This is a genomic window from Labrys sp. E2SS-1L, from assembly GCF_057073705.1.
In genome coordinates this window covers 1026713-1253366 of the sequence record NZ_CP172713.1, presented here as the reverse complement: position 1 = coordinate 1253366, position 226654 = coordinate 1026713, and the positions used below count along the sequence as shown (strand labels likewise).

209 protein-coding genes and 2 pseudogenes (2 of these 211 cut by a window edge) are annotated in these 226654 nt (G+C 63.6%); 99 read left to right on the top strand and 112 right to left on the bottom strand.

Annotated features, from left to right (window positions below; translation table 11 throughout):
* Positions 1-232, top strand: partial view of a dihydroxyacetone kinase subunit DhaL gene (dhaL, locus tag ACIGJE_RS31350; protein WP_415080965.1) — the 3' portion only. The gene continues 1535 nt to the left of window position 1, outside the view; only the last 232 of its 1767 coding nucleotides appear in the window; the start codon falls outside the window, past its left edge; the stop codon is at positions 230-232.
* A 208-nt stretch (positions 233-440) separates the two neighbouring features.
* On the opposite strand, the gene ACIGJE_RS31345 is transcribed toward dhaL, so the two are convergent.
* The 6 genes from ACIGJE_RS31345 to ACIGJE_RS31320 all read right to left on the bottom strand — a co-directional run bounded on the left by ACIGJE_RS31345 (position 441) and on the right by ACIGJE_RS31320 (position 5551).
* On the bottom strand, positions 441-1394 hold the full coding sequence (locus ACIGJE_RS31345) for a sugar-binding transcriptional regulator (protein WP_415080967.1): 954 nt from the start codon (positions 1392-1394) through the stop codon (positions 441-443).
* Positions 1395-1664: 270 nt separating this feature from the next.
* Entirely contained in the window at positions 1665-2096 is a 432-nt protein-coding gene (locus ACIGJE_RS31340; RefSeq protein ID WP_311936983.1) for a PPC domain-containing DNA-binding protein, read from the bottom strand.
* 62 nt (positions 2097-2158) lie between these two features.
* Entirely contained in the window at positions 2159-2485 is a 327-nt protein-coding gene (locus ACIGJE_RS31335) for a MoaF-related domain-containing protein (protein ID WP_394311527.1), read from the bottom strand.
* Between the two features lie 27 nt (positions 2486-2512).
* Positions 2513-3712 carry an MFS transporter gene (locus ACIGJE_RS31330; RefSeq protein WP_415081146.1) on the bottom strand — a complete coding sequence of 400 codons (1200 nt, stop codon included), beginning with the start codon at positions 3710-3712 and terminating at the stop codon, positions 2513-2515.
* 12 nt (positions 3713-3724) lie between these two features.
* Complete coding sequence (locus tag ACIGJE_RS31325; protein WP_483680573.1) at positions 3725-4549, bottom strand: aldo/keto reductase; 825 nt, start codon at positions 4547-4549, stop codon at positions 3725-3727.
* A gap of 18 nt (positions 4550-4567) precedes the next feature.
* Positions 4568-5551, bottom strand: a complete 984-nt coding sequence (locus ACIGJE_RS31320) for a TIGR03571 family LLM class oxidoreductase (protein WP_483680571.1) — start codon at positions 5549-5551, stop codon at positions 4568-4570.
* Positions 5552-5639: 88 nt separating this feature from the next.
* On the opposite strand from ACIGJE_RS31320, the gene ACIGJE_RS31315 reads away from it, so the two are divergent.
* A complete protein-coding gene (locus ACIGJE_RS31315; protein WP_483680569.1) occupies positions 5640-6560 on the top strand; it encodes a LysR family transcriptional regulator in 921 nt (306 codons plus the stop codon).
* Positions 6561-6632: 72 nt separating this feature from the next.
* Here ACIGJE_RS31315 and ACIGJE_RS31310 read toward each other — a convergent pair whose 3' ends face one another.
* Positions 6633-7226 (bottom strand): Urease operon accessory protein, encoded by a 594-nt coding sequence (locus ACIGJE_RS31310; protein ID WP_483680567.1) that lies wholly within the window; start codon positions 7224-7226, stop codon positions 6633-6635.
* A gap of 391 nt (positions 7227-7617) precedes the next feature.
* Between ACIGJE_RS31310 and ACIGJE_RS31305 the strand changes: the two genes are divergently transcribed.
* The 5 genes from ACIGJE_RS31305 to ACIGJE_RS31285 all read left to right on the top strand — a co-directional run bounded on the left by ACIGJE_RS31305 (position 7618) and on the right by ACIGJE_RS31285 (position 12341).
* The gene (locus tag ACIGJE_RS31305; RefSeq protein ID WP_483680565.1) at positions 7618-8865 is read left to right on the top strand and encodes an NAD(P)/FAD-dependent oxidoreductase; all 1248 of its coding nucleotides are present in this window, start codon (positions 7618-7620) and stop codon (positions 8863-8865) included.
* 187 nt (positions 8866-9052) lie between these two features.
* Positions 9053-9799 (top strand): 3-methyl-2-oxobutanoate hydroxymethyltransferase, encoded by a 747-nt coding sequence (locus tag ACIGJE_RS31300; protein WP_483680563.1) that lies wholly within the window; start codon positions 9053-9055, stop codon positions 9797-9799.
* A 12-nt stretch (positions 9800-9811) separates the two neighbouring features.
* On the top strand, positions 9812-10855 hold the full coding sequence (locus tag ACIGJE_RS31295) for a sterol desaturase family protein (RefSeq protein ID WP_415080977.1): 1044 nt from the start codon (positions 9812-9814) through the stop codon (positions 10853-10855).
* Positions 10856-10857: 2 nt separating this feature from the next.
* Positions 10858-11169 carry a MocE family 2Fe-2S type ferredoxin gene (locus tag ACIGJE_RS31290; RefSeq protein WP_415080979.1) on the top strand — a complete coding sequence of 104 codons (312 nt, stop codon included), beginning with the start codon at positions 10858-10860 and terminating at the stop codon, positions 11167-11169.
* 236 nt (positions 11170-11405) lie between these two features.
* Positions 11406-12341 (top strand): sugar ABC transporter substrate-binding protein, encoded by a 936-nt coding sequence (locus ACIGJE_RS31285; RefSeq protein WP_483680561.1) that lies wholly within the window; start codon positions 11406-11408, stop codon positions 12339-12341.
* An 84-nt stretch (positions 12342-12425) separates the two neighbouring features.
* Here the strand turns inward: ACIGJE_RS31285 and ACIGJE_RS31280 are convergent, their stop codons facing one another.
* Positions 12426-13436 (bottom strand): LacI family DNA-binding transcriptional regulator, encoded by a 1011-nt coding sequence (locus ACIGJE_RS31280; RefSeq protein ID WP_483680559.1) that lies wholly within the window; start codon positions 13434-13436, stop codon positions 12426-12428.
* A gap of 352 nt (positions 13437-13788) precedes the next feature.
* On the opposite strand from ACIGJE_RS31280, the gene ACIGJE_RS31275 reads away from it, so the two are divergent.
* The 3 genes from ACIGJE_RS31275 to ACIGJE_RS31265 are packed head-to-tail and all read left to right on the top strand — an operon-like array spanning position 13789 to position 16031.
* Entirely contained in the window at positions 13789-14886 is a 1098-nt protein-coding gene (locus ACIGJE_RS31275; protein ID WP_376717679.1) for an ABC transporter permease, read from the top strand.
* 2 nt (positions 14887-14888) lie between these two features.
* Complete coding sequence (locus ACIGJE_RS31270; protein ID WP_311936948.1) at positions 14889-15668, top strand: ATP-binding cassette domain-containing protein; 780 nt, start codon at positions 14889-14891, stop codon at positions 15666-15668.
* A 9-nt stretch (positions 15669-15677) separates the two neighbouring features.
* Positions 15678-16031, top strand: a complete 354-nt coding sequence (locus ACIGJE_RS31265) for a hypothetical protein (protein ID WP_483680557.1) — start codon at positions 15678-15680, stop codon at positions 16029-16031.
* Between the two features lie 128 nt (positions 16032-16159).
* On the opposite strand, the gene ACIGJE_RS31260 is transcribed toward ACIGJE_RS31265, so the two are convergent.
* A complete protein-coding gene (locus ACIGJE_RS31260; RefSeq protein WP_415080987.1) occupies positions 16160-17089 on the bottom strand; it encodes a LysR family transcriptional regulator in 930 nt (309 codons plus the stop codon).
* Positions 17090-17266: 177 nt separating this feature from the next.
* Here ACIGJE_RS31260 and ACIGJE_RS31255 point away from each other — a divergent pair, with 177 nt between their 5' ends.
* The 5 genes and pseudogenes from ACIGJE_RS31255 to ACIGJE_RS31235 all read left to right on the top strand — a co-directional run bounded on the left by ACIGJE_RS31255 (position 17267) and on the right by ACIGJE_RS31235 (position 22649).
* Positions 17267-18256 carry an aldo/keto reductase gene (locus ACIGJE_RS31255; RefSeq protein ID WP_367624742.1) on the top strand — a complete coding sequence of 330 codons (990 nt, stop codon included), beginning with the start codon at positions 17267-17269 and terminating at the stop codon, positions 18254-18256.
* Between the two features lie 150 nt (positions 18257-18406).
* A pseudogene (locus ACIGJE_RS31250) lies at positions 18407-19165 on the top strand (carboxymuconolactone decarboxylase family protein); the annotation flags it as partial.
* Positions 19166-19376: 211 nt separating this feature from the next.
* The gene (gene iolG, locus ACIGJE_RS31245) at positions 19377-20384 is read left to right on the top strand and encodes an inositol 2-dehydrogenase (protein ID WP_415080990.1); all 1008 of its coding nucleotides are present in this window, start codon (positions 19377-19379) and stop codon (positions 20382-20384) included.
* A gap of 2 nt (positions 20385-20386) precedes the next feature.
* Complete coding sequence (locus ACIGJE_RS31240) at positions 20387-21823, top strand: NAD-dependent succinate-semialdehyde dehydrogenase (protein ID WP_415081150.1); 1437 nt, start codon at positions 20387-20389, stop codon at positions 21821-21823.
* Positions 21824-21833: 10 nt separating this feature from the next.
* Positions 21834-22649, top strand: a complete 816-nt coding sequence (locus ACIGJE_RS31235) for an HpcH/HpaI aldolase family protein (protein WP_415080992.1) — start codon at positions 21834-21836, stop codon at positions 22647-22649.
* A 167-nt stretch (positions 22650-22816) separates the two neighbouring features.
* Here the strand turns inward: ACIGJE_RS31235 and ACIGJE_RS31230 are convergent, their stop codons facing one another.
* Positions 22817-23818: a Gfo/Idh/MocA family protein gene (locus ACIGJE_RS31230; RefSeq protein WP_415080994.1), complete on the bottom strand. Its 1002-nt coding sequence runs from the start codon at positions 23816-23818 to the stop codon at positions 22817-22819.
* 30 nt (positions 23819-23848) lie between these two features.
* Entirely contained in the window at positions 23849-25042 is a 1194-nt protein-coding gene (locus tag ACIGJE_RS31225) for a Gfo/Idh/MocA family protein (RefSeq protein ID WP_415080996.1), read from the bottom strand.
* A 369-nt stretch (positions 25043-25411) separates the two neighbouring features.
* Here ACIGJE_RS31225 and ACIGJE_RS31220 point away from each other — a divergent pair, with 369 nt between their 5' ends.
* From ACIGJE_RS31220 to ACIGJE_RS31205, 4 genes are all read left to right on the top strand, one after another.
* Complete coding sequence (locus ACIGJE_RS31220; protein WP_311936928.1) at positions 25412-26152, top strand: ATP-binding cassette domain-containing protein; 741 nt, start codon at positions 25412-25414, stop codon at positions 26150-26152.
* A gap of 7 nt (positions 26153-26159) precedes the next feature.
* The gene (locus tag ACIGJE_RS31215; RefSeq protein WP_311936926.1) at positions 26160-27200 is read left to right on the top strand and encodes an ABC transporter permease; all 1041 of its coding nucleotides are present in this window, start codon (positions 26160-26162) and stop codon (positions 27198-27200) included.
* A gap of 80 nt (positions 27201-27280) precedes the next feature.
* A complete protein-coding gene (locus ACIGJE_RS31210) occupies positions 27281-28297 on the top strand; it encodes a sugar-binding protein (RefSeq protein WP_367624735.1) in 1017 nt (338 codons plus the stop codon).
* Between the two features lie 168 nt (positions 28298-28465).
* The gene (locus tag ACIGJE_RS31205) at positions 28466-29335 is read left to right on the top strand and encodes a MurR/RpiR family transcriptional regulator (RefSeq protein WP_415080999.1); all 870 of its coding nucleotides are present in this window, start codon (positions 28466-28468) and stop codon (positions 29333-29335) included.
* Between the two features lie 72 nt (positions 29336-29407).
* Here ACIGJE_RS31205 and ACIGJE_RS31200 read toward each other — a convergent pair whose 3' ends face one another.
* The 3 genes from ACIGJE_RS31200 to iolD form a co-directional block, all read right to left on the bottom strand.
* Positions 29408-30226: an SDR family oxidoreductase gene (locus ACIGJE_RS31200; protein WP_415081001.1), complete on the bottom strand. Its 819-nt coding sequence runs from the start codon at positions 30224-30226 to the stop codon at positions 29408-29410.
* Between the two features lie 4 nt (positions 30227-30230).
* Positions 30231-31130, bottom strand: coding sequence for a myo-inosose-2 dehydratase (iolE, locus tag ACIGJE_RS31195; protein ID WP_415081003.1), 900 nt, complete (start codon positions 31128-31130; stop codon positions 30231-30233).
* A gap of 100 nt (positions 31131-31230) precedes the next feature.
* Entirely contained in the window at positions 31231-33075 is a 1845-nt protein-coding gene (gene iolD, locus ACIGJE_RS31190) for a 3D-(3,5/4)-trihydroxycyclohexane-1,2-dione acylhydrolase (decyclizing) (RefSeq protein ID WP_415081005.1), read from the bottom strand.
* A gap of 198 nt (positions 33076-33273) precedes the next feature.
* Here iolD and ACIGJE_RS31185 point away from each other — a divergent pair, with 198 nt between their 5' ends.
* The 4 genes from ACIGJE_RS31185 to ACIGJE_RS31170 all read left to right on the top strand — a co-directional run bounded on the left by ACIGJE_RS31185 (position 33274) and on the right by ACIGJE_RS31170 (position 37260).
* Positions 33274-34242 (top strand): hydroxyacid dehydrogenase, encoded by a 969-nt coding sequence (locus ACIGJE_RS31185; RefSeq protein ID WP_483680552.1) that lies wholly within the window; start codon positions 33274-33276, stop codon positions 34240-34242.
* Positions 34229-35356 carry a Gfo/Idh/MocA family protein gene (locus ACIGJE_RS31180; RefSeq protein WP_415081009.1) on the top strand — a complete coding sequence of 376 codons (1128 nt, stop codon included), beginning with the start codon at positions 34229-34231 and terminating at the stop codon, positions 35354-35356. Before ACIGJE_RS31185 ends, ACIGJE_RS31180 begins: the two co-directional genes overlap by 14 nt.
* A gap of 133 nt (positions 35357-35489) precedes the next feature.
* Entirely contained in the window at positions 35490-36032 is a 543-nt protein-coding gene (locus ACIGJE_RS31175; protein WP_394311492.1) for a Chromate resistance protein ChrB, read from the top strand.
* A 28-nt stretch (positions 36033-36060) separates the two neighbouring features.
* Positions 36061-37260 carry an MFS transporter gene (locus tag ACIGJE_RS31170; protein WP_415081012.1) on the top strand — a complete coding sequence of 400 codons (1200 nt, stop codon included), beginning with the start codon at positions 36061-36063 and terminating at the stop codon, positions 37258-37260.
* Positions 37261-37268: 8 nt separating this feature from the next.
* Here ACIGJE_RS31170 and ACIGJE_RS31165 read toward each other — a convergent pair whose 3' ends face one another.
* From ACIGJE_RS31165 to ACIGJE_RS31110, 12 genes are all read right to left on the bottom strand, one after another.
* Complete coding sequence (locus tag ACIGJE_RS31165; protein WP_311936904.1) at positions 37269-37745, bottom strand: DUF2127 domain-containing protein; 477 nt, start codon at positions 37743-37745, stop codon at positions 37269-37271.
* Between the two features lie 296 nt (positions 37746-38041).
* Complete coding sequence (locus ACIGJE_RS31160; RefSeq protein WP_311936902.1) at positions 38042-38476, bottom strand: NUDIX hydrolase; 435 nt, start codon at positions 38474-38476, stop codon at positions 38042-38044.
* Positions 38473-39270 (bottom strand): ABC transporter permease subunit, encoded by a 798-nt coding sequence (locus ACIGJE_RS31155; RefSeq protein WP_311936900.1) that lies wholly within the window; start codon positions 39268-39270, stop codon positions 38473-38475. Before ACIGJE_RS31155 ends, ACIGJE_RS31160 begins: the two co-directional genes overlap by 4 nt.
* Entirely contained in the window at positions 39254-40120 is an 867-nt protein-coding gene (locus ACIGJE_RS31150; RefSeq protein WP_311936897.1) for a 2-aminoethylphosphonate ABC transporter permease subunit, read from the bottom strand. The genes ACIGJE_RS31155 and ACIGJE_RS31150 overlap by 17 nt, the downstream gene beginning before the upstream one ends.
* Complete coding sequence (locus tag ACIGJE_RS31145; protein ID WP_483680549.1) at positions 40113-41237, bottom strand: ABC transporter ATP-binding protein; 1125 nt, start codon at positions 41235-41237, stop codon at positions 40113-40115. Before ACIGJE_RS31145 ends, ACIGJE_RS31150 begins: the two co-directional genes overlap by 8 nt.
* 29 nt (positions 41238-41266) lie before the next feature.
* Complete coding sequence (locus tag ACIGJE_RS31140) at positions 41267-42295, bottom strand: 2-aminoethylphosphonate ABC transporter substrate-binding protein (RefSeq protein WP_483680547.1); 1029 nt, start codon at positions 42293-42295, stop codon at positions 41267-41269.
* A gap of 282 nt (positions 42296-42577) precedes the next feature.
* Entirely contained in the window at positions 42578-43591 is a 1014-nt protein-coding gene (locus tag ACIGJE_RS31135; protein ID WP_483680545.1) for a 2-hydroxyacid dehydrogenase, read from the bottom strand.
* A 7-nt stretch (positions 43592-43598) separates the two neighbouring features.
* On the bottom strand, positions 43599-44945 hold the full coding sequence (gene pbfA / locus ACIGJE_RS31130; protein ID WP_483680543.1) for a (R)-1-hydroxy-2-aminoethylphosphonate ammonia-lyase: 1347 nt from the start codon (positions 44943-44945) through the stop codon (positions 43599-43601).
* 34 nt (positions 44946-44979) lie between these two features.
* Positions 44980-46104 carry a TIGR03364 family FAD-dependent oxidoreductase gene (locus ACIGJE_RS31125; protein ID WP_483680541.1) on the bottom strand — a complete coding sequence of 375 codons (1125 nt, stop codon included), beginning with the start codon at positions 46102-46104 and terminating at the stop codon, positions 44980-44982.
* A gap of 6 nt (positions 46105-46110) precedes the next feature.
* Positions 46111-47565, bottom strand: coding sequence for a phosphonoacetaldehyde dehydrogenase (gene phnY / locus ACIGJE_RS31120; RefSeq protein WP_367624724.1), 1455 nt, complete (start codon positions 47563-47565; stop codon positions 46111-46113).
* Positions 47562-48821, bottom strand: coding sequence for a phosphonoacetate hydrolase (phnA, locus tag ACIGJE_RS31115; RefSeq protein ID WP_311936873.1), 1260 nt, complete (start codon positions 48819-48821; stop codon positions 47562-47564). The genes phnY and phnA overlap by 4 nt, the downstream gene beginning before the upstream one ends.
* A 29-nt stretch (positions 48822-48850) precedes the next feature.
* Positions 48851-50044, bottom strand: a complete 1194-nt coding sequence (locus tag ACIGJE_RS31110; protein WP_483680539.1) for a 2-aminoethylphosphonate--pyruvate transaminase — start codon at positions 50042-50044, stop codon at positions 48851-48853.
* Between the two features lie 137 nt (positions 50045-50181).
* Here ACIGJE_RS31110 and ACIGJE_RS31105 point away from each other — a divergent pair, with 137 nt between their 5' ends.
* The 4 genes from ACIGJE_RS31105 to ACIGJE_RS31090 all read left to right on the top strand — a co-directional run bounded on the left by ACIGJE_RS31105 (position 50182) and on the right by ACIGJE_RS31090 (position 53055).
* Entirely contained in the window at positions 50182-51066 is an 885-nt protein-coding gene (locus ACIGJE_RS31105; protein WP_311936868.1) for a LysR substrate-binding domain-containing protein, read from the top strand.
* Between the two features lie 516 nt (positions 51067-51582).
* Entirely contained in the window at positions 51583-51792 is a 210-nt protein-coding gene (locus tag ACIGJE_RS31100; protein ID WP_483680537.1) for a hypervirulence associated TUDOR domain-containing protein, read from the top strand.
* A 9-nt stretch (positions 51793-51801) separates the two neighbouring features.
* Positions 51802-52362 carry a DUF488 domain-containing protein gene (locus tag ACIGJE_RS31095; RefSeq protein ID WP_483680536.1) on the top strand — a complete coding sequence of 187 codons (561 nt, stop codon included), beginning with the start codon at positions 51802-51804 and terminating at the stop codon, positions 52360-52362.
* A 21-nt stretch (positions 52363-52383) separates the two neighbouring features.
* Entirely contained in the window at positions 52384-53055 is a 672-nt protein-coding gene (locus ACIGJE_RS31090) for a uracil-DNA glycosylase family protein (RefSeq protein ID WP_311936859.1), read from the top strand.
* A gap of 99 nt (positions 53056-53154) precedes the next feature.
* Here ACIGJE_RS31090 and ACIGJE_RS31085 read toward each other — a convergent pair whose 3' ends face one another.
* Genes ACIGJE_RS31085 through ACIGJE_RS31050 form a run of 8 tightly spaced genes read right to left on the bottom strand, consistent with a single transcriptional unit; the run spans position 53155 to position 61155 of the window.
* The gene (locus tag ACIGJE_RS31085; RefSeq protein ID WP_367624719.1) at positions 53155-53955 is read right to left on the bottom strand and encodes a 3-methyl-2-oxobutanoate hydroxymethyltransferase; all 801 of its coding nucleotides are present in this window, start codon (positions 53953-53955) and stop codon (positions 53155-53157) included.
* Between the two features lie 10 nt (positions 53956-53965).
* Entirely contained in the window at positions 53966-55078 is a 1113-nt protein-coding gene (locus tag ACIGJE_RS31080) for a fatty acid desaturase family protein (RefSeq protein WP_483680534.1), read from the bottom strand.
* Between the two features lie 52 nt (positions 55079-55130).
* Positions 55131-56312, bottom strand: coding sequence for an aldose 1-epimerase family protein (locus tag ACIGJE_RS31075; protein ID WP_483680532.1), 1182 nt, complete (start codon positions 56310-56312; stop codon positions 55131-55133).
* 2 nt (positions 56313-56314) lie between these two features.
* On the bottom strand, positions 56315-57097 hold the full coding sequence (locus tag ACIGJE_RS31070; protein WP_483680531.1) for an ATP-binding cassette domain-containing protein: 783 nt from the start codon (positions 57095-57097) through the stop codon (positions 56315-56317).
* The gene (locus ACIGJE_RS31065) at positions 57097-58101 is read right to left on the bottom strand and encodes an ABC transporter permease (RefSeq protein WP_311936846.1); all 1005 of its coding nucleotides are present in this window, start codon (positions 58099-58101) and stop codon (positions 57097-57099) included. Before ACIGJE_RS31065 ends, ACIGJE_RS31070 begins: the two co-directional genes overlap by 1 nt.
* A 54-nt stretch (positions 58102-58155) precedes the next feature.
* The gene (locus tag ACIGJE_RS31060; RefSeq protein ID WP_311936843.1) at positions 58156-59094 is read right to left on the bottom strand and encodes a sugar ABC transporter substrate-binding protein; all 939 of its coding nucleotides are present in this window, start codon (positions 59092-59094) and stop codon (positions 58156-58158) included.
* A gap of 18 nt (positions 59095-59112) precedes the next feature.
* Entirely contained in the window at positions 59113-60027 is a 915-nt protein-coding gene (locus tag ACIGJE_RS31055) for a sugar phosphate isomerase/epimerase family protein (protein ID WP_483680529.1), read from the bottom strand.
* 36 nt (positions 60028-60063) lie between these two features.
* Positions 60064-61155: a Gfo/Idh/MocA family protein gene (locus ACIGJE_RS31050; RefSeq protein WP_483680527.1), complete on the bottom strand. Its 1092-nt coding sequence runs from the start codon at positions 61153-61155 to the stop codon at positions 60064-60066.
* Positions 61156-61436: 281 nt separating this feature from the next.
* Between ACIGJE_RS31050 and ACIGJE_RS31045 the strand changes: the two genes are divergently transcribed.
* Entirely contained in the window at positions 61437-62459 is a 1023-nt protein-coding gene (locus ACIGJE_RS31045) for a LacI family DNA-binding transcriptional regulator (RefSeq protein ID WP_483680525.1), read from the top strand.
* A gap of 30 nt (positions 62460-62489) precedes the next feature.
* Here the strand turns inward: ACIGJE_RS31045 and ACIGJE_RS31040 are convergent, their stop codons facing one another.
* From ACIGJE_RS31040 to ACIGJE_RS31020, 5 genes are all read right to left on the bottom strand, one after another.
* Positions 62490-63371, bottom strand: a complete 882-nt coding sequence (locus tag ACIGJE_RS31040; protein ID WP_483680523.1) for a dihydrodipicolinate synthase family protein — start codon at positions 63369-63371, stop codon at positions 62490-62492.
* A gap of 28 nt (positions 63372-63399) precedes the next feature.
* Positions 63400-65019, bottom strand: coding sequence for an ABC transporter ATP-binding protein (locus tag ACIGJE_RS31035; protein ID WP_415081045.1), 1620 nt, complete (start codon positions 65017-65019; stop codon positions 63400-63402).
* Positions 65012-65935: an ABC transporter permease gene (locus ACIGJE_RS31030; RefSeq protein WP_483680521.1), complete on the bottom strand. Its 924-nt coding sequence runs from the start codon at positions 65933-65935 to the stop codon at positions 65012-65014. Before ACIGJE_RS31030 ends, ACIGJE_RS31035 begins: the two co-directional genes overlap by 8 nt.
* 11 nt (positions 65936-65946) lie before the next feature.
* Positions 65947-66861 carry an ABC transporter permease gene (locus tag ACIGJE_RS31025; protein WP_483681211.1) on the bottom strand — a complete coding sequence of 305 codons (915 nt, stop codon included), beginning with the start codon at positions 66859-66861 and terminating at the stop codon, positions 65947-65949.
* Between the two features lie 86 nt (positions 66862-66947).
* The gene (locus tag ACIGJE_RS31020; protein ID WP_376717678.1) at positions 66948-68438 is read right to left on the bottom strand and encodes an ABC transporter substrate-binding protein; all 1491 of its coding nucleotides are present in this window, start codon (positions 68436-68438) and stop codon (positions 66948-66950) included.
* Positions 68439-68679: 241 nt separating this feature from the next.
* Between ACIGJE_RS31020 and ACIGJE_RS31015 the strand changes: the two genes are divergently transcribed.
* From ACIGJE_RS31015 to ACIGJE_RS31005, 3 genes are read left to right on the top strand one after another with little or no spacing between them, the layout of a single operon-like run.
* A complete protein-coding gene (locus ACIGJE_RS31015) occupies positions 68680-69876 on the top strand; it encodes a sialidase family protein (RefSeq protein WP_483680520.1) in 1197 nt (398 codons plus the stop codon).
* Positions 69873-70829, top strand: coding sequence for a 4-hydroxythreonine-4-phosphate dehydrogenase PdxA (pdxA, locus tag ACIGJE_RS31010; protein WP_311936821.1), 957 nt, complete (start codon positions 69873-69875; stop codon positions 70827-70829). Before ACIGJE_RS31015 ends, pdxA begins: the two co-directional genes overlap by 4 nt.
* Before the next feature lie 3 nt (positions 70830-70832).
* On the top strand, positions 70833-71951 hold the full coding sequence (locus ACIGJE_RS31005; RefSeq protein ID WP_367624705.1) for an iron-containing alcohol dehydrogenase: 1119 nt from the start codon (positions 70833-70835) through the stop codon (positions 71949-71951).
* Between the two features lie 84 nt (positions 71952-72035).
* On the opposite strand, the gene ACIGJE_RS31000 is transcribed toward ACIGJE_RS31005, so the two are convergent.
* The 4 genes from ACIGJE_RS31000 to ACIGJE_RS30985 all read right to left on the bottom strand — a co-directional run bounded on the left by ACIGJE_RS31000 (position 72036) and on the right by ACIGJE_RS30985 (position 75080).
* Complete coding sequence (locus ACIGJE_RS31000; protein ID WP_311936817.1) at positions 72036-72737, bottom strand: FadR/GntR family transcriptional regulator; 702 nt, start codon at positions 72735-72737, stop codon at positions 72036-72038.
* Positions 72738-72740: 3 nt separating this feature from the next.
* Complete coding sequence (locus tag ACIGJE_RS30995) at positions 72741-73766, bottom strand: four-carbon acid sugar kinase family protein (protein WP_367624703.1); 1026 nt, start codon at positions 73764-73766, stop codon at positions 72741-72743.
* An 8-nt stretch (positions 73767-73774) separates the two neighbouring features.
* On the bottom strand, positions 73775-73936 hold the full coding sequence (locus ACIGJE_RS30990) for a hypothetical protein (protein ID WP_367624702.1): 162 nt from the start codon (positions 73934-73936) through the stop codon (positions 73775-73777).
* A gap of 94 nt (positions 73937-74030) precedes the next feature.
* Positions 74031-75080 carry a LacI family DNA-binding transcriptional regulator gene (locus ACIGJE_RS30985; protein WP_483680517.1) on the bottom strand — a complete coding sequence of 350 codons (1050 nt, stop codon included), beginning with the start codon at positions 75078-75080 and terminating at the stop codon, positions 74031-74033.
* 115 nt (positions 75081-75195) lie between these two features.
* On the opposite strand from ACIGJE_RS30985, the gene ACIGJE_RS30980 reads away from it, so the two are divergent.
* Entirely contained in the window at positions 75196-76032 is an 837-nt protein-coding gene (locus ACIGJE_RS30980; protein ID WP_311936807.1) for a phytanoyl-CoA dioxygenase family protein, read from the top strand.
* A 23-nt stretch (positions 76033-76055) separates the two neighbouring features.
* Here the strand turns inward: ACIGJE_RS30980 and ACIGJE_RS30975 are convergent, their stop codons facing one another.
* A complete protein-coding gene (locus ACIGJE_RS30975; RefSeq protein WP_483680515.1) occupies positions 76056-76754 on the bottom strand; it encodes a GntR family transcriptional regulator in 699 nt (232 codons plus the stop codon).
* 440 nt (positions 76755-77194) lie between these two features.
* On the opposite strand from ACIGJE_RS30975, the gene ACIGJE_RS30970 reads away from it, so the two are divergent.
* A complete protein-coding gene (locus tag ACIGJE_RS30970; protein ID WP_483680514.1) occupies positions 77195-78619 on the top strand; it encodes an amidohydrolase in 1425 nt (474 codons plus the stop codon).
* A gap of 67 nt (positions 78620-78686) precedes the next feature.
* Here the strand turns inward: ACIGJE_RS30970 and ACIGJE_RS30965 are convergent, their stop codons facing one another.
* Positions 78687-79766 carry a haloalkane dehalogenase gene (locus ACIGJE_RS30965; RefSeq protein ID WP_483680513.1) on the bottom strand — a complete coding sequence of 360 codons (1080 nt, stop codon included), beginning with the start codon at positions 79764-79766 and terminating at the stop codon, positions 78687-78689.
* A gap of 6 nt (positions 79767-79772) precedes the next feature.
* Between ACIGJE_RS30965 and ACIGJE_RS30960 the strand changes: the two genes are divergently transcribed.
* From ACIGJE_RS30960 to ACIGJE_RS30920, 9 genes are all read left to right on the top strand, one after another.
* Positions 79773-80588 (top strand): LysR family transcriptional regulator, encoded by an 816-nt coding sequence (locus tag ACIGJE_RS30960; protein ID WP_483680512.1) that lies wholly within the window; start codon positions 79773-79775, stop codon positions 80586-80588.
* Positions 80589-80919: 331 nt separating this feature from the next.
* A complete protein-coding gene (locus ACIGJE_RS30955; protein ID WP_483680510.1) occupies positions 80920-81429 on the top strand; it encodes a hypothetical protein in 510 nt (169 codons plus the stop codon).
* A 42-nt stretch (positions 81430-81471) separates the two neighbouring features.
* A complete protein-coding gene (locus ACIGJE_RS30950; protein ID WP_483680509.1) occupies positions 81472-82020 on the top strand; it encodes a hypothetical protein in 549 nt (182 codons plus the stop codon).
* A 507-nt stretch (positions 82021-82527) separates the two neighbouring features.
* Positions 82528-83034, top strand: a complete 507-nt coding sequence (locus tag ACIGJE_RS30945; RefSeq protein WP_367624695.1) for an RNA polymerase sigma factor — start codon at positions 82528-82530, stop codon at positions 83032-83034.
* A 149-nt stretch (positions 83035-83183) separates the two neighbouring features.
* A complete protein-coding gene (locus tag ACIGJE_RS30940; protein WP_483680507.1) occupies positions 83184-84146 on the top strand; it encodes a FecR family protein in 963 nt (320 codons plus the stop codon).
* A gap of 121 nt (positions 84147-84267) precedes the next feature.
* Entirely contained in the window at positions 84268-86661 is a 2394-nt protein-coding gene (locus ACIGJE_RS30935; RefSeq protein WP_483680505.1) for a TonB-dependent siderophore receptor, read from the top strand.
* A gap of 4 nt (positions 86662-86665) precedes the next feature.
* On the top strand, positions 86666-87601 hold the full coding sequence (locus tag ACIGJE_RS30930; RefSeq protein WP_483680503.1) for an ABC transporter substrate-binding protein: 936 nt from the start codon (positions 86666-86668) through the stop codon (positions 87599-87601).
* Positions 87594-89582 carry a Fe(3+)-hydroxamate ABC transporter permease FhuB gene (gene fhuB / locus ACIGJE_RS30925; RefSeq protein WP_415081073.1) on the top strand — a complete coding sequence of 663 codons (1989 nt, stop codon included), beginning with the start codon at positions 87594-87596 and terminating at the stop codon, positions 89580-89582. The genes ACIGJE_RS30930 and fhuB overlap by 8 nt, the downstream gene beginning before the upstream one ends.
* Positions 89579-90436: an alpha/beta hydrolase gene (locus ACIGJE_RS30920; protein ID WP_415081075.1), complete on the top strand. Its 858-nt coding sequence runs from the start codon at positions 89579-89581 to the stop codon at positions 90434-90436. Before fhuB ends, ACIGJE_RS30920 begins: the two co-directional genes overlap by 4 nt.
* Before the next feature lie 61 nt (positions 90437-90497).
* Here the strand turns inward: ACIGJE_RS30920 and ccoS are convergent.
* The 8 genes and pseudogenes from ccoS to ccoN all read right to left on the bottom strand — a co-directional run.
* A pseudogene (ccoS, locus tag ACIGJE_RS30915) lies at positions 90498-90653 on the bottom strand (cbb3-type cytochrome oxidase assembly protein CcoS); the annotation flags it as partial.
* Positions 90650-92899 (bottom strand): heavy metal translocating P-type ATPase, encoded by a 2250-nt coding sequence (locus ACIGJE_RS30910; protein ID WP_415081077.1) that lies wholly within the window; start codon positions 92897-92899, stop codon positions 90650-90652. The pseudogene ccoS and the gene ACIGJE_RS30910, both read right to left, overlap by 4 nt.
* Positions 92896-93684 carry a DUF2189 domain-containing protein gene (locus ACIGJE_RS30905; protein ID WP_415081079.1) on the bottom strand — a complete coding sequence of 263 codons (789 nt, stop codon included), beginning with the start codon at positions 93682-93684 and terminating at the stop codon, positions 92896-92898. The genes ACIGJE_RS30910 and ACIGJE_RS30905 overlap by 4 nt, the downstream gene beginning before the upstream one ends.
* A gap of 10 nt (positions 93685-93694) precedes the next feature.
* The gene (locus ACIGJE_RS30900) at positions 93695-93916 is read right to left on the bottom strand and encodes a hypothetical protein (protein WP_367624687.1); all 222 of its coding nucleotides are present in this window, start codon (positions 93914-93916) and stop codon (positions 93695-93697) included.
* Entirely contained in the window at positions 93913-94782 is an 870-nt protein-coding gene (gene ccoP / locus ACIGJE_RS30895) for a cytochrome-c oxidase, cbb3-type subunit III (protein WP_415081082.1), read from the bottom strand. Before ccoP ends, ACIGJE_RS30900 begins: the two co-directional genes overlap by 4 nt.
* Positions 94783-94785: 3 nt before the next feature.
* The gene (locus ACIGJE_RS30890; RefSeq protein ID WP_415081084.1) at positions 94786-94956 is read right to left on the bottom strand and encodes a cbb3-type cytochrome c oxidase subunit 3; all 171 of its coding nucleotides are present in this window, start codon (positions 94954-94956) and stop codon (positions 94786-94788) included.
* A 1-nt stretch (position 94957) separates the two neighbouring features.
* Positions 94958-95713 carry a cytochrome-c oxidase, cbb3-type subunit II gene (gene ccoO, locus ACIGJE_RS30885; protein WP_415081086.1) on the bottom strand — a complete coding sequence of 252 codons (756 nt, stop codon included), beginning with the start codon at positions 95711-95713 and terminating at the stop codon, positions 94958-94960.
* Between the two features lie 4 nt (positions 95714-95717).
* Positions 95718-97391 (bottom strand): cytochrome-c oxidase, cbb3-type subunit I, encoded by a 1674-nt coding sequence (ccoN, locus tag ACIGJE_RS30880; protein ID WP_415081088.1) that lies wholly within the window; start codon positions 97389-97391, stop codon positions 95718-95720.
* A gap of 250 nt (positions 97392-97641) precedes the next feature.
* Between ccoN and ACIGJE_RS30875 the strand changes: the two genes are divergently transcribed.
* A complete protein-coding gene (locus ACIGJE_RS30875) occupies positions 97642-99729 on the top strand; it encodes a caspase family protein (protein ID WP_415081090.1) in 2088 nt (695 codons plus the stop codon).
* Positions 99730-99821: 92 nt separating this feature from the next.
* On the opposite strand, the gene ACIGJE_RS30870 is transcribed toward ACIGJE_RS30875, so the two are convergent.
* The 4 genes from ACIGJE_RS30870 to ACIGJE_RS30855 form a co-directional block, all read right to left on the bottom strand.
* A complete protein-coding gene (locus tag ACIGJE_RS30870) occupies positions 99822-100619 on the bottom strand; it encodes a phosphodiesterase (RefSeq protein ID WP_367624683.1) in 798 nt (265 codons plus the stop codon).
* 50 nt (positions 100620-100669) lie between these two features.
* Complete coding sequence (locus ACIGJE_RS30865) at positions 100670-101494, bottom strand: SDR family NAD(P)-dependent oxidoreductase (protein WP_415081092.1); 825 nt, start codon at positions 101492-101494, stop codon at positions 100670-100672.
* Entirely contained in the window at positions 101491-102429 is a 939-nt protein-coding gene (locus ACIGJE_RS30860; protein WP_415081094.1) for a bifunctional helix-turn-helix transcriptional regulator/GNAT family N-acetyltransferase, read from the bottom strand. The genes ACIGJE_RS30865 and ACIGJE_RS30860 overlap by 4 nt, the downstream gene beginning before the upstream one ends.
* A 105-nt stretch (positions 102430-102534) precedes the next feature.
* Positions 102535-103041 (bottom strand): DUF2165 family protein, encoded by a 507-nt coding sequence (locus tag ACIGJE_RS30855; RefSeq protein ID WP_415081096.1) that lies wholly within the window; start codon positions 103039-103041, stop codon positions 102535-102537.
* A gap of 39 nt (positions 103042-103080) precedes the next feature.
* On the opposite strand from ACIGJE_RS30855, the gene ACIGJE_RS30850 reads away from it, so the two are divergent.
* Positions 103081-103335 carry a Rossmann-fold NAD(P)-binding domain-containing protein gene (locus ACIGJE_RS30850; RefSeq protein ID WP_367624680.1) on the top strand — a complete coding sequence of 85 codons (255 nt, stop codon included), beginning with the start codon at positions 103081-103083 and terminating at the stop codon, positions 103333-103335.
* Between the two features lie 53 nt (positions 103336-103388).
* Here the strand turns inward: ACIGJE_RS30850 and cuyB are convergent, their stop codons facing one another.
* Genes cuyB through ACIGJE_RS30835 form a run of 3 tightly spaced genes read right to left on the bottom strand, consistent with a single transcriptional unit; the run spans position 103389 to position 106286 of the window.
* Positions 103389-104123, bottom strand: a complete 735-nt coding sequence (cuyB, locus tag ACIGJE_RS30845) for a cysteate racemase (RefSeq protein WP_311936739.1) — start codon at positions 104121-104123, stop codon at positions 103389-103391.
* Positions 104120-105496, bottom strand: a complete 1377-nt coding sequence (locus ACIGJE_RS30840; RefSeq protein WP_367624679.1) for a dicarboxylate/amino acid:cation symporter — start codon at positions 105494-105496, stop codon at positions 104120-104122. The genes cuyB and ACIGJE_RS30840 overlap by 4 nt, the downstream gene beginning before the upstream one ends.
* 4 nt (positions 105497-105500) lie before the next feature.
* Positions 105501-106286, bottom strand: coding sequence for a substrate-binding periplasmic protein (locus ACIGJE_RS30835; RefSeq protein WP_367624678.1), 786 nt, complete (start codon positions 106284-106286; stop codon positions 105501-105503).
* Between the two features lie 909 nt (positions 106287-107195).
* Between ACIGJE_RS30835 and ACIGJE_RS30830 the strand changes: the two genes are divergently transcribed.
* The 4 genes from ACIGJE_RS30830 (at position 107196) to ACIGJE_RS30815 (ending at position 113942) form a co-directional block, all read left to right on the top strand.
* On the top strand, positions 107196-108377 hold the full coding sequence (locus ACIGJE_RS30830; RefSeq protein ID WP_367624677.1) for an efflux RND transporter periplasmic adaptor subunit: 1182 nt from the start codon (positions 107196-107198) through the stop codon (positions 108375-108377).
* Positions 108378-108380: 3 nt separating this feature from the next.
* Entirely contained in the window at positions 108381-111551 is a 3171-nt protein-coding gene (locus ACIGJE_RS30825) for an efflux RND transporter permease subunit (RefSeq protein ID WP_367624676.1), read from the top strand.
* A gap of 226 nt (positions 111552-111777) precedes the next feature.
* Positions 111778-112497, top strand: a complete 720-nt coding sequence (locus ACIGJE_RS30820; protein ID WP_311936725.1) for a response regulator — start codon at positions 111778-111780, stop codon at positions 112495-112497.
* Positions 112494-113942: an ATP-binding protein gene (locus ACIGJE_RS30815; RefSeq protein ID WP_415081101.1), complete on the top strand. Its 1449-nt coding sequence runs from the start codon at positions 112494-112496 to the stop codon at positions 113940-113942. The genes ACIGJE_RS30820 and ACIGJE_RS30815 overlap by 4 nt, the downstream gene beginning before the upstream one ends.
* A 134-nt stretch (positions 113943-114076) precedes the next feature.
* Here ACIGJE_RS30815 and ACIGJE_RS30810 read toward each other — a convergent pair whose 3' ends face one another.
* The 3 genes from ACIGJE_RS30810 to ACIGJE_RS30800 form a co-directional block, all read right to left on the bottom strand.
* Entirely contained in the window at positions 114077-114409 is a 333-nt protein-coding gene (locus tag ACIGJE_RS30810; RefSeq protein WP_415081103.1) for a hypothetical protein, read from the bottom strand.
* Positions 114410-115224: 815 nt separating this feature from the next.
* The gene (locus ACIGJE_RS30805; RefSeq protein WP_415081105.1) at positions 115225-116010 is read right to left on the bottom strand and encodes an FkbM family methyltransferase; all 786 of its coding nucleotides are present in this window, start codon (positions 116008-116010) and stop codon (positions 115225-115227) included.
* Positions 116011-116100: 90 nt separating this feature from the next.
* On the bottom strand, positions 116101-116421 hold the full coding sequence (locus tag ACIGJE_RS30800) for a hypothetical protein (RefSeq protein ID WP_415081158.1): 321 nt from the start codon (positions 116419-116421) through the stop codon (positions 116101-116103).
* Here ACIGJE_RS30800 and ACIGJE_RS30795 point away from each other — a divergent pair.
* The 3 genes from ACIGJE_RS30795 to ACIGJE_RS30785 all read left to right on the top strand — a co-directional run bounded on the left by ACIGJE_RS30795 (position 116302) and on the right by ACIGJE_RS30785 (position 118931).
* Positions 116302-117267, top strand: coding sequence for a UDP-glucuronic acid decarboxylase family protein (locus tag ACIGJE_RS30795; protein ID WP_415081156.1), 966 nt, complete (start codon positions 116302-116304; stop codon positions 117265-117267). The genes ACIGJE_RS30800 and ACIGJE_RS30795 overlap by 120 nt on opposite strands.
* Before the next feature lie 116 nt (positions 117268-117383).
* The gene (locus tag ACIGJE_RS30790; RefSeq protein ID WP_311936711.1) at positions 117384-118031 is read left to right on the top strand and encodes a hypothetical protein; all 648 of its coding nucleotides are present in this window, start codon (positions 117384-117386) and stop codon (positions 118029-118031) included.
* 54 nt (positions 118032-118085) lie between these two features.
* Entirely contained in the window at positions 118086-118931 is an 846-nt protein-coding gene (locus tag ACIGJE_RS30785) for a hypothetical protein (RefSeq protein ID WP_415081107.1), read from the top strand.
* A 7-nt stretch (positions 118932-118938) separates the two neighbouring features.
* On the opposite strand, the gene ACIGJE_RS30780 is transcribed toward ACIGJE_RS30785, so the two are convergent.
* From ACIGJE_RS30780 to ACIGJE_RS30650, 27 genes are all read right to left on the bottom strand, one after another.
* Complete coding sequence (locus ACIGJE_RS30780; RefSeq protein ID WP_311936706.1) at positions 118939-119424, bottom strand: hypothetical protein; 486 nt, start codon at positions 119422-119424, stop codon at positions 118939-118941.
* Positions 119421-120269 (bottom strand): hypothetical protein, encoded by an 849-nt coding sequence (locus ACIGJE_RS30775; protein ID WP_415081109.1) that lies wholly within the window; start codon positions 120267-120269, stop codon positions 119421-119423. Before ACIGJE_RS30775 ends, ACIGJE_RS30780 begins: the two co-directional genes overlap by 4 nt.
* Positions 120253-122076, bottom strand: coding sequence for a carbamoyltransferase family protein (locus tag ACIGJE_RS30770; RefSeq protein WP_415081111.1), 1824 nt, complete (start codon positions 122074-122076; stop codon positions 120253-120255). Before ACIGJE_RS30770 ends, ACIGJE_RS30775 begins: the two co-directional genes overlap by 17 nt.
* Before the next feature lie 16 nt (positions 122077-122092).
* Positions 122093-122866, bottom strand: a complete 774-nt coding sequence (locus ACIGJE_RS30765; protein ID WP_415081113.1) for a glycosyltransferase family 2 protein — start codon at positions 122864-122866, stop codon at positions 122093-122095.
* A complete protein-coding gene (locus ACIGJE_RS30760; RefSeq protein ID WP_415081115.1) occupies positions 122859-124049 on the bottom strand; it encodes a glycosyltransferase in 1191 nt (396 codons plus the stop codon). Before ACIGJE_RS30760 ends, ACIGJE_RS30765 begins: the two co-directional genes overlap by 8 nt.
* The gene (locus ACIGJE_RS30755; RefSeq protein WP_415081117.1) at positions 124046-124993 is read right to left on the bottom strand and encodes an exostosin domain-containing protein; all 948 of its coding nucleotides are present in this window, start codon (positions 124991-124993) and stop codon (positions 124046-124048) included. The genes ACIGJE_RS30760 and ACIGJE_RS30755 overlap by 4 nt, the downstream gene beginning before the upstream one ends.
* An 18-nt stretch (positions 124994-125011) precedes the next feature.
* Positions 125012-126448 carry a hypothetical protein gene (locus ACIGJE_RS30750; protein ID WP_415081119.1) on the bottom strand — a complete coding sequence of 479 codons (1437 nt, stop codon included), beginning with the start codon at positions 126446-126448 and terminating at the stop codon, positions 125012-125014.
* Positions 126448-127638, bottom strand: coding sequence for a glycosyltransferase (locus tag ACIGJE_RS30745; RefSeq protein WP_415081121.1), 1191 nt, complete (start codon positions 127636-127638; stop codon positions 126448-126450). Before ACIGJE_RS30745 ends, ACIGJE_RS30750 begins: the two co-directional genes overlap by 1 nt.
* Positions 127639-127640: 2 nt before the next feature.
* On the bottom strand, positions 127641-128924 hold the full coding sequence (locus ACIGJE_RS30740) for a glycosyltransferase (protein ID WP_415081123.1): 1284 nt from the start codon (positions 128922-128924) through the stop codon (positions 127641-127643).
* Entirely contained in the window at positions 128921-130183 is a 1263-nt protein-coding gene (locus ACIGJE_RS30735) for a glycosyltransferase (RefSeq protein WP_415081125.1), read from the bottom strand. Before ACIGJE_RS30735 ends, ACIGJE_RS30740 begins: the two co-directional genes overlap by 4 nt.
* Positions 130180-131469, bottom strand: coding sequence for a glycosyltransferase family 4 protein (locus ACIGJE_RS30730; RefSeq protein WP_415081127.1), 1290 nt, complete (start codon positions 131467-131469; stop codon positions 130180-130182). The genes ACIGJE_RS30735 and ACIGJE_RS30730 overlap by 4 nt, the downstream gene beginning before the upstream one ends.
* On the bottom strand, positions 131466-132506 hold the full coding sequence (locus tag ACIGJE_RS30725; RefSeq protein WP_311936675.1) for a glycosyltransferase family 4 protein: 1041 nt from the start codon (positions 132504-132506) through the stop codon (positions 131466-131468). Before ACIGJE_RS30725 ends, ACIGJE_RS30730 begins: the two co-directional genes overlap by 4 nt.
* Positions 132503-133879 (bottom strand): glycosyltransferase, encoded by a 1377-nt coding sequence (locus tag ACIGJE_RS30720; RefSeq protein ID WP_311936673.1) that lies wholly within the window; start codon positions 133877-133879, stop codon positions 132503-132505. The genes ACIGJE_RS30725 and ACIGJE_RS30720 overlap by 4 nt, the downstream gene beginning before the upstream one ends.
* Positions 133876-134811, bottom strand: a complete 936-nt coding sequence (locus tag ACIGJE_RS30715) for a glycosyltransferase family 2 protein (protein ID WP_311936670.1) — start codon at positions 134809-134811, stop codon at positions 133876-133878. Before ACIGJE_RS30715 ends, ACIGJE_RS30720 begins: the two co-directional genes overlap by 4 nt.
* Before the next feature lies 1 nt (position 134812).
* Entirely contained in the window at positions 134813-135700 is an 888-nt protein-coding gene (locus ACIGJE_RS30710) for a glycosyltransferase family 2 protein (RefSeq protein WP_415085687.1), read from the bottom strand.
* 5 nt (positions 135701-135705) lie between these two features.
* A complete protein-coding gene (locus tag ACIGJE_RS30705; protein WP_483680493.1) occupies positions 135706-136542 on the bottom strand; it encodes an FkbM family methyltransferase in 837 nt (278 codons plus the stop codon).
* Positions 136539-137765, bottom strand: coding sequence for an ABC transporter ATP-binding protein (locus tag ACIGJE_RS30700; protein WP_415085678.1), 1227 nt, complete (start codon positions 137763-137765; stop codon positions 136539-136541). The genes ACIGJE_RS30705 and ACIGJE_RS30700 overlap by 4 nt, the downstream gene beginning before the upstream one ends.
* 24 nt (positions 137766-137789) lie before the next feature.
* Positions 137790-138662: an ABC transporter permease gene (locus ACIGJE_RS30695; RefSeq protein WP_367624656.1), complete on the bottom strand. Its 873-nt coding sequence runs from the start codon at positions 138660-138662 to the stop codon at positions 137790-137792.
* Entirely contained in the window at positions 138643-139701 is a 1059-nt protein-coding gene (locus ACIGJE_RS30690) for a glycosyltransferase family 4 protein (RefSeq protein ID WP_367624655.1), read from the bottom strand. Before ACIGJE_RS30690 ends, ACIGJE_RS30695 begins: the two co-directional genes overlap by 20 nt.
* Positions 139702-139726: 25 nt before the next feature.
* Complete coding sequence (asnB, locus tag ACIGJE_RS30685) at positions 139727-141541, bottom strand: asparagine synthase (glutamine-hydrolyzing) (protein ID WP_483680491.1); 1815 nt, start codon at positions 141539-141541, stop codon at positions 139727-139729.
* Between the two features lie 40 nt (positions 141542-141581).
* Positions 141582-142226 carry a hypothetical protein gene (locus ACIGJE_RS30680; protein WP_311936652.1) on the bottom strand — a complete coding sequence of 215 codons (645 nt, stop codon included), beginning with the start codon at positions 142224-142226 and terminating at the stop codon, positions 141582-141584.
* On the bottom strand, positions 142223-144433 hold the full coding sequence (locus tag ACIGJE_RS30675; RefSeq protein ID WP_483680489.1) for a GumC family protein: 2211 nt from the start codon (positions 144431-144433) through the stop codon (positions 142223-142225). The genes ACIGJE_RS30680 and ACIGJE_RS30675 overlap by 4 nt, the downstream gene beginning before the upstream one ends.
* A gap of 40 nt (positions 144434-144473) precedes the next feature.
* Positions 144474-145862 (bottom strand): O-antigen ligase family protein, encoded by a 1389-nt coding sequence (locus ACIGJE_RS30670; protein ID WP_483680488.1) that lies wholly within the window; start codon positions 145860-145862, stop codon positions 144474-144476.
* A gap of 169 nt (positions 145863-146031) precedes the next feature.
* Positions 146032-146568: a transcription termination/antitermination protein NusG gene (gene nusG / locus ACIGJE_RS30665; RefSeq protein WP_311936644.1), complete on the bottom strand. Its 537-nt coding sequence runs from the start codon at positions 146566-146568 to the stop codon at positions 146032-146034.
* A 127-nt stretch (positions 146569-146695) separates the two neighbouring features.
* Positions 146696-147373: a hypothetical protein gene (locus ACIGJE_RS30660; RefSeq protein ID WP_311936641.1), complete on the bottom strand. Its 678-nt coding sequence runs from the start codon at positions 147371-147373 to the stop codon at positions 146696-146698.
* A gap of 13 nt (positions 147374-147386) precedes the next feature.
* The gene (locus tag ACIGJE_RS30655; RefSeq protein ID WP_483680486.1) at positions 147387-148745 is read right to left on the bottom strand and encodes an outer membrane beta-barrel protein; all 1359 of its coding nucleotides are present in this window, start codon (positions 148743-148745) and stop codon (positions 147387-147389) included.
* A 29-nt stretch (positions 148746-148774) separates the two neighbouring features.
* Positions 148775-149365 carry a polysaccharide biosynthesis/export family protein gene (locus tag ACIGJE_RS30650; RefSeq protein ID WP_483680484.1) on the bottom strand — a complete coding sequence of 197 codons (591 nt, stop codon included), beginning with the start codon at positions 149363-149365 and terminating at the stop codon, positions 148775-148777.
* Positions 149366-149581: 216 nt separating this feature from the next.
* On the opposite strand from ACIGJE_RS30650, the gene ACIGJE_RS30645 reads away from it, so the two are divergent.
* The 4 genes from ACIGJE_RS30645 (at position 149582) to ACIGJE_RS30630 (ending at position 155845) form a co-directional block, all read left to right on the top strand.
* The gene (locus ACIGJE_RS30645) at positions 149582-150322 is read left to right on the top strand and encodes a metallophosphoesterase family protein (protein WP_415085663.1); all 741 of its coding nucleotides are present in this window, start codon (positions 149582-149584) and stop codon (positions 150320-150322) included.
* A 401-nt stretch (positions 150323-150723) separates the two neighbouring features.
* Positions 150724-152004 carry a sugar transferase gene (locus ACIGJE_RS30640; protein WP_394311375.1) on the top strand — a complete coding sequence of 427 codons (1281 nt, stop codon included), beginning with the start codon at positions 150724-150726 and terminating at the stop codon, positions 152002-152004.
* Between the two features lie 21 nt (positions 152005-152025).
* Positions 152026-153270 carry a glycosyltransferase family 4 protein gene (locus tag ACIGJE_RS30635; protein ID WP_483680482.1) on the top strand — a complete coding sequence of 415 codons (1245 nt, stop codon included), beginning with the start codon at positions 152026-152028 and terminating at the stop codon, positions 153268-153270.
* A 187-nt stretch (positions 153271-153457) separates the two neighbouring features.
* On the top strand, positions 153458-155845 hold the full coding sequence (locus ACIGJE_RS30630) for a glucose/quinate/shikimate family membrane-bound PQQ-dependent dehydrogenase (protein WP_483680480.1): 2388 nt from the start codon (positions 153458-153460) through the stop codon (positions 155843-155845).
* Positions 155846-155875: 30 nt separating this feature from the next.
* Here ACIGJE_RS30630 and ACIGJE_RS30625 read toward each other — a convergent pair whose 3' ends face one another.
* The 7 genes from ACIGJE_RS30625 to ACIGJE_RS30595 form a co-directional block, all read right to left on the bottom strand.
* A complete protein-coding gene (locus tag ACIGJE_RS30625) occupies positions 155876-157063 on the bottom strand; it encodes a serine hydrolase domain-containing protein (protein ID WP_483680478.1) in 1188 nt (395 codons plus the stop codon).
* 14 nt (positions 157064-157077) lie between these two features.
* A complete protein-coding gene (glnQ, locus tag ACIGJE_RS30620; RefSeq protein WP_367624644.1) occupies positions 157078-157806 on the bottom strand; it encodes a glutamine ABC transporter ATP-binding protein GlnQ in 729 nt (242 codons plus the stop codon).
* A complete protein-coding gene (gene glnP, locus ACIGJE_RS30615; protein WP_311936622.1) occupies positions 157803-158459 on the bottom strand; it encodes a glutamine ABC transporter permease GlnP in 657 nt (218 codons plus the stop codon). The genes glnQ and glnP overlap by 4 nt, the downstream gene beginning before the upstream one ends.
* Positions 158460-158573: 114 nt before the next feature.
* The gene (locus tag ACIGJE_RS30610) at positions 158574-159326 is read right to left on the bottom strand and encodes a transporter substrate-binding domain-containing protein (RefSeq protein WP_367624642.1); all 753 of its coding nucleotides are present in this window, start codon (positions 159324-159326) and stop codon (positions 158574-158576) included.
* Positions 159327-159392: 66 nt separating this feature from the next.
* The gene (locus tag ACIGJE_RS30605; protein WP_367624641.1) at positions 159393-160280 is read right to left on the bottom strand and encodes a PhzF family phenazine biosynthesis protein; all 888 of its coding nucleotides are present in this window, start codon (positions 160278-160280) and stop codon (positions 159393-159395) included.
* A 78-nt stretch (positions 160281-160358) separates the two neighbouring features.
* Positions 160359-161234 (bottom strand): helix-turn-helix domain-containing protein, encoded by an 876-nt coding sequence (locus tag ACIGJE_RS30600; protein ID WP_367624640.1) that lies wholly within the window; start codon positions 161232-161234, stop codon positions 160359-160361.
* 255 nt (positions 161235-161489) lie between these two features.
* Positions 161490-162509 carry a 1-aminocyclopropane-1-carboxylate deaminase gene (locus ACIGJE_RS30595; protein WP_483680475.1) on the bottom strand — a complete coding sequence of 340 codons (1020 nt, stop codon included), beginning with the start codon at positions 162507-162509 and terminating at the stop codon, positions 161490-161492.
* Positions 162510-162646: 137 nt separating this feature from the next.
* Between ACIGJE_RS30595 and ACIGJE_RS30590 the strand changes: the two genes are divergently transcribed.
* From ACIGJE_RS30590 to ACIGJE_RS30530, 13 genes are all read left to right on the top strand, one after another.
* Complete coding sequence (locus ACIGJE_RS30590) at positions 162647-163123, top strand: Lrp/AsnC ligand binding domain-containing protein (RefSeq protein ID WP_311936612.1); 477 nt, start codon at positions 162647-162649, stop codon at positions 163121-163123.
* Between the two features lie 210 nt (positions 163124-163333).
* Positions 163334-164737, top strand: coding sequence for a rhamnulokinase (locus tag ACIGJE_RS30585; protein ID WP_483680473.1), 1404 nt, complete (start codon positions 163334-163336; stop codon positions 164735-164737).
* Between the two features lie 36 nt (positions 164738-164773).
* Positions 164774-165529, top strand: a complete 756-nt coding sequence (locus tag ACIGJE_RS30580; protein WP_367624638.1) for a DeoR/GlpR family DNA-binding transcription regulator — start codon at positions 164774-164776, stop codon at positions 165527-165529.
* Between the two features lie 97 nt (positions 165530-165626).
* Positions 165627-166310, top strand: coding sequence for a class II aldolase/adducin family protein (locus ACIGJE_RS30575; protein ID WP_367624637.1), 684 nt, complete (start codon positions 165627-165629; stop codon positions 166308-166310).
* Between the two features lie 66 nt (positions 166311-166376).
* On the top strand, positions 166377-167150 hold the full coding sequence (locus ACIGJE_RS30570) for an SDR family NAD(P)-dependent oxidoreductase (protein WP_367624636.1): 774 nt from the start codon (positions 166377-166379) through the stop codon (positions 167148-167150).
* Positions 167151-167398: 248 nt separating this feature from the next.
* Positions 167399-168496 (top strand): LacI family DNA-binding transcriptional regulator, encoded by a 1098-nt coding sequence (locus ACIGJE_RS30565; protein ID WP_367624635.1) that lies wholly within the window; start codon positions 167399-167401, stop codon positions 168494-168496.
* Between the two features lie 85 nt (positions 168497-168581).
* Positions 168582-169931 (top strand): extracellular solute-binding protein, encoded by a 1350-nt coding sequence (locus ACIGJE_RS30560; protein WP_311936595.1) that lies wholly within the window; start codon positions 168582-168584, stop codon positions 169929-169931.
* Between the two features lie 150 nt (positions 169932-170081).
* Positions 170082-171014, top strand: a complete 933-nt coding sequence (locus tag ACIGJE_RS30555; RefSeq protein ID WP_415085641.1) for a carbohydrate ABC transporter permease — start codon at positions 170082-170084, stop codon at positions 171012-171014.
* Complete coding sequence (locus ACIGJE_RS30550; RefSeq protein WP_415085639.1) at positions 171007-171828, top strand: carbohydrate ABC transporter permease; 822 nt, start codon at positions 171007-171009, stop codon at positions 171826-171828. Before ACIGJE_RS30555 ends, ACIGJE_RS30550 begins: the two co-directional genes overlap by 8 nt.
* 129 nt (positions 171829-171957) lie before the next feature.
* Positions 171958-172728, top strand: a complete 771-nt coding sequence (locus ACIGJE_RS30545) for an SDR family NAD(P)-dependent oxidoreductase (protein ID WP_367624631.1) — start codon at positions 171958-171960, stop codon at positions 172726-172728.
* A 35-nt stretch (positions 172729-172763) separates the two neighbouring features.
* The gene (locus tag ACIGJE_RS30540; protein WP_311936583.1) at positions 172764-173657 is read left to right on the top strand and encodes a sugar phosphate isomerase/epimerase family protein; all 894 of its coding nucleotides are present in this window, start codon (positions 172764-172766) and stop codon (positions 173655-173657) included.
* A 23-nt stretch (positions 173658-173680) separates the two neighbouring features.
* The gene (locus tag ACIGJE_RS30535) at positions 173681-174748 is read left to right on the top strand and encodes an ABC transporter ATP-binding protein (protein ID WP_311936580.1); all 1068 of its coding nucleotides are present in this window, start codon (positions 173681-173683) and stop codon (positions 174746-174748) included.
* A gap of 232 nt (positions 174749-174980) precedes the next feature.
* Positions 174981-176777, top strand: a complete 1797-nt coding sequence (locus tag ACIGJE_RS30530) for a flavin-containing monooxygenase (RefSeq protein ID WP_415085636.1) — start codon at positions 174981-174983, stop codon at positions 176775-176777.
* 82 nt (positions 176778-176859) lie between these two features.
* Here the strand turns inward: ACIGJE_RS30530 and ACIGJE_RS30525 are convergent, their stop codons facing one another.
* The 9 genes from ACIGJE_RS30525 to ACIGJE_RS30485 form a co-directional block, all read right to left on the bottom strand.
* Positions 176860-177651 (bottom strand): glucose 1-dehydrogenase, encoded by a 792-nt coding sequence (locus ACIGJE_RS30525; protein WP_367624629.1) that lies wholly within the window; start codon positions 177649-177651, stop codon positions 176860-176862.
* Between the two features lie 11 nt (positions 177652-177662).
* Complete coding sequence (locus tag ACIGJE_RS30520; protein WP_311936572.1) at positions 177663-178634, bottom strand: sugar-binding transcriptional regulator; 972 nt, start codon at positions 178632-178634, stop codon at positions 177663-177665.
* Between the two features lie 140 nt (positions 178635-178774).
* Positions 178775-179539: an SDR family oxidoreductase gene (locus ACIGJE_RS30515; protein WP_415085633.1), complete on the bottom strand. Its 765-nt coding sequence runs from the start codon at positions 179537-179539 to the stop codon at positions 178775-178777.
* A gap of 14 nt (positions 179540-179553) precedes the next feature.
* On the bottom strand, positions 179554-181053 hold the full coding sequence (locus tag ACIGJE_RS30510; RefSeq protein WP_367624627.1) for a sugar ABC transporter ATP-binding protein: 1500 nt from the start codon (positions 181051-181053) through the stop codon (positions 179554-179556).
* A 147-nt stretch (positions 181054-181200) separates the two neighbouring features.
* Complete coding sequence (locus tag ACIGJE_RS30505) at positions 181201-182139, bottom strand: sugar ABC transporter substrate-binding protein (protein ID WP_415085630.1); 939 nt, start codon at positions 182137-182139, stop codon at positions 181201-181203.
* 78 nt (positions 182140-182217) lie between these two features.
* Positions 182218-183198, bottom strand: a complete 981-nt coding sequence (locus ACIGJE_RS30500; RefSeq protein WP_415085628.1) for an ABC transporter permease — start codon at positions 183196-183198, stop codon at positions 182218-182220.
* Between the two features lie 66 nt (positions 183199-183264).
* On the bottom strand, positions 183265-184746 hold the full coding sequence (locus ACIGJE_RS30495) for an FGGY-family carbohydrate kinase (RefSeq protein WP_415085626.1): 1482 nt from the start codon (positions 184744-184746) through the stop codon (positions 183265-183267).
* Entirely contained in the window at positions 184746-185720 is a 975-nt protein-coding gene (locus ACIGJE_RS30490) for a transketolase family protein (RefSeq protein ID WP_311936554.1), read from the bottom strand. The genes ACIGJE_RS30495 and ACIGJE_RS30490 overlap by 1 nt, the downstream gene beginning before the upstream one ends.
* Entirely contained in the window at positions 185717-186631 is a 915-nt protein-coding gene (locus tag ACIGJE_RS30485; protein WP_367624624.1) for a transketolase, read from the bottom strand. Before ACIGJE_RS30485 ends, ACIGJE_RS30490 begins: the two co-directional genes overlap by 4 nt.
* 393 nt (positions 186632-187024) lie before the next feature.
* Here ACIGJE_RS30485 and ACIGJE_RS30480 point away from each other — a divergent pair, with 393 nt between their 5' ends.
* The 5 genes from ACIGJE_RS30480 (at position 187025) to ACIGJE_RS30460 (ending at position 193190) form a co-directional block, all read left to right on the top strand.
* Positions 187025-188086, top strand: coding sequence for a LacI family DNA-binding transcriptional regulator (locus ACIGJE_RS30480; RefSeq protein ID WP_311936548.1), 1062 nt, complete (start codon positions 187025-187027; stop codon positions 188084-188086).
* 27 nt (positions 188087-188113) lie between these two features.
* Positions 188114-189358, top strand: coding sequence for an ABC transporter substrate-binding protein (locus ACIGJE_RS30475; RefSeq protein ID WP_376717669.1), 1245 nt, complete (start codon positions 188114-188116; stop codon positions 189356-189358).
* Between the two features lie 104 nt (positions 189359-189462).
* Positions 189463-190344: a carbohydrate ABC transporter permease gene (locus tag ACIGJE_RS30470; RefSeq protein WP_367624880.1), complete on the top strand. Its 882-nt coding sequence runs from the start codon at positions 189463-189465 to the stop codon at positions 190342-190344.
* Positions 190341-191201 (top strand): carbohydrate ABC transporter permease, encoded by an 861-nt coding sequence (locus ACIGJE_RS30465; RefSeq protein ID WP_415085623.1) that lies wholly within the window; start codon positions 190341-190343, stop codon positions 191199-191201. Before ACIGJE_RS30470 ends, ACIGJE_RS30465 begins: the two co-directional genes overlap by 4 nt.
* 24 nt (positions 191202-191225) lie before the next feature.
* The gene (locus ACIGJE_RS30460; RefSeq protein WP_415085621.1) at positions 191226-193190 is read left to right on the top strand and encodes a glycoside hydrolase family 127 protein; all 1965 of its coding nucleotides are present in this window, start codon (positions 191226-191228) and stop codon (positions 193188-193190) included.
* Positions 193191-193297: 107 nt separating this feature from the next.
* Here the strand turns inward: ACIGJE_RS30460 and ACIGJE_RS30455 are convergent, their stop codons facing one another.
* Positions 193298-193996: a GntR family transcriptional regulator gene (locus ACIGJE_RS30455; RefSeq protein WP_311936539.1), complete on the bottom strand. Its 699-nt coding sequence runs from the start codon at positions 193994-193996 to the stop codon at positions 193298-193300.
* Positions 193997-194090: 94 nt separating this feature from the next.
* On the opposite strand from ACIGJE_RS30455, the gene ACIGJE_RS30450 reads away from it, so the two are divergent.
* The 10 genes from ACIGJE_RS30450 to ACIGJE_RS30405 all read left to right on the top strand — a co-directional run bounded on the left by ACIGJE_RS30450 (position 194091) and on the right by ACIGJE_RS30405 (position 203292).
* Positions 194091-194693, top strand: a complete 603-nt coding sequence (locus tag ACIGJE_RS30450) for an amino acid synthesis family protein (protein ID WP_311936536.1) — start codon at positions 194091-194093, stop codon at positions 194691-194693.
* A gap of 16 nt (positions 194694-194709) precedes the next feature.
* On the top strand, positions 194710-195555 hold the full coding sequence (locus ACIGJE_RS30445; RefSeq protein ID WP_415085618.1) for an alpha/beta fold hydrolase: 846 nt from the start codon (positions 194710-194712) through the stop codon (positions 195553-195555).
* Positions 195552-196487 carry a flavin reductase gene (locus tag ACIGJE_RS30440; protein WP_311936530.1) on the top strand — a complete coding sequence of 312 codons (936 nt, stop codon included), beginning with the start codon at positions 195552-195554 and terminating at the stop codon, positions 196485-196487. Before ACIGJE_RS30445 ends, ACIGJE_RS30440 begins: the two co-directional genes overlap by 4 nt.
* Positions 196484-197521, top strand: coding sequence for an LLM class flavin-dependent oxidoreductase (locus tag ACIGJE_RS30435; RefSeq protein ID WP_367624619.1), 1038 nt, complete (start codon positions 196484-196486; stop codon positions 197519-197521). Before ACIGJE_RS30440 ends, ACIGJE_RS30435 begins: the two co-directional genes overlap by 4 nt.
* A gap of 4 nt (positions 197522-197525) precedes the next feature.
* Complete coding sequence (locus ACIGJE_RS30430; RefSeq protein ID WP_367624618.1) at positions 197526-198989, top strand: aldehyde dehydrogenase; 1464 nt, start codon at positions 197526-197528, stop codon at positions 198987-198989.
* A 4-nt stretch (positions 198990-198993) separates the two neighbouring features.
* Positions 198994-199344, top strand: a complete 351-nt coding sequence (locus ACIGJE_RS30425; protein WP_415085615.1) for an NIPSNAP family protein — start codon at positions 198994-198996, stop codon at positions 199342-199344.
* Positions 199345-199362: 18 nt separating this feature from the next.
* Positions 199363-200373, top strand: a complete 1011-nt coding sequence (locus ACIGJE_RS30420; RefSeq protein ID WP_415085613.1) for an ABC transporter substrate-binding protein — start codon at positions 199363-199365, stop codon at positions 200371-200373.
* 165 nt (positions 200374-200538) lie between these two features.
* Entirely contained in the window at positions 200539-201411 is an 873-nt protein-coding gene (locus ACIGJE_RS30415; RefSeq protein ID WP_311936515.1) for an ABC transporter permease, read from the top strand.
* Position 201412: 1 nt separating this feature from the next.
* Complete coding sequence (locus tag ACIGJE_RS30410; protein WP_311936513.1) at positions 201413-202213, top strand: ABC transporter permease; 801 nt, start codon at positions 201413-201415, stop codon at positions 202211-202213.
* Entirely contained in the window at positions 202210-203292 is a 1083-nt protein-coding gene (locus tag ACIGJE_RS30405; RefSeq protein WP_415085610.1) for an ABC transporter ATP-binding protein, read from the top strand. The genes ACIGJE_RS30410 and ACIGJE_RS30405 overlap by 4 nt, the downstream gene beginning before the upstream one ends.
* 68 nt (positions 203293-203360) lie before the next feature.
* Here the strand turns inward: ACIGJE_RS30405 and ACIGJE_RS30400 are convergent, their stop codons facing one another.
* Positions 203361-204002 carry a TetR/AcrR family transcriptional regulator gene (locus tag ACIGJE_RS30400; RefSeq protein ID WP_367624614.1) on the bottom strand — a complete coding sequence of 214 codons (642 nt, stop codon included), beginning with the start codon at positions 204000-204002 and terminating at the stop codon, positions 203361-203363.
* 307 nt (positions 204003-204309) lie between these two features.
* Between ACIGJE_RS30400 and ACIGJE_RS30395 the strand changes: the two genes are divergently transcribed.
* From ACIGJE_RS30395 to ACIGJE_RS30360, 8 genes are all read left to right on the top strand, one after another.
* On the top strand, positions 204310-205422 hold the full coding sequence (locus tag ACIGJE_RS30395) for a sugar ABC transporter substrate-binding protein (protein ID WP_367624613.1): 1113 nt from the start codon (positions 204310-204312) through the stop codon (positions 205420-205422).
* Between the two features lie 185 nt (positions 205423-205607).
* Positions 205608-206573, top strand: coding sequence for an ABC transporter permease (locus tag ACIGJE_RS30390; RefSeq protein ID WP_415085607.1), 966 nt, complete (start codon positions 205608-205610; stop codon positions 206571-206573).
* Positions 206574-206580: 7 nt separating this feature from the next.
* Positions 206581-208086 (top strand): sugar ABC transporter ATP-binding protein, encoded by a 1506-nt coding sequence (locus ACIGJE_RS30385; RefSeq protein ID WP_415085605.1) that lies wholly within the window; start codon positions 206581-206583, stop codon positions 208084-208086.
* A gap of 11 nt (positions 208087-208097) precedes the next feature.
* Complete coding sequence (locus ACIGJE_RS30380) at positions 208098-209039, top strand: ABC transporter permease (protein WP_149249472.1); 942 nt, start codon at positions 208098-208100, stop codon at positions 209037-209039.
* A 16-nt stretch (positions 209040-209055) separates the two neighbouring features.
* Complete coding sequence (locus ACIGJE_RS30375) at positions 209056-210090, top strand: zinc-dependent alcohol dehydrogenase (RefSeq protein WP_415085603.1); 1035 nt, start codon at positions 209056-209058, stop codon at positions 210088-210090.
* 86 nt (positions 210091-210176) lie between these two features.
* Complete coding sequence (locus tag ACIGJE_RS30370) at positions 210177-211676, top strand: aldehyde dehydrogenase family protein (protein ID WP_415085601.1); 1500 nt, start codon at positions 210177-210179, stop codon at positions 211674-211676.
* A complete protein-coding gene (locus ACIGJE_RS30365) occupies positions 211676-213274 on the top strand; it encodes a GMC family oxidoreductase (protein WP_415085599.1) in 1599 nt (532 codons plus the stop codon). Before ACIGJE_RS30370 ends, ACIGJE_RS30365 begins: the two co-directional genes overlap by 1 nt.
* A gap of 257 nt (positions 213275-213531) precedes the next feature.
* A complete protein-coding gene (locus tag ACIGJE_RS30360) occupies positions 213532-214467 on the top strand; it encodes an IS110 family RNA-guided transposase (protein WP_483679583.1) in 936 nt (311 codons plus the stop codon).
* A 41-nt stretch (positions 214468-214508) separates the two neighbouring features.
* Here ACIGJE_RS30360 and ACIGJE_RS30355 read toward each other — a convergent pair whose 3' ends face one another.
* Positions 214509-215327 (bottom strand): aldo/keto reductase, encoded by an 819-nt coding sequence (locus ACIGJE_RS30355; protein WP_415085224.1) that lies wholly within the window; start codon positions 215325-215327, stop codon positions 214509-214511.
* 173 nt (positions 215328-215500) lie between these two features.
* On the opposite strand from ACIGJE_RS30355, the gene ACIGJE_RS30350 reads away from it, so the two are divergent.
* Positions 215501-217093 carry an acyl CoA:acetate/3-ketoacid CoA transferase gene (locus ACIGJE_RS30350; RefSeq protein ID WP_415085222.1) on the top strand — a complete coding sequence of 531 codons (1593 nt, stop codon included), beginning with the start codon at positions 215501-215503 and terminating at the stop codon, positions 217091-217093.
* Positions 217093-217863: an enoyl-CoA hydratase/isomerase family protein gene (locus ACIGJE_RS30345; protein ID WP_415085220.1), complete on the top strand. Its 771-nt coding sequence runs from the start codon at positions 217093-217095 to the stop codon at positions 217861-217863. Before ACIGJE_RS30350 ends, ACIGJE_RS30345 begins: the two co-directional genes overlap by 1 nt.
* Positions 217864-217992: 129 nt before the next feature.
* Here the strand turns inward: ACIGJE_RS30345 and betI are convergent, their stop codons facing one another.
* On the bottom strand, positions 217993-218640 hold the full coding sequence (betI, locus tag ACIGJE_RS30340; RefSeq protein WP_149249479.1) for a transcriptional regulator BetI: 648 nt from the start codon (positions 218638-218640) through the stop codon (positions 217993-217995).
* 174 nt (positions 218641-218814) lie between these two features.
* Here betI and ACIGJE_RS30335 point away from each other — a divergent pair, with 174 nt between their 5' ends.
* Positions 218815-219846 (top strand): alcohol dehydrogenase catalytic domain-containing protein, encoded by a 1032-nt coding sequence (locus tag ACIGJE_RS30335; protein WP_415085219.1) that lies wholly within the window; start codon positions 218815-218817, stop codon positions 219844-219846.
* 206 nt (positions 219847-220052) lie between these two features.
* Positions 220053-220961, top strand: a complete 909-nt coding sequence (locus ACIGJE_RS30330) for a choline ABC transporter substrate-binding protein (protein ID WP_415085229.1) — start codon at positions 220053-220055, stop codon at positions 220959-220961.
* Positions 220962-221140: 179 nt separating this feature from the next.
* Here ACIGJE_RS30330 and ACIGJE_RS30325 read toward each other — a convergent pair whose 3' ends face one another.
* On the bottom strand, positions 221141-221614 hold the full coding sequence (locus ACIGJE_RS30325) for a MaoC family dehydratase (RefSeq protein ID WP_483680460.1): 474 nt from the start codon (positions 221612-221614) through the stop codon (positions 221141-221143).
* A complete protein-coding gene (locus tag ACIGJE_RS30320) occupies positions 221611-222627 on the bottom strand; it encodes an aldo/keto reductase (RefSeq protein ID WP_483680458.1) in 1017 nt (338 codons plus the stop codon). Before ACIGJE_RS30320 ends, ACIGJE_RS30325 begins: the two co-directional genes overlap by 4 nt.
* A gap of 158 nt (positions 222628-222785) precedes the next feature.
* Here ACIGJE_RS30320 and ACIGJE_RS30315 point away from each other — a divergent pair, with 158 nt between their 5' ends.
* The 4 genes in view from ACIGJE_RS30315 to ACIGJE_RS30300 are tightly spaced (at most 10 nt apart) and all read left to right on the top strand, a layout consistent with a single transcriptional unit that may run on beyond the window.
* On the top strand, positions 222786-223931 hold the full coding sequence (locus tag ACIGJE_RS30315; protein WP_483680456.1) for an acyl-CoA dehydrogenase family protein: 1146 nt from the start codon (positions 222786-222788) through the stop codon (positions 223929-223931).
* Positions 223928-224710, top strand: a complete 783-nt coding sequence (locus tag ACIGJE_RS30310; RefSeq protein ID WP_483680454.1) for a 3-ketoacyl-ACP reductase — start codon at positions 223928-223930, stop codon at positions 224708-224710. The genes ACIGJE_RS30315 and ACIGJE_RS30310 overlap by 4 nt, the downstream gene beginning before the upstream one ends.
* A gap of 10 nt (positions 224711-224720) precedes the next feature.
* Positions 224721-225866 (top strand): dihydrodipicolinate synthase family protein, encoded by a 1146-nt coding sequence (locus ACIGJE_RS30305; RefSeq protein WP_483680452.1) that lies wholly within the window; start codon positions 224721-224723, stop codon positions 225864-225866.
* A 9-nt stretch (positions 225867-225875) separates the two neighbouring features.
* Positions 225876-226654, top strand: partial view of a sugar phosphate isomerase/epimerase family protein gene (locus tag ACIGJE_RS30300; RefSeq protein ID WP_483680450.1) — the 5' portion only. The gene runs 82 nt beyond the window's last position; 779 of the gene's 861 nt are visible here — the first part of the coding sequence; it begins with the start codon at positions 225876-225878; its stop codon lies off the right edge, out of view.

Here is a 226654-nt window from a genome sequence, read left to right as displayed (position 1 = left end):
CGTCTCCGCGGCTCTGGAGCGCGCGCAGGAAAAAGGCTCGACACTCGATATCCTGATTGCCGCAAGGGATGGTGCCAAGGATGGCATGGAGGCTACGGCGGCAATGGAGGCGCGGCGCGGCCGCGCCGCCAAACTCGGGAAGCGCTCCATGGGGCATATCGATCCGGGTGCGGCTTCGACCTATGTCATGTTGAGGGCGATGTCCGAAGCGCGCGAGCGCGCCGTCGGCTGAGCCCGACAAGGCGGCGTGCACGTCCTGGTCAGCTTGGCCGAGGTGTTGAAAGAAACGGGACATTTGTCGCCGCCGGGCCTGCCCCGGCGGCCACGATGTTTGGCCCGCTCGCAAGGACGATGCTTGGTCGGTCAAGCATCGATGCTGTAGGTTATCGTTGTCGCATCGCTTTTGCCGAAAACCGGCATCCACTTTTCGGCACGATGCTCTAGCGTGGCCCCTGCAGAAGGGCTCTGGCAACCGATTCATTGGTTACGAGGCGGTTGACATATCCTGCCCGCAGGATCGCCCGGATAATCGGGATCTTGTCGGTGCCTCCCGAAACCAGCACCGAGATCGGCTTTATCTTGAGCTTGTCAGGCGGCAGGGCGATGGTCGACTCGTTGAGAAAGTGGTCGACGGGGCGGCCCTGGTAATCCAGGAAGCACCCCATGAATTCGCCGACGGCGCCCAGATTGAGAATGGCGTCGAGATGATCCTTCACGACCCGGATCTGCGTGAGCGAAGTGTCATGCGATAGCGGGCCGCAGGAAACGAGGCCGATGTCGGCAATTTCCGTGCGCGCCAGGACATCAGTCAACTCCTCGTTCAGAAGCACCGCGTTGCGGCTTTCTGGATTGGCGCAATAGATCGGCGCCGTCAAATAGTGGCATTCCACGCCGAGGGAGCGGGCGAAGGCCGTCGCCACCTCGAAGGTATTCGTCGAGGAACCGCTGGTGACACCGCCCGTCAGTCCGACCACCCAGCTGGTCGGTCGCAGCTTCGCCGTCAACGCGCGCACGGCGTAGCTGAGCGTGCGGCCCGAACCGATGCCCACGCCCATGTCCTGACCATTGATCAGGGAACTGGCGAGCATGCCGGCCGCCTCGCCGATGACGCGCTTCTGCTCGAGATAGTCCGTCACGTCCGGCACCACGACCGACTCGACCAGGCCGTATCGTGCCGAAACCCTCTCCGCGAGATCGATGCAGTCACTCAGCGGCAAGCTGACCCGGATCTGCACCTTGCCTGTATCCCGGACCTGGCCGATGATCTTGTTCACCTTCAGCCGGGTGATGTTCATGCGCTCGGCGATTTCCTGCTGGGTCTGGCCTCCCACGAAATAGAGCCAGGCCACGCGGGCGCGCTCGAGTTCCTCGGCAAGATTCGCCCCGGCTGGCATGGTATCTTCTAACTCGCTGCTGGGCACGGGGTGATCCTGTAGAATGGGGCATCCGGTATAGCCGTGCGGCGTAAGCCGTTGCAAACCTTGTCACAGGTGATCCGGTGCCGAAACAGGGTTTTCCTCCCTTTCTGCCGAGAGTTGCGCCCGGCTCGGCGCATCGTTTTCCGTCAGCTCATGCTGCCCTGCGCAACGCGTTCGGCGCGGAACGCCGCGTCCCGGGGAAAGACCGCCGATCGGGCCGCGAGTGCGGGATCCGCGATCTTTGCGTCAGAGCTGCAGCACATTCGCGCCGATCGACGGATCGAGCGCCCGCTCCAGTCGCGTCGGAAAGACCGACACATGGATCTCCAGCGAGCCACGACCGACCTCGAGCGCAAGCAGGTGGCCGCCGAAGGTTTGGAAGGTGCTGTCCGCCGCCACGCCGTGGGCGTGAATCGCGGGCTCGCCATCCTTCCAGGCCAGGGTGCCGGTCATGTTGGCGAGCTCCAGATTCTCGATGGTTTTCGGGCGATAGGCCTTGTTGTCGAAATCGAAGAACCCGAAGGTCGCTTGCCGTAGAAATCCGAAGCCGACAAAGCCGGCAGCCGGCACCGCTTCCTCCTTCATCAGGGCTTCAAGCCGCGCGAAGACGTCGTCGCCCTGCCGCAGGACCATGAAATAGCCGTCCGGCGTTTGAATGTAGCGCCTGTGCTCGAGCATTCCAGGCCTCCTGGACCGTTGCTGCAGGCCTGGTTGCGCCGTCGGCACCAGGCCTGCCACCCTTATGATGCAGCGAGCGGCCGCAGGCTGCCTTCCAGGCGGAAGAACGTGCCATCCGGCGTCGTGAAAAAGGCGAGCGAGCGCCCGGCCTCGAAGTCGTCGATATGGACGACCGTGGAGCCGTCGGCCTCCTGCCAGGAGATGGCATAGGACTGTCCGGCCAGATGCCGCCATTCGAAGCCGACAGTCGCCTTGTTGCCGGTCAGCGGTCCCTTGGTGATCTCATAGCGGAGTGAGGGGCCATCCGATGCATAGGCATTGGTGGCGACGAGGTCGCCGTAGTCGACCTCGAACTGCTGTCCGGCCAGAGGAAATGCGATAGGATTCATGTTCGTTTCACCTTTGCGATCGTTGGCTCAGGCCTGGCAGGCGAGGGCAGTCCGTGTCCGGCCGAGCCACACCAGCGCCAGGCCGGCTGCGGCAAGCGCACCGCCGGCCACGGGAACCGCCGCGTAGCCCCAGCCAAGGCTGATGACCCCGCCGCCGACAGCCGCACCGACCGCATTGCCGAGATTGAAGGCGCCGACATTGATCGAGGAGGCCAGGCCGGGTGCTTCCGCCGCCGCCTGCATCACCCGCATCTGTACCGGCGGGACGATGGCGAAGGTTGCAGCACCCCAGGCGAGCAGCCCGATCGCCGCCCCGACATGGCTCGTCAACACCAAGGGCAACAGCACCATGATAAGCGCGAGGGCGGCGAGGAAGATCTTGGTGGCGCCGTCGAGAGACCAGTCGGCGAGGCGGCCTCCCAGGCCGTTGCCGAGGGTGAAGCCGACGCCGATCAGCACCAGCGCGAGCGTGACGAAGGTGTCCGAGGCGCCGGTGAGGTCCGCCAGCACCGGAGCGACATAGGTGTAGAGCGTGAACATGGCGCCGGCACCCATCACGGTCGTCGCCATTGCCAGCAGGACGGCCGGGCGGATGAGGACGCCGAGCTCGCGCTTGACGTTCGGCACCTTGCCGGGCTCTCCCTTCGGCAGCGCCAGCCACAGCGAGGCGATGGCGAGGAGGCCGAGCACGGCCGTACCGGCGAAGGCCATGCGCCAACCGATCTGCTGGCCGATCCAGGTGGCTGCGGGTACGCCGCCGATATTGGCGATCGTCAAGCCCATGAACATGGTCGCGACCGCGCTGGCCTGCTTCTCCTTGGGCACGACACTGGCGGCAACCACGGCGCCGAGACCGAAGAAGGCGCCGTGGTTGAGGCTGGTGACCAGCCGCGCGAGCAGCAGGGTGGCATATCCCGGCGCGAGCGCCGACAGGATGTTGCCGACGGTGAAAATGCCCATCAGCAGCATCAGGGCGGCGCGCTTGCCGAAACGACTGAAGGCGAGCGTCATGATCGGGGCGCCCAGCATCACGCCGATCGCATAGGCACTGACGAGCATGCCGGCCGTCGGGATCGTGACACCCACGCCGTCGGCGATGACCGGCAGCAGGCCCATGGGCGTGAATTCGGTCGTCCCGATGCCGAAGGCGCCGATGGCCAAGGCGAGCAGGGGCCAGTTGAACCCCTGCCGAAGCTCGTCGCCGGAAGCGACACCGTTCGTGCTCATCATCGATCCTCCTCAGGCGTCCCAGGCCGGGGCGAGACCCGGAGGGTTGACGAGGCGTCCATCCGGACGGGCGAGCGCGCCGATCACCGCCATGTCGTCCTCACTCAGGACGAAGTCGAAGATCGCGACATTCTCGGCTACGCGCTCGGGCCTGGCGGTCTTGGACAGTGCCACGAAGCCCTGCTGGACCAGCCAGCGTAGCGCAACCTGCGCGGCGCTCTTGCCGTATTTCGCGCCGATGCGCTGGAGCAGCGGATCGCGGGGCACAGCGCCGTCGGCCATGCCGTAATAGGCGCTGACGACCAGGCCCATGGACTTGGCGGCCGCGGCGAGGGCGCGTTGATCGAGATAGGGGTGAAGCTCGACCTGGTTGGTGACGATGGGCGCCTGGCTCAGTGCTACCGTCTCCTTCATCTGGGCGATATTCTGGTTGCTCACGCCGATGAAGCGGGTCTTGCCGGCGGCCTGGACGGCGTTCAGCATTTCGACCTGATCGGCGATGGCGACCTTGTCGCCCGGCCAATGCAGCAGCAGGAGGTCGACCTGGTCGACCTTCAGCCTGTCGAGGCTTTCATCGACCGAGGCCGCGAACCTGGCCCGGCTGTAGTTGTCGACCCAGACCTTGGTGGTCAGGAACAGCTCCTCGCGCCGGGCGCCGGCGGCCTGGAGGGCGCGGCCGAGCGCGGCCTCGTTCTGATAGATCTGGGCTGTATCGAAATGGCGGAAGCCGGCTTCGAGGGCAGCGGGAACGACGCGCTCCACTTCGGCATCCGACATGCGGAACACGCCGAAACCGAGGGTGGGGATTACAGCGCCATGGACATTGATGGTCTGCATTTTCGTCTCCTGGGATCGTCAGGCGGCCAGCGCCGCGGGTTTCCTGGTCAGCATCGGCATGACGTCCGATGCGAGTTCATCGAGGACTTCGCCAGGCGGGCGGGCCGACTGCCGTAGATTGATGGCGACGTGATCGACACCTGCCGCCGCCAAGGCGCGGAAATGCGCGACAAGGCCCTTGCGGCCGACACGGGCGCCGAAGCGGATCGGCGTCGCCGGCGCGTCGGCCTGGTCGAGCAGATCGAGGTGGAAAGCGCTGATGAAAGCGCCGTGCCCGGCCGTCGCATCGGCCCAGCCGTGCGCCTGCCGGGCGGTCTTGTCGAGGCTGCCCGGATAGACGAAGCGGCCGTCCATATGGGCGGCGAGCCAGGCGTCGTCCTGCCGGGCCTGGCCGGCCACCACCAGGGGAATCGTCGGCTGCACCGGCCTCGGCAGCAGGTCCAGCGCCGGCGCACGCTCGCCATTCACCGGCAGGCCGCCGGGCTGCCAGGCCGCACGCAGATAGGTAACCGCCTCCCGGAAGGCTTCGCCGCGGGCCTCGAAATCAAGGCCGAGCAGTGGATATTCGACCGGCCGGTCGCCCGAGGCCACGCCGAGGATCAGGCGGCCGCCGGAGAGGGCGTCCACCGAGGCCGCCGCCTTGGCCGTCATCAGGGGATGGCGGATCGGCAGGACGACCGCGGCGGTACCGAGGGCCACCCTGCGGGTCACGCCGGCGAGAAAACCGAGCAGGGTGAAGACATCGTAGACCGAGCCGGCATCGCCCATGTTCACCTGGTCGAAGACAGGCACGTCGCGCATCCAGATCGCCGAGAAACCGAGGTCGTCGGCCTTGCGGACAAGATCGGTCTGCGCGCTGAGATCGGGAACGCCGCGCGGGCGCCCTTGCGCCGCTCGCCGGGCCTCGCCGGCGGGCGACCAGTCATTGTCGAGCGGCAATTCGATGCCGAGGGTCATGCGATCCGGCTTGCGGATCAGTTCCAATGCGGAATTCTTTTTCATGAATGGCTAGATATGTGTTTGGATCCGGCTTGATAATCGCCTCACTTTCCACATTATCTGTGAAGTCAGTTCACAGATTGGGCGTCGCATGGACAATCGCGTCGGCGAAATGCAGGTCTTCCTGCGCGTGGTGGAGAGCGGGAGCTTCTCCGAGGCTGCCCGGTTGCTGTTGATGACGCCCTCAACGGTCAGCAAGCTGATCGGTCGCATCGAGGAGCGCCTGGGCGTGCGCCTGCTCGAGCGCTCCACGCGCCGGCTGTCGCTGACGGCCGAGGGCCAGATCTTCTATGAGAAGAGCCTCGCCTTGCTGGCGGAACTGGACGAGATCGAGCGCGGCCTGTCCCAGGGCGCGGCCAGTGCCGGCGGCACCGTCCGGGTCAACGCCTCGGTCGCTTTCGGCGTGCTGGGCCTGGAGCCCTTGCTGCCGGCGTTCTGGGAGGCTCATCCCAACATCGTCGTCGATGTCTCCCTCTCCGACGAGATCGTCGATCTCTATCTCGACCGTACCGATGTCGCCTTCCGGGTGGGCGCGCTGCAGGATTCCGCCATGATCGCACGCCGCATCGGCGTGGCCAGGCGCAAGATCGTCGCTGCTCCGCGCTATATCGAGCGCCGGGGAGAGCCAAGGATCGTGGAGGACCTCGCCGGCCACAATTGCCTCGGCTTCAATTTCCGGCGGGCCGCGCCGGTCTGGCCGCTGAGGGAAGGGGGACGCATCGTCGATCGCGTCGTCGGCGGGCCTCTGCTTGCCAATAATGGCGAGACCGTCCGGCGGATGGCGGTGGCGGGAGCCGGGTTGGCGCGGCTCGGCGAATACCATGTCCGGGCCGATATCGCAGCGGGCCGCCTGGTCGAGGTGCTGTCGGAGGCGGTCGAGGGGGACGAGGAACAGATCCATGCCCTCTATCTGGGCGGCCCGCATCTGCCCTATCGCGTCAGGGCCTTCCTCGATTTCGTCTGTCCTCGCCTGACGGCCTTCATCATGGGCAGACAGACGGCCGTGGCATGACGAAGAGGCGGCTGGGGATGCGCAAATACCCTTGATCGCCAGGCGCGGGATGAAGCTTCATCTCGGCGGGGGCTAAAGGCGCGTTACCCGACCAAGCCGAATGTAGCGATCCACGAGGGTCTTTTCGGCAGAAAAAGGGTGCCACTCCCACCCCTGATGGGTAAAGCCGACGAGAATGACGGGAAGGTGGGCGAAACGCTGGAGAACATAGTGGAGCGCCAGCATTCCGCTGCTTGGTACCACATAGGGCGGAGCCGCAAGATCAGCGAGGTCACGATCGACTTCGTCGTGGAGCTTGCGATCGAAAACCAGAAAGTCTTTGCCGACGACAGCGCAATAGGTGGCGAACCTCGACGTGTGATCATCGCAAAAATCGGTGAGGTCGGGCCACATATCGATGATGGCCGCCCTCAGGTCCAGAAACTTGGCTGGGTTGCGTACGCACCATAGTTCGCCGGCTTCGCGGATCGCCGAATGAGATCGCCACTTGGTGGAGGTCGCCATCGCGTAGCCAGGCCGACCCGTGTTGCAGATGGCCACGGCATGCGTAGGGCCCGGCAGGTCGGCATAGGACCGGCAGTCGTTGAAGCGGACAACGAAGCTGGCCTGATCGGCAAGGGACACTGCGTCAGGAGAGATGGGACCGTTGCCAACCAGCAGGATCATGCAGCAGCCAATCGAGACTGGAGAGTCCAACGGTCGGGAACACGACAATGCAAATTCACAGCTTCCCGAAATTACGCATTTGAGGGCGCTTTTAGCATGGGCATGGACCTATGGAACAGCGGGTTGCCGTTTGGCACGATGGGCCTTCTGCGGGACGATCGGGGCTGTCGCCAAGTGGATTTCGGCCTTGGCCACGTCGGTCCAGCCTGGCTGCCTGGATGCGAAACCTCCTTTGCTGCTGCAATGCGCTGGCGTGCCGGCAGCCCGGACGACGGAGCGCTGACGACCGGCTGTGATCAAATCTGATCAAGACTCCTCGTTCAATCCGATGAATTTTCTCGCACATTTCGCGACGGAACGGAGACGCCATTGCGTCGCCGGTGAAGACGGAATGGAAACCATGAGCGAGCATATGGTCATAATCGGTGCGGGCGAAGCCGGGAGCAGGGCTGCCTTTGCATTGCGCGAGCTTGGCTTTGCGGGCTCGGTGACACTCATCGGCGAGGAGATGCATCTTCCCTATGAACGGCCGCCCTTGTCCAAGGACGCGCTGACCACTGAGGATGCGCCCGGTCCGAAGACCATCGCCACCGTCGCACGCTTCGAGGCTTCTGCAATCACATGCCTGACCGGTATCAAGGTGCACGGCATCGACCGCGTGGCAAAGCGGGTGCATCTGTCCGATGGCCGGACGCTTGCCTATCACAGGCTCCTGCTCGCTACAGGTGCGAGTGCGCGGCGCATAATCCTTCCCGGGGACGGCGACGACCGCCACTGCGTAACATTGCGCCGTTTCGAGGACGTGGCGCGCCTGCGCAGTCATTTTCGTCCTGGCGCCAGGATCGTCATCATCGGCGGCGGTTTCATCGGGCTGGAGGTTGCAGCCAGTGCAATCCAGCGCGGCGCGGGCGTAACGCTGATCGAGGTCCAGCAACGCATCCTGAGCCGGGGCGTGCCCGAAGAGATCGCCCGTATGGTGGAGGCGCGCCATCTTGCGTCCGGCGTCGAACTGGTGTGCGGGATCTCCATCCTGTCCTTGCAGGACAGGGGAGGGCAGGCCGTGCTGCGCTTGGCGAACGGACGGGAGATCGCCGCCGATCTCGTGGTGGCCGGTGTCGGTGCGGTGCCATCGACGGAGCTTGCCGAGGCAGCCGGGCTGGCGATCGAAAACGGGATAGCCGTCGATGCCCAGCTTCGCACCAGCGACCCGTCGATCTTCGCCGCCGGCGATTGTTGTTCGTTCCCCCTGCCGGTCTACGACAACAGGCGGGTGAGACTGGAATCCTGGCGCAACGCGCAGGATCACGGCGCGCTGGCGGCCCGCAACATGCTCGGCGCCAATGACATGATTTCCGCCGTGCCCTGGTTCTGGTCGGATCAATACGATCTCAGCCTCCAGGTTGCCGGATTGGTCGATCAGGGATGCTCGATTGTGCGGCGAGACCTCGGACCGCATGCCGTTCTGCAGTTTCATCTGGATGGCACGGGCCGCCTGGTCGCGGCGAGCGGCATCGGGCCTGGCAATGCGGTGGCCCGCGATATCCGCCTGGCGGAGATGTTGATCGCCAGGCGTACCAGACCCTCGGCGGCCGCCTTGTCGGCACCGAACGTCAATCTCAAGAGCTTGCTTGCGGCGTGAACACACCGGTCAGCCTGCCGGGCCGAGGCGGTGACTTGCGAGCGGGCAGGTCGCCAGCGCTTGATCAATTCTGATCAAGTAATCCGGCGACGGACTCCGGCACGCCGGCTATCATCGATGCAAGAAAAAGGGAGAAAAGGCGATGGACCGTCGGCCGTCGGTTTATGATCTGCGGAGCCAGAAAGGCTTGCGAAAGTGGCTCCAGCTGCATGTCGATACCCCGGCCGAGGCTGCCGCCGCGCAGGCCGCTGGCATCGTGATCCTCTCCTGCGAGCCCGATCATCAGCTCGAAGCCCTGCGCAAGGCCGCGCCCGGAGCCTTCCTGTCGGCAGGGATGCCGCATGGCTCTGTCTCGTCGCCCCAGGAAGCCATTCGGCTCGGCTTCGAGATCCTTCGCCGCGGCGCCGATTCCATCTATTGTTCGCATTCTCCGTTTTTCATCGAAGCCATGGCGCGCGAAGGCATCCCGGTCACCGGCCATGTCGGCCTCGTGCCAAATCGAGCGACCTGGACGAATTTTCGCGCCATCGGAAAGAAGGCCGAAGAGGCGGTCCAGGTGATGCGCGCCGTCAAGGATATCGAGAATGCAGGAGCGGCTTTCATCGAGGTCGAAGTGGTCCCCGTGCGCCTCGCCGACTTCATCACGCGCTCGACCCCGATGATCACGATGGGCATGGGATGCGGATCGGCCTGCGACACGCAATATCTGTTTTCATCCGATGTGCTGGGGACGAATAGAGGGCATTACCCCCGTCACGCCAAGAAATATGCCGATTTCGCTGTCCTCGAGGCGGAACTGCAGCAAAAGCGCGTGACCGCGTTCCAGGCCTTCGCAGCTGATGTCGAGAATGGCGCCTATCCGCAGGCCGTGCACCAGGTCGACATGGACGACGACGCCTTCGAACGTTTCCTGACCCTTTCCAACAAGCTCTGAAAGGAGGCCGTCATGGACGACCTTTCCTATGGCGCGCGCAACAAGCGCGGCGACTGGGCTCCGAACGAGCCGGCCTCAACGGCGCCCGTCTTCACATTCCCGCCGCAGCCGCTGAAGTTCCTGAAGTGGCTTCCGCACTATTTTCTTCCCTACAACGTCCTGTTCGCGCTCTCGGCCGTTGCCTGGTGGTATTTTGTCCTGCCGGAGCCCGAAGTGATGAAGGCCTTGGCCTGGGGCTGGGTGTTGAAGCTCTTCGCCGCCAACGCCATCGCCGTCTTCCTGTTCTTCGGCGCCTTCGAACTGAAGCTCTATATTCTGCGTTCGCAGGGCAACCGCTTCAAATATAACGGGAAATTTCCGGCCGAGCAGCGTTCGAAAGCCTTCTTCTTCGAGCGCCAGAATGTCGACAACATGCTGCGCACCTTCGGAACCGGGCTGCCGATCTGGACGGGCATCGAGGTGTTCGTGCTCATGGCCTTCGCCAATGGCTGGGTGCCGTGGCTCGCCTTCGCGCAGAACCCGGTCTATCTGTTCGTGCTCGCGCTCCTGGTGCCGATCATTCACGAGACCCATTTCTTCCTGCTGCATCGGGCGATCCATTGGGGACCGCTCTACAAATGGGTGCACTCCGTCCACCACAATTCGGTGAATCCCTCGCCGTGGTCGTCCCTCTCGATGCATCCCGTCGAGCAGTTCTTCTATCTCGGCACCATGTTCTGGCACCTGATCATTCCATCCAACCCGATCATGGCGCTCTACCAGCTGCATTTTGCCGGATTTGGTGCCATTCCCGGCCATGTCGGCTTCGACAAGGTGGAACTGGGCGAGGACACCGCCGTCGATAGCCACGCCTATATCCACTACCTCCACCACAAATATTTCGAGGTGAACTATGGCGACGGGCTGATCCCCTTCGACAAGTGGTTCGGCACGTTCCACGACGGCAGCAAGGAGGGGGAGAAGCAGATGCAGGTCCGCTACGAAAAGAAGAAGGCCCGCCTCAATGCGAAGGCCGAGGCCAAGAAATCCGATGAAACCGACCGGGCGGGAGCATAGAGATGGCCGACTGGATCACCGCCTGCAAGCTGGCCGACATCGAAACCGAGGGTGTCATTCGCTTCGACCATGGCGGCAGGACCTACGCGATCTATCGCTCGCCGAGCGACGAGGTCTTCTGCACCGACGGGCTCTGCACCCATGAGGCCATTCATCTGGCCGATGGCCTGGTCATGGACTACGAGATCGAATGTCCGAAGCATTCGGGCGCCTTCGACTATCGAACCGGCGAGGCGTTACGCATGCCGCCCTGCGTCAATCTCAAGACATACCGGGCCGAGACGGATGGCACCGATGTGAGGGTGTGCCTGTAGGGTCGGCAGCGCCTTGCGTCATTCGATCGAACGATAATGGGCCGGCACCTTGCGTGACCGGCCCTTTTCAATGGCGCCGTCCCTTGCCCGCCGTCGGAACCTCCGGCAGTCATCCGGGCAAGATCAAATTTGATCAAATCATGCGTTGAGCAGCCTTGGAGCCCCTCTAAACTGAACAACAGAGCGCGGCTCCACACGGAACACAAGGCGAGCCGGCTGATCCAAGGGAGGGTTCAATGAAGGCATGGCTCAAGGCCACTCTCGGCGCTTGCGCGCTGTTGATGTCGACCGCATCCGGTTTTGCCGCGGAACGGATCGTGTTCGTCGGCCACTGGTCGGAATCGGATTCGTTCTTCAACGTCATCCGGAACTCGGCCCAGCTGGCCGCGGATCAGCTCGGCGTGAAGATCGAATTTCGCAATCCGACTGGCGGTGATCTCTCCGAAATGGGGCGCCTGATCGATCAGGCGGCGGCATCGAAGCCGACGGCCATCATCGCCACGGTTCCCGACGAGAATATCGTCAACGATCCGCTTTCCAATGCCGTTGCGGCCGGCATTCCCGTGGTGATCGTGAATTCCGGCTCGGCCGAGATCGCCAAGAAGATCGGTGCGCTGCGCTATATCGGCCAGGCCGAACATGACGCGGGCAAGGCTGCCGGCGAGCAGGCCAAGGCCGCGCAGGTCAAGAGCTTCCTATGCGTGAACCATTTCTACCAGCACCCGGTCTCGCACCAGCGCTGCAAGGGCTTCGCAGACGGGCTCGGTGTGCCGCTGGGCGACCAGGAGATCGATTCCGGCACCGATCCCAACGATGTCGTCAATCGTTCGGCGGCTTTCCTCAAGGCGCATCCCGACACCCAGGCCATCCTGACACTCGGGCCGACCAGTGCCGATCCGATGATCAAATGGGTGAAGGACCAGGGCGCCGGCGACAAGTATTTCTTCGCAAGCTTCGATCTCAGCAAGGACATCGTCGCGGCCATGAAGGATGGCACGGTCAAGGTCGCCATCGACCAGCAGCCCTTCCTGCAGGGCTATGATGCGGTCACCGTGCTGACCAACTATGCGCGCTATGGCGTGCTGCAGGCGAACGACGTCGCCTCGGGCCCCGGCCTGATCACCAAGGCCAATATCGACCAGGTCCTGGCGCTGGCCGGCAAGTATCGCTGACAAGCCATCGCTGACAAATCATCGCGCAAAGAGCGGGGGCGCGTGATGCCCCCGTTTGATTTCGACCTCGCTCCACGCCTGGCGCTAAAGGTTCTCGGCAGTGATCGTATAGAAGCGCACGGGTTCGGAGCTGACCTCGACCGAGATGAAGCCGATCTTCCTCAGGACCGTATCGATGGCGCGCCGGGCCTGCGTCTCCGGGGCCTGATCCAGGACGATATCCATCAAGCCCGATCGCAGCCAAAGCCGGGATTCATCCGTCAGCTCATGGCCGACCCACATCAGGGGTTGGCCGGATTTGCGCCGTTCCAGGACGGAGGCCACGCCGGCATTGGCGCCGCCCGCATTGTAGAGGCCGATGATCCCAGGATCGCGCTTCAGCGCCGTATCGAGAACCTCGGCCGATCGCTGGTCCTGGTCGAGCCCGAACAGCGTCTGCGAGAACAGCAGGCCATCTCCCGCATGCTCGGCAAGGTAGTCCGAGAAACCGCGGATGCGCTCCCGGTGCACTTCGTAGACGCCGCTGTGGCAAAGTGCAGCCAGATGCCCGGACGCGCCTCTCAGCATTCTCGCCATCAACATGGCGGCCGTCCGGCCCGCCGCATAATTGTCGATGCCGACGAAGGCATCGTGGGACCCGTCGATCCGGGACACGATCTGGACGATGGCGACGCCCTTTTCGCGCTCCTGGGCGAGCCTGGCCCGAACCTCCGGATGGTCGGGAGCGACGATGATCAGCCCAACCCGGCGAAAGCCGGGCTCCGCAATCCGCTGGGCCACGCTGGCAGGGGCGTTTTCGTCCACGAAGGTGCGGTGGAGCAGGATGCTCGGATCGAGCGATTCCGAGATGCGGATGAAGGCCTCGTTCAGCCGGGTGAAGAAGGGCGTCTCACGACGCACCATCAGGACCTCGACACGCAGGACGCCGCTGTATTTCTGCGGCAAGGCCCGCGTGCTGCCGAGCTGGCGCATGGCCTGCACGACTTTCTCGATGGTGGCGGGCGTGACATTGCCGCGTGAGTTCAGGACGCGCTCGACCGTCGCGGTTCCGACCCCCGCCTCGCGCGCAATGTCCGCCAACGTCGCTTTTTTCATCCGCGCTCCCGGCATGGTCGGTGGCCCTGCTGTTCGATGACCTTGATCAAATATGATCATAATTGTTGTCGCCTGGAAAGGTGCCCCTGCCTACTATGATCCCATGCTCGGACAGGAAGATCCTGTCGAGCAGACTGCCGCGAGCCCCGCATCCATCGTGGGATGCGAGGATCCCGGAAGTTGTTTCGGGCTGACGTTTCGTACAGCTCCAAAGCAAACTCGACTGATTACAGCCAACCGCCGCTACGACCGGCATGAATTACAAGGCTGTACTTTCGAAGGTTCAGACGGCTTGTCCGGCTGATGGATCAGGGAGGAAGGAATGAACGACCCCAAAGGGGCGGCGCCGCTCATGGCCGACGCCCGACTGCGTCGTGTCTCGCCATTTCGCAAAGCCTTGATCAGACCCGAACTCGGGGCGATCTGCGGCACGATCGCCGTGTTCGTGTTCTTTCTGATGCTCGCGCCTGCCTCCGGCATGTTCTCCCTGGAAGGGGTGATGAATTGGGGCACGGTCTCGGCTCAGTTCATGATCATCGCCGTCGGCGCCTGCCTGCTGATGATTGCGGGCGAGTTCGATCTTTCGGTCGGCTCGATGATCGGCTTTTCCGGCATCGTGATCGCCTTGCTGTCGACCTCGTTCGGTTTTCCGATGTGGCTGGCAATTCTCTCGGCTTTCGCGGTGTCGCTGGCGATCGGGGCGCTCAACGGCTTCCTGATCCTGCGCACCGGGTTGCCCTCCTTCATCGTCACCTTGGCGGCACTTTTCATCCTGCGCGGCCTGACGACCTACATCCCGATCCTGACCAATGGCTCGACCATCATCGGCGGGCTCAAGGCCGCATCTGCCGGAGATTGGCTGGCGCCGGTCTTCGGAGGCAAGATCTTGCAGGGCCTGTTCGCCTGGCTGGCCGAGCAGGGGGTGATCGGCACCTTCAAGGCGGGCCCCAAGGCCGGCCAGCCGATCGTCGACGGCATTCCCATGCTGATGGTCTGGGCGCTTGGCCTGGCGATCGTCGCCCATGTCGTTCTCACCCGCACCGTGTTCGGCAGCTGGATCTTTGCCGCCGGCGGCGATGCCAACGCCGCGCGCAATGTCGGTGTGCCCGTCGGGCGCGTGAAAGTCTGCATGTTCATGCTCACGGCCTTCTGCGCCACGGTGCTGGCGACCTGCCAGGTCCTCGAATTCGGGTCCGCGGCTGCCGATCGCGGGCTTCTCAAGGAGTTCGAGGCCATCATCGCGGCGGTGATCGGCGGCACGCTGCTGACGGGGGGCTATGGCACCGTGGCCGGTGCGGCCCTGGGCGCCGTCATCTTCGGCGTCGTCCAGCAGGGGCTCTTCTTTGCTGGCGTCGAAAGCTCTCTGTTCCGGGTTTTCCTGGGGCTCATCCTGTTGGTGGCTGTCGTCCTCAACACCTATATCCGCCGCATCATCACCGGGGAGCGCTGACCATGGCGAAGACGATCCTCGAACTGAAGAACATCGAGAAGCATTTCGGCATGGTGATCGCGCTGGCCGGTGTCAGCATCGCCATCAACGAGGGGGAGGTGCACTGCCTGCTCGGCGACAACGGCGCGGGCAAGTCGACACTGATCAAGACGATGTCCGGCGTGCATCGGCCGACAAGGGGTGAGCTGCTGCTCGATGGCAAGTCCGTCGCATTCGCCGGTGCCCGCGATGCCATCGATGGGGGTATTGCGACCGTCTTCCAGGACCTGGCGATGATCCCCCTGATGTCCGTGACCCGCAATTTCTTCCTGGGCCGGGAACCCAGGAAGAGGTTCGGCCCGTTTCGCTTCTATGATTTCGAGACGGCCAATCGCGTCACCATGGAGGAAATGACGCGGATGGGCATTCGTCTGCGCGAGCCGGGGCAGGCGGTCGGAACGCTCTCGGGAGGCGAACGGCAATCGGTTGCAATCGCCAGGGCGGTCTATTTCGGTGCCCGTGTCCTGATCCTGGACGAGCCCACCTCCGCATTGGGCGTAAGGCAGACCGCGAACGTCCTGGCGACCATCGACAGGGTGCGGTCCAAGGGGGTGGGCGTGGTGTTCATCACCCATAATGTCCGCCATGCCCTGGCAATCGGCGACCGCTTTACGGTGCTCAATCACGGCAAGACCTTGGGTACCGCCCTTCGCGGCGAGGTCAGCCACGACGAATTGCAGAACCTGATGGCCGGGGGGCAGGAACTCGTCGAGCTCGAGAGCTCCCTGCGGGGCCGCGTCTGAGCGGGATCGATGTCGCTGCGCTTCCCTCGATCGCAAGCAAATAGCCAATTCGCGGGGCAGGACATGGAACGATCTGAGCATCCAAGAGACCTTGCCGAACTGTGCCAGCGGTTTGCGGAGATGCGCGTCGGGTTGAAACCCTGGGCGCAAACGGCCATGGACTATGCCCTCGACAATCGCCTTCAGGTCGCCTTGGGGTCGGCGCGCGACATGGCAAAGGCTTGCGGCATCCCGACCTCGGCCGTCAGCCGCTTGGTGAAACTGTTCGGATTCCGCTGCTTTGCGGATTTCCGCGACGTCTTCAAGCAGGAGATCCGCTTCCATCTCCGTCTTCGACGCCGATGTTTTGTCGAACGTTCCTGATCAGTCTCCGTCCGTCGACATCGATGGCCGGCAGGAGAATGCGTAAACAGGTACTTGGGTCGAGTTTGGGTGCCGGTGATGGCGTGCCCGCTTCGTTGCCGCTGCTCAGACCGCTCGACCTCCGCCGTCTAGGCCCGTGTTTCTGCTGCCAGGGGAAAGTCTCTCGGGCCTCGCCAGCGTAGCGCTTCGATAAAAAGGGTAAAAGCAGCCGAGTGTTGCCGCCGGCTCGGATAATAAAGGTGATAGCCGGGAAAGGGAGGACACCAGTCTTCGAGGACCCGGATAAGCTGTCCGGCACAGATGGGGTCTTTCACCATGTCATCCGGCAGGCAGGCAAGCCCAAGCCCATTCGATGCTGCGTTGATGATCAACAGAACGTCGTTACAGGTGAATTGCCCCTCCACCCTGACATTGAGCGGCCTGCCATTCTTTTCGAATTCCCAGGCATAGAGCCCGCCTTTGGTGGGCAAGCGCAGGTTGATGCAGTTGTGGCCGGTCAGGTCATGGGGTGTTTTGGGTTTGGGGTGCACCTCAAAATAACCCGGCGACCCCACGACCGCCATCCGCAAGTCCGGCGAGATCCGCACGGCAATCATGTCCTTCTCGACCTGCTCGCCCAGGCGGATGCCGGCATCGAAACCGTCCCCGACAATGTCCGTCAGCCTTTGGTCGATTGAAATCTCGATGTTGAGGTCGGGGTAATCCGCCATCAGCTTGCGCGCCGCAGGCATCAGGATGGCATCGGAGGCACTTCGACTCGAGGTGATGCGGATCGTGCCGGCCGGCTTCTCACGCAATTCGTCCAAGGCGGCCAAGCTGCCGCGAATATCGTCGAAGGCGGGAGCCAATGCGGCATATAGCTTGGCCCCGGCCTCGGTCATCGAAATATTCCGGGTGGTTCGACTGAGGAGGCGCAGCCCCAGCCGTTCCTCCAAGCGCCGAACGGTATGGCTCAGCGCAGACTGGGACGTGCCCAATTGTGCAGCCGCGCGAGTGAAACTGCCTTCCTCGGCGACGGTCAGGAAAGCGGCAAGATCGCCGTATTCGCTGCGATGCATTCATGAAAATCCGATATAGACCTATGCACAATTTTGCATCTAACGGAGGCAATGCACCAGTCCTATTCTTGGAGAAACGGGAACGTGCTTCCACCTGCTGGCGCCGAGCGGGCTCTTGCCATCGCGGCGGCCGAGCGCGGGCCAATGGCGCGTTCCCTTTCGAAAAGGAGAAAAGACATGCAAAAGCGGATGCTTGGCAAAAGCGGCCTTGAGGTTTCGGCTCTCGGCTATGGCTGCATGGGGTTGGATTTCGGCTACGCCCACAAGCTCGGCAAGCAGGAGGGCATCACCTTGATCCGCCAGGCGGTGGATCGCGGCGTCACCTTCTTCGACACGGCGGAGGTTTACGGACCATTCACAAACGAGGAAATGGTCGGCGAAGCGCTGCGTGCGGTTCGCGACCAGGTCGTGATCGCCACGAAGTTCGGCTTCAACATCGTCGATGGCAAGCAGTCGGGGCTGAACAGCAGGCCCGACCACATCAAGGCGGTCGCCGATGCATCCCTCAAGCGACTTGGCGTCGAACAGATCGACCTCTTCTACCAGCATCGGGTCGATCCGGGCGTGCCGATCGAAGACGTGGCGGGCGCGGTGAAGGAACTGATCGCAGCCGGCAAGGTGAAGCACTTCGGACTGTCGGAACCGGGTGCGCAGACGGCTCGTCGCGCCCATGCGGTTCAGCCTGTGAGCGCCTTGCAGAACGAATATTCCCTCTGGACGCGGGGCGTCGAAACGAACGGCATCCTGGAGATCTGCCAGGAGTTGGGGATTGGCCTCGTGCCCTATAGCCCGCTCGGCAAGGGCTTCCTGACGGGAGCGATGGATAAGGACACCAAGCTCGCTGATGGCGATTTTCGCAGTATTTTGCCGCGCTTCACGCCCGATGCGATGGCAAAGAACCAAGCTTTGGTGGATCTTCTGAAACGGATCGCAGCCGACAAGAACGCCACGCCCGCGCAGGTTGCGCTTTCGTGGCTGCTGGCACAAAGGCCCTGGATCGTGCCGATCCCCGGTACCACCAAGCTCAATCGTCTCGAAGAGAATCTCGGTGCTGTCGATGTCGATCTGACGGCGGCAGACCTTTCCGAAATCCAGGCTGCCGCAGCCGCAATCCGGATCGAAGGCGAGCGCTATCCCGAGCAGCTTCTCAAGACGACGGGTCTTTGAGGGGCACCCTGCACAATCGAGCGGAGAACGGTCGTCGTCATCACGGGCGCTGCGAGCGGCCTTGGGAACAAGACCGCGCTCCACCCGCCAGGGCGGGCGTCGAGGTCGGCGTAGCCGGTACTCCGCATTGGATAACAACGAGGTCCTTCCATGAAGAAGATCGCCGCATCCATCGCAATTTCAACGCTGGCCGCGACCGGTGCCGAGGCCCAGGAACCTCGTCGTGAGCGTGTTGCACCTGCAGCCGTTTACGAGGTCGCCCCAGGCCTTGGTCATTTCACGGACGACGTGTTGTTCGGCGAGGTCTGGAAACGTGGCGAACTGCCCCCGCGTGATCGTAGCCTGATTACGGTCGCGGCCCTGGTTTCGACTGGGAAGGCGGCGCAGATCGGCAGCCATGTCGCTCGCGCGCTGGACAATGGCGTGAAGCCGGAGGAGATCGGCGAACTCATCACCCAGCTCGCCTTCTATTCCGGCTGGCCGAATGCGATATCGGCCGTCGGCGAGGCAAAGAAGGTTTTCGACGCGCGCGGGATCGGCGCTGTCGCCAACAGCCACGCCGCACGGATTGAGCTCGATGCAGCGGCGGAAGCGGCTCGTGTCGGCACGGTGAACAGCGCGGTGGGACCGACGTCTCCAATCTTGGCTGAGTTGACCAACCGCGTCCTGTTCGGCGATCTGTGGCGGCGGCCCGATCTATCGCCGCGCGATCGCAGCCTCGTCACCATTGCCGCGCTCATCGCCATCGGGCAACCCGAACAGCTTCCCTTCCACGCCAATCGCGCCATGGACAATGGCCTGACACAGGCGGAAACCGCCGAGATACCTGCGCATCTCGGTTTCTACGCTGGCTGGCCTCGCGCCATGTCAGCCATTCCCGTGCTGGAAAAGGTGTTTGCTTCCCGCCGGAAAGAGCAGCGCTGAGCGGCAGGGAAGGGCCTGCCGCATTTTGCCGGACAGGCGGGATGCCGGATCTCATCGAGGCCGCAGGCCTGCGATATCTGCCCTGCCTCCCTTGATATCGCCGCCGACACGGGCGTGCCGCAAAAATAATCCGCATTGCTTGTTGACAATCTGTATTTTTTGCAATGATCATTGCAAAAAATCAGGGAGGATTTCCGTGCTCAGGATTGCCGTATTGGGATGCGGGCGTATCGGACGGATGCATGCTGCCAACATCGGGGCTCATCCCCGGACCCGGCTCGCCGGTGTCTTCGACGTTTCGAGAGAAGCTGCCGCCGAGGTCGGAGCCCGAGAGGCGACGCCCGTCTTCGCGACCGATGAGGAGGTCTTCGCCTCCAGGGAAGTCGACGCCGTGCTCATCGCCAGTTCCACCAGCACGCATGCCGACTATATCGAAAAGGCCGTGGCGGCCGGCAAGCCGGTGTTGTGCGAGAAGCCGATCGACCTGAGCCTGGAAAGGGTCGATCGCTGTGCCAGCACGATCGGCAAGACGTCCCTGCCCATCATGCTCGGCTTCGTCAGGCGTTTCGACCCCACGCACAGGGCGACCAAGGCTGCCATCGCGAATGGCGATATCGGTGACGTACACCAGATCGTCATCACCTCCCGCGACCCGGGAATGGCGCCGGCCGCCTATATGGAGGTGTCGGGCGGTATTTTCCGCGACATGACGATCCACGATTTCGACATGGCCCGCTTCCTGCTGGGCGAGGAACCGCAAACGGTGAGCGCGGTCGGAAGCCGGCTGGTCAATCCGGCTCTGATGGCCCGCTGCGAGGACTGGGATACCGTCTCGGTGGTTCTGACCACGCCGTCGGGGAAGCAGTGCGTGATCTTGAATTCCAGGCAGGCTGCCTATGGCTACGACCAACGCGTCGAGGTGTTCGGCAACAGGGGCATGGCCATCTCGGAAAACCGCAGGACGCATGACTGCGTGCGTTTTGCCGCGGAGTTCACATCCCGCGGGGCGCCTTACCTCAATTTCTTCATCGAACGCTATGCGGAGGCCTTCAACGCCGAGATCGGCGCCTTCGTCGACGCGGTCGAAAACGGCACGACGCCGGAGGTCGGCTTTGCCGATGGCCGTGCGGCCCTGGTCCTGGCCGAAGCGGCCGGCCGGTCGATCCGCGAAGGACGGCCGGTAAACGCCGGCGAGGTCGGGTGAGCATGTATCAGGATTTCGGCCTTTTCATCGACGGCCAATGGCGCCAGGCCTCCGACAAGGGCAGCTCTCCAGTCATCAGCCCCGTGCACGAGCGCGCGCTGGGTGAAGTCCCGCTGGCGACCCTCGCCGATACGGAAGAGGCCCTGGACAGCGCCGCCAAGGGTTTTGCGCTGTGGCGATCGAAGACGGCATTCGAGCGCGCAGATGCCCTGCATCGGATCGCCGATGAGATGCGCCGCCGCAAGGACGATGCCGTTCGCATGATCTCGAGCGAAACCGGAAAGCCCCTTGGGCAGGCCGAGCGTGAATGGGGCCTCGCCACCGACCAGTTCCGCTGGTACGCCGAAGAGGCGCGCCGCATCTATGGCCGCATCATCGAGAGTCGGGTCCCTGGTGGACGCTTCGAGGTTCTGCACGAGCCTGTCGGCATCGCTGCCGCCTTCACGGCCTGGAACTTCCCGGCGGCCCTGGTCGCGCGCAAGGCCGCACCGGCACTTGCCGCTGGCTGTTCGATCATCGTCAGGCCTTCCAGCCAGACGCCGGGGACGGCCATGCTCATGGTCGACTGCACCCGGGCGGCGGGTATCCCCGCCGGCGTGGTGAGCCTCGTCGTCGGCCCGACCGCCACGACCTATGGTCCGATCATGGCCTCCTCGGCGGTGCGCAAGGTCTCGCTGACGGGCTCGACGCGCGTCGGGCAGCAGATGATCAGGGATGCCGCCGAAACGGTGAAGAAGGTCTCGATGGAGCTCGGCGGCAACGCACCCCTGATCATCTATGAGGATGCCGACCTCGAACTGGCCCTCAACACCTCGGTGCCGACCAAATACGCCAATGCTGGCCAGGTCTGCGTGACTCCCGATCGCTTCTTCGTCCATGAAAGCCTGCATGATGCCTTTGTGCGGGGCTTCGTGGCCAGGGCGAGTGCCCTCAGGCTCGGCGACGGTCTCGACGGCGAGACGCAGATGGGGCCGCTCATCAATGCAAGGCGTCGTGGCGAGATCGAGGCCATCGTCGCCGAGGCCGAGAAGGCCGGCGCCAGGCTGGTTTGCGGCGGGCGCGCGCCTCCTTCCTTCAACGCCGGCTTTTTCTTCGAGCCGACGGTGCTTACCGAGGTCGAGGACGGCATGCGCGTGTTCGCCGAGGAGAATTTCGGGCCGATCGCCGCCATAGCCTCGTTTGCCACCGATGACGAGGTTATTGCGCGGGCCAATGCCAGCGACATGGGATTGTCCGCCTATGCCTTCACGCGCAGCCCTGCGCGCGCCAGGCGGACCGTCGCCGAGCTGAAGGCGGGCATGGTCGGTATCAACAGCTTCGCCCTGGCCGCCGCCGAGGCCCCTTTTGGCGGCACCCGGTATTCGGGCATGGGCCGCGAGGGGGGCACCGAGGGCATTGCCGATTATCTCGATACCAAGCTGGCCCAGATCGTATTTTGAGGAGGCGCCGTTGATCAGGAACAAGCTGAAGCAGAGCTGGGCCGAAGGGCGGCCCACCATCAACGGATGGCTCTCGATCGGCAACCCGTTCACTGCGGAAATCATGGCGGCGCAAGGCTATGACAGCCTTACGGTGGACGTGCAGCACGGGGCTCTCGACTATTCCATGCTGCTGCCGATGCTGCAGGCCATGCGCGCATCGGGTGTCGTGCCGATGGCGCGCGTGCCCTGGCTCGAACCCGGCATCATCATGAAGGCGCTGGACGCCGGCGCCTATGGCATCATCTGCCCGATGGTGAACACGGCCGAACAGGCGGCCGAGTTCGTCAGCTATATCCGCTATCCACCGCACGGCCAGCGCAGCTTCGGCCCGACGCGGGCCAACTTCTCGGCCGGCGCCAACTATGCGGCCGAAGCCAATGACGAGATCCTCGGTTTCGCCATGGTCGAAACCGCCCAGGCCATGGCCAATCTTGAGGCGATCGCCGCCACGCCCGGACTGGACGGTATCTATGTCGGGCCGGCCGATCTCACCTTCAGCCTGCACCAGGGGCGCCTGGCGCCGGGTTTCGACCGCGAGGAGCCGGAGATGATCGAGGCGCTGCAGGCGATCGTCGCGGCATGCAAGAAATCGGGCAAGATCGCCGCCCTGCATTGCGGCACGCCCGACTATGCCACGCGCGCCATCGCCTGGGGCTTCGACATGACCACGGTGTCGGGCGATTCCAGGCTGCTCGCCGCTGCCGCGCAGGCCAGCGTCTCCCGCTTTCGCGAGCTCAACGGCAAACCGGCCACGGCATCCCCGGCGGTGAAATCGGCCTATTGATCGCGTGCCTGCAAAGGTCTCATGCCAGGGCACATAAAGGCTGACCCCTCATTGCGAGCGAAGCGAAGCAATCCAGGGACTTGAAGGCACAAAGTCTACGGCCCTTGGATTGCTTCGCTTCGCTCGCAATGACAGAGGTGGTGAGCGAGGCTCTATGCAAGTTGGTATCAGCCATAGAGGCCGGGCATGGGCGTAGTGGATATCTCTTCCCGACGCCCGGATCCGAGCGACCGCAGTCCCGCCTCGGCCACGAGGGTGGCGGCATATCCGTCCCAGGCACTCGCACCGGTGGGCTTGCCGTCCCTGATGCCGTCGATCCACCCCTGCGCCTGCAGGCGATAGGCATCCTGGAAGCGCGGGCGCCAGTCCAGCGGATAGCTCGCCCCCTGCGACAAGGCGTGGTTGACGAGCGCATGCACCGGCCGCTGCAGCTCGATCGTGCCCTTCTCGCACACGAGTTCGCCCCTGACGTCGTAGCCATAGACGGCATCGTTGAAGACCTCGATGGTCGCCAGGGTGCCACCCGGCCCGTCCAGCACCAGAAAGACGGGCGCGCCGGGCGTTTGGGTGGAAACTTCGCCGGGCCGGAACACCGAAATGGCGGTCAGGTCGCCGGCAAGCATCCAGCGTATGATGTCGAATTCGTGCACGGCCGAATTGGCAAGGGCCATGCCGCCATCGAACCAGGGTGGCGCGGCGACATTGCGATGGATGCAATGAAACAGCAGAGGCTTGCCGAGCCTGCCCGCCAGGAGTTGCTCCTTCATCGCGACATAGGCGGGATCGAACCGGCGCATATAGCCCACCTGGACCAGACGCACGCCTGCCGCTATCTCGGCATCGATCAGTTCGAGGCATTCCTGCGAGGTCGAGGCCAGAGGCTTTTCGCACAGCACCGGCTTGCGGGCCATGATGCAGGCAAGGGACAGCTCCTTGTGGGTGCTGTCCGGCGAGGCGATCAGCACGGCATCGACCTGAGGATCGCCAATGAGACGGAGAGGGTCGCCGGCAACATCGGTAGCGCCGACCTCGTCGGCAATCTGCCTGGCGCGCTCGGCATTGGCATCGTAGATGCTGCGAATGCTGGCGCCGGCCACCTGCGATGCGATCGTGCGGGCATGATCGGCGCCCATCACGCCAACGCCGACGATCCCCAATTTGACGCTCATTTCTTCCTCCCGATTTTCGATAGCAGGGCGCTAGGTCAGCCAGCACGGCGTCCAGACACCGCCCTTTTCATGGGATTCCACCGCGGCCTGAATGAAGTTCACGCCGCGCGCGCCATCCTGCACTGTAGGAAATTCGAGCATGCCCGCCGGCAGGGAACGCCTGGCGGCTCTCGCTTCGATCGCCACGGCGAATTCGGTGTAGAGATTGGCCCAGGCATTGCTGAGCGCCTCGCCATGCCCGCTCGGCAGCGTGGACATTTTCCCGACGCCAGGCAGCATCACGCCTTTCTTGCCGCGGACGATCACCTCGTCCGGTTGCCCGAGATAACTGACCCGAAGATATTCGGGCTTTTCCTGGTCCCATTCGATGCCGCCGCGCTCGCCATAGACCCGCAAGCGCAGGGCGCAATAATTGCCGGGCGCGACCTGCGTGACCAGGAGCGTGCCGGGGGCGCCGCCGGCAAGGCGGATATTGATGAAGGCTGTGTCCTCCAGGCCGCGCGCGGGGCCGCAGACATGCAGATCTGCTCTCAGCTCGACGATCGGTTCGGCCGTGACATAGCTCGCCAGATGAAAGGCGTGCGTACCGATGTCGCTGATCGCCGACGCCTTGCCGACCCTTGCCGGATCCTGGCGCCAGGGCAGCTCTCCGCCAGCCGGCTTTTCTTCCAGGCAGGACCATTCCTGGAAATACTCGACATGGACCTGGCGGACCCGCCCGATCCGGCCTGCGAGGATCATGTGCCGCGCCTGCCGTACCATGGCGTGAAACGCGAAGGCATAAGTCACGCCGAAGACCAATCCCGTATCCCTCTCGAGGGTCATCAGGGCCTTGGCTTCGTCCAGGCTCGTCGTCAGGGGCTTGTCGCAGATGACGTTGACGCCCGCCTCGAGGAAGGCACGGGCGATCTCGTAGTGGGTGTGGTTGGGCGTACAGATCGAAACTGCATCGATGCCATCAGGGCGGGCGGCTTCGTGCCGCGCCATGATGCGATAATCGTCGTAGATGCGGTCGTCGGCCAGGAACCAGTCCCGGCCCGATGCCCGGGCCGTGGCCGGATCGGCCGAGAGCGCTCCTGCGACGATGTCCCACCGGTTGGAGAGACGAGCGCCGGCGGCGTGCCAAGCGCCGACCTGGCCACCGCGCCCGCCGCCGACGAAGCCAAGCCTCAGTCGACGATCGGCCCTGGGATAGGCCTCCATCCGAGATTGCCTGGCTGTCATGACTTCCTCTCCCTGCACCTACCGGTGCGATTTTTTGCAATGATTATTGATAAAAATAATTTTAGTCAATTATCATTTCAATAGCCCTTGACGGCCGCGCCGGCTTTGCAATAATTGTTGCAATCACAATGAAAATGAAATAGAAATTGCAAAAAAGAAGCAAGCACCAGCGGCAGGACGGGGAAATTCGCAATGCGTGCCAGGCGTCACGAAAGCATCCTTGCTTGCAGCAGGATCGCCGGGCGACGGATCTTTCGATCCCAATGAAGTCGATGCTCTTCCAGCGCGGGCGGCCGCCTTTTTTCCGGTGGCATCTGCCGGCTGATGCGTCATGAATAGAGCAACAAGAAAAGAAAGAGGGAGCGAGGCATGACATTGCTGCAGCTGAAGTCAGTCTCAAAGAGCTTCGGCGCCATCAAGGCATTGACAGACGTCGAATTGACGATTGGCAGGGCCGAGATCGTCGGCTTGATGGGCGACAACGGCGCCGGCAAATCCACCTTGGTCAAACTGATCGCCGGCAACTTCCCTCCCACTTCCGGTGAAATCAAGCTCGACGACGAGGTGGTGCATTTCCACAAGCCGGTGGAGGCCCGGGCCAAGGGGATCGAGGTCGTCTATCAGGACCTTGCCCTGTGCAACAACCTCTCGGCCGCCGCCAACGTATTCCTCGGCCGCGAGATCAAGAAGGGCGTCGGTCCTTTGCGCTGGCTCGATCACGGGGCGATGATCAAGAAGGCCGGTGAGCTCTTCGCCGAGCTCAAATCGGAAACCCGCCCCCGCGACCTGGTCCGACAGATGTCGGGAGGGCAGCGCCAGGCGGTGGCCATTGCACGCACGCGCCTGTCGCAGGCCAAGATCGTGTTGATGGACGAACCCACCGCCGCCATCAGCGTGCGGCAGGTTGCCGAGGTCCTGGGGCTGATCCATCGCCTGCGCGACGCCGGCATTTCGGTGGTGCTGATTTCCCATCGCATGCCCGACGTCTTCGAAGTCTGCGACCGCGTCGTCGTCATGCGGCGCGGCCATAAAGTGGCGGACAAGCCCATAGCCGCAACCTCGCCCGAAGAGGTTACGGGTCTCATCACCGGCGCAATCCAGGCAGCGTGAGGTTGCGATGACGGATGCTTCCAACCATTCCAAGCAGGCCAATGCGCCTGTGTCCGCCAATGTTTCCATCGAGTCGGTCCTGACGACGAAGGAAAAATCATTGTGGCAGTCGCTCGTCTCCAGCCAGGCCTTCTGGGTGACGGTCGCACTGCTCGTCATCTGCATCGTGATGTCGATCCGCGAGCCGCGCTTCGCCACCGAGGACAATTTCTACAACATCACCCGCAACTTCGCCTTTATCGGCATCATGGCGCTCGGTGCCACCGCCGTGATCGTCACCGGCGGTATCGATTTGTCCGTCGGCTCGATCATGGGCCTGGTCGCAGTCGTCTGCGGATTGACGCTGGAGGCGGGTAATCCCTGGTATGCGGCCGTGCTGGCCGGCCTCGTCGCCGGCGGCATAGCCGGTGCCGTGAATGGCGGGCTCATCGCCTATGTCGGCCTGTCCCCCTTCGTGGTGACGCTCGGCATGCTCTCGGCCGCCCGCTCGGTCGCCGTCGTCCTGTCCGGCAACAAGATGCTCTACAATTTCGGTCCCGGCGGCCCGACCTTCAAGGCCATCGGCGCCGGCGCGATTTTCGGTATCGCCAATCCCGTCTGGGTGCTGCTCGTACTCACTTTCGCGCTCTTCGTGGTCATGCGCATGACGACATGGGGCCGGCATCTGATCGCCATAGGCGGCAATGAACAGGCCGCCAACCTTACAGGCGTCCCGGTCAAGCGCATCAAGCTGCAGGCCTATGTCGTTTCCGGCGTCAGCGGTGCCATCGCCGCGATTCTGAGCGTCGGCTGGGCCGGTTCGGCCATCAACTCCCTGGGCACGGGTTATGAACTGCGCGCCATCGCCTCCACGGTGATCGGCGGCGCCAATCTCATGGGCGGGGAGGGCGGTGCCTTCGGTGCGCTGATCGGCTCGGCTTTGCTCGAAGTGATCCGCAATTCCCTGCTCATGGCCGGCGTCGATTCCAACTGGCAGGGCGTTTTCGTCGGCAGCTTCCTGGTTCTTGCGGTCCTGCTCGAGCGGATCCGCGGCAAGAGACGCGAATGACCGGTCGAACCGGCATCGTGTGAACGCCCCAAGGGCGTGTCGCGGACACGTCCCGGAGGGCACAACATCCGGAGGAGACAATGCTCAAATATCTGCTGACCTCGGCGGCCCTTGCCGTTGGTCTTGCCGCGACGGCCGGTGGCGCCCATGCCGCCGACAAGCTGACCTTCGCGCTCGTCCCCAAGAACACCAACAATCCCTTCTTCGACCAGGCGCAGGCCGGCTGCAAGAAGGCGGAGAAGGAACTCAACGGCGCCATCGAATGCCTCTATGTCGGCCCGGGCGAACATGGCGGCGGCGACGAACAGGCGCAGATGGTGCAGGACCTCATCACCAAGGGCGTCGACGGCATCGCCGTCTCGGTGGCCAATGCACCGGCGATCGCCGCTGCGCTGCAGGGCGCGGCCGGGGCCAAGATTCCGGTGCTGACCTGGGACTCCGACTTGCTTCCCGACGCCAAGGGCGAGCGTGTCGCCTATGTCGGTACGCACAATTACGAGATCGGCGTGAATCTCGCCAAGATTGCCATGAAGATCAAGCCGAAGGGCGGCAAGATCTGCATCCAGTCCGGCGGTGCGGCAGCCGCCAACCACAATGAACGCATGCAGGGAATTCGCGATACTCTTGCCGGCAAGCCGAGCGCCCAGTCGCCGGGCGATCGCCTGACCGGCCAGAACGGCTGGACCGAAGTCGACGGGTGCCCGCTCTATACCGATGACGATTTCCCGAAATCGGTGCAGCAGCTCGAAGACACGCTCGGCAAATATCCCGATCTCGATGCGTTCATCCCGACGGGCGGCTTCCCCGAATTCCTGCCCGACGCCTATCGGCAGGTGGCGACCAAATATAAGAGCAAGATCGCCTCCGGCGCCCTTGCCCTGGTGGTTGCCGATACGCTGCCCGTGCAGATCGACCTTCTCAAGGAAGGCCTGGCTTCCGGCAATGTCGGCCAGCGTCCCTTCGAGATGGGCTATAAGGCGATGTATTTCCTCAAGGACATCAAGGACGGCAAGGCCCCGCCCAAGGATCCCAGCTATACCGGCCTGGACGTCTGCACACCCGAAAACGTCGCCACCTGCATCGGCGGTGGCAACTGACGGAGCCAGGTCGCTCCATACAGCCTGCAAGGCCCGTCGATCTTCCGGGCCATCCTGCGGGCAGTCCGGACATGCCGCGTGGCTAACGCTGCGCGGCATACCTGTGATAAAGCGCGATTTGCATGCGGCATTTTCCCAAGCTGCCGGTGATTGGAGAAGGATATATTCATGGGCGCCGACAGTGTCCCGCAAGACTACGAGGACCTAATTCGGGTCATCCACGACAAGTATGACGGGATGAGCAAGGCCTATCAGAATATAGCCGTTTACCTGACCCAAAATCCCAATGATGTCGCGGTGATGTCGCTCAACGCCATCGCGGACACCTGCGGCATCCATGCCTCCAGTTTCGTTCGTTTCGCCCAGATGCTGGGCTATAAGGGCTTCAAGGAGGTGCAGGCGGTCTTCCAGCGACGCCTGTCGACGGCCGCCCCTGGCTTCCAGGCCAGAATCAAAGCCCTGGAGTCGGAGCTGAGCGACCGGGAGAATGTCGGCGGCTGGGGCTTCCTGCACGATCTGGTCCTGCGCGACATCGACGCCTTGCAGGAGCTGCTGAACCTGACGACGGGAGAGACCATCGAAAAGGCCGTCGACCTGATGGAGAAGGCCGACACCATCTATCTGGTCGGCCAGCTTCGCTCGGCGCCGATCGTCGATCTCACCCGCTACATCCTGACCATGCTGGGAAAGCGCACCGTTCTCCTCGATGCGAGCGGCGGCCTTTCCACCCATATCGCCGGCACCATGCGGCCCACGGATCTGCTCTTTGCCGTCTCTTTCCGGTTTTATGCGACCGAAGTCGTCAATATCGTCGAGCAGGCGGCTGCCCGGGACATGCCCATCCTGGCGATAACGGATTCAACCCTTTCGCCCCTCGCCAAGAACGCAACCGTTCTGTTCGCGGTGCCCGAGCATCAATATACGTTTTCACGATCGCTGGCGGCTCCCATGTGTCTGGCGCAGTCCCTGACGGCGGCGCTGGCGGCACGCCTGCAGAAGGCTCCCGACCCCCGCATCCCGATCGTGACGCAACCCTAGGCGAGTGTTTGCACAGAGCAGCGGCCCACGAGGGGCCGCTTCCGGTCGCCCATACACCTCCGCGTGGGGCGATCATGCCAGGGAAAGGGCTTCATTGGGTACCGGCATCATGCCGGCTGATCCGCCCCACACCGTCTGGTCATAGTTGATGACGGCACCCGTCATCAGCCCGGCATCGTCGGAGACGATGAAGTTGACAGCCCTGGCCGCCTCGGCGGGATCGACGAGCCGCCCGAAAGGAAGGGCTGCCGCGGCCTTGGCCTCCCAGTCGGGATCGCCGCTGGAAGCCGCCTGCAGTTCGCGCTCATGATCGGACGACATCCAGCCGACATTGAGCTGGTTCACGCGGATGCGGTTCTTCATCACCGAAAAGGCGGTATTGCGGGTCAGCGTCGCCAGGGCGCCCTTGGAAGCGCAATAGGCGTTGATGAAAGGCTGTCCCGCATGTTCGGAAATCGAACCGATATTGCAGACCGATCCGGCGATGCTGTCGCGGATCATCAGCTTCATCGCCTCCTGCATCAGGAAGTAGGGCCCGCGGACATTGGTGGCAAAGAGCTGGTCGAACAACTCGGGCGAGGTATCGAGGATCGTGCCGCGATCGGTGCAGGCGGCGGCATTCACGAGGACATCCACCCGGCCATAGACGCGGTCGGCCTCGGCAATGGCGTGCCGGCACTGTCCGACATCGGCGACATCGGCCTTGACGAAGTGAACGGGAACGCCGGTCCGCGCCCTGATTTCATCGGCCACCGCCTGGCCCTTGGCGGCATTGCGGCCGAGCGTGACCAGGCCGGCGGCCCCGGCGGCGGCGAGCTCATGCGCGATCGCAGCCCCCAGCCCCTGCGTCGAGCCGGTCACGACGCAGATCTTTCCATCCATGCGGTTCATGGCATCAATTCTCCACCGAATAGCCGGCTGCGGCCATCACCCGCAGCAATTCCTTGTGCCCGATCCTGGCCATCTGCAGCGGCGGGCTCTTGACGGGGTCCTGCTCCGCCTCGACGACGAACCATCCTTCATAGCCGTGGGCGGCCAGCCGCTTCACGATCGCCTCGAAATCGAGGGATCCGTCTCCGGGAACGGTAAAGGCCCCCTTCACCACGGCATCGAGAAAGCTCTCTTTGGTGCGATCGAGGCCTTCGACCACCGCGGCGCGGATATCCTTGGTGTGGACATGGGAAATGCGGGCATGGTGCTTGTCGATCACCCGCAGCACGTCGCCGCCGGCGAAAGCCATGTGACCGGCATCGTAGAGCAGGGGCAAGGCGTCTCCCGAGTGCTTCATCAGGAGATCGAGTTCGGCTTCGGTCTCGATCGGCGCCGCCATGTGATGATGGTAGCTGATCGGCATGCCCTGTCCGGCGCACCATTCGGCGAAGATCGTCATCTTGCGCCCATAGGCCTTGATCTCTTCCTCGCTCAACCGCCGTTTGGTCGACAGGGGCGCCGAGCGATTGCCCTGGATGGTACCGGCGGTTTCGCCATAGACGATGCACGGTGCTCCAACCGCCTTGAAGAGGGCCATCTGTCCGGCGATGCGTTCCTTTTCCACCTCGAGATCGCCGTCAAGCAGCAGGCCCGAGAACCAGCCGCCGCAAACGCTCATGCCGTGTTTGTCCAGGACGGGCTTGAGCGCCGCGGGATCCATCGGAAAACGACGGCCCGTCTCCATTCCTGTAAAGCCCGCCTCGCGGGCCTGACGCAGGCACTCGTCGAGCGACACGTCGTCACTGAGTTCGGGCAGGTCATCATTCCACCAGGCAATCGGTGCGATGCCAAGTCGGGCTTTCATGAGGTTCTCCAAATCTGCATCGATGGAAATCGAGGTCGATCACATCCAAAGGACAGCCCTGGGAAGCAGGATAGTCCCGGCTGCTCGCAATATGCGTCCGTCATACCCCGACACGCTGGCGCTTGCGCCCGTCAAGCTGAGAGGCATGCGCCTCGCGTACCTCGCTCCTCTCGCTCGTGGCGGGAACCCCGACATCCCACCAGGCATCGCCCGGCGTCCAGGTGAAGGCGTCCGAAACGATGGAGATGACCGTGGTCCGGTCGTTGTTCTGCGCCCATTCGATGGCGGGGCCGAGATCGGCAAGGCTGTCCACCTGCCGGGTCAGGGCGCCCATCGCCTCGGCGTGCTTGGCGAAGTCGACCGCAAAGGGCTCCTTCACCCGGCAATCCTTGATCAGATTGTTGAAGGAAGCTCCGCCCTTGGCATTCTGCAGCCGGTTGATCACGGCATAGCCGCCATTGTCGCAGACGATCACAATGATCTTGTGGCCGCTCAGAACGGTCGAATAGATGTCCGAGTTCATCATCATGTAGGTGCCGTCGCCGACCATGACGATCGGCGTGCGCGTCGGATCGGCCATTGCCGCGCCCCAGCCCGCGGCGATCTCATAGCCCATGCAGGAAAAGCCGAACTCGCAGTCGAAGGTGTTGGGCTCCTTGACCCGCCAGTTCTTCATGACTTCGCCGGGCAGGCCGCCGGCAGCGGTGATGAGCAGGTCCCGGTTGCCGGCCTTGGCATTCACCACCCCGACGACCTGTGCGTAGGTGGGGACCGGCTCGTTGGTAGGCTTTTGGAAGCCATCGAGCATGGCATTCCATTTGGCGAATTCCGCCACGCCCTTCTGCGTCCAGGCCGCCGGCGCCGTCCAATCGCCAAGTGCATCCGCCAATTCCCCGACGGTTTCCAGGGCATCGCCGACCACCGCCAGCGCCCGATGCTTGGTGGCATCCCAGCGCGCCGCGTTGATCGAGATGAATTTCGCCGTCTGCGAGAAGGCGGTCCAGGAGCCGGTGGTGAAATCCATCAGGCGCGTGCCGATGGCGAGGATCACATCGGCCTCGCTGGCCAGGGCATTGGCGGAAGTCGAACCGACGATGCCGATCGGCCCGACATGGGCGGGATGGTCATGGGTGAGCGCGCCCTTGCCGGCAATGGTCTCGGCGAGCGGAATGCCCCGCTTCGCGGCAAACTCGGCCAGGGCCTTTTCGGCGCCGGAATAGCGCACGCCGCCGCCTGAAATGATGAGCGGCCGCTTTGCCTGTTGCAGGATCTTCACGGCTTCCTGGAGGCGATCGCGATCCGGGCGCGGCCTTGGGATCTTGTGCACGGCAGGCTCGAAGAACGCTTCCGGATAGTCCCAGGCCATTTCCTGGACGTCCTGCGGCAGCGCGACAAAGGCGGGCCCGCAATCGGCCGGATCCAGCAGCACGCCGACGGCCTGCGGCAGCGAGGAGATGATCTGCTCGGGATGGACGATGCGGTCCCAATAGCGCGTCACGGCCTTGAAGGCGTCGTTGACGTTGATGGTGGGGTCACCGAAATGCTCCACCTGCTGCATGACGGGATCGGGGCGGCGATTGACGAAAGTGTCGCCGGAGAGCAGCAGCACCGGCAGGCGGTTGGAATGGGCGACGCCGGCCGCGGTGACCATGTTGAGCGCACCGGGGCCGATCGAGCTCGCCGCCACCATGATCTGGCGTCGGCGTTTGGCCTTGGCGAAGCCGATTGCCGCCAGGGCCATCGATTGCTCGTTCTGGCCGCGCCAGGTCGGCAAAGTGTCCTTGACCGCCTCCAGGGCCTCCGACAGGCAGGTGACGTTGCCATGCCCGAAGATCGCGAAAACACCTGGAAAGAGCGGAACTTTCGCGCCCTCTACGACTGTAAACTGATTGCACAGATAACGGACCAGGGCCTGGGCCATGGTGAGGCGGAGTGTTGCCGGCATCGTGTTCCTCCCACGCAACCGCGATTTTTCCATTGCTTACGAAATGATTATTGACAATGCAACATATTTGCAATCACCATTGCGAAATGCCTTGCAGGAGGCAGGCTCCCGCTCATGAGCGAGCATGATGGCGCTCCCCCCATCGCGGGCATGAAACGTTCGACAGAACCAGCCACCAGCGCTGGGCCGGAGGAAACGATGCCGCACGTACTCGTCGCCGGCAAATTGCATCCGAGCGGAATCGCATTGCTGCGTGATGCTCCCGAGGTGACGTTCGACTATGTCGAAGAGGTCTCGGAGGAAAGCTACGCCCCTTTCATCGCCGCTGCGGACGGCCTGGTCATTCGCACGCAACCTCTCTCGGCCCCCATCATCGCGCAGGCCGACAGGCTCAAGATCGTTTCGCGGCACGGCGTCGGCTATGACGCCGTCGACCTGCCCGCACTGAACGGCAGGGGCATCGCGCTTGCGATCGTGGGCGATGTCAATTCGGTCTCGGTGGCCGAGCACGCGATGCTGCTGCTGCTCGCCTGCGCCAAGAAGCTGCTGCGGGCCGATGCCAGCGTGCGCGAAGGCAACTGGACCTGGCGCAACAGGCTCGAAGCGACCGAACTATCCGGAAAACGCCTTCTCATCATGGGATTTGGCCGGACGGGGCGCCAGCTTGCCCGATATGCCGGAGTCTTCGGCATGGAGATCAGGGCATATGACCCGTACCTGCAGGCCGCCGGCTGGCCGGAGGGGCCGGTTGCTCCCGTCGATGACCTTGCCGTCGGATTGGGCTGGGCCGACGCCATATCGGTGCATGTGCCCAAGGCCGCCTGCCCGACGATCGGTGCCGGGGAACTCGCGGCAATGAAACCCTCCGCAATTGTCGTCAATACTGCGCGCGGAGGCGTGGTTGACGAGGCGGCCCTGCTGGAGGCACTGCGCCAGGGAAGGATTTCGGCCGCCGGTCTTGATGTTTTCGATGACGAACCTCCTCTTGCCGATCACCCCTTGTTCGGGCTCGATGAGGTCATCCTGACGCCGCACATCGCCGGCCTGACGGCTGAGTGCGCCGAGCGGATGGCCATTTCTTCGGTGCAGAACGTGCTCGATTTCTTTTCCGGCACCATCGACCCGGCCCTTGTCGTCAACAAAGAACAGCTCAATGCCAACTCCTAAGCAGCAACTCAGAATCGGCCTCATCGGCACGGGTTTCATGGGCAAGACCCATGTTTTCGGCTTTGCAGCCGCACAGCGGGTCTTCGACCTCGACTATGACATCGTGCTGCACACGGTCGCCGACCGCAGCGAGGAACTGGCCGCCGCTGCGGCGCAGACGCTCGGCTTCAGCACGTCGTCGGGCGACTGGAAAACCCTGATCGCCGATCCCGATATCGACGTGATCGACATCACCGCTCCCAATGCGCTGCACAAGCGGATGGCGCTCGCCGCGTTGGCGGCCGGCAAGCACGTCTATTGCGAAAAACCCCTTGCCACCACCGCGGCCGATGCCGCCGAGATGGCGCAGGCCGCACAAGCTGCCGGTGTCCGTACCCAGGTCGGCTTCAACTATCTGTGCAATCCCTTGTTCTCGCTCGCCCGCGAGATGATCCGTGGCGGTGAGTTGGGCGAGATCCGCAGCTATCGGGGCATTCACGCCGAGGACTACATGGCCGACGCCGAAAGCCCTTTCACCTTCCGGCACGATCCGGCCGGCGGCGGAGCCCTGGCGGATCTGGGCAGTCATGCGTTGGCGACGGCGGAGTTCCTGCTCGGACCGATCGAACGTGTGCAGGGCGACAGCGTTACCGTGATCGCCAGCCGGCCCGATGGCAAGGGAGGCCGACGGAATGTCGAGGTCGACGATCTCGGCCGCGCCTTCCTGCGGTTCGCCAGCGGCGCGTCCGGCAGTCTGGAGGCGAGCTGGATCGCCACGGGCCGCAAGATGCAGCATGACTTCGAAGTCTATGGCACCAAAGGAGCCCTGATTTTCAGCCAGGAGCGCTTCAACGAGCTCCATTTCTTCGATACGTCCGACCGGCAGGGGCGCCGTGGCTTCCGCCGCATCGAGGCCGGCCCAGACCACGCCCCCTATGGAGCGTTCTGCGTTGCTCCTGGCCACCAGCTCGGCTTCAACGACCTCAAGGCGATCGAGATCGCGGGCTTCGTCGACGCCATTGCCGGCAAACGGCCCGAGCCCTTCGGTTTCAAGGCCGGCCATCGCATCCAGTCGCTGGTCGAGGCGATACAAAGATCCGGCGTCGAAGGGCGCTGGATCGATACGTCCCAATGATTGCGGGCGGAATGGCCTAGGCCGGGCTTGGTTGCCTTCCTCCCGTGAGCCATCCAGCAGCTGTTCCGGCGGAGAAGCGATACCATCGTGATTGCAGTTGAAATGTTACGACTGTTTCATCAAAATGAGCTCCATGGTTTCGCTTTCCTGGTTGTTGCTAACGTACAAGGTGCCACCCGAGCCGGCTGCCCGGCGTATCGCGCTCTGGCGGCGGCTCAAGGGGATGGGGGCGGTCTATCTGCAGAACGGCGTGTGTCTCCTGCCCAAGACCAATGACCACATCCGCCGCCTGAAGATGATCGAGAACGATATCGCCGACCTGTCGGGGGATTGCGTGATCCTGGAGACGGTTGCGCTCGATCAAGGGCAGGAAGAGAAAGTCGTAAGCCGCTTCAAGGACGATCGGGACGAGCAATATCGCGAATTCCTGGGGCGATGCGCCGATTTCGAAAAGGAAATCGCCAAGGAAATTGCGATCAACAAGTTCACCTATGCCGAACTGGAGGAAGAGGACACCGACCTCAAGAAGCTCCAGGGGTGGCTCGAGAAGATCAGGAAACTCGATTTCTACGGTGCGTCGCTCGCCGGGGAGGCGGCCGAGCGCCTGCATGCCTGCGAGGCGCTGCTCGACAGCTACGCCCAGCGCGTCTTCGAGGCACAGGACGAGAACCGCTGAGATGGCCGATCGGAGGACAGCCCAAACCATGACGCCTTCTCCGCCGCGCAGCGGTATTCCAGCCGGCATCTGGGCGCTCGGCTTCGTGTCGCTGCTGATGGATGTCTCGTCCGAGATGATCCACGCGCTCCTGCCGGTCTACATGGTCACGGTGCTCGGCGCGTCCACGCTTGCCGTCGGCCTCATCGAGGGCATCGCGGAAGCGACGGCCTCGATCACCAAGGTGTTCTCGGGCGCTCTCAGCGACTGGCTGGGAAAGCGAAAATTCCTGGCTGCTCTCGGCTATGGTCTGGCCGCTCTCACCAAGCCGGTCTTTCCCCTGGCGAATTCGATCGACTGGCTGGTCGCGGCGCGGTTCGTCGATCGTATCGGCAAGGGTATCCGGGGTGCACCCCGCGATGCCCTGGTCGCCGATCTTGCGCCGCCGCATCTGCGCGGCGCGAGCTTCGGTCTGCGCCAATCACTGGATACCATCGGCGCCTTTGCAGGCCCGCTCCTGGCGATCGGCCTGATGTGGATGACGGCCAATCACTTCCAGCTCGTGTTCTGGATTGCCGTCGTGCCGGCGTTCCTGTCCGTCGGCCTCCTCTTGGTCGTGGTCAAAGAGCCCGAGCGACCGCAGGACCTGCGCCGTGTCCGCATGCCACTGCGGCGCGACGAGGTGCGCCGCCTCGGAACGGCTTATTGGTGGGTGGTTGCCGTCGCGGCGATCTTCACGCTTGCCCGCTTTTCCGAAGCGTTTCTCGTCCTGCGCGCCCAGTCGGCCGGTCTGCCCCTGGCGCTTGTGCCGATTGTGCTGGTGATCATGGCCTTTGCCTATTCGCTCTCGGCCTATCCGGCCGGCATCCTTTCCGATCGGATGGACCGGGTGGCGATCCTCGCCATCGGCCTCGTGCTGCTGGTTGTTGCCGACCTAGTGCTCGCCTTCGCTTCCGGCGTCATGGGCGTGTGCCTGGGTGTGGCGCTCTGGGGGCTGCATATGGGGTTCACTCAGGGGCTGCTGGCCACCTTGATTGCCGAAGCCGCGCCCGCCGAACTGCGCGGCACCGCCTTCGGCCTGTTCAATCTGGTTACCGGCCTCGCGCTGCTCGTCGCCAGCGTGATAGCAGGAGCCCTATGGGACCTGGCCGGACCGCAAGCCACTTTTCTCGCAGGAGCTGTTTTCTCGCTTGTGACCCTCATCGTCTTGCTGCCGGTTCGCGCGCAGCTCTCCGGGACGCGTGAATGATCGGAGCTTTATTGGGTGGGCATATGGCGACGCATGAGACGGTATTCGTGCCAGATCAGCCCCATCACCACGACGTCCAGGATGGTGAGGACGATCAGCCCGGCACCATGCGTGTAGGAGAAACGATAGAGCTGGTAGACGATGAAAAGCCCGAGCACGATCAGCGATGCCGGATACGACCAAAGCTTGCCCTTCAACAAGCCGATGACCAGCGCCAGTTTCACCACGCCATGGCCCAGTAGATAGAATGCGTAGAAATGCTTCGTCTCGATGGAAAAATTCTGGGCGAAGGCGGATAGGTGGCCCGCGATGAAGTCATGCGGGTTTTCGATCAGCTCCTCTTGCGTGACCCAGTTGACGAAAGCCCGAATTGTATTGGTGCTGATCAGAGCAAGGGCGATGCCGCCGACGCATTCTATCAGTGCATGTGCCCCTTTCAGGAGAATGCCGATCTGGAAGATCTTGTGAACCTGATGTTCATTCATGAGATGGTCTAGCCAGCATCAGCAGGGAGAATACGAACAGACACATGCGAGCTGCAATTCGAGCCTTGTCGTTGGCGGTCGTGTGGATCACCAGCTCTGTCGTGCACGAGGCGGCAGCATCGCCTTGTTGTAGTCCTCGATCATGGCGGCGGATAGAGGATTGGCATCTGCGCGCGTGGCGGGTCCAGGAGACCGGCGCTCTTGAGGTTAGCGCTCTCGCTGCTCATCTTGCGGATCGATTGGTGGTGGCCTGGAGCAACGTTCGCAGTCTTGGCGAGGCGGGGGACCGCGCATAGTTAGGCTCGATGGGTCAGGTCGCGCAGCAAGCGGGCAAGACCTGGTTCGGCGACGAGAAGCGCCGCTTCCTCCAGCGGCACCCATTGAACCTCGCGTTGGCCCTGCTCCTTCCATTTCTTCAAGGTCGCCTTGACCTCGACGCGATAGACGGTGGTTTCGACCAGGGCAAAATGGGTATCGAGGCGTTTCCAGTAGGGATAGGTGCCGATCGGCTTTTTGTCGGCCTTGCCGACAAGGCCGGCTTCCTGCTTTGCTTCGATCCTTGCCGCCTGGGGATCCTTGCGCCCTTTGATCGGCCAGCCCTTCGGCAAGGTCCACCGCCTTGTCGTGCGGGTCGTCACAAGGCAGGTCTCCAGGCGTCCGGCCTTGATCCGGACGGGCAGGGCCGCCACCTGGCGCAATGAGGGCGAGGGCCTTGCAAGGTCCTGCGTCACCTCGACATCACCCTGCTCGAGATACGCGTCAAGGTGATCAGCACGATCAGGGTCGCGGCACCCAAGATCGTCGTCAGCGTGGCAGCATCAAAGATCGCGCCGCGGTCCGATAGCGAGAAGATGCGAACCGGCAGGGTGACCCAGCCCGGCGGATAGACCATGACGGTTGCCCCGAGCTCTCCCATCGACAGGGCGAAGGAGAGGCTGAAGGCGGCGATCAGATAGGGCGTGAGCAAGGGCAGCGTCACGCGCCGCAGTCGGTAGAAGGGGCGGGCGCCCAGGCTCTCGGCAACCTGTTCGCAGTCGATCGGAAGGCGGGCAAGGCCGGCAGTGACCGTGCCGTAGGTGAAGGCCGCAATCAGCATGAAATGTGCGATCAGGACGATCAGCCGCGTGCCGTTGAGCAGGAAGGGCGGCTGGCTGAAGGCGACCAGCAGGCCGAGGCCGATGGAGACGGAGGGAACCGCGCTCGGCACGAAGAAGAAGAGGTCGAGCACGCGCTTGGGCAAGGGCTTGAAACGGCGAAGCGCCAGGGCCGCCCAGGTGCCGCAGACGAGCGCCGCCAGGCTGGCGATGATGCCTGTGAGGATGCTGGCCTTGAGCGAAGCGAAGGATGCCGTGCGAAAGGCGTCGGCATAATGCTGGGTGGTCAGGTGCGAGGGCAGGATGTCGTTCCACTGCCCGCTGAAGCTGGCGAGGACGATCACTCCGATCGGTAGGCCGTAGACGAGGAGGAAGAGCGGCACCACGGCCGCCCAAACGGCCCCACGCTCGGCTTTAGACCACACCAGCATTGCTGCCTCCGAAGTGAGCGACGATGATGCGATAGAGCGTATAGAGGCCGAGCGAGAGCGCGATGTTCACCACGGCAATGACGCAGGCGGTCGCATAGTCGAACTCCTGGATCGCCTTGCTGTAGATCAGCAGCGGCAGGGTGATGACGTCCTTGGCGCCGATGAACAGCACGATGCCGAATTCATTGACGGTGAGCAGCAGGCACAGGCTCCCGCCGGCGACCAGGGCCGGCAGGGCGGCCGGGAAGATGACCTTCCGCACGATGCGCAGGGGCCGGGCGCCGAGGCTGCTTGCCACCTCGATCTGGGCATGATCGATCTGCGAGAAGGTGGCGAGGAGCGGGCGCATGACGAAGGGCGTGTAAACAGTCACCTCGGCCAGCACGACCCCCCATTGCGAATAGAGAAAGTCGATGGGTGGCAGCTGCAGGGCGAAGGCGTGCATCAGCGTTTCGTTGAGAATGCCGGCCGAGCCATAGATGAAGGTGAAGGCAAGGGTAACGAGGAAGGTCGGCAGTGCGATCACCGTGTCGATCAGACGGCCTGCAAGTTTGGCGCCGGGAAAGGGCACGAAGGCGAACACCACCGACAGGACGAAGCCCAGCAGCAGGCAGCCGATGGTGGAGCAGATCGCGATGACGATGGTGTGGTAGAGCCCGTCGACGAACTGGCGCGAGCCGAGGACCTGCTCGAAGGTGGCGAGCGAGGGCGGACCGTCCCCGAGCGAGGCGCGGATGATGAGGGCGAGGGGGTAGAAGAACAGCAGCGCCAGCACGAGAAGAGGCGGCAGGATCCAGAACCCGTCGAGATTGCGCCGCGCCGGGGCCGCGCCGAGCGCAATGTCAGCCATGGGCGGGATCCTCTGGAACCAGCGTGACGTCACCGGGCTCGAAATGGATGCGCACGCTCTCGCCGGCCCGCGGCGGATCGGCCATCGGTGGCGTCGTCATGCGAACCGTGTGCCCGCCCGTTTCGAAGGTGATGTTCTGGACATCGCCCTGCCATTGCACGCTCAGTACGGTAGCCTTGAGGGCATTGGGCTCGGAGGTCGCACGGGTAAAGCGGAAATCGTGCGGCCGGACGCAGAGCAGGCAATCGCTACCGCCGGCGAGACGGTGATGGTTGCGGGCGAAGAGAAAGGTGTCGCCGAAACTCACCCGGGCATGCCCGTTCTCGGTCGGCTGCAGGTCCTTGACCGGCATCAGATTCGCCCGGCCCAGGAATTCCGCCGCAAAACGGTTCGGGGGATTGCGGAACAGGGACTGGGACGTGCCGAAGGCGCGCAATTTGCCGTCCCGCATGATGCCGATATGGTTGGCCAGCGTAAGGGCTTCGGACTGGTCATGCGTGACGTAGAGCACCGTCAGGTTGGGCAGGCTGGTATGAAGCTTGGCGATTTCGTCGATCATGGCGCGGCGGATCTGGGCATCGAGGGCCGAAAGCGGCTCGTCGAGCAGCAGGACCTGCGGCCGTGGCGCCAGGGCACGGGCGATGGCGACACGCTGCTGCTGCCCGCCCGAAAGCTCGCGCGGAAAGCGCCGCGCATAGGCGGACATGCCCACCATCGCCAGGCATTCGGGCACGCGCTGGCGGATGACGTCTTCGCGGGCGCCGTGGGCCCGCAGGCCGAAGGCGACGTTCTCGTCGACACGCATATGCGGGAACAGGGCATAGTTCTGCACCACCATGCCGATCTTGCGATCATAGGGGGCGAGATGCGTCACGTTGCGCTCGCCGATCATGATCCGGCCCGAGGAGGGCCGTACGAAGCCTGCAACGGCGCGCAGCGCCGTTGTCTTGCCTGAGCCCGAGGGGCCGATCAGGGCGACGACCTCGCCCGGATTCACGGTCAGCGTGAGGGAATGCAGAACCGTCAGGTTACCATAGGTAACCGAGACGTCCTCGAAGCCGATGCGACTGCCGCCGGGAGCGGCGGTCTTGGCTTCGGTGCCCGGACCGGTTTTCAACTGCGCGCTCGCCATCGCCCTGTCGGCTCTCAATTGCTCGAAATGGCTGAATTGTAGGCAGCGACATTGTCCTTCAATCCGGACAGCACGCCCACCCAGTCCGGGCTCCAGATCTCGACACCCTGCAGCATGGCCTGGAGCTTCTTGTAGTTCTCGTCCTCGGGCTTGACGTCATTGCGCACGGGCAGGCCCTTGGCGACGACGCTGACCTGCTTCTGCGCTTCCGCGGACAGCAGGAAGTCGATGAGTTTCTTGCCATTTTCCGAGTTGGGCGCGCCCTTCACCAAGGCGATGTAATAGGGCAGGGCGAACAACGTCTTCTTGCCGTCGGGGCCTGCCGGCACGAAGATCTGGATGTTGGGATTGTCAGCCTGCTGGGACAGGTTCATCTGCATGTCGCCATTGGCGACGTAGAGCTCGCCCTTGTTGACCAGCGCAGTCAATTTGCCGGTCGAGGCGGAAGGGCCGAGATTGTTGGCCTGGAGCTTCTTGAGAAAGTCGAGCCCCTTCTCCTTGCTGCCGAAGGCATGAAAGGTCTGCAGCATGAAGGCCGTGCCGTCACCGGCCTGTCCCGGTGTCGAATATTGCAGCTTCTGCTTGAATTTGGGATCGAGGAGATCCTCATATTTCGCCGGAGGCTGCTTGAGGACCTCGGCGTTGTAGATGAAGTTGGGGTAGTTGTTCACCAGGGCATAGAAGCGGCCGTCGGCGTCCTTGTCGCGGGCCTCGATCTTGTCGGCTCCGGCCGGGCTATAGGCTTCGATCAGGCTGTCGGCGGCGGCCTTCTGCATGAAGGGCGGCAGCGTCACCAGCACGTCGGCCTGGGTGTTGGACTTTTCCTTGGCCAGGCGATCGACCACGCCGCTCGATCCCGCTTCGACATATTGGACCTCGATGCCGGTCGCCTTGGTGAAGGCTTCGAACTGATCGCCGAACCAGCTCGGCGTGCCGTCGTGCAGCCCATCGGCGCTGTAGATGGTGACCACGCCATCGGCATGGGCCGGAACGGCCATGCCGGCTAACATCAGGGCTGCAATCAGGGCGAACCTGGATTTCATGACGTTCTCCTCTCGGGACGGATGTGAGCGTTTGGCGGCTTTCTTCGCTTTTGCCTGTCTCTTGCCGCGGCCGGAGCCGAACGCCTTAGCGAAATGTGTTTTCAAGCGTCCGATAAGTAAAATCTATTTATCTTATGCAATGAAAGATCAGGCTTATGGTTGGATCGAGGCCGCAATTTCACGCGTTTCCACGAGCAAGGCACGCCCCAGCACGAGTGTGCTCTTGCCTCCAACTCTTTGTTTCGACAGGTCTTTGCGATTGCCGCCGGATCGCAAAATGCTTCAGGCAAACCGAATGCCGGCGCGCTGTGCTCGCAGGCGGGGGTCGTTGGAACGAACCGTCACCGGCCGGCCCTGAAGGATCTCCTCGCAGCGGGCCAAGGTGTCCGCTTCCAGGCGCTGCATGGCTTCGACGGTGAAGAAAGCAAGATGCGGAAGCAGGATGACGTTGTCATGACGGTAGAGCGGGCTCATCGGGTGGCCGGCTTTGCGCAAGGGTTCGAGCGAATAGGTGTCCAGGCCGACACCGCCCAGGCGCTCTTCCATCACCGCATCGACCAGGGCCGCTTCGTCGACCAGCGCACCGCGCGACACGTTGATCAGGATGGCGGTCCGCTTCATGCAGGCGAGTTCCGCCGCTCCGATCATGCCCCGCGTGCTCTGGTTGAGGACGCTGTGGATCGAGACGAAGTCGCTGGCGGCCAACAGGTCTTGCAAGGCATCGACTTTCTCGATACCGGTCTCGCGCATGGCTGTGGCGTCGAGATAGGGATCATAGCCCAGGACGCGTGCGCGAAAGCCGGCCCCGGCCATGCGGGCAAGGCTGCGGCCGATCCTGCCGCAGCCGACCAGACCCAGCGTCGCGCCGGCGATATCGCGCCCGAGCCAGCGCGCCTCCGGCCAGACCCAGCCTTGTTCGGCAACCGCATGGGTGATGGCCGGCAAGCGTCTGGCGAGCGCGATCATCAGGGCGAAGGCGGCTTCGGCCACCGTTTCCTCGGCATAATCGGGTATGTTGACCACGGGGATGCCGCGCGCCATGGCCGCCGGGATGTCGATCGCATCGATGCCGACGCCATATTTGACGATGCCCTTCAGCCGGGGCGCGGCTTCGATCACCCGGGCGGTGATCGGCGTGTAGCACATCAGCAAGAGGTCGGCGTCGGCAACGGCCGCGCATAGATCGCCTTCCGAAATGCCTTCCGGCAGGATGGCGAGCTCGACGCCCTGAGCCCTGAGCCCCGCATCGACGGCGGGGCATTCGAGTTCCCCGTCGGTCCTGACCGCCTTCACCATCGCGCCCTCATCCCGCCAGGACCGCCTCTTCGACGATGCCGAGCGCGCGGTCGAGGTCTGCCCTGGCGATGGTCAGCGGCGGCGACAGCGTCAGCACATTGCCCTGGCTGATCTTGAAGGAGAGGCCGTTTTCCAGGCAGCGATAATAGACCCGCTCGGCCAGAGCGTGATTGGGCTGAAGCCCCTGCCGGTCCTCGACGAGCTCGACGCCGAAGATCAATCCTCGGCCGCGCACGTCGCCGACATGCGGGGAGCGGGCCATCAGCTCGCGCATGCGGTTCATGGCGTGATCGCCCAGTTCCCTGGCGCGTTCGGGGAGGCCCTCCTCGCGGATGATGGCGATCGTGGTCAGCGCGGCCCGGGTGGTGACCGGGTTCTTTTCATGGGTGTAGTGGCCGATCGCATAGTCGCCGGCGACATCGAGGCCGCGGTGGGCGATGACGGCGGCGATGGGCAGGATGCCGCCACCCAGCGACTTGCCGAGCACCAGGATGTCGGGGGTGACGCCGTCATGTTCGGAGGCGAAGAATTTGCCGGTCTTGCCGAGGCCGGTCGGAATCTCGTCGAAGATCAGCAGCGTGCCATGCCTGTCGCAGGCTTCGCGCACGCTTTTCCAGAACCCCGGCGCGGGAACGAGCGGGGTCGCGCGCATGGGTTCGGCGATGAAGGCGGCGATGTCGCCTTCGCGGGCCAGGACATAGGAGATCATGCTGGCGCAGGCGCGGGCCGACTCCTCCAGCGAATTCGTGCCATAGGGGCAGTGATGCGGGGCCCAGGGCGCGACATGCTCGCTGCCCGGCAGGAGGGGCCCGGCAATACCCGAACGGAACGTCGCCTCGCCGCCGACGCTGGAGGCACCGAAACCGGCGCCGTGGAATGCATCCCAGAAGGACAAGGTCTTGAACCGGCCGGTCGCGGCACGTGCCAGCTTGAGCGCGACCTCGATGGCATCCGAGCCGCCCGTGGTGAACAGCACCTTGCCGAGATCGCCCGGCGTGAGTTCGGCCAGCGTTTCGGCCAGTTCGACCGCCGTCTCGCAGGTAAAGCGCCGGGGGGCGAAGGGCAGCTCATCCATCTGCGCCCGGATCGCTTCCTTGAGGCGCGGATGCCCATAGCCGACGTGATGGACGCTGTTGCCGTGGAAATCCATGTAGCGCCGGCCGGCGAGGTCCTCGATCCAGATGCCCTCGGCCTTGGCGATGGTCGACACGCAGGGGCTGGACAGGCTCTGATGCAGGAAGACGTCGGCATCGCGCTGCAGCAGCGCGGCCGAGGCAGCGTGATGCTGCCGGGCGTTCCAGTCACGCCGCGCCTGGGCGGTATTGGATTCGCCCTCGGTATGGATCAGGGTCATGGCGCTTCACAGCCGGGCCGAGCCCGCTCCCTCTTCAGTCTCCAAAAAGCTCGGCAATCGTCTCCTCGCCGAGAGCAAAACCGGTGCTCGCACCCGTGCCGCTGGTCACGATCACCAGCCTTACGCCGTCGCAGGGGTTCAGGCGCAGCGCCTCGTCTTTCGACGAGGACGCGTAGGTGCCGACCCAATGGGCGGTGACACGGGGAGGCGACGCGCGGAACAGAGCCTCGTATTCGGCCAGGATCAGGGCGTCGACTTCCGTGGAGGCGAAGGGATCCGGCGTGGTGCCGTAATGATGTGAATCGCCCACGACCAGGGAGCCATCGGCCGATTGGGTGACGATGAGATGAACGCCGTTCGCCAGGGCGCTTGCCTGCTCGCTTTCGAGCCGCCGGCGCAGCGCCGCCGTTTCCGGCATTGCGGCAAAGGCGCCGTAGCGCAGGAGGCTGAGATCGGACATCAGCGCCGAATTGAGCCTGAAGCCGGGATCGGCGAGGCGCAGCATCTGCAGCTTGCAGCGCCGCACCCTGTATTCTGCGATCGTCTCGCTGAAAAGGGTGGCAAGATCATCGCCCGGGCAGATCGCGATGCGCGAGGCCGCAATATCCCCCATGTTGGTGCGAAGCCGGCCGGGTTCGACCCCCCGTACCGCCGTGCCGAAGCGGAAGCTGACGCCGTGACGCGTCTGGAGCCATTCGACGAGGCGGGGCAAGGCGAGGGAGGATTCGACCCGCAATTCATGCGGGCTGAAGAAGCCGCCGATTGCGCCGGAACCGGCGAGGGAGGGCTCGCGCTCCGCCAGTTCGGCTGCCGTCAAGGCCTGGCATGAGGCGCCTTCGGGCGTGGTGCAGAACGCCGCGATGGCGTCGAGCGCCTCGGGGCGCTGGGCGGCGATCACCATGCCGCGATGGAGGATGTCGATCCCGGCCTCGGCCGCCGTCGCAAGCCAGACCTCCCGGCTGCGCCGGGCGCGTCGATAGGAAAGACCCGGCGTCTGGCCGCTGACGACGACCAGGCCGAAATTGCGGATGGAGGCACCATTGGCCGCGCTGTCGCGATCGACGACCACGACCCGCAGCCCGCGCCGGGCGGCTGCCAGCGCATGGCCGAGGCCGACAATGCCGGCCCCGACCACGGCAAGATCAAAGGTCTCGGGCATGAAGCGCTACCACGGCAATGAGAAGGTCTTGACGTTGGTGAAGGACTTCATCGCCTCGATCACGCCTTCCTTGTAGCCGTTGCCCGAATCCTTGATGCCGCCGAAGGGGCTCATCTCGATGCGATAGCCCGGCACTTCCCAGATATTGACGGTGCCGACCCGGAGGCCGGTGATGAAGGCCTGCATGCGCCGGAAGTCGTTGGTGCATACGCCCGAGGACAGGCCGAAGGCCGTCGAGTTCGACAGTGCGATCAGGGCCTCGTCGTCATCGGGGGCGCGAATGATCGGGACGATCGGGCCAAAGGTTTCCTCCATGACGAGCTCGCTCGCATGCGGCACCCTGTCGACGACGATCGGCGGCAGCAGTGCGCCCTGGCGGCCGGGATCGTAGAGGATCTCGGCGCCGGCCTCAGCCGCCATATGGACGCGCTTTTCGAACAGGGCGGCCGCCTTCTCATGCACCACCGTGCCGAGCTGGGTGGCTGGATCGAAGGGGTCGCCGAAGCGGATGGCCTTGGCGCGTTCGAGCACCAGGGGCACGAAGCGATCGGCGACCTTCTCCTGCACCAGGATGCGCTTGACGGCGGTGCAGCGCTGGCCGGAATTCTTGGTGGCGCCGGCGACGGCGAGGTCCGCCGCCCTGGCGAGGTCGGCGTCATCGAGGTCGTTGAGGATGATCAGCGGGTCGTTGCCGCCGAGCTCCAGGACCTGTCGCTTGTAGCCGGCCTTGGAGGCGATCATCTTGCCGACGGGCACGCCGCCGGTGAAGGTGATCAGGTCGATATGGGGATTGGTGATCATTTCATCACCGATCTCGGCGGGCCATCCCGTCACCACCGAGAGCATCTGCGGCGGCAGGCCGGCCTCGTAGAGGATGTCCGCCAGGACCAGTGCTGTCATCGGCGTGAGTTCCGTCGGCTTCACCACCACGCAATTGTTGGTGGCGATGGCCGGTGCCACCTTGTGCGCGACCATGTTGAGCGGATGGTTGAAGGGCGTGATCGCCGAAATCGCCGTGAGAGGCTCGCGCTGGGTGAAGATCCGCCTCTGCTTGCCATGCGGAGTGAGGTCGCAGGAGAAGATCTGGCCATCGTCGTGGATGCACATCTGGCCGGCGAGGGTGAAGACGTCGAAGGCGCGCCCGACCTCATAGAGCGAGTCCTGCTTGGAAATGCCGAGTTCGCTGGTGACGAGATCGGAAATCTCGTCCTTGCGGGCGTTGATGAGCTCGGCCGTCTTCAACAGGATCTTCTGGCGGTCGTAGCGCGTGAGCTTCGACTGGTAGCCGGCTGCGATCTCGAAGGCCTGGCGGGCATGTTCGGCGCGCCCGGCAGGAACGGTGCCGACCACCGTGTCGGTATAGGGATAGCGTACCTCGAGGGTCGCCTCGGCCTCGACCAGGCGGCCGGCGATCCGCATTGGTTCATGGCGGACCTTGATGGTTTTCTCGGGTGTGTTCATTTTGGCTGAGCCGCTGCGAGGGTGGCGTAGTAGAAGGCGTCGAAATTGCGCAGGGCCGGCGCCTGCGGCAGGTCGGGCAGGGGGCGGTTCACGATGAAGGGTACCGCCTGCTCGGTCAGGCCGCCATGCGAGCGTAGCGGTTCGTCGAGCGCGGCAAGGTCGTGGCGGTGCTCGGATGTGCCGATCGTCTTGTTCTCGCCCGAGACCATGACGATGTCGCCGATGCGGTCCTCCGGCAGTTCGAAGCGCCGGCAGCCCTCCTCGCGCCCGAGCACCAGCGTCATGTCCTGGATAGCACGCAGCCTGGCGATGATGGCCTCCCGGTCCGCGCCCTTGGGCAGATAGGCGGTGGCGAACGAGCCCAGCGCGCCGTGGTGCACCACATAGGGGTCGGTGATCGGCAGGATGACGCGGGCGGCATCCTTGCCGAGCCATTCATCCAGCAGATCCTGGACATAGACCACGTTGGGCGAGCCGTCCGCATGATGCTTCGGCTTCATGCCGTGGTCGGCGGTTACGACGATGGCGGCACCCAGCGCGTCGAGCTCGGCGAGATATCTGTCGAACATGGCGTAGAAGGCGTTCGCCTGCGGCACGCCGGGGGCGTATTTGTGCTGAATGTAGTCTGTCGTCGTCAGATACATGACGTCGGGGCGGAATTCGCGCAGAAGCTTGACGCCGGCGGCGAACACGAATTCCGACAGTTCCGCCGAATAGACGTCCGGCACCGGGCGCCCCAGCCATTTGGAGGCATCCTCGATGCCGTTGGCAGCCTTGGTGGTGGTGCTGGCCTTTTCCGAGGAGAAGCAGACGGCACGGTCGTCGTCATAGGACAGGCCGTGGCCCAGGAGGGCGCGCAACTTGTCCTTGGCGGTGACCACGGCAACCTTGGCCCCGGCATCGTAGAATGCCTTGAACACCGTCGGGGCGCGCAGGAATTTGGGATCGTTCATCATCACCTCCTCGCCCGTTTCGGGGTTGTAGAGGTAGTTGCCGCAGATGCCGTGCACGGCGGGCGGGCGCCCGGTGACGATCGACAAATTGTTGGGGTTGGTGAAGCTGGGAATGACGCTGTGCGCGGTGCTGGCCGTTCCCTTCCGCAGGATGCGCTCGAGGGCCGGCATCAAGCCGGCCTTGATGGCTTCGTCGAGATAGGCTGGCTCGCAGCCGTCGAGACAGATGGCGATGGCCGGCACGCGCGGCCAGGCGTAATTGCGCTCGTTGGCGGAGACCGAGACGGGGGACATTTGGTTCATCGAGGATCGATCCTTCAATAAGGGCCGCCTCAGGCGGCGAGCTTTGCGCGTTCGGCAATGGCGTCGGCGGGCGGGGCGGCGGAAGCAACCTTCATCTCGGCGAGGGACTGGCGGGCCGCCTCGACCACCTTGCGCATGACATGCTCATCCATCCGTCCGATGCAGCCGACGCGGAAGGACTCGACCACCGTCAGCTTGCCGGGATAGATGATGAACCCCTTTTGTTTCATCTGTTCGTAGAAGCGGCTGAAAACGAAATTCGGATCGGCGGGGCAGAAGAAGGTCACGATGATGGGCGAGAGCCAGGTGTCGGAGAGCAGCGTCTCGAAGCCGAGCTCGCGCATGCCGGCTACCATCACATCGCGGTTCCTGATATAGCGGGCACCCCGCCCTGCTACGCCGCCCTCGGCGGTATGCATGCGCAGGGCCTGGAGGAAGGCCGCGACCACATGGGTGGGTGGCGTATAGCGCCACTGCCCGGTCTTTTCCATCGTGGCCCATTGCGCGTGGACGTCGAGGCTGAGCGAGTGGCTGTTGCCCTCAGCCGCCTTCAGCGCATCCTTGCGGGCAATCACGAAGCCGAAGCCCGGCACGCCCTCGATGCATTTGTTGGCGGAGGACACCATGGCCTCGAAGGCGATCTCGTTGACGTCGAGGCGGATGGCGCCGAAGGCACTCATGGAATCGATGAGGAGTTTGCGTCCCTTGCTCTCGACCACGGCGGCGATCTCGGCCACCGGGTTGAGAATGCCGGAGGAGGTTTCGCAATGGATGGCAAGGACATGGCTGATCCCCGGATCCGCGTCGAGCGCGGCCGCAACTTCCTCGCCGCGCGGAGGCAGGTAGTCGCCCTTGTCGATGAGGGTGTAGGGGCGGCCAATATAGCGCATGGTTTCGGCGGCCCGCAGGCCATAGGCGCCATTGGCCAGGACAAGGACCTTGCCGTCCTTGGGGACGAAGGAACCGAGCATGGCCTCGACGCAGAACGAGCCGGACCCCTGCATGGGCACGCAATCATAGTCGCCCCTGCGGTCGCCGGTCAAAGCGAGCAGGCCCCGCCGAAGCTCGACGGTCATGGCACGGAAATCGGCATCCCAGGAGCCCCAGTCGCGCAGCATGGCCTGTTTCACCTCGGCTGAAGTGGTCAGCGGGCCGGGGGTCAGCAGATAGGGCTCACCGAGCAGGGGAGGGGCAAAAGCTTGCGTCGACGCACCATCGTGCATGGGCCGGTCCTCATCAGATGCCGTTCGTTCGGCGACCATATAGGACCGGCACAATCTATTCTAAAAATCGTTATTTTGTATCCGTATATAAGCTGTGATTATATGTGGACGATATCGAGCCCTGGGGATGATCGCCGATGCGCTATGTTCAACTCCGCGCCTTTCACTATGTGGCGATCTCGGGCGGCTTTTCGCGGGCCGCCAGCGAATTGCTGCTGACCCAGCCGGCGATCTCCGACCAGGTTCGCAAGCTGGAGGAGGAATATGACACGCTCCTGTTCAATCGGCAGCGCAAGCAGGTCGTGCTGACGGAAGCCGGGGAGCGCCTTTTGACCATCACCCGGCGCATGTTCGAAATGGAGAATCAGGCTCTCGAGCTCTTGTCGGAATCCCGTTCTCTTCGGGCCGGGACGCTGCGCATCGTCGCCGATGCGGCCCACCACGTGCTGCATATCATGGGCGAGTTCCGCCGGCGTTATCAGGGGGTCCACGTCACCGTCCGGTCCGGCAACACCGAAACGGTCATCAAGAGCCTGTTCAACTATGAAGCGGATATCGGTGTCGTGGGGGAGGTGCCGGCGGGCCGCGACTTCGAGATCATCGCCCTCAACGCCACGCCGATCGTCGCCTTTGCCGCGGCAGATTTCGACCTTGGTGGACGCAAGAGCCTTTCCTTTGCCGATCTGGCCACGATGCCCCTCGTCATTCGCGAGCGTGGCTCCAAGACCCGCAAGCGCCTGGAGGACGGGGCGGCCGATGCCGGCATCAGGCTGAAATATGCCATCGAGGCGGAGGGACGCGAAGCTGTCCGTGAGATCGTGGCTTCGGGCGCCGGCCTTGGTTTCGTTTCCGAGGCCGAGTTCGGCAACGACGGCCGGCTCATGAGAATCCCGATCTCGGGCCCTCCAATGCTGATGGAAGAGGCGCTGGTCTGCCTGAGCGAGCGAAGCGATGCCAAAGCCATCCGCGCTTTTCTGGGCATTGCGAGGGAACTTGCCAACCGGATCCCAATGAGCGGTTAGGCCCTCCTTCTTCTCGACAGCGGCATTGGCCGGCCGCGACGAGGCATCGCTCCGGGGACGCGTCAGGAAAATCGCTGTCGCAGAGCCAACTCGACGTTTTCCGGCAATCGGACGGTGCGGTGGCAGGTGGCCCGGTCGCTGAGGTTTGGGTGGGGCGACCGGGCCTGTTGACCAAGCGTTGCGGGGCTCGGTCGATTTGGCTTCCGCTGGGGGCAGCAGAAGCAGGGAACACGCTAGGCCGGCTTCTTGCTGATCAGAAGTTTTGTTATGTTAAATGTTGTTTCGCGAGGCCAGGAAGCGAGGCTTCTTGTGGTCGTGGAGCGTGATTCAGTTGGCCTGTCGTCGAGCGCTGTCTCGGTGGAGAATGGCAGCATGAATGCGCGGCGGGATCAGGTTGACTTCGCCGCAAGCCGCCCAAGCAGGCGAGACTGCCTCGGCCGTCCATCACGCCCATGACCAGGATCGAAATGACGCGCGTGTGGGAGTGGGCTTCCGACGGAAGGAGGAGTTGGCGGGATGACCAAACGATTTGAGATCGGCGATCACGTGACCTGGAATTCCGAGGCGGGCCGCGTATCGGGGACGATTATCGCGATCCATACACGTGATTTCGACTATAAGGGGCATATCCACCGTGCGACGGAAGACGATCCCCAATATGAGATCAAGAGCGACAAGACCGACCATATCGCCGCTCACAAGGGCAGTGCCCTCGACCATGTGTGAACCAGGCGCGTGAAGCCGCCCTTCTTCACCATCGGCCATTCCAACCGGCGCATCGAAGAGTTTGTCGACCTTCTGCGTCAGGCGCAGGTTGAGCTGCTCGTCGATATCAGGAAGATCCCGATGTCGAGAGCCAACCCGCAATTCAATCAGGATCGCTTGCCCGGCTCCCTCTCGGCCTGCCAGATTTCATACGATTACATTGCTGCGCTTGGTGGCCTTCGCGGCAAGTTCGGAGCATTCCCTCGGGATCGCAATGGCTTTTGGACAAACGAGAGCTTCCACAATTACGCCGACTATGCACTTTCGGGTGAGTTTCACGAAGGCTTGGAGCGCCTGCGCAGCGAGGGACACAAGAAGCGCTCGGCGATCATGTGTTCGGAAGCGGTGTGGTGGCGATGTCACCGCCGCATCGTGGCGGACTATTTGATCGCCGAGGGAGAGATCGTTTTCCACATCATGGGAGAGGGGCGCCTTGAGCGTGCGCAACTCACGACGGGTGCCATGGTCGAAGCAGACGCGACGATTATCTATCCGGCACCCCGCAATAGCCCAGCCGCGGAGCAGCCATGAAGGCCGTGCGGTGACCATTCAATGAAATCAGTGACGCCCCTCGAGCCCCACGTTTCAAAGACGAGCGACCAGGCCTCCCCGTTTGAGGCACTGCTGAGCAGTATCCGCGCCTGCCGCATCTGCCGCGATGACCCCCGGTACGGCATGCCGCTGGCTCATGAGCCAAGGCCGGTCATTCAGGCATCGCAAGATGCGCGTATCTGCATAGCCGGCCAGGCACCGGGAACCAGAGTGTACAAGAGCGGTCGTCCCTTCGATGACCCGTCCGGCGTGCGTTTGAGACGGTGGCTGGGAGTTGACGAAGCCAGCTTCTACGATCCGTCGAAGGTTGCCATTCTGCCGATGGGATTTTGCTTTCCGGGATTGACGTCGAACGGCGGCGATCTGCCGCCCCGCCGGGAGTGCGCAGAGCTCTGGCGCTCCCGGCTGTTCTCTCAAATGCCGAATGTGAGGCTGTTGCTGGTCATCGGTTCCTATGCCCAGCGTTGGCACCTCGGACCGGAAGCCGGACGATGGGGTGTCAATGAAACGGTCAGGCGGTGGCGCGAGGTCTATCAAAGCGACCCGCGGATGCGCAGGTTTCCGTTGCCTCATCCGTCCTGGCACAACAACAAATGGCTGAGCCAGAATCCGTGGTTCGAGACCGATGTGTTGCCTGTGCTGCAGGCGGACATACGGGATGTTCTTCTGTGATGATGGAATACCGTGACCCAAAATGGATACGGGCTTCCAGCAGCAAGCGAAGCGATAGCGGGGACTCTTACGGCATCAGGCCTGATTTGGAGGCCAGCCTCAGCTCACCTCAAGCTTCGTCATGAACGCCTTCAATTCATCTGGCGGCATATGCACGATGTGCCGTTCCTGCGGATAGGCATTGGCGCCCACATCCGACACATATTCGCGGAAGGCCGCAACGCGCTCGGCCTGCAGGCGATCATATTCGGCAGCGAAATTGCGATAGACCTTGGAGTGCCTGGGCATGTGGCCGCGATTCATGCCGAGGATATCCTCGGCGAACAGATATTGCGCGTCACAGCCGGCGCCGGCCCCCATCGACAGCATGAAGAGGCTGGTGCGCTGCGCGATCGCCTCGGCGACCTCCACCGGCACCACCTCGATCTCGGCTCCGAAGGCGCCGGCCGCTTCGAGCTGCTTGACGGCCTCGAAAATTTGCAGGGCGCTGTCGGCCGTCTTGCCGACGGCTTTGAAGCCGCCTGTCCAGGTCTTGCGCGAGGGGATCAAGCCGACATGGCCGATGACGGGGACCGCCTCGTCCGCCATGCGCTTGATCGTGGCATAGGAGGCGCTGCAATAGACCGCATCGGCGGAGGCCTTGATCATGCGGAACGACCAGCGCACGAAGTCGTCCGCCGTGCCGATCTCGTAGAAGTTCTCGCCCGGCATGGAGAACAGGCTCGGCGCGGCATCGCGATAGCGCGGGTCGAGGATCAGCTCGGGCGGAATGGAGACGATGTCCACGCCCGCCCGCTCGGCGGCCTCGGCCTCCTCCAGCGTGGTGACGCGGAGCATGGTCAGCTGCTTACGGCCCTTGAGGGCGCGCAGGTCGGCAACAGTGGGTCTGGTGCGGGTCATTGCGTGGTTCTCACTCGGCGGCCGCGGCCGCGGCCACGGCCAATTCATGGAATTCGGCGCGATAGGGCCGGGCGGTGGGCGGCAGCTCCCGCAGCAGGAAATAATCCTCGTTGCGAAGCTGGCGCAGCACGACCGGAAACACCTCGCGATAGGCGTGCCACATCGACGGGTTCGGTGCGGGCAGGTCATGCTTGATCAGGTCATGCAGCCTGGGCAGGGCATGATAGGGCACCATCGGGAACATGTGGTGTTCCACATGGTAGTTCATGTTCCAGTAGATGAAGCGGCTGATCGGGTTCATGTAGACGGTGCGGGTGTTGAGCCGGTGGTCCGTCACATTGTCGGCAAGGCCGATATGCTGAAGCAGGCCGGTCATCACCATGTGCCAGCAGCCATAGAGGCGCGGCAGGCCGATCAGCATCAGCGGCAGCCAGGACCGGGCGGCGAGCGCAGCGAGGATGGCGGCAAGATAGATCGCCATATGCCAGCGTGCTGCCGTCACGGCCTTGTGCCGCTCCATCTCGGGAATGAAGCTCTGCTCGTCAGGCGTCAGGGTTCCCAAGGCGTTGCGGCCGAGGGCGATCAGCGAATACCAGGCGTCGATGATGCCGACGAAATTCAGTACCAGCCGGATCAGGTCCGGCGGCCTCATCACGGCGATCTCGGCATCGCGCCCGACGATGATGGTGTCGGTGTGGTGGCGGGCGTGGCTCCAGCGCCAGGTGACGGGATTGCGCATCAGCATGAAGCTGGCGATCTGGTAGACCACGTCGTTCATCCAGCGGGTGCGAAAGGCGGTACCGTGACCGCATTCGTGCCAGCGCGAGTCGCTGGAGGAACCGTAGAGCACGCCATAGACGAAGAAGAAGGGCAGGCACCACCAGCTGCCCCAGAACCAGATGCCGCCGGCCGCGGATATGAGGATGGCGGCAATCCAGATCACGGTGTCGCGGATGGCAGGTCCATCGGAGCGCTGCATCAACTCCTTCATGACCTTGCGGGGGATGTCGGTGTGGTACCACTCCGCGGATGCCAAGCCCGTCTCGATGGCCTGGCGCGTGCTGTCGCCGACCAGGCTGTAATCCCGTTTCCTATGCATCGTCGCCATGGCCATGCCGTTCATTTCGTGTGGTTTTCCGGGCCTCGGCCCACATCTTTCCCGTTTGATCCCCTCGTCACGAGCGTCCCTCCAGGTGCAGGAACAGTCCGGATGGCGGGGGGAAGTCCTCCGAGGGTTGGCGGGCGATACCGGTGACGAGGCCTTCCGCCGCCACGATCTCGGCGCTGCCGTCGAGGACCTTGAAGGTCGCCTGGTAGCGGCGCTCTTCGCCATGCTCCAGCCAGATCATCTCGCCGCGCTCGCGCGCGGCGAGATCGCCGAGAACGTGATGCGTCGAGGGTTCGATGCCGAGAACATATTCGCCGGGCTGGAAGTTCTGCCATTGATAGAGGCAGGGCAACTGGTCCTGCCGCGTGACCACCATCAGCCCCAGGCCGATGCGGTCATTGACGAGGGCCACCGGTTGTTCGCCAGCGGCATTGGCGGCGAGCCTGTGCTGCCAGACCTGCTCGCGGAAGCCGGCCTTGGGGGCAGGAGCCACGCGATAGCCGACTTCCTGCCGGCGATAGGCCTCGCCGGCATGGGCAGCCCAGGCGACATCCGCGATGGGGGCGAGGTAGCGCGAGCCCTCGTCGAGCACGGGATGGCCGATATTGATATGATAGAAATACATGTGCGGCGTGCGCCGGAAGCCGTGATTGACCACGCGGTCGCGGATGCGGATCTCGTTGCCGCCGAGATCGGCCTCGATGCGTCGCAGGAGATGCAGGTCCTCGCCGAACACGGCCGATTGCTGCACGATGCCCTCCGCCCAGAGCACGCAGTGCTCGCCGTTCCAGCTCTCGCCATAGCCGGTCAGGCGGGCGGGAATGGTGCCGATGCGGCCATGCAGAGAATGCCGGATGCTCCTCTTGCCCGGATAGTTGTAGCTGTCGGCCGGCGTTTCCTGCGGCCCGAGGATATGATCGAGGCCGCAGGTCACCAGGAGGCCGGAGAAGGAACGGGCCCAGGCAAGGCCGTTTTCCCCCTCATATTCATGCAGGCCCGGATGCCGGAAACCGGTCGGGGAATGCCAGCCGATGGATTGCCCCCGATACTCGCAGTCGGCGATGTCGAGCGCGCGGTCGACCAGCACGGTGAAACGCAGGCCCGTGCCGGTGCGGAATTCCAGCATGCGGATGCCGCGCTCGACGCCGTCGCCCAATGTCATCAGCCGCACGCCGGCGAATTGCGACAGCATGCCGGCCCGTTCGCCGATCTGGCGGCGCGTGAGGGAGCGTCCGAACAGTTCGACCATTCTCAATGCGCCTTCGCATCCTTGAGCAGCGCCTTGATGTCGACGCCCATGATGATGCCTTCCACGGTGAGGAGGTCGGTCTCCGCCACCGTCTTCTCCGCCACGACCTCGCCGTGGCGCATCACCACCAGGCGGTCGCAGACTTCGAAGACGTGGTGGATGTTGTGGGTGATGAACAGCACGCTGTGGCCGGCATCGCGCATGTCCCTGACGAAGCGCAGCACGCCATGGGTCTCCTCCACGCCGAGATTGTTGGTCGGCTCATCGAGGATGATCACCTTGGCGGCGAACTGCATGGCACGGGAAATGGCGATGGACTGGCGCTCGCCGCCGGAGAGCGTGGAGACCAGGGCATCGGCGTCGAGCTCCTTGGAAATGCCGACGCGCTTCAGCAAGGCCGCCGCCACGCGGCGCAACTCGCCGAAATCAATCGGGGCGAATACGCCGAGCCAGCTCAGCTTCACCGGCTCCCGGCCGAGGAAGAGGTTGCGTGCAATGCTGAGATCCGGGGCCAGGGAGGTGTCCTGATGGATCGTCTCGATACCGAGATCCATGGCATCGCGCGCCGAGCGGATGGAGGCCTTGTCGCCGCGCACATAGATGGCGCCGCCGTTGCTCGGATGGACGCCGGAGATCGCCTTGATCAGGGTGGACTTGCCGGCGCCATTGTCCCCGAGCAGGGCGACGACCTCGCTTTCGCGCAATGTCAGCGAGGCGCCCTTGAGGGCCTGCACGCTGCCGAAGGACTTCCGCAGGTTTTCGAGCCGCAGGACTTCCGTGGCCATCAGCGCCTCCCGCCATTCTTCTGCAGCAAGGCGTGCAGGATCAGCATCACCAGGATGATGCCGCCGAGAAAGATGTTGTAGGCGAGGCCCGGCACGCCGATCAGTACGATGCCGTTGCGGATGGCGCGCAGCATGAGCACGCCGACCACGGTGCCGAAGATGGTGCCTCGTCCGCCGGTGAGGGCGGTGCCGCCCACCACGACCATCGCGATGACCTCGAGTTCATAGCCGGTGCCGGCCACCGGGGAAGCGGCGGAGATGCGGAAGGCGCTGATCATGCCGGCAAGTCCGGCGAGCACCGAGGTCAGGATGAACAGCCAGATCTTCACGGCGTCGGCCGGCACGCCGCGGGCAAGTGCGGCATTGCGGTTCGAGCCGATGGCGCTGATCCAGTTGCCGAGCTTGGCGTAGTTCAGCAGATAGATGCACAGGCCGGTGAGGCCGATGAACCACCATAGCGAGGTGTAGAGTTTGAAGGCTCCGGCCTGGAAGCTGCCGGCCAGCAGCGTCACCCAGGGACCGGGCTGGTCCCACGATTTCAGGGGGAAGCCCTGGGTGATGTAGAGGGCCACGCCGCGCAGGATCAGCAGCATGGAAAGCGTGACGAGGAAGGAGGAGATGCCGATCTTCGTCACGATCACGCCGTTGACCCAGCCGATCGCGACGCAGAGGAGGAGGCCGACCAGCAGGGCCGGGCCGATATCCATCACGCCCTGCTGCACCAGCAGCATCACCAGCACCGGCGCCAGTGCGAAGACGGCGCCGACCGAAAGGTCGAACTCGCCTGCCGTCAGCAGCAGCGTCATGCCGAGCGCGATGATGCCGAGCTCGGGCAGGAACGCCATCATGTTGGTGATATTGAGCGGGGAAAGGAAATTGGCGTCGGCCACGGCGAAGCCCGCCAGGGCCACGAGGAGGATGACGAGCGATGCCATCTGGGGCGAGCGCGGCAGGCTCGCCCGCAGGCTCCTTCCGGGAGTGTTGTTTTCCACGACCAAAGCCATGACGGTCCCATTCGCTGCGAAAAGGAGGGTTCCGGCCGAGGCCGGCCCCTTCGGTTACTTGCCGGCGTAGAGCTTCAGGATCGGCTCGACGCTGGAAGCGTCGTAGAGGCTGAAGGTGTGCACGTCGTAGCCGATGGGCTGGCCCGAGGCGGCCAGGTTGAGCAGGGCGACGGGCATGAAGCCCTGCGCCGAGGGGTATTGCCAGGCGGCGGCGTTGACATAGCCTGCCTTGACCGCCTCGGCCGTCTCCCTCGAATTGCCCCAGCCGACCACCGGGATCTGGCCGGCCGAAACACCGGCGCCCTCGAAGACCCGCTTGACGCTGGCGGCCACGGAGTCGCCGAGGGCGATGATCGCCGGCGGCTTGCTGGCGATCATGTAGTCCGTCATCTTGGCGATGATGCCGGCCGGATCGGTGCCGCAATCGACCACGTCATATTTGATGCCGAGCGGATCGAAGACGCTGGCGATGCCCGCCGTCTCCAGCTGCTGGTAGCTGGCGCCGGGCACCTCGACGGGCAGGAAGACCTTGTCGCCCTGCTTCACCAGCTTCTTGTCGACCAGATATTTCGCCCAGGTGACGCCGGCCTCCTTGAGATCGGCGCCGACATAGGCCTGGCGGCCGGTGGCGACGTCATCGGTGTTGTAGAAGATGATCGGGATGCCGGCTGCCTTGGCCGCCTTCACCTCCTCCGTCCACAGGCCCGGCTGCGCCGAAGTGGTGGCGATGCCATCCGGCTTGGCGGCGATGGCCGAGTTGAAGGCCTCCTTCTGGGCGGCCATGTCGCCGCCGCTGAAGGAAATCTTGCAGGTGACCTTGAGCTGGTCGCAGGCCTTGGTGGCGCCGGCGTTCCAGTCGATCCAGAACGCGTCGGACGGCCCGCCATGGGAGAGAAGATAGAAGGTCTTCTGTTGCTCCTGCGCCTGCGGCGCGGTGATCGCCATGGCCAGCAAGGCGGCTGCGGCGGCAAGCTTCAGTCCGAATTTCAACATGTTCGCCTCCCTCGACCTTCAAAGACCGTTGTCGCGGAACTTGCCGTCGAGGAATTTTTTGGCGCGGGGCACGTCCTCCTCGGACAGATGCTCGATGATCACCGGAATGTTGGGGTGCTTCTGGGCAAGACGCTGCAAATAGAGATCGTAATTGAGGGAGCCGAGGCCGGGGGCGGGCAGTTCGATCTCGCCGACACCACGGAAGGTATGGCTTTCGAGGGCATCCGCGTCGCCGATATCGGCATGTTTCTCGCTCTTGTCGTCGCCCGAACGCTTCACGTCCTTGGCATGGGCGATCCGGATCTTGTCACTGAGCGTGTCGAAGACCTGGTTGAGGATCTGGTCCATCCGGTCGATGTTGTGGGTCTCGAAATAATTGGTCGGATCCATCAGCAGGCCGAGGCCGGGATGGTCGACCTGGGCGAACATGCGCACGGTTTCCTCGACCGAGCCGACGACATTGTTCACATAGGTTTCGAGCAGGAAGACCGCGCCGTGGTCATAGGCCGTCTGGGCGAGGTCGGCGATCACCTTGCGGCATTCCTCGAAGCCTTCCTCGGTCTTGTTCCTGGGGTGATGCACCCAATCGGACTCGGTGTTGAAGGTTCCTGTCTCGGAAATCACATAGGGCGAGCCGAAATGGCGCGCATTGCGGATGATCTCCTTGAGATAGTCGACGCGCTTCTCGCGCTCGGCTTTGTCGGGATGGATGATGTTGGTGTAGCCGGAGATGCAGCAGATCGGCAGATGGTGGTCGCGGAAGGTATCGTGCACCTTCTTCGCCTTGTCCTTGGTGATCTGGCCGGCGGAGAGGTCGACATCCTTGAAATGCAGGTCGAGCTGCACGGTGTTGAAGTCGAGCGAACGGATCTTCTTCGCCGTTTCCTCCAGGCTATAGGGAAAATAGCCGGTGAAGATACCTGCCTGCATCATGGTCGATTTCCTTCCCGTATCGATATTTCTTGATTTTCAATGGATGGGTATTTCGCTGAGCCTGACGGTGCGGCTTTCCGTGATGGAGCGATATCCCGCCTCCACCAGCGCCATCGTCCTGACATTGTCGGCGACCGAAAGGGCCGGGGCGGTTCCGGTTTCCACCGCATGCTGAAGCTGCTCCATCACGCCGATGAAGGCGTGCGGGAACCACATGGTCTGCCATTGCGGCGTGACCCACTCGCCGCCCGTGGCCTTGGCCGATGCATAGCTGAAGGTGGACGGGGCGCCTGTGGGCCAGCCGATGCTGCCCTTGGCCACGCCTTCGGTTCCCTCCACGCGCCAGGTGATGTGCTGGTCGTCGCGATAGCCTTCCTGCCTCGGGCCCGACCAGACGTCTTCGAGCGACAGCGCCAGCACCCCCGAGGGAAAGCGCAGCGTCGAGATCGTGATGCCGTCGCGATGGTCGAAGGTGGTGCGGGGGTCCTTGCGGGTGAGGGTGGTGATCTCGTCGGGATCGCCGAACAGGAAGCGCAGCACGTCAAGGTGATGCACGCTCATATTGGCGAGCGTCAGCCGGTCGTAATTGCGCAGGAAGGGCTGCCAATGGGGGATTGCATGCATGTCGATCTGGGCGAACACCACCTGCCCGAGGTCGCCGGCGTCGAGGACCTGCTTGAGCACGCGCATCGACTGGTCGTAGCGCATGTTCTGGTTGACGGAGAGGATCTTGCCGGCGGCCTCGGCCTCGTCCCGCAGCTTGATGGCTTCCGACAAGGACAGGGCAAGCGGCTTTTGGGCGAGGATCGCCTTGACGTGCCTTTGCTTGAGGGCATGGCGGATGAGGGCCGGCTGCTGGTCCGGCGGAAAGGCAAGATCGAGGATCTCGACCTCGGTATCCTCGATCAAGGCCTCGGGCGTGTCATGTACGGTCGGGATCTGCCAGCGGGCGGCAACCTTTTCGGCATTCGTCTTGGTGCGGGACGCGATGGCGACGACGGGGAAGCCCGCCTCCTTGTAGGCCGCCAGATGGCATTCGGCCATGATCATGCCGGCACCGATGCAGCCGATCGCGTAGCGCCTGGTGCGCACCGGGGCATCCGGCGCGAAATGCCTGGGTTCGTTCATGCATCCTCCCTAGGTCTGTTTGTCCGACCTTTCGGGCGATATTGATGTTGATGGATTTTGATGTCAACATCATTTGAAATCATTGTAAATCATTGTAAATCATCCGGCTTGGAAGACTTGAAGAAGATGTCGAAAACACAAGCTAAAACAGGTGGATAAATAGCGACCGGCAATTTCCGGGGCCTGGGTGTCGCTTGCACTCGGCCCGCAAAAAATCCATCATTTTCAATCAGAATCACAAAAGGCGGCATCCGTGCCGCATTCGGAAGGCGAGTTCCAGATTGCGTGCCACCCTGTCAGACGTTGCGCGAGAGGCCGGTTTCTCGTCGGCAACGGTCGATCGTGTCCTGAACGGGCGCCCCGGCGTACGCGGCCGGACCCGCGAGATCATTCTGGAGACCGCCCAGCGCCTCGGTTATGTGCTCGATGATGGCGCGGCGCAGGATGCGGGAAGCGGGCGCAGCCTGCGCCTCGATTTCGTGCTGCCCTCCCGTTCCAACGCCTTCATGCGCAAGCTGTGCGAGCAGATTGGAGAGCAGGCGGCCTATCGCGCCGGTGTCGACGCGCGGATCCACACGGTCGACGACTTCACGCCGGATAGGCTCGCCCGGGCGCTCTACGACCTGCAGGGGGAAACCGACGGCGTAGGGGTGATCGCGCTGGATCATCCCACCGTGCGCGAGGCGATCCGGTCGCTGGCGGCCACCGGCGTCAGGATCGTGACGATCGTTTCCGACATCCAGTCCGTGCCGCGCGTCGCCTATGTCGGCATCGACAACCGGGCAGCGGGCCGCCTTGCCGGCTATCTCGCCGGCCGCTTCATGGGTGCCGGCAGGACGGGCAAGGTCGGGCTGCTGGCCGGGTCATTGTCCTATCGCGGCCATGAGGAACGAGAGATGGGCTTTCGCCACATCCTCGCCGAGGAGAATCCCGGGCTGCGCATCGTGGAGCTTCGCGAAATGGGTGACGACAACGAACGCGCCTATGCGGAAACCAAGGCGCTGCTGCAACATCATCCGGACCTCGCCGCCATCTACAATATCGGTGCCGGCATTCCCGGCATCGCCCGTGCCCTGAAAGAATGCGGCCGTGCGAACTCGGTCGTCTTCGTCGGGCATGAGGTCACCGAGGACACCAAGCCGTTGCTGCTGGACGGTACGCTCGATGCGGTCATCGACCAGAACCCGCGCGTGGAGGCGCGCGAAGCGCTGAATACGCTGATCCACTCCTTGCGGGATCAGCCGATCATTGCCCATCCGCCGCGCCTGCAAGTGGTGTTCAAAGAGAATATTCCGGAGGTCTGAGAGGCGCAGCCACCCGGAAAGCCGGCCAAATCAGAGCATGCCATATTGGCGCAGGAGGTTGGCGACTTGCGCATCCTGCTCGTCATTGGGCAGCAACGCCGGCTGGCGGCTGGCGCCAACCGAGGCGTCCTGCAGATAGAGCGCGCGCTTGACCATGGCGGGAGCAAATCCGAGCGCGTAGAGGTCGGTGCGAAAAGCGGCGAAAATAGCCTGCTGTCTTTCCGCCTCGGTAACATTGCCGGAGTTGAAGGCGCTCAAAATGCCGGCCAGGACATGCGGCATCGCATTGCCCAGGCCCGATATGCAGCCGGCTGCGCCATTCTGGAGCGCCCACAGCACCAGATGATCGGGCCCGGAATAGACCTGGAAGCCATCGACTTCCTTGGAAACCTGAAGGTAGGCCTCCAGCGTCTCCTTCGCGCCCCCCGAGTCCTTGATGCCGGCAATGTTGCCGTGGCGGGCCAGGGTTCGAGCGGTCTGGGGCTCGATGTGGTTCTGCGTGCGCGCCGGGATATCGTAGAGATAGACTGGCGTCTGCACGGCATCGGCGACGGTCGAGAAATGGCGAATGAGGCCGTCCTGCGTGCAGGCGATGAAGAAGGGCGTGATCACGGCGATGCCATCGACGCCGATGCGGTCGAATTCGCGCGCCAGCTTGATCGTCTCGAAGGTTGCCGGCATGCCGGCATTGACGATCACCCTGACGCGGCCGCCGACCTCATCGACGACTTCTTCGGTCAATCGGACCTTTTCCTCGAAGGTGAGCGCCGTGAAATCCCCATTGGTGCCGGCGCACATGATGTTGTTGCCGGCCACGACCTGGCGGCGAACCTGGGCGCGCGTCGCTTGGTAGTTGACGGTTTCGTCCTCGTTGAAGCAGGTCACGAGGGCCACGAAGGCTTGTCTGGACATGGGGTCTTCCTTGGATGGGACCGGTGTTTCAGGAGGCTGTTCTCAGACGGGCGGCGCGATGGGCGGCCTGGGTGTCCGGATCGGGGTCGAGCGCCGCTGCAAGAAGGGCGCGGGTATAATCCTGGCGCGGGGCCTCGAACACCTCGCGGACCGTTCCGAGTTCCACGATGCTGCCCTTCTGCATGACCATGACGTGGTCGGCAAAGTCGCGCACTACCGGCAGGTCATGGGCTATGAAGATGAAGGCGATCCCCAGCCGTTGGCGCAGCCTGTCGAGCAGCGCGATGACCTGGGCCTGCACCGAGACGTCGAGAGCCGACACAGCCTCGTCGCAGATGATGAGCTGGGGTTCGAGCGCAAGGGCCCTGGCGATGGCGATACGCTGGCGCTGGCCGCCGGAGAACTGGTGGGGGTAGCGGCTCATATGCTCGGCGCTGAGACCCACCTGCATCAGAAGCTCAGCCACGCGCTCGCGCCATCTCGCCCTGGGGAGAATATCGGGATGGATGGCCCATGCTTCGGAGATGAGCTGGTATACGGTCATGCGCGCATTGAGCGACTGGGTCGGGTCCTGGAATACCATCTGCAGGTCACGGCGCAGCCTGTAGAGATCGGCGGGCGACATCGTGAACAGATCGCGTCCCTTCCATAGCGCGCTGCCGCTATCGGGCTCGTCGAGGCGCAGCAAGATGCGGGCAAGCGTGGACTTGCCCGACCCGCTCTCGCCGACGACAGCCATGGTTTCGCCGGGCATGAGATCGAAAGAAACGCCCTTCAGGGCCTCGAAGGCGCCATAGCGCTTGCGCACGTCGCGCACCGAAAGCACGGGTTCGGCGCGGGCAACCGGCTCGTGCATCTGGCCTCTGCCGGGTGCGGCAGCGATGAGCTTCCTGGTGTAGGGGTGCTGGGGGTTCTTGTAGACTTGGCTGACAGTGCCGGCCTCGACCAGTTCGCCCTTTTCCATCACCACGACCCGGTCGGCGATTTCGGCGACGACACCGAGATCATGCGTGATGATCAGGATCGCCATGCCGGTTTCCCGCTGCAACTCCTCCAGCAGGGCAAGGACTTCTGCCTGAACCGTGACGTCGAGCGCGGTGGTCGGTTCGTCGGCGATCAGAAGGTCCGGCCGAAGTGCCAGCGCCATGGCGATCATCACGCGCTGGCGCTGGCCACCCGAGAATTCATGCGGGTATTTGCCGAGCGAGAACTCGGGATCGGGGATGCCGACCCGCGTCAGCAGGCGCAGCGTTTCGGCCCGGGCAGTGGCTGCGTCGGTGCCATGGGTGGTGAGCGCTTCGCGGATCTGCCAGCCAACCGTGTAGACCGGGTTGAGGTGGCTGAGAGGATCCTGGAAGATCATGGCGATGCGGCGTCCGTTCACCTCGCGCCTTTCACGCGCCGGCATCTTCAGGAGGTCGACGCCATCGAGCAGGATTTCGCCCGAGGCAATGCGTCCCGGCGGCATGTCGATCAGGTTCATGATGGCGGACGAGGAGACCGACTTGCCCGAACCGCTCTCGCCGAGGATCGCCAGCGTCTCGCCACGGTCGAGATGGTAGGAGACGTTGCGAACCGCCTTGACCACACCCATCGCCGTATGAAACTCGACGGAGAGGCCGCGCACGTCCAGGAGATGATCAGCCATTCTTGCGAACCTTCATTTCGAGGCGCCAGCGCTGCGTTGGATCGAGCGCGATGCGCAGCCAGTTCGACAAAAGGTTCAGCGACAGGGTCGTCACTATGATCGCAAGGCCGGGCCAGAAGGACAGCCACCAGGCATTGGTCAGATATTGCCGGCCCTGCGAGATCATCAGGCCCCAGGTGATCTCGGGTGGCTGAATACCGATGCCGAGGAAGGACAAGGCACTTTCGGCCAGCATGACATAGGCAAAATCCAGCGTGGCAAGCGTGGTCAGCGTCGGCAGGACGACGGGCAGGATATGGCGGAAGAGGATGCGCGTCCTGGACGCCCCCATCACCCTGGCCGCCTGCACGAACATGCGTTCGCGGATCTCGAGCACTTCGGCCCGCGTGGTTCTGAGGTAGACCGGAATGCGGGTGATGGCCAGCACCAGCATCAGGTTCAGGATCGATGGCCCCAGAATGTAGAGCACGATCACGGCGATCAGCAGCGACGGGAAGGACATGATGACGTCCGCAAGCCGCATGATCACTTGGTTGACGCGAAGGGAGGAAAAGCCGGCCAGAAGCCCAAGCAGGGTGCCGACACTAGCCGACAGGACAACGGCGCCGGCGGCCACCAACAGCGTGTTGCGCGTGGCGACGACGATGCGCGCGAGCAGGGGGCGACCGAGCGCGTCTGCGCCCATCCACCATACCCAGCCGCGTTCCCAGTCAAAGGGAGCTGCGTTGCGGCCGCGGAGGTTTTGCTTGGTCGCCAGTTCGCCGAGCCAACTCGGTCCTATGATGGCGAGGACTACGAACAGGAGCAGCAGGATGGCGGCGCAAAGGGCGAATTTGTCGGCCAGCAACATGCGCGCCATGCGCGTCGCGAAAGAAGGCTCGGCTGCGATCGTGGTATCAGCCGTGGGGTGGGTCATGGCCGCTGTCCTCAGTGACGGATCCGCGGATCGAGCAGTGCGTAGGCAAAGTCGATCAGGAGATTCATGAGGAAGATCGCCAGCGCCGTGACGAGGATCGCCGCCAGCACGACATTGAAGTCACGCTGCAGGATGGAATCGATCATCAATTTGCCGATGCCCGGGAAGCCGAAAATGGTCTCGACGATGACGGCGCCATTGAGCAGGCTCGCGGCCTGGTCGCCGATCACGGTGATGACCGGGAGCATGGCATTGCGCAGGGCATGGATGAAGATGATCGGGCCCGATTTGACGCCCTTGGCGCGGGCGGTCTTCACATAGGCGGAGGAGAGGGCGCCGATCATCGATCCGCGTACCACCTGCACGATGATGCCGAAGGGGCGGATGAACAGCACGCAGATCGGCAGGATCCAGTGGAGAAGGGAACCTGTGCCCGACGTCGGCAACCAGGCCAGCTTCACGGAAAAGACGACGATCGCCACGATCGCGATCCAGAAATCGGGAACCGAGGCGCCGAGCAGGGAGATCAGGGAGGAGAGCCGGTCGAAGAAGCCGCCGGCGCGGAAGGCGGCAAGCGAACCCACGACGATGGCGGTAGTGGTAACCAGCGTCATCGTGATGGCAGCCAGCCAGAGCGTCCACACGAAGGCTTCGAGCACGACGTCGAGGGCGGGTCGGGCCTTGCGCAGGGACTCGCCGAAATCGCCGACCGCCACGTCCCCGACATAGCGCAGGAACTGGACCAGCAGAGGATCGTTCAAGCCGTGCAACTGGCGGAACTGCTCCTTCATTTCAGCCGAAGCCTCGACCGGGAGGAACAGGGCGGCAGGGTCGCCGGTCAGGCGCGACAGGAAGAAGACCATGACGATCAGTCCGACCAGGGAGATCAGACTGGCCACGGCGCGTTTTCGAATGAAGCTCAGCATGGCGTCCTCAAGGCGGCAGGCGGCAGGATGACCCACCGCCTCGATGGCTGTTGCGACTGGCAAGCCTGTCGTTCGAGCGGACAAGTCTACTTGATCTTGATCTCGGAGAGCTGGAGCATGGAATTGGTCGCCATGGTCGGCTTGTAGTCCAGGCGCTCGGAAACGCGCGAGAAGCCGACCATGTGGAACAGCAGCACGTCGGCGACGACGTCGTCATGCAGATAGGCGAACAGCTCCGACCATAGCTTGGCCCGCTCCTCGCCGACTGCAGCGGAAGCACGCTTGATCAGGTCGTCGACCTTCGGATCGGAAAAGCCGGACTGGGTGCCGTTTGTCGCGTATTTGAAGAACATCGAGAAGGAAGGGTCGCCTTTGGCATTGTCATGCATGGCGGCGACGATCTGGGGCCCGCGGCCTTCCTTGAAGGGTTTGGAATAATACTGCTCGTGCTCGGCGACCTCGACGAATTTCAGGTCGACCTTGAAGCCCACATCCTGCAATTGGGCCTGGATGGCCTCCATGATCTCGGTGACATTGGGAAAATTGGCAGAGCGGGCGATGATGGTGATCGGCGTGTCGAGGTTGACGCCATCCGCCTTGGCCTCTGCCAGCAATTTCTTGGCGCCATCGGGGTCGTAAGGGAAGACTTTGACGTTCGGATTCCAGCCGAGCGTCGGCGGGGGGACGATCGCGGTGGCGAGCAGGGCATCCTTGGGAACCAGCGTGCCGAGGAAGGCCTGGCGGTCGATGGCCAGATTGAGCGCGCGGCGGATGCGGACGTCGTTCAGCGGCGGGATATTGTGGTCGATGCGCAGATAGACCGTCTCGCTGTCGAGATAGGAGAAATCGGTGGCCGGATTGGTGGCGTCGAGCTGCGAGATCGACGGCGACAGATCCGCTTCGCCGGTCTGGACCATGGCGGCACGCACCGAGGGATCGGCGCGGAACAGATAGGTCGCCTGCGTCACTTCCGGCTTGGTGCCCCAGTAGTCGTCGCGGCTGGTGAGGACGATCTGCTGGCCCGGCGTCCAGTTGGTCAATTTATAGGGACCCGTGCCGACCGGCTCGCGTACGAATTCGAGTGGCGTCTCCTCGGGCACGATGGTGACGAGAGACATCAGCAGCGGCAGGATCGGCTGGGCAGGATCGGCCTTGAAGTCGATGGTGTAGTCGTCGACGATGGCGGGGGTCACGGTCATGCCGCCGAAATAGCGACGTGATTCACAGGCGTTCTTGTCGCTCATGATGCGATCGAAGCTGTGCTTGACGTCCTTGGCGTCGAAAGCCGTGCCGTCGGAGAATTTGACGCCGTGGCGCAGATGAAAGCGCCAGCTGCCATCGGGATTCTGTTCCCATTTTTCGGCGAGGCGCGGCATCAGGCCCTTATGGTTGCGAACATCGAGCTCGGTGAGTGTCTCGCTGACGTTCTGCATGATGACTCGGCCGATATTGGAGCGGGTTGCCATGCAGGGCTCCAGCAGATCCGCTTCCTCGGCGAGCACGATCTTGATGGGCCCGGATCCGGCGAAGGCGGGCGAGAGGGCCGAGCCCAGCATCAGCGCCCCCAAGACAAGCATTTTCTTCACGGCAGTCCTCCCTCCGACGTCCTTTCGCCGGTTGCCCAAACCATCGCCTTTTCCTATAAATTTGTCAATTTATTTCACAATGTAAATTCAATTGCCGATATTTTGAAAAAATTTTTCATTTAAAATCAATTAGTTAATAAAAAAATCTGCATTCTTTAATCGGAATCGTGACATTATAAAACTTGACAACTTTGTGTTTTTTGTGATGGTGGCCTCAGATGGGAGGGAACGAATGGACCCCGAGGAAATAGCCCGGAACATGAATGGCCGGCTCCAAGGCGTGTCGCCGGGGCGCCAGGAGGCTTTGCTGCCTTCGCCCATGATCCAGAATCATGCGGCCTTTCTGCACCTGCTTCACGATGGCACCCTGCTCTGCGCCTGGTTCGGGGGCACGCTCGAAGGCAAATCGGATATTTCCATCTTCGCCTCGGTGCTGCCCAAGGGCGCGCCGTGCTGGGGCTTGCCCCAAAAATTGAGCTTCGACCCTGCTCATTCGGAGCAAAATCCCGTGTTCTTCACGGCACCGGACGGAAGGCTGTGGCTCTTCCACACTTCGCAGCCTTCCGGCAATCAGGACGAATGCAGGATCCGCATGGCCGAGATCCGCCGCGGCATCTCGGAACCGCCGGCGATCACGGCCGAGGAGGGCCGTTATCTCGATCTGCCACGTGGCTGTTTCGTGCGGGCGCCGGTGACGGTGCGCGATGACGGGGCCTGGCTGTTGCCCATCTTTCGTTGCGTCCAGCGGCCCGGCCAGAAATGGAACGGCAGCCATGACACGGCCGCCGTTGGCATCAGCCTCGACCAGGGGAGAAGCTGGCAGCTTGAAGATCTCGACCAGTCGATCGGCTGCGTGCACATGTCGCCGGTCCGGCTGGGCGCGGATCGTCTTGCCGCCTTCTTCCGCCGGCGGCAGGCGGATTGGGTCTTCAGGACCCAGAGCATGGATGGGGGCAGGTCCTGGTCCGTGCCGCAGGCGACCGATGTGCCGAACAACAATTCCTCCATTGCGGCGATACGCCTCGACGATGGCAGGGTTGCGATGATCTGCAATCCCGTGAATGCGGCGCAGTCTGCGGACCGGCGCGCCTCGCTCTATGACGAACTCGGCGAGGACGATCGTCGCCCGGATGCGGATCCAGCCGGCGGCTGCACGCCCATCTGGGGCGTGCCGCGGGCACCGGTCTGCCTGTGCCTGTCGGAGGATGGCGGCGAGACGTTTCCGGTTCGTCTTGTCATCGAGGATGGTCCCGGTACCTGTCTCTCCAACGACTCGACCGACGGCCGCAACAAGGAAATGTCGTATCCCTGGCTGTTGGAGGAACCTGACGGTACCATGCATCTGGCCTACACCTATCATCGGCGCGCCATCAAATATGTCCGGCTGGCTCCAGGCTGGGACAAGGCTGCCGTTCGGAGTCCTTCATGAGCAACATCATCGGCATAACCATGGGCGACCCCTGCGGCGTCGGCCCCGAAATTTCGATCCGGGCACTCGCCGGCATGTCGCCCCAGGAGCGCGACACGATTCGCATCTACGGCAATTTGCCGACGCTGGAGGCTGCACGGGCGGCCGTCGGCCTCGATGTCGATCTCGCTGCTCATGTCGTGGACCTGCCGGTCGAGGGGGCGCCGCTGCCCTGGGGGAAGCTGAGCCCGGTCGCCGGCGATGCTGCGTTCCGCTTCATCGAGAAGGCGGTGCGGGATGCCGAAGCCGGAACGATCGGTTGCATCGTCACCGCACCGATCAGCAAGGAGGCCTTGAATCTCGCCGGCCATCACTATGATGGACATACCGGCATGCTGCGCAGCCTGACCGGGTCGAAGGCGGCCTATATGCTGCTGGCCTCCGAGCGTTTGAAGGTCATTCACGTCTCGACGCATGTGTCGCTGCAGGAGGCGATCCGTCGTTCCACCACCGAGCGCGTGCTGGCAACCATCCGCGCCGGCGACGCCCATCTCAGGCGCATCGGTTATGCCGCACCCAAGATCGCGGTGGCCGGCATCAACCCGCATTGCGGGGAGAACGGCTTGTTCGGCACCGAGGATGACGATCAGATCGCACCCGCGGTCAGGGCGGCTCGGGCCGAAGGCATCGATGCCCATGGTCCGATTTCCGCCGATACGGTGTTCCACCGCGCCTATTCGGGTGTGTTCGACCTGGTCGTCGCCCAATACCACGATCAGGGGCACATTCCGGTCAAGCTCGTCGCCTTCGACACGGCCGTAAACGTTTCGGTGGAATTGCCGATCGATCGCACCTCCGTCGATCACGGTACGGCCTTCGACATTGCCGGCAAGGGCATTGCCAATCACGGCAACATGATTTCGGCCATTGCCTACGCCCGCAAGCTGGTGTCCGGCGCGGCCAGGCGGGGATGACGCATGACCATCGCTCCAATCATTCTTCATCAGCCTCGCCGTCTTGCCGTCGGTGCCGGCACGGTGGCTGAGGTCGGCAACTGGGCCGGTGATGCCAGGTCGGTGCTCGTGATCGCGACACCGATTACGGCGGGGTTTGCCGATCGTCTGAAACCGCCCGGCCGCGTCACCGTGTTCGATGCCATTCCCGGCGAGCCTGATACGAAAACTCTGGATGCCGCTCTCGAAGCCGCGCGCCGCAGCGAGCCGGACCTGATCGTCGGTCTTGGCGGTGGTTCGGTTCTCGATGTCGCCAAGCTGGTGGCCGCGCTCTGGGATTCACAGCAGACGCTCGCCGATGTTGCCGGGCCGAACCGGGTCGCGGGCCGCCGGACGCGCCTCGCGCAGGTCGCCACCACGGCGGGCACGGGCTCGGAGGCGGGCATTCGTTCCTTGATCACCGATCCCGGCAAGGGCAACAAGATTGCGGTCGAAAGTCCGCATATGATCGCCGATCTCGCCGTACTGGATCCGGAACTGACCTATTCCGTGCCACCGGCGGTGACGGCGGCAACCGGTGTCGACGCGATGGCGCACTGCGTCGAAGCCTTCACCAATCGCCGCGCCCATCCGATGATCGACGGTTTTGCCCGCATGGGCTTCCAACTCGTCGGCAAATATCTCGCGCGCGCCGTCAGGGACGGCAGCGATACCGAGGCGCGCGAAGGGTTGATGCTCGGCTCCTATTATGGCGGCATCTGCCTGGGACCGGTGAACACCGCTGCCGGGCATGCCATCGCCTATCCGCTCGGTACGCGGCTCGGCCTGCCCCATGGTTTGGCGAACGCGATCATCTTCCCGCATGTGCTGGCCTTCAACCAGCCGGCAGCGGCCGGTAAGACGGCCGAAGTGGCGCATGCCCTCGGATTGGGACAGGATCTCTCCAGCACCGAACTGGTCGAGGCCGCCCATGATTTCTGCCGAGGCCTCGGCATCGAGATGTCGCTTACCGCCCATGGTGCCAAGAAGGACGACCTGCCGCTCTATGCGAGCGAGGCGCATGCCAATCGTCGCCTGATGGACAACAATCCGATCGACATGAATGTCGATGACGTGCTCGGAATCTACCGGGCTGCCCTTTAGGGCATTACGCAAGAAAGCCGCCGGTTTTCGGCGAGGGCAATGAGGAAACCCCGGACCTTGCCGGGGTTTTTGCATTCGGGCGGCTTATTTGCTCGCCTGGAACAGGCGGTCGCGAGACCCGGTCAGATGATCATGCATGAGCTGTCTCGCCTTCGCCCCATTGCGGGTGGCAATGGCTTTGGCGATGGCTTCATGCTCGGCGAAGACTCGCGTGAGGCCGGTCGCCTCGCGCTTGACCGAGGCGCCGTGAAAGCGCATCCCGACGGCGATGTGGTCCTTCAGGGCTTCCATGGCGGTGAAGAAATAACTGTTCTGGGCCGCTCGCGCGATGGCGAGGTGGAACTGGAAATCGGCATCTTCCCGATGGGATTGCCGGTTGGTGGCATCGCGCATGAGTTCCAGGGCCTGATGAATGGCGGCCAGATTGGCTGCGTCGTGGCGCTCCGCCGCCGCGGCCGCCGCGGCCGGCTCGACGGTGAGCCTGAACTCGTAGCAGTTCAGCAGGTCGGCAACGTTTTCCAATTGTCCGAAACCGAGCGGTTCCCGCATGCCGACGGCGCGGACGAAACTGCCTGCCCCTCGCCGCGAATAGATGAAACCCTGCTCGCGAAGCCGGCGCAGTGCCTCCCGAATGATCGGGCGCGAGACCTCGAATTCGATGGCGAGGTCATGTTCGGTCGGCAGGCGCTCGTCCGGCTTGTATGCGCCGGACTTGATGGCACGATGCATGCGCTCGAAGACGAGATCGCCGAGGCTCCTGCGCGCTGTTCCGTTTTGCAAACCCATCTGTCATCCCGTCCTGCGGAGGATCTGGCCGGCGATCCTGCTCAGCGCATCCGGCTGCCCGAACCCCCCTGATTTTGCAATGATGCAATGGCCCTGGGCGTGGGCCAAGCCCAGTCCCGGCAGGCATTCGCCCAGGAGCCGAAAACGTCTGATCTGCATTTTTTCCAGCACGGTCTGTGCCGTTTCTCCACCTGACAGCAGCAGTGTCGATGCCCTTGCAAGGCCCGAAAATACACTGTGTGCGAGGGCATGGGAGACCTCCTGCGAGGTCGCGGCCTCTGTGCCCGGCACCGCCTGCACGAGAGTGATGGCGCTGCCGTCGACGATGGCTTCCGCCAGGCGGCCATTGGGCGCCGGCAGGTAATGGGGATCGAAGGCAGCCTTGAGCGCATCGACCTGGGCGAGCGTGATCGGATCGCGAGATCCGATCACGAACAGGGCGGGTCCCTCAGCAATCTCGACCGTGCTCCCGGAGGCGCGCCGGCTGAGCCGTTCGGCAAGCGCTTCCGCCAGGCCTCGTGCGCCGATCAGAAGGTCCACGCCGGCCTCTTCCGACCGGGCGAGCCAGGCGCGCATCTCGTCCTGATCCGAAATGTCCGGAATTGTGGCACGTGTGGCATGCCGCCCAAGCGCCTCGGCCAGGCAGATCGGTGCGTCCACGCCGAACCCGTGGACATGGCCGGCTTTAACCACCCGTCCGAAATCGGGAATCGCTGGGGCCGCCAGTGCAGCGCGGAAGGGCAGGGCATCGAGCTCGGCGGCGATATGTCCTTTGAGGCGCGAGTCCACCTTCTTGAACAGGCGGGCCCCGGCTGGCAAGGCGGCCAAGGCCGCGGCGGTCAGACACCGCGCTGCATCGGCGGTCAGTTCGCGGGAGGCGAGATTGATCGAGACGACATCCGGCCCTTCCCGGACGGCTTCCTCAATGGCATCGATCGTCAATGCCACCTGCGCATGCATGCCCCGCGCCGCGAATGGTGCGGCGGTGTCCAGCGCTCCTGTCAAATCGTCGGCAAGAATGGCCAACATCGCGTTTCTCAAATTGTTGTTATCTTTTTTCCTCTATTTATCATTGAAATGTCAATGTTTTTTGTAAAAATATTACAAATATAACCAGGCGGGAGCTTGGCGGGGTGGGTTTGAGACATGCCGCCGGAGACAAGCCCGATCGGATCGCCCGTGCTGCTTGGTGCGGACATCACAAGATCCTTCGCCGGGGGCTGTTTGGATTGCCGGCAGCCACGCGCGGACCCGTTTCCAACGATCAGGATTCCAGGCCGGCGACGTACGAATTCATCTTCTGCGGACAGCTGGACGGTCCGAAGAGGCTCGCTCGATCAACGTGCATCCGATCTTGTGAATGCGGCGAGCCGACGATGCGGACTTCCTTGCAAGTTGCTCAATGGCCCAGGCACCCATGGCTCGATGCGGAAGCTCGAGCGTCGTCAACTGGGGCCGCAAGTGACGTGATAGCTCGTCATCATCATATCCGACGACGGACAGATCCGCCGGTATCCTCAGGCCAGTTTCGACGATCGCGTTGAAGCATCCCATTGCCATCTTGTCGTTCTGGCAGAAAATGGCGGTCGGCGGCTCCTCGAGCGACAGGAGCCTTTGCGTCGCCTCGAAGCCGGAGGTCGGCGTCCAGTTCCCCTCGGCGACCAGATGATCGTCATAGGGAATGCCAGCCTCCATCAGCGCCTGCCTGTAGCCGGCGAGCCGGTCCTGGGCCGCCTCCATGAAGCTTTCTCCCACGATCGTGCCGATGCGCCTGTGACCCTTTCTTATGAGGGAGACGGTCGCCATTCGCCCGCCTGTCGCCTCGTCGGGGACCACCGCTGGAAAGCGGTCATCGCTCGTATAGCAATTGAGCAAGACCAGGGGGACAGGAAGGTCGTCGAAAGTTGGATCCAGTGAAACGCGGCGGGTGAAGATCGACATATAGACGACACCTTGTGCGCCCGCCTGGAGAAGCCGGGCCACCGCCTTGCGTTCGTGCTCGGCACGGCCTTGGGTCTGCGCCACTAGAATGGTGACGTCGTTTTCCCAGGATGCCTGTCGGGCGCCGTCAATGGCATTGACGGCTTCCGGTGTCGTCGCCAGCTGGTCCACGATGAAGCCGATGCAACTGCCCCGCAGCTCTTCGAGATTCGCCCGCCGAATTGGACTTCCCATTCCATAACCAAGGGAGCGCGCCGCATTCTGCACCCGCATGCGCAGGTCGGGAGAGATCTTGATATCCGTGATGCCGTTCAGGACGACGGACACCGTAGCCTGCGAGCAGCCCGCTGCCTTCGCTACGTCCATCATCGTCACGCGCTTCTTGGTTTTCCGGCTGTTCACATGTCCCCCATACGGGATCCGACCCTACGCAAGCTACACAAGCTAATAAAATTCGACCATTGACTAATAATTATTAGCTGCGATAGCGTCTCCGCTAAAGGGAGGAGACGGCCGGATGACCACGCACCCCTCGTTCAATTACGATATCGCCTCCCAGGTGGCGCAACTCGTCGAGGATGGCATCATTGGATTGAAAGGCGCCTTCAGCCCTGAATGGGCCGACGACATGCGCGAAGATATGATGACGGCTTTCTGGGCAGCCATTCAAAGGCCCGGCGGCGCCGTCGGTCGTGGTCCGCGCCGCTGGTATGTCGAAATACATCCGCAGGCCTTTCGCGGTTTCGTGGACCTCATTACCCATCCCTGGGTCGTGGATGTCTGCGCCCATGTACTCGGACCCGATTACCAGATCGTGGAAATCGGCTTCGACGTGCCGTTCCAGGGTGCGAAATACCAGCCCTGGCATCGCGATTTCCCGTCGCCGGCCGACACTTATCGCGATCGGAAAATTACCTCGCTCGCCTTCAATCTCACCGGCGTCGATGTCACCGAGGACATGGGGCCTTTCGAAATCGCGCCCGGCACGCAGTATGACGACGGCCGCGAATGGAAGCATGAGATGTTTCCGGACAAGCCGCTCTGGGGCCGCTTCCAGGAGCGGGCGACCCGCAAATATCCGCAGCGTGGTGATATTTCCTGCCGGTCTGCCCTGACGGTCCATCGGGGAACGGAGCATCAATCGCCGATCGCGCGGCCCGTCATGGTCCTTGGCGTCGATGCGCCGGGGGCAGGGCATGCCGATCTGCACGACATGATGGTCACGCATGACTGGTACGAAGCCTTGCCTGATATTGCGAAACGGCATCTTGTTTGCAGGGTCGTGGACGAACTGGTGCCGATCAGCCAGAAGCACGACATCGAAGGTCTCGTGATGGGCGCCGACCCGACCTGAGGATGGCTCTCCATGGATCGGCGCTAGGCCAGGCCCTCGGCGACCGCATAGGCATGAAGAGCGTCCGCGAGGCTGTCTTTCCGGGGCAACAAGGCGCGCGTCGTGATCGAGTCGAGGTGGTGTGTCATCAGGGCGACCGCCTCGTCGGTCTTGCCGGCGATCAGCTTGTCCAGCAGTTCCCGATGCTCCGATACGGCGCATTCGGAGGAGTGCGGCCTGCCGTAGAGGGCGAGGATCAACGAACTGCGCGCGACCAGTTCGTTCACATAGCGTATGAGACTGGCATTGCCGGTCATCTGGGCCAACAATGTGTGGAATTCGCCGGCCAGGCGTATCGACACCGCGTGCTCGGTCCTGGCAGCCTCCTCGGCGGCGATATGGGTCGATAGCGTGTCTATCTGTTCCTGCGTCAGGCTTCCCGAAAGGGTCTCGACGACCAGGCGTTCCAGTGCGATGCGCGTGAGATACAGGTTCCGGCCTTCCTCCAGGCTGGGATGGGAGACCACGGCTCCCTTGTTGGGTCGCAGTTCGACAAGCCCTTCCTGGCTCAGGCGGACGAGCGCCTCACGGACCAGCGTGCGGCTGACGCCCAGCCGCTCGCCGATCGAGTCCTCCGGCAGTTTCGATCCGGGCGGCAGCGCTTGGTCGAGGATGGCTCGCTTCAAGGCTCGGTGAACGGCCTGGGAGCGGCCACCGCCGATGTCGCTCACCTTCTTTGCCATTCGAGATCTCCGGCTCCAACGCTTCTCTCTTGGAATTGCATGCGAATATTGTGGGTGTCCAGTCGCTTGTCATCGCCGTGAACATGCATTTGCCATCGCGAGGGTTTGCCAACTCGTTTGATGGATGCCTGATCCTGCGGCCCGGGCATGCGAGGTGCGTCCTTGAGGATAATTATGTACGCATATTTCCTATATTTTACATACAATAATTGCATTCGAAAATCGAAAGTGATTTTCGATAGGAGTGCCATTCAAAAGATATGTGAATTTTTCCAGCCTGATCGCATGTGGTTGCCTTTCATAAGCGGCGCGACAGTGCAATCGAGCGCCCGGGGCCTCTCCCCTGGCTTGACTCGGGCGTGTCATATAAGTATGCAATTTATTATAAATAATGCATACAATTAGTGAGCGCGGCTCGCTGGCTCGGGAGGGCAGGAAATATGAATGGCTCACAAGTGGAATTGTCTCGACGCGGCTTTATGGCGGGAGCCGGTGCCGGCAGTTTGGCGCTGGGTCTTGGCCTGGCGGCGGGCGCGAAGGCGGCAGACGGGAAATCCATGATCGATGTCGGTGCCGTCACGACACCCGTCAGCGATGTGACGAAATTGCCGGATGCCTATCACCTGCTCAACGTCCGCCTCGAGACGGGCTTTGTCGAGGAGAAGAAGTCGTGGCTCGATGCTCCGGTCATCGCCCACACCGGCACCGAGTTGAAGACGCTGCGCATCGCTGGCGGCAAGATCGCCGAGATCCTCGACAGCAAGGCCGCCATCCCGGCGGGCACGGCGGCCTATGACGCGCAGGGCCAGTTGCTCTTGCCGACCTTCCGCGACATGCACATCCACCTGGACAAGACCTTCTATGGCGGTCCGTGGGAAGCGACGCTGCCAAGAGAGCATGGTCGAGCCGATCGCATCGCCCAGGAACGCGAGATTCTGCCCAAGCTTCTACCGCTGGCCGAGGAACGTACCGCCGCGATGGTGCGCCTGATGCATTTGCACGGCACTACGGTCTGCCGCAGCCATTGCAATGTCGATCCTGTCAGTAAGCTCGGCAATCTCGAGCACCTCAAGGCGTCGTTCGAGCGCTTCAAGGATACGCTGGACTCCAAGATCATCATTTTTCCCCAGCACGGCCTGCTCGCCTCCAACAGTGTCGAACTGATGCGCGAAGCGCTGAAATCAGGCGGCGTCAGCTATGTCGGCGGTGTCGATCCTTCCGCCTTCGACAATGCCATGGAAAAATCGGTCGACACGACGGTCCAGCTCGCGATCGATTTCAACGTCGGGATCGACATCCACATCCATGAGCCGCGTCAGACGGCCATTCCCGCCTTCAACCGCATCATGGATCACATGGAGAAGAACAAGCAGCTGCAGGGTAACGTGACCTTCAGTCATGCCTATTCGCTGGCCGAACTCTCCAAGGAAGAGCTCAGCGACATTGCTGCCCGCATGAAGGCGCTGGGCGTTACCCTCGCCAGTGCAGTTCCCCTGGGCAAGGATGCGATGCCGCTGCGTGAACTGCACGAAGCCGGCATCAAAGTGATCTGCGGTACCGACAGCACCATGGATTGGTGGGATTCGTTCGGCAATTGCGACATGCTGCAGAAAGCCAACGAAATCGCCCGCATCCAGTATCGCAGCACGGAGTTCGAGATCAATCGCACGCTCGGATATGCGACCGGCTTTGTCACCCCGCTCAACGACAAGGGCGAGCAGGTCTGGCCGAAGGTGGGTGACGAAGCGAGCATGAATCTCCTCCCCGCCAGCTGCTCGGCCGAGGCCGTCGCGCGCTTGCCTGTCCGTAATGCCGTGTTCCACAAGGGTAAGCTCGCCTACGGCACGCTCCCCAAGGCCGGCTGACCTTGTCCGTATAGGCAAGCGCGGCGTTCTCGTGAGATCGGCCCGGCTATTCGGCAAGGCCGATTTGCTACCCGTTATGGGCTTCGTCGAGAGACTCTAGGAAGTGGCGCAGAGCTTCGCCGATCTCCATCGGCGAATCTTCCTGAACGTAATGGATACCCTTGACCGTCACTTCGCGCTGATGGGGCCAACTGCGGCATGTCTCGCGTGCCCGGCCGGTAAGGATTGCGCCTGGCTCGGCATTGATGAACAGCTTCGGGATAGCTGCCCTTGCCAACCAGGCGCTGTATTGCCGGACAATGGCCAGCACATCCGCCGGCTCGCCCTCGATCGGCAGTTCACGCGGCCATATGAGGGTTGGCAACCGAGCCTGGCGTTGTACGAATGGCTTGCGATAGGCGTCCATTTCGATCTCGCCCAAGGGGCGGATGATGCTCTTGGGCAGGACGGTTTCGATAAAGAAGTTCTGGTCGAGCACCAGCGCCTCGCCCTGTTCCGAGCGCAGGGCGCGAAAGAATTTGTCGCGCCCTGCAGGGAACTCCGCCCAATGGCGTTCGGCGACGATCGCCTCCATGTAGACGATGGCGCGTATCTGTTCGCTATGCCGGAAAGCGCGATAGAAGCCGAGCGCCGACCCCCAGTCATGCAGCACCAGAGTGACATTGGCGGTAAGGCCGAGTTGCTCGAACCATGCATCGAGATAGCGCGACTGATCGATGAAGCGATAGGCGCCGGATGGTGACGGGCTTGATTGTCCCATGCCGACGAGGTCGGGAGCCAGGCAGCGTCCAAGCCCGCTGGCATGGGGAATGACGTTACGCCAGAGGTAGGATGAGGTCGGGTTGCCGTGCAGAAAAACGATCGGGTCGCCCGTGCCGACGGCCACATAGCTCATTTCGCTGTCGAGTACCTTGATCCGTTCGCGCGGATGGGGATCTTCCGGATTGATCATCATATTCAAGGTCTTGCTCCCTGTCTGGAGAGGCCGAAGCGCCTGTTGGCGCCATTCGGCATCGCTCTCATGGGGGCAAATTAGGCCGTCGCAGCCTCTGCGAAAATTCGCTAATATTGCGCAATGCATGATCATTTTCGCACAGGCCGGATCGATTGGGAAGATGTGCGCTTCTTTGCGGCGCTGGCACGCCATGGCAGCTTGTCGGCAACCGCTCGCACCTTGCGGGTCAATCACGCCACGGTCTCGCGCCGCATTGCCGCCCTCGAAGCCGCCGTCCAGGTCAAGCTCTTCAAGCGCGATCCGAATGGCTACCAGCTGACCGATGCCGGCCGGCAGGCGTTGCAGGCTGCCGATACCATGGAAAGCGCGGCGGCCGCCCTGTCGCGGCTGGAGCCCGAAACCGCGCTGACCGGTCTCGTCCGCGTCACCACGACGCCCAGCCTGGCCGAGAGCTTCGTCATTCCCAAGCTGGCTGCCTTGCAACGACAGCACCCGCTCCTCGAACTCGAGATCAACGCGGAACGCCGGCCGCTCAGTCTCAGACGGCATCAATCCGATATTGCGCTGCGCATCGGTCGGCCGGAAAAGGGGGAACTGAGGGCACGCCGGGCCGTCAGCCTTGCCTATCGGTTCTATGGAACGCCGGTATGGCGCGAACAGATCGTCGCCGGTGCCTCACCGCGTTTCATTGGATTCGACGAGGCGGGCACCGATTTTCCCGAGGCGCAATGGCTCGCGGCACAGTTCGAAAACGCGCCAATGGCTTTGCGCTGCAATAATATAACGGGACAGATCGTAGCGGCGCGTGCGGGCTTCGGCATCGCCTTGCTGCCGCATTTTCTCGCAGCGGATGATCCCGATCTTGTGGAGATAGATTTGTCCCGCACGCCCCCATTGCGTGAGCTGTGGCTGTTGACCCGTCATGGCGCGCAACCGCCGCAGCGCATCCGGGTCGTGGCCGATTTCCTGTTCGATGCCATCCGACAGGAACGCCTGCGCTTCGAAGGCGTATAGAAGCGGTAAAGAAGTCCTGGCGCTATGGGCTGCAACCCGGCCCCTGCGGATCTGCAAGCCGCGACCCGGTATTCGTCAGGCGATGCCCAGGATTTCGGGGCGCACGGCCAAGGCTGGGAAACGATAGCCGGCCGGTTTTGTTTGGTGTTACGCTCGACACAACAGATCCAATAATTCGCCCGTAAGGTAATCAAGGTCCTATTTCGGTTCTGCCGGAATGATCTGACAGTCGAGCCAACCATTAGCGATCACCCCCAAAGGGAGCAGCGCGATGGAAGACGATCCGAGATCTGCCTTTTCAGAAAATCGACCGCATCGAATCCGCGGGTTGTTGGCCGCCGGCGTTACGACTTGGATGGTGCTGACGGGCTTTTCCTTGCTGGTGCCTTTGCTCCTGGGATGGGCCAGGGAGCTGGCGGCCGGCCGCGGGCTTTCCCTTCCCGCCTATGAGGCGTTTACCATCGTTTTCCTGGCAGTCTACGTCATCCCGATCGCCGCGGTGGTTTGCCTTGTCGTGGGCTATCCCCTGTGGAGCCTCGCGGGTGCGGCCGGAATGACCCGGCGGCGACATGCATTGGGGTTCGGCGCGGCCGCCGGCGGCATCATCGCGCTCCTGATGCTGCAATCACACAGTCTGGCAGGGTTCCTCATCGGCTTCTTCCTGGTGCCTCATCTGGCAATGGGGGCCGCTTTCCGCCTGCCGGATTGGCTGAAGGGTCTATCGATGCCCTACATCGTCCTAGCCTTTGCTTTTGCCGGCGCGGTCGCGGGTCTCACGGCCCTGTGCATCGGCCGCCGTGGTGCTGCAGGCCTTCGCTGCCTGTTTTGCCGGCCGGCTTGAGCGAGAGTTCCGGACGTTCCCGACATTTGTTTGGAGATCGCCATGATCAAGCAACTCGTCCTTGCCGCTTCGTGCTGTGTCGCTGCTGCCGTGAGTGGCCTTCCGGCGCCCGCCATCGCCACCAGGATCGGGAAAGGAGCGAACGAGGATCTTCCGACCTATTGCGCCCGGGTCGGTACCGACGACACCGTGCGCGAATACACACCGGACCTGCGCGATCGGACGCTGCGTGCCTATGAGACATTCCGGGGCGGAGGCGACGCGTCCCGGGAGAATCCGAGCGAACTCGACGCCCATTTGAAGGTCGACGCGAATTATCGCTGCATGGATGGCAAGGTGATGGTCTGTTCCATCGGTGCCAACCTGCCCTGCGTGAAGATCAACATGGCGCGCAACATTCCGCAGATCACAAAGTACTGCCTGGAGAATCCGGGCGCCGACGACGGCCGCGACCTGGCTCTTGCGATCACGGGTCATGACACCGGGCATAGTTTCCAATGCCGTCATGGACGCGCCGTCGTGACCGGCACAACCTGGGCACTCGACAAGCGCGGCTTCGCCAAGAAGATATGGTACGTTCTTCCCGACTAGAGCAAAGCGTGTTCACGACTGAACGCTTGTTTGCCCTCGCTCTTTGGTTCGACGCGTCTTTGCGATTCCAGATGCCCCCGTCGAATCGCAAAACGCTGTAGGAGCCGTCCCACAGCCGGGAATTCGGGCGCGCACCAGTCTTTGCAAACCAGGGACGAAACAACGGGGCGGGCCGCCAGATCCTCGTTGCCTCCTCACCGCCCGACGGCATCAAGTCCAGGCAGGTCTCGGAAATGGGCTGCGGGTTTGAAGAAGAACATCCTCCGAATGTAGTCGGCGCACAGTCTAGAATCTGTATAAATTATTGTTATTGCGAGAGAATTCAGAGAGTGGCAAAGGGGATTGAGTTGTCCTCTTTCATTGGCTGCCGTCGTGCCTCAAGTCCTGTGCTTCTTCCTCCTCCGCTCCAGGACAGCCTGCCGGGGCGCATGCAAACGGGTGTCCTCGCCGACCATGGCGCGTGGCCCGATCGCAGCCAGGCAATTCGGCCTAGTGGAGGATTGCTAGATGGTGCTGGACATCCACGCGCTGTTTCTGCGCCACGCCAAGGAGATCTCCAACACGCTGCGGCGTAGGGGGGTTACGGCCGACAATGCCGCCGATTTGACGCAGGAGACTTTTCTCAGGCTGCTTTCGGCGGACTCGCATGCCGAGGTGCATCACGCCAATCCGCGAGCCTTGCTCCATCGCATCGCGCGCAATCTACGCATCGACCAGCAGCGTCGTGAGCGCTTGGTGCTCAAGGACGACCTCGCCGACGAGGCCTTCGCCGCGATCTCGGACGACAAACCATTACCCGAGACGATCGTCATCGATCGCCAACGCCTTGCGATCGTCACGGCCGCGCTCGCGGACTTGCCGGACCGCACGCGCCAGGCTTTCCAGATGCATCGCCTGGGCGAAAGGACCATCAGCGAGATTGCCCAGGAACTCGGCCTGTCGACGACCAGGACCTGGACGCTGATCCGGGAAGCCTACCTTCATGTCCGGGCTCGGCTGCACGAGAAGGCCTAGGCAGGCCGAAAAGGTGTTGCGGTCGCAAAGTATGGCCGGGCGTCGGCATGCAACCCTTTGAACGTTTGGAAAAATGTTTCCGCTCATCCGTTTGATTGATGTAGTCAGGGTGGCTGGCAGGTGCCCGGTCGCCTGCCCAAGGAACGTCGATGAACGAAACTTCGCCACAGGAAGATCGGCTGTTCGAAGAAGCGGCCGATCTCATGATCCGTCTTCAGAACGATCCGGGCAATCCGGTGTCTAGGGAGATGGTGAAGCGCTGGCGCGCTAGGGGCCCGGCCTATGAGAGGGCGTGGCTCGAAGCCTTGGAAATCCATGGCTTGACAGGCAGGGTTCTTGCTTCCGCCGATCAGGTCGAACCGCGCCCCAAGCAGGGGTTGACCCGTCGTAGCCTCGTGGCCGCGGGAGTGGTTGGGGCAGGGGCCATGGCCGGTGGTTATCTTGCGTTGCCGGGCCTGATCCTCCGCGCCCAGGCGGATCATCTGACCGGAACGGCCGAAATCCGCCGCGTCACGCTTCCCGATGGCGGCACGGCGACACTGGGCCCGGACAGTGCCATTGCCCTGCATTTCGACGATCGCCGGAGGGCGGTTGCCTTGCTGGCCGGCATGGCATTTTTCGAGGTTGCCAAGGATCCTTCGCGCCCCTTCCGGGCTACGACGTCCGAACTGGCTGCGACCGCCCTCGGCACGGCCTTCGACCTCAGCAACGATGCCGGCCTCGTTTCAGTTTCCGTCGAACATGGGTTGGTCGAGATCGATGTTCCCGGTTCAGCTTCCGTCGATGGCGCCCGCCTGGCGGCCGGGCAATGGGCGACCTTTGACGAGGGCACCCGCCTTACCACCCGCGGCAACCGGGATGCCCGCCAGATCGGCGCTTGGCGCAGTGGCCAGATCCTGGTCGAAAACGAGCCGGTGCGAGCCGTCGTGGCGAAGATCGCGCGCTGGCAGCCGGGGCGCGTGATGATCGCCGATGCAGGTCTTGGCGCCAACCGCATCAGCGGTGTTTTCGATCCCGGCAATCCCCTGCGCGCTTTGGAAGCCGTGGTTCACCCCTTCGGGGCCCGCGTTCGTTCGCTCGGTCCCTACCTCACCGTGATTTCGTCGCTGTAAAAAAGCTTCGCAGAAGGGAGAAATTTCGCGGCTCCCATTCGTCTTCACTCAAGGGGCAGGCTTGCGATGCAGTCATCGAGCCCTGCAGCCCCGCGGTGTCGGTGAGTGAGGAGGATTGTCGATGGAATTGGCTCGAGGCTTTCGTGGGAGCCTGTCTGGCTGGGCGCTGAGTTCGGCCCTGATGGCTTCGAGCGTTGTCGCCTCCATGCCGCTCCTTGTCCCGTCAAGCGCGCAGGCCGCGCAGGTCCAGTTCTCCATTCCAAGGGGACCGCTCAGTCAGGCCTTGGCGGCGTTTGGACGTCAAAGCGGCCTGCAGATCACCTATCTGCCCGCAGTCGCGCAAGGCAAGTCATCGCCCGGTATTGCCGGTTCGGCCACGCCGCAACAGGCGCTGTCGCGCCTGCTGCGCGGCACCGGCCTGTCCTACAGCTTCACCAATTCGAGCACGGTTGCGATCACGGCGCCCATCATCCGCGACGGGACGGCCAGTATCTCGGGTGCCATCGAACTCGATCCGGTCGTGGTCGAGGGCAATGGCGAAGGCAGCACCGGTTATGTTGCCACGCGCAGCGCGACAGGCACGAAGACCAACACGCCCCTGATCGAGACCCCGCAATCGGTGACGGTGCTCACCCGCAAGGAACTGAACGATCGCAATGTGCAATCCTTGACGCAGGCCGTGGCCTACACCCCCGGCGTGCGCACGGAGTCCGCCGGGTTCGACTCCCGTTACGATTCTTTCTCCATCCGTGGCTTCGACGTCACCTATAACGGCATTTATCGCGACGGGCTGCGCTTTCCGGGCGCCAACATGGCGGTCTTCAAGATCGATCCCTACAATGTCGAGAACATCTCGGTGCTGCGCGGTCCGAGTTCGGCTCTCTACGGATTGGGATCGCCGGGCGGACTGGTCGACGTCACTTCCAAGCTTCCTGTCGACAAGTCTTTTGGCGAAGTGGCACTGGAAGGCGGCAACAGGAACCACATCCAGGGCAATTTCGATGTCGGGGGACCGATCGATGCCGATGGAACCTTGCTCTATCGCCTGACCGGAACCCTACGGGACGGCAAGACGGCCAACGTCCTGGGCGGCGGCGACGACAAGCTTGCCAGCCTGGCGCCGGCCTTCACCTGGCGCCCGAACGACCGGACGACGCTGACCATCCTCGGCGAATATCTTCAGGCCAAGACACCAGCCGCCTTCCCATATTACGAGTGGTTGGGTTCGCCCTCCAACCAGTATTCGCAAAGCGATCCAGACTATAACAGCCTGGAGCAGAAGCAATATCGCATCGGTTATCAGTTCGAGCACAAGTTCGACGACATTTTTACTTTCAGGCAGAAGCTTCGCTACGGCGGCGTCGACACGAAAGTACGCTTCACCGGTGTCAGCGACATCGACGCAAATGCGATGATCGCCAAGCGCTATACCGGCTACGTCCATGACAGGTTGAAGGCCCTGGCGATCGACAACCAGCTGCAGGCCGACTTTTCGACCGGCCCCATCCAGCACAAGACCCTGGTGGGCCTGGACTATTCCAACCTCACGCTGCGCAGCGGCCTCGGCTATGGAACGGCGCCCGATCTCGACCTCACCACGGGCGCCTCGCTCGGGGCATTCACCGATCCGCCCTTCAATACCTCCAACATGTCCGAAAGGCAGAACCAGCTCGGGCTCTATGTGCAGGAGCAGGCCAAATATGACAACTGGATCCTGACCCTGACCGGCCGGCAGGACTGGGTCCAGACCAAGACCTATGAGCGCGTTGGCGAAACCACCGAGCGCGCTTCCGACAATGCCTTCACCGGGCGCGTGGGCCTGACCTATCTGTTCGACAATGGCCTTGCCCCCTATGTGAGCTATTCGACCTCCTTCAATCCCAATCTCGGTTCCGCCGATGGCGTTGCATTCAAGCCCACGACCGGCCGGCAGATCGAGGGTGGCGTCAAATACGCCCCCACTTGGTTCGACGGGATGTTCACCGCTTCCATCTTCGACGTCATGCAGGATGGCGGCATCGTGTCGATCCAAAATGTCTCGGTGCAGCGCGGCAAGATCCGCGGGCGCGGTGTCGAATTGGAGGCCGTGGCCAATCTCGGCGCCGGCTTCAGCCTGCGCGGCGCCTATACCTTCCTGGACCTGAAGACCATCACCGGCGATGTCGGCACCGTCGGCAAGGTGCCGACCGCGACGCCGCGCAACAGCTTCTCGACCTGGGTCGACTACCAGGCGCCCGGTGACATTGCCCTGGCAGGCTTCGGCGCCGGTCTCGGCCTGCGCTATATCGGCGAAAGCTACGGCGACGCCAAGAACACCTTCAAGAACGATGCGGTCGCGCTGGTGGACGCCAAGCTCAGCTACGACCTCGGACAGATCCGGCCAGGGTTGAAAGGCTGGGACGTGCAAGCCAATGCCCGCAACCTGTTCGACAAGAAATATGTCACCTGCGAGTCTGGTTTTTGCTATCAGGGCGCTCGCAGGGTGATGACCGCCAGCCTGCGCTATCGCTGGTGACGCCTTGGAATCCGGCAAAGCTTCCTGTCTCTCGCCCAGCCGGCGGATCTTCCTGACCGGCGGGCTGGCCGCGCTCGCATCTGGCCTCGGTTCCGCCTCGGCAGCGCCAACGGGTTTGCAATCGGCTCCCTATCCCACGCGCATTGTTTCGCTCGACGATGGCTTGACCGAAACCCTGCTCGGCCTGGGCGTGACGCCGGTCGCCATGCCGCAGGTCGAAGCCTGGAACGATTGGGTGGTCGAACCACGCCTGCCCGCGGGCATCACCGATCTGGGGACCGACCGAGAGCCCAATCTCGAGTTGTTGGTGCGGCTTGCGCCGGACCTCATCATCACGACGCCTTACCTGGCTGCGATCGAACCCGTGATGGCGCGTATTGCCCCCACACAGACTTTCTCCATCTACGCCCCGCCGGGGGGGCACCCCTATGAACTGAGCATCAAGGAGACGCTCCGGCTTGGCGCCGTGCTCGGACGCGACAGCCAGGCACAAGCCCTGGTTGCCAGGGGGGCGGCGACAATGGCGCAACTGCGTTCCCGTCTTCGCAAGGCTGCCGACAGGCCGGTGCTGATCGTCAACTTCCTCGACGAGGGGCATCTGCGCATCTACGGCCAGCGCAGCCTGTTCCAGGATGTGATCGACCGTTGCGGCCTTGCCAATGGCTGGACACGGCCGACCAATTATTGGGGCTTTTCCACCATCGGGCTGGAGGATCTGGCCGCCAGTCCCGAAAGCCGATTTTTCTATTTCGAACCGGTTGCTCCGGGCATCCTCCAAAGCCTCGAAACCAACCCCGTATGGAACAGCCTGCCGTTCGTTCGCGCCGGGCACATCCATCGTCTGCCTGCCGCATCGGCTTTCGGAATGCTGCCTTCCGCGATGCGCTTCGGCACGTTGCTGAGCAGCCATCTTGCAGATGTCGAAAACACCAATGGGTGAGGTCGCACGGCGGGCAGGCCCTGCCACCCTTACCGCCAGCCTGCTTGCGGCAGCAGCAGCCTTGAGCTGGTGGCGCGCGGCCGAGTACTTGCCTTTGGGGGCCTGGCTCGATGCCTTGTCGATGCGCAACGTCACCGATACCTCCCAGATGCTGTTTGCCTACAGCTTCCTGCCGCGCCTGGTTGTCAGCCTCCTGTGCGGGGCTGCCCTGGGCTTGGCCGGCGCGCTGTGCCAGCTTTCCCTGCGCAATCCCATCGCCTCTCCCACCACGCTCGGCATCGAGGCCGGGGCGAGCCTCGCCCTGAGCGTGGCGATGCTATGGGCCCCCTGGCTGTTCGCTTTCGGGCGGGTCTGGCCCGCTTTGGCTGGCGGCGCGCTGGCGGCGGCAGGCGTTCTGGCCCTGTCGTGGCGACGGGGCCTGGCGCCGATTTCCGTCATTCTGGCCGGGCTTGTGACAGGGCTCTTCTGCGCGGCCTTCGCGGCCATGCTGACCCTGTTCAAGACCGAGTATCTCGCCGGGCTCTTCATCTGGGGCAGTGGCTCGCTCAGCCAGCAGGGTTGGACGGCGGCTGCCAAGCTCGCCCCTGTCCTCGTGGCTGCCGCGCTGGCTGCCGGTATGCTCGCACGTCCCCTGGCATTGCTGGGACTGGATGACGCCAAGGCGCGAAGTCTCGGGCTTTCCGTCGCCACGGCAAGGCTGGCTGCCCTGTCGCTTGCCGTCGTGCTCAGCGTCAATGTCGTCAGCGCGGTCGGTGTCATCGGTTTCGTCAGCCTCGCGGCTCCCGTGCTCGCCCGCGCTCTCGGTGCCCGGCGCGCGGGCCATCAACTGGCCTGGTCGACGGCGCTGGGGGCGGGCCTGCTGTGGCTCGTGGACCAGGCCGTGCAGTCGGCGGATGCTTTATCGGGCCTCAGCCTGCCGACGGGAGCCGTCACGGCCCTGCTCGGCGCGCCTCTGCTCATCGTCCTGCTCATGCAGCAAAGGAGCGTTCCGCTGGTGCCCCCGCCTGCCGCGGTGGAAAAGGCTCTGCTGACGTCCACGACCAGAGGCCGTCTCCTCGTCCTCGCGCTCCTCGTGGTCATCCTCCTGGCGCTGTCCACGACGGTTGGGCGCGACGGCGATGGATGGCATCTGAGCCTGGGGCAGGAGCTCGACAGGCTTGTGGCGCTGCGCCTGCCGCGCGCGATTGCAGCCCTGGCCGCAGGCGTGATGCTGGGCCTGGCAGGGTGCCTGCTTCAGCGCCTGACGGGCAACCCCATGGCCGGCCCCGAGGTTCTGGGCGTCAGCGCGGGTGCGGCCTTCGGCCTTGCCATTGCCCTGTTTTCCCTGCCCGCGGTCGGGCCGGGCCTGCAATTGCTTGCAGCCTCGATCGGCGCCTTTGCCGCATTGGCCGCCATCCTGGCGCTCGATCGCAAGGCAAGCCCCGACAGGGCCCTGATCGCGGGCATCGCGTTCGGCGCCATGTTCGATGCCGTGATCAACGTGCTGATGGCCGGCGGAGACCCGCGTGCGATGCTGCTGTTGAACTGGATGATGGGTTCGACCTATGCGGTGGATGCCACGGCGGCTCTCGTGAGCATCACGGCGGCGCTCCTCCTCTTTGGCGGATTGTTGCTGACGGCGAGAATGCTGACCATCCTGCCCCTTGGCAGGGGCATGTCGTCCGCTCTCGGTCTCAATCCCACGCACAGCCATATCCTCACCCTGGCCCTGAGCGCCCTCCTTGCCGCCGCGGCGACCCTGATCGTCGGGCCACTGAGCTTCGTAGGGCTGATGGCGCCGCATCTGGCGCGCCGTCTTGGCATGCGCCAGGTCTTGGCCGAATTGGTGGGGGCAGCCATCCTGGGTGGGCTGGTCATGGTCGCCGCCGACTGGTTCGGCCGCACCATCGTATTCCCACGGCAGATTCCAGCCGGTCTGGCAGCCTCCCTGATCGGAGGCCCCTGTCTGATCTGGCTCCTAGCGCGAAGGCCATCCTCATGAGCTCACCAGCCCTTATCGCAGACACCATCCATTTCGATCTGGTTCCGGCGTCGAAAATGCCGCCCTATCGCATTTTCCTGCGCATTCCCAAGGAAACGCCGCCGCCGCAGGGCTGGCCGATCCTCTATTTCCTCGATGCCAATGCCATTGTCGGGACGGCGGTCGATATCCTGCGTGTCCAGTCGAGCTATCCGCGCGGCACCGGCATCATGCCCGGGGTCCTCGTCGGTATCGGCTATCCGACGCCGGAAGCCTATGACAGCGTGCGTCGATCCTGGGACATGGGGCCGCCACCCGGCAAGACCTACCCGCCCCACACCGAGGGCGGCCCGGACGTGCGAACCGGCGGCGCCGACGAGTTCCTGGCGTTCATCGAGGACGAACTCAAGCCCCAGATCGCGTCCCGCGCGCCCATTGACGGTAAGAGACAGGCTGTGTTCGGGCACTCCTTCGGCGGCCTGTTCGTCCTGCATGCTTTGTTTCGCAAGCCGGAAGCCTTCTCGGCCTGGATCGCGGCAAGTCCAGCGATCTGGTGGGAAGGGGCGGGTATCGTGGCTGAAGCGGAACGTTTCGCGGCGGGCGCGGATGCGAAACCTCCGGGGCGCGTGCTGGTGATGGCGGGCGAGTACGAACAGCGCCTGGCACCATTCCAGGTCGGCGCGAGCGACGCGGCCGAACGCGCGCGAAGCTATGAGGAAAGCCGGATTGTCGACAATGCGCGAGCCATGGCCGAGCGCCTGGCGAGCGTGCCGGGCCTCGCAGCCTCCTTCCACCTGCTGGAAGGTGAAAATCACATGTCAGTCCTGCCTGGCTCCGTCAATCAAGCGATCCGCCTGGCGTTCGGTCCATCCTGAGCCCTGCGGAACGTGCAACGGGGCCTTTGGTCTCCAGGCTCCCCAGTCGCAACGGGGCGGAGCCTGCCGCGGGCCTGTCGTCGTCATGGAAGAGAATGCGCTCGCCGGCCCCATCGAGATCCTCGTACTGGTCGCTGCTCATCGACCAGAAGAAGGCGCCCAACGCGGCTGCGCCGAGGATGAGCGCGATCGGGACGAGGAAGACGAGGCTGTTCATTTTGCTGCCACCATGCGCAGGCGTTCGGCGCTCGACGCGGCCTCCGCTTCGATCGTGTGGCCGGCAGGGCGAAGACGAAGCGCATTGGCAACGACGATGACCGACGAAACCGACATGGCGAGCGCGGCCAGCAAAGGCGTGACATAGCCGGCCATTGCGACGGGGATGGCGAGTGCGTTGTAGCCGATGGCGATCGCGAAATTCTGCCGGACCAGGCGGCCGGCCTTGTGCGCGATGTCGAGGGCCGCGGGAATGGCGGCGAGGCTGTCGTAGAGAAAGACGAAATCGGCTGCGCTGCGTCCGATGTCGGCCGCGGTTGCGGGGGCCATCGAAACATGAGCAGCCGACAGGGCAGGGGCATCGTTGAGACCATCCCCCACCATCAGCGTGCGGCGCCCCTCGGCCTTTGCCTGGGCGAGACGGGCCACCTTGTCACCCGGCAGCAGGCCGGCAGCGAAATCCTCGATGTCCAGGGCCTTGGCGATACCGGCAACGGCACTCGATCTGTCGCCGGACAGGATCGTGACGGACAGTCCCGCATGGCGCAGGAGCTTCACCGTTTCGACGGCTCCCGGGCGCAAGGTTTCCGCGATCGCGAAGCGGGCGATCTCCTTGCCATTGCACGAAAGGACCGTGCCATCAGTGGCGCTCTGTGCATCGAGAGCCCAGCTGGCCCGGCCCAGTCGATAGCGCTGGCCGTCGAGATGGGCTTCGAGGCCGAGCCCGGCCTGCTCGCTCACCTCCGAGAGATCGGCGTGCCGTCCTGCGGCGCCGGGGGCTGCCATCGCGATGGCCTGGGACACCGGATGGCTCGAATGCCGCGCCAGCAGGCCTGCGATCTCCAGGGCCTCGGGAGCGACGCCGCGAAGATCGACGCGGGGCGTGCCGATGGTCAAGGTCCCGGTCTTGTCGAAGCAGACGGCCTCGACCTCGGCGAGGCGTTCGATGGCCGATCCGTCCTTCATCATGATGCCGGCGTCGAACAGACGCCGCGCGGCGACGACCTGGACGATGGGAACGGCAAGGCCGAGCGCGCAGGGGCAGGTGATGATCAGTACGGCGATGGCGATGCTGGTAGCATTGTGCCAGTCCCCGTTCACGGCCATCCAGCCAAGGAAGGTGAGGAAGGCAGCAAGATGCACCACCGGCGAGTAGAGGCGGGCGGCCCGGTCCGCGATCCTGCGATAGCGGGCCCGCCCGTCTTCGGCGGCTTCCATCAGGCGTGTCATTTCGGCGAGGAAGGAGTCTCGCGCACGCGCCGCTGCGACGAGCCTGACGGGCGCACTCAGATTGAGCGCGCCGGCCTGGACGAAGGAGCCGGTCGTCACGGCCACCGGCATGCTTTCTCCTGTCGCCAGGGCACAATCCAGGCTGGAGGTTCCGGACACGACCCGCCCGTCCACCGGGACGCGGTCGCCAACGGCGAGGATGATCGCCATGCCCGGCTCGATCTCGCCGATCGGCAGATAATCCCGGCTTCCGTCGGAACGCTCCACGGTCGCGCCGCGGGGAGAGAGCCGTATCAGGGAGCCTATCACCCCCCGCGCGCGTTGGCGCATGGCATGGTCCAGGGTACGGCCGATCAGCAGGAAGAAGATCAGGCTGGTGGCTGCGTCGAAATAGGCCTGGTGGCCATGGTGAAGTGTGTCGTAGAGGCTGAGCCCGAAGGCGAGCGTGATGCCGATGCTGATCGGCACGTCCATATTGGTGCGGCCACGCCTCAGCGCGGCCCAGGCCGAGCGGTAGAAGATGCCGCCGGAATAGATCAGGGTGGGCAAGGCCAAGGCCGCCGATATCCAGTGGAAGGCCTGCCGGGTTTCCGCCTCGGCCCCGGACCAGATCGAGACCGACAGCATCATGATGTTCATGGCCGCAAAGCCCGAGACGGCCAGGGCACGGATCAGGCGGGCCATTTCCGGATCGAAGGTCCGTTCCTCGGCCTCGTCGAGATGCGCCTTGTAACCCACGGCCGCCAGGGCGGCGATCATGTCGGGCGGCGCCGTGCCGCGCCAGGTGACGGCAACGCGGCGGGTGGTCAGGTTGGCGCGGGCGCGTTCGACTTGGGGAAGCCGCGAAAGGGCCTCTTCGACGCTTTGGATGCAGGTGCCGCAATGCATGCCGGGAACGGACAGGCTGGTCTGCCAGGATCCGTTGCCCAGATCACGGCTGGCCAGCGCGATCTCGTCCTGGGAACTCGCCCGCCCGATGGCCGCGGTGAGCTCGACGCCATGGGCACAGCAGCTCATTCGATGGCCCGGTAGCTGTGCCAGGTCGCGTGGCCGAGCAGGGGGAAGATCACGATCAGCCCCAGCATTCCCGTCGCGAGGCTGACGAGAAAGAGGACCAGCACAATGGCGCCCCACATCAGCATGACCGGCAGGTTGCGGAACACCATGGAGATCGACGTGCCCATGGCCGTGAAGGCGTCGACCGGTTTGTCGAGCAGCATGGGAATGGAGAAGGTACTGATGGCGAAGGCGAAGGCGGCGAAGAGGCCGCCGACGGCAGTACCGGTCAGCAGCATGGCCCAGCCGATGGGCGTGGTGAACAGCATTTCGGCGACGTGGTCGAGACCCGGGAAGGGGCGATAGCCGAAGAACAGGGCGTAGATGATCACCGCCGCTCGCATCCAGACCAGCATGAGCAGGCACAGGATCGCTCCGGTATAGAGCACCTGGCCGCCGGAGCGGGCCTTGACGAACATCATGCGGGAGAGCGTGAACGGGCTTCCGGTTTCGATGGCGCGGCTCTTCTCATAAAGACCGATGGCGAGCAGCGGGCCGAGCACCATGAAGCCCGCCAGCGCCGGGAAGAGGATGTAATCGAGGCCGAGCGCGCCGAGTGCCCATACGATGGCGATCGAAACGGCGAAGACGACAAGGCCATAGGCCAGGCTGGGGCCGGGCCGTTGGATGAGGTCGCGCCAGCCGGCGACGAGCCAGCCGAACGCCGCCGATGCCGGCAGATGCCGCCGGCGCCTTTCCGCCGCCGAGGGCAGGAGGGTTTCGAGCTGGCCGTTGGAACGTATCATGGAATCCCCCTCAGCATGAGGATTGGGCGGCGCCGAACGAGCCGGCATCGCGTGCTTCGCCCGTTGCCCTGTCATGGGCGACGCAATCCGGCCGCGAGGCGAAGGCCACGTAGATCAGATGCGCATTGGCGCCGACGAACACGGCGACGATCAGGGCGCTCAGCATGATTGCTGCCAAGCGCCAGGGGCGGGTATCCAGGCGGGACTGCGGGCCGGTCGATCGTCCGGTCATGGCTTGGCCGCCTCGAGCGTCGAGACATAGAGCGCCAGGATCTTGCGATTGGTCTCCGACAGGCGGCCTTCCCACTGCGGCATATATCCCTGCCGGCCGGCATAGATCGTGGTGTAGAGGGCCTGGCTGTCGCCGCCATAGATCCAGAACCGATCGGTCAGATCCGGCGCTCCCACATCCGTCTTGCCTTTGGCGTTGGCGCCGTGGCAGGCGACGCAGTTGGCGGCGAACACCTCTTGCCCTGCCTTGATTTGCGTGCTGTCGCCTTGCTTGCTGGAAAGGGACTGCACATAGGCGACGACATCCTCGATCTTCGCCGCATCGAGGACGTGCTGGCGGCCGAAGGCCAGCATCTGGGAAACCCTTGTGTCGGGGTGGCCCGAATTGATGCCGATGCGAATGGTCTCGGCGATGGTTTCGGGCGAGCCGCCCCACAGCCAGCTCTTCGAGGTCAGATTGGGAAAGCCGGGGCCGCCGGTCGCCTTGGCGCCATGGCAGGCCGCGCAATTGTCGCGAAAGAGAGTCTGGCCGGTTTCCCTGACCTTTTGCATCAGGGTGGGATCAGCCTCGATTGTGGCGAAGTCCCTGGAGGCGATCTCCGCCTCCCAGCTGCTGCGCTCGACGGCTGCCTGCTTGACCTGGTCGGTCACCAATTGCTGCTGGTCGATGCCGAGCAGGCCCTTGGTATAGGTCGTGACCAGCGGAAAGGCCGGATAGAGCAGCCAGCAGATCAGCGAAAACACAAAACCGAGGGCGAGAAAGACGAGCACCACCTTCGGCACAGGGGTGTCGAGTTCCTCGATGCCGTTCCATTCATGGCCGGTGGTCATGCGGCCGGTGACGCCGTCGCGTTTGCCTTCCTGCATGGCTTACCGTCCCGGCTGATCGGTCGTATCGAGGATGCTGTTTGCGGCCCTGTCGAATTCCGCCTTCTTGCCCGGCCACAGGGCGTAGATCGTGACCGCGACGGAAAGCCCGACCAGGTAGAAAAGGCCCCAGCTTTTGGAAAAGGCGACGACGCTCTGGTGATCGAAATCCATCTCACTTCTCCGCGACGGTCGGCGCCGGCTGCTTCGCGCCAGCCGCCGGCTTGTAGGGAATGTCGGTCTGCCGGCCGAGGATCTGCAGATAGGCGACCAGCGCGTCCATTTCGGTCAGCTCGCCCGGATTGCCGTCGAAATCCCGGACATTGGTGGCCTCGCCATAGCGCTCCTTCACGCCGGTGGAAGCATCGGCATCCGGTGAGGCCTGGCCATAGGCATCCGCCGTGGCGTTCTTGACCATGGCGTCGGTATAGGGAACGCCCACCGTGCGCTGGGCGGCGAGATTGAGCGACAGACCGTCGATCTTCAAGGCGTTGGCTGCCAGCCAGCCATATCTAGGCATGACCGACTCCGGCACCACGGCCCGAGGGTTGATGAGATGGGCCACGTGCCAGGCATCCGAATATTTGCCGCCGAGACGCGCGATATCGGGACCGGTGCGCTTGGATCCCCACAGCATCGGGTGGTCGTATTTCGACTCCACCGCAAGAGAATAGGGGCCGTAGCGCTCGACTTCGTCGCGCAGGGTGCGGATCATCTGGGAATGGCAGGCATAGCAGCCTTCGCGGATGTAGATATCGCGCCCTGCCAGTTCCAGCGGCGTGTAGAGGCGCATGTCCGGCGCCTTCTCGACCGTCTGATCGATGGTGAAAAGGGGAGCGATCTCGATGAAGCCGCCGATCGATGAGACGACGAGGATGGCAGCCAGGAAGGCGATGGAGTTGCGCTCGAGCTTGCGGTGAATTTCAGGCATGTCGTTACTCCGCCGGCATCGAGGCAAGGCTCGGCACATCTTGGGCTGGCACGTCTTGGGCCGGCACGTCCTGTTCGCCGCTGCGCCCGGCTTCGGCCTGGCTTGCGCGAATGGTCATCCAGACATTGAGGGAGCCCACCACCGCACCGGCCAGGAAGAACAAGCCGCCGATTGTGCGTGCGATGTAGTAGGGATGCATCGCAACCAGGCTTTCGACGAAGGAATATTGCAGCGTGCCGCTGTCATTGTAGGTGCGCCACATCAGGCCCTGGATGATGCCCGAATTCCACATGGCGAAGACGTAGATGATGGTGCCGGAGAGGGCGAGCCAGAAGTGCAGCTCGATGAGCCTGGGCGACCACATGGCCTCGCGCTTCCACATCCAGGGCACCAGGGCGTAGATCGAGCCGAAGGTGATCATCGCCACCCAGCCGAGAGCCCCGGCATGGACATGGCCGATGGTCCAGTCCGTATAGTGCGACAGCGCGTTGACGGGGCGGATGGCCATGAACGAGCCTTCGAAGGTCGACAGGCCGTAGAAGACGGCGGCGACCATCATGAAGCGCAGCGTGGCGTCGTCGCGGACCTTGTGCCAGGCCCCGTTCAGCGTGGCGAGCGCATTGCCGGCAGACGCCCAGGAGGGGACCAGCAGCATCACCGAAAAGGTCATGCCGAGGGTCTGCACCCAATGGGGAAGGGCGGTGTAGTGCAGGTGGTGCGACCCCGCCCACATATAGAGGAAGGTGATGCCCCAGAAGCTGATGATCGAGAGGCGGTAGGAGAAGATCGGCCGGCCCGCACGCTTGGGCAGATAATAATACATCATGCCCAGGAAACCGGAGGTCAGGAAGAAGGCTACCGCGTTATGGCCATACCACCATTGCGTCATGGCATCCTGAACGCCGGAGAACAGCGAATAGCTCTTGGTCGAGCCGAGCGAAAGAGGCACGGCGAGGTTGTTGACGATATGCAGGACCGCCACGACCAGGATGAAGGCCATGTAGTACCAGTTGGCGACGTAGATATGCGGTTCCTTGCGGCGCGCCAGCGTGCGGATGAAGATCGAGAAGTAGACGACCCACACGACGACCAGCCAGAGATCGGCATACCATTCCGGCTCGGCATATTCCTTCGATTGGGTCACGCCCATCAGGTAGCCGCTGGCGGCGACGATGCAGAACAGATTGTAGCCGAGCAGCACGAACCAGGGGCTGACCTGATCGGGCAGCCGGGCACGCGAGGTGCGCTGCAGGACGTGGAAGGAGGTCGCGATCAGAGCATTGCCGCCGAAGCCGAAGATGACCCCGCTGGTATGGACGGGGCGAAGCCGGCCGAAGCTCGCCCAGGCGGCATCGAAGGTCAGGTCCGGCCAGGCCAGGAGTGCCGCCACCCACACCCCGACGAACATGCCGACGACGGCCCAGATCATGGTGAGGACGATGCCGACCCGGGTGGGATCGTCATAATATTCCTCCAGCTGCGAAGCCGGCGGCTCGGGATCGAAGTAATGCCCGATCAATGCGAAGATGAAGCCCAGGGCCGCGACCAGCACGATGAAGCCGTGGACCCCCAGCGGCTCGCCGCGACCGCCGATCGACATCGCCAGGCCGAAGACGCCAAGCAGGACTACAATCGCCAGGGAAAACTGGCGTTCGCTCAAGGTGAGGCGGGAGATCATGCCATCGGCTCCATCGGCCTTCCACTCCGTTGCCGGACCGGTGGGTCAGGCTCGAGGATTGACGCTTGGCAGATCGCCGGCAGTTCTCCCTTGATGTAGATCAAGGTCGAGGCGAGGAAGTGCGCCGGTTCACAGGATTGCAGCTTGATCGCGGCGTTGATCGGTGGTCCGAGAAGGGGCGGCTGGAACACGCGGTTCAATTCCGGCTATAGAACGTCGGGGGCCTCATCTGATCGATCGACTGCAGAAAATGCCCAACCTGTTCATCCGCCTGTGCCTGCTTGTATGGATCCCGCTCCAATTCGGCGTCATCGCGGGGGCACACGCTGCCATGCCCGAGGCCGGCGTTTGCCGTGAGATTCCGGCGGGCCGCGACAGCGGCGACAAGCGCGTGGCGCTGATCGTGGGCAATGCGGCCTATCGGCATGGCCTGCCGGCGCTCGCCAACCCCGCCAACGATGCCGCCGCGGTCGCCGCGACGTTGAGTAGGCTCGGCTTCGAGGTCCTCCTCGTCACGGATGCCTCGGACCGGCAATTGCAGGCCTGCCTGACGCGCGCCAGCGCCCGGATGTCGCAGGCAGCGATCGGCCTGTTCTATTATTCGGGCCATGGCATCCAGGTCGATGACGAGAATTATCTCGTCGCTGTCAATGCGCGGGCGGGAAACCTCAAGACGGGCTTTGTGCCCGTGCAGCCGATCGTCGAGGAGATCCAGCGTCGGGCCGCCGCGACACTCGTGTTCCTCGACGCTTGCCGAAACAATCCGCTGGCGCCCAGGGGCCGGGAAGGCCTGTCGGTATCCACCGGCCGCGGCATCCAGATCGTGGCAAGCAAGGCGCCCGTCCCGAAGCCCGCTGCGCCGCAGGCCCGCGGCCTGATGGTCGCCTATTCGACCTCGCCCAATTCGGTCGCCGTGGACGGCGACGGCGATCTCAGCCCCTTTACGGATGCTTTCATTCACAGGGTCCTTTCGCCGGGCTATTCGATCCAGCGGGTGATGAGCGAGGTGACGAACGCCGTGGGCGAGCAGACGACATGGGCCCAGACTCCCTGGATGAAGTCCTCGCTCACCCGCGAGCTCAAGCTCGACGGCGAGCAGACTTTGGCCGAGGCCCAGGCAGTGTCGCAAAACTGGGCGAACCTGTCGCTGAAGCTCCTATGGACGCATGAGGGCCGGCAAGCTGCGCTGGCTGCCGCCTTGAAGGGATTGCCGGCCGAGCCCAGCGAGGCGACGCTCAGGGCATTTCCGGATGCCTATCTCGCCGTCTTCTCCGCCATGCATGCCAGCATGTCGAAACTGCCGGTGAACGGCTTGCCCCTTGGCGACATCAACGGTGATCAGGTCGCTGTGTTTCGCCTGCTCGAGAACGGTGCCTCGAGCCTGGAGCTCTGGTCCCAGTCACGTCAGGTTCTGCTGCGCCCGGTGGCGGAATATCCCGCAAACGAGGCCCATGGCGCTAGGTTCAGTCCTGACGGCACCCTCCTTTTGAGCTTCGGCAATGGAACGGTTGCCGGATGGGATATGGCCACGGGCGTCAAGCGTTTCGAGACCGTGGTTGCGCATGAGGCCGCCGGCGGCCTGCTCGGCCAGCGCAAATGGGTCTTCGATGTCGGCTTCAGTCCCGATGGGCGCTTCTTTTATGTAACCGCAACGGACAAGAAGATTCTTCAGATCCTCGATGCCCGCACGGGCAATGTCGTCGAAGCCTTCGACGGTGCCGCGTTCGCGCCCGTTGCGGACGTCGCTCAGTCTCCGGCGGTGAAGTATATCGGTGACGACAAGCTGCTCCTGCTGCTCTCATCGAGCCAGCAGCCCGAAGGGCCGGTGATTGCGACCTATGATCTGAAAGAGCATCAGTTGACGCTGATCGATCGGGTTTCCGCGAAGTCGGTGACACATTTGGGTTATGACCCCGCGGGGCGTTACGTCGCTCTGACGCTCATGCCCGACAATGGCTTCAGCGGACAGGCCGACTTCATGGTCTGGGATATTCGTTCCAAGAAGAAGGTCTTGTCCGCCAAGGGCATGGTGATGGACGCCTCCTTCGATCCGACGGGGCGTTTCGTGCTTGCGAGCGCCGGAACATCATCGACGGTGTATGACCTTTCCGACGGCAAGGAGACCAGCCTGGCGGCGATACCATCCGGGTTTCGGGCCATGCCCGGCTATATTGCCTCGTCCACGGGGCTGTCGCCCGTGGTGATGCCGTCCGGTCCCTGGTTTTCCTGGGATTTGCCGCATGGGCGGGCGCTCGTCGATCTGGCCTTTTCGACGCTGCCTGGGGAACAGCAGGCCCGCGTGGCCCAGGAGCGCGTTTCATACGTTGGAAATGACTGATCGAAGCGCATTCGGGTGCGAATGCCCATCGGCTTCGCGAACCGGCCCGATCCGCCTTGTGCTCGGAAGACTTGCGTTCGGAAGACTTGCGCTCAGAAGAAAGGCAGCGGTCCCGGGAAGTTTCCGATCGGCACCCAATGGGTCAGCAGGCCATGCCCGGGCCGCCAATGATGCAACAGGAAGGCCGGTGGCTCGACATAGGAGGCCGGTATGGAATCCGCCGCAAGGCGGAGGGCAATGGAGGTTGCGGTGCTCGGCGCGGTCATGAGCATGGTTCCGGCGAACCGCGCCTGCGCGAAACGATGAACATGCCCGCACAGGACGCGTTCGATATGGCCGTGGCGAAGCAAGAGCTCGGCAAGCCGCTCGCCGCGAAGGCATTTATAGGCGTCGATGAAATGGATGCCGATGTCGATCGGGGGCTGGTGCATCAGGATGACGGTCGGCTGGTCCGGGTATTCTGACAGTGTCTGTTCGAGCCAGAGCATCGCTGCGTCATCGATGTCGCCGTGATGCTGGCCGGGGACAGTGACATCGAAGCCGATCACACGCACCGGCCATCGGGTGCCCGTGTCGAAATGAAGGGGGCCGGCCGCCGTCAGGCTTCCGGTTTCACCAAGACAGGTCCTGAAGGCTTCCCGCTCGTCGTGGTTTCCAGGGATGGCGAAAACGGGTTGCCGCAACCTGGAGAGCGCGTGCCGGGCGGTCTCATATTCGGCCTCGGATGCTTCATCGACCAGATCGCCGCCGATGATCACGATGTCCGGCTCCGGCCTGAGCGCCTCGAGCGTTTCCATCGCCAGGTCGAACATGGCATTGGAGTCCACCAGTCCCTGATAGAGATGGCCTTTTTCCCGCAGATGGGGATCCGACAAATGGGCGATCAGCACTCAATAACCTCATCTAAAGCCGCGGTACGCCCTGGAAGGTCGGGCCCTTCTCAGCCGGCCAGGAAACCACCATCCGCACCGAGCACATGGCCGACGATATAGCTCGCCTCGCCTGAAAGCAGCCAGACGACCGCTGCCGCAATTTCCTCCGGGTGCCCCATGCGGCGGAGCGGCAATCCCGCTGCGACACTCCGCATGTCCGCGATGCCCGAGGACAGCATCATGTCCGTGACGACCCGGCCCGGCGCGATGGCGTTTATCCGAATGCCCTTGGAAGCATATTCCATGGCCGCGGCACGCGTCAGCGCAATGGCGGCCGCCTTGGAGGCCCCATAGAGCGCCAGACCCGGATTGGGATTTCGGATGCCGCTGACGCTGGTGTTGTTGACGATCGCCCCGCCACCCGAGGCCAGGAGCGCCGGGATTTCGTGCCGCATGGCGTGGAACATGGCCCGTACATTGGTATCGAATACCTGCGCGTAGACGCCGTCGCTCTGTTCCGCCAGCGGCGCCCGTCTCTCCTGGAAACCCGCATTGTTGAACACGGCATCGAGACGGCCGAACCGTCGCATCGTCTGTTCCGTCAGCCTGGCGAGATCGTCTTCCTGCGTGACGTCGGCAGGGATGAACAGGCTCCTCGCGCCTGAGCGCTGCAGTTCTTCCTCGAGCCTGGCGCCGAGCGTCTGCCGGCGGCCGGCGATCACGACGATGGCGGCGCCTTCCCGGGCCATGCGCAGGGCGGTGGCACGACCGATGCCGCTGGTCGCACCGAGGACGAGGCAGGTGCGCCCGTCAAGCCGTTCGGCCGGCAGGTGGATCGGAGCGGGACCGGCAAGGTCCGAGAGGGTGGGGGGCGGTGCCACTGCGGACGTCATGGGCGGGGCCTCATGAAGCGCTGCTCCAATACTTCGCTGCCCCATTGCCGGCCGGGGCGCTCTTCGACGCAGACGAAGCCATGTCTTTCATAGAGGTGCCGCGCCGCCGCAAGGCCGGCAAAGGTCCATAGATGGGTCTCCTCGAACCGATTCCGGTCCACGAAGTCGAGCGCGGTCGAGAGCAATCGACGGCCGGTACCCCCGCCACGAACCGACCCTTCCACGATGAACCAGCGCAGATGCGCGATGCCGGATCCAAGGTCCTCGCCGTCGATGGCGATGGAGCCGATGATCCTGTCGCCATGGATAGCGCTCCAGATATTGTTGGCGGGCCTGTCGAGACGATCGCAGAAAGCGGCCAGACCACCGGCGACGACGGATTCGAAAGCCTGGCCGAAACCGGACGCATCCGCGTAGTGAAGCGCGTGCATTTCGGTGATGCGGGCTATCAGTCCAGGTCGATAGCCGGAGGCGATGCGAAGCGGCGGCGCGGGGTCGGGCCCATCTGCGGCGAGGGACCCGGCGTAGAGGCGAAGGCCGTCCAGGACGACATTGCATTGGTCGGGAGACAGACGATCCAAGGCAGATACGACCTGCTCCCGCGCGAAGGCGTGAATGGCCGTAACCCGGCTTCGGCCAGCCGCAGTCAAGGAGAGCCTTCTTTCCCGGGCATCCTGCTCCCCCGGCTCTTCCAGGACGTCGCCGGAGAGGATGAGCTTGCGCAGCATGCGGCTGACACTGGACTTTTCCAGGCGAAGGATTGCGCTGAGCGTCCGGGCTGTGATGCCCTCATGCTTTTCGATTTCGATCAGGGCGTGGACGGCGGAGGGCGACAGGTCCGTTCCGGCCAGAGACTCGTGCATGAAGCCGAGTTCGCGGACGAGTTGCCGAGAAGCCTCGCGCACCAGTTCGATGATAGGCGGGGAGCCGGACATGGCGAAGCGTCCAATTTAGTTGTACGATACAACCATAGCTGCTTCTCGCCTTTTGTCGAGCCTCATCGTGTTCATCGCGGTGACCTTGGGCCCGCGGATACGCCGTCACGTCGTCGGGCGTTCGAGATCCTCGTCAGGCTGCATGATGAAGATCAGCACGAGGAGAATGGTGACATAGAACCGGAAGGCGGGATTCTGGCCATTCCAGGTCGAAGACTGCCACATGGCAAACCACTCCCCGCCGATCACCATGAAGCCGAAGAACCAGACGAGAAACCCGATCGTGGAGGCCATGACGGCATGGTTCTTGGCAGCATGGAAGCTTCTTGCCGGCGCGTGACGGGCTTTCCAGAGCGCAGCGCTGGCAAATAAGTACAAAATGCAGGTAATTGCTTCGCCGGCTATGATTAGAATGTAGGAAGCATTCCACAGGATCGGGCTGCTGATCGACCTATACATCAAACTATTGCCCGGAAACGTGCTGTCCATGGACAGGACATGCTTTACGAATTCGTAGTTCGAGCCATAGTCGGTGATGTTGCCGAAGGTCACGAGAAAGGCGAAGGCCGCAAGGCAGAGGCACATGACGATCTTGGCGTAGCGGGTGGACATATGCTGTACTTCCTCGGTTGAGACGGATGGGCCCGTGACTTGAGCAGTTCTCCAGCCAGCCTGCCTCGGGGAGGCAGGATCGTTCTCACGGCCAGTGCGAAGGCCTTTGCCGACAGGGCGGGGATACTGGCAGCCCTTGTCGGCGTGGCACTGCCTCTGGAATGCATGGTCGGCGATTGGGTGACCGTCTCCGGCAGCGATTTTGCCGTCATGCGTCGCCGCTGGGTTCTGGTAGACGAGGTCGTCAGCCTGGAAATCACGCTCGACCATCCCGCGGGGCGCGGCCTGCGCTGACAGAGCCTTTGTAGCCTGGGGCCTTCGGCGGAACCCTCAGACATCCGGGCACCTCACATGGCGATATTGCGCCGGCGATCGGGATCGCGAAGTCGTTGAATGCAGGTCAAGGCGAGGGCCAGCGATGCGTCGATCACCAGCATGCCCTCCGGCACCACCTCTTCTGCCGCGATGGGAAGCTCGGTGCAGGCGAGAATGGCCGCTTCGGAGCCGTCTTGCCTGCAGAGCTCGAAAGCCGCTGCACAGGCAAGTCGCGCCTGCCTCAGTTCACCGAGCTTGACCTGCAGGATTGCATCGTCGACGGCGTGCTGGAAGGCTGGCCCGATCGGGTTGCGGCAATCGAAGCCCGCTTCCCGCAGACGTTTCTGGTAGAAACCCGAACGCAGGGTCCCTCGCGTTGCCATCACGGCTGCCCGGTTCCCCTCGTACCGGCGATGCAATTCGCCGATGGCCGCGTCCGCGATATGGATGATCTCGGCCCTGGAGGCCGCAGACAGGGCGTCGTACCAGTGATGGGCCGTATTGCAGGCGATCGCGATGATCTCGACATCGAGGCTGTTGAGCATGTCGATCGCCTCGATCAGCCAGGGAAGGGGCTTGTCGCTGCCCTCGCGGATGGCGCCTGAACGGTCCGGTATCTGCGGCACGCTCAAGATCGCCATGGAGATATGGTCGGCATCGTTCTCGGCTGGAACCGCGTCGATGGTCTTGCGATAGAAATCCGCGGTGGCAAGCGGGCCAAGACCGCCGACCACACCGAGACGCGGTCGCAGGAGCCGGCCGGTCATGCCGCTGCTTCCGCCTTGGGAACGTTGAGCGCGAACCCCTCGCTCTCATCGACCGGATGCTGGGCCGAGTCCTTGGGCGCGATCGCGGCTGTCGCCGCGGCGATCGTCGATACGACCGTCAGCGTTCGCATGGTGTCGGTCAGCGCATCGATGGTGAGAAACAGCACGAAGGGTGCTTCGAAGGGCAGGTTCAGGTGCGCGCACAGGATCGCCATCTGCGACAGCGTGACGGCACCGCTCATCCCGGCCGTGGTCATGCCCACCAGGATCGAAGCGCCGGCGATGTAGACATAGTCGTTCATGCTGAGCGAACGGCCGTAAAGCTGGGCAATGAACAGCGAGCCGCACACGAACAGCATGATCGGCCCGGCGCGCAGCATGGTGACGTGAAGCGGCACCAGCATCTCCACGACGATACGGTTGAAGCGCAGGCGCTCGCCGACGAGGCTGATGATCCAGGGAATGCTCGCCGTGCTGGAGCGGGTGGCGATGGCGATCATGAACAAGGGCTGATGGGCCTTGAAGGTCGCCCACAGGCTTTCGCCGCTGCGAAACCACACCACAAGCAGCGACAATATCATGATAGTGCCGGTTGCGACGGCGAAAGTGGCGATGAAGCCGACCATCAGCAACAGTGGTTCGACGCCGGTCAAGGCGGTCTGGCTGGCGATGATCGCGAAGGAGGCGAGAGGCAGCAGGACGTTGAACCACCCTGTCATGATCAGGCAGGCACGATAGACCGTCTCGAGGGCGTTGGCGAAGCTGAGGGAGGTGGCGGCGGGCACCCGGCCGATGCCGATGCCGAACAATATGCAGAAGACCAGCACCTGCATGGTGTTGCCGACCGACAGCGAGTTGAAGATGTTGCTGGGGATCAGCTCCAGCAGACCTGAGAACACGCCCTCGTTCGTGGGGGGCTGGCTGGGTGGCGCCAGCGTCATCTGCAAATCCGTACCGATGGTTCCCCGGTTGTTGAGCACGGTGCCGAGCTCGATGCGATCCTGCACGTCGGTGATCACCCCCGGCTGCAGCACCAATGTCACGGCTCCTGTGATGGCGACGGCTGCCACGGATACCAATGCGATCGCCATGACGACCTTGGAAAGATAAGCGGCCGTTTGCGGATCCCGGGTCATCGATTTGATCGCGAAAACCGTCGCCGACACGATCAAGGGCAGGACGACCATCTTCAGCAGATTGAGGTAGGCGTCGCTGATCGGCGCGAGGGACTTGGCGAAATCCGGCAGGTAGGCGCCGCAGAGGGCCCCGAGCACCACCGACGCGATCACCGTCCAGGGCGATTGGGAGATGCGCCGCAGGCCCGCATTCCAGGTGGCCGATTTGTGCTCGCTTGGAACGGACACGGAGCTCATGGGGTCAGGCCTTGCGCAAATAGCGGTTCACCAGTTCGTCGGCCGTCATGGGCTTGTCGCGCCCCGACAGCTCGAGGAACAGATTGACGAATTCCAGGAGGTGGGGAGAACCGCGGCGCACGCCGATCGCAATGGTGTCGGTCAGATCGGTCAGGGTAACGGATCGCGCCACGATGGTGAGCGACGGGTCCTCGTGCAGCAAGCGCTTGATTTCCAGATCGTCGCGATAGGCCGCGTCCACATGGCCCTCCCGCACCGCTGCGACCAATTCCTGCCAGGTGAGGAAAGTCCGTACCTTCGCCTTGGTGAAATTGTTTCGCGCATAATATTCGAATGATGATCCGGCGATCACGCCCAGTTCGCCGTCGAATGCACGTACGACTTCCTCGGGTTGCCGCCCATTGGCAAGGATCGCGAAGCGGACCCGATTGATGATCAGGGCATGGCTCAGCTGGGCATAGGGACGCGAATAGCTGATGTTTCGCGCGCGACTGAGGGTACGGCTCAGCTTGGCGACGACGATGTCGGCGCGGCCCTGCTCGATCAGCGCAACCGCGCCATCGAAAGTGGGGGAACTGCGGTCGAGGACCAGCTTGACGCCGAGGGCGTCGGCAAGCTGCTGGCTGGTGTCGGCATCGATGCCCTGCAGCGTGTCGCTGCTCCCCCCAAAGAAGGGCGGCGATGCGAAGCCGGGCATGGCGACGACCAGCGATTTGCGCGCGAGAATCTCTTCGACATCCCCGACCAATGGCGTTGTTGCGAGAGACTCGTCGGGCTGGGTTGCTGCCACAACGGGCGATGCGGCAAGAGCAGGTGCTGCTAGAAAAAGAATTCGCCTGGTGATCATGATGTTGTGCAATCCCGAAAACAAACAAGACTCACATGCAATCCGAATAGGCAGCGCAATCAGGAGATGACCTGCAGAACAACGTGCTACCCTTTCGCTCTACACTGCATCCTCGCTCGGAGATCGGACACTTGAGGCGGGTGGGTCATAGGGCTTGCACAATGAATTCCCATCCGGTCAGGTCATACCGGCGGAAAGGTGTCGGCCCCATCTTCCAGGTGCTGATGTCATCCCCTCAATCCGAATTTCTCAAACCTCGGAAACACTGCGGCTGAACGCATTCGGCAAATTTATATCTAGTCTAGCGATAGGTTAGCTTAGATGGTGCCTGGATTTTTACAAGGTACCGCAGTGGCGAAAATTCCATCAGTTATGGCTATCCATGACCTTTTACACTTTATCCCGGAGATGCACACGTTCACGCTCCTCCGTCGTGTCGGTGATGATGGCTTATCGCTACGATATGGAAGTTTAATTATTTAAATTCAATATATAAAATTCCCATAATAAATGAATAATTTCAATTATACAAAATAATATTTGAGGATTTTTCTTATATAAATTGGTATTATCTGCAATTTTTTCAAAAAAATTCATATTTGCAAAATTTTCAAGTGGAGAATTACTTCGAATATCCACGGCTCCGGCTCGAAGGGCGCCGCCGTATAATCCTGGGACAAAAGATATCGGCTTTGTCGCAAATTGTGCGATGCAGCAAAGTCGGTACATCCTTCGACAAACTGCGCCTTCCAACGGCACACTTTCGAGACAGGCCTCGATCAGTCTGACCCGCGACAAGGGCGCTCCGACGACAGGCGGAACGCTGATAGACGCATGGCGCGGAGCACGGACTTGAAAAACGCAAAGGCAATCATGGGGCTGGCCGGCCTGGCAATCCTCGCTGGCATGACGGCTGCGGGTTGGACTCTCTTTCAGGCACGGGCGGCGGTGACGCCGGCGCCCATCCGTCCCGCACCCTCGGTCGTCGTGTCCCAGCCCCTGCAGATGCGCGTCGTCGATACGCAGGAATTCGCAGGTCGCTTCCAGGCCAGCGCCATGGTCGAAATCAGGGCGCGGGTGCCGGGCTATCTCGACGCCATCAATTTCGAGGACGGACAATTGGTCGAAAAAGGCCGTGTGCTCTTCGTCGTCGATCAGCGTACCTATCAGGCCTCGCTCGACATGGCCAAGGCCCAGCTCAAGAGCGCGGGGGCACAGGCGGATCTGGCCGGTCAGGAACTGGAGCGGGCCCGCCAGCTCGCCGGCACGGCGGCCGTCTCGCGTTCCACGCTCGATCAGCGCCTGCAGCAAAAGGCGGCGGCCGATGCTGCGATCGAGACGGCGCAGGCCACCTTGCGACGGGCCGAACTGGATCTCGAATTTGCGACGATCCGTGCCCCGATTGCCGGGCGAGTTTCCAATCGCCGGCTCGATGTCGGCAGCCTCGTCTCCGACAGCGGCACGGTTCTCACCACCATCGTGGCGCTCGATCCGATCGACTTCGTCTTCGACATGAGCGAACGGGACTTCCTGCGCCATGAGCGCGCCATGAAGGCGGGAGCCATGCCGTCCATGCGCGACAAGGGTGTTGCCGTGCAGGCTCGGCCGGATGGCGAGACAGGTTGGTCCAATGACGGCGTCCTCAGTTTCGTCGACAATCGGCTGGAGCCGGGCGCCGGTACCATCCGCGCCCGCGCCACGCTCGCCAATCCGAGCCTTGCCATTACTCCCGGCCAGTTCGGCCGGGTTCGCATGGCCGCCTCCGGCGACTATCCGGCCTTGCTGATCCCGGAGACGGCCGTCCTCACCGACCAGGCAAGCCGCATCGTACTCAAGCTGGGAGCCGACAGCACACTGCAGGCCGCGACGGTCGGTCTTGGTCCCAGCCGGCCGGATGGGTTGAGGGTGGTGACCAGCGGGCTAGGCCCGGACGATCGCATCGTCGTCAACGGCCTGCTGCGGGCCCGGCCGGGCCAGAAGGTCGCGCCCCAACCGGGCAGCATCACCACACAGACGGCCGGCCTCGCGGAGTAGACGATGCGCATCGCCCATCTTTCGATCGATCGCCCGATCCTGGCGACGGTCATGTCCGTCCTCGTCGTGATCATCGGCGTGGCTGCCTATTTCACCCTGCCTCTGGCGCAATATCCCGAAATTGCCCCGCCGACGGTCGTGGTCCAGGCCCAATATCCCGGCGCGTCGGCCGAGACTGTGGGCGATACGGTCGCCGTGCCGCTCGAGCAGGAAATCAACGGTGTCGAGAACATGCTCTACATGTCCTCGCAGGCCACCGGTGACGGCCAGCTAACCCTCACCGTGACCTTCCAGCTCGGCACCGACCTGAACGAGGCTCAAGTGCTGGTGCAGAACCGCGTGGCGGTGGCGGAGCCTCGTCTGCCCGAGGAGGTCCGTCGCCTCGGCGTCACCGTGCGCAAGACCTCACCGGACCTTTTGATGGTCGTGCAGCTCTTCTCCCCGGACGGGTCGCGCGATCCCCTCTACATGGCCAATTATGCCACGCTGCGTATCCGCGATGCCTTGCTGCGCCTGGACGGCGTCGGCGATGTCCGTCTTGCGGCGTCCCGCGATTACGCCATGGTCGTGTGGCTCGATCCGGACAAGGTCTCGGCGCACAATCTTTCGGCGGGGGAGGTGGTAGCGGCCCTGCGGGCGCAGAATGTCCAGGTCTCGGCGGGGGTGATGAACCTGTCGCCGGTGCCGCGCCAGGGGGCCTTCGAACTCAATGTCGAAACGCTCGGGCGATTGACCGACAAGGAGCAATTCGAAAACGTCGTCATCCGCACCGATGCCGAAGGACGCGTCATCCGCATCCGGGATGTCGCCCGCGTCGAGCTGACGGCGCAGAGCTTTCGTGGCACCGCCTATCTCAACGGGCAGCCGGCCCAGCCGATCCAGATATTCCAGCAGCCCGGGTCCAACGCCATCGAGACGGCCGCGCGCGTGACGGCGACCATGACGCGTCTCGGTGCGGAGATGCCTGATGGCCTGAGCTACGCCATTCCCTTCAATCCCACAGAGTTCGTCGCGGAGTCGGTTCGCGAAGTCTACAAGACGATCTTCGAGGCCATCGGCCTGGTCGTCCTGGTGGTGCTCCTCTTCCTGCAGACCTGGCGCGCTGCCATCATTCCCATCCTGGCGATCCCGATATCCCTGGTCGGTACCTTTGCCGTCATGGCGGCGCTGGGCTACTCCCTCAACAATATCTCCCTGCTGGGCCTGGTGCTTGCCATCGGCATCGTGGTCGATGACGCCATCGTCGTCGTCGAGAATGTCGAGCGCCATCTGGCCGCCGGCCTTTCGGCGCGAGAGGCCGCCCACCGCTCCATGGACGAGATCGGCGGCGCCCTGATCGCCATCACTCTGGTCCTGTGCGCCGTCTTCGTGCCCGCCGCCATGATGTCGGGCATTTCGGGGCAGTTCTTCCGGCAATTCGCCGTCGTCGTCGCGGCGGCCACGGCCATTTCAGCCTTCGTTTCGCTGACGCTCAGTCCGGCTCTGTGCGCGCTGCTGCTGAAGCCGCATGCGGCCGAAGGGCAGAAGCGCCGGGGCTTCCTGCCGATGCGCCTGATCCATGGCTTCTTCGGTCTCTTCAACCGTGGCTTCGACCGCCTCTCCATTGCCTATGGCAGCATGACAAGGCGGCTCCTGCGTGTCAGCGTTCTCATCCTCGTCGCCTATGCCGGCCTGGTCGGTCTCTCCGGCTGGCAATTTGCCCGCGCACCCACCGGCTTCATCCCGGTGATGGACCAGGGCTACATCATCAATGCCGTGCAGCTGCCGCCGGGCTCGGCCCTGAGCCGGACCGATGCGGTGATGAAGGAGGTCTCGCGCCGGCTCCTCGCCACTGAAGGGGTGGCAAATGTCGTGGCCATTGCCGGGCTGGACGGCGCCACCTTCACCAACGCCTCCAGCAGTGGCGTCGCCTTCACCATCCTGAAGCCTTACGCCGAACGCGAGCGCCAGGGGCTGACCACCGACCGGATCATCGCCTCGCTGCAAGCGCGCTTCGCCGATCTCTACGAAGCGCGCATCATTCCGATCAAGCCGCCCTCGGTACGCGGGATGGGCAATGCCGGCGGCTTCAAGCTGATGGTGCAGGACCGCAACGGCCAGTCGCCCCAGGCGCTGGAGGCGGCGGCCCAGCAGGTGCTGGCCGCTGCTTCGCAAGCCCCCGGGATTGCCAATGCCTTCTCGCCGTTCAACACGGCGACCCCGCGGGTCTATGCCGATGTCGATCGCATCAAGGCGCAGATGCTGGGGGTGCCCGCCGCAAGCGTCTTCGAAGCGCTCGAAGTCTATCTGGGTTCGGCCTATGTCAACGATTTCAACATGCTCGGGCGAACCTTCCAGGTGCGGGCCCAGGCCGACGGGCGCTACCGCACGGATCTTGCCTCGATCGGCAATTTCAAGATGCGCGGCGATGGAGGGGCCATGGTGCCGTTGAGCGCGGTGGCGACCTTCCAGGAGAAGTCCGGCCCCTATCGCATTCCGCGCTTCAACCAATATCCGGCGGCCGAGATACAGGGGGCTGCGGCGGCGGGGACCTCGACCGGCGCTGCCCTCGACCGTATGGAGCAGATCGCGCGCGACAACCTGCCCGAAGGCTTTGGCTTCGAATGGACCGAAGTGGCCCTGCAGGAGCGGCTTGCCGGCAATACCGGCCTTCTGATCTTCGGTGCCTCCGTCGTCTTCGTGTTTCTCCTGCTGGCGGCCCAGTACGAGAGCTGGACGCTGCCGCTCGCCGTCCTGCTGATCGTGCCCGTATGCCTGCTGTCGGCGGTGAGCGGATTGCTGATCTTTGCCATGGACGTCAACATCCTGGCCCAGATCGGCTTCGTCATCCTGATCGGGCTGGCGGCCAAGAATGCCATCCTCATCGTCGAATTCGCTCGCCAGGCCGAAGCGGAGGGGCTCGGCCGCGTCGAAGCGGTGGTGCAGGGTGCCCGCATCCGCCTGCGACCGATCCTGATGACCTCGCTCGCCTTCATTCTCGGCGTGCTGCCGCTGTTCCTGGCCAGCGGTGCCGGCGCCGAGATGCGGCAGTCGCTGGGCACGGCCGTCTTCTTCGGCATGATCGGCGTCACGGCCTTCGGCCTCGTCTGCACGCCGGTCTTCTATGTGCTGTGCCGCATGCTTGAAGGGGGAGCTCGTCGAAAACCCGTCTCGGCCGCGATCGAAGCTTCCTAGTCAAAGCAGCGGGATCTGCAGGATTACGCCGGTCACAGGAAAAATGTCGCAAGCTATGGCGCGATATCCGCAGGATACAATTGGATACAGTTCAGGCTGGTTTGTCCCGACAGCCGGTCTACCCAGCCCGCTGCGACGCCATTACAATAGAACGTGGAAGAGACGGCGGTGGGCATGGTGCGAAGAGCCTGCTTTGCCCTGGTCGCCCTAGGTCGGAGTGTCATGCATGGAATCGGTGCCCCATATCGCGGTGGTCGACGACCACCGTGACATTCGCGACCTCGTCGGCAAATACCTCACCCAGCATGGCTATCGTGTCAGCGTGGCCGAGAATGCGGCGGCGTTGCGGCGGCTGCTCGAGCGCAACGCGCCCGACCTCATCATCCTCGACGTGATGATGCCGGGCGAGGATGGCCTGAGCGTCTGCCGCCATCTGCGCAGCACCACGGTGGTGCCGATCATTTTCCTCACCGCCATGGTCGATGACACTGACAGGATCATCGGCCTCGAAATGGGGGCGGACGACTATCTCACCAAGCCGTTCAATCCGCGCGAATTGCTGGCGCGGATCAAGGCGGTGCTGCGACGGGTCAACAGCCTGCCGCCGCAGCGCGGTGCGGTGAAGGCCAAGACGCTGCGCTTCGACCGCTGGCAACTCAATGTCGGCCGCCGCGAGCTTGCTGGCTCGGACGGTGTCGCCATCCCCCTCAGCACAGCCGAGTTCCGGCTGCTGACGGCCTTCCTCGACCATGCCGGCCTGGTGTTGAGTCGCGATCAATTGCTCGACCTCACGGTCGGGCGGGCCGCCGACACCTTCGACCGCAGCATCGACAACCAGGTCAGCCGTCTGCGCAAGAAGATCGAGTTCGATCCGAAAAACCCCATGCTCATCAAGACCCATTGGGGCGGCGGCTACAGCTTCACCGCGGAGGTCGAGCAGGCATGATGGCCTTGTGGCGGCGCAGCCTGGCTGCGCAGATCATCACATTCATGCTGCTGGCGCTGGCGGTCTCGCAGGGCATCGGTTTCTGCGTTTCCTGGGACGAGCGCGGCCAGGCCATGCGCGCGGCGGCCAAGGGGGAGTTCTTCAGCCGTGCGGCTTCGCTCGCTCTGTCGTTGAATGCGACGCCGGATGCGGTGCATGACGACATTCTCGCCGTCAGCGGCACGATCTATTCGCGCTTCTGGCTGTCCGACCGGGAGCCGGTCGATGCGACGGCCTGGGCCAAGGACGCTTGGATGCGCCTTCACCAGCCACTCCCGCCCGGCAAGGTGCCCGTCCATCCCAAGCCGTCCGGCGGCCCGCCGGTGGCTGCCGTACCGGAAATACCAACCGGCGCCGCCTTCGCCAGCGAACCTGCCCGCTGGGTGGAGATCGCGCCGCAGTCCTGGCTGCTTGCCCGTCCCGCGAAGTTTCAATATCTCAACACCGCGATCGGCATGGGTCTGGCCGTCCAGCTCGATCGGGGCATGTGGCTCAATGCGGCCTATGCCAAGAATTATCACAACGCCTTCTGGACCTCGCAATCGACCCTCTCGCTCGGCATCACCGCCCTGGTGCTTTCGGTCATCGCCATATGGGTGGCACGCAGCATAGCCCGGCCGATGCGCCGCCTGGCTACCGCGGCCGAACTGCTCGGGCGCGGCGAGGCCGTGCCGCTCCTGCCGGAATCCGGGCCTGACGACATCCGGCAGACCGCCGAGGCCTTCAACCGCATGCAGGCCCGGCTGCAGCGCTTCGTCGAAGACCGCACCCGCATGCTCGCGGCCATCGGACACGATTTGCGCACCCCGCTGACTTCCCTGCGCCTTCGGGCCGAGTTCGTTTCGGACCCGGAGATCCAGGACAAGATGCTCAAGACCATTGCCGAGATCCAGACCATGACGGAATCGGCGTTGGCTTTCGCGCGCGAACAGGCAACGGCCGAGACCACCCGCACGGTCGATCTTTCAGCGCTGGTGGAGAGCCTGTGCGATGATCTGGTCGATATCGGCCAGAACGTTGCCTTCCTTGACGGCCCGAAGATCAGCTATCGCTGCCGTCCCGATGCGCTGCGCCGCGCCGTCCGCAATCTGGTCGAAAACGCCGTGCGCTATGGCGAGCGTGCCAGGGTTACGCTCGCGCGCACGGCCGAGAGTATCGACATCGTCATCGAAGATGATGGGCCAGGTATTCCGGAGAATGTCGGCGACCAGGTGTTCGCCCCCTTCTTCCGCCTCGAGCACTCGCGCAACCGTGAGACAGGCGGGGTCGGTCTTGGCCTCTCGATCGCCCGCGCCATTGCCCGCCATCATGGCGGCGACATCCGGCTCTTCAATCAGGCCAAGGGGTTGCGGGCGGTGATCGGTCTGCCGCTCGTCACCGGCCGCACTGCCCGGGTCCGGGCGTGACGCCAAGGCCGTAGCCGCCTCTGATGGCACCCCTGCGGGGACTCAAGGCATGAGCGGCATTGCCAGCCCTTTCGACCGACCGGATAGGCTTGTCTTGCGGCCATCAAGGCGCCCTGCAATTTGACGACGTCCCTTCAAATCGCAAGGGCGCATGGAGCGCTTGCCGCCTCAGTCGATGGCAGACTGATTGGGCGCGGCGTTGTCGTCGGCGGCGATGAGGCGGTGATTGCGGCGACCGACGTGAAACCTGTCGTGTCTTTGGCATGAGGGGCTGGCGAGACCAGCAGGTTCAAGGCGATGATCGCGGGAATCGAAGCGATGACGAGGATATCGAAAAACACGCCGCCGGCGCGGCGATAGGCGATGGCAGCGGGGCCATCCAGCGTCTCATAGGCGGGGTCGCCGACGAAAGGCACTTCATCGTCGACGATTTTCGATCGCGTGGAAAAACCAGCAAAGGATGTCATGGCCTTGCCTCCAGTTGCAGGGCGTGACCGTAAGCATCCTTTGTCGCGGGACTTCGCCGCCAGGGCGGAGATTTGTCGAAAAGCGTGTAACGGCGCCCCCTGTGACATTTGGATACCGTTGAGAGCCCCCCGCAGGGACGCTTGGCAGGGCTGGATCCGTTGGCGGCATCGCCATTGCCTTCACCGTCCGGCATGGCCCGGGCCAGGATTCGTTTCAGACGGTACTTGTTCCCTGAAACCGGCAAAAGCCCGGGGCCCGTACTCGCTCTGGTTTCAATCTGGGCCTGTGACACTTTCTTACAAAACAACCTGCTTCCGGACAAACTTGTGAGGCAGGTGCCGGCTATTATCAAAACAACGGCGATAAGGAATGTAGCGTCCGATCGATGATGGCCGAAGACAAGGGCAGGCTTGTGCTTTTCTTCAATCTAGCGATGCGGGTGGGCACTATCTGAATCGCAGGATTACTTTCAAACTCGCTCTTTGAATTTACAGGAATCTGCGTTTCTGTTGGAGCGAAAACCTATCTGTGAGGCAATATGAGCGATCAGATCATTAACGCCATTCTTCCTGCTGCAAAATATATCTATATCGTTTCTGTATTAACTTTTCTTTCGGTCCAGACTTTAATCACCTATCGCTATTATAAGAGTTGAATAAGGTATTATTTCACTCTTCTGGTGAATTTGAGCAGAAGACATTTCTCGGCCCGTATCAGTGATACGGGCCGAGTGTGTTCCTGAAGCTTTCATGCCCATCGCCTTTTCGCCGTCCTCGCGGGCAACATCCTTCGAGGCGGTTTTCCGGGGAGGGAGTTAGAATCTTTCCGGTTTTGACGGAGGCGTAGCTGCGGCCGGAGGAAGAGCGAAAAGCGCGTTGGAGACACAGAACATCTCGCCTTCGGCAACGACATAGTCGTTGTAGGACGCGACGAAGCGATAGCCATGGGGCCGCAGCAGCGTATCGATGGAGATCAGGTCGCCCCCCACCGCCTTCTCCTTGGGCTGCAAATCGTTGAACTCCACATAGATGAATTTGATGGCCCGCCGTTCCAGCATGGCGCGGCCGCCCTCGAGAACCATGCGGTCGAAGCCCTCGGTGTCGAGCTTGAGAATGTCGACCGCTTCGAAGCCGTTTTGCTGGCAATAGGCATCGAGGGTCATCGACCGAACACTGATCTGCGTGGCACCTTGCGGGTAGCGCAGCGCATATTGCGCGCGGTCGCTGAGGCTGTTGATCTTGGAGGAGGGGTACTCGAACATGTCGACTGTGCCGGTCTGCGTGCCGAGCGCCGTATTGACGCCGGTAAAACGGGGCTCCTGGCCGAGCCGTTGCATCAGGACGGCGAATGTATCCGGGTGCGGCTCGAAGCTGACGATTCTCGCGCCTGGGAATTTGCGCAGGGCGAGGGCGGCCGTCTCGCCATCATTGGCACCGACATCGAAGACGGTCACAATGGGATAGCGCCAATCCTCGGCAAGATGCCGAATATCGGCCCAGGGGTCATGGCCGAATTTGGCCCCGGTCCTGATCAGGAGCAGTCCGTGCCGGGCCAGCGCCCGTTTCACCAGCCTGGAGATTTGTGCGCGAAGAACGCCCATCGCCGTGCTGCACTCCAAGCTCGCCCGCTTTGACTGCGGGGCGGGGGATTCGACGAAGGCTTATTAAGTCATTTCACCTGTTAAGTCATTTTACCTGGCATGACAGCCCTGTTGAGCCATGGCCTGGATGTCCGGGAGGCAAAAGGGGAGGGTTGTGCCGGCAAGTGACAGGCGTGGTTCCCCATCGAATTTGACGACTCCCCAAAAATCGATAGTTTTCTTGGTCATGAAGGTCTTGAATTGCGGCATCGGACTCGCAGGACGAACAGGAATGCGGCTTTGAGCAGCGTCTTGGTGACGGGTGGCGCCGGATTTCTCGGTTCGCATCTGTGCGAGCGCCTGCTGAAGGAAAATAAAGAAGTTATCTGCGTCGATAATTTCTTCACCGGGGCTCGCCGCAACGTCGATCAACTTCTTGGCGATCCTTCCTTCAGGCTGTTGCAACACGACATTACGACGCCGCTCAATCTCGAAGCCGACGAGATCTACAATCTGGCCTGTCCGGCTTCGCCCAAGCATTATCAGTTCGATCCGGTGCAGACGACCAAGACGAACGTGCTGGGCGCTATCAATGTGCTGGATCTGGCGCGGCGCCTGAAGATCAAAGTCCTGCAGGCCTCCACCTCCGAAATCTATGGTGATCCGCACACCCATCCCCAGGCGGAAGATTATTGGGGGAATGTCAATCCGATAGGGGCACGTTCCTGCTACGACGAGGGCAAGCGCTGCGCCGAGACCTTGTTCTTCGATTATGTCCGCCAGTACCACGTACCCGCCAAGGTCGTGCGGATCTTCAATACTTATGGCCCGCGCATGCAGCCCGATGATGGGCGGGTGGTGTCGAACTTCATCGTCCAGGCCCTGTGCAACCAGGACATCACGATCTATGGCGATGGCGGGCAGACGCGTTCCTTCTGCTATGTCGACGATTTGATCGAAGCGCTGGTCCGCATGATGGCAACGCCGGCCGATGTTCACGGACCGGTCAATATCGGCAATCCCGTGGAGATAACCGTCCGGCACCTCGCCGAGCTCATCATCGAATTGACGGGTTCGTCGTCGCGGCTCAGATTCCGACCCCTGCCGGCGGATGATCCGCGCCAGCGCCAGCCCGATATCGCCAAGGCGCGTGCGCTTTTGGGCTGGGCGCCGTCTGTCGGCCTTCGCGACGGCCTCGCCAGGACGATTGCCTATTTCGAGGACCTGTTGAGATCGGACGAACATGGGGTGCTGCGTAGCCTCACTCCGGCCCAGTGAGTTCCTGAGGCCATGCGGGCAGCGCTGGCGGGAAGTTCAATGCGATTGTTGATTGGCCGGGCATGATCTATCTTGCCAAGCTAACCTGACGTGGGGACTGGCGCCGGGAGAGTGGCATGCAATTTCTGCTCAAGGCATGGGGGCCGTTGCTTCTGGCATTCGCCCTCGTTGTTTCGCCAATTCTGCTTGCACAGGCCCGCGCCCAGATCATCACCAATGGCGGCTTCGAGACGACGACCGGGTGGACGTATGCCGGAGGGTCTGGCCGAACACAAGAAGGCACAATACTTCTCAATCCTCCGGCGCACAGTGGGAGTTTTTATGGTACGATTGCCACGGGCGGCGGGACGATTTCACAGTCCATCACTATTCCTACCGCTGGCACTTATCAGTTGAGCTTCTATCTCGCGCCGCAGATTTCTCTTTCTCTTGGAACTTTGAATTTTAGCGTGCAGATAGGTGGAACAACTTATAATTTGACCTATGGCATTACAGTTATTGGCTTGGGTGGGTACAATCTTTATACGCTTACCGTCAACTTGCCTGCGGGTCTGACAAATCTCGTTTTCACCAATCTGCCCGGTCTGCTGACGGCCCCGTTGCGCGTGGATGACGTGTCCCTCGTGCAAATTCCTGGGCCTGTGCCGGGGACGAGCACGATTTCCTATCTGGTGGTAGCCCTTCTGGCTCTGGTGCTGGGACGCCGGCAAATGCGAGATGGGTTGAGATGGCTCCGAAGCCTGTTATCGACTGGTTGTTCATAGTCTCAGCTTGGTAGTCGCGCTCCATTTCCACGTCTTGCGTTAGGGCAAATCCATATGCCTTCTCTGCCCATCGAGGTTTCACTGATCATTTTCGTGATCCTGGTGGCTATCGGCATCGCCGGCTTCTTCGCGTCCTCGCGGCCCTACAATATTTTTGCCGAAAGCTGGCGCCAGGCATGCGTGATGATCATACGCCAGCCAGGTCTGTTCTTGGCAGCCTGGTTGATCTTCGCCGTCCAGGAGGTGGTGCCACCGCTGTCCTTCCTGGTGGCGTGGCCGTCGGGGTTGGTTCAGATTGGGGCGCTCGTCGCCTTTCATGCCCTGACGACCTATCTGCTTGCCCGCGTTGCGCTGCGCCTGCACCGGGGGCTCATCCATGGCGAATGGCGCCCCGTCATACCCACTGGGGCGCGGGCACGGCGCATGGGTTTCTACGTGCTGTCGTGCTGGGCCGTCATCGGGCTGCTCAAGCATCCGCCCTTGCCGGGTTCGCCGGTGCCACATGAGCAACTCGTGCGTGGGGCCGTCCTGCTGTCCTATGCGCTCGGCTTCATGGCGACGGCCGGCCTGGCGCTGGTGGGGCCTGCCGCCTCCCTGGACGAGCCTCGCCCGATATGGACTTCGCTGAGGACGGCGTGGCGCGAACCGATATCCATCCTGGTGATCATTATCGGCATCGGCCTGCAGATCGGCTTCGTGATGGAGGGGGCCAATCTGCTCCTCGGTCACTATCCCCAGATCGGCGAGTTGCGGCTGGTCGCAGCGCCGGTCGTCTGGGCGTTCATGGCGCTCATCCTGTTCATGTCGGAATTCGCACTGGTGATCTTCCTTACGCGGGTGTGGGAGGATCGCTACGAGGAGGACACGCGCAGCGCGGCTCACAATTTCAATTGGACCTGAGCGCGGCTCAGGGATTGGTGAGCAGAGCTGACCAATCGGGCTTGTCACTCCGGCATCGATGGGGCGAGAAGACGGCGAGGCCGATGGAGTCCCAGGCGCTCGAGCGGGAAAGGCCGAGCGCGACGCCGAGCTTGCGCTGCAACCACGGCCAGGCGAGATCTCGCAGATGCAGGCTGGGCACGGCCGCGCCGCCATAGACGGTGGTCAGCTCTTCATCGGCACCGGACATATCCGCGAGAATCCGGGTGGCATCGCGGTGGATGGTCTGTGTCAGCACCGCCCGCGTCGGCGTGGTGCAGTCGGGCCGTGCGAAGGAGAACTCGGGGCCGAGCGGGGTCTTGCGCTGGGCCGAGAGCGAATAGCCGGCTTTTGCAAATGCCAATGCGATCTGGGTTTCCGGGGCGGGCTGCGGCGGAAGACGAGCCTGGCGGATCGCCAGACCCAGTGAACAGACCACCAGCGCAGCGGCCAGGAGATGAAACAGGCGCGTCATACCGGAGCTTGCGTCTGCCCGGGCCTGGCCCGGCAATAGGCGAGGACGACGATCAAGACGGCATAGAACGCTGCCAGGAAACTCGCGCCCGTGCCTTCATGCCAGGCCAGATACCCCTCCTTCGAGGCGCAGATCAGCACCAGGCGCAGCCAGTTCAAGGCGAAGGTGGCGCCGATCACGATGAGGAACGCCGCGCGGTCGAAACGGCGGAGCGGTCCCCCGAGGCCGACGGCGATGATGGCGTAGGCCGTGAGGTTCTGGACCAAAGTGGTCGAGGTGGCGCAGCCCCACATCACGTCGAAGCCGATATTGTCAGCCGGGCGGAGGATATAGGTGCCATAGCCCGATACGTCCTGGCCTGCCATCTGGAGCAAGGTTCGCACGATGGTGGCATCGAGCAGGCCGACGACATTGTGAAGAACGAGGAAGGGCCAGCCCAGAAGCACGAACTGGGCGATGAAGGCCAGCAAAGCAAGGGCCGAGGCGCGGCAGGACGGGCGCTTTCGCAGGCGCCACGCCGCAAGGACGGCAAGCGCCAGCGCGGCGGCGAGCGGTATCTGGCGCAGCACGAGCACGCAGAAGGCCATTGCTGTAAGGATGAGGACCGCTTCGCCGATCTGGAAGGGGGCGTCACGACGCTCGCGGCCGATCAGCCGGACAATCATGGCGATCTCGATCACTTCCAGGACAGAGATCACGTTTGGCAGGTCGCCGATCTGCCGCAAGGGCTGCTGGCCCAGCCGATAATACAGCCATTCCAGGCAAGCGAGGACGAGGCACCAGCCATAGACGGCCCGGCAGGAGACGGCGCGCGAGGACGCCGTGGCTTCAGGAACCGCCGACATGGCTATCGGAGACGTGGTTATCGGCGGCGTACCGACTGTCGGGCAGGCCAAGGGGCCCTGTGTCCTGCCGGCGTCGGATCATCACATGCCCGAGCACGAGAATGTCCATGCGCGTGCGCAGGAAGCAGTCGAGCGCCTCGCGCGGGGTGCAGACGATGGGCTCGTTTTCGTTGAAGGAGGTGTTGAGCACCATGGGGATGCCGGTCCGCACGAAGAAGGCGGAAATCAAGGCATGATAGGCGGGGTTGGCCTTTTGCTGCACCGTCTGGGGCCGCCCCGTGCCGTCCACATGGATGATGGCGGGCACGAGGGCATGCTTGTCGGGCCGGACCGGGAGGACCTCGGTCATGAACGGCACGTCGTCGATACCCTCGAACCAAGCGGCGGCATGCTCGGCGAGAATGGAGGGCGCGAAAGGCCGGAACGACTCGCGGCGCTTTATCTTGTGGTTGAGAAGCTCTTTGATGTCGGCCCGGCGGGGGTCGCACAGGATGGAGCGGCTGCCGAGCGCGCGCGGTCCCCATTCCAGGCGCCCATCGAACCAGCCGACGACATGACCGGCCGCGATGGCGGATGCCGTCTCCCGGCAAAGCTCGGCATCATCGTCGAAATGCCCGATCTCACAGCCCATGGCGGCGAGATTGGCGGCCTCCGCCATCACCAGCCGATCGATGTCTGCGGAGGCAAAACCTGGTCCCCAATAGGCGTGATCCATCGGGGGCATACGATCGCCGCCGAGCTTGTGCCAGACGGCCAGGGCGGAGCCGAGAGCACCGCCGGCATCACCGGCGGCAGGCTGCACATAGAGGTGCCGGAAGGCGGTGGTTTGCCTGATCTTGCCATTGGCCACCGAGTTGAGGGCGCAGCCGCCGGCCATAGCGAGGTTGGGCAGGCGATAATTGTCCCAGACAGCCTGCAGGATGTGGCCGAGGACCTCCTCATAAAGGGCCTGGGCCGAGGACGCGATATCACGATGGCGCTCGGTCAGTGCCTCGTTCGGCGCTCTCGCCGGGCCGAGCAAGTCCTCCAGCCCATCCGAATAGAGCGGGGCGAAGACTGGGGCACCGCCCTGCCAGTCGAAGGCGATCCTCTCGCGGTGATGCCGGAAATAGCCGAGATCGAGGCTGAAGCCACCCGCCGCTTCCAGCCTGATGACACGCCGCAGCCTGTCGAGGAAGAGCGGCCTGCCATAGGACGCCAGGCCCATGACTTTGTACTCGTCGCCATAATGCGGAAAGCCGAGATATTGGGTGAGCGCCTGGTAGAACAGGCCGATGGAATGGGGGAACAGGACCCGTCTTTCGACGGCGATGTTCTTGCCTTGCCCGCTTCCCCAGGCAGTGGAGGAAAAGTCGCCGAAGCCATCGAGGGAGAGGATGGCCGCTTCCTGGAAGGGGGAGGCGAAGAAGGCCGATGCCAGATGGGCCAGGTGATGCTCGATCCGATGCACCGTGCCCTTGAAAAGCTGCCCGGGAAAGGCGGCAACCAGTTCATCGGATACGGACAGGCGCTTGCGCCTGTTCCGGAGACGGTCGAGAACGAGGGCAGGATCGGGCCTGTGGCGCATCATATGGGCCAGACGCTCAAGACGATGCACCTTCGGGTCGCTGTTGAGGGCGACATGGTCGACGTCTCCAAGCCCGATACCGGCCTCCTGCAGACAATAGGCGATGGCCTGGCTCGGAAACCCCGCCCAGTGCTTGATGCGGCGGAAGCGTTCTTCCTCGGCGGCGGCGATGATTTGCCCGTCCCTGAGAAGGCAGGCTGCGGCATCGGCGTGGTAGGCGTTGAGGCCGAGGATAATCAAGCCGGAACCCCTCCCGTCATTTTGCCAGGCGCCGATCGATCAGGGTCAAGGCAATCAGGCATTCGGCGATCAGGCGCTGCAGGGTGTAGTACCAGCCCGCCCAGCCGTCGAGAAACGCGCCCTTCCACAGCAAGGTGTAGAAGAACACCAGAAGCGGGGCCGGCCATGCCTTCAGCCTGAGACGGTCGACCCGGCTCAGTGCCTCCTTCGGGCTGGCAAGCAGATGGTCCGCCTCGATCTGCGCATAGCGCTTTTGGGAATCGACCCATCTGAGAAGGGGCTTGCGGTCGTCGTGATAGAGGGGAGCGGCCAGGCTGCCGACCTCGCCGGCCACGGTCACGCGATGGCCATGGCCCTCGTCGCGATAGCGTGCCGCCTGCCGGCGATAGAGCACGGTGCGGGCCGGATAGAGCGTCCCGCGCAGGGGCTTGCCATGGATGCGATAGATGAAGGCGGCCGAATAACCCTGCGCAGTTCCTTCACGGAGCGACAGGATTTCGCCAACGAGGCTCTTGCTCAATTCATAATCGGCGTCGAGGGAGAGCACCCAGGGGGTCTCGATGAGGCCCAGGCCGAAATTGCACTGGCCCGCGAAACTGTCGAAGGGGCGATGCACGACCTCGACATTGGCGTATCGGCCGGCGATCTCGAGGGTCTCGTCCGTGCTGCCGCTGTCCACCAGCAGGATGCGCGGCGCCCAGTCCAGCCTGTCGAGGCAGCGCGCCAGATTGGGAGCCTCGTTGAAGCTCAGGACCAGGACCGTCGTCTGCGGCGCGATCAACTCAGACATGCACGGCTCTTCCGGCGAGGGCGGTTTGACCCGCCTGGGCGAGGATTGCCTCCTGGTAGACATCGAGCATGGCTGTTGCAATGCCCGGCCAGGAGAATTGCTCGCGTGCCGTCTTCTCGCCCGCCTGTCCCAGCCGCGCGGCAAGATCCGGGTCTGCCAGCAGTGAAGAAAGCGCTGCGCCAAGTGCCGCAGGAGTGCCTTCGACCACCAGGCCACAGCCGGCGCCGGTGACCACATCGGCCAGCCCGACTTCGGGGGTGACGACGACGGGGCGGGCACAGGCCATCGCCTCCAGGACGGCGTTGCCGAAATTCTCCGAATGGGAGGCCAGCGCGAAGGCGGCACAGTTGCGCAGCAGGGACCATTTCTTTTCGCCGTGCACGGGACCAACGAAGCGGATGCGGGCATCGAGGCCCAACGCTGTTGCTCGTGCCTTCAACCGGGCGGTTTCGCCCTCGTCGTCATTGCCGGCGATGACGAGATCGGCGTCGGGTACCAACCGCATGGCATCGATCAGGCGCTCGATGCCCTTCTTCCAGCTGATCCGCCCCAGAAAGAGGACATAGGGCCGGACGTAACTGGGCTGCATGAGGTCAGCACCGGCAGGCGGCATGTCGATGCCATTGGGCACCAGGGCGAAAGCCTGGGCCGGCAGTCCCAGCTTCTCGATTTCGAGGCGTTCGGATCGGCTGGTCACATGAACGGCCGCAGCCCCGGCGAGGTTGGCCCGGTCGAAAGCCTGTATCCAGGCCGATTTCAGCAGCCGGCTCTTGCGCTGGATCAGCGGGCCGACGAGCATGCCTCGTGGTGCCAGCAGATAGGGAACGCCGTTTCGCCCTGCATGTCTTGCCGCGGCCGTGGTCGGCCATAGGAAAACGGAATGGAGATGAACGATGTCGAAGGAGCAGACGTGCTTTGCCAGGGCGCGGCCCATGGCGGGCGAGCGATAGAGACGCCGGCCCAGCCCGGCGGGGAAATAGTGGACATCCACCCCGTCGAGCTGCACCGGCCGATCGGTCGGGACCGGCAGGACACCGTTACCGTCGACATTGGTGGTGTAGACCTGCACGTCGCAGCCCTGGCTTGCCAATGCGCGGCACAGACCGTGCACGGCATGAATAGGCCCGCCATAGCGCAGCGCCGGCAGATAGGTCGGCACCACATGAAGGCAGCGCAGGGTCAAGATGTCAGCCCCGGCGCGGCGCGGAACCGCGTCTTGACCCGATGCGCCAGCGTATAGCCTTCACGCCAGCCCAGTGCCTTCCAGGCACGTCCAGCCAGTGCGGCGGTGCCTGTTTCGTAGGGAAGCATGACCAGCATGGCGAGCAGGCGGTCGAAGAAGACATCAGGGGCGAAATGCGCCGCGAACACCCGGCGCGCGCGATCGCCCATGGCAGCGGCCTCCCCGCGCGCCTCACTCAGGATGTGCGGTATGTGCATGACGTCCTTTTCGGCCACGAACAGGCTGAAGTCCCGCCACGGAATATCCGGCGGCGGCAGCCAGGCATCGGCGATGATCACCGGTGCACGGCCAAGCGCCATCGCCTCGAAAAGGCGGATGCTGGCGGCGCCGAAGCCGCGCGGACAAAGGGCGAATTGCGAGCCGAGCAGCAGCTCGCGATAGGTCCGGCGATAGTCGAAATCGGCGAAGCGGCCCGGTGCCGCCGCAAGATCGAGGCATGGCGTATCCGGGCTGTCGAGGGCCAGCAGACGCTCTCGTATCGGATGCGTGCCGGTCCGGCCTAGAAACGAGAAGAGATGGGCTGGCTCCTCCTGCGGCGGGGAGGCAGCCGGCATGGGGGCATCGGGGTCGGGCAGATAGCTCCAGCTCCGCGCCCAGGGCAGGGCCCTGGTGAGGGATGGATAGGCTCCTGGCAGCGCTGCATAGGGCCAGTCCGATTCCGAGAACAGGAAGTGCCTGGCCGCGGGGTGCGTCCCGATCTGGCGCCGCAAGTGCGGCAGGTCGGCAAGGCCGACATAGCCGCTGTCGAGGTACAAGACGATATCGGGGGTGTCGTCGCGAGCCGCGATCCGGAAGGCCGAGGGGGGATGCAGCGCTGCCAGCCTGCGGGCTTTCGAGAGAGCAGGGTTTTCCCGCAGAGCCGTGAGGAGAACGCAGGGGCGCATGGCGTCGCGTCCGTCTTGTCAGCGTCTTGCCGGCCTGGCTTCCAGCCAGACGCGCAGGCGCGGTGCCACCAGCCGGACGAACAGGGCGGTGAGAAGGACCGAAACCATCACGCCGCCAACCAGCTTCGCCAGGCTGACTTCCAAAAGGGCGGCCTGGGCCAGGACGGCGCAGGCCGAGGTGAAGCCAAGCAGTGGTCCGGCTCGCGCAGAGTGCACCAGCCAGCGGTAGATGCGACCATAGAGATAGCCGAAGACCAGGATGACGGCCATCATCGGCAAAGGGCCGAAATCGATGTAGAGTTCGGCCATGTAGCCGAGGCTGATCGAGGTGCCGCGATAGGTGCCCGATAGGCCGCCCGTGTAGTAGTTGGTGCGGCGCGTGTCGTCGACCTGGCTCTTATCGGCAAACAGGATGCGCGGCATGAAGGGGCGGCTCGCCGCATCCAGGAGGAGCGCCCCCTTCTCATGGGGGATGGTCTGCGGGACGCGGGCGAGAACCACCGCGAACAATTCGACATAGGAAATGCGATGGAGCATCTTCCCGGTCGCCTCCGACATCGAGGCGCCGTCGAGCCTGCCGAGGAGCTGGGCTATAGTGGCCAGCCGCTCGCCGAGGTCGAGCGTGACGGCCTGCGAGGCGGAGCCCCCGGAGGCGGCATTGCGATAGTCTTCCTTGATGGCCGTCCACAGGATCCCGCTGACGACGATCAGGCAGACCAGGATCGCCCCGCCCGCGATGTGAAGGCCGCGCAGGCGCGTTCCGGCCATGGCTGTGGCAAAGAGGGTGAAGAACATCACCGTCTTGAAATCGGAGAAATACCCGCCCGTGCTCATGGCTAGTTCGGCAAGAAAGACACAGGAAAACAAGGGGTTGCCTAGCTGATTTCGCACGAAGGATGCATAGGCGAACATCATGAAGAACGCCCATTTCAATCCGGCCAGGGCGAGGAGCGGCTGCGCAAGCCCGGGAATGAGCGCGGCAGCCTGGAGGGCGCCGACCGCGACGATCGAGGCCGCGAGATAGAGAAAGAACCAGGTGGCGAGCGGCCGGGCCAGCACCGCCTCCCGTGCCTGCCGGCTGGCGGCCCTGTCGGGCGGACCGCTGCCGAGCCGCATGCCCAGCGCCAGGAACAGCAGGCCGGCCAGGGTCAGCAGGATCGCTGACTTGTTGTCCCCGCCATAGATTGTATAGGCGCTGACGTCGATGCCGAGCCAATTGGCATGGAAGGCCGATATCGAGGCCTGCAGCCATTGATAGGCGAAGATGAACAACCCGATCGGCGGCTCGCCCGGCCGCCACAGCAGGGCGACGCCGGCCACGAGCACGACCAGGCTGAAGGTGGTGAGCAGGGCGTTCTCGGCGGGCAGGTTCAAAATGGCGAGCAGCACCGCGCCGACGATCACAGCCACAGGCAGCGGGGCTGCCGAGCGTGGGGAGGTGGCCGACATCGGCATCAGGTCAGGGCTCCCGACGTCCTGCGCTGAGAGGGCGCCTTTTCGAGGCAGGACGACAGGGCAGCCTCGATGCCATCGACCGCGGCGCCTACGCTGTAGCGGCGGACCAGCGACGCAAGAGCCTCCTTCGTTGCGAGCCCCGTCGGCAGATCGGCGAGAGCTCCGGCAAGCGCGCTAACGTTACCGGTCTCGAAGGTCCGTCCGGTGCGGGGATCGGCGGCCAGGTCGGGGGTGCAGCCACACTGATCGGATACGATGATGGGCCGCCCGCAAGCCTGCGCTTCATTGGCCACGAGTCCCCAGGTTTCCTGCCCGGAGGAGGGCAGCGCCAGTCCGTCGCAGGCCGCATAGACAGCCGGCATTTCGGTCTGGTTGCAAAAACCGAGGAAATGCAGCCGTACTCCGACCTCTGCGGCGCGCGTGAGCACCGCCTCGCGCATCGGACCATCGCCGGCGATCATCACCTCGATCTCGCGTCCTTTGCTGCGGCACAGCGCTGCCGCCTCGATGAGGTCGAGGGGACGCTTGCGTTCGACCAGCTTGCCCGCAAACGCGATGACCCGGCTGCCCTCGGCAATGGACAGGCTGGCGCGCAGGGTCTGGCGGGCCTCAGGCGTCGCCCGCGCTGCAAACCAGTCCGTGTCGACGCAATGGGGTGAGAAGTGCAGCCGCTCGAGCGGATAGCCATAGTGGCGATAATAGGCCAGGGAGTTCTGCCCTACATAGAGCACCGCATCGAAGAAGCGCAGCAGGCGGGGATAGGCCGCCTGCTTGGTCCAGGCCTTCAGGCGCCGGCGCGGTGTCAACAGATGGCTGTCTCCTCTCACCAGCACGGGCAGGTTGAGGCGCCGGGCGGCGGCAATGCCCTGGAGATAGGATTTCAGCGCCCAGCCGCAGACGAGCAGGGCATCGAAACCGCCCTCCTGCAGGGCCCCGGCGATGGCGGGCGTATCGCAGCCGAAGAAATGATCCACGCCTGGGTTCCTGGCCTTGTTGGCAAGGAAGCGATGCGGGTAGCCGGTGGTGAGATCTATGTCCCAGTCGAACGCCACCCCGAAGCCGGCGTCGGCCTGCTGCCGGGGCGTGGGATTGTGCGCGAAGAAGACCTCCAGCTCCATGCGCCTGGCGAGTTCCCGGAAGATCGGCGCCTGATACTGGATCGGATGGGAGGTGAGAACAGCCAGGCGCATGATCAGTGCAGCCCATCGAAAATGGCGCCATAGCGGCCGGCAATCGCCCGGGCCGAGAAGGGCTCCAGGAGATCCTGCCGGGCCTGACCGAGGCTGGCGGGGTCGAGGGCCAGGCGCTCCAATCCGGTGGCGATGTCCCGCGACAGGCCTCCCAGGTCGCTCGCGTCGGCAAAGGAGAAATGGATGCCTCCGCCGGTTGCCGTGAGAAGGGCATGGGCGCTGGACTGGCGGTGAAACAGCGAAAGATAGGGACGCCGCGTCAGCAAGGCGGGATAGATCTTGGAGGCGGTGTAGTGGGCTTCATCCGAGCCGACTAGCAGGAGGCCCTGGGACTCCGCCATCAGTTGCAGCGCTTCGGCATAGGCAAGGCGCTGGGGCGTCTCGACCACGAGATCGGCGACGCCTTCTGCTTCGGCAAGCGGACGGATGGAGAACGTATCGCTGCCCTTGGCCTGATTGCTGCTGCCGATGAAATGCAGACGCAAGCGCGCGGCAAGCTGCCGCTGACGTGCCCTCACCGTGGCAAGGCCTTTCAGAAGGATGCGGAAAAGCTCCTGCGAGCGTGGCAGTGCCGTACCGACATAACTCAGATTGATCATCGCCGGATCGAGCCGGCTCGGGCGGGTGCCCGGCATGGCCCGGAGGAGATCGAGATCGCCGGGATCCCCGCCGATCGGCAACGCTGCCATGCGCGAGGCGTCGAGCCAGGAATGGCGCGCGGCCAATTCCTCGTTCTGGCGTGCGGAGACCGATGTCACGAAACGGGCCCTGCGTAAAGCCGGCCCTTCGAGGCGAAGCGCGAGCTGGTGGGATAGCCCGGCCTTGCTCAACCGTTTTTGATCCCCGCCCCAGGCCGAAACCCAGGGGTCCTGGAAATCGAGCACCACCGGCACGCCGAATTTCGGCTCGATCCAGCGCGACATCAGCATGGGGTAGAAGGGCGATCCCGTGATCAGCACGGCGTCGATCCGCCTGGCGGAGAGCAGTTTCGCCGCGCGGCTGGAAAGGGCCGGCCAAGCCCGTAGGCTGAGATCCCCGATACCGAAACGGCGTGTCATGCGGGCCTGCAGGGCGGGAACCTTGACGATCTCCAGCCCCGGCGAGACCAGACTGCCGAGCAGGGGATCGGGTTCCTGCTCGTAGAAGCTGTCGTCCACGCAGAGGACGACAGGGGTCCAGCCCGCTGCCGGCAGGTGATTGGCCAGATGCCGGGCCCGATGCACGCAGGCCAGATTGGACGGCGGGAAATAGGGCGAGACGATCAGGACGGTGCGCGGGAGGGTCATGCCCGCCTCCGCGACGAACCGTCCAGGGCTTGGCGCGCCAGATCGACCACGATCGCGCCTTCCCGGTCCCAATTATAGGTTTTCTGCGCGAGATCGAACGCGCATGCCCGCGCTTGCGCCAAGCGCGCCGGACCCTGCAGCAGGCTGTCGAGGCTGGCAGCCAGGCTCACGGCATCGCCGGCTGTGAAAAGCGCGGTGGCAAGCGGATGCAAGCCGGCGAACGCCCGCTGAGCCGGCGTATCGGAGAGGATGGCGGGGAGCCCGGCCATGAGATAGGTGAACAGCTTGTTGGAGAGGGCAAACGCATTGTTCGCGGTATGCCCCGGTTCGGCGCACAGGCCGAGATCATGGCCGGCGGCCAGCCTGACGAGTTCGCCGGGAAGCGCGGAGGGCAGGAAATGCAGGCGCTCCGGCACGCCCTCCTGTTGCGCAAGGCTCCGCAATTGGCCTGCATAGGGCGCATCCACATGGCCGCGCAGATAGAGGTGCGGTCTCGAGGCGGCCCTCGCAATGGCCTTGATGGCACATTCGAGGCCGCGATCGGGGCCGATGACCTGCGAGAACCAGTAGAGCGAGGGACCTGGATCGGCCGTGCCCCTGGCGGTTGGGCGATCCGGAGCCTCAGACAGCGGAAAGCTGTTCAGCACGACCTGCGGCGGGTACATGGCGTAGGCCTGCGCATAGGCACGTGCGATCTCGGGCGAGGCGGCGGTGATATAGCGGCATCCCGGCAAGGCGGCCGCCTCGATGGCGCGCAGATGCGAGCGGTTCGGCTCTGCTGCCGGGCCGTCGCGCCATTCGCCGAGATGGAAATCCTCGGCGTCATAGGCATAGCCTGCCCCAAAGCGCAGGGCCGCGGCCCTGGCCGCCGGCAGGGCCGGCGGATAATGGGCGATGTAGAGATCGGCCGCGATGCGGCTGGCTGCGGCCATCAGGACGGGTGTGAACACGCTGAAGGCCCGGGAGCTGAAAAGGCGCCTGCCGCTCGCGGCGTGTGCAGCCCCCGCGAGTTCCTGGCCGAGCCGGCGCAGGCGCCAGCCCGCCCGCGAGCGCAGGTCGATGCGCTCGATCCGGAACGGCGCCTCTCTCAGGATGGATTGATCGCGCGGCTCCACGCCTTCCAGCATGCGGATGGCGACCACGGTGACGGCGAAGCCGGCCTCATGCAGGGCATGCGCCTCCTTGACCACACGCGGATTGGATCCGAGCTGGCCCGGTGTGAGGATACAGATATGCGATCCCGGACGGGGGCTCGTCATGTCCGCTCCATCTGCGGCGCGGGAGAGCCCTGGCGGGAGCCACGAAGGCGCTCTCCGAGTCCTTCGGCCAGCGCGGCACGATAAGCCGGCCATTGATGACGACGGGCCGTCTCGAGCGCGCCGGTCCGCATGGCTTGCAGGTGCTGGCGGTTGTCGAGGCACCAGGCCAGGGCCTGCGTCAAAGCCTCTGCATCGGCTGAGGGAATGACGAGCCCGTTCTCGGGCGTGACCAGGTCGGCCGCGCCCGTCATGTCGGTGACGATCACCGGCAGGCCGTGTGCCATGGCTTCGGCCACGACCATGCCGAAACCGTCGGCAAGGCTGGGAAACACCAGGACATCGGCCTGCTCGAAGGCCTGGAACAGATCGGCACGCGGGCGGGGCCCATGGAAGCGGACCGTCTCACCAGCCTGGGCAAGAAGGTCGGCGGGCAGCTCGATCCGGCCATAGATATCCAGCCTGGCATGATCAGCGGCCGGCAGTCGGCGCCAGGCCTCGAGCAGATAGGGCACGCCCTTGCCCAGGGTGACATTGCCGGCATAGACCACACGCAGGGCCTCCGCATCGTTCCTGCGTGGGGGCGGCTCGCGATCGAGCACCGGGGGAGCGCCGAGGGGGACGACCAGGATCTTGGCCGGATCCGCGCCCCCGGCGATATGGGAACGGGCGGTGAGGGCGGAATTGGTGACAATGAGATCGGCGAGCCCGATCTCCGCGTCGCGTCTCGCCTGCCTTCGCGCAAAGCGATCCGAGAAATAGGCGGCATTGGCATCGTCGAGCTGCTTCCACCGGGCCAGTTCACGCCGCCTGATGTTCTCGAATTGCCGGCTGCTGAGGGAGGGCAGGTGCAGTATGCGTGCCGCTTGTTCCCGTGCTGCGCGCTGGAAGCTCGCCAGCGCCGTATATTCGAAGGCATGGATGGCGTCGGCCCCGGGCACGTGGCGGCTGGCGACGGTGGCATCGAAGCGGTGGCTCATCCGGTCCCAGATGCGGTCGACGGTCACCGGCCCTGCGCCGCCCTTGGCCACGACGCTGCGCAGAATCTCCCAGGCCGGATAGGCCTGCACGAGGCTGTGCGGGACCGTCTCGATCGAACGGCGTAACAATTGTTCTCTTAGCGCCGCAGCCTGGCGCGACGGCAGGGTGCGCAGCAGGCGATCGCCCCAGCCCTGCGTGGAATAGTGGAAACCGGTCACGAAGGTCTTCAGCCAACCCTGTTCATGCAGGGCCAGGGCGATCTGCTGGGCATGCAGCATGGTGCCGGGATAGCTCAGCACCGACCTCATGCGGCAGCCCTCGAACCCCGTCCCGCGATCATGGCCTCGTAGATCTCTAAATAGCGATCGGTGACCGCATCCTCGCTATAGAACGTTTCGACCCGCTGCCGGCATGCGGCTCGCTCGATCCTCTCGAGCTCGGCGACTGCCGCCGCCATCTCCTCGACGGTGTCGACGACATAGCCGGTGCGGCCATGCTCGACCACTTCGGGAACGGCGCCACGACCGAAGCCGATGACCGGCGTGCCGCAAGCCATCGCCTCCGCCATCACGATGCCGAAGGGCTCTTCCCACAGGATAGGCATCAGCAGGGCCGAGGCGCCACCGAGCAACGCGTCCTTCTGCCGGTCGTCGACGGGCCCGACATAGGCGATATCGCCGTCATGCAGATGGGGCGCGACATGGGCCTCGAACCAGGCCCGGTGCTCGGCAGCCAGATTGCCGGCGATGACCAGCCGCCGACCGGCCAGCCGCGCCGCTGCGATGGCAAGGTGCGGCCCCTTGATTTCTTCCACGCGCCCCAGGAACACCAGCGGCGCATCGACCGGTACCTGCTCCCGGAGGGTATAGGTCTCGCTCGGCACGCCATTGGGAACGATGTGCCAGGCGCCGATATGCCTGACATGGCGCACCATATGCTCGCTGATAGCCGAGAATTGCAGCGTGCCGCGCGACAGGCGTTGCGCCAGCCCGGTGGTGCGCGGGCTGATCTCGCGCTGGTAGGTCATCAGCTTGGGGATCGCGCGCGGCAGGAGCGGCGCCAGATAGGCCAGTCGGGAGAAGCTGTGGATGATGTCGAAACGCTGGCCGGCGATCGCCCTCGCCAGTTCGCCGGCATTCCTGACCGTGTCGAAGCGCGAAAGGCTGCTCGCGCCGGGCCAGGCCCGCTTTGGGACGGGGCATTGCGAGGAGGGGTGCGCGAACAGGGTCAAGTCGTGGCCGCGTGCCACCAGGCGGCGTGCCAGCATGTCGACCACGCGTTCGATGCCGCCATAGAATTGCGGCGGCACCGGCAGCTCGGGATCGCAGGTCAGGGCAATCCTCATGGCGTGATCCTCGCGAGCCGGCTTTCCGGGGCGAGGGCGGGCGGCAGCGACCGGTAGAGGCCGATCATGTCGTCGGCGACATCGGCCTGGCTGCGCAAGAGGCCCTGGAATTTCGGCAGGGGGCCCTCAGATTTGCGAGCCACCAGCCGCTCGATCGCCTTGGCCCAGTCCGGCACGGAGCCGGGCCGGAGCAATTCGCCAGCCTTCGTCCCGGCCACAAGCTCGGCGATGCCGCCGAGATCCGATCCCAGCACGTAGAGGCCGGCCGCCTGTGCTTCCAGCACGACCAGCGGACCGGTCTCCAGCCAGAGCGAGGGCACGACGAGAACATCGTGCGCGGCCAGGGTCTCGGCGATCTCCGAATGAGGCCGGGGCGGGTGGAACCGGATGCGCGAATCGCCTGCGGCCAGGGCTCGCACTTCAGCCTCATAGCCATCGTCCTCAGCGGCGCCGATGGCGTAGATGGAAAGTTCGACTGGCATCTTCTCCGGCAGGCTGCGGAGGGCGGCGACTGCGACATGAATACCCTTGGCCCGGTCCCATCGCCCGAGATAGACGAGCCGCAGCCTGGTGTCCTCCGATCTCTTTCGAGCCGCAGCTTGCCCGGCCTCCGCCAGATAGGACGCCGCGAGACCATGGCGGCCGAGCGCGAGTTTGCCGGGCGGCGCGCCATTGCGCGTCAGCGTGTCGGCGAGCCATTGGCAGACGGCGACAAGCCGGTCGCTCAGCTCGAAGGCTTCGTCCAGCTCCTGCGCTTTCCCGAGGGCGAGTGCTCTTGCCGAAAGCGCGGTGGCAAGCCGCGTGCGACCCTGCCAGGCCCTGGTGGCAAGGGCGCGGGGCAGCCGGCCGACCGCCCAGGCGGCGGCGCGCGGGGCGCCGCGGCTCTCGGCCCAGCAGGCGCCGCAGCGGGTCTCCTCGACGAGGCCGTCGCAAGGGGTCTCTCCGAAGCGAAGCAAGGTACCACGCAGGCACACGGCTCCGGCAACATGAAGGGTCAGGACGGTTCTCAGCCCCTGTGCGCGGGCGGCGCGCAGATGGTCGAGACCGCATCCCGTCGTCCAGGAATGCTGGTGATAGATGGCGCGGGGATTCTGGCGCAGCAAGGCTTCGAAACGGTCGAACCGGCCGTGCCTGCGCGTGCTGCCGCCCGCCCGCCTCGTCTGGGGCAGCTCGACCGGATAGGTCCATACCGTCGTGCCGCGATGCTCGTAGCGATCCGGCGCCCCGGCTGCCCGCGGCACCAGCACGGCGCATGTCAGGCCCCTGAGGGAGAGTTCCTGCACCAGCCCTTCCAGATAGACCTCGGTACCGCCGAGATCGTAAGGCGGATACCAGGCGGTCGCCATGACGACATCGGCTGGCGCCTCGTTCATGGCCGCCCCATCATGGACAGCAGGCCGTGCGCGACGCGCAGCCCCAGCAGGCGGGCGAGCGGCGTTGCGATACGCGCATGTCGCGATTGGCGCAGGCCGAGTGTGCGGCCCGCGGCACTCGCCTCGAAAAAGCCCTGGTCCTCGCAGCGCAGCAGGCCACGGCCGGCATTGTCGTAGAGGTCGCGCAGCGTGGCGATGCGATCGGAAGTCAGGGTGCCGCGCTCGCGCCATAGGGCTTCGATCTGCCGGCCGTTGCGGAGCACGTCGCGCCAGAACCGCGCGGGATCGCTCCGCGACAGGCTTTGTGCCGCGATGCGGTAGTGGGCGCCAATATGGGCACTGGGCACGAAGCGCCCGCCACGGAATGCAGCGTCGAACAGGAAGCGGGCGTCCTGGATCACCGGCAGATCGGGGCGAAAGCCGCCGATCGTCTCGACCAGTTCTCGCCGATAGAGCAGGGCGCCGGTGGTGATCCAGACGTGGCTGGCGATCGCTCTTTCCGCGTCCTGCCGCAGCGCCGGCCAGTCGATGCCGCGGATTTGCGAGAGGAGGGGAGCACCCTGCTCGTCCGTGCTGAACTCCTGATAGTCGCAGGCGACCACATCGGCGCTCTCCGTCACGGCAAGGCGCCGTTCGATCGTGCCCGGCGTGAGCAGGTCGTCCGCATCGAGGAAGAGCAGCCATTCCGAGCGGGTTTCGGTGATGCCGCGATTGCGCGCCGCCGAGACGCCGCGATTGGGGCCCTCGATGACGCGATCGGCAGGCAGATAGCGCCGGGCGATCTCGGCCGAACCGTCGGTCGAACCATCGTCGATGACCACGAGTTCGGCGAGGCCGGGCTGGCCGATGGCACTTTCGAGCGTTTGCGCCAAGGTGAGGCCGGCATTGTAGCAGGGGATGACGACGGCAACGCCTGGCAGGAACGGCGGCATGTCAGCAAGGCTTCCCGGCGGTGTCGGGTCGACGGATAAGAAGAGGCGGCCGCGCGGCATAGATTACGGCCGCAGGAAGCGAAAGCCCCAGGGTCAGGGCCCTTGCAAGAGGGGTACCGCCGCGCAGATAGCCCGGGTGTCGCGCTTCGCTCGCAATCACCCGCAGCAAAGCCAGCAAGACGCCCGGCCAGCTACGGCCGGTCTTGCGGCGGAAATAGGCCGTCTGCCGCATCAGGCGCGCGGCTGCCTCCATCAGCGAGCGGCGATACCAGGTGCCGTTTTCCTGCCGGTTGTGATGCTGAGCCTGCAGATCGGGGTGACGGACGAGGCGCAACCCCTGCTGCTTGAGGCGGTGGGAGAATTCGGCATCCTCGAAATTGCGGTCGAGGCGCTCGTCGAAGCCGCCCGCCGCCATGAAATCCTGTTTGTGCATGGCCAGCGCGCAGGTGGGCAGAAAGATCAATGGATCACCATCGCGCCCGTTCAAAGGGTTGCCATCCGCGCGCCCTATCGCGCCCTGCTGGGGCCAAGTCGCGCCCCACGCTGCCTGAGGCTTCTCGCGCATCAGCGAAAGCAGGCGTGGAATGTAGGATCTTTCGAGTTCCATATCGTCATCCAGGAACAGCAGGATGTCGCAGGACGCTGCATTCGCGCCGATATTTCGGGCCCTGGAAACATTGGCCTGAGCAAGACTGATGAAGCGCAGGCAAGCGAAATGCTCCGAAAAGCCCTGCAACTTCGAAAGGTCGGCGCCGGGCGTCTGGTCGACGATGGCTACGTCGAGATCGCAGGCCTGGTCGATCACCGATAATTTCGCGAGCAGGCTGGGCAGCCGCTCGACACGCCGGAAGGTCGGCACCACCACGGAGACGAGTGCCGGCGAAGACATCTGCTTCAAGCGGATATCCGTCGCGCCCACAGATTCTCCTCTGGAACGTCCTGTTCGGGCGAATAGCGAATCCCGTCGATTGTCAGCAGTTCGTAGCCGAAATCAGAAAAATACGCTGTGAGGTGGCTGGCCGCGATCGCATAGTCAAAGCGGGAGGGAAGGTACTCGAACAGGATATGCCGCGGCCGAAGGACGGAATTGCGGAACATGTCGTCGATGATGGCAAGATCATAGCCCTCGATATCGATCTTCATCACGGCGGCGGCCGCGATATCCAAGCGGTCGGCGAGTTCAGCGATCGTGACGGCCATGGTGAGGAGGCGCCGCGTTTCATCCGGTCTTCTGGGCCTCATGGTGCCAAGCGCTCCTGCTTCCGGAAGGCCGAATTCGATGAAGCCGGTCGCATCGGCAAGTGGTGAGGTTACCGGCAAGACCCGATCCTCGACCTTGCTCAGCCTGATATTGTCGAGAAGCCGGAAGCAAACCCCGGGGTGGGGCTCGATGGCGATCACACGTCCGGCCGGTCCCACCATGCGTGCGGCGGCAATACTGTATTGGCCCACATTGGCGCCGAGGTCGATCACCGTTTCCCCGCTCCCGATGAGGGATTGAAACAGAGCCAGGCTTTTGGGTTCGTAGGAGCCGTGCAAGAACATGGCATGCTGCACATAGTCGACAAGGTCCAGCTTGAACGTCCCGAAGGCAAAGCGGGCGACGACATGGCGAAAGGGCCGGCTGGCGCGCAGCCAGTCGTAAAGCCGAAGCTTCATGGGATGGTCCGGCATGTGCCAGTAGCGGCGCAGAAGCCGGGCGTGCAGCGGTAGGGATGATGCCGCGTTCATTCCTGCCTTTCAAAGGTGATCGGCACGGCCACGCATCCGCGTTCATAGGATTGCTGGAAATCGAAGCCCGCATGCCCCGGATCGGATTGCACGACATCGAAGCAGATGGGCTGGGACAGGCGATGAAACTCCTCGACCCAAGGCTTCGACAGCCACAGATGCAGCTCGTAGCTTCCCCGTGCCAGCGGCAGGGCGCCAATCTCCAGGAACACGCGATTGGTGCCGGGGTAAATGTCGAATTCCTGGCCATGCATTGGTGCTGTCGATGAATAGATCAGCTTGCGCCCCAATCCGTCATGGATTTCGATTTCGATCGCCGCGCGCCGCCGATCCGGGGATTGAATCATGCAGGTGACCGCGAGCTTCTCGCCGAACAGGATCTGGTTGGCGGCCAGGGTGGCTCTGGCGATATGCGGCCCCAAGGGTGGCCGGTCCTCGACCACCACACCATCGTCGCCCCGAAAAAGAGCGGAATAGCGCGCAATGGTCTCGGCAGCGGCGCCGTGGTGAAGAATGCGCCCGCCGTCAAGCAGGATGGCATTCTGACATAGGGCGCCGATGGCGCTGAGATTGTGGCTGACGAGGAAAACCGTCCGGCCCTGGCCCGCGATCTCGTTCATCTTGCCAAGGCATTTCTTCTGGAATTCCGCATCACCGACGGCGAGGACCTCGTCCACGATCAGGATTTCCGGCTCGAGATGCGCCGCAACGGCGAAGGCCAGGCGCGTATACATGCCGCTGGAATAGTGCTTGATCGGCGTATCGATGAATTTCTCCACCTCGGAAAAGGCAACAATCCGATCGAATTTGCGGGCGACCTCACTGCTGGTCATGCCGATGATGGCGCCGTTCAGCCGGATATTCTCCCGTCCCGTCAGCTCGGGATGAAAGCCGGTGCCAACTTCCAGGAGACTGGCAATCCGGCCTCTTACTTCGATACGGCCCGTCGTCGGTGCCGTGATGCGCGAGAGGATCTTGAGCAGCGTGGATTTTCCGGCCCCGTTCCGCCCGATGATCCCCATCACCTCGCCGGGATGCACGTCGAATGAGACATCGGACAGGGCAAGGAAGCGGTCGTCCTCGATGGCCGACCTTGCCGAGGGACGAAAACGCCCGGTGACGATGCCGACCAGTGCCTCCCGAAAGGTACGCAGGGACGGATTGTGACCGCCCCTGACATATTCCTTGCTGACCCCGCGGGCGCGGATGCTCGGCGCACTCATCGTGAACGAGCTCTTCGTTGGACGTCAGAGGATATCCGCAAAGCGCCTCTCCACCCGTTCGAAATACCACACGCCGAGGACGAAGAGCCCGAGCGATAGGAGCAGCGAGAGGCCGATCGACAGCCAATCGAAAGGATGCCCGAGGAAGGCCGAGCGGAAGCCTTCCACCAGCCCGGCCATGGGGTTGAGGAACAACAGCCAGCGCCAGGCTTCGGGCACCAGGCTGGCCGGATAGACGACCGGGGTGGCGAACATCCAGAACTGCAACAGGAAGGGAACGACGAAGCGGAAATCGCGATAGGTGGCCGTGAGCGCCGAAAGCCCGGTGCCGATGCCCAACGCGCAGAGAATGACCCCGGCCATCAGGAGAGGAGCCACGAGAAGGTTGATGCTCCAGCCGACACCATAGATCAGCATCATCACCAGCAAGAGCGCGGTCGTGACCAGGAAGTCGACGAGGCCGGCCCCCGTGGAGGCGAGCGGGATGATCAGGCGCGGGAAGTAGACCTTGCTGATCAGATTGACGGATCCGACCAGCGATCCTGCCGCAGCGGTCAGGGCGTTGGAGAAGAAAACCCAGGGCAGCAGGCCCGCATAGACGAAGATCGGATAGGGCGAACCGTCGGTGGGAATCTTGGCGAGATGCCCGAACAGCACCGAGAAGATCAGCATCAGCAAGACGGGCTGGATGATCGCCCAGGCGAAGCCCAGCACGGTCTGCTTATAGCGGACTTTGATATCGCGCTCCGTCAGCACCCAGGCGAGGTCGCGATAACGCCAGATCTCGTAAAGGTCGGTGAAACGCCATAGCCGGTCTGGAACGATGAGCGTGACCGCCGGGGTTGGCTCCGGCGGAGGCTGGTTGCCCCTAATTGGATCAGAATCGGCTTGATACAAGATGGTCGACCTGTGCGGCGAAATGGGAGAAGGCAAAACGACTGGGGTGCTCCGCCGTGGGCCTGCCTTGATCGAGACAGGCGATGATCGCCTCGGCGAGGTTTTGGGGGGCGCTGGCGTCGACGAGCGTGCCGAGTTCTCCCTCCGCCAGGGCATCGGTGCTGCCATCGCCCTTGGCTGCGACGATCGGCAGTCCCGCGGCCGCCGCCTCCAGAAAGACGATGCCGAAGCCCTCTCCCGTGCTCGGCATGGCGAAGACATCGGCCAGGCGATAGATGTCCGGCAACTGGTCATCGGCAACCGGCCCGGTGAAGCGGATCAGCTCCGAAACCCCCAGCCGCTGCCCGATCCCGGCGAGACGGTCGCGATCGTCCCCCTCGCCGGCGATGAGGTAGAGTATGTCCGGATAGCGGCTTCTGATCCAAGGCAGGGCCTCGATGACACGGTCATGGCCCTTGTAGCGCTCCTGCGAGGACAGGCGGCCCACGGTGAGGATCACCTTGCGTCCCCGCGTGCCGAGGCGATCGGTGAGACCGGCAGGCGGCGCGCCGGGCGAGAAGCGCTCGTCGACCGTATTCGGCAAGACGCGCAGGCGCTCCGGTTCGATGTCGCTCCAGGTGAGGGCACGATTTCGGGTCGCCCGGCTGACCGCGGTGATCAATCGGGCCTGCTGCACGGCCTGACGGATGGCGAGGTTCGGCCTGGCCCAGCTCTCGATGCCGTGCAGCTGCAGCCAGAGCGGCGTCCGTGCCAGCCTGGAGAGTACGGCCGCGAGCGGCGCCATGAAGAGGTGGCCGCAAAAGATCAGATCATAGCGATGCGAGGTCAACTGCCCGAACGCTGTCACACTATAGGCCAACCGGCCCGTCCGGGGGGCCAGTTGAACGACATGAGCGGGCAGGTCCGTCGAGGTGCCGGCCGACCGGGGCAGGACGACGATATCCCCGACGCTGGTACTTGCAACCAGAGCGGTAAGGAAATCCCTGTTGTAGCGGGCAATGCCGCCCGGCATGCCCCAGCCATCGGAGAGCAAGGCCAATATTGTCAGCCGCCGCGGCGCCATGTCATGCGAACTGGCGATGGACGATGCGGCTCCAGTCGCGTGCCCAGCCATGCTGGGTTGGCTTGCGTGGAACGGGCATGGAACCGAGAGAGGACGCCTGCAACCACTGTGCGATCGGAAGGGCGAAACCGGTCTTGGGGCGATCGAGCACAGATTGCGGCAAGATCTTTGCCGGTGCCTGGGCAAGCGCCGTCTTGCCCGCAACGCCCCTCAGATCGAGCCGGGCCGAGCGCTCGAGCACTTCGCTGTCGACCAGGGGTGTCCTGATCTCGACCGAGTGCGCCATGCCGGCCCAATCGGCATCGCGGAGCAACTGGTTACGCAGATAGAGGCTCGACTCCAGCGCTGCGACTCGGGCGAAGGGATCCTTCGGCTGTCCGTGCAACTGGGCGTTGATCAGCTTCAGCGGTCCCAGACGGCGCAGGCCTACCTCGACGGTGTCGCGGTCGAGCACCTCGCCCAGTTCCCAGGGCAAATAGAGCCCACGCTTGAGCAGATAGGCGCCGGCATAGGATCCGCCATATTCAGGCAGGCCGGCGAGCTTGGGATGAAGGCGCAGCCGCTCGACGAAAGGTCTTCCCAGACGGCGCAGGCTCGTGCCGAGAAGCGGAACGCGTGAAGGAACCTGCAGGGTCCTCACCCAGCGGGGAATGTCCCGGAAGGAAGGGTAGCCGCCCAGAAGCTCGTCGCCGCCCAACCCCGACAGCACCGCCTTGAGGCCAAGCTCGCGGGCCGTCTTGGCGGCGAACCAGATGTTGAGGCCATCGATGCTGGGCTGGTCCATGGCCTCGAAGAAACGCGGCAGATCAGTCTCGAACTCGCTTCTGGTGATCATGCGCGTAACATGGTGGGTGCCGTAGAAGCGGGCGGTGTCGGCGGCCGGAGACGTTTCGTCCGCCGGCGTGTCGGCGAATTCCTCAAATCCGATGGTGATGGTTTTGACCTGCCCGGCACCGGCATCGCGCATGAGGCCGACCAGGGCGCCGGAGTCGACGCCGGCCGAAAGAAAGGCACCGACCTCGACATCCCCGGCCAGATGGTGCCGCACGGAGTCCAGGGCAATGCCGGCAAAGGCTGCTGGGCTGTCGCGCCCTGCCTCCAGGCTTTGCTGTGCGGCGCCATAGACGGACGCGACATGGTGATAGTTGCGCGGCACCTGTGCGCCGGCCCGGTCGACCAGCATCGTCGAGCCCGCCGGCAGGGCTCGAACCGCGCGGAAGCAGGTGAAGGGCTCCGGCACGCTGCCGAAAAGGTAGAAGCCGACGTCGCCGGCCGGGTCGCGGTCGCGAGAGATGCCGCCTCCGGCAATCAAGGTCTTCACCTGGCTGGCGAAGCGGAAGACCCAGCCGTCATCGCTGTAATAAAGCGGTTTGATGCCATAGGGATCGCGCGCCAGGAACAGGGTACGGGCGGTCGTATCGTAGATGGCGAAGGCAAACATGCCGCGCAGCCGCGTGACCATCCCCTCACCGTAGCGGGCGTAAAGATGCAGCAGCACCTCGGTGTCGGACCAGGTCCTGAATTCGGCGCCTTCCTTTTGCAAGCCTTCGTGCAAGGCGAGGTGATTGTAGATTTCGCCGTTGAAGACGATGACATGACGGCCATCGGCGCTCGCCATTGGCTGCAAGGCACGATCCGCGAGATCGATGATCGCCAAGCGGCGATGGGCCAGGCCCAGTCGTTCCGCCGGATCGAACCATTCACCACTGGCATCGGGCCCGCGCTGGGCCATGTGACGGCTCATGGCGCCCAGTTCCGGGCGGCTGATGGCGTTCGCCGCATAGTGATAGGCAAAGATGCCCGCGATGCCGCACATCAGGCAGGCTGCCATTGGCTGGCGTTAAGGCCTGCCGATATCATGGCATCGAGCCTTTCGGCTGGGCTGGACCGAGGCCGAGATCGTCGAATCTTGCTTGGCTCATGCTGTCCGCCTGACGGAGCAGGGCGGTGAGCTCGGTACGGATGGCGGGAGTATTCGACAGAGCCAGGCGCATGACGAGCTTGTCCGAAGCCTCCAGGCGATCCCAGCCGCCGGCGATATCCTGCGCCGTGCGGCGGCGGAGGTCGTCGGGCAGGGCGGTCCATAGCGGCAAGGCAAAGAGGGCACGGCTCGCCATCGGTACCGATTCATTCGGTCCCGTGAGTGCCGACAGGCGCAGGGCCTGCTCGACCTCCTCCATGCCCTTTCCGGCGGCAAGCCGGGCGGTAGCCAGATCGAGCCAGGCACTGCTCGACAGAGGCTGGCGCTTCAGCAGGCGGACGGTGTCCTCGATCGTTCCGGTGGACTGGGTCTGCGTGATGGCGGATTGCATGGCAGCTTCAGCCAGGGCACCGGTTTCCAGTGTCGCTGCAAAGGGTCGGAGAGAGGCCATGTCGCCAGTTTCTTCGGCCTGGCGCTCGGCGAGCGCATAACCGAGGACCAGGACCGAGCGCCAGACCGCAAAGCCGGCCACGGCTATGCAAAGAATCGCCGTGCCTGTTCGCATCAGCTGACCGCTCATTTCTCGTAATATTTCCGGTAGTAGCGGCTGCCATAATAGTAGCCATAGGCAAAGCGGCCATATTTCTTGGCCTTGTCGTCCATGATGTGGTTGAACACGATGCCGGCCACCTTCTTCTGGCCGGCGATCTGGCGTAGCGATTGCTGCACCATTTCGCGGGCTGTCGCGGCCCAGCGCACGATATAGATCACCTTGTCGACCAGATTGGACACGATGACCGGATCGATCACCGGCCCCATGGGCGGCGTATCCACGATCACCACGTCGAACCGGCTGCGCACCTTCGCCATCAGAGCCTTCATGCGCTCGGAGGCCAGGAGATCAGGCTGGTTCTTGCTCTCGCCACCAGCGGAAAGCGCCCAGATCCGGTATCTCTCGCTGTAGAAGAGCGCCTGTTCGAGTTCGATCTCGCCCAACAGGCATTCGATCAGGCCGGGCGCCTTCTCCTTCCTCAATTGCGAGGAAGCCGAGGGATGGCGCAGGTCGCAATCGATGAAAAGCACATTCTGGCCCGATTGGGCCGCCGAGGTCGCCATCATCAGGGCGATCGTCGTCTTGCCCTCGCCCGGCAGGGTGGACGTTACCTGCACCACCTTGGGGGGATGATCGACATTGCTCATCTGCACGGCGCTGCGCAGCGAGCGTATCGCCTCCGAGCTGCGTGCCAAAGGCATTCGCAGGGGATATTCGGGCAGGCTGAGCAGCCGACCATTCTCGTCCTTGGTGCGGGGCGAGAAGCGGGAGATCGAAGCGAGCAGCGGCATTTCGAGCAACGTTTCGATCTCGCGCGGCGTGGTGAAGCCGGCGTTCAGGGCTTCCCTCAGATAAGCCGCCCCGATGCCGACGATAAGCCCGAGAATGAGCGATGTCAGGATGATCTGGGTGCGCTTGGGGGAGGAGGGGATGCCGGGTGCCACCGCGGGCGTGATGATCCGTGCGTCGCGCGCCTCGAAGGTCGATTGTTCCTGGGTGAGGCGCGCGCGCTGCAGGAAATCCTCGAACAGGCTCTTGTTGACGGCGGCGGTTCGCTCGAGTTCGCGCAGGGTGATCGCCTTGGAGGCGTCGAGGTCGGATTGCCCGGAGGCTTCCTTCAAGGCCTGCTCGGCCGCGTCCTGGCGGGCCAGGGCAAGATTGTAGTTGTTCCTGACGTCGCTGGCGATCTGGCGCAGAGTGTTGGCGATGCTGCGGCGAACATCGGATAATTGGGCACGGACGTTCACGACTTGGGGATGGGCACCGGTATAGCGCGCCAGCAAGTCCGCCTCCTGGCGGGACAGATCGTTTTCCTGGCGCCGAAGATCGGCCAGGACACCGGAACTCGCCGCCTCGGGCAGAGCGTCGAGCTTGCCGCGCTCGGCCTGGATCTTGGTCAACAGATCCAGATGCGACTTTCTTTCCGCCGTATCGGCGCGCGCCGCCACCAGCCGGCCGTTCAATTGCGTGAGTTGCTCCTGGTTGAGCGACGCACCGGGCACGGCCTGCGCGAGATTGTTGTCGGCCCGGAACTTGGTCACCGCTTCCTCGGAGAGGCGCAATTGCTGACGCAACTCCACCAGGCGGTCGTTCAGCCAGTTCGAGGCGCGCTTGGCCGCTTCGAAGCGGGCGTCGAGCTTGTCGACCACATAGGCATCGGCAATTGCATTGGCCAATTGCATGGCCCTGGCCGGGCTGTCCGACGTATAGGAAACGTTGATCACATAGGCCTGGCCGGCCCGCGAAATCACCACCGCATTCTTGAGGCCTTCGACCGCGGCGACCATGGCCGGCGACATCGCGTCGTCGGACTCGCCGCCAGGAGCCGGCTGTGCCGATGTTGAGCCGGCATTGGTCTGGGGCGCCTGGGCGGGGGTGCCGCTGCCGCCGAGCAGGCCTTCCTTGAGCACCACGCGCTTGAGCAGAACGGTGGAGCGCATCACAGCGATCTCACTCTCGACCACGGACAGATCGAGAGCGGTGTCGGTGTAGATGGAGTCCGGGCCTGCAGCCTTTTCCTTGCGAGGGTCCAGCAGCAATTGGGTGGTGGCCGTATAGAGGGGCGTTTGCCGGGCGATATAGATTGCCCCCAGCAATCCGGCCAGGATGGTCCAGGCAAGGATGAAGGCCCATTGCCGCCAGACGAAGTTGACGGTGTCACGGATATCGAATCGGCCGCCCTGGGCTTCACTGTCCTCCAATCCGCGCAAGCTCGTGTCGAGACGGTTCAACATCTGGCGCAGCTCCGATGGTGATCAGGGATCCATCCGCAGTTCATGACAGTGTCCCATCCGACAGGTTCACGCTGGAACTGGCCCATTGGGACACGCCAGCGCCGAGCAAAGCCATAAAGGTCAACGAGATTGCCTGGATCTGCAGGCTGAAATCGACGAGCGCATGCACACCCAGCAATATGCCGGTGCCGACGGCGCAGATCAGCGGAGCCCGATGCCGGCGCCGGCGGAAGGCACCGATCCCGCAAAGTCCGATAAGCCAGGCCACCAAGGCTATCATCATGGTTCCGAATACGAGGCCAAGTCCTTGCAAAACCTCAAGATAGGTGTTGTGTGCCTTGTCCCACACGCCCGTCGTCGAAATGGATTGATCGCGATAGACGGGAAAAATATCGGTAAAGGTGCCGTAGCCAAAACCCGACAGTGGGGCATCCTGCAGGGAACGGATCAAGATGTCGTTGACGGCCGCTCGGCTGGTGTCGGTCAGGCCGGAGGCAGCGATACGCCCGAAGACGACGTCACCCATGAAGACGACTGCGCCTCCTAAAGCCAGCAGCGGCACGAGGAGCACGGAAATCCGCTGGAGGATGGATCCGTCCGAGCGCGGGAACGTCAGGACCAGCACGCAGGCAAGGCCTGCGGCCGTGGCGATGACGCCGCCACGCGAACCGGTTGCCATGAGGGCGCCGAGCGCCAGCAATCCTGCCCCGATCTCGATCCAATGGAACTGCGCGATCAGGCGAAGGAAACGGCCTGGCTGATGAGAACCGGTTGCGGATGCGGCTCTCAGCGCCCTGAGCCACAGGGTCAAGGCGATGATGACGCCGATGCCGGCATAGGCGGCCAGGCTGTTGCGGTTGACGAAGGTCGATCGCACCAGGCCGGGTGCGGGACCGTCGAGATAGGGGATGCTCGAAGCCTCGAAGACCGCAAGGTAGAGCCCCAGCGCTGCATAGACGGCGATGATGGCCATGATCGCATGGAGCAGCAGATGCGCCCGGGGCGCCGAGCGACAAAGCTGGAGCGCCAGCCAGAACACGCTGGCATCGGTGATCAGGCGAAGGAGCCCGAGCGCGCTCGCGCCGGGGTCGACACTGATCGAGCCGGGGACGGGTTCGCCGAGCGCCTGGGCGGCCAGGGGCCAGATGGGATGAACCAGGGTGGGCGGCATCCATGGCGAAATCTGCAGGAGGATCCAGGCGACGACACCAATGAAAAGGCCGATCGGGACCGAAAGATAGCGGGCAGCTACCGCATGAGGCCGGCCCAGGACGATCCGGCTGAGTTCGTAGGCGATCACCAGTCCGGGGAACAGGATGCCGTTCACGCCCCAAGCCATTGCGCGGTTGCTGCCGAGCCAGGCCGGGGCCCAGGCAAGGCCGAGGATGAGAGCGGCCAAGAGAAGCTTCTCGACAACGCCTGTCGTCATCCTCGTCTCTGCGCGAGACCTCAGGCGCTCATCCGCAAGCGTGCCGCTCGCCAATGCCACTCGCCCCGATCGCAACGATATCCGTTTTTGCCATGCTACCGCCGTTAGGGTGAAACGGTCTGTCTCGCCCTCTGTCCGACATCTGGAGGCCGGCAAAAGCCGGCCGGCGTCAAACTGCCTCCAGCGCTCGCCGTGGCAGATTGATCTCGACAGCTCGGCCCATGATCTCCAGCAGAACGCGGGCGCGTTCATTGGGATCGAGGCGCATCAACGGGCCGATGCTTTCAGTAAATGGACCCAGCGTCACGCGAACCGTCTGCCCTTGTGCAAGATCACGGTCGAGCCGGGCGACGCCCTCGGCATCGACATAGGTCAGGATCGTTTCGACCACGCCTTCGGGCACCGGGAGCGGCAGATTGGAGCCCATCACCACCTGCACCACGCCGATGGTGCCGTTGATCGAGCGCCAGCGTTCGCGTTCCAGATCGAGGCGTACGAACAGATAGCCTGGAAAGAGGGCGTGAAAGGCGGTCCGGCGCTTGCGCGCATGCAGGACGGTGCGAAGCGTGCGCGGCAGGAAAACCTCGAATCCCTGGTTCTCCAGATTGAAGCGCGCGGTCTCCTCCGAGCGGGCGCGTGTCTGCACGACATACCAGCGTTGCCCACGCATATTGGCCTGAAGCAGACTGGATAGGGCCCTGCTCATGATTGCAACCGGCGCAGGGAGCTGTTCCAGGCCTGCGTCCCCTCGATGGCGGCCTCAGGATTTGCAGACACGTCGTTGCTGAACAACATGAGCTCAGGCTCGCGGAAATGACCGAATCTGGCAACCATCAATTTCGACTTATCGGCAGGCCGGTAGGGGCTGACGAAGTCCAGCCCGCGGCGTTGTGGGGACTTTGATAGACGGGCGCAAAACAGCCCCTCGGGGCGCCCGAGGCCGTCGCCAGCGCCGCGAATTGCTGGCGCGCAAGTGCGGTCAGGAGAGCGGTGAGCGTCTGGTTGGCGCATTGCATTGCGGCCCTGACGGGTGTGCCGCAGGTCAGTGGATAGGGTTTGACGTCAGCCTTTCCCGAAGAGCACTTCTCCCGGCTCGCAGAGCGGGCGGCCATCGGCTTGAGACGGCGCAGCATCATGATCTTCTGCAGCCTGTCCATGCATCCGGCCCGGCATTGCGGACTGGATTCCGTCAATTCGTCGAAGGCATGCAGCAGGCCGCGGGCGATCGCCGCCATTTGCTCGGGATTGGAGCGGTTGGCCAGGGCGATCAGCGCGAAGGCCTGTTCAGGCTGGGCGACGGCCATTCGATAGGCGGTCCCCTCCAGGGCCTGCCCGCCATGGGGATAGGCCGAAAGCAGCCTGAGCATTTCCGGCGCCAGGTTTTCCTGTGCCTGTTCGCAGCCAAGCGGGTCCGTTTCCGAAACGCAGGCCGGCGCCTGGGTCGATTGCGCCTGAGCAGCCGTAGCGAGCCACAAGCAGGCAAGAATTGGCAGCGTGAGCCTCGCCAGCATGGTTCTCGGCTCCCTAGTAATGGTAAGTCAATCCGAGTGAGACGACGTTCTGGTTGAATGAAGCGGCGGAATTGAAAAGCGCTGCTTGCCTGTATTTCGAACTGGAACGGTTGAACTGGTATTCGACGGTGAGCGCCATGTTACGCCATAGATCATAGCGAAGCCCGGCGCCGGCCGACCAGACCTGAGTGTTGGTGAGATTGGAGACGGCGCTATAGCGCGTCTGGCCGTAGCCGCCCTGGACATAGGCGGACCAGAGCTGCGACAGGGCATAATCGACCTGGAGCCGGGACTGGAATGTCCGGCCGGAAGCCGATTGCATGGCCTGTGTGACAGCACCATTGCCCGAGGGAAGCAGGACGGGGGTCTGCGAGAAGGAGAGCGACTGATCGACCGAAGCGGCAATGGTGAGGTATTGCGTCGGATAGTATGAAATCCGCCCGCCGAACGCCGGCTGGTTCGTCGAGCCGGAGGTGCTGCGCGATCCGCTGCGAGCCTGGTACCCCACATAGATTTCGCCGCGCACGAGCCGGATCAGCTCCGAGCCGAGGCCTGTCGTCACATGGTAGACGGAGTCGCCCTTGACCTTCCTGTCATAGCGATGGAAATCGGCGCCGCCCTCGACGAAGGCATAGATCTGCGGGGTCAGCATGGTGGTGGCACGAAGCGCCACATAATAGTCCGTGCCATTGAACGGGGTGGGGAAGCCACTCTTTGCCGCGGCCTTGTCGTCGGGGCGATCGAAGCTGGCATAGATGACGCCGCCGGACAGGCGGATGGAGGTCTGATCGGTCACCTTCTTTTCGACCGCGACGCCGGCTTCGTAGGTATTGGTGAAAACCGAGGAATCGGTGAGGACGGCGCCCGGGCGCTGCCAGGTCTGGTAGGGCGATGACCAGAACCCCGGGCTGAACATGCCGTTGGCGCGGCTGAAGTCGCCGTGAAGCCGGATGGTGAGGTCCGGCAGGGGCGAATAGGTCCATGCCGCCCCGACCTTGGCAGTGATGCGGCTGCTGTCCTGGTGCGACGGGTAGAGCTGGAAATCGCCGTTGGCATAGACGGCAAGACGATGAATGCCGTCTTCCCATGCCGCATCCAGGCGCGGTTGGATCTGCACCCCGAGGGATGATTGGCGGTTTCGGTCCTGGCCGTCGATATTGTCGTTATAGACCGCGCCGAGGAACAGGGATGGATAGACCAGCCAGCCACCGAAGGGCAGTCCTTCGACGAAATTCGGGCTGGCGGTGATGCCCAGGGTTTCGGCCGTCGCCTGGCTGGGCGTGGCCTCGAGCGCCGATGCATGCCGCAAGCCAAAGCCCGGAACGAGCATCGCCACCGAAGCCAGGAAAACCAGTGACGTTGTGCGCTGCATGAATACCCCTGGCTCTCGGGTTCGAGCGACTAGAAGTAACGCATGGGGACGCGGATAAGATCGCCCGGCAGAACGGGAATATTCGATGAAATCGGGTATTTCTTGAACCCGTTTTCGCCGACATGCTGAATGTCGATGTTGGATGTGCTGGCCCTGTAGGTCGTGCCGCCGGCCACGGCCAGGGCGCTCACGATATTCAGGCCGCTCTTATAGTCATATTCTCCCGGCTTGTTGACCTCTCCCAGAATATAGAAGGGCCTGAAGCTGGCGAGGTCCACGGTGACCTTCGGATCACGCAGATACTCGCCGCTGAATTTGGAGGCGAGCGTCCTTTCCATCTGCTGCTTGCTCAGGCCTGCTGCCTTCACCGTGCCGGCAAGCGGCAGGGAGACGAAGCCGGCCGGATCGACCTGATATTCTCCGGTGAGACGGTCTTCCCCGAAGACCGTAACCCGGATCTTGTCGCCGGCCTGGATGTTCGGGGCTGCGACCGCTGCTTTCCGGATGAGGGCTTCCTGGTCGGCTTTCGAGGCAACGCCGACCGTGTCGTTTGCACAGGACGCGAGCAACAGGCAGAAAACCGCAATGAGTGCCGAAAATGGCCTCGATTGAATACCCATACGCGACACCCACAACCCCTCGCGCCTGAGATCGGATACGTAAACAACGTAACGATAGGCGTAAGTGTGTTTTTTTGTCCAATAATTTCTCCCGCCTGCCTTACGCTTTATTTAGTTTGCTTAATGAACAAATTCGTCCGACCTATGAAGAAGGATGTTGATAGCTCAAGCATCGGGCATAATCTTCGTGCTATTTGATTATAATTCGTGGCATGGATGGCGGCGTTGCCAAAGGGAGAAGGCGTGTCAACTGTCCCGCCTGGAACGAGAATTTACGCCGTTGGTGACATTCATGGCCGCCGGGACCTGCTGCTGCGGATGGAACAGCGGATCCTGGCCGACCTCGATGGCGGTATCACCGAACCTCTGGTGGTTTTCCTGGGGGACTATGTCGACAGGGGTCCCGAGTCGGCCGGCGTGATCGAGCATTTGTCCTCCTGCCGGTTCGGCGCGACCATCAAGGCCCTGCGCGGCAATCATGAGGATCTGCTGCTGTCCTTTCTCGATGACCCCGCGGTCCTCGAACGCTGGCGCAAGTTCGGCGGCCTGGAAACGCTTCACTCCTATGGGGTCGATGTCAGCGAAGCCCTGCGCGGGCGCGGCTATCGCCAGGTCCGCGAGCAGTTCGCCGGAAAGCTGCCCGCCGCCCATCGGCGATTCCTGGAAGACATGCCCCTGAGCCATAGTTGTGGTGACTATTTCTTCTGCCATGCCGGGGTGAAGCCGCGCATTGGCCTGGACCGGCAGGCAGGCGAAGACCTTTTGTGGATCCGGGACGAGTTTCTGAAGTTCGGCGGCAGCTTCGGCAAGATCGTGGTGCACGGTCATTCGCCCGTCTCCGAGCCGGAAATGCACGCCAATCGGATCAATGTCGATACGGGGGCCTTTGCAACCTCGCGTCTCACCGCAGTCGTGCTGGAAGAGGCAGGCCGGCGCTTCTTGAGTGCCACACCATGAGGAGCGGCAAGCCGATTACGCGGCAACAAGACCTGCGACCGCAATTGGGGAACGACAATGGTTCGGTGCGACCGCCTCGGAACTGGCAACCCTGTTTACGGGTTGGCAGCTTGACGTTGCTACAGTCATATTTATTCTGGGCTTGTAAGGAGCGTTGAATGCGGTCCCGAATCCCGACGTCATATAGTCCGCGTAAATTACGTCTGTCACTTTTCGACGTATTGTGGGTGATTGCCGCACCGATATTGACGCTGGCGTTGCGGGATATTGACCTCCTTGCCTGGCCGAATGTGCCATTCGACCTTCCGGGTCCCTATCTTTTTGTTTTTGTTACGATCGCATTTGCAATCCCGGCCTTGCTCATCTGTCGTGCCGGGGATGCCGTCCGGAACACGTTTTCGGTGCCGGACCTCTATGCGATCGGCGCGGTGATTGCATTGACCATCAGCGCCAGCGGCCTGGTGCTTTTCATGCTTACGCGACTCGATGGCATCCCGCGCTCGACCCCGATCATCTACTCGCTCGTCCTGGGCGCTGGCCTGGTGGGTGGGCGGGCCTTCTCGAGGCTCGTTTCCCATGAGCGCGCCAGGGTCAGTGCCAAGCGCAACATCACCGATCTTCGCAAGGTCATCCTGATCGGCACGGATCAGTTCGCCTGGCTCGTGATCAAGCTCATCGAGAGCCAGGCGCCGGTCACCACGCAGATCATGTCGGTCCTCGACGAGGGACCGTCGGCGACGGGACGCTCGCTCAACGGTGTGCGCGTAGCCGGGCGCGTGGGCGATCTCGGACGCATCGTCGATGAATATGCCCTGCATGGCGTGACCATTGATGCGGTGTGGCTGTCCATGGAGCCCGGCCAGTTGGAGACAGCCAGCCTCCGGTTCGTCACGGAAGAGTGTGGTCGCCGCGGCATCGCGCTCAAGAGCGTGGCACAGGCGCTGGAGCTCATGCCCAAAGGCACTGCGGGGATACCGGCCTTGCCCATGCTGGCGGCCCGGGATGCGCAGGCACATCCTGCGGCCGTGTTACGGCGCTATTTCGGCGTGAAGCGTGCCATCGACATCGTGGCCTCGATTGTCCTCATGCTGCTGCTGGCGCCCGTCTGGCTGCTGGTTGCCACGCTCGTATTGTTCGACGTCGGACGCCCCCTGCATTTCTGGCAGCAGCGGGTGGGACGGGGAGGCCGGCATTTCTTCATCTACAAATTCCGGACCTATCACGCTCCCTACGACGCCAAGGGGCATGTGGTTCCCGGGCCCGAGCGTCTGTCGCCGATCGGGCGGTTCATCCGGAAGATGCGGCTCGACGAGATTCCGCAATTGTTGAACGTCCTTACGGGTGAAATGTCGCTGATCGGCCCCCGTCCGCTTCTGCCGGCGGACCAGCCGGCCAATCCCGGGCTCCGCCTTGCCGTGCGGCCCGGCATCAGCGGCTGGGCCCAGGTCAATGGCGGCAATCTCGTCACCAGCGAGGAGAAGGACGCCCTCGACGAGTATTACATCGACAATGCATCCCTCGCCCTGGACCTGAAGATTGCCGTCATGACCGTGATCTTCGTATTGGGTGGCGAACGGAGGGGAAGTGCTGCGCTCAATCGCGCCATGGCCGCGCGCAGGGGCAGAAAAGCTCTGGCGCGGGGCTTGGCGGAACAACACTCCCCCCCGACCTATCGACGTTGACCGGAACGGCAGCGCCCCCGCATGGCTCCGAAACAGCGCCGCGTTTTTCTGGTCAACCGCTATTTCCATCCGGACACGTCCGCGACCAGCCAGATCGCGTCGGATCTGGCGGGCTTCCTTGCCGAACAGGGCTGGGAGGTGATCGCCATCACGGGTGCCGGCCGTTATGACGAACCCACCTGCAGGCTGGATCCCGACGCGGTTCTGCCCGGTGTTGCTATCCACCGCGTCGGTCCGGTGACGGAGGCGAGCTCATCGCTCCTCCGGCGTGCCGGCGTTGCGCTCGCCGTTCATGCGGCCCTGGCCGTCGAGGTCTGGCGATACGCACGCGCCGGTGATATCGTCGTGGTCAAGACCGATCCGCCATTGCTGAGTGTCTCCCTCTTGCCTGTCGTCCTGGCGCGGCGCCTCAGGCAGGTCAACTGGCTGCAGGATGTCTATCCGGAAGTTGCGGCAGAGCTCGGCCTGAAGGCCGGCAAGGGGCTGCTGGGAGGTATCCTGCGCAGGCTGCGGAACGCCAGCCTTCGCCATGCTGTCATGAACGTGGCGGTCGGCGAGAGGATGAAGGCGAAGATCACCGGATTTGGCGTGCCGGCTGCCCGGGTCACGGTGCTCTCCAACTGGTGTGATGACCGCAGCATCGTGCCGGCTGGCGGGGAGCCCAGTCGGTTGCGCCGTGACTGGGGACTGCAGGACAAGTTCGTGGTCGGCTATTCGGGCAATCTCGGCCGGGCGCATGAGATCGACACACTCATCGGTGCCGCCCGCCTGCTGCGGGACGAGCCCGGGATCGCCTTCCTGTTCATCGGAAATGGCTATCTGACCCCTTACCTCAAGCGGGCCGTCGCCGAGCATAGGCTGGGAGCGATGTTTTACTTCCAGCCCTATCAGGATGCCGGCGCATTGCCGCAGTCCCTGACGGTACCGGATATTCACTGGCTGTCGCTCAATCCGCACCTGGAAGGCCTGATCGTGCCGAGCAAGTTCTACGGTATCGCCGCGGCCGGAAAGCCGATGATTGCGGTCATGGCGCCGGACGGCGAGATCTCCGACCTGGTCCGCCGCTCCGACTGTGGGGCCGTCATCGTTCCCGGCGACAGCGCGGGCTTCGCGGCGACCGTCCGCCAATGGTGCGGCCGGCCTGATCTCCTGGCGGAGAAAGGGCGCAACGCGCGCGCCCTGATTGAGAGTGGGCTTGACCGGCGTTCCAGCCTGCACGCCTGGCAGACGCTGTTGCTGTCGGTCGCGGGGCCGCCGAAAAGCTAGGTCGCAGCCATGGATGCGTGGCGCGGTGCCGTCGCTCCACTCATTCAAATTGCGGGCTGCGGTAGCTTTTTGCCAACCTGAGCAGGCAAGGTGAAATACCCCCGCCGCGGGCTGTTGCCTCCCCCGTCCAGGCCTGCTAGTCCTTTTGCAAGGGGATACGACATCTTTCGCTGAACTGGATGGCTCAATGCACCAGCGTCGTGGCCTTATGCTTACCATTACTTGGGTTGTCTTTGCGATAATCGGCCTGGCCCTCGGTGGCGGGGGGATCTGGCTGCTGATGCTGGGGGGATCCCCCTACTATATCGTCGCCGGGCTTCTGATGCTGGTGACGGCCTTCCTGCTCGCCAGGCGTCATTCCTCCGCCCTCGTCGTCTATGCCGTGCTCCTGCTCGGCACGCTCATCTGGGCCGTGTGGGAATCCGGTTTCGATTTCTGGCTGCTGGCACCGCGCGGCGACATCCTCGCACCGCTCGGCCTATGGCTGCTGCTGCCCTTCGTCACCCGTCCCTTGCGTTCCCCCGCAACCGGCGAGTTGAGCCTGGCGGCCCGCATGCCGCTCATCGTCGCGCTGCTCGCCTGCGCCGGCGTCCTCGGCTATTCGCTCACCCAGGACCCGCAGAGCTTTGCCGGCAACCTGCCGCCGGTCGCTTCGCCGGCCCCTGTCGCAGCCGATGGGGCAAACCTGCCCGACGGCGACTGGCCGTCCTATGGACGCACCCAGTTCGGCAATCGCTATTCGCCGCTCGCCCAGATCACGCCGCAGAACGTGTCCCAATTGAAGGTGGCCTGGACCTTCCGGACCGGCGATCTCAAGGGTCCCAACGATCCGGGCGAACTGACCAACCAGGTCACGCCGATCAAGATCAAGGACACGCTCTATCTATGTTCGCCCCATCAGATCCTGTTCGCGCTCGACGCGAACACGGGCAAGCAGAAATGGAAGTTCGATCCGAAGATCGCCTATGACAAGACCTACCAGCACATGACCTGCCGCGGGGTCTCCTATCTCGAGACCAAGGCCGATGCCCGGACCTCCGATGGCAATCCCCCGCCGGCCGAGTGTCCGACGCGGATTTTCCTGCCGACCAATGACGGCAGGCTGTTCGCGGTGGATGCCCAGACGGGCACGCCCTGCGCGCAATTCGGCAAGGGCGGGTCGATCGACCTGATGGAGGGCATGGGGGTCTCCCAGCGTGGTTTCTACTACGTGACCTCCCCGCCCGTGGTGACCGACAAGATCGTGATGGTCACCGGCTCGGTGATCGACAATTATTCGGCCACCGTGCCTTCAGGCGTGTTCCGCGGCTTCGACGTGCATACCGGCAAGCTGGTCTGGGCCTTCGACGCCGGCAATGAGGATCCCAACCAGACGCCGTCGGCGACGCATAAATTCGTCGACGCCTCGCCCAATTCCTGGATCGTGTCGTCCTACGATCCGAAGTTGAACCTGGTCTACATCCCGACCGGCGTGCAGACCCCCGACATCTGGGGCGGCAATCGCACGCCTGCCAGTGAACGCTACGCCTCCTCCATCGTCGCCCTCAACGCCGATACCGGCAAGCTCGCCTGGTCCTACCAGACCGTCCATCACGACCTCTGGGACATGGACGTGCCGGCCCAGCCCAGCCTCGTCGACCTCGCCAGGCCCGACGGCAGCGTGGTGCCCGCCCTCTATGCGCCGACCAAGACCGGCAACATCTTCGTGCTCGACAGGCGGGACGGCAAACCGATCGTACCCGCCCCCGAAAAGCCGGTGCCGCAGGGCGCCGCCCCGGGCGACCGGGTCTCGCCGACGCAGCCCTTCTCCGAGCTCACCTTCCGGCCGGAAAAGAAGCTGACCGATGCGGATATGTGGGGCGCGACCATGTTCGACCAGCTCGCCTGCCGGATCATCTTCAAGCGCTTGCGCTATGAAGGGACCTTCACGCCGCCTTCGCTACAGGGAACGCTGGTCTTCCCCGGCAATCTGGGCACCTTCGAATGGGGCGGCATCGCCGTCGACCCGGTACGGCAGGTCGCGATCGCCAACCCGATCTACCTGCCCTTCGTGTCCAAGCTGATCCCGCGCGGCCCCAACAACCCGGCAACGCCAAATGCCAGCCTGCCCTCGGGAACCGAGCAGGGCGTGCAGCCCCAGTTCGGCGTTCCCTTCGGCGTGACGATCAATCCGTTGCTGTCACCGGTCGGCTTTCCCTGCAAGCAGCCGTCCTGGGGCTTCATCGCCGGCATCGACCTGAAGACCAACAAGATCATCTGGATGCACCGCAACGGCACCATCCGCGACGTCTCGCCGATCCCGCTGCCCTTGAAGATCGGCATGCCCGGGCTCGGCGGTCCCATCGTCACGGGCGGCGGCGTCGCCTTCATGACCTATACGATGGACAATTATATCCGCGCCTATGACGTGACCACCGGCAACCAGCTGTGGGAGGACCGCCTGCCGGCCGGCGGGCAGTCCACGCCGATGAGCTACGAGATCGGTGGCAAGCAATATGTCGTCACCATGGCCGGTGGCCATGGCTCGTTCGGCACCACGATGGGGGATTACCTGGTCGCCTACAGCCTGCCGTAGCGCCGATCGGATCCTGAAGCTGCCGGGCTCTCAAATGATCTTCGCGATCGCGTCGAACAGCGCAAGATTGAGATCCTTGGCGTCGTCGACCACGGCCTCGGGCTGGGACGAGACCTTGGCGACGACCATTTCGGCTTGCGGGTCGACATAGAGCCACTGGCCGTGAATGCCGAGGGCGAAGAAGGCGCCGTTGCCGGTGCCGGTCTGGTACCATTTGTTGCGATAGCGCCCTTGCGGCAGCCATGCCGCGGAGGTGCCTTCGACCCAGGCCCTGGAGGAGCCGCCGGTAGTGGTGTCGGTGACCCATTCCTGCGAGACGATCCGGCGTCCATTGGCCATGCCACCCTGGCGCATCATCTCGCCGATGCGGGCGAGATCGCGCGGTGTCATGTTGATGCCGCCGCCGGTGCGCGGCGTACCGGCCCTGTCGACCGTCACATAGGCGTCCTGCCGGGCCCCGAGCGGCTGGAACAGGCGCTCTGATGCGAGGTCCGGAAAGCGCTGTCCCGAGGCGCCCTGGATGATCAGGCCGAGGACGTCGGAATTGGGCGAGGCATAGTGATAGGGGCCACCGTGGGGAGCCTTGCCCTTCTTCAATCCGGCAATGAACTCAACGACCGTTTCGATCTTGTCGTCGGGGTCTGGCGGGTCCAGGAGACCGGCACGCCGATAGCGGGCATAGGGACCGCGCGGGTCGTGGTAGATCTCCTCGAAATCCAGGCTCACCCTCATGTCAAGGACGTCCCTGACGCGCGCATCGCCATAGGCCGAGGCTTTGAGGGCCGGCACATAGCGCGATACCAGCTCGTCGAAATCGAGCAGCCCGTCGTCGCGGAGGATCCCCGCGATGATCGAGGTGACGGATTTGCTGGTCGAGAACAGGATATGCCGGCTCTGCAGCGTAAAATTCGGGGCGTGGAAGTCTGCAATGATGCGGCCGGACTTCATGACGACCATGGCGTCGGCGCAAGTCTTGCGGAGGAGTTCGGCCACCGTGACAGGCCGCCCTTCGAGCCTCACTGTCTCGTCCAACAGGTCCCTCGCATCGACGACCGGCTCCTCCGCCAGGCCGGGCGTGGCTGCGATCCGAGCTGTCGGAATGAGTTCGCAGACATGGCGAAACGCCCAGACGTTCCAGGGCGCCGCGCGCCAGTTGCCGAGCCGGACCGCGTCCCTGGCGAAACCCCACGCCGCCTCGAACGCCGATGGATAGGTCATCAGGGGATACTCCGTCAGTCGATATGCTTGAGGAAATCGGCAAAGCGCTCGCTTGGCGGATCCGACAGCAGGTCCGCGGGCTTGCCATCGTGGACGAGTTGGCCGCCATCCATGAAGAGCAGACGTGAGCCGACACGCTTGGCAAATCCCATCTCGTGGGTCACGACGACCATGGTCATGCCTTCGAGCGCCAATGTCTGCATGACCTTCAGAACCTCCTGGCGCAGTTCCGGATCGAGCGCGGATGTGGGTTCGTCGAAGAGCATCAGCTTGGGCCCGACGGCCAGGGAGCGGGCGATGGCGACGCGCTGCTGCTGGCCGCCGGAAAGCTGCGAGGGGTAGTGGTCCATGCGTTCGCCGAGGCCCACCTTCTGCAACAGGGCGGCGGCGATGTCGCGCGCCTCCGCCTTGCTCTTGCCGCGCGCACGGATCGGGCCGAACATCACGTTCTGAAGGGCGGTGAGATGCGGGAACAGGTTGAACTGCTGGAAGACCATGCCGGCCTCGAGCCGGATGCGCCGCACATCGCGCGACGTACCGAGGACGCTGATGCCATCGACCAGGAGGGTGCCTTCACTCACCCTTTCCAGCACGTTGATGCAGCGGAGCATGGTCGACTTGCCGGACCCGGATGGGCCGATCACGACGGCAACCTCGCCGGGATCGATGGCAAGATCGATTGATTTCAGAACGCGATGGCTGCCGAACTGCTTCGAGACCTTGGAGAATTCGACCATGCTCATGGCAAGCGCGCCGCCCGTTCGACGAACCGCAGGCTGACGGCGAGAATGCTGATGACGATCAGATAGATCACGGCCACCGCCGTCCAGATCTCCACGGCACGAAAATTGCCGGACATGATCTCCTGCCCGCGCCTGGTCAATTCCCCGACACCGATGACGAGAAAAATCGAGGTGTCCTTGACCACCGAGACGAGCTGATTGCCCATGGCGGGAAGAGCGCGCCTGACAGCTATGGGGGAGATGACATGGACGAGCACCTTGCGAAAACTCAACCCCATGGCGAGGCCGGCCTCGCGCAGGCCCGCCGGAACGCTCTCGAGCGCGCCGCGAACGATCTCGGCATTGTAGGCACCGGAATTGATGATCAAGGTCAGAATCCCCGCGCTGGCGGCGCTGATGCGGACATCGATGAGGATGGGCAGCGCGAAATAGATGAACATCACCTGCACGGTGATCGGCGTGCCGCGGATCAGGGCGACATAGAGCTGAGCCGGAACCTGCGCCAGCCACCCTCCATAGGTGAGCAGGGCGCCGGTGATGGCCCCGACAACCACGCCGCCGGCCAGGCCGGCCAGAGCGATCAGCATGGTTACCTCGAGGCCCTGCAGCAGCTCGGGTAGAGCGTCGAAGACGGCCGTCCAGTCAAAAGTCATCAGGGGTCCCGTCGATGGTTGACCACATGACAAGTGGGCTAGGCGAGATGACAAGTGGGCTAGGCGAGCCTCGGCTGTGATTGCGCTTCGGCTCTCGATGGCTTGCTGCCGAGCTCACGCCGGGTCCTGTCCAAACCATTTTTCGCGAATGGCCTTGAGCCGCCCGTCGGCCTTCATCGCCGCCAGCGCCGCATTCGCCGGCATCACGAGCGGGCTGCCCTTCCTGAAGCCGATACCGACATCACGGCCTTCGAGGGTCGGGCGTATGACCCGGACTTTGCCCTTGCCCGTGTTGTTGGCGTAGTACATCAGGGCCGGCGTGTCATAGATGACCGCGTCGGTACGCCCGGCCTGAAGCGCCAGCAAGGCGTTGTTGATGCTCGGCAACTGGTCGAGCGTCGCGCCCTTGATGTGGTCCTTGATGTAGTCGACGGCGATGGTTCCGGTCTCGGTGCCGATCGCCTTGCCGGCCAGGTCGTCGGGCGTGTTGATGGTGGTGTTGCTGGCGCTCGTCACCGCCACCAGCCCGCTCTGGTAATAGGGGGCCGAAAAATCGATGACTTTCTGCCGCTCGGGTTTGATGAACAGCTGCGAGACGATCGCATCGATGTTGCCCGTCTGCAGGGCAGGGATGAGGGCGCCGAAGTCCATCGGCTGCACGCGCCATTTGCGGTTCAGGGCCTTGGCGACTTCGGCGAACATCTCCATGTCGAAGCCGGAATAGTGATCGCCATCCTTGTAGGCGAAGGGTGGGCTGCCGACATTGGAGCCGACGATGAGCTCGGCTTCGTCGGCCCTTGCCGGGCCAGCGAGAATTGTGGCGGGCACCGCCAGAAGGCCGAGCTGGAGAATCTGTCTGCGATCCATTTTTTTCCCCTTTGTTATGGCAGGCATCAGAGCGCTGGTGCCTGTGGTGATCGGGCCTGTTGCCGATCAGGACCTGGCTCGGTCACGCCCTTCCAGGCGGACGGCCCCTCCCAGCCAGCAGCCGGCAGGGCGCCCATGGCCGAGTTGAAAACGCACCAGGATTTCCGAGGGGCGCCGCATTGCCCGTCCCTGGCGGATTGTTATCGGGCGCTCTGATGCTTCCACCATGGCGTTCGCGAGCAGGCCGAAGGACAGGGCCGATGCGGCAATGCCGGTGGCTGCGTCCTCGGGATAGCCGGATGCCTTGGGGAACTGGCGAGCCTCGACGATCTGGGCGTCCCCATCGAGCACCGCGTAGGGATAGAGGCCGGTCGAGCCGATCCGGTCGCATAGGTCCTCGATCCTGGCGAAATCGGGGCTCAACCCGTTCAGGGTCTCGGCGCTCTTCAGGGGGACGAGCGTCTTGACCCGGCTGGTCGACGCGTTCTGGATCGGTCTTGGTGCGAGATCGCCCGATCCCACCCCGAGAACCTCGAGGATGCCGGCGGTGTCGCCATCGCCGAGCGTTTCGACCGTGCCGACCGGCTGCGAGATTTCGACAGCCGCACCGCGTTCGGTTCGTTCCCGAATTCTCGCCGCAACGCGGCCGCTCTTGGTCCAGATCGCAAGCTCGTTACCCGGCAGCCGTCCCAGCCGATCCAGCAGCCACAAGGCGCCGACGGTCACATGTCCGCACATCGACATTTCGTGGTTGGGCACCCAGAAGCGGAGTTCGAAATCGCAATTCGAGGCGGGCGGTGGCGGAAGAACGAAGCCGCTTTCATAGCCGGAGGAACGTGCAACCTGCTGCATGTCCGCATCGGACATTCCAGCGGCATCGATCACGATCGGTGCCGGATTGCCTCCATTGGGGCCTGCCGCAAACACACTGACTATCTCAACGTCCGAACCCATTGCCAACCTGCCTGTCGCGCAGAATTTACGGCGTGCAGGCTATCGCGGCGGTCCTCGCTCCGCGCGTCCGAACGGGCCTTAGATTTTGATCGACCGGGCCAGGCTCTTGCGGATGTCGGAAGGGGATCGGCCCTCGGCGCGCCGCATGGCATGGGCAAGCGCCGCTCCGCTCTCGAAACCCACCCGGAAGGCGATCTCGCCGACCGGCAGGTCGGTTCCGGTAAGGAGTTCGCATGCCGTTCGCAGACGGATCCGCAATTGGAACTCGCCCACCGAGAAGCCGGTGCCTTCGCGGAACAGGCGCGTGACGTGGCGCCTCGAGACGCCGAAGCGATCCGCCAGGGCGTCGAGCGGAACCTGCTCGTCGGCATGAAGCGCCAGATAATGCTTGAGATCCTCGACCAGCGCCATGCCGTGTTCGTAGCGTGAGGCAGCGGGCGCGATCTCCCCTGCCATGACTTCGGCGATGCATTGCACGAGCAGGGCGGATGTCAGCGCCTGCCTGACCTTGCCATCGCCGTAGGCGCCCTGGCCATTTCGAAGCGATAGCGCCTGCAAGGCTTTCACGGCGGAGGTGCGGTGAACCAGGATCGTGGTGCGCGTGCGCCGGTGAAACTCGCTGAGCGAGCCCGCTTCCCGGTCGAGCCGGCTGAGCGTGGCACCCGTCACATAGATGGCAAGGTGACGATGAGCGCCGATGGCCGCCCTCGTTTCATGCGCCTGGTTCGGGGGCACCACCGCAAACCGGTCCTGCGACAGCCAGGCCCCCTCGCGGCGGCCTTCGTGCTTGAGTTCGACGGTCCCCTGGCTGGGCAGGATGAACATCAGACAATCGTGCCAATGCCAGGGCATGGCATAGCTGCCGCTACCTGCCACCGCCGCATGCTCGTCGTCGGCGGCTATGAGCAGATCGGACCTTGCCGTGTCGCGCAATTGCTCGAATGACCGCAGCATCCTTGATCTCTGATCCCTTCCTTCGCACAGAGTAACAGCGGTAGATGGGAACCGGCAATGCAACTCTGTGTGCCCTTAGCCAGTCAGCCCACGCAAGGGCTGCGCATCGGTGTCTTCGCGTCAGGCGTGGCCGCTGCTACCGCCTGCCGCCCACCGAGCGCCAATGCGGCATGCGCTGGGCGGGGGCGGACCTTTTTCGGATCCGTCCCCTCGGCCACCCGCTTGCCGGACAGGCGCGGGAACGCACGATCCCTGTCAGCCTTCGCGATAGTAATAGCTGTAGCCGTTCAAGGCCGGCGCACCGCCGAGATGGGCGTAGAGCACGCGCGAGCCCTCGGGGAAGAACCCCTTGCGTGTCAGGTCGATCAGCCCCTGCATCGACTTGCCCTCATAGACCGGATCCGTGATCATCGCCTCGGTACGGGCGGCGAGGCGGATCGCCTCGTTGGTCTCGTCCGACGGCACGCCATAGGCCGGATAGGCGTAGTCCGGGTTGATGACGATCTCGTGCTCGCCGATCGTGCGGCCGAGGCCGACCAGTTCCGCGGTGTTGTCGACGATGGAGCGCACCTGCGCCCGCGTCTGTTCGAGGGTGCCCGAAGCATCGATGCCGATCACGCGATCGGCGCGCCCCTGCGCGGCAAAGCCGACGATCATGCCGCCCTGGGTCGAGCCGGTGACGACGCAGACCACGACATAGTCGAACGTGAAGCCAAGCTCAGCCTCCTGCCTGGCGACCTCCTCGGCAAAGCCGACATAGCCGAGGGCGCCGAACTTGTGCACCGACGCGCCGGCCGGGATCGGATAGGGCTTGCCGCCGGCCGCCTCGACCGACTGGATCGCATCCTCCCAGCTCTTGCGGATGCCGATATCGAAGCCGTCATCGACGAGCCGGGAATCCGCGCCCATCAGCCGGGTCATCAGGATGTTGCCGACGCGGTCATAGACGGCGTCGTAATGCGGCACCCATTTCTCCTGGATGACCACGCATTTCATGCCGATCTTGGCAGCGGTCGCCGCCACCATGCGAGTGTGGTTGGATTGAACGCCGCCGATCGACACCAGCGTGTCCGCACCCGAGGCGATGGCATCCGGCACGATATATTCAAGCTTCCTGAGCTTGTTGCCGCCCATGGCGAGGCCGGAATTGCAATCATCGCGCTTGGCATAGATCTGGACCTTGCCGCCGAGGGCCTGGGTGAGACGCGGCAGGTGCTCGATCGGGGTTGGACCGAAGGTGAGCGGATAGCGCTCGAACTTTTCAAGAAGGGACATTGGACGGGCTCCATGAGACGAAACGGAGCCTAGTCGAAAAGCCCTGGATGGTGCTTCCGAATTTGACCTTCGGCTTTCACGAGAATGAAAGCCGAACTATCATTGTGGCATAATATCTCTCATCAAGAAGTATAAAAATGAAAGAACCTTCCATTAGCGATCTCGATCGCATCGACATCAACATCTTACGGGCACTGCATATCGACGGCCGGTTGAGCAATGCCGATCTCGCCGCGCGCGTGAATGTCAGCCCGGCCACCTGCCACAGGCGCACGCAGCGCCTGTTCGACGAAGGTTTCATCACCGGTGTGCGTGCCGAAGTCTCTCCGACGTCCGTCGGGCTCGATGCCCTCGTGATGGTCGGTGTGGTGCTTGACCGTTCGACACCCGAGAGCTTTGCGGCCTTCGAGGGAGCAGTGCTCAAGCTCAAGGAAGTTCTGGACTGCAACCTGGTGGCGGGCGATTTCGACTATCTGCTGAAAATCCGCGTCCGCGACATGGCGGATTTCAACAAGCTGCACGGGCAGAAACTGATCGCATTGCCGGGCGTGAGGCAGACCCGCACCTTCTTCGTCATGAAACAGGTCAAGGACAATGCGCGCCTGCCATTCTGATGGCGGGGCTCCCGGTGCCGCGAGAGGGCGGCGCCGTGCCGGCTCGGGATTCATGGCTCCAGAGGATGGATGCTAAACGGCACGGTCATGGGTTGCCGATCAGGCGCGTGGGAGCGTAAGGTCGCATTCGGACTTTTTTCAACAATCGGCCTGGCAAGATTTGCCCGATAATGTTGTTTGTCGAAGAAGATGAAACCGGAAGGAGTGCCGATGGCGCGCTGTCTCGTCCTCGACCTCGGAGCCGGTAGTGGTCGCGCGATGCTGGCGACGTTTGAGAATCGTCGGCTGCGGCTCGATGAAATTCACCGCTTCGACGGCTACGCGGTCGAACGGGACGATGGCCCGCATTGGTGTCTTTCGCGCCTGTTCGACGGGGTAGAGGAGAGCCTGCGCCGGTGTAGCGCCGCGGTGAGTTCGCTCGATTCCATCGGCGTGGACAGCTGGGGCCTGGATTACGCGCTGCTGGATCACGCCGGCGGCATCGTGGAAGAGCCCTGCCACTATCGCCATCCGCGTTCGCAGCGCGGGCGGGATGCCCTGCCGCTCGCCCCGGAGGAGCTCTATGCGATCTCGGGTGCGCAGGACCTGCCGGTCAATACGATCTGCCAGCTTTTCGACCAGTCGCGGCACGCCTCCGGGACGTTGGCGAGAAGCCGCAACCTCCTGATGATGGCCGATATCGTCAACCATCATCTGACCGGCAGGCTGCGGTCCGAATTGACCCTGGCCCGTACGTCCGGGCTCGTCGATGCCCGCACGGAGGATTGGAGCGCCGAACTCTGCCAAAGGCTCGGCCTGCCGCGGCGGTTGCTGCAGCCCATCATCCGTCCCGCCGAGGTCTATGGCAGGTTGCGCGGCGAATTTGCCGACAGGCTGGGGCCGGTTCCGGTGATCTCGGTCGCGGCCCATGACACGGCCAGCGCCGTGGCGGCTCTCGATCTTGCGGATGGCGGTGGCTTCGTGATCTGTGGATCCTGGTCACTGATCGGTCTGGAGCGGCGCGCGCCCGATCTCGACGATGCCGTGCGGGCGGCGGGATTCGGGAACGAGGGCGGTGTCGATGGCCGCACCTTCCTGATCAAGAGTTTGAACGGCCTGCATCTCATCCAGAAGCTGCGGGCCGCCTGGCAGCAGCGCGATGGCCGGCCCGTGACGTTTGCCGGGATCGCCGATCAGGTGATGGAAGCCGCCCGTCTGGACGATACGCCCGCCATCGACCCATCCGATCCGCTCTTCTTCAATCCTCCCGATATCATCGAGGCGATCCGCAGGTCCTGCGCGCGGAACGGCACCTTTCCCCCTTATGACCTCGGTGGTCTGGCGCTGGCCGTCTATAATGGCCTCGCCTCAGAAATCGGCTCTGCGGTCCGGGTGATCGAGCAGCTGACGGGCCGCGTGCTGCCGAGCCTCACCTTGTGCGGGGGCGGCGCGCAGGACGCGATTTTGTGCGACCGGATCGCAGCCTGTTCCGGAAAGGCCGTGCGCATCGGTCCAATCGAGGCGAGTTCCTGGGGTAACGCCTTGGTCCAGCTCCTTGGTCTGGGGCAGATAAAATCCTTGGAAGAAGGCCGGGCTCTGGTTGAACGATCCGTCGACATTCGCAATCTTGTCTGAAACGTTCCGATATTTGGTCAGGTGATCTGGTGATGCATGTTGGCGGCTGAGCGAAAAACCAGGATACTCGACCTTGTCACCCGTAATCGCAGCGTCATGGTGACCGCGCTCAGCCAGGAATTGGCGGTTACCGAAGAGACCATACGGCGCGATCTCAACAAGCTCGAGAAAGAGGGTCTGCTCAGCCGGACGCATGGGGGCGCGGTCGCGCTCAAAGGCGAAGCCGAAGACCTGCCTTATCGGACACGACATCTCATCAATATCGGGGCCAAGCGCCTGATCGCCCAGAAGGCATCGGCGCTGGTCAAGGATGGCGATGCGGTGATGATGGACTCATCCTCGACGGCCTATGAAACCTTGAGAGGTCTCGGCAACCGGCGAGATCTGACCCTCATCACCAATTCCGTCCGCGTCCTGTCGGACCCTAGCTTGCCTGCCTATACGATCATGTCGGTCGGCGGAGAATTGCGGCGCCGCTCGATGACCTTCGTCGGCCCGCTGGCCAGCCGGACCATCGCCCAGTTCAATGCGGATGTCGCCCTGATCAGCTGCAAGGCAATCTCGCTGGCCGGCGGCCTCATGGAGGCGAACATGGCCGATGCGGAGGTGAAGCGGGCCTTCATCGCCAGCGCACAACGGGTTTGCCTCCTCGTCGACGGCGAGAAGTTCGGCAAGACGGCCTTGATCAGCATCTGCGGCTTCGAATCCATCGATTTCGTGGTCACGGACCGGGAGCCATCACCGGAATGGCGCGACTTGTTCGAAAGGAACAAGGTGAAGCTGATCGTGTGATGGGCAAGATCGGGCAAGTTCAAAAATAAAATGTCCGAATAGTTGACTTTCTGACCGAATTTGCGATAGCTCGGGCCAACCCAGCGAGGTGCCCGGCATGCAAGACGATCTCCGATTGCGCGAATATATCTGTGAAATCGGGCGCCGCGCCTATGCGCGCGAGATGGGCGCCGCCAATGACGGCAACTTCTCGGTTCTGCTGGACGACGGCACCTTGCTGTGCACCCCGACCAGCGTGTCCAAGGGGTTCATGACGCCGGAGATGATCTGCCGGATCGACCGGCAGGGGGCACTCGTCGAGGACAAGGGCTTTCGTCCCTCGACCGAGATCAAGATGCATCTATGCGTCTATGATCATCGGCCCGATGTCCGGGCGGTCGTGCACGCCCATCCTCTCTATGCCACGGTTCACGCCATCTGCGGCAAGCCGATCACGCAGCAGATCATGCCCGAATCCACCATGTTCCTCGGCGAGGTGCCGCTGACGCCCTACGCGCTACCCTCGACGAGCGAATTGTCCGAGGCGATCGCGCCCTATCTCGACCGATATGATGCGCTGCTGCTGGAAAACCACGGCGCACTCTCCTACGGCCACGATCTCACCAGCGCCTATTTCAAGATGGAAGCGCTCGATTACTACGCCAAGGTCGTCTATCTCGCGGCCCATTATGGCGGCGCGAAGGAATTCAACGCCGAGCAGATCGAGAGGCTTCTCGATATCCGCCGCACCAAGTTCGCCCAGCCCGGTCGCCATCCTTTCCTCGACCGCGCCGCCGAATAGGGCCGGCCTCGACGGGCATTCCCACAAAATCTTGCATTCCCACAAAATCTGGAACGGGAGGACGCCATGTATGCACGCAAGTTCCGCCTCGACGGGAGGGTTGCCGTCGTCACCGGCGGTGGGCGCGGCATTGGCCTGAGTTGCGCCGAAGCCCTGTTGGAAAACGGCGCAAAAGTCGTCATTGCCGACATCGACCTGTCGATCGCCGCCGAGGGGCGGGCGGAACTGGCGCGCAAGGGCTACGAAGTCGATGTGCGCCAGGTCGACGTGACCAAGCCCGCCGAGGTCGAGGCCCTGGCGGAGGATGTCGTGAGGGACCATGGCCGGGTGGACATCCTGGTTGCCAATGCCGGCATTGCCCGTTCTGGAACGGCGGCCGAGGATGTGAGCGACGAGCATTGGCTGCATGTGAACGACGTCAACTACAACGGCGTCTTCTGGTGCAATCGTGCATTCGGCCGCCACATGCTCAAGGCCGGCCGGGGAGCCATCGTGAATATCGGCTCGATGTCCGGCCTGATTTCGAACCGCCCGCAAAAGCAGACCTACTACAATGCAGCCAAGGCTGCCGTGCACCAGATGACCTCGTCGCTGGCCGCCGAATGGGCCGATCGGGGCGTGCGGGTCAATGCGGTGGCGCCGACCTATATCGAGACCGCCATGACCATGTATCGCCACGACAATGACGGCATGATCGACGTCTGGCTGCGCGACACGCCGATGCATCGTCTCGGCAAGCCGGACGAGATCGCCTCGGTGGTGCATTTCCTGGCTTGCGATGCCTCCAGCCTGATGACGGGCACCACGGTGGTGGCGGACGGCGGCTTTACCTGCTGGTGATGGCGGCCGGCGGAAGGGCCCGCGGCCTTCACCGTCGACAGCCCTTTGCAACGATTTCCTTCGGTCCCGATGGCGGCTTGGCGGGACGCTGAGGCGTGGACGCTACCGCTCGCGGCCGTCTTCTCTCCTGTGATCGGGTCTCCGTACTAAAACGATTCAGTAAGGTGTTGACAAACACGATCAGCTGGTGAATCGTTTTATTAAATCGTTTAAGTAAGAATGACAGGGAACGGAAACGTTGGGCTGCCATGCGCAAACCTAAGCGTATTTCCATCAGGAATGTTGCAACGCGGGCCGGCGTTTCGCCGGCGACGGTGTCGAACGTCCTCAATGGCCGCCAGGGGGCGGCAACCCCGGAGGTCGCCGAGCGCGTGCAGGCCATTGCGCGTGAATTGGGCTACGAGGTCGACCGGGTTGCCTCGCAACTCAGAACGGGAAAGGCGCGCGTCGTCACCGTTCTGGTACCAAGTCTCGACAATCCCTATTTCAGCGCCGTCATCGCCAGCCTGGAACGTTGCGTCCAGGATGAGGGCTACGACATCATCGTGGCGAGCTCGAACGAGAATGAAGAGGTCGAGCGATCCCGCCTGTCGGCCCTGCTGTCCTGGCGTCCGTCGGGCGTCGTCATCATTCCGAACGATGATCGCTTCGCCACCCGCACGCTTCTCGACGATGTCGGCGTGCCCTATGTCGTCGTCGACCGCATAACCGAGGGTTTCGAGGGCGATACCATCGGCAGCGACAATTTTTCCGCCGGGCGACACGCCGCCGAGCACCTCCTGGAATATGGGCACAGCAATGCCCTGGTGGTCGCAACCACCACGCGTATCGCCAATATTCGCGAGCGCTGCGCCGGCATTGTGCAGGTCTTCGAGCAAGCGGGCCTGCCTGCTCCGCCCATTCTCGAAGTCGGCCAGACATTCGAGACCGTCGCCGAGGGCCTGCAACGCTGGTTCACGGCCAATGAGCGGCCCACCGCCGTCATCGCCCTCACCAATTTCGGGACCCTCGGTGTTCTTGCCGACATGGCCCAGCGCAATATCCGGATTCCCGAGGACATCTCGCTGGTCGGCTTCGACGACTATGCCTGGATGCGCGCGACGGCGCCGCCCATCACAGCCATGCGGCAGGACGTCGAGCAGATCGCCGCGCAGGCTTGGGCGACCATTCGCGCCAGGATCGACGATCCGGCTGCCGTGCCCCGGCATGTCCGCCTGCCTTGCGAACTCATCCTGAGAAACTCGACCAAGAGGATCGGCCTGCCGATCCGTCGCCTGCCTGCCGCCGAAGAGCCGGCCAAGGGCGGAACGCGACGAAAATCCGTGGCCAGGCAGCCCAGGGTCTAGCTCGCCAGCCCCTTCGCGATCTTGAAACGACGCGCCGTCACCGGCACCGGCGCGCCCATAAGAACGGCCGGAATGGAGGATCAATATGAAACGCCCCGCATTCAAGCAGATCATGGTCGGCACGGCGTCCGCGCTTGCCTGTCTCGTCGGTCTGGCCGCACACGCCCAGGACATCGATTGGAAAGGCAAGCTCGCCGACCAGGCGGGCAAGACGCTGAAACTGATCAGCATCAGCGACCCCTTCATCGAGGCGATCAAGGCCACCAAGGACGATTACACCAAGCTCACCGGTGCCAAGGTGGAGGTCGATGGCAATGGCTACGACGCCCTGCACGACAAGGAGCTGTTGAACTGCTCGCAGAACGACAGCAGCTATGACGTGCTGCTCATCGACGGCATCTGGATCGGCGAGTTCGTCGAGGCCGGCTGCATCGATGCCCTCGACGACCGCATCGCCAAGGAGGATCCCAAGGTGATCGCCTGGGACGACTACACCTCCTCGGGCGCCGGCCAGGCGAGCTGGGACAACAAGAAATACTGCCTGCCCGTCGCGATTTACTACGAGCTGATGTATTACCGCACGGACCTGTTCGACAAGGCGAAGATGCAGCCGCCCAAGACCTTCGACGAATTGCAGAAGGCTGCCAAGTTCTTCACCAACAATCCGGATTTTCCGGGCGTCTATGGCTATGCCATGAACAATCAGCGTGGCGCAGCAGCCGGCCAGCAATATTTCGAATGGATCTTCAATGCCGGCGGCTCACCCTGGAAGAGCAATGTCATCGGCGCGGCTGATCCCTATGCCGACATGACGCCGACCCTGAATTCGCCCGAGTCCCTCGATCTCGTGCAATTCTTCAAGGACATGGTGAAATTCGGCCCGCCCGGCGTCGAGAGCTACGCCTGGGACGAACGTGCCAGCGCCTTTGCCAGCGGCAAGCTCGCCATGATGAACGACTGGTCGGTGCGCGCCCAGATCGCCAACGATCCCAAGACCAGCCAGATCGCCGGCAAGTTCGGCAGCGTCCTGATGCCGTCCAAGGCAGGCAAGCCGGTTCCGCCGGTCGGCGGCTGGGTCATGTGCCTCAACGCCCATGGCACCCAGAAGGACGCGGCCTGGGATTTCATGAAATGGTATGCGAGCCCGGCCGAGCACAAGCGCTATGCCCTGGCGGGCGGCACGCCGAGCCGCCTGAGCGCCATCAACGATGCCGAGGTCCAGGCCAAGTTCCCCTGGACCAAGACCATCGCCGAGGCCCAGAAGACGGCCTGGACGGAGGTCCGCCCGCGCATTCCCGCCACCTTCCAGCTGATCGACACCATTGGCGTCAACGTCAACAAGGCGATCATCGGCGAGATGTCGGTGAAGGATGCCATGGACGATGCCAATGCCAAGGCCACGCAGCTCCTGAAGTCCTCGGGCGCCCTGAAGTAAGCCTATAGCGTTTTGCTCTAGTGGGCATAACCCGCTTCATGTCCTGATCGGACGACCCTCCTCCGGCATGGGGGAGGGGGATCGCCGAGATCCCTGGCGGTTTGCATCCGCCAGGGTCCGGCCGGCAGCCAACCAGAGAGGCGGACCTCCATGCAGCCCGCGGCCCTAGCATATTCCCAAGACCTGCCCCGGCGGCGGCTTGCCTTCCTGCGCAACGACCGCCTGCAGCAGACGGCCTTTATCCTGCCGACCTGTCTCTTCCTGCTGTTCCTGACCATCTATCCCTTCGTCTATTCGGTCTATCTCAGCCTGCATCAGGTCAAGCTCACCACGCTGCAGCGCGCCGTGTTCACCGGCTTCGACAATTATCTCTTTCTCCTGCATGACGGGCTGTTCCTGCGCGCCCTCCTCAACACGGCCATCCTGGGCGTCAGTTCGATCTCGCTGGAGATCGTCATCGGCTTCACCGCCGCGAAGGTGTTCTACGAGCTGTCGCATCTGCGCTGGGTCGGGGCGCTGCGCTCGCTCTATCTGATGCCGATGATGGTGACGCCGCTGATCGTCGGCATGATCTTCGCCTATCTGTTCAACCCGACATTGGGGGTGGTGAACTACGTCATCCAGCTCGTCGGGCTGACGCCCGTTTCCTGGTTCGGCGAGCCCGTCACGGCTATGGTCTCCATGGTGCTGATCAATGTGTGGCAGTGGTCGCCCTTCATGATGCTGCTGTGCCTGGCGGCCCTGACCTCGATCCGCACCGATCTCTATGAAGCCGCCCGCGTCGACGGCGCGCGCTGGCACCATATCCTCTGGTCGCTGGAGGTGCCCTCGATCCTCAACGTCGTGCTGCTCGGCGTCATCCTGCGCATCATCGATGTGCTGCGCTTCTTCGACGTCATCTATGTCACCACGCGCGGCGGCCCGGGCGATGCCACCATGGTGGTGACGCTCTATGCCTACCAGCAGGATTTCCAGTATTTCCAGATCGGCGTCGGCTCGGCCGCCGCCGTTCTCATCCTCGTCATCAGCATCGTCATCACCACCTTCGCGGTTCGCCTGCTGAGGAGCGTGGAAAATGCATAGCATTCGTGGCAAGGACATCGGGCTCGTCATTGCGGCTCTCGCCTTCACGGCCTTCGCCGTCGGGCCGTTGCTGTGGATCGGCCTGAGTTCGTTCAAGAACACCAGCGACATCATCGCCATTCCGCCGGTCTGGATCCCGGACTTCACCTATCTCGACAATTACGCGCATATCTTCAGCGACTACTGGCCCTTCATCCTGAATTCGGTCGTGGTCACGCTTGGCGCCACCGCGCTGGCGCTGCTGTTCGCCATTCCCACGGCTTTCGGCCTGGTGAACTTCCAGATGCGCGCCTCCAACGCGATCGCCGACTGGATCCTGTCGACCCGCATGATGCCGCCGATCGCAGCCGCCGTGCCGCTGTTCGTGATCTTCAGGGGGCTCGGCCTTCTCGACAGCGTGTGGGCGCTGATCATCGCCTATGCGGGTTTCAACCTGCCCTTCGCGGTCTGGGTCTCGATGTCCTTCCTGCGCCGGGTCCCGCGCGAGGTGATCGAGGCGGCGCGCCTGGAAGGCTGCAGCTGGACCCAGGTGCTCGCGCGGATCGCCCTGCCCATGAGCCTGAGCGGCGTGATGACGGTGGCGACCTTCGTCTTCATCTTCTGCTGGAACGAGTTCCTGCTCTCGCTGTTCCTGACCACCCGCTCGGCCCGCACGCTGCCGGTGGTGATCTCCTCCTTCATCGGCACGGGCAAGGTCTATTGGGACCTGATCGCCGCCGCCTCGATCATCCAATGCGTGCCACCGGTAATCTTCACCCTCTTCATGCAGCGCCACATCGTCTCGGGAATGACGATGGGCGCTGTCAAGGACTGACCTCAAAGCGTTTTCCAGAAAAGTTGATCGACTTTTCGATCAAGAAAACACGTTAAAACAAAGGGTTATAGCAAAATGACAATAAGGGGAATGTCATTTTGCTCTAGAACAAGACCACGGAGATCCCACATGTCTGAATTAGCCCAGCGCGGCCGGAACCGCGCAGCCGTCGTCACCGGCGCGAGCCGTGGCATCGGGCGCGCCATCGTCAAGCGTCTGGCGGCCGAGGGCTACCACGTCGTCGCCAACGACATCGAACGCCAGCACGAAGAAATGGAAAAGCTGCGGGCCGAGGTCGAGGCCAGCGGAGGGCGCTGCGACATCGCCTATGCCGATGTCAGCAATCCCGATGACGTCGCCTCGCTGGCGGAATACGCCCTTGCCCGCTGCGGCACCATCGATGTCCTGGTCAACAATGCGGGCGTCCTGTCCGTCCACAAGGTCGAGGACATCGAGCCGGACGAATGGGACCGCATGTATGACGTCAACACCAAGGGCACCTTCATGGTGACCAAGGCGTTGCTCGGCCATTTCCGGCAGCGCAAGGCAGGCCGCATCATCAACATCGCCTCCATTGGCGGCAAGCGCGGCGGCGTCGGCCAGGCCCATTACTGCTCGTCCAAGGCCGCCGTGATCAGCTTCACCCATATCCTGGCTATGGAGGTCGGCCTCGACGGCATCACCGTCAATGCGGTCTGCCCCGGCATCATCGACACCGACATGGGCCGCAACAATTATCGGGACGAGGAGTCGCTCAAGAAAGTCATCGAGAAGACCACGCTCGGCCGCCTGGGATATCCTGAGGATGTCGTCGGTTCTGTCGCTTTTTTCGCGTCCGATGATGCATCCTTCATCACCGGGCAGGCGCTCAACGTCTGCGGCGGCATCATCTTCCACTGAAACCATCAACCTCTGCTGAAAGAAAGACCAGCATCGTGAACAATAAACTGGGACTGCACGCCTTTGTCTGGACGCCCGGCTGGAGCCACGAGCAATGTGCTCGGGCCATCGGGAAGACGGCGGAACTGGGCTATGACATCATCGAGGCGCCGGCCCTGGATCCGAGCGTGTTCGACGTGGACTTCACGCGGCGCGAGCTCGAGAAGGCCAATGTCGGCATCACCTTCTCCCTCGGCCTCGATGCCACCACCGATATTTCGAACGGCGACCCGGAGATGGCCAAGCGCGGGGAACGGCGCCTTCTCGACATCGTCTCGATTGCCCGGGACCTCAAGGGCACGCATATCTGCGGGATCATCTATTCGGCGTTCCAGAAATATGCCGTGCCGCCCACCAAGGACGGCGTCGCCCGCGCGGTCGAGGTCCTGCAGCGGGTCGCCGAGCAGGCGGCCAAGAGCGACATCACCCTCGGGCTGGAGGTGGTCAACCGCTATGAGAGCAACGTTCTCAACACGGCGGCGCAGGCGGTCGAGATGTGCAAGCGGATCGGTGCGCCGAACGTCAAGGTCCATCTCGACTGCTATCACATGAACATCGAGGAAGCTGACGTCGCCGCCGCCATCGTCGAGACCGGACCGCTGCTCGGCTATTTCCATACCGGCGATTCAAACCGGGGCTATCTCGGCACCGGCTCGATCGATTTCAAGATGATCTTCCGCGCCCTCGCCAAAGCCAACTACCAGGGGCCGATCACCTTCGAATCCTTCTCCTCCCGGGTCGTCGGCCAACCTCTCGAAGGCATCCTCGGCATCTGGCGTGACCTGTGGGACGACGGGGATGACCTCGCCGCGCACGCCAAGATCTTCACGCAGGCTCACCTCAAGGCCGCCTACGAGACCGAAAAGCGCGGCCGCAGCGGCCTCGTCTAGATCTCAGCCATCAGGAGGTGACCATGGGAAGCATCCAGTTCGACCGTGTCAGCAAGAAATATGGGTCTCACCAGGTCATCTCCGATGTCAGCCTGGAAGTGAAGGACGGGGAGTTCGTGGTGTTCGTCGGCCCGTCGGGCTGCGGAAAGTCGTCGCTGCTCCGGCTGATCACCGGTCTGGAGCAACTGTCGGACGGCCGTGTCTTGATCGACGGCAAGGATGTCTCCCGGCTCGCGCCGGCGGATCGCCGCATCGCCATGGTCTTCCAGTCCTATGCGCTCTATCCGCATATGAGTGTGCGGGACAATATCGGCTTCGGCCTGAAGATCGCCGGCATGTCCAGGCAGGAAATAGCCGGCAAGGTGGCGGAAGCCTCGCGCATCCTGGCCCTGGAGGACTACCTGGACCGCAAGCCCCGCCAGCTTTCCGGCGGCCAGCGCCAGCGCGTGGCGATCGGGCGGGCCATCGTGCGCTCGCCCACCGCCTTCCTGTTCGACGAACCCCTGTCCAATCTCGATGCGGCCCTGCGCGTGCAGATGCGCATCGAGCTGATCCGGCTGCACCGGACCCTTCGCACCACGATGATCTACGTGACCCACGACCAGGTCGAGGCCATGACGATGGCCGATCGTATCGTGGTGCTGCGGGCGGGCAATGTCGAACAGTTCTCTACGCCGCTCGAACTCTACGACCATCCCGCCAATCTCTTCGTCGCGAGCTTCATCGGCTCGCCCAAGATGAACTTCCTGCCGGCGGCGCCGAGCGGCGACAGGGACCTGGAGCTTCCGGGTGGCTCGACAGTCGCCCTGCCGGATGGGTGGCACTCGCGACTGGACCAGAAGATGACGCTCGGCATCCGCCCGGAGCATGTTCTCTACTCGCCCGATGAGGGCCTGTGGGAAGGCACGGTGTCCCTGGAGGAGCAGTTGGGCAGCGATGCCCTGCTCTATGTCGAGGTTCCATCGCTCGGCACCATCACCGTGCGCGCCGTGGGCGAAAGACGCTTCAAGACCGGCGACAGGATCTTCCTGACGCCGGATGCGTCCCGCGTCCATCTCTTCGATGGCGGCGGAACGGCGATCGCCGCATGAGGGGTGCTTCCATCCCAGGTACTTCTGACTTCGAAATTACTTGACACATACTTTGCAATCACTTCCCCTTGATGCTGAAAGAACGAGGTGCAAGAAGAATCCATAGTATTACGTTTTGATATACGGTTGGTTGGCGAGGCAGATTGCCGGTGTGCGTCGTCAAGCCGCCGCTTTTTACGAGCGCCCGCATCACAATGAGGCGCGATTTGAAAAACCATAGGGATGAAATGTCATGAGTAGACCGGATGCAAAGGGCCAGCTTTCGAGGTGGCTGGATCGCTTTGCTCTCGCCGCGGCGGCTGCCGACAGATCTGCGCTCCTCGCTTTGTTCGCCGAGGATTGCTATTGGCGCGATCTGCTGGCGTTCACCTGGAACCTGCACACCGCCGAGGGCAGGGAAGGCGTCGGTGACCTGATTGACGCGACCTTCGCACGCACCCGGCCCAGCGCCTTTACCGTGCAGGACGAGGCGTCGGAAACCGATGGCATCACCGAAGGGTTTTTTACGTTCGAAACCACAGAGGCACGCTGTCGCGGCTATGTCCGCCTCAAGGGCGATCTTTGCTGGACGCTGCTGACTTCGATGGAGGAGTTGAAGGGCTTCGAGGAAAAGAAGGGGCGCCGGCGGGTCATGGGGGCCCAGCATGGCGTTCACCGCGATCGCCAGACCTGGTTGGAGCGACGGCAGGAAGAGGAGGCTTCCCTCGGCTCCGAGACCCAGCCCTATTGCCTGATCGTCGGGGCGGGGCAGGGCGGCCTGGCGCTCGGAGCCCGGCTGAAGCGCCTCGGCGTGCCGACGCTCATCGTTGAGGCCCATGCGCGGCCGGGCGATTCATGGCGCAAGCGCTACAAGTCGCTCTGCCTGCATGATCCGGTCTGGTACGACCACATGCCCTATCTGCCTTTCCCCGACGACTGGCCGGTCTATACACCCAAGGACAAGATGGCCGACTGGCTCGAGGCCTATGCCAAGGTGATGGAGCTCGATGTCTGGAGTTCCTCACCCTGTCGCAAGGCGTCCTTCGATGCCGAGCGAGGGCAATGGAGCGTGGAGGTCCTGCGCGAGGGCAGGCCGGTTACGCTCGCGCCCAGGCATCTCATTCTAGCGACCGGCATGTCCGGCATTCCCAATGAGCCCACTTTTCCCGGCATGGATCTCTTCGCAGGCGAGCAATGCCATTCCAGCCGCTACAAAAGCAGCGAAGCCTATAGCGGCAAGAAATGCGTCGTCATCGGCTCGAACAATTCCGCCCACGACATCTGCGCGGATCTGTGGGAGAAGGGCGCCGATGTCACCATGGTGCAGCGTACCTCGACGCATGTCGCCACCTCGGACGCGCTCTTCCGGTTCGGCACCAGCCGGCTCTATTCGGAGGACGCCCTCGAGCGGGGCATTGATACCGACAAGGCCGATCTGCTCAACGCCTCGGTGCCCTACAGGCTCATGCCGGAAATCCTAAAGCCCGTGACCGCCTCCATCAAGGCTGCGGATGCCGATCTCCTGGAGAGGCTCGAAAAGGCAGGCTTCCTGCTCGACTTCGGCGACGACGAATCCGGCCTGTTTCTCAAATATATGCGGCGCGGTTCGGGCTACTACATCGATGTCGGTGCTTCCGACCTGATCGCGAACGGGGATATCAAGCTGAAAAGCGGCGTCGGGGTCCGCGAAATCACCCGGAACGGCGTGGTGCTCAGCGATGGCACCGAACTGCCGGCCGATCTCATCGTCTACGCCACCGGCTATGGTTCGATGAACGGCTGGGCCGCCAGGTTGATTTCGCAGGAGGTGGCGGATCGGGTGGGCAAGGTCTGGGGGCTCGGCTCCGATACCACCAAGGATCCCGGCCCTTGGGAGGGCGAGCCACGCAACATGTGGAAGCCCACCCGGCAGGATGGGCTCTGGTTCCATGGCGGGAACCTGCACCAGTCCCGCCATTACTCCCAATATCTCGCCTTGCAGCTGAAGGCGCGCCTGGAGGGAATACCCACGCCGGTGTTCGGCATCCCGCCGGTTCATCACCTGGCCTGACGAGGGGAAAGGTCGTCCGACGGTCGATCGTCGCGGCCTGCGCCCGGTGGTCGGTATCGATCACCGGGGGTGGATGGCTGCTTCACGACATGATCAGCCCGCCATCGACATTGATGGTCTGGCCGGTGATGTAGGCGGCGTCGTCGCTGGCCAGGAACGCGACCAGGCCGGCGACGTCCTCGCCATTGCCGGCACGGGCCATCGGGATGTTGCGAACCCATTCGGCCATCAACTCGCCGGGCTTGTAGTTGCCCAGCAGCTTGCCCCAGGCCGTGTCGTTATAGGCCCACATGTCCGTTTCGATGATGCCGGGGCAGAAGGCGTTGACGGTGATGCCTTCCTTCGCGACTTCCTTGGCCAGGCTCTGCGTAACGCCGACGACGCCGAATTTCGAGGCGGCATAATGCGGCGTGAAGATGAAGCCCTGCCGCGCCTGTCCCGAGGCGGTGTTGATCAAGCGGCCTCCCTGGCCATGCTTGCGGATACGCCGGATCGCTTCCTGGCAGCACAGGAAGACGCCCTTGGTGTTGACGTCCATGACCTTGTCCCACTCCGCCTCGGTCATGTCCTCGATCCGTGCGATGGTGATGACGCCGGCATTCTGGACCGATATATCCACTTTGCCGAATTGCTGCTCGGCGATATCGTAAAGTGCCGTCACGCTGGCCCTATCCGTGACGTCGGCGACGAAGGCCGCCGCCTTGCCGCCTTGCGCCTTGATCTCGGCAGCCACCTCCTCGACGCGCGCCTCGTTGGCGCTCACGACGACCGCCGCGCCTTCCCGGGCAAAACGTCGTGCAATGGCGGCGCCGATGCCTCGACTGGCGCCGGTGATCACGACGGTCTTTCCGGTGAAGCGGGAGGGGGCGGTCATGGCTCTTCCTTTCAGGTCTTTCGGGGGGGATCGCCGCTGAGTAACTGCTCGGCGGTGAAGTGATCGGTAATGAGGACGTCGATGTAGCCGCCGAGCATGGCGGCCCGAATGGCCGGCACCTTGCGGCTGCCGCCGGCGACGGCGACCACCCGCTTGGCGGCCTTGATCTCTTCGAGGGGTATCGAGATGACCCTGTCGTTGAGGGGGGTGATCACCGGCCGGCCTTCCGCATCGAAGAAGCGCAGGCCCATGTCGCCGACGGCGCCATGGGCGGCCAGTTCGTCCAGCTCCTCGCGCGTGAAGGCATTGCCTGAATTGACCAGCATGTAGGACGGCGTCATCGAGCCGATGCCGACCAGCATCAAGGTGATCTCGCGAAAGCAGCGCACCGTCTCCTCGACGAACGGGTCGGCCATCAGGACGTTCCTGCTCTCCGGCGAGCCGGCGACGCCCGGAGCAGGCAGGAATTGCGGTTTGGCATTGGTGAGCTGGGCGAGGCGCGTGACGATGTGCTGGGCATGGGACTGCATGGTGGGATTGCCCATGCCGCCGAAGATCTGCACCACCTTCTGCGCCTGGACGCGCTTGATCGGCGTGATCGCATCGACGGTGCGCATCAGCGACAGGCTCCATGAGGAAACCCCGATCACCTCGTCATCCGCAATCGTCGATTCGAGGAAATGGGCGGCGGCATCGCCGATGGCGGCCAGAACGGTTTCGTCCCGTTCGCTGAGCGCCTCGGCAACGATGGCCTCCTCGATGCCGAAACGCTCGCGCAGGCCGGCCTCCAACTCCGCGAAGACCCCCGGCGGCGGCGTGATCGAGATGCGGACGATGTTCTCGTCCAGGGCCTTCTTCAGCAGGCGCGAAACCCGGGCCTGCGGGATGTGCAGGCGCTCGGAGATATCGGACTGCTTGATGGCATCAAGGTAATACATCTGCGCAACGCGTGTGATGAGGCGGAGTTCGTCGGCCCTGGACATGGCTTCAGTCGTTATCCGGCGAGAGAGCTATTTTCGCGGGCAAGCTGCCGCACGAGGCGAACCCGCATTCTCGACCGGATCGTCGAAGGGCGACAAGCACGGATCTCACTCTTGCACCGTGACGTTGCCCTGTGCGGCATTCACCAGCACTCGAAGCCGCCATCGACCAGCAGATCGACACCCGTCACGAAGGACGAAGCGCGCGAAGCAAGGAAAACGGCCGGTCCGACCATTTCGTCGACGGTTGCCATGCGGCCCATCGGGGTCTCGGCTTCGAAGCGCTTCACCTGTTCGGCGACCTCAGCGCGCAGATTCATGGGCGTCGAGGTGTAGCCCGGGCTGATCGCATTGACACGGATGCCGCGATCGACCCACTCCATCGCCAGACTCTTGGTCAGATGGACGACACCGGCCTTGGAGGTGTTGTAGTGGATCTGCTGGATGCCCCGATTGACGATCGAGCCGGACATCGAGGCGATGTTCACGATGGTGCCTCTCCCCCGCGGCAGCATGACGCGAGCCTCGGCCTGGCACGACAGGAAGATGCCGGTCAGGTTGATGTCCAGCATGCGCTGCCATTGCTCGAGCGGCATGTCCTCGGCCGGCGCCGCATTGGCGATTCCAGCGGCATTGACGGCGATGGTCAGCGGACCCACCGCCTCCTCGGCCTCCCGGATGCCGTGGGCAAGATCCTCCGCCTGGGCGACGCTGCCCGCCAGGGCGACGACCTTGCGGCCGAGCTTTTCGATGGCGCTCACAGTCTGGCCGATGGTCGCCGAGCCCGGCAGGTCGAAGCAGGCGACGTCGGCGCCCGCCTCCGCAAGGCCGATGGCGATCCGTTGGCCGATGCCGCTGCCGGCACCCGTCACGAAGGCGGCCTGGCCATCCAGTCTGAAGATTTCCATGTTCGCTCCTGGCGTCAGAGTGTGGCGCGTTCCATCACGGAGACGCGATTGGCTTGATTGCGATCGAGAATGCCGCGATTGAGGCCGCGGCTGAGCACCATCACGCGATTGGACAGGCCCAGGACCTCGTCCAGGTCCGAGGAGACCACGATGACGGCGAGCCCCTGCTGGGCGAGGTCTGCGATCACCTCGTAGATCTGGGCGCGGGCGCCGACGTCGATGCCGCGGGTCGGCTCGTCGAGGATGACCACCTTGGGACGGCGCGAGATGCACTTGGCCAGGACGACCTTCTGCTGGTTGCCCCCTGAAAGATGGCCGACGGGCTGACTGGCGCTGCCTTTCACGCCGAAACGCTTGATGTTCTGGTTGGCGTAGCTGCGCACGGCGCCCGGCGTCACGAAGCCGGAGGGGGCGATCCGCGGATAATTGCCCAGGGCGATATTGTCGCCGATCGTATGCTCCAGGATGAGGCCCTGGTCCTTGCGGTCCTCCGGCACCAGCACGATGCCGGCCGTCAGGCTGTCGGCCGGGCTTCGCGGGGAAAGCGGCCGGCCGTCGATGGTGATCGAGCCGGCGGCAATGGGATCGGCGCCCGCGATGGCGCGCACCAGCTCGGTACGGCCGGCACCCACGATGCCGGCGATGCCGAAGACCTCGCCGGCACGCACGTTGAAACTGATGTCGCGAAAGGATTTGTCGGGTGCGCTCAGACCTTCGATGCGCAGGACCTCCCGGTCGCCCGGCGTGGTCATGGCAGGAAACATGCGTTCGACCGAGCGGCCGACCATGGCCTCGACCAAGGTCTTTACCGGCACCTGCGCCGTCGCATAGGTGCCGACCAGCCGCCCATCCCGAAGCACGACGACGCGATCGGCGATGCGGGCGATCTCGTCCAGGCGATGGCTGATATAGACGAACCCCATGCCCTCCTGCTTCAGGCGCTCGATCTGTTCGAAGAGGTGATCGGTTTCCTCGCCGCCCAGGGCGGCGGTCGGCTCGTCGAGGATCAGGAGCTTGGCGTCGAGGGTGAGCGCCTTGGCGATCTCGACCTGCTGCTGGGCAGCGACGCGCAGATGGCGCACCAGGGTGGAAGTGGGCACGTCGAGACCCAGGCGATGGAGCTGCTCGGCGGCGCGCCTTGCCATATAGGCGCGATCGACCCGGCCTGATTTCGTAGGCTGGCGGCCGACGAAGACGTTCTCCGCGATGGTGAGATCGGGCAGGAGCCGCATCTCCTGGTGGATCAGGCCGATGCCGCGGGCGAGTGCATCGGCGGGGCTGGCCGGCGCATAGGGTTCGCCGTTCCAGGTCATCGTGCCGGCGGTCGGCTGGATCAGCCCGGCGATGATGGAGGAGATGGTCGATTTGCCGGCCCCGTTCTCGCCGAGCAGCGCGACGACTTCGCCGGGCCGGACATCGATGTCGACGCCTTCGAGCACCGTCACCGGCCCATAGCGCTTGGAGGCGCCACGCACCGACAGGCCGGCGGTGAATGGTTCTGGGGATTCATTCATGACGGGCCTCCTGGAGAGGGCGCCCCGGCCGCCGTGGCCGGGGATCCGATGAAGAGCGGGCGTGCTCGCGAGGAGCGTTCGCAAGGGGCGTTCGCAAGGGGTGTTCGAGTGTCTGCGGCGCGGGACGCGCCGCAGACGGGTCGGGCCTCAAGGGTGCTCGGCGATGTACTGATCCACATTGTCCTTGGTGGTCAGCGCCGCGTCCTGCAACTGCTCGGCCGGCACCTTCTTGCCGGCGACGAGGTCGAGCGCCGATTGCAAAGCGAGCTTGCCCATGAACTGGGTGCGCTGCGTCATGGTCGCGTCGAGTGTACCGTCCTTGACGGCCTTGAGGCCGGCAAGGTCGCCGTCGAAGCCGAAGACCCAGACCTTGTGATCGGAACCGGCGGCCTTGACTGCCTGCGCGGCGCCGAGGGCGAGAGCATCGGCCCGCCCGAAGAAGATGCTGACGGTGGGATCACGCTGCAGCATGTTCTGGGCAATGTTGAAGCCCTCGTCCTTCATCCACATCTTGGAGGCTTCGCGGCCGACTTCCTTGATGCCGGGGCAATTGGCCATGGCTTCCTTGAAGCCCTTGTCGCGGTCCTGCTCCGGCGTGGTGCCGATCTGGCCCTGGATGATAGCGAGTTCCCCCTTGCCGCCGGTGACCTTGCAGACATAGTCGCCGAGCGTCTTGGCCGCGGCTACCGAGTTGGTGGCGATGAAGGTATCGCCCGGGGCGTCGGCCGGGTTGCGGTCGACGGCGATGACCGGAATGCCGGCAGCCTTGGCGGCCTTGACCGGAACGCTGGCGGCTGCCGCGCCGGCGGGAATGTAGATGAGGGCCTGGACCTTCTGCGTGATCAGGTCCTGGATCTGGCTGACCTGGGTGGCGCCATCGCCCTTGGCATCGACGGTGACGACCTCCGCTCCCATCGCCGCGGCGTTCTTCTCGACGGACTGCTTGATCTGGTTGAAGAAATCGGCCTGAAGATTGGCGACGGCAAGGCCGACCTTGACCTTGTCGGCGGCCCAGGCGCCGGAGACGGCGAGGGGCGAGACGGCAAAGGCGAGCGTCAGGCCGAGAGCGCGGATGGTTCTGCTCATGGGTGGTTTCCTCGGTTGGAGTCTTTGTTGCAGGCGTAGTTGGAGATATCGGGGAGGGCAGCGCCCGCCCCGATCGGGTTACCGGCGTCGCCGGATGAGGGTGTCGAAGGCCACGGCGGCCGCGATCATGATCCCGATGATCACGTCCTTGTCGTAGGTCTGCGCGCCGATCTGGCTCAGGCCCGAATTCAGCACGCCGATGATCAGGATGCCGATGAGCGTGCCGCCGATGCTGCCGACGCCGCCGGAGAGGGACGCCCCGCCGATCACCACGGCCGCGATGGCGGTGAGCTCATAGCCAAGCCCGTCATAGGGCTGGGAGGTCTGCAGCCGGGCGGCATTGGCCATGCCGGCGATGGCCGAAAGGGCGCCTGCGACGGCGTAGACGACGACGATCTGCAGTTTCACCGAAATGCCGGCCAGGCGCGCGACTTCCGGATTGCCGCCGATCGCATAGAGATTGCGCCCGGCCGGGCGGTATTTCAGGAAGGCCCAGGTCAGCACGACGAGCAGGAGAAAGAAGGCCGTGGTGGCCGTGATCAGCCCGAAATGGCGGTAGGTATTGAGCGTGTTGAAGGCGTCGGGCCAGCCGGAGACGACGTTTCCGTCCGTATACTTGTTGGCGAGGCCGCGGGCGACCGTCATCATGGCGAGCGTCGCGATGAAGGGCGGCAGGCGCGCCTGTGTGATCAAGAGGCCCGAGACCAGCCCGCAGGCAGCCCCGGCGAGGATGCCGAGGAGCAAGGCCGGCACGAAAGGCAGCCCGACGGTGGAGAACAGCCAGCCCGTGGTCATGGCCGAGAAGGCCAGGACGGAGCCGACCGACAGGTCGATCCCGCCGGTGATGATCACCAGCGTCATGCCGATGGCGAGGATGCCGTAGACCGTGACCTGGTCGAAAATGATGATGGCATTCTGTACCGTGAAGAAGTGTGGCGCCCGGATCGAGAAGAAGGCGATCAGCACGAGGAGGCCGATCAAGGGCCCCCAGACCCCTCCGGTCAGGTCGATCTTGAAGCGGGGTCTCGCTCGATCGGAATTCTCTGCTTGGGCTGACATGGTCCCTCCTTCCCGCTTTGGTTCTTCCGCCCTCGTCGTGGCTCTTGTCGTGGTGGTGATGCCGGTCTAGGCGCCTGGCCGGAAGCGCGAACGCGCGACGGCATCGAGCCAGCGCCGGCGCTCGGCCTGGCGCTCGGCTGGCCGCATCGATGGTTCGAAGACATCCCGCGGACGTTCCAGCCCTGCCAGTCTCCCGGAATTCCAAAGCCCGGCCTTGAGACCCGCCAGATGGGCGACACCCAGTGCCGAGAGCTCGGCCGTATGCCCTCGCAGGATGGGTCGGCCGATCATGTCGGCCTCCATCTGCATGAGCTGGTCGTTGCAGGTGGGGCCGCCATCGACATGCAGCCGGCGCACGGGCGAGCCGCTGCGCTCGAGGGCCTCGACCACATCGGCGATCTGGTGTGCGATGCTGTCGATTGCCGCCCGTGCGATACAGTTCCTGTCGGTGCCGAGCGTGACCCCCGTCAACAGGCCGACGGCTTCGGCGTCCCACCATGGCGCGCCGAGGCCGGTGAATCCGGGTACCAGGGTAACGCCGCCGGCCGATGCCGTCTTCGCCAGCCTTGCCAATTCGTCCGTATCGACGCCCAGAATGCCGGCCACCCATCGCAGGGTGGAACCTGCCGCGCGGATATTGCCTTCGGCCGCCAGAGCGAGATGCTCGGGCCCGATCCCGTCGATGGCCCAGGCGATGGTGAGGCAGAGGCCCGGGTCGAGCGCGGTGCCATTGGGGATCAGGCCCATCACGGACGAGCCGGTGCCCTGCGTGGCCTTGACTTCGCCGGGCTGGATCGCGCCATGCGCGAACAGCGCCGAATGGGAATCGGCCATCACGGCCAATAGGGGAATACCGTCCGGCAGGGGCGCGAGACCGCGAAGGCTTGGAAAGGGGCCACTTGAGGCGGTAAGGCGCGGCAGTGCTTCGGCTGGCACGCCGAACAGCTCCAGAAGGCCTTCATCCCAGCGCCCCTTGGCGACGTCGAGCAATTGCGTGCGGGAGGCATTGCCCGCCTCGATGAGATGATCGTCGGACAGGCGGCCCAGCAGCCAGCTATCGATGGTGCCGACGCGGATGTCGCCGGTGCGGGTCTTGGTGCGATCGGGATCGACCTGGTCGAGCAGCCAGCGCAGCTTGAGGGCGGAGAACATCGGGTCGAGCGGCAGGCCACTGACGCGGCGCACCAAGGAGAGCGCATCGGGCGTGCCGATCGCCTGCGCGAGAGAGGCGGTTCGCTGATCCTGCCAGGACAGCACGGGCGAGAGCGGAGCGCCCGTCTTGCGGTGCCATAGCAGGCAGGATTCCCTCTGCGTGCTGATCCCGGCAGCAATGACGGCTCGGGCCTGCTCGGGTGTGACGCAGGCCGCGACGGCTGTCCGGATGCTGTCCCAGATCTCCCCGGCATCCTGCTCGACCCAGCCGGGCTGTGGATGGTTCTCGCGCAGCGGTGCCTGTCCGCGCGCGACCACGGCGCCGGCGCTGTCGACCAGCAGGCACTTGGTCGAGCTCGTGCCCTGATCGATGGCGAGGACGAGCGGGCCGGTCATCAATGTGCTCCCTTGCCCAGGAGAGCGAGCGCCGCTTCGACGATGCCCTTGGCGTTCAGGCCGAAATGGTCGAGCAGGAACTGGGTGTCGCCCGTCGGTGCAAAGCCGGGCACGCCGAGAATGCGCATCGGCACGGGATGGTGCTGGGCAACCGTCTCCGCGATGGCACCGCCGAGACCCCCGACATTGATTGCTTCTTCCGCCGTGACGATGCGGCCGGTTTCGCGCGCTGCCTTCAGGATGGTTTCCTCATCCAGCGGCTTGAGGGTCGAGACGTTGAGGACACGGGCGGAGACGCCCTGTGTCGCGAGCAGGTCCGCCGCCTCCAGCGCCCGCGATACCATGGTGCCGATGGCAGCCAGCGTGACGTCGCCGCCCTCGCGCAGCGTGCCGATCCTGCCCGGCTGGAAATCGTCGCCCGGCCCGTTCACGGCAGGGATCTTGAAGCGTCCGACACGCATGAACACGGGCTTGCCCGCATTGGCTGCCCAGCGGACGGCCTGGCGGGTCTCCTGGGGGTCGGCCGGAGCCATCACCGTGAGCTCGGAAATCGCCCGCATCCAGGCGAAATCCTCGATGGAATGATGGGTCGGGCCCAATTCGCCATAGGCCATGCCGGGCGACATGCCGCACAGCACTACCGGATATTGCGAATAGGCGCAGTCCGCCTTGATCTGTTCGGTCGCCCGGCCCGTGAGGAAGGGAGCGGCAGCGCAGACGAAGGGGATCAGGCCGGCATTGGCAAGGCCGGCGCCGACGCCGACCATGTTCTGCTCGGCGATGCCGACATTGATCAGGCGGTCCGGGAATTCCTTCTGGAAGGCACCGAGATTGCTCGACCCGACGCTGTCGTTGCAGACCGCTACGATGCGGCTGTCCGTCCGGGCGAGGGCGGTCAGTTCCTCGGCAAAGGCCACCCGGCAGTCGAACGTCTCGGGGGCGCCGGCGGGGCGGGGGGCTTCGGGGGCGCTCATAGCGACAATTCCTTCAATGCGATCTCGACCTGCTCGGCGCTCGGCACCTTGTGATGCCACTCCACGCGGTCTTCCATGAAGGAGACGCCGCGGCCCTTATAGGTCTTGGCGATGACGGCCCGGGGCCGGTCCGTGCCGCGGGCGGCAAGCACGTCGAGCAAGGCCGCGGTGTCATGGCCGTCGACGTCGATGGCTTCCCATCCGAAGGCTCGGAACTTGTCGGCAAGCGGTTCGAGCGTGTTGGTGGCCTCCGTGCCCGCGCCCTGCTGGAAGCGGTTGCGGTCGACGATGGCGGTGAGGTTGGACAGCTTGCGATGACCGGCAGCCATGGCTGCCTCCCAGTTCGAGCCTTCCTGCAGCTCACCGTCACCGAGCACCACGAAGGTACGCCAATCCTGACCGGCGATCTTCGCGCCGACGGCCGCGCCGACTCCGATCGGGAGGCCATGGCCCAGCGGACCCGTATTGGCCTCGACGCCCGGGATCTTGCGGCGATTGGGATGGCCGTTGAGGGCCGCAAGGGGCCTCATGAAGGTGTCGACGGCGGCGGGATCAAAGAAGCCGCGCAGCGAAAGAACGCTGTAGAAGGCGGCGGCGCAATGCCCCTTGGAGAGGATGAAACGATCCCGGTCCGGCTTGGTCGGGGCAGAGGGATCGACGTTGAGCACGCCGAAATAGAGCGTGGTGAGGATGTCGGTCACCGAGAGGTCGCCGCCGACATGGCCAAGGCCTGCCTGTGCGATGGTCCTGACGATCTTGATCCGCACCTGGCGGGCAATTTCCGCCAGGGCCACGGGATCGGCCGTCTTCTCGAAGCTCGGATGGGCAACGGCTGCCAGCGGCACCGGAAACGAGGCAGGGCCGGACGCGGCGGCATCAACGAGATTCAAAGCGTGAGGGGGCGCCGTCATCAGTCCTCCATGTCGATATGAATATTTATTCATATGTGATATTAAATTCATTCTGAGACTAGATATCGACCTTGTCAAGCGTTGTGAACGCCGACAGTTCGCAGAAGGGAGACCAGGCCGTGGAGGAAGGGGCAGCAACTGGTCTTGGAATGTCGTCGAGCGTCCTGAACGACGCCGGCTAGGGGAGGTCCTGTTGTCTGCGGCGAACCGGCCAATCGGCGGAGGAGAAAAGGGCTCTCCAGCCATTTCAATCATCCGACGAATAATCCTTGTCGGAAGCCTTGATCTCCTGTAAAAGTGAGAAAACCTTTTCTCACACAAAAGCAGCGCCTTTTGCTCAAGGTGATGCTTAGATCGAGAAAGAGAAAACCTTTTCTCAATCGGGGAGCTTCGATGACGAAGGGAGGCGAGGGGGCGTCGGAGCCAGTCACGTTGCGCGACGTTGCCGCTGCCGCCGGCGTCAGCCTCGCCACCGCGTCCAAGGCGCTCAACGACCAGGGGCGGATGACGATCGAAACCCGCAAGCGGGTGCGTGAGGTTGCCGCACTCCTGGGATTTCGCCCCAATGCCCTGGCGCAGAGCCTGCTCCGCCGCCGCAGCTTCACGGTGGGGTTGCTGACCAACGATACCTATGGCCGCTTTTCGCTTCCGCTGATGGCCGGAATTACAGAGGCCCTCGTCGACAAGGGGGTCTCGGTCTTCCTGTGCAATGTCGAGGACGATCCGCGCCTGGCGCAGCTCCACGTCAATGCCATGCTCGACAAGCGCGTCGATGGCATCATCGCCACCGGCAAACGGATCGACCGCCGGCTCCCGGTCGACCTCTCGAATCTCGGCATACCGGCGGTCTACGCCTTCACCGAACCCGATCCGGGCGCGGCGGCGTTCGTCTCCGACGACGAAGCCGGAGCCCGACTGGCGACCGAACACTTTCTGGGTCTCGGCAGACGCCGGATCGCCCATGTTACCGGTCCGGCGAGTTTCTCCGTCGTGCATCTTCGCGCCAAGGCCTGCCACGACGTGCTGGCCCAGGCCGGATTGCCGCCCTTACCGGCCCTGATGGGGGCCTGGTCCGAGGCGTGGGGGCATGAAGCGGTGGGGCAGCTCTTTGCGGGGCGAGGTACCAAGCCCGATGCGATCTTCTGCGGCAACGACATGATTGCGCGGGGGGTGATCGATGCCCTGCGCGAGCGCGGCCTCAGCGTTCCGGGAGATGTGGGGGTCATCGGTTTCGACAATTGGGAGATCATCGCCTCCCAGAGCCGGCCGCCGCTGACCTCCATCGACATGAATCTCGCCGCACTCGGGCGGCAGGCCGGGCTGGCGCTGCTGGCCCAGGTCGATGGCCGGCCAGTCGAGCCGGGCGTCAGGAAATTGCCTTGCCGGCTTGTGGTGCGGGAGTCCTGCGGCGGCCCGCTCCATGACAATGAGACCCCATCAACAAGGGGTGGCTAAGTCGATGATACCAAAGGGGAGGAGACAATGAGAAAGCTGATGATAGGCTTGGCGACTTTGATCGCCACGGCGGCGATCGGGCTGCCGGCATGGAGCGCCGAGACCGCGACCATCTGGGTCCGCGCCGACGCCTCCAACTTCATGCCGAAAGTGGTCGAGGCGTTCAACAAGAGCCACGACAACCAGATCAAGCTCGACATCATTCCCAATGCGGAGATCATCACCAAATACGGGGCTGCCGCGGCGGGTGGTACCGCGCCCGACGCCTTGTCGCTCGACCTGATCTATACGCCGGCTTTCGCCGCGTCGGGGCAGTTGGAAGACATTACCGATTGGGCCAAGTCGCTGCCCTATTTCGCCGCGCTGTCGCCGGCCCACGTGAAGACGGGCACCTATCACGGCCGGATCTATGGCCTGCCATTCTCGGCCGATAGTTCCGTACTGATCTGGAACAAGAAGCTGTTCAAGAAGGCGGGGCTGGATCCCGAAAAGGGCCCGGCCAACTGGGCCGAAATCGAGGCGGATGCCGAAAAGATCAACGCGCTCGGCGGGAACATCAAGGGCTATTACTTTTCCGGCAACTGCCCGGGCTGCAATATTTTTACCCTGACCCCACTGGTATGGGCCTCGGGCGGCGACATTCTTTCCGACGACGGCACGAAGGCGACCCTGGAGGGACCGCAACTGCGCGCCGCCATCGATTTCTATCGTTCCATGATCAAGAAGGACCTGGTGCCGGCCGGTGCCCAAAGCGATACCGGCGCCAATTTCTTCGCCGCCTTCGCCGCCGGCAATATCGGCATCAGCCCCTCGGGCGCCTTCGCCATCGGGGCGTTGAACACGCAATATCCCGATATCGACTATGGCATCACCTTCCTGCCCGGCAAGGATGGCGGCTGGTCATCCTTCGCGGGCGGAGACAATTTCGTCGTCACCAAGGGGACACCCAAGGTCGCGGTGGTGAAGCAGTTCCTCGAATTTGCCTATTCCCTGGAGGGGCAGACCCTGCTGGCCAAATATGGCAGCCTGCCGGTGCGCAGCGATATTGCCAAGCAGGCCCTCAAGGATCTCGATCCGCGCTACCAGATCGCGGCAGAAGCCATGGCCAAGGGCCGCACACCCTACAGCACGGTTTTCAACGACATCATCAACTCGGCCAATGGCCCGTGGAACCAGCTGATCGGGGAGGCCCTCTACGGCGATGACGTCGAGGCGGCCATCACCACCGCCCAGAAGACCATGCAGTCCATTATCGACACCGCCCCGCAATAACGCCCGGTAATTGCCGCCGCCTCGGCAGAGGCGGCTCGATGGCCTCGCATCGACAGGAGTGGACGATGAGTGTCTCGGCAGCCTTGCCGCGCGCGCGGACGCGAATGCGCCGCCGCAGTTCGGGCAATCTCATGGGGCTGGTCTACATCGCGCCGGCGATCGCCCTGGTGAGCGTGTTCTTCATCATGCCGCTGTGCATGACGGCCTGGATGTCGCTGCACAACTGGCCCTTGATGGGAGTGCCGCGTTTCATCGGCATCGCCAACTATCTGGCGATCGCCCATGACACACGCTTCTGGTCGGCCCTCGGCTTTACCGCCTACTACACCGGCATCGTGACGGTGGCGATCTTCGCCGTCGCCTTTCCGCTGGCCCTGTTCATCGAAAGGCCGCGGCCGGGCGTCGGCGTCTACCGGACCTTCTTCTTCATGCCGGTGGTCGTCGGCTTCGCTTCCGCCAGCCTGTTGTGGTCCTGGTTGCTCAACGTCGATTCCGGCCTCTTCAGCCCGGCTCTGTTCGACCTCGGCTTGACGCAGAAGAAGATCAATCTTCTCGCCAGTTTCCAGCCGGCGTTCTGGTCGATCATCGCCATGGTGGTGTGGAAGGTCGCCGGCTTCACCATGGTCATCCTGATGACCGGCCTGCAGTCCATACCCGGCGAACTGCACGAAGCGGCCAAGATCGACGGGGCAGGGGCCCTGGCCCGGTTTCGCCTGATCACGCTGCCCCTGATGCGGCGCACGTTGGCGCTTGCGCTGATCCTCTCGGTATCGGGATCGGTGCTGGCCTTCGACCAGTTCTACATCATCCTTCGGGGCGGCCCGAACAACCAGACCCTCACTGCCGTCTACTGGATATTCAACCAGTCCTTCGTTTCCTTCAAGCTCGGCTACGGCGCCGCCCTTTCGATGGTGCTGCTAATCGTCCTGATCGTCCTGAGCCTGATCCAGTTGCGAATCCTCCGCCAGCCGGAGGGCGTGGAATGAAGACGGCTGGCGCAACCGAACGAGGATCCCCCGTCTCCTTTCTGGGGACCCATGCGATCGGCGTGTTCATTGCGGTCGTGTTCGCCGCGCCGATCGTCTGGACGGTCCTCTCCAGCCTCAAGTCACCGATGGAGGCGCGCCAGCCGCCCTTGCCGCCCTGGCCGAGCAGCGGCCTGTCGCTGGAGAACTATGCGGCATTGAATGGCTTCGGCAACGGCCTGGCCCAGCCGGCCCTGAACAGTATCTATGTCACCGGCATGACGGTGCTGCTGTCGGTATTGATCAGCGTTTTCGCCGGATACGGCTTTTCCCGCTTCCGCTTCCCGTTCAAGAACCTGCTGTTCATGATGATCCTGTCGACCATCATGATCCCGTTCCAGTCGATCCTGACGCCGATCTTCCTGATCCTGACCAAGCTCGGCCTGCACAACACATTGACGGGCCTGGTCGGGGTCTATGTGACGCTGCAACTGCCCTTCTCCATCTTCATGATGCGCAACGCCTTCGATGCAGTGCCGCGAGAGATCGAGGAAGCCGCCCGCATGGACGGGGCCAACGACGTCAGCCTGCTGATCCGCGTCATGCTGCCCCTGGTCTGGCCGGGGATCGTGACGATCGCGCTATTCGCTTTTCTCGGTGCCTGGAACGAATTCCTTGCCGCCCTGGTGCTGATGACGGACCAGAGCAAGTTCACCCTGCCGGTCATGATGACGGCCCTGCAGTCGGGCCGCTTCGGCGCCATCGACTGGGGAGGGGTGCAGGCCGGCGTCACCGTGATGATGATCCCCTGCCTCCTGCTCTTCCTGCTCTTGCAACGCTACTACATCCGCGGGCTCACGGCCGGCGCGGTGAAGTAGCCGACATCACCTGGAGATCCGTTCATGCCTGGTTTCAGTGCCGCACCATCCAACGCGCCCGCCAACACGGCCTTTCGCCCACCCTCGGTGGCGCAAGTCGAGATCGCCGGGTTCTGGGGTGACCGCATCGACGCGGTTGCCTCGCGCACGGCCGACATCCTCTACGATCGCTGCGTCGAGGCCCGCATGCTCGAGCAGATCGATCCCGACGTCCCGTCGCCGGGCGTGGTCATTCCGTTCCATTCGATGTCGCCGACCGGCAACGAGTTCACCGGCGCCACGGTGACGACCCAGATGTTCTGGGACTCCGACTGGGGCAAGACGATCGAGACCGCCGCCTATTCGCTCTATCGCCGCCGCAATGACGAACTGGAACGCAAGATCGACGCGGTCATCGACATGTTCGGCAAGCTTCAGCAGGCGGATGGTTATCTGTCGAGCTGGTATCAGCGTATCCAGCCGGGATTGCGCTGGACGAATTTGCGCGACTGTCATGAGCTCTATTGCGCCGGCCATCTCATCGAGGGAGCGGTCGCCTATTTCCAGGCCACCGGCAAGCGCAAGCTCCTCGACATCATGTGCCGGTTTGCCGATCACATCGCCGATATGTTCGGGGCGGAGGCCGGCAAGCGCAAGGGCTATTGCGGCCATGAGGAGATCGAGCTCGCTTTGGTCAAGCTGGCGCGCGTAACGGGCCAGCGCAAATATCTCGAGCTGGCGCGCTATTTCGTCGACCAGCGCGGCCAGCAGCCGCATTACTTCGACGAAGAAGCAAGGGCCCGTGGCGCCGACCCGAAGGATTACCATTTCAAGACGTATGAATATAACCAGTCCCACAAGCCCGTACGCGAGCAGGACAAGGTCGTCGGCCATGCCGTCCGGGCGATGTATCTTTATGCCGGCATGGCCGACATCGCCGCGGAATTCGCGGATGACAGCCTCCGGACGGCGTTGGAGCGCCTGTGGGACGACCTCACGACCAAGAACCTCTATGTCACCGGCGGGCTCGGCCCATCGGCGGCCAATGAGGGCTTCACGTCCGATTACGACCTGCCCAACGATACCGCCTATGCCGAGACCTGCGCCTCGGTCGCCCTGGTGTTCTGGGCGAGCAGGATGCTCGGCGTGGGCCCCAATGCACGCTATGCCGACGTGATGGAGCAGGCGCTCTACAATGGCTCGATCTCGGGCCTGTCGCTCGACGGCTCGCGTTTCTTCTACGAAAATCCGCTCGAAAGCCGTGGCCGGCATAATCGCTGGAAGTGGCACCGCTGCCCCTGCTGCCCGCCCAATATCGGACGGATGGTCGCCTCGATCGGCACCTATGCCTATGGCTTGGCCGAGGACGCGGTTGCGGTGCATCTCTATGGGGACAGCACCATCCGGTTCGAGGTGAACGGACAGAAGGCGGTGCTGACGCAGACCAGCCGCTATCCCTGGGATGGCGCGGTCTCGATGACGATCGACACCGAGCGGCCGCTGCGCTTCAAGCTGCATCTGCGCGTTCCCGGCTGGTGTCCCCGGGCGCAACTGGCGGTCAATGGCGAGACTGTCGATCTCCCGGCGGTGCTGGCCGATGGCTATGTCACGCTCGATCGCGAATGGAAGGCGACGGATACGATCCGCCTCGACCTCGACATGCCGGCGCGGCGCCTCTACGCCAATCCCAGGGTTCGCCAGGATGCCGGCAGGGTCGCGCTTGCCAGGGGGCCGGTGATCTATTGCGTGGAGGAGGTCGACAATTCCGAACCGCTCCATAGCCTTGTCCTGCCGCCGGCCGCTACGATCGAGGCCACCGAGGCGCCGGATCTACTGGGCGGCGTGGTGACGCTGTCGGCGCAGGCTGTTGCCGATCGGACCTCGGATTGGGGCGATTCCCTTTATCGCAACACCCCTCCCGACAGGGAACGGGCCATGGTGCGGGCTGTCCCCTATTTTGCCTGGGACAACCGGCAGCCGGGCGACATGCGGGTGTGGCTGCGGGAGTAGCCGCCGCCGCGCTGAGCGGCGGGCGGTGTGACATGTCGTTCCCATCGCCGCCTTGGGCAGCCGCTCTCCGCCTGCCATGGATGTCATGAACGGCCAGGGGCGCGGCTTTACGCCCTGGCCTGCATGTCGCCCAGAACCACCTCGGCAATCGCAGCGGCGGCCGAAATGTGCCGCCGACAGGCTGCTGCTGCGGCGTCCGGATCGTTCTTCTCGATGGCGTCGAAAATCTCGCGTATCTGCGCCGGGCCGGTGACCATGCGGTTGGCGGTCGACAGCGTCATCACGCGCAGCCTGGAGATACGGCTGTTCAGGCGGCTGACGATGTCCCAGGCGATCTTGTGGCCGCCAGCCTCGAAGATGATCTTGTAGAGCTCGGTCGTCGCGTCGATGATCGCGGCTGGGGAGCGTTGCCGCGACGTGCGGTCGAGATTGTCCAGCGCTTTCCTCAGCCGCCTCTTCACGTCGGCATCGGCAAGGCGGGCACAGTCGGCAACGGCCGTCGATTCAACCGCGGCCCGGATGGCATAGATCTGGCGGGCATCGTCCCAATCGAGCCGCGCCACGATCGGCCCCTTATTGAGAAGCATCGTCACCAGACCCTCGGCTTCCAGGTGACGAATGACCTCGCGAATGACGGATCGGGAAACGCCGAGCTGATCGCACAGGGTGCGCTCGACGAGACGCTCCTCCGGCTCGAAGAGGCCGTTGATGATCGCCCGCCTCATCCTCTCCAGAGCGATTTCACGCAATGTCGCGGGCGGATTCTCGATTCTGAGGGCGGCGAGATTGTCGGCGTTCTTGCTCATGTCTTGGTGTAGCCGCAAAAAATCATCCGGGCAAGCATTGACACGTGATATTATGGTATACCATAAGATGCAATGACCGTATGAGGATATTTCCATGGCCATCCAGATCCGCAAGACATTGCTTCAGGTCGAGACGACGTTGATCGAAGGAGGGAAGGCTGCTCCCCGGCCTCTGAAGCTCTTTGCGGCCATCGCCGTGGTGAAGAACCCCTGGGCAGGCAGGGGCTTCGTCGACGATCTGAAGCCCGAGATCCACGCCGTCGCGCCTGTCCTGGGCGAATTGCTGACCAAGATGATCCTCGATGCGGTCGGCTCCGGCGAGGCGGTGGAAGGCTACGGCAAGTCCGCCGTCGTCGGGCTGGACGGCGAGATCGAGCATGCCTCGGCCCTGATCCACACGCTGCGCTTCGGCAACCACTATCGCCAGGCGGTCGGCGCCAAATCCTATCTCGCCTTCTGCAACACGCGTGGCCCGGCCAATGCTCCCATCATGATCCCGCTGATGGACAAGAACGACGAGGGGCGGCGTTCCCATTATTTGACGATCCAGGCTGCGATCGCGGATGCCCCCGCCGCCGACGAAATCGTCGTGGCCTTGGGCGCCTCCGTTGGCGGGCGTCCCCATCACCGCATCGGCGATCGCTACCAGGATCTGAAGGATCTCGGGCAGGATGTCGCCAATCCGGCCGGCGTCTGAGCAGGCGGGCGCTGCCATGCAGACCGGACCCGCAACGCCATCCAGCGATACCGACCTGGCAGCCGCCGGGACGTTTCCTCGCCAGAAAAGCGCACGGGGAGCGGCCTATTTCGAAGCGGGTGAGGGTGATGCGCTGCTCCTCATTCACGGGGTCGGCATGCGCCTGGAAGCCTGGGCCCCTCAGATCGAACGGTTCTCGAAGACGCATCGTGTCATCGCCGTGGACATGCCGGGACATGGCGGGAGTGACAGGCTGCCGGTGGGAAGCAGCGTCACGGATTTCGTCGCCTGGCTCGGCCGGTTTCTTGATGATTTGAACCTGGGGCGCACCAGCATTGCAGGCCATTCCATGGGCGCGATGATTTCGGGTGGCGCCGTTGCGAGCTTTCCTGGGCGGGTTGCCCGCGTCGCCTATCTGAATGGCGTCTACCGGCGGGATCCGCAGGCGAAGGCGGCTGTGCTGGCCCGGGCCGAGGCCATCCGCGCGGAGGGCGTCGACAAGGAAGGCCCGTTGGCGCGCTGGTTCGACGACGAGCCGAACAATCGCCGCGCCCGCGAACTGACCCGAGCCTGGCTCGAACAGGTCGATCCGGAGGGGTATGCTGTTGCCTATACAGCCTTTGCCGGTGGCGACGAAACCTATGCCGACTGCTGGCCCGAGGTGGCTTGTCCCGCGCTGTTCCTGACCGGATCGGGCGATCCCAATTCCACGCCGGAGATGGCGCGGGCGATGGCTGCCGCCGCTCCGAAGGGGTGGGCTCGCATCATTGAGGGCCACCGGCACATGGTCAATCTGACGGCGCCCGAAGCGGTCAACGCCGTCCTGGCGGAATGGCTGGTGGCAGAGGAGAAGCCGGCATGAGCGCACCAAACCTCGATCCCAAAGCCCTTCGTGACGCCTTCGGTGCCTTCGCTACCGGCGTGACCGTGGTGACGACGCGCGATGCGGCGGACAAGCCGATCGGTTTCACGGCCAATTCCTTCACCTCCGTGTCGCTTGATCCGCCCCTCCTGCTCGTCTGCCTCGCCAAGAGTTCACGCAACTATGCGGCGATGACGGAGGCCGGCGCCTTTGCCATCAACATCCTGTCCGAGACGCAGAAGGATGTTTCCAACACTTTCGCGCGGCCGGTCGAGGACCGCTTCGCGGCTGTGGATTGGCGTCCTGGCGCCCAGGGTTGCCCGATCCTTTCCGGCGTATCGGCCTGGTTCGAATGCGCGATGCATGAGGTGGTCGATGCCGGGGACCATGTCATCCTGGTCGGCCGGGTCCTGGTCTTCGACAATTCCGGCCTGAATGGCCTGGGTTATGCGCGGGGCGGGTATTTCACGCCCAATCTTTCCGCCAGGGCGGTATCGGCGGCGGCCGAGGGCAATATCGAGTTCGGTGCGGTCCTCGAGCGCGAGGGGGAGGTGCTGCTGCTCGGCGAGGGCCCGATGACCCTTCCGGCCTGTCGCGGCGGTGATGGCAATCCCACCGATGTGCTGGCGCGCTACCTGGAGGAACTCACGGGACTGTCCGTCACCATCGGCTTTCTCTACTCGGTCTATGAGGACAAGGGTTCGGGCTTCCAGCACATCGTCTACCGTGCCTTCGCGGGCGAGGGGGAACCGAGGGTCGGTCGGTTCATCCGGCCGGACGCGGTCCGTGCCGGTGAGGTCAAGGATCAATCCACCGCCGACATTCTCGCGCGCTTTGCCCTGGAAAGCTCCATCGGCAATTTCGGCGTCTATTTTGGGAGCGAGACGGCCGGCAGGGTGCATTCCATTTCTACGAAGGGACCCCGTCCATGAAGTTCTCGCTATTCGTGCACATGGAAAGGCTGGATGCCGGCCAGTCCCACAAGCAGCTCTACGACGAGTTCGTGGCGCTGTGCGAAATCGCCGACAAGGGGGGCATGCACGCCATCTGGACCGGCGAGCATCACGGCATGGACTTCACCATCGCGCCGAACCCCTTCGTCACCATCGCCGACCTGGCGCGGCGTACCAGCAAAGTCCGCCTCGGCACCGGTACGGTGATCGCGCCCTTCTGGCACCCGATCAAGCTGGCCGGCGAAGCCGCGATGGCGGACCTGATCAGCGACGGGCGTCTGGACGTGGGCATCGCCCGCGGCGCCTACTCCTTCGAATATGAGCGCCTCCTGCCGGGTCTCGATGCCTGGCAGGCCGGCCAGCGCATGCGCGAGCTCATCCCTGCCGTCCGGGGTGTGTGGGCAGGGGACTACGCCCATGACGGCGAGTTCTGGAAATTCCCGGCCACGACCTCCGCGCCCAAGCCGCTGCAGGATCCGGTGCCGATCTGGGTCGCCGCCCGCGATCCCAACAGCCATGAGTTTGCGGTCGTCAATGGCTGCAATGTGCAGGTCACCCCGCTCTGGAATGGCGATCGGGAGATCGAGAGCCTGATGGAGCGTTTCGAGGCGGCCTGCGCGAAGGCGCCCGAGGTTCCCAGGCCCAAGATCATGCTCTTGCTTCACACCTATGTCGGCGCGGATGCGGCCGACGTGGCGCAGGCGACCCGGGAATTGAGCGTCTACTACAACTACTTCTTCGCCTGGTTCAAGAACGAGCGGCCGATCCATCAGGGGCTGATCCAGCGGCTGAGCGAGGAGGAAATCGCGGCAAATGCCACGCTCTCGCCGGAGGTCATGCGGGCCAATCTCGCGCTTGGCACGGTCGACGAGGTCATTGCCCGCCTCAAGCACTACGAGGCGCTGGGCTATGACGAATATTCGTTCTGGATCGACACCGGCGTGAGTTTCGAGCGCAAGAAAGCCTCGCTCGAACGCTTCATCGCCGACGTCATGCCTGCCTTCAAGGATTGATGCGATGCAGCGCTTCCAGCTCTACATCGATGGGGCCTTTTGCGACGGCGAGGCTTCCTTCGACAGCGTGGATCCGGCAACCGGCAAGGCCTGGGCCCAGATGCCCGAGGCGCGTGAGGCTGACGTCGACAGAGCGGTCGAGAGCGCACACAAGGCGCTCTATGACGGCCCCTGGTCGAAGCTGACGGCCACCCAGCGTGGAAAGCTGCTTTACAAGCTGGCGGATCTCGTTGCCGCCAATGCAGCCAGGCTGGCCGAACTCGAGACCCGCGACACCGGCAAGATCATCCGCGAGACATCGGCCCAGATCGCCTATGTGGCGGAATATTACCGCTATTATGCCGGCATCGCCGACAAGATCGAGGGCTCCTATTTGCCGATCGACAAGCCGGACATGGAAGTCTGGCTGCGCCGGGAGCCGGTTGGCGTGGTCGCCATGGTCGTGCCCTGGAACAGCCAGCTCTTCCTGTCGGCCGTCAAGCTCGGTCCTGCGCTCGCCGCCGGCTGCACCCTGGTGCTGAAGGCCTCGGAGGACGGGCCGGCGCCGCTCCTCGAATTCGCCCGGCTGGTGCATGAAGCCGGTTTTCCGCCGGGCGTCGTCAACATCATCACCGGTTTTGGCCCCTCCTGTGGCGCTGCGCTCGGCCGGCATCCCAGGATCGCCCATGTGGCCTTCACCGGAGGACCGGAGACGGCGCGCCATGTCGTGCGCAATTCCGCCGAGAACCTGGCCTCCACCTCGCTGGAACTGGGCGGTAAGTCGCCCTTCATCGTGTTCGCCGATGCCGATCTCGAAAGCGCCGCCAATGCCCAGGTCGCGGGGATCTTCGCGGCAACCGGCCAGTCCTGCGTCGCCGGCTCGCGCCTGATCGTCGAGGCAAGCGTGAAGGATCGCTTTCTCGCGCTTCTCAAGCGCAAGGCCGAGGCCGTGCGCATCGGCAGTCCGCTCGACATGGCGACCGAGGTCGGGCCGCTCGCTACGGCGCGTCAGCGCCAGCATATCGACGCGCTGGTCGAGCGCTCGTCCGCAGCGGGTGCCAGGGTCGTCACCGGCGGCCGGGTGCCTGTCGGGGAGGGGTTCTACTATCCCCCGACCATTCTCGACTGCGACGGCGTGGATTCGCCGTCGCTGGCCGAGGAATTCTTCGGGCCGGTTCTATCCGTCGTCTCCTTCGAGACGGAGGAGGAAGCCCTGCGTCTGGCCAACGACACCGTCTATGGCTTGGCGTCGGGGGTGTTCACCCAGAACCTGACGCGCGCCCATCGCCTGATGAAGGGCATCCGCGCCGGTGTCGTCTGGGTCAACACCTACCGCGCCGTCTCGCCGATCGCGCCTTTCGGTGGCTTCGGGCTTTCCGGCCATGGCCGCGAGGGCGGCCTCGCCGCGGCGCTTGATTACACCCGGACGAAGACGGTCTGGCTCAGGACCTCGGACGACCCGATCCCCGATCCCTTCGTGATGCGGTGACGCCATGTTTTACGAGGTCCGCACATACAGGCTCAGGAACGGCACGGTGCCAGCCTACCTCAAGGTCGTCGAGGACGAGGGCATCGCGATCCAGAAGGAGCATCTGGGGCATCTGGTCGGCTACTTCTTCTCGGAGATCGGTCCGATCAACGAAATCATGCATATCTGGGCCTATGCGAGCCTCGACGACAGGGAACGGCGCCGGGCCTCGCTCGCCTCCGATCCGCGCTGGCAGGCCTTCCTGCCGAAGATCCGCGACCTCATAGAAACTGCCGAAAACAAGATCATGAAGCCGGCCGCCTTCTCTCCGTCGGAGGGGTACCGTTCACATGACATATCCAGACAAGAGCCCTGACAACCGGAGCGTGGGAACATGAAATCGACATCGATACTGGCCGCCTGTGCGGCATTGCTGATCATGGCGTCACCTGCAGTCGCAGCGGACCTGGTCTTCTCGAGCTGGGGTGGAACCACCCAGGACGCCCAGAAGGAAGCATGGGCGGACAATTTCACGGCGAAGGCCGGCGTCAATGTCGTACAGGATGGGCCGACAGACTACGGCAAGATCAAGGCCATGGTCGAGGCCGGCAATGTCACCTGGGACGTGGTCGACGTGGAAGGTGACTACGCCGCGCAGGCCGGCCCTAAAGGCCTTCTGGAAAAGCTCGACTTCGGCGTCATCGACAAATCCAAGCTCGATCCGCGCTTCGTGACCGACTATTCGGTCGGCAGCTTCTATTATTCCTTCGTGATCGGCTGTAACGCCGATGCGGTCGCGGCCTGCCCGAAGACCTGGGCGGATCTGTTCGACACCGCCAAATTCCCGGGCAAGCGGACCTTCTACAAATGGTCGGCGCCAGGCGTGATCGAGGCCGCGTTGCTGGCTGACGGTGTCCCGGCGGACAAGCTCTACCCGCTGGATCTCGACCGCGCCTTCAAGAAGCTCGACACCATCAAGGCCGACATCATCTGGTGGTCGGGCGGGGCGCAGTCGCAGCAGCTGATCGCTTCGGCGGAAGCCCCGTTCGGCAGCGTCTGGAATGGCCGCATGACGGCGCTCGCCAAGACTGGCGTCAAGGTCGAGACATCCTGGGAACAGAACATCACGGCGGCGGACTCGCTCGTCGTGCCCAAGGGCACGAAGAACAAGGATGCCGCCATGCAGTTCATCGCCTTCGCCACCTCGGCCCAGGCCCAGGCGGACATGGCTGCTACGACGGGCTATGCGCCGATCAACCTCGGTTCCGCCAAGCTCATGGATGCGGAGACGGTCAAGACCCTGCCCGATCAGCAGAAGGCGAGCCAGGTCAACGCCGACATGACCTATTGGGCTGCCAACCGCGATGCGATCGGCGAACGCTGGTACGCCTGGCAGGCAAAGTAAACTGGCAGGCAAAGTAAAGCGGAGCAGCGTGCAAGGGGAGGGAGCGCTCCCTCCCACCCGTTCCTGCCCGGCAGCAACATCGAATGATGCAAGGATGGCCCGGACGGGAGCCGGAACGGCGGACTGTTCGGGCTTCCCGATATGTCCCATGCGGAAAGGATTGCCATGTCCCAGCAGATAATAGCCGGCGCCGCGGTACAGCCTGTTTCGCGCCCGACCAGGCCGACGGGCCTGGCCTGGATCATGCCGGCCCTAGCCTTCGTCGCCCTCTTCTTCGTCGTGCCGGTGGCCCTGCTGCTGCTGCGAAGCGTCCTGGAACCCGTGCCGGGCTTCGGCAATTATGCCGAACTGCTGGGTTCCTCCACCTATCTGCGGATCTTCTTCAACACTTTCCTGGTGTCGGCGGTGGTGACGGTGGTTTCGCTGGCCATCGGCTTTCCCGTCGCCTGGGCGCTGGCGATCATGCCTAGGAAGCTCGCCGCCATCGTCTTTGCGATCCTCTTGCTGTCGATGTGGACGAACCTGCTCGCCCGTACCTATGCCTGGATGGTGCTGCTGCAGCGCACCGGCGTGATCAACAAGCTGCTCATGAGCATCGGGCTGATCGACAAGCCGCTGGCGCTGGTCAACAATCTCGTCGGCGTGACGATCGGCATGGTCTACATCATGCTGCCTTTCATCGTGCTGCCGCTCTATGGGGTGATCCGGAAGATCGATCCGGCGATCCTCCAGGCCGCTGCCCTGTGCGGCGCCACGCGCTGGCAATCGCTGACGCGCATTCTCCTGCCTCTGGCGGTGCCGGGCATGGTCGCCGGCGCGCTCATGGTCTTCGTGATGTCGCTCGGCTATTTCGTCACCCCGGCCTTGCTCGGCGGTACCGCCAACATGATGCTGGCCGAACTCATCGCCCAGTTCGTGCAGTCCCTGGTCAATTGGGGCATGGGGGGCGCCGCAGCGCTGGTCCTCCTCGTCGTCACGCTCTCGCTTTACGCCGTGCAGCTGCGCTTCTTCCGCGACCATAGCCTGGGAGGGCGCTAGCATGCTGCTGAACTTCGAACGCCTGGGCTGGTGGAAATTCGTCCTGCTCGCCATCACGGCCCTGACCGCTGCCTTCCTGCTGCTGCCGATCCTGTTCATCGCGGCCCTGTCATTCGGCTCGTCGCAATGGCTGATCTTCCCGCCGCCGGGCTGGACGCTGAAATGGTATTCGGATCTGTTCGCCGATCCGCGCTGGCTGCAGTCGGCCTGGACCAGCTTCAAGATCGCGGCGATCGTGACGGTGCTTTCCGTCCTGCTGGGGCTCGTCACCTCCTTCGGCCTGGTGCGCGGCCGGTTCTGGTTCCGCGAAGGGCTGAAGGCCCTGTTCCTGACGCCGATGATCCTGCCGGTGGTGGTGCTGGCCGTCGGCCTCTATGCCTTCTTCCTGAAGATCGGGCTGAACGGCACCATGACCGGATTCGTCGCCTCCCATCTGGTCCTGGCGCTGCCCTTCTCCATCCTCTCGATCAGCAGCGCCCTCGAGGGCTTCGACAAGTCGATCGAGGATGCGGCCGTGCTGTGCGGGGCATCGCCGCTCGAGGCCAAGATCAGGATCACGCTGCCCTCGATCAGCCACGGCCTGTTTTCCGCCGCGATCTTCTCCTTCCTGACCTCGTGGGACGAGGTGGTGGTGGCCATCTTCATGGCAAGCCCCACCCTGCAGACCTTGCCGGTCAAGGTCTGGGCGACCTTGCGCCAGGATCTGACGCCGGTGGTCGCGGCAGCCTCGACGCTGTTGATCCTGCTGACCCTGGTCCTGATGACGCTGGTCGCTCTCGTGCGTAAAGGATTGAAATCATGACGCAGCCCTTCCTGCAAATCCAAGGCATCCGCAAGGAATACGGCACTGTCGTCGCGGTCCAGAACGTCAACCTCGATGTCGAGAAAGGCGAATTCCTGACCTTTCTCGGCCCCTCCGGTTCGGGCAAGAGCACGACGCTCTATATCCTGGCCGGCTTCGACAATCCGACGGCGGGCGATATCAAGCTGAACGGGGCGACGTTGCTGTCCACCCCCTCGCACCAGCGCAATATCGGCATGGTGTTCCAGCGCTACACTCTGTTCCCGCATCTGTCCGTCGGCGAGAACATCGCCTTTCCCCTCAAGGTCCGGCGCAAGCCCAAGGCCGAGGTCGATGCCAAGGTCAGGCAGATGCTGCGGCTCGTCCGGCTGGAGGGGTATGAGGACCGCAAGCCGGCCAACATGTCGGGCGGCCAGCAGCAGCGCGTGGCTCTCGCCAGGGCGTTGGCCTATGACCCTCCGGTGCTGTTGATGGACGAGCCCTTGTCCGCGCTCGACAAGAAGCTTCGCGAGGAGATCCAGTACGAGATCCGCCGCATCCATCAGCAGACAGGTGTGACCATCCTCTATGTGACGCACGACCAGGAAGAGGCGCTGCGCCTGTCCGATCGCATCGCGGTCTTCTCCAAGGGGGTGATCGACCAGATCGGAACCGGGCCGGAACTCTATGCCAATCCGGCGACGCGTTTCGTGGCCGAATTCATCGGCGACAGCAATTTCCTGCCCTGCGAGATTCTCTCGTCAGCCCCCGGCCGTGCCAGCATCTCGATCTGCGACACGATGACGGTGCCCGATGTGCCCATGCACGGCTCGGCCTCCGGCAGCAAGGCTTCGGTCATGCTGCGGCCGGAACGCTTGTTCTTGTCGAAAGCGTCGCCGGACAAGGGGGTGCCCGTCACGGTCAGCGACATCACCTTTTTGGGCAACAACATTCATGTGGTGACGAGGACAGGCAAGGGACACGAACTGTCAGTAAGGCTGCCGTTCGGCCACGAGGCTATTGCCGGCCTCAGCTGCGGCGATGCGGTATGGCTGCGGTTCGATGCAGAGGCGGCTCACGTCTTCGGCGACAGCCGCTGATTTTCGGCAAGGACGATGCGATTCATCCCTGCCCGCGACAGCTCGGTTCGCGTTGACCCGTTCATGCGTCAGGCTTCTACAAGTCGCATGATGGTATCGACATTGAAACGGATCCGTTCTTCCAGTGCTTCGGGGGTCATAAGGTCGCGCTGAAAGACGATCGACCCGGTATAGCGGTTCGTAAAATAGTAATATCCGATTGCCGCGATCGTTATATTCAGCTGTACAGGGTCGATGCCCGATCGGAATTCGCCGGTCTCGACGCCGCGGTCGAGCAGGTTCCCGACCATGTCGACAAAGCGCGTGCTCACCTGGCGAACGACCTCGGATTTCTTGATGTGCTTCGCCTTGTGGAGATTGGCGCTGTTGACGAGCGTCAAGAATTCCGGGTTCTTCAGGTAATAGGTCCAGGTAAAGCGCACCAGACGTTCAAGCGCTTCCTTGGGTGGGAGGCGCTCCAGGTCGAGTTTTTGCTCGGCCGTCCGTATGTCGGAATAGGCGTCTTCCAGAACGCGCTGAAACAGATCTTCCTTGCTGTTGAAGTAGTGATAGATCATGCGCTTGTTGGCCTTGGCGCGTTCGGCAATGATATCGACCCTCGCGCCGCCAAGTCCGTTCTTCGCAAATTCCTTCTTTGCTGCGGCCAGGATTCTTGCCTGGGTGGCTTCCGCGTCTCTGATCCGAGGGCGCTTGGGGGACTTGGTGAGCATTCCTACCTCATTGGCGTTGCCTGACGCGCTGCCGTCCGTGATCTCGTTCCAGTTGCACTTTGTCCGCTGCTAGCCGGATTCGCTCAAGAATTTTGGTAACTTACTGGTTACTTTGGCGCGGCGCCAGTGCCGTATGCACTTTCCCGCACTCCCCTGCTGCAACGATCCGAGGCCAGATCCGTGCATCCAGCGGCGTTGACACGCCATCGATAACGAAGTAACTAGATAGTGCAATATCGAAAATGCGGCAGCGTCCGGTGACGCTCAAAAACGCGGTGCGATGCACGGGTCCGCAGGGGAGGAAGGCATGTCGTTCATCAAGAAATTCATCGAGCAGGAGACGGTCAATCGCCGCAATCTGCTGCTGGCATCGGCCTATGGCCTGGGAGGCCTGGCGGCGCTCGGCGCGCTGGGATCGGGGCCCGCACGAGCGGCGACAACCAATCCGACGATAGCCTGGAGCTATCGCGACAGGACCAATCCCTACTGGAACTACATCGTCTCGGGCGGCGAAGCCTTCGTCGAGAGCCTGGGGCTGCCCAAGACCGCCCTGGTTAATCTCATCAACGAAGGCTCCAGCGAAAAGTCGCTGGCGGACGTCAAGGCGCTGCTCGGCAAGAATGGCAGTAACGTCGCGCTGGCGATCGATGCGAACGATGCGCCGAACTGCCGTCCCGTGGTGGAGGCCGTCGCCGCCGCCGGCGCCTATGTCTCCACCATCTGGAACAAGACCGACGATCTGCATCCCTGGGACTTCGGCGACCATTACGTCTCCCACATGACCTGGTCGGATGAGGGACCGGCCGAGCAGACGGCCCGCATCCTCATGGACGCCATGGGCAAGAAGGGCGGCGTGGTTCACCTGGGCGGGATCGCCTCCAACAATCCTGCCATCGAGCGCCTCAACGGACTCAAGAAGGCCCTCAAGGATTATCCCGACGTGCAACTGCTCGACGCGCAGCCGGCCGATTGGGATACCCAGAAGGCCAACCAGGTCATGGCCGGCTTCATCACGCGCTATGGCGACGAGATCAAGGGTGTTCACTGCGCCAATGACACGATCGCCTATGGCGTGCTCGAGGCACTGCGCGCCGAGGGTATCGAGGGAATGCCCGTCGTCTCCTATGACGGCAACCAGCAGGCTGTCGAACTCGTCGCCAAGGGCCAGATCCTGGCGACCGTCTTTACCAACCCCTATTGGGGCGGCGGCATCAGCGCGGCGCTTGCCTATTACGCGGCTACGGGGGCCTTCAAGCCCTCGAGCGAACCCAAGGAACACCGCGAGTTCTACGGGCCGACGATCCTGGTCACGCCCAAGGACGCCCAGGAATTCAAGGCCAAATATCTCGACAGCAATCCCAAATATGACTGGAAGGACTTCTGGGGCCCGAGCAAGGGACAGATCCAGTACAAGTCCTGATCCCTTCCTTCCGCATCGGTCGTACGCCGCCCTCCAGAGCAAAGCGCGTTCAAGCGTGAACGCTTGTTTGCTCTGGTTCCCTGTTTCGACGCGTCTTTGCGTTTCTTGGTGCTTCCACCAAATCGCAAAACGCCATGGGGAGGGCGTGCGCCTGCATCCCGTTCCCTCTGACGCAAGAGCGCGACATGGATAGCCTGCTCACCAAGGACAATATTCAGAAATGGGCGCCCGTCCTGGTGCTCCTGGCGCTGGTGTTGTTCTTCTCGGTCGTCAATCCCAACTTCCTGTCGGTGCGCAATTTCGCGCGCATCGCGATTTCGTCGACGCCGGCGCTGATGGTCGCGGTGGGCGTGACATTCGTCATCCTGATGGGCTCGATCGACCTGTCGATGGAAGGCTCGGTCGCGGTCTGCGCGGTGCTTTTCGCGACGCTGTTCGGAGCCTTGGGTGGTTCCCTGGCCGGTTGGGGCTGGTTGGCGATCCCGGGCGCCATGGCGGTCGGAGCGATCTTCGGCGCGGTGACCGGCCTGGTCCATGTCCGCCTCAAGATTCCCTCCTTCATGGCCAGCCTTTCGATGGGCTTCGTCGGCATCGGGCTTTCGCTGCTGATCACGGGCGGTGACCGCATCCTGGTCGAGGATCCGCTCTTTCGTTCGCTGCTCACCTACCGTCTCGGCGGCTTTCCGCTGATGGCCTATGTGGCGCTCGCGGCGGTCATCGCCGGCTGGTTCGTCCAGACACAGACGACCATCGGCCGGAATTTCTACGCCGTCGGCGGCGGCGAGGACCTGGCCCATGCCTCGGGCCTCAATGTCTCCAGGGTACGGGTCATCTGCTTCATGATCGCCGGCGTCTTCTATGCCCTCGGCGCCATTCTCGCCGTGGCCCAGATCGGCATCGCCGAGACCGTGACCGGCCGCAACTTCATGTTCGTCTCGATCACCTCGGTCGTCGTCGGCGGCACGGCGCTCTGGGGCGGCGCCGGCGGTGTCTGGAACACGCTGGTCGGCGTGCTGATCGTCAACGTCATCGGCAACGGCATGGTGGTGGTCGGCCTGCCGAGCTACGTCCAGGACGGCGTCCTCGGCCTTCTGGTCATCACAGCAGTCTATCTGTCCACCGATCGTCGATCGCTGGCCTTCGTGAAATAGGCGCGCCATGTTCGAACTTCGAAACGTCGAAAAACGCTTCCCCGGCGTCCATGCCCTGAAGGGCATCAATTTCCAGATCGACCGCGGCGAGATCATCGGGCTCGTCGGCGAGAACGGCGCCGGCAAGTCGACGCTGATGAAGGTGATCTATGGCGCCGTCCAGCATGACGGCGGCGAGGTGCTCGTCGACGGCAAGGCCGTCCGCTTCCAGAACCCGCGTGAAGCGATGGATCGCGGCGTGGGCATGGTTTTCCAGGAACAGTCGCTCATTCCCAACCTGAGTGTGATGGAGAACATCTTCCTCGGATTCGAGAAGCAGTTCGCCCGCTTCGGCAAGATCGACTGGAAGCGCATGGCCAAGGCGGCCGGCGAACAGCTCAAGAAGGTCAAGCTGCAGATCGATCCCAGGACGGTCACTGCCAAGCTCTCCTTTGCCCAGCGCCAGCTCGTCGAATTGGCGAAGGTGCTGACGCTGGAGGAGCGCGTGCAGGGCCATCTCGTGATCCTCCTCGATGAGCCGACATCGGTACTTTCGAAGGAGGAGATCGGGCTGCTGTTCGGCCTGGTGCGCGACCTGCGCAAGCGTGCCTCGTTCATCTTCGTCTCACATCGCCTCGACGAGGTCATCGAACTGTCCGACCGCATCTATGTGCTCAAGGATGGTGCGGTGGTCGATGTCGTCAAAGGCGCCGAGGCCAAGGCCGAAGCCATCCAGCAGCGGATGGTCGGGCGCGACATCAACCAGGAATATTACCGCGAAGAAAAGCAGCGCCCCTACGATGTCCAGAAGCTGCTGTTGCAGGCGGACCGGATCAGCCTGCCCGGCCACTACAAGGACATTTCCGTCAAACTGCATGCCGGCGAAGTGCTGGCGCTCGTCGGGGTCGAAGGGTGCGGCAGCGAGGCGATCCTGCGCACGATCTTCGGCCTGGAGCGCATGCAATCGGGCACCTTGGCGCTCCATGGCAGTCCGGTGAACGACTTCGGTCCTTCGCAGGGTGTCGCCCGCGGCATCGGCTATGTCCCCAGGGAGCGCAAGATCGAAGGCATCGTCGGCGGCATGAACGTCTTCGAGAACATGACGCTCTCGCAGCTCGGGAACTATGCCAGGGCCGGCGTTCTCGACATCGGCTCCGAGCGCAAGCTCGCGCGCGTCTGGATCAAGCGCCTGTCGATCAAGGCCTCCTCGGAGAACGCCGATTGCGGAAACCTCTCGGGCGGCAACCAGCAGAAGGTCGTGCTCGCCAAATGGCGCAGCGGCGGCTCGAACATCATCCTCCTCGACCATCCCACGCGCGGCCTCGACATCGGTGCCAAGGAGGACGTCTACGAAATGATCCGGGAGATGTCGGCCGATGGGGTGGGCATCGTGCTCATCGCCGACACGCTCGAAGAGGCCATCGGCCTCAGCCACACCATAGCCGTTGTCAAGGATGGCGAGATCCAAAAATGGTTCAATTGTCAGCCAGGCGCAAAGCCCTCCCTTTACGACCTGCTTCATCACATGACGTGAGCGCCAGGGTGATGAATCTCCACCAGCTCAAGCGCCATTTCCCCTGGATCACGCTTCTCGTGCTGATCCTGCTTGTCGGCATCATGGACCCCACCTTCCTCAGGCCGCAGAACCTGATGGAACTCGGCGCCGACATTGCGCCGCTGTTCATCATGGCGCTCGGCATGACGCTCGCCATCTATATCGGCGGCATCGATCTTTCGGCCCAATCGGTAGCGAACATGACGACGGTGCTCGCCACCTTGTCGCTGCCCTATCTCGGCGTCTTCAGCGCCCTCCTGATCGCGCTGGTCGGCCTGCTGTTCGGCGCTGTCTCCGGGTTGGTGACGACGAGGCTCAAGGTGCCCTCCTTCATCGCCACTTTGGCGGTCGGCGGCCTGGCCCTTTCGGTCGGTCAGTTCGCGTCGGGCCAGCGCGCTCTGCACATGGATGTGGCAGCGAGGGACCAGGCGTTCGGATGGATGTTCGGCAGAACCGCCGGGATACCCCACGAACTGGTCGTGTCCCTGGGGCTGCTTGCGATCGCATGGTTCATTCAAAGCCGGACGACCGCCGGGCGCACGCTGAAGGCCGTGGGCGCTGGCGAACTTGCGGCCGTGGCATCGGGCATCCGGGTCGAGCGCTACAAGGTCCTGGCCTTCGCCCTTTCCGGCCTGTTCGCGGCGATCGCGGGGCTGATGTTCTCGGTCAAGCTCTCGGGTGGCTCGCCGACCCTGGCCGAGGGCTTTTTGCTGCCGGCCATCGTCGCGGTGCTTGTCGGTGGCACCCCGCTCACCGGCGGCGTCGGCGGCGTCGTCAACACGCTCATCGGCGCGATGATCGTGGCCGTCGTGCGCGCCAGCATGCTCTATCTCAACATCCCCGCCACGGGGCAGCAGATCTTCTTCGGCATCGTGCTGATCGTTGCGATCGCCCTCACCATCGACCGCTCGAAGATGCGGATCGTGAAATAAGCGAGGGGTTGGCGACATGGACATGATGCGAGCTGCAGTGCTCACCCACCCCGGGAGGTTCGAAGTCCGGGAGGTGCCCATCCCCCAGATCGGCCCGGATGACGCTCTCATCAGGGTGGATCGCTGCGGCATCTGCGGCACCGACATCCATATCTTCAGGGGGCACTATGCCGCCGATACCCTGCCTTTCATCCCGGGGCATGAGTTCACCGGCACGGTGAGCCGCGTCGGCGACAGGGTCCAGGGCCTGCAGGTCGGGCAGCGCGTCGTCGCGGACGTCAATATCGGCTGCGGGCATTGCTTCTTCTGTCGCCGCGGCGAGGTTCTGAACTGCCAGGCGGTCAGCCAGATCGGCATCCATCGCGATGGCGGCTTTGCCGAGTTCGTCGCGGTTCCGGCGCGTCTGGTCATTCCGGCGCCCACCGAGGCGAAGCCAGAGCTGCTGGCCCTCACGGAGCCGGTCGCCTGTGTTGTCCGGGCTGCGCGCAAATCGGGCATCGGTTTCGGCATGTCGGTCGTCGTGCTCGGCGCCGGGCCGATCGGCAACCTCCACATCCAGATGATGCGCCTCGTCGGCGCCGCGCCGATCATCGCGGTGGAACCCTCGCAACCTCGTGCGGAACTCGCGAAGAAGGCCGGCGCCGATCTCGTCATCACCGACCCCAAGGACGCTCGCAGGCTCGTCGCCGAGGCGACCGAGGGGCGCGGGGCGGACGTGGTGATCGAAAGCGTCGGTGCGCCCGCACTCTACGCCGAGGCTTTCAGGCTCATCCGCCCCGGCGGCCATGTTGCCGCCTTCGGCATCACGGGCCCTGGTGACAGCGTGCCGCTTCCCTTGCTTGAAACGGTGCTGCGGGAAAACTCGGTCAAGGGTTCGGTGGCCGGCATCGGCCAGGACATGCACGATGCCCTGACGCTGCTCAAACACGGGCGCTTCCAGGTCGAGCCCTTCACCGGCACGGTCGTGCCGCTGAGCGCGATTCAATCGGCCTTCGAAACCATCCAGGACCGGCCGGCCGTCTTGAAGACCCAGATCGACACGACCGCGTGACGGCATTGGCAGATCGCTTCGAAGCAACGAAACAACTGCGCCTTCGGCGCCCCGATAATTGCTCATAGATCGAGAGGATTCAGAATATGGATCAGGTCGTCGGTAGACAGTCGCTTCCCGACAGTCCCAGGACGTTCGGCTTTTTTGTCGATGGCAAGCGGATGGAGGCGGGAGACCGGGCCTATTTCGAGCGCCGCAGCCCGGGACATGACGTGCCGGTGACGCGCATTCCGAAGTGCACCAGGGAGGATCTGGACCTTGCCGTCAAGGCTGCGCGGCGTGCTTTCGAGGACGGGCGCTGGTCGAGGATCCCGGCCGTCGAGCGGGCGAACGTGCTCCTGCGCGCCGCCCAGATCCTGCGCAGCCGTGCCGCGGAACTGGCTTATTGGGAAACCCTGGAGAACGGCAAGCCCATCAGCCAGGCGCGGGCGGAAGTGGATGGCTGCGCCGGCATGTTCGAATATGCCGCCGGCCTCGCCAGGACGCTGCATGGCGATGCCTTCAACAATCTGGGCGACGGCATGTTCGGCCTGGTCACACGGGAGCCGATCGGCGTGGTCGGCCTGATCACGCCGTGGAACTTCCCCTTCCTGATCCTCTGCGAAAGGGTGCCCTACATCCTTGCGGCCGGCTGCACCATCGTCGCAAAGCCCTCCGAGGTGACATCGGCCACCACTCTCATGCTGGCCGAGATCCTGTCGGAAGCGGGGCTGCCCGACGGCTGCTACAATGTCGTCACCGGTTCGGGCAGCGTCATCGGCCAGGCCATGACCGAACATCTGGATATCGACATGGTGTCCTTCACCGGCTCGACGTCCGTGGGCCGGCGCTGCGTCGAGGCCGCCGGCGGCAATTTCAAGAAGCTCGGGCTGGAACTCGGGGGCAAGAATCCGCAGATCGTCTTCGCGGATGCGGATTTGGAGGATGCCGCCGATGGCGTGGCGTTCGGTATCGGCTTCAACACCGGCCAGTGCTGCGTGAGCGGCAGCCGCCTGATCGTCGAACGCTCGGTGGCGGCGGAGTTCGAGAAGCTGGTCGCCGCCAAGCTGGCCAGGGTCAAGGTCGGCGATCCGCTCGATCCGACCACGCAGATCGGCGCCATCACCACCACGGCCCAGAACACCACCATTCTGGGCTATATCGCCAAGGGCAAGGAGGAGGGCGCGCGGCTGGTCTGCGGCGGGGAAGCGCTCGACTTCGGTCGCGGCCAGTATATCGCGCCCACTCTGTTCGGGGACGTCACCGGTTCGATGGCGATCGCCCGCGACGAGATTTTCGGCCCCGTGCTTGCGGTCATGCCCTTCGACAGCGAGGACGAAGCGATCGCCATGGCCAATGACACCGTCTACGGCCTGGCCGCGAGCGTGTGGACCAAGAATATCGACAAGGCCTTGAACGTGACGCGCCGCGTTCGTGCCGGCCGCTTCTGGGTCAACACCACGCTGGCCGGCGGCCCGGAACTTCCGCTCGGCGGCTTCAAGCAGTCGGGCTGGGGACGCGAGGCTGGCTCCTACGGCATCGAGGAGTATACCCAGATCAAGTCCGTCCATATCGAGATTGGCAAGCGCGAGCCTTGGGTGCGCTGATGAAGGAAGATGGCTACGATTATGTGATCGTCGGCGGCGGCTCGGCGGGCTGCGTGCTTGCCGCCCGCCTCAGCGAGAACCCGGCCGTGCGCGTATTGCTGCTGGAGGCCGGCGGCCGCGACAGCAACCCCTACATCCACATGCCGGTCGGCTTCGCCAAGATGACGGCGGGGCCGCTGACCTGGGGGCTCAAGACGGCACCGCAGCGCCATGCCTGCGACCGGGAGATCCCCTATGCCCAGGCCAAGGTGATTGGCGGCGGCTCCTCGATCAATGCGGAGATCTACACACGGGGCCACGCCGCCGACTTCGACCGCTGGGCAGGTGAGGAGGGGGCGGCCGGCTGGTCCTACAAGGAGGTGCTGCCCTATTTCATCCGCTCCGAAGGTAACACCATTCTGTCCGGCGACATGCACGGGGCGGACGGGCCACTGGGGGTCTCGAACCTGCCCGACCCGCAGCCGATGTCGCGTGCCTTCGTCCAGGCCTGCCAGGAGTTCGGCATGCCCTATAATCCGGACTTTAACGGCAGGGCACAGGAAGGCGCCGGCATCTACCAGACGACCATCCGCAATGGCCGGCGCTGCTCGGCTGCCGTCGGCTATCTCAGGCCGGCAGCGAAGCGATCCAATCTCACTGTCGAGACCGGTTGCCTGGTCCGGCGCATCCTGTTCCAGAAGGCGCGCGCCATTGGCGTCGAATTCGTCAGGAATGGCCAGCTCGTTACCGCGAGAGCCGAGAGCGAGGTCCTCATCACGTCCGGGGCGATCGGATCGCCCAAGATCATGATGCTTTCGGGGGTCGGGCCTGCTGATCATCTTAGGAAATTGGGGATCGAGGTGGTCGAGGATCTGCCCGGCGTGGGCGAGAACCTCAACGACCATTTCGGCGTCGACATCGTGGCTGAACTGAAGGGACCGACCAGCCTCGACAAGTACAACAAGTGGCATTGGATGCTATGGGCGGGGCTCCAGTACCTGCTCTTCAAATCCGGGCCGGTGACCTCCAATGTCGTCGAAGGGGGTGCCTTCTGGTATGGCGATGCGGATGCCGCGATACCGGACCTGCAATTCCACTTCCTGGCCGGCGCGGGCGCCGAAGCGGGCGTGCCTACGGTTCCCTCCGGATCGGGCATCACGCTGAACTCCTACACGCTTCGCCCGAAAAGCCGCGGATCGGTCCGGCTGTCTTCCTCCGACCCTGCCACCAATCCGATCGTCGACCCGAATTTCCTGGCTGAGCCGGACGATGTCCGCGTGTCCGCCGAGGGGGTGAGGATCAGCCGGGAGATCTTCGCCAGGCCTTCCCTGCAGAAGTTCATCAAGCGGCTGCACTTGCCCGGGGACGACGTCAGAACCAACGCCCAGTTTGCGGACTATGCGCGCCGCTACGGCAGGACCTCCTATCACCCCAGCGGCACCTGCAAGATGGGCATCGACGCGATGGCCGTGGTCGATCCCCAGTTGCGGGTGAGGGGCCTCGAGCGGATCCGCATCTGCGACAGCTCGACCTTCCCCAGCCTGATCGGCTCGAACACCAATGCCGCCGCGATCATGGTCGGCGAGAAGGCTACGGACCTGATCCGCGGGAATATGTAGAGAGAGCGGTTTTTCTGGGATCGCAGGCATCCTTGCCTGCTTTTCCCGCGGTCTGGCTAACGCTTCCAAAAGCAGGCAGGGATGCCTGCGATCCCTGTGTAGTTAGACTGTGTCAGGATGGGTGCGGGCGAGAGACCGTGCGATCCTGGGTCGTTGAAGACCGTTTCCTGGCTTGGTCCTCGCCCGCGTTCGAGTACCCAACCTGAACAGTTGATCGAGGCCGCACCACCGGACCTCGTAGCACAGGGATAGGCGCGATGATCATACACCCTGGCTTCATCGGGATCGATGTCTCCAAGCACCATCTCGACATTTTCAATGCCATCACCCAGCATGTCGAACGCATCGACAACACGGCGCAGGCGATCATCTCAACCTTCGAGCTGCTGCAAGCCGATCCGATCAAGCTCATCGTCTTCGAGGCGACCGGGTCTTATGATGGGTCGCTACGCTCTGCTTTGACGAGCCTGCAATTGCCCTTTGTTCGCGTCAATCCAGCCCGAGCCCGCGACTTTGCCAAATCCATCGGCCTGCTGGCCAAGACCGACGCCATCGATGCGCGCATGCTCGCCGCCATGGCTCAGTGCCTCAACCTGCAAGCCGATCCGGCCGATGATCCTCATCGCCAACAACTGGCCTTGCTGCACAAACGCCGCGACCAGTTCGTCGCCACCCGCAAGCAGGAACTGACACGCCTGGCTCAAGCCGACATGGCCCAGATCCGAGACAGCCTCCTGGATCATCTTGCCTGGCTGGAGGCGGCCATTGCCAGCCTCGACCAGCACATCTCCCTCCTCATTGCTCGACATGACAGCCTCGAGCAAAGGCGCCGGCTGATGTGCTCAACACCAGGCATCGGCAGGGTCATTTCCACGACCCTGCTGGCTCTCTTGCCCGAACTCGGCCAACGCTCGTCCAAGACCATCGCCGCCTTGGCAGGCCTGGCTCCCTTCAATCGCGATAGCGGCCTTATGCGCGGCACACGCCAGATCAGAGGCGGAAGACGACGCGTGCGACAGGCCCTCTACATGGCCGCCGTTTCAGCCAGCCGGTCCAAATCCCTCTTCGCTGAGACTTACCGCGCATTGCGACAAGCCGGAAAGCCACCAAAACTGGCTCTCATCGCCTTGGCACGAAAGATCCTCGTCACTCTCAATGCCATCGTGCGAGATCAGACCCCCTTCAAGGCATGACACTCGCTCAACTACAGTTGCCAGGAAGAGCCGGAAAGGCTTCAGTCCCACTCCGGCGCCCAGGGGATGAGGTCGCGCCCGACGATGCGCAGGTTCTTCTGCGTCTGCGCGTCGATCCGCGCCATGTCGATGCTCGACAGCGTGAAATCCATGATGTCGAAATTCGAGCGGATGTTTTCCGGTTTCGTCGACATCGTGTTCAGCGGCACGCCTTTTTGCAGAATCCAGCGCAGGACGACCTGTCCCGCCGTCTTGTCGTAGGCTTGGCCGATCTCGGCGAAGAGGGGCTGCTCGAACACCTTTCCGCGTGCGACCGAGCAATAGGATGAAAGCGGGATGCCGGTCTCGTTGGCGGCAGCCAGCAGGACGTCCTGATTGAGGAAGGGGTGAAACTCGACTTGGTTGGTGACCAGCGGCGCGTCGACGATCGATCTCGCCTGCCTCATCATGCCTGCCGTGTAGTTCGAGACGCCGATGTGGCGGGCGAGGCCGAGCTGCCGTGCCTTTTGCAGGAGCCCGAGCGAGGCGGCGATATTGCCGTCGGCCGGCGCCCAGTGCAGCAGCAGGACGTCCGCGAAGTCGACCCGAAGGTCCCTCAGGCTCTGTTCGACCGACGGGAGAAAGCGCTCTTCGGAGAAATTGTGGATGCTGACCTTGGTGGTGATGCAAAGCTCGTCCCGCCTCACGCCGCCATTGGCCAGGCTTTCACCGACCTCGGCTTCGTTCTCATACATCTGCGCGGTATCGAAGGCGCGGTATCCGGTGGCCAGAGCCGTCTCGATCGCCTGCCGGCAGGCGTCGCCGCGCAGGGGGTAGGTGCCGAAGGAGCGCTGGAACGTCCGCGTGAAATAGATGCTCATCCCTGTCGTTTCCATTTTTATCGCACTATCTAGTTACTTATATATCGCATCCTGGCGGCGGGCAAGCCACTGAATGCTCCCGGCAACCTGGCCGCGGAGAAAAGAAGTTGAAGGTGCCAACGCTATAAGGTACTAACCATATAGTTACTTATAAAAATCCTCGCGAGGAGACGATGTCCAAAATCAGGAGTGCGCTCGAGGCGGCGCGGCGTATCGGCGACAAGGCGGTGGTTGCCGTGAATTCCTCCAGCGGGCTTTGCTGCCCGGACCTGGTTCTCCAGGCGCTCGGCGAGCGGTATCGCGAAGAGGGGCATCCCCGCCAGCTCACCATGATCCACCCGATTGCTGCCGGCGACATGTTCGGCACCAAGGGCGTCGACCATCTGGCCCAGGACGGCCTCATCGATACGATCATCGGCGGGTCCTATCCGTCGGGACCGTCTTCGGCGGAGCCGCCGCTGATCTGGAAGATGCTCGGCGAGAACAAGATCAGCGCCTACAACGTGCCCAGCGGCATCGTGTTCGACATTCTACGGGAAGCGGCCGGCAAGCGTCCCGGCGTCCTGACCAAGGTCGGGCTCGACACCTTCGTCGATCCTGCGCTCGACGGCTGCGCCATGAACGATCGCGCCCGCTCGCGGCCGATCGTGCGCAGGGTCCAGTTCGAGGGCGACGAGTGGCTCTATTTCCCGGCGATCGCACCCGACGTCGCCATCATCCGGGCCTCGACGGCAGACGAGCGCGGCAATCTGACCTTCGAGCATGAAGGTGCCTATCTCGGCGCGATGGAGTTGGCGCTGGCTGCGCACAATTCCGGCGGCACCGTCATTGCGCAAGTCAAGCGGATCGCCCAGTCGGGCACTCTGCGTCCGCATGACGTCAGGGTGCCCGGTATCCTCGTCGACATCATCGTCGAGGCGCCGGACCAGTTGCAGACGACGGCGACCGCCTATGACCCGGCCATTTCGGGCGAGTTGTTCCGCCCCCTCGATACGTTCACGATCCCCGCCTTCGATGCGGCCAAGGTGATGGCCCGCCGGGTGGCCATGGAACTCGAGAACGGCTGGGCCGTGAATATCGGCTTCGGCATTTCCGCGAATGTTCCGCGCATCCTGCTGGAGGAAGGCCGGCATGGCGAGATCACCTGGGTGATCGAGCAGGGCGCCGTCGGCGGCATTCCGCTGCTCGACTTCAAGTTCGGTTGTTCCTCCAATGCGGAGGCGTTCGTGGCCTCGCCGCATCAGTTCACCTATTTCCAGGCCGGTGGCTTCGATGCCTCCCTGCTGTCCTTCCTGCAGATCGGCGAGGATGGTTCCGTCAACGTCTCCAAGCTGGCGGTGCGGCCGCATGTGACGGCCGGCGCAGGAGGCTTTGTCGACATCACCGCTCGCGCCAGGAAGATCGTGTTCTCGGGCTACTTCAATGCCGGCGCGAAACTATCGGTGGTCGATGGCAAGCTGAGGATAGACAAGGAGGGCAAGGTCGCCAAGCTCGTGCCCGAGGTCGATCAGGTCTCGTTCTCCGGCAAGCGTGCCACGCTGCAGAACCAGGACGTGACCTATGTCACCGAGCGCTGCGTGCTGAAGCTGATCGAGGGCCGGCTCACCGTCACGGAGATTGCGCCCGGCGTCGATCTCAAGCGCGATATCCTCGACCAGGCGGCCTTTCCGCTCGCCGTCGCCGACCCGCTGGTGTCGATGCCGGCAGACCTGTTCGAGCCCGATCGCCGCAGCCGGCAGGCGGTCACCAGAGAGGCGGCCGAGTGATGAGCGGGAATGGTGTGCGTCTGAAGATCGAGGGGCCGGTTGCGATCATCGTCATCGAACGCGAGGGCAAGCTCAATGCCTTCGATGCTGCCATGGTGGCGGAGCTGCAACATCTGTGCGCCCTCATCGAGCACGATGCGGCCATCCGCGTGGCTGTCATGACCGGGGCAGGGGCGAAAGCCTTCTCGGCGGGCGGCGACATCGAGGCCTGGAGCCGGGAGACGCCGGAGGATTTCGGTCGGTTCTGGGTGCGCGAGGGGCACGCAGCCTTCGACGCGCTGGCGCGGCTGCGCCAACCTCTGATCGCCGTGCTGAACGGCCATGCCTTGGGCGGCGGCCTGGAGCTTGCCGCCTGCGCGGACTATCGCATTGCGGAGGCCCACGCCAAGATCGGGCAGCCGGAGACCGGGCTCGGCATCATTCCGGGATGGTCGGGTACGCAGCGCGCGACACGCCGCTTCGGTGCGCAGGCCGTGCGGCGCATGGCGGTCTTCGGCGATATCCTGACCGCGAAGGGTGCGTGCGAACTTGGTATCGTGGACGAGGTGGTGGAGAGCGGCCAGGGGCTTGCCCGGGCCATGGAAGTCGCGGAAAAGGTGTGCTCGCGCGCGCCCCTGGCAACCGAGATGACGAAGATGCTGGTGAACGCCGCCGAAGCGGAGGAGACGGAGCGGGTCTTCGACTGCCTGGCCGGCATGGCCGCCGCGCAATCGAAGGAGTTGCAGGCTGGCCTCGCCGCCTTCCGCGAAAGGCAGCCGCCGAAATTCTGACCGGCCATCTTACGGCCGGCACATACTTGTTCCCAGTCGCTCGCTACAGCGAATCGAGATTATCACGCCAGGGCGATCTGATTGCTGGCTCCCCTAGGCATCTCAGCGGGGAGCGATGACCTCTTGAGGCTATGCAGGCGCGAGAACGGAAGCAGGAAGCTGCTTCAATCTCAAAACCGTCTCTCCGCCAAGCATCTTCTCGGCATATTCGACCAGCAGCGCCTTCGCGTGCTCGCCGGAGATGATGCCATCGGCATGCCCGCGACGCAGCCAGAAGCCGTCCAGCATCGCGGCAAAGCCGATGACGAAATGGTCGATCCAGTCCTTTGAGCGGATCGGAAAAAGCGCCGACATCATGTTGGAGCGCAATCTCTTATAGAAAAGCTCCTGCAGCCGGGCATAGCGGGGCGAATGAGCGGCCTCCGCATAAAAGGAGACCCAGGCATTCGCCGTGTTGCGATCGAATTTCGACTCCGGAAAGTTGCCGTCGATGATCGCGATCAGGCGCTCCCAGCGGGTACGGGCCTGGCGCAGATTGATGACTACTGCGTCCATCAAGAGCCGGTTTGCGAACCGCACCATCTCGAACAGAACTTCGTCCTTGTCCTTGAAATAATAGGTCAAAATGCCTTGCGACATCCCCGCTTCATGGCAGATGCGGGTGGTGGTCAGGCCCCTCAGGCCTTCACGCAGGAAAATGCGATGGGCGGCCTCGATCAGCTCGACCCTTCTGATGTCCTCAATCCGAGTCTTCTGTTTCTTGCGCGTCCCGGCCATGGAAAATCAATAGCTGAACAAGATTTTGTACGCTCTAACAAAATTTTGTCTTGTCAAAAAAATTAGCAGGCGTAGTCTTCCTGACAACGGCTGGCCGCCGGGGGCGGCGCCTGCCCGTGAATTCTTCGCGGGGCGATGGCTCACGACAATGGATCGAGATCGGGGAGAGACTTGATGCTGGCAAGCCCAGACAGCATGAGTGCGGCCGTGCTCGCGGCTTTTGGCGAGCCCCTCGAAATCGTTCGGTTTCCGCGTCCGGTTCCCGGCCCGGGCCAATTGCTCGTGCGTCTCCTGGCCTGCGGTGTCTGCCATTCCGATGTTCACATCTGGAGGGGCAGCGGCATACCCCAGCATCCGGCCTCTCCTTTCGTGATGGGGCATGAGGGGATCGGCGTCATCGCGGCCCTGGGCGAGGGTGTAACCGGCTGGGCGGTGGGCGACCTGGCTGGCATACCATGGATCCACGACACCTGCTGCCGCTGTGACGAGTGCCTGGATGGACATGAATCCTTTTGCCAGCACCATCGCGCTCATGGCCTGAATGTGCCGGGGGCCTTTGCAGAATATGTGATCGCCGATGCGAGGTTCGCCGTTTCCCTGCCCCCGACGATTGATGCGCTCACAACCGCTCCGGTGATGTGCGCAGGTGTCACCGCATATGGCGCAATCAGGAAAGCCGAACTCGAAGCCGGGGACAGTTGCATCATTTTCGGCTGCGGCGGCCTTGGGCTCTACGCCGTGCAGCTTGCAAGCCGGCTGAACATCAGGGTCCTGGCCGTCGATCGCGATCCGGCAAAGCTTCAGATCGCAAGAACCTATGGTGCAACGGAAACCGAAATCGCCGACGATGGCCTGCCTTCCCGGCTGGCCGCGGGGGATACGCGCTATCATGCCTGCATCAATTTTGCCCCGACGACGGCCACCTGGGACTCGATGATCGCAGGTATCCGCCCTCGCGGTCGCATCGTCGCGGCGGCGATGGTCTTCGAGCCGGTGCCCCTGATCCAGGAATGGCTGACGGCAACCGGCGTCGTCATCACCGGGACCAGCGTCGGCACACGCCAGCAGATGCGCGAGCTGATCGCAATACATCAGGAACACCCACTCGAGGTCGAGATCGAGGTGATCTCGCTCGAGCAGGTCTCGGATGCGTTGCTCGCTCTTGAACGGGGCACCTCCAGGGGCCGTTTCGTCATCGAATTCTAGAGCGTTTTGCGATTTCTTGGAATCACCAAGAATCGCAAAGACGCGTCGAAACAATGAGTTAGAGAAAAGAAGCGGTTACGTGTAAACGCGCTTTGCTCTAGGGATTCGCCGCCCTCGCCAACGAGCGCAGGGCGGTACGTATAAGAAAGAGGGGAGATCGTGTGATGAGACGTATCGGTGTTGCGTTCGCAATTGCTGCCCTGGTCATGGGCGCGAGCGGCAAGCCGGCGATGGCCGGCGAGCCGGAAGCCTGCAGAACCGTCAGGTTCTCGGATGTCGGGTGGACGGACATCACCTCGACGACCGCGATCGCTTCCCACGTTCTCCAGGGCCTTGGCTATACGCCCAAGACCACCGTACTCTCGATCTCCGTCACCTATGCCTCGATGAAAAATAAGGACATCGACGTCTATCTCGGCGACTGGCAACCCAGCATGGTGAACGAGCGCAAGCCCTATCTCGACGACAAGTCGATCGTCGTCAGCGGTGCCAACCTGCCGGTCGGCGCAAAATACACGCTCGCCGTGCCGCAATACACCTATGACAAAGGGCTGAAGGACTTCGCCGACATCGCGAAGTTCAGGGATTCGCTGCAGGAGAAGATTTACGGCATCGAACCCGGCGACACCGGCAACAACCTCATTCACGGGCTGATCGACGGCGACAAGCACGGGCTAAAGGGATTCCAGCTGGTTGAGTCGAGCGAACAGGGCATGCTGGCCCAGGTTCAAGGTGCTGTCGCCCGCGGGGAGGACATCGTCTTTCTGGGCTGGGCGCCGCACCCGATGAACGTCAATTTCAAGATCCAGTACCTGACGGGCGGCGATGACACGTTCGGCCCGAATTTCGGCAGCGCCGTCGTCTACACGGACATTCGAGCGGGATGGGACGGTGAGTGCCCGAACGCCGCCAAATTCATCGGCAATCTGAAATTCAATGTCGATCTGGAGAACCAGGTCATGAACACGATCCTGACCGAGGGCAAAGAGGGGGCAGCCGTGGCAGCCGAATATCTGAAAGCCAATCCAGGCGTCCTCGACGCCTGGCTCGACGGTGTCACGACATTTGACGGTCAGCCCGGATTGCCGGCAGTCAAGAAAAGCCTGGGCCTATGAGTAAGGCAGCTCATTCGAGTGTCTGCGAGTTCGCGCGACCTTTGTCATTGCCGGGCTCGACCCGGCCATCCAGTTCTTCCGGCTGGTTGCGCCTGTGGCTTCTGGATAGCCGGGTCAAGCCCGGCTATGACAAATCGTGGCGTTTCCTCCTCTAAGCAAACGGCATTGGGGCCGTCGTCTCAGCGATAGACCATCAGCTGGTTTTCCCCGGACTGGACGGTCTCCCCGGTCTGCTGGCGCACGCAAAAGCCCAGTGTGAGGATGCCCCGGTCCGGCCGGGATATCGTCCGCTTGTTCTTGATGCGGACGCGGGCGGTGATCGTGTCACCGGCCAGGACCGGGCGTTCGAAGCGAAAGTTCCAGCCCAGCGAGGCGATGGCGAGGAAGCGGGCCTGCGCCTGGTTCTTCAGCCCGTCGACGAGGGACAGGATCAGGAGGCCGTGGGCGACACGCGAGGGAAAGCCATGCGCGCGCGCCGCATCGTCATCCATATGGATTTCGAAGCGGTCGCCGGTCAGCTCTGCGAAGGCATCGATCAGTTCGGTGCCGACATGCCTTGCCGGTGTGTCGAACCAATCCCCGATGGACACATCCTCATAGCGCAGTCCGGTCGCCGCCAGGCGGCGACCGGTGTCGGGTGCGATGTCGTTCATGCCGGCACCGGCGCGTCCTCGCGCAGCAATTGCTTGCTTTTCAGCTCGGCCCAGAAATCCGGGGGTATGGGGTGGCTGAACCATGCCAGGTTCTGGTCGAGCTGCTCCACCGTGCGCGTTCCCGCGCAGAAGGCCGGGATGGCGGGGTGGGCGACGACGAATTGGAGCGCCGCGGCGGCAAGCGGCACCTTGTGGTCGCGGCATACCGCCTCGATCCTGGCGACCTTCTCCATCACCGCGGCCGGGGCGGGGGCGTAGTTGTATTTCGCGCCAGGCACCGCCCCGGTTGCGAGGATCCCGGAATTGAAGCCGCCGCCGACCAGAATGGCCGCACCTCGCTCCTGGCAAAGCGGTAGGAAGCCGTCAAGGGCCTCCTGTTCGAGCAGCGTATAGCGGCCCGCCAGGAGGAAGCAGTCGAAATCGCGCTGCTTGAGTGCCTCGTGGCAGACTTCCCATTCGTTGACGCCGACGCCGATGGCCTTCACCGCGCCTTCCGAGCGCAGGCGCTCCAAAGCGCGCCAGCATCCGTCCATGGCCTGCCGGAAGACTTCGGGCTGGTCGTCGCCGCGGGTGAAACGGTCGATGTCGTGAATGAACAGCATGTCGATGCGCTCGAGTGCGAGTCGCTGCAGGGAATCCTCGAAGGCCCTCATCGTGCCGTCATAGCTGTAGTCGAAGCTCATCGTATTCGGCGCCGCATTGACCCAGGGCGCGAAGTCGATCTGGGAGCGCCGGGCCGGGTGCAGGACGCGCCCGACCTTCGATGCGACCACGAAATCGTCGCGGTTCTTCCAGCGTAGCGCCTGCCCCAGGCGCAGTTCCGAAAGGCCATGGCCGTACATCGGCGCGGTATCGTAGAAGCGCACGCCGGCATTCCAGGCATGCTGCACCATTTCGTCGGCAACCGGCTCGCTGATCTCGCGCTGGAAATTCCCGATCGGCGCCGTCCCGAAGGCAAAGGCGGTGACGTCGACGTTGCTGCGGCCGAATTTCCGCTTTTCCGATGGCTTCATGGTTTCCTCCCTTGGCATTGCTCTTGGTGGTCTGCCTGACCTGGCCTCGTCTCGACTAGGTCGGTAACCCGCCGATTTCGAGGGAATCGTCAGGCTTGACCCGTTCGATCCACGTGCGTTATAGCAGTAACTAGATAGTTACAAAAGGGGAGAAGCGCATGTATCCGAGCGAGACGCAGATGCAGGTGCGCGACATGGCGCGGCAGTTCGCCGACGAGGTCGTCAAACCGCTGGCCGAGGGGCTCGATCGCGAGGAGCGTTTCCCCCACGAGATCTATGAGCAGATGGGCGAGCTCGGGCTGTTCGGCATCGGCGTTCCCGAAGCCATGGGAGGCCCGGGGTTCGATACGCTGACCTATGCCCTCGTGATGGAGGAGCTCGCGCGAGGCTATGCTTCGGTTGCCGATCAATGCGGCCTGGTGGAGCTCATCTCCACGCTGCTGGTGAGGCACGGCACGCCGGCCCAGCGCGAGACCTGGCTGGCGCCGGCGATGCGGGGAACCAAGCGCGTGGCCTATTGCATCACCGAGCCGGAGGCCGGCACCGATGTGTCCGGCATCAGGACCACGGCGGAGCGGGACGGAGAAGGCTGGCGCCTCAATGGCGGCAAGATCTGGATCCACAACGCGCCGGTCGCCGATGTCGGTTTCGTGCTGGCCCGGACGGACAAGGATGCAGGCCACCGCGGCATGAGCATCTTCATCGTCGATCTCAACGCCAAGGGCGTCGAGCGTGGCCCCAAGGAGCACAAGATGGGGCAGCGTGCCAGCCAGGTCGGCGCGCTCAATTTCACCGATGTCGTGCTCGGGCCGGATGCCTTGCTGGGAGAACTCGGCAAGGGCTTCCACATGATGATGAGCGTGCTCGACAAGGGCCGTGTCGGCATTGCGGCGCTCGCGGTCGGCATCGGCCAGGCCGGCCTGGAGGCGGCCGTCGACTATGCCCGCCAGCGCAAGCAGTTCGGAAAGGCGATCGCCGAGTTCCAGGGTGTGCAATGGCTGATTGCCGACATGGCCAAGGATATCGAGGCGGCCCGTCTTCTGGTGCACAGCGCGGCGGTGAAGATCGATCGCGGGGACAATGCGACGAAGGCCTGCTCGATCGCCAAATGCTTTGCGGGCGACATGGCGGTGGCCCGCACGGCCGATGCCGTCCAGGTCTTCGGTGGTTCCGGCTACATCCGCGGCTTCGAGGTCGAGCGCCTTTATCGCGATGCCAAGATCACCCAGATCTATGAAGGCACCAACCAGATCCAGCGCATGATCATCGCCCGCGAATTGTTCAAGCATGGAGCGCTGGCATGAGTACGCCAAGCCGGCAGGCGGCCTTCATCACCGGCTCGAGCCGCGGCATTGGCCTGGCGGCCGCTGTCGAACTGGCCAGGAACGGGTTTGCGATCGCCTTGAACGGGCCCGAGGATGACGCGGAACTGCGGGCTGCCGAGGAACGCGTGCGCGCTTTCGATGTGCCCGTCACCCGCGTCGCCGGCGACATCGCCGACATCGGTGCGCATGAGGCGATGCTCGACCTGGCCGAAAAGGCACTAGGGCCGCTTTCGACCCTCATCAACAATGCCGGCGTATCGGTCCTGAGCCGCGGCGATCCGCTCGATGTCAGCGAGGAAAGCTACGACCGCTGCCAGGCTGTGAATGCCAAGGCGCAGTTCTTCCTGTGCCAGAAATGGGCGAGGCGCGTCCTCGCGCGCGACCGCAATGACGGGCGCTTCTACTCGATCGTGAACGTGTCGTCGTCGAATGCCGATGCGGTCGCCGAGCCGCGCGCCGAGTATTGCATCTCGAAAGCGGGCTCGGCCATGGTCAGCAAGATATTCGCCGTTCGCCTGGGGCGCGAGAACATTGCCGTCTACGATATCAGGCCGGGCCTGATCGAGACCGCCATGACGCAATCGGTGACCAGCCAATACCAGCGGCGCATCGATGAAGAGGGCCTGACCCTGATGCGGCGCCTGGGCCGGCCGGAGGATGTCGGCACCGTGATGGCGACGCTCGCCACCGGCAAATTGCCCTATACGACGGGCCAGGTGATCGCCGTGGATGCCGGCATGCTGGTGCCGAGATTTTGAGGAAACTACGATGATCCGTCTTCCCGACACCAAGGGCGTTTTCTCCGACTATCGGCTCAGCGGCAAGGTGATCCCAGCCGCCCGCCTGTCCGCCGGCGCGGCACGCGTCGTATTTTCGGCGGCCCATGTCGTGGCCGATCCGTTCACCGCCAACGATCCTTCCGGCTCGGCCACGGTCGATTGGAAGGCAACGATGGCGTTTCGTCACCATCTGAACGATCTCGGCCTCGGCATTGCCGAAGCGATGGACACCGCCCAGCGCGGCATGGGCCTGGACTGGCCTCGGGCGCTCGACCTTATCCGGCGCACCCGCGAGGAGCTTCCGCAGGCACTGGTCTTCAATGGATGCGGCACAGATCAACTCGAGCCGATTGAGGCGCGAGGACTGGACGACGTCCGTCGCGCCTATTTCGAACAGGTCGAAGCCATCCAGGCTCTGGGAGGGCGCCTCATCCTGATGGCGAGCCGAGCCCTTGCTGCGGTGGCCGGCTCGCCGGAAGACTATGTGAAGGTCTATGGCGATGTCCTGGCCCGCTGCGACCAGCCCGTCATCCTCCACTGGCTCGGCGACATGTTCGACCCGGCGCTGAGGGGTTACTGGGGCAGCGACAGTTTCGAGGCCGCCATGGAGGTGGCGCTACGCGTCATCGAACAGAACGCGGCAAAGGTGGACGGCATCAAGATTTCGCTCCTGGACAAGGACAAGGAAATCGCGATGCGGCGGCGCCTGCCCGCCGGCGTCAAGATGTATACGGGTGACGACTTCAACTATCCGGAATTGATCGCCGGCGACGAGATCGGCTTTTCTCACGCCCTTCTCGGCATTTTCGATCCCCTCGCGCCGGCTGCGGCCTTCGCCATCCAGAAACTGGGGGAGGGCGACAGGCAAGCCTTCCATGCAACGCTGGATCCGACCGTCCCGCTGGCACGGCTCATCTTCCGGGCACCCACTCAGTTCTACAAGACAGGTGTCGTCTTCCTCGCCTGGCTCAATGGCTTCCAGGAGCATTTCATCATGCTGGGCGGAGCGCAGGCCATGCGGCCGCTGCCCTATTTCGTCGAGCTTTTCAAGCATGCGGATGCCTGCGGCCTGCTGCGCGACCCGGAATTGGCGGCCGATCGCATGCGCAGGCTGCTTGCCCTTTACGGCGCCTGAGAGCTTGTGATGCGCGATTTCTCGACGGATCATTCGGCGCTCGCCCTGAATACCGCGACGCTCGGGCACAATCTGGATGGGCATGGCGCCGGCTGGCCCGTCGAGCGCGTCATCGATGCCTGTGCCGAGCGCGGCTTTGGCGGGATCGTGTTCTGGCGCCGGGAAATCGGGGATCGAGCCATCGAGATCGGCAATCGTGTCCGTCAGGCGGGCCTCGAAGTCGCGGGCCTGTGTCGCAGCCCCTTCTTGGTGGGGCCGATGGCGCCGCGGCCTCTATCCGCCCTCCGCGACGACTTCCGGTCCTCGATCGACATGGCGGCTGGGCTCGGGACCTCGATCCTCACCATCGTCGTTGGCGGGGTCGAGCCGGACAGCCTTGGGGTGGAGGAAAGCCTGAAACGCGTGGCGGAGCGGGTCGCTGAAGCCGCGCCCTACGCGGCGCAGCGGGGCGTTCGCCTCGCGCTGGAACCGCTCAACCCGGTCTATGCGGGCAATCGTTCCTGCCTGGTGACGGTGCGTGACGCGGTTGATCTCTGCGAGGTGATCGGGGAGGCCAATGTCGGCATCGCCGTCGATGTCTATCATGTCTGGTGGGACACTTCGCTTGCGCGCGAACTCCAGCGCGCCGGCAAGGAGCGCATCCTGGGATATCATCTGTGCGACTGGCTTGCCGAGACGCGTGATGTCCTGCTCGATCGCGGCATGATGGGGGATGGCGTCGCCGACCTCAGATCGCTGCGCGCGGCGGTGGAAGAGGCAGGCTATCGGGGCTTGTGCGAAGTCGAGAT

What these genes read in the sequence shown, in the direction of transcription:
- ACIGJE_RS31345 (WP_415080967.1), bottom strand. Translation starts at nt 1,394, where the DNA reads ATGCCAGCCGGGGCGAATCTTGCCGAGGAACTCGAGCGCGCCCGCGTG.
- ACIGJE_RS31340 (WP_311936983.1), bottom strand. Translation starts at nt 2,096, where the DNA reads ATGCTCGAGCACAGGCGCTACATTCAAACGCCGGACGGCTATTTCATG.
- ACIGJE_RS31335 (WP_394311527.1), bottom strand. Translation starts at nt 2,485, where the DNA reads ATGAATCCTATCGCATTTCCTCTGGCCGGACAGCAGTTCGAGGTCGAC.
- ACIGJE_RS31330 (WP_415081146.1), bottom strand. Translation starts at nt 3,712, where the DNA reads ATGAGCACGAACGGTGTCGCTTCCGGCGACGAGCTTCGGCAGGGGTTC.
- ACIGJE_RS31325 (WP_483680573.1), bottom strand. Translation starts at nt 4,549, where the DNA reads ATGCAGACCATCAATGTCCATGGCGCTGTAATCCCCACCCTCGGTTTC.
- ACIGJE_RS31320 (WP_483680571.1), bottom strand. Translation starts at nt 5,551, where the DNA reads ATGAAAAAGAATTCCGCATTGGAACTGATCCGCAAGCCGGATCGCATG.
- ACIGJE_RS31315 (WP_483680569.1), top strand. Translation starts at nt 5,640, where the DNA reads ATGGACAATCGCGTCGGCGAAATGCAGGTCTTCCTGCGCGTGGTGGAG.
- ACIGJE_RS31310 (WP_483680567.1), bottom strand. Translation starts at nt 7,226, where the DNA reads ATGATCCTGCTGGTTGGCAACGGTCCCATCTCTCCTGACGCAGTGTCC.
- ACIGJE_RS31305 (WP_483680565.1), top strand. Translation starts at nt 7,618, where the DNA reads ATGGAAACCATGAGCGAGCATATGGTCATAATCGGTGCGGGCGAAGCC.
- ACIGJE_RS31295 (WP_415080977.1), top strand. Translation starts at nt 9,812, where the DNA reads ATGGACGACCTTTCCTATGGCGCGCGCAACAAGCGCGGCGACTGGGCT.
- ACIGJE_RS31290 (WP_415080979.1), top strand. Translation starts at nt 10,858, where the DNA reads ATGGCCGACTGGATCACCGCCTGCAAGCTGGCCGACATCGAAACCGAG.
- ACIGJE_RS31285 (WP_483680561.1), top strand. Translation starts at nt 11,406, where the DNA reads ATGAAGGCATGGCTCAAGGCCACTCTCGGCGCTTGCGCGCTGTTGATG.
- ACIGJE_RS31280 (WP_483680559.1), bottom strand. Translation starts at nt 13,436, where the DNA reads ATGAAAAAAGCGACGTTGGCGGACATTGCGCGCGAGGCGGGGGTCGGA.
- ACIGJE_RS31275 (WP_376717679.1), top strand. Translation starts at nt 13,789, where the DNA reads ATGGCCGACGCCCGACTGCGTCGTGTCTCGCCATTTCGCAAAGCCTTG.
- ACIGJE_RS31270 (WP_311936948.1), top strand. Translation starts at nt 14,889, where the DNA reads ATGGCGAAGACGATCCTCGAACTGAAGAACATCGAGAAGCATTTCGGC.
- ACIGJE_RS31265 (WP_483680557.1), top strand. Translation starts at nt 15,678, where the DNA reads ATGTCGCTGCGCTTCCCTCGATCGCAAGCAAATAGCCAATTCGCGGGG.
- ACIGJE_RS31260 (WP_415080987.1), bottom strand. Translation starts at nt 17,089, where the DNA reads ATGCATCGCAGCGAATACGGCGATCTTGCCGCTTTCCTGACCGTCGCC.
- ACIGJE_RS31255 (WP_367624742.1), top strand. Translation starts at nt 17,267, where the DNA reads ATGCAAAAGCGGATGCTTGGCAAAAGCGGCCTTGAGGTTTCGGCTCTC.
- ACIGJE_RS31240 (WP_415081150.1), top strand. Translation starts at nt 20,387, where the DNA reads ATGTATCAGGATTTCGGCCTTTTCATCGACGGCCAATGGCGCCAGGCC.
- ACIGJE_RS31230 (WP_415080994.1), bottom strand. Translation starts at nt 23,818, where the DNA reads ATGAGCGTCAAATTGGGGATCGTCGGCGTTGGCGTGATGGGCGCCGAT.
- ACIGJE_RS31225 (WP_415080996.1), bottom strand. Translation starts at nt 25,042, where the DNA reads ATGACAGCCAGGCAATCTCGGATGGAGGCCTATCCCAGGGCCGATCGT.
- ACIGJE_RS31220 (WP_311936928.1), top strand. Translation starts at nt 25,412, where the DNA reads ATGACATTGCTGCAGCTGAAGTCAGTCTCAAAGAGCTTCGGCGCCATC.
- ACIGJE_RS31215 (WP_311936926.1), top strand. Translation starts at nt 26,160, where the DNA reads ATGACGGATGCTTCCAACCATTCCAAGCAGGCCAATGCGCCTGTGTCC.
- ACIGJE_RS31210 (WP_367624735.1), top strand. Translation starts at nt 27,281, where the DNA reads ATGCTCAAATATCTGCTGACCTCGGCGGCCCTTGCCGTTGGTCTTGCC.
- ACIGJE_RS31205 (WP_415080999.1), top strand. Translation starts at nt 28,466, where the DNA reads ATGGGCGCCGACAGTGTCCCGCAAGACTACGAGGACCTAATTCGGGTC.
- ACIGJE_RS31200 (WP_415081001.1), bottom strand. Translation starts at nt 30,226, where the DNA reads ATGAACCGCATGGATGGAAAGATCTGCGTCGTGACCGGCTCGACGCAG.
- iolE (WP_415081003.1), bottom strand. Translation starts at nt 31,130, where the DNA reads ATGAAAGCCCGACTTGGCATCGCACCGATTGCCTGGTGGAATGATGAC.
- iolD (WP_415081005.1), bottom strand. Translation starts at nt 33,075, where the DNA reads ATGCCGGCAACACTCCGCCTCACCATGGCCCAGGCCCTGGTCCGTTAT.
- ACIGJE_RS31185 (WP_483680552.1), top strand. Translation starts at nt 33,274, where the DNA reads ATGCCGCACGTACTCGTCGCCGGCAAATTGCATCCGAGCGGAATCGCA.
- ACIGJE_RS31180 (WP_415081009.1), top strand. Translation starts at nt 34,229, where the DNA reads ATGCCAACTCCTAAGCAGCAACTCAGAATCGGCCTCATCGGCACGGGT.
- ACIGJE_RS31175 (WP_394311492.1), top strand. Translation starts at nt 35,490, where the DNA reads ATGGTTTCGCTTTCCTGGTTGTTGCTAACGTACAAGGTGCCACCCGAG.
- ACIGJE_RS31170 (WP_415081012.1), top strand. Translation starts at nt 36,061, where the DNA reads ATGACGCCTTCTCCGCCGCGCAGCGGTATTCCAGCCGGCATCTGGGCG.
- ACIGJE_RS31165 (WP_311936904.1), bottom strand. Translation starts at nt 37,745, where the DNA reads ATGAATGAACATCAGGTTCACAAGATCTTCCAGATCGGCATTCTCCTG.
- ACIGJE_RS31155 (WP_311936900.1), bottom strand. Translation starts at nt 39,270, where the DNA reads ATGCTGGTGTGGTCTAAAGCCGAGCGTGGGGCCGTTTGGGCGGCCGTG.
- ACIGJE_RS31150 (WP_311936897.1), bottom strand. Translation starts at nt 40,120, where the DNA reads ATGGCTGACATTGCGCTCGGCGCGGCCCCGGCGCGGCGCAATCTCGAC.
- ACIGJE_RS31140 (WP_483680547.1), bottom strand. Translation starts at nt 42,295, where the DNA reads ATGAAATCCAGGTTCGCCCTGATTGCAGCCCTGATGTTAGCCGGCATG.
- ACIGJE_RS31135 (WP_483680545.1), bottom strand. Translation starts at nt 43,591, where the DNA reads ATGGTGAAGGCGGTCAGGACCGACGGGGAACTCGAATGCCCCGCCGTC.
- pbfA (WP_483680543.1), bottom strand. Translation starts at nt 44,945, where the DNA reads ATGACCCTGATCCATACCGAGGGCGAATCCAATACCGCCCAGGCGCGG.
- ACIGJE_RS31125 (WP_483680541.1), bottom strand. Translation starts at nt 46,104, where the DNA reads ATGCCCGAGACCTTTGATCTTGCCGTGGTCGGGGCCGGCATTGTCGGC.
- phnY (WP_367624724.1), bottom strand. Translation starts at nt 47,565, where the DNA reads ATGAACACACCCGAGAAAACCATCAAGGTCCGCCATGAACCAATGCGG.
- phnA (WP_311936873.1), bottom strand. Translation starts at nt 48,821, where the DNA reads ATGAACCAAATGTCCCCCGTCTCGGTCTCCGCCAACGAGCGCAATTAC.
- ACIGJE_RS31110 (WP_483680539.1), bottom strand. Translation starts at nt 50,044, where the DNA reads ATGCACGATGGTGCGTCGACGCAAGCTTTTGCCCCTCCCCTGCTCGGT.
- ACIGJE_RS31105 (WP_311936868.1), top strand. Translation starts at nt 50,182, where the DNA reads ATGCGCTATGTTCAACTCCGCGCCTTTCACTATGTGGCGATCTCGGGC.
- ACIGJE_RS31100 (WP_483680537.1), top strand. Translation starts at nt 51,583, where the DNA reads ATGACCAAACGATTTGAGATCGGCGATCACGTGACCTGGAATTCCGAG.
- ACIGJE_RS31090 (WP_311936859.1), top strand. Translation starts at nt 52,384, where the DNA reads ATGAAATCAGTGACGCCCCTCGAGCCCCACGTTTCAAAGACGAGCGAC.
- ACIGJE_RS31085 (WP_367624719.1), bottom strand. Translation starts at nt 53,955, where the DNA reads ATGACCCGCACCAGACCCACTGTTGCCGACCTGCGCGCCCTCAAGGGC.
- ACIGJE_RS31080 (WP_483680534.1), bottom strand. Translation starts at nt 55,078, where the DNA reads ATGAACGGCATGGCCATGGCGACGATGCATAGGAAACGGGATTACAGC.
- ACIGJE_RS31075 (WP_483680532.1), bottom strand. Translation starts at nt 56,312, where the DNA reads ATGGTCGAACTGTTCGGACGCTCCCTCACGCGCCGCCAGATCGGCGAA.
- ACIGJE_RS31070 (WP_483680531.1), bottom strand. Translation starts at nt 57,097, where the DNA reads ATGGCCACGGAAGTCCTGCGGCTCGAAAACCTGCGGAAGTCCTTCGGC.
- ACIGJE_RS31065 (WP_311936846.1), bottom strand. Translation starts at nt 58,101, where the DNA reads ATGGCTTTGGTCGTGGAAAACAACACTCCCGGAAGGAGCCTGCGGGCG.
- ACIGJE_RS31060 (WP_311936843.1), bottom strand. Translation starts at nt 59,094, where the DNA reads ATGTTGAAATTCGGACTGAAGCTTGCCGCCGCAGCCGCCTTGCTGGCC.
- ACIGJE_RS31055 (WP_483680529.1), bottom strand. Translation starts at nt 60,027, where the DNA reads ATGATGCAGGCAGGTATCTTCACCGGCTATTTTCCCTATAGCCTGGAG.
- ACIGJE_RS31050 (WP_483680527.1), bottom strand. Translation starts at nt 61,155, where the DNA reads ATGAACGAACCCAGGCATTTCGCGCCGGATGCCCCGGTGCGCACCAGG.
- ACIGJE_RS31040 (WP_483680523.1), bottom strand. Translation starts at nt 63,371, where the DNA reads ATGTCCAGACAAGCCTTCGTGGCCCTCGTGACCTGCTTCAACGAGGAC.
- ACIGJE_RS31035 (WP_415081045.1), bottom strand. Translation starts at nt 65,019, where the DNA reads ATGGCTGATCATCTCCTGGACGTGCGCGGCCTCTCCGTCGAGTTTCAT.
- ACIGJE_RS31030 (WP_483680521.1), bottom strand. Translation starts at nt 65,935, where the DNA reads ATGACCCACCCCACGGCTGATACCACGATCGCAGCCGAGCCTTCTTTC.
- ACIGJE_RS31025 (WP_483681211.1), bottom strand. Translation starts at nt 66,861, where the DNA reads ATGCTGAGCTTCATTCGAAAACGCGCCGTGGCCAGTCTGATCTCCCTG.
- ACIGJE_RS31020 (WP_376717678.1), bottom strand. Translation starts at nt 68,438, where the DNA reads ATGCTTGTCTTGGGGGCGCTGATGCTGGGCTCGGCCCTCTCGCCCGCC.
- ACIGJE_RS31015 (WP_483680520.1), top strand. Translation starts at nt 68,680, where the DNA reads ATGGACCCCGAGGAAATAGCCCGGAACATGAATGGCCGGCTCCAAGGC.
- pdxA (WP_311936821.1), top strand. Translation starts at nt 69,873, where the DNA reads ATGAGCAACATCATCGGCATAACCATGGGCGACCCCTGCGGCGTCGGC.
- ACIGJE_RS31005 (WP_367624705.1), top strand. Translation starts at nt 70,833, where the DNA reads ATGACCATCGCTCCAATCATTCTTCATCAGCCTCGCCGTCTTGCCGTC.
- ACIGJE_RS31000 (WP_311936817.1), bottom strand. Translation starts at nt 72,737, where the DNA reads ATGGGTTTGCAAAACGGAACAGCGCGCAGGAGCCTCGGCGATCTCGTC.
- ACIGJE_RS30995 (WP_367624703.1), bottom strand. Translation starts at nt 73,766, where the DNA reads ATGTTGGCCATTCTTGCCGACGATTTGACAGGAGCGCTGGACACCGCC.
- ACIGJE_RS30990 (WP_367624702.1), bottom strand. Translation starts at nt 73,936, where the DNA reads ATGTCCGCACCAAGCAGCACGGGCGATCCGATCGGGCTTGTCTCCGGC.
- ACIGJE_RS30980 (WP_311936807.1), top strand. Translation starts at nt 75,196, where the DNA reads ATGACCACGCACCCCTCGTTCAATTACGATATCGCCTCCCAGGTGGCG.
- ACIGJE_RS30975 (WP_483680515.1), bottom strand. Translation starts at nt 76,754, where the DNA reads ATGGCAAAGAAGGTGAGCGACATCGGCGGTGGCCGCTCCCAGGCCGTT.
- ACIGJE_RS30970 (WP_483680514.1), top strand. Translation starts at nt 77,195, where the DNA reads ATGAATGGCTCACAAGTGGAATTGTCTCGACGCGGCTTTATGGCGGGA.
- ACIGJE_RS30965 (WP_483680513.1), bottom strand. Translation starts at nt 79,766, where the DNA reads ATGGCGTGCCAGCGCCGCAAAGAAGCGCACATCTTCCCAATCGATCCG.
- ACIGJE_RS30950 (WP_483680509.1), top strand. Translation starts at nt 81,472, where the DNA reads ATGATCAAGCAACTCGTCCTTGCCGCTTCGTGCTGTGTCGCTGCTGCC.
- ACIGJE_RS30945 (WP_367624695.1), top strand. Translation starts at nt 82,528, where the DNA reads ATGGTGCTGGACATCCACGCGCTGTTTCTGCGCCACGCCAAGGAGATC.
- ACIGJE_RS30940 (WP_483680507.1), top strand. Translation starts at nt 83,184, where the DNA reads ATGAACGAAACTTCGCCACAGGAAGATCGGCTGTTCGAAGAAGCGGCC.
- ACIGJE_RS30935 (WP_483680505.1), top strand. Translation starts at nt 84,268, where the DNA reads ATGGAATTGGCTCGAGGCTTTCGTGGGAGCCTGTCTGGCTGGGCGCTG.
- fhuB (WP_415081073.1), top strand. Translation starts at nt 87,594, where the DNA reads ATGGGTGAGGTCGCACGGCGGGCAGGCCCTGCCACCCTTACCGCCAGC.
- ACIGJE_RS30920 (WP_415081075.1), top strand. Translation starts at nt 89,579, where the DNA reads ATGAGCTCACCAGCCCTTATCGCAGACACCATCCATTTCGATCTGGTT.
- ACIGJE_RS30910 (WP_415081077.1), bottom strand. Translation starts at nt 92,899, where the DNA reads ATGAGCTGCTGTGCCCATGGCGTCGAGCTCACCGCGGCCATCGGGCGG.
- ACIGJE_RS30905 (WP_415081079.1), bottom strand. Translation starts at nt 93,684, where the DNA reads ATGATACGTTCCAACGGCCAGCTCGAAACCCTCCTGCCCTCGGCGGCG.
- ACIGJE_RS30900 (WP_367624687.1), bottom strand. Translation starts at nt 93,916, where the DNA reads ATGACCGGACGATCGACCGGCCCGCAGTCCCGCCTGGATACCCGCCCC.
- ccoP (WP_415081082.1), bottom strand. Translation starts at nt 94,782, where the DNA reads ATGCAGGAAGGCAAACGCGACGGCGTCACCGGCCGCATGACCACCGGC.
- ACIGJE_RS30890 (WP_415081084.1), bottom strand. Translation starts at nt 94,956, where the DNA reads ATGGATTTCGATCACCAGAGCGTCGTCGCCTTTTCCAAAAGCTGGGGC.
- ccoO (WP_415081086.1), bottom strand. Translation starts at nt 95,713, where the DNA reads ATGCCTGAAATTCACCGCAAGCTCGAGCGCAACTCCATCGCCTTCCTG.
- ccoN (WP_415081088.1), bottom strand. Translation starts at nt 97,391, where the DNA reads ATGATCTCCCGCCTCACCTTGAGCGAACGCCAGTTTTCCCTGGCGATT.
- ACIGJE_RS30875 (WP_415081090.1), top strand. Translation starts at nt 97,642, where the DNA reads ATGCCCAACCTGTTCATCCGCCTGTGCCTGCTTGTATGGATCCCGCTC.
- ACIGJE_RS30865 (WP_415081092.1), bottom strand. Translation starts at nt 101,494, where the DNA reads ATGACGTCCGCAGTGGCACCGCCCCCCACCCTCTCGGACCTTGCCGGT.
- ACIGJE_RS30860 (WP_415081094.1), bottom strand. Translation starts at nt 102,429, where the DNA reads ATGTCCGGCTCCCCGCCTATCATCGAACTGGTGCGCGAGGCTTCTCGG.
- ACIGJE_RS30855 (WP_415081096.1), bottom strand. Translation starts at nt 103,041, where the DNA reads ATGTCCACCCGCTACGCCAAGATCGTCATGTGCCTCTGCCTTGCGGCC.
- cuyB (WP_311936739.1), bottom strand. Translation starts at nt 104,123, where the DNA reads ATGACCGGCCGGCTCCTGCGACCGCGTCTCGGTGTGGTCGGCGGTCTT.
- ACIGJE_RS30840 (WP_367624679.1), bottom strand. Translation starts at nt 105,496, where the DNA reads ATGAGCTCCGTGTCCGTTCCAAGCGAGCACAAATCGGCCACCTGGAAT.
- ACIGJE_RS30825 (WP_367624676.1), top strand. Translation starts at nt 108,381, where the DNA reads ATGCGCATCGCCCATCTTTCGATCGATCGCCCGATCCTGGCGACGGTC.
- ACIGJE_RS30820 (WP_311936725.1), top strand. Translation starts at nt 111,778, where the DNA reads ATGGAATCGGTGCCCCATATCGCGGTGGTCGACGACCACCGTGACATT.
- ACIGJE_RS30815 (WP_415081101.1), top strand. Translation starts at nt 112,494, where the DNA reads ATGATGGCCTTGTGGCGGCGCAGCCTGGCTGCGCAGATCATCACATTC.
- ACIGJE_RS30810 (WP_415081103.1), bottom strand. Translation starts at nt 114,409, where the DNA reads ATGACATCCTTTGCTGGTTTTTCCACGCGATCGAAAATCGTCGACGAT.
- ACIGJE_RS30805 (WP_415081105.1), bottom strand. Translation starts at nt 116,010, where the DNA reads ATGGGCGTTCTTCGCGCACAAATCTCCAGGCTGGTGAAACGGGCGCTG.
- ACIGJE_RS30790 (WP_311936711.1), top strand. Translation starts at nt 117,384, where the DNA reads ATGCAATTTCTGCTCAAGGCATGGGGGCCGTTGCTTCTGGCATTCGCC.
- ACIGJE_RS30785 (WP_415081107.1), top strand. Translation starts at nt 118,086, where the DNA reads ATGCCTTCTCTGCCCATCGAGGTTTCACTGATCATTTTCGTGATCCTG.
- ACIGJE_RS30780 (WP_311936706.1), bottom strand. Translation starts at nt 119,424, where the DNA reads ATGACGCGCCTGTTTCATCTCCTGGCCGCTGCGCTGGTGGTCTGTTCA.
- ACIGJE_RS30775 (WP_415081109.1), bottom strand. Translation starts at nt 120,269, where the DNA reads ATGTCGGCGGTTCCTGAAGCCACGGCGTCCTCGCGCGCCGTCTCCTGC.
- ACIGJE_RS30765 (WP_415081113.1), bottom strand. Translation starts at nt 122,866, where the DNA reads ATGTCTGAGTTGATCGCGCCGCAGACGACGGTCCTGGTCCTGAGCTTC.
- ACIGJE_RS30755 (WP_415081117.1), bottom strand. Translation starts at nt 124,993, where the DNA reads ATGCGCCCCTGCGTTCTCCTCACGGCTCTGCGGGAAAACCCTGCTCTC.
- ACIGJE_RS30750 (WP_415081119.1), bottom strand. Translation starts at nt 126,448, where the DNA reads ATGCCGATGTCGGCCACCTCCCCACGCTCGGCAGCCCCGCTGCCTGTG.
- ACIGJE_RS30745 (WP_415081121.1), bottom strand. Translation starts at nt 127,638, where the DNA reads ATGCGCCTGGCTGTTCTCACCTCCCATCCGATCCAGTATCAGGCGCCG.
- ACIGJE_RS30740 (WP_415081123.1), bottom strand. Translation starts at nt 128,924, where the DNA reads ATGACCCTCCCGCGCACCGTCCTGATCGTCTCGCCCTATTTCCCGCCG.
- ACIGJE_RS30735 (WP_415081125.1), bottom strand. Translation starts at nt 130,183, where the DNA reads ATGACGAGCCCCCGTCCGGGATCGCATATCTGTATCCTCACACCGGGC.
- ACIGJE_RS30730 (WP_415081127.1), bottom strand. Translation starts at nt 131,469, where the DNA reads ATGAGGTCGGTGCTGAGCTATCCCGGCACCATGCTGCATGCCCAGCAG.
- ACIGJE_RS30725 (WP_311936675.1), bottom strand. Translation starts at nt 132,506, where the DNA reads ATGAGGATTGCCCTGACCTGCGATCCCGAGCTGCCGGTGCCGCCGCAA.
- ACIGJE_RS30720 (WP_311936673.1), bottom strand. Translation starts at nt 133,879, where the DNA reads ATGAACGAGGCGCCAGCCGATGTCGTCATGGCGACCGCCTGGTATCCG.
- ACIGJE_RS30715 (WP_311936670.1), bottom strand. Translation starts at nt 134,811, where the DNA reads ATGCCGCCGTTCCTGCCAGGCGTTGCCGTCGTCATCCCCTGCTACAAT.
- ACIGJE_RS30710 (WP_415085687.1), bottom strand. Translation starts at nt 135,700, where the DNA reads ATGTCTTCGCCGGCACTCGTCTCCGTGGTGGTGCCGACCTTCCGGCGT.
- ACIGJE_RS30705 (WP_483680493.1), bottom strand. Translation starts at nt 136,542, where the DNA reads ATGAACGCGGCATCATCCCTACCGCTGCACGCCCGGCTTCTGCGCCGC.
- ACIGJE_RS30700 (WP_415085678.1), bottom strand. Translation starts at nt 137,765, where the DNA reads ATGAGTGCGCCGAGCATCCGCGCCCGCGGGGTCAGCAAGGAATATGTC.
- asnB (WP_483680491.1), bottom strand. Translation starts at nt 141,541, where the DNA reads ATGTGCGGCATCGCGGGCATCTTTGCCTATCACTATGCGGCGAACGCC.
- ACIGJE_RS30680 (WP_311936652.1), bottom strand. Translation starts at nt 142,226, where the DNA reads ATGAGCGGTCAGCTGATGCGAACAGGCACGGCGATTCTTTGCATAGCC.
- ACIGJE_RS30675 (WP_483680489.1), bottom strand. Translation starts at nt 144,433, where the DNA reads ATGTTGAACCGTCTCGACACGAGCTTGCGCGGATTGGAGGACAGTGAA.
- ACIGJE_RS30670 (WP_483680488.1), bottom strand. Translation starts at nt 145,862, where the DNA reads ATGACGACAGGCGTTGTCGAGAAGCTTCTCTTGGCCGCTCTCATCCTC.
- nusG (WP_311936644.1), bottom strand. Translation starts at nt 146,568, where the DNA reads ATGAGCAGGGCCCTATCCAGTCTGCTTCAGGCCAATATGCGTGGGCAA.
- ACIGJE_RS30660 (WP_311936641.1), bottom strand. Translation starts at nt 147,373, where the DNA reads ATGCTGGCGAGGCTCACGCTGCCAATTCTTGCCTGCTTGTGGCTCGCT.
- ACIGJE_RS30655 (WP_483680486.1), bottom strand. Translation starts at nt 148,745, where the DNA reads ATGCAGCGCACAACGTCACTGGTTTTCCTGGCTTCGGTGGCGATGCTC.
- ACIGJE_RS30650 (WP_483680484.1), bottom strand. Translation starts at nt 149,365, where the DNA reads ATGGGTATTCAATCGAGGCCATTTTCGGCACTCATTGCGGTTTTCTGC.
- ACIGJE_RS30645 (WP_415085663.1), top strand. Translation starts at nt 149,582, where the DNA reads ATGGCGGCGTTGCCAAAGGGAGAAGGCGTGTCAACTGTCCCGCCTGGA.
- ACIGJE_RS30635 (WP_483680482.1), top strand. Translation starts at nt 152,026, where the DNA reads ATGGCTCCGAAACAGCGCCGCGTTTTTCTGGTCAACCGCTATTTCCAT.
- ACIGJE_RS30630 (WP_483680480.1), top strand. Translation starts at nt 153,458, where the DNA reads ATGCACCAGCGTCGTGGCCTTATGCTTACCATTACTTGGGTTGTCTTT.
- ACIGJE_RS30625 (WP_483680478.1), bottom strand. Translation starts at nt 157,063, where the DNA reads ATGACCTATCCATCGGCGTTCGAGGCGGCGTGGGGTTTCGCCAGGGAC.
- glnQ (WP_367624644.1), bottom strand. Translation starts at nt 157,806, where the DNA reads ATGAGCATGGTCGAATTCTCCAAGGTCTCGAAGCAGTTCGGCAGCCAT.
- glnP (WP_311936622.1), bottom strand. Translation starts at nt 158,459, where the DNA reads ATGACTTTTGACTGGACGGCCGTCTTCGACGCTCTACCCGAGCTGCTG.
- ACIGJE_RS30610 (WP_367624642.1), bottom strand. Translation starts at nt 159,326, where the DNA reads ATGGATCGCAGACAGATTCTCCAGCTCGGCCTTCTGGCGGTGCCCGCC.
- ACIGJE_RS30605 (WP_367624641.1), bottom strand. Translation starts at nt 160,280, where the DNA reads ATGGGTTCGGACGTTGAGATAGTCAGTGTGTTTGCGGCAGGCCCCAAT.
- ACIGJE_RS30600 (WP_367624640.1), bottom strand. Translation starts at nt 161,234, where the DNA reads ATGCTGCGGTCATTCGAGCAATTGCGCGACACGGCAAGGTCCGATCTG.
- ACIGJE_RS30595 (WP_483680475.1), bottom strand. Translation starts at nt 162,509, where the DNA reads ATGTCCCTTCTTGAAAAGTTCGAGCGCTATCCGCTCACCTTCGGTCCA.
- ACIGJE_RS30590 (WP_311936612.1), top strand. Translation starts at nt 162,647, where the DNA reads ATGAAAGAACCTTCCATTAGCGATCTCGATCGCATCGACATCAACATC.
- ACIGJE_RS30585 (WP_483680473.1), top strand. Translation starts at nt 163,334, where the DNA reads ATGGCGCGCTGTCTCGTCCTCGACCTCGGAGCCGGTAGTGGTCGCGCG.
- ACIGJE_RS30580 (WP_367624638.1), top strand. Translation starts at nt 164,774, where the DNA reads ATGTTGGCGGCTGAGCGAAAAACCAGGATACTCGACCTTGTCACCCGT.
- ACIGJE_RS30575 (WP_367624637.1), top strand. Translation starts at nt 165,627, where the DNA reads ATGCAAGACGATCTCCGATTGCGCGAATATATCTGTGAAATCGGGCGC.
- ACIGJE_RS30570 (WP_367624636.1), top strand. Translation starts at nt 166,377, where the DNA reads ATGTATGCACGCAAGTTCCGCCTCGACGGGAGGGTTGCCGTCGTCACC.
- ACIGJE_RS30565 (WP_367624635.1), top strand. Translation starts at nt 167,399, where the DNA reads ATGCGCAAACCTAAGCGTATTTCCATCAGGAATGTTGCAACGCGGGCC.
- ACIGJE_RS30560 (WP_311936595.1), top strand. Translation starts at nt 168,582, where the DNA reads ATGAAACGCCCCGCATTCAAGCAGATCATGGTCGGCACGGCGTCCGCG.
- ACIGJE_RS30555 (WP_415085641.1), top strand. Translation starts at nt 170,082, where the DNA reads ATGCAGCCCGCGGCCCTAGCATATTCCCAAGACCTGCCCCGGCGGCGG.
- ACIGJE_RS30550 (WP_415085639.1), top strand. Translation starts at nt 171,007, where the DNA reads ATGCATAGCATTCGTGGCAAGGACATCGGGCTCGTCATTGCGGCTCTC.
- ACIGJE_RS30545 (WP_367624631.1), top strand. Translation starts at nt 171,958, where the DNA reads ATGTCTGAATTAGCCCAGCGCGGCCGGAACCGCGCAGCCGTCGTCACC.
- ACIGJE_RS30535 (WP_311936580.1), top strand. Translation starts at nt 173,681, where the DNA reads ATGGGAAGCATCCAGTTCGACCGTGTCAGCAAGAAATATGGGTCTCAC.
- ACIGJE_RS30530 (WP_415085636.1), top strand. Translation starts at nt 174,981, where the DNA reads ATGAGTAGACCGGATGCAAAGGGCCAGCTTTCGAGGTGGCTGGATCGC.
- ACIGJE_RS30525 (WP_367624629.1), bottom strand. Translation starts at nt 177,651, where the DNA reads ATGACCGCCCCCTCCCGCTTCACCGGAAAGACCGTCGTGATCACCGGC.
- ACIGJE_RS30520 (WP_311936572.1), bottom strand. Translation starts at nt 178,634, where the DNA reads ATGTCCAGGGCCGACGAACTCCGCCTCATCACACGCGTTGCGCAGATG.
- ACIGJE_RS30515 (WP_415085633.1), bottom strand. Translation starts at nt 179,539, where the DNA reads ATGGAAATCTTCAGACTGGATGGCCAGGCCGCCTTCGTGACGGGTGCC.
- ACIGJE_RS30510 (WP_367624627.1), bottom strand. Translation starts at nt 181,053, where the DNA reads ATGAATGAATCCCCAGAACCATTCACCGCCGGCCTGTCGGTGCGTGGC.
- ACIGJE_RS30505 (WP_415085630.1), bottom strand. Translation starts at nt 182,139, where the DNA reads ATGAGCAGAACCATCCGCGCTCTCGGCCTGACGCTCGCCTTTGCCGTC.
- ACIGJE_RS30500 (WP_415085628.1), bottom strand. Translation starts at nt 183,198, where the DNA reads ATGTCAGCCCAAGCAGAGAATTCCGATCGAGCGAGACCCCGCTTCAAG.
- ACIGJE_RS30495 (WP_415085626.1), bottom strand. Translation starts at nt 184,746, where the DNA reads ATGACCGGCCCGCTCGTCCTCGCCATCGATCAGGGCACGAGCTCGACC.
- ACIGJE_RS30490 (WP_311936554.1), bottom strand. Translation starts at nt 185,720, where the DNA reads ATGAGCGCCCCCGAAGCCCCCCGCCCCGCCGGCGCCCCCGAGACGTTC.
- ACIGJE_RS30485 (WP_367624624.1), bottom strand. Translation starts at nt 186,631, where the DNA reads ATGACGGCGCCCCCTCACGCTTTGAATCTCGTTGATGCCGCCGCGTCC.
- ACIGJE_RS30480 (WP_311936548.1), top strand. Translation starts at nt 187,025, where the DNA reads ATGACGAAGGGAGGCGAGGGGGCGTCGGAGCCAGTCACGTTGCGCGAC.
- ACIGJE_RS30475 (WP_376717669.1), top strand. Translation starts at nt 188,114, where the DNA reads ATGAGAAAGCTGATGATAGGCTTGGCGACTTTGATCGCCACGGCGGCG.
- ACIGJE_RS30470 (WP_367624880.1), top strand. Translation starts at nt 189,463, where the DNA reads ATGCGCCGCCGCAGTTCGGGCAATCTCATGGGGCTGGTCTACATCGCG.
- ACIGJE_RS30465 (WP_415085623.1), top strand. Translation starts at nt 190,341, where the DNA reads ATGAAGACGGCTGGCGCAACCGAACGAGGATCCCCCGTCTCCTTTCTG.
- ACIGJE_RS30460 (WP_415085621.1), top strand. Translation starts at nt 191,226, where the DNA reads ATGCCTGGTTTCAGTGCCGCACCATCCAACGCGCCCGCCAACACGGCC.
- ACIGJE_RS30455 (WP_311936539.1), bottom strand. Translation starts at nt 193,996, where the DNA reads ATGAGCAAGAACGCCGACAATCTCGCCGCCCTCAGAATCGAGAATCCG.
- ACIGJE_RS30450 (WP_311936536.1), top strand. Translation starts at nt 194,091, where the DNA reads ATGGCCATCCAGATCCGCAAGACATTGCTTCAGGTCGAGACGACGTTG.
- ACIGJE_RS30445 (WP_415085618.1), top strand. Translation starts at nt 194,710, where the DNA reads ATGCAGACCGGACCCGCAACGCCATCCAGCGATACCGACCTGGCAGCC.
- ACIGJE_RS30440 (WP_311936530.1), top strand. Translation starts at nt 195,552, where the DNA reads ATGAGCGCACCAAACCTCGATCCCAAAGCCCTTCGTGACGCCTTCGGT.
- ACIGJE_RS30435 (WP_367624619.1), top strand. Translation starts at nt 196,484, where the DNA reads ATGAAGTTCTCGCTATTCGTGCACATGGAAAGGCTGGATGCCGGCCAG.
- ACIGJE_RS30430 (WP_367624618.1), top strand. Translation starts at nt 197,526, where the DNA reads ATGCAGCGCTTCCAGCTCTACATCGATGGGGCCTTTTGCGACGGCGAG.
- ACIGJE_RS30425 (WP_415085615.1), top strand. Translation starts at nt 198,994, where the DNA reads ATGTTTTACGAGGTCCGCACATACAGGCTCAGGAACGGCACGGTGCCA.
- ACIGJE_RS30420 (WP_415085613.1), top strand. Translation starts at nt 199,363, where the DNA reads ATGAAATCGACATCGATACTGGCCGCCTGTGCGGCATTGCTGATCATG.
- ACIGJE_RS30415 (WP_311936515.1), top strand. Translation starts at nt 200,539, where the DNA reads ATGTCCCAGCAGATAATAGCCGGCGCCGCGGTACAGCCTGTTTCGCGC.
- ACIGJE_RS30410 (WP_311936513.1), top strand. Translation starts at nt 201,413, where the DNA reads ATGCTGCTGAACTTCGAACGCCTGGGCTGGTGGAAATTCGTCCTGCTC.
- ACIGJE_RS30405 (WP_415085610.1), top strand. Translation starts at nt 202,210, where the DNA reads ATGACGCAGCCCTTCCTGCAAATCCAAGGCATCCGCAAGGAATACGGC.
- ACIGJE_RS30400 (WP_367624614.1), bottom strand. Translation starts at nt 204,002, where the DNA reads ATGCTCACCAAGTCCCCCAAGCGCCCTCGGATCAGAGACGCGGAAGCC.
- ACIGJE_RS30395 (WP_367624613.1), top strand. Translation starts at nt 204,310, where the DNA reads ATGTCGTTCATCAAGAAATTCATCGAGCAGGAGACGGTCAATCGCCGC.
- ACIGJE_RS30390 (WP_415085607.1), top strand. Translation starts at nt 205,608, where the DNA reads ATGGATAGCCTGCTCACCAAGGACAATATTCAGAAATGGGCGCCCGTC.
- ACIGJE_RS30385 (WP_415085605.1), top strand. Translation starts at nt 206,581, where the DNA reads ATGTTCGAACTTCGAAACGTCGAAAAACGCTTCCCCGGCGTCCATGCC.
- ACIGJE_RS30380 (WP_149249472.1), top strand. Translation starts at nt 208,098, where the DNA reads ATGAATCTCCACCAGCTCAAGCGCCATTTCCCCTGGATCACGCTTCTC.
- ACIGJE_RS30375 (WP_415085603.1), top strand. Translation starts at nt 209,056, where the DNA reads ATGGACATGATGCGAGCTGCAGTGCTCACCCACCCCGGGAGGTTCGAA.
- ACIGJE_RS30370 (WP_415085601.1), top strand. Translation starts at nt 210,177, where the DNA reads ATGGATCAGGTCGTCGGTAGACAGTCGCTTCCCGACAGTCCCAGGACG.
- ACIGJE_RS30365 (WP_415085599.1), top strand. Translation starts at nt 211,676, where the DNA reads ATGAAGGAAGATGGCTACGATTATGTGATCGTCGGCGGCGGCTCGGCG.
- ACIGJE_RS30360 (WP_483679583.1), top strand. Translation starts at nt 213,532, where the DNA reads ATGATCATACACCCTGGCTTCATCGGGATCGATGTCTCCAAGCACCAT.
- ACIGJE_RS30355 (WP_415085224.1), bottom strand. Translation starts at nt 215,327, where the DNA reads ATGAGCATCTATTTCACGCGGACGTTCCAGCGCTCCTTCGGCACCTAC.
- ACIGJE_RS30350 (WP_415085222.1), top strand. Translation starts at nt 215,501, where the DNA reads ATGTCCAAAATCAGGAGTGCGCTCGAGGCGGCGCGGCGTATCGGCGAC.
- ACIGJE_RS30345 (WP_415085220.1), top strand. Translation starts at nt 217,093, where the DNA reads ATGAGCGGGAATGGTGTGCGTCTGAAGATCGAGGGGCCGGTTGCGATC.
- betI (WP_149249479.1), bottom strand. Translation starts at nt 218,640, where the DNA reads ATGGCCGGGACGCGCAAGAAACAGAAGACTCGGATTGAGGACATCAGA.
- ACIGJE_RS30335 (WP_415085219.1), top strand. Translation starts at nt 218,815, where the DNA reads ATGCTGGCAAGCCCAGACAGCATGAGTGCGGCCGTGCTCGCGGCTTTT.
- ACIGJE_RS30330 (WP_415085229.1), top strand. Translation starts at nt 220,053, where the DNA reads ATGGGCGCGAGCGGCAAGCCGGCGATGGCCGGCGAGCCGGAAGCCTGC.
- ACIGJE_RS30325 (WP_483680460.1), bottom strand. Translation starts at nt 221,614, where the DNA reads ATGAACGACATCGCACCCGACACCGGTCGCCGCCTGGCGGCGACCGGA.
- ACIGJE_RS30320 (WP_483680458.1), bottom strand. Translation starts at nt 222,627, where the DNA reads ATGAAGCCATCGGAAAAGCGGAAATTCGGCCGCAGCAACGTCGACGTC.
- ACIGJE_RS30315 (WP_483680456.1), top strand. Translation starts at nt 222,786, where the DNA reads ATGTATCCGAGCGAGACGCAGATGCAGGTGCGCGACATGGCGCGGCAG.
- ACIGJE_RS30310 (WP_483680454.1), top strand. Translation starts at nt 223,928, where the DNA reads ATGAGTACGCCAAGCCGGCAGGCGGCCTTCATCACCGGCTCGAGCCGC.
- ACIGJE_RS30305 (WP_483680452.1), top strand. Translation starts at nt 224,721, where the DNA reads ATGATCCGTCTTCCCGACACCAAGGGCGTTTTCTCCGACTATCGGCTC.